The organism is Sinorhizobium psoraleae, assembly GCF_013283645.1.
Lineage (GTDB): Bacteria > Pseudomonadota > Alphaproteobacteria > Rhizobiales > Rhizobiaceae > Sinorhizobium > Sinorhizobium psoraleae.
In genome coordinates this window covers 456449-687134 of sequence record NZ_JABEKV010000002.1, presented here as the reverse complement: position 1 = coordinate 687134, position 230686 = coordinate 456449, and the positions used below count along the sequence as shown (strand labels likewise).

At 61.4% G+C, this 230686-nt stretch carries 191 protein-coding genes, 1 tRNA gene, 2 pseudogenes and 1 riboswitch (1 of these 195 only partly in view); of the genes and pseudogenes, 122 read left to right on the top strand and 72 right to left on the bottom strand.

From position 1 onward, the window contains the following. Both ILFOPFJJ_RS12020 and ILFOPFJJ_RS12015 read right to left on the bottom strand, forming a co-directional pair. Positions 1–388 carry the 5' portion of an ABC-three component system middle component 1 gene (locus tag ILFOPFJJ_RS12020; protein WP_173510776.1) on the bottom strand. Its footprint begins 260 nt before the window's first position, so the window shows 388 of its 648 coding nt (coding positions 1–388); the start codon lies at positions 386–388; the stop codon falls past the left edge of the window. Further along, positions 385–2751 (bottom strand): ABC-three component system protein, encoded by a 2367-nt coding sequence (locus tag ILFOPFJJ_RS12015; RefSeq protein ID WP_173510775.1) that lies wholly within the window; start codon positions 2749–2751, stop codon positions 385–387. Before ILFOPFJJ_RS12015 ends, ILFOPFJJ_RS12020 begins: the two co-directional genes overlap by 4 nt. Positions 2752–3301: 550 nt before the next feature. Here ILFOPFJJ_RS12015 and ILFOPFJJ_RS12010 point away from each other — a divergent pair. The 10 genes from ILFOPFJJ_RS12010 to ILFOPFJJ_RS11965 all read left to right on the top strand — a co-directional run bounded on the left by ILFOPFJJ_RS12010 (position 3302) and on the right by ILFOPFJJ_RS11965 (position 29134). Further along, on the top strand, positions 3302–8404 hold the full coding sequence (locus ILFOPFJJ_RS12010; protein ID WP_173510774.1) for a RecQ family ATP-dependent DNA helicase: 5103 nt from the start codon (positions 3302–3304) through the stop codon (positions 8402–8404). A 183-nt stretch (positions 8405–8587) separates the two neighbouring features. Continuing rightward, the gene (locus tag ILFOPFJJ_RS12005) at positions 8588–11734 is read left to right on the top strand and encodes an SNF2-related protein (RefSeq protein ID WP_173510773.1); all 3147 of its coding nucleotides are present in this window, start codon (positions 8588–8590) and stop codon (positions 11732–11734) included. A 1-nt stretch (position 11735) separates the two neighbouring features. Next, entirely contained in the window at positions 11736–13340 is a 1605-nt protein-coding gene (locus ILFOPFJJ_RS12000; protein WP_173510772.1) for an Hsp70 family protein, read from the top strand. 308 nt (positions 13341–13648) lie between these two features. Next, positions 13649–17182, top strand: coding sequence for an ATP-dependent DNA helicase (locus tag ILFOPFJJ_RS11995; protein WP_173510771.1), 3534 nt, complete (start codon positions 13649–13651; stop codon positions 17180–17182). Between the two features lie 256 nt (positions 17183–17438). Next, entirely contained in the window at positions 17439–20711 is a 3273-nt protein-coding gene (locus tag ILFOPFJJ_RS11990) for a helicase-related protein (RefSeq protein ID WP_173510770.1), read from the top strand. Further along, positions 20711–21469: a DUF4391 domain-containing protein gene (locus ILFOPFJJ_RS11985; RefSeq protein ID WP_173510769.1), complete on the top strand. Its 759-nt coding sequence runs from the start codon at positions 20711–20713 to the stop codon at positions 21467–21469. The genes ILFOPFJJ_RS11990 and ILFOPFJJ_RS11985 overlap by 1 nt, the downstream gene beginning before the upstream one ends. Positions 21470–21479: 10 nt before the next feature. After that, positions 21480–23345: a site-specific DNA-methyltransferase gene (locus ILFOPFJJ_RS11980; protein WP_173510768.1), complete on the top strand. Its 1866-nt coding sequence runs from the start codon at positions 21480–21482 to the stop codon at positions 23343–23345. Between the two features lie 9 nt (positions 23346–23354). After that, positions 23355–25010 (top strand): RNA-binding domain-containing protein, encoded by a 1656-nt coding sequence (locus tag ILFOPFJJ_RS11975; RefSeq protein ID WP_173510767.1) that lies wholly within the window; start codon positions 23355–23357, stop codon positions 25008–25010. 64 nt (positions 25011–25074) lie between these two features. Then, positions 25075–28176, top strand: a complete 3102-nt coding sequence (locus ILFOPFJJ_RS11970; RefSeq protein ID WP_173510766.1) for a type III restriction-modification system endonuclease — start codon at positions 25075–25077, stop codon at positions 28174–28176. Between the two features lie 34 nt (positions 28177–28210). After that, complete coding sequence (locus ILFOPFJJ_RS11965) at positions 28211–29134, top strand: restriction endonuclease (RefSeq protein ID WP_173510765.1); 924 nt, start codon at positions 28211–28213, stop codon at positions 29132–29134. A 40-nt stretch (positions 29135–29174) separates the two neighbouring features. Here ILFOPFJJ_RS11965 and ILFOPFJJ_RS11960 read toward each other — a convergent pair whose 3' ends face one another. Next, complete coding sequence (locus ILFOPFJJ_RS11960) at positions 29175–30110, bottom strand: HNH endonuclease (RefSeq protein WP_112737388.1); 936 nt, start codon at positions 30108–30110, stop codon at positions 29175–29177. Between the two features lie 462 nt (positions 30111–30572). Here ILFOPFJJ_RS11960 and ILFOPFJJ_RS11955 point away from each other — a divergent pair, with 462 nt between their 5' ends. The 8 genes from ILFOPFJJ_RS11955 (at position 30573) to ILFOPFJJ_RS11920 (ending at position 40680) form a co-directional block, all read left to right on the top strand. Continuing rightward, complete coding sequence (locus ILFOPFJJ_RS11955; RefSeq protein WP_173510764.1) at positions 30573–31694, top strand: hypothetical protein; 1122 nt, start codon at positions 30573–30575, stop codon at positions 31692–31694. Between the two features lie 334 nt (positions 31695–32028). Next, on the top strand, positions 32029–33096 hold the full coding sequence (locus ILFOPFJJ_RS11950; RefSeq protein ID WP_173510763.1) for a hypothetical protein: 1068 nt from the start codon (positions 32029–32031) through the stop codon (positions 33094–33096). 108 nt (positions 33097–33204) lie between these two features. Next, the gene (locus tag ILFOPFJJ_RS11945; RefSeq protein ID WP_173510762.1) at positions 33205–33747 is read left to right on the top strand and encodes a hypothetical protein; all 543 of its coding nucleotides are present in this window, start codon (positions 33205–33207) and stop codon (positions 33745–33747) included. After that, positions 33740–35713, top strand: a complete 1974-nt coding sequence (locus ILFOPFJJ_RS11940; RefSeq protein WP_173510761.1) for an ATP-binding protein — start codon at positions 33740–33742, stop codon at positions 35711–35713. Before ILFOPFJJ_RS11945 ends, ILFOPFJJ_RS11940 begins: the two co-directional genes overlap by 8 nt. Beyond that, the gene (locus ILFOPFJJ_RS11935) at positions 35710–36486 is read left to right on the top strand and encodes an ATP-dependent Zn protease (protein WP_173510760.1); all 777 of its coding nucleotides are present in this window, start codon (positions 35710–35712) and stop codon (positions 36484–36486) included. Before ILFOPFJJ_RS11940 ends, ILFOPFJJ_RS11935 begins: the two co-directional genes overlap by 4 nt. A 41-nt stretch (positions 36487–36527) precedes the next feature. Next, a complete protein-coding gene (locus ILFOPFJJ_RS11930; protein ID WP_173510759.1) occupies positions 36528–37466 on the top strand; it encodes a DUF429 domain-containing protein in 939 nt (312 codons plus the stop codon). Positions 37467–37785: 319 nt separating this feature from the next. Further along, positions 37786–38100: a hypothetical protein gene (locus ILFOPFJJ_RS11925; protein WP_173510758.1), complete on the top strand. Its 315-nt coding sequence runs from the start codon at positions 37786–37788 to the stop codon at positions 38098–38100. Between the two features lie 243 nt (positions 38101–38343). Continuing rightward, complete coding sequence (locus ILFOPFJJ_RS11920; protein ID WP_173510757.1) at positions 38344–40680, top strand: hypothetical protein; 2337 nt, start codon at positions 38344–38346, stop codon at positions 40678–40680. A gap of 43 nt (positions 40681–40723) precedes the next feature. Here the strand turns inward: ILFOPFJJ_RS11920 and ILFOPFJJ_RS11915 are convergent, their stop codons facing one another. Both ILFOPFJJ_RS11915 and ILFOPFJJ_RS11910 read right to left on the bottom strand, forming a co-directional pair. Further along, on the bottom strand, positions 40724–42814 hold the full coding sequence (locus ILFOPFJJ_RS11915; RefSeq protein WP_173510756.1) for a site-specific integrase: 2091 nt from the start codon (positions 42812–42814) through the stop codon (positions 40724–40726). A gap of 155 nt (positions 42815–42969) precedes the next feature. Then, a tRNA-Gln gene (locus ILFOPFJJ_RS11910) sits at positions 42970–43043 on the bottom strand. A gap of 322 nt (positions 43044–43365) precedes the next feature. Here ILFOPFJJ_RS11910 and ILFOPFJJ_RS11905 point away from each other — a divergent pair. From ILFOPFJJ_RS11905 to ILFOPFJJ_RS11895, 3 genes are read left to right on the top strand one after another with little or no spacing between them, the layout of a single operon-like run. Beyond that, on the top strand, positions 43366–45003 hold the full coding sequence (locus ILFOPFJJ_RS11905; protein WP_173511498.1) for a Ppx/GppA phosphatase family protein: 1638 nt from the start codon (positions 43366–43368) through the stop codon (positions 45001–45003). Then, complete coding sequence (locus ILFOPFJJ_RS11900) at positions 45000–45737, top strand: RlmE family RNA methyltransferase (protein WP_173510755.1); 738 nt, start codon at positions 45000–45002, stop codon at positions 45735–45737. Before ILFOPFJJ_RS11905 ends, ILFOPFJJ_RS11900 begins: the two co-directional genes overlap by 4 nt. Before the next feature lie 3 nt (positions 45738–45740). Beyond that, positions 45741–46124, top strand: a complete 384-nt coding sequence (locus ILFOPFJJ_RS11895; RefSeq protein WP_173510754.1) for a VOC family protein — start codon at positions 45741–45743, stop codon at positions 46122–46124. 70 nt (positions 46125–46194) lie between these two features. Here the strand turns inward: ILFOPFJJ_RS11895 and ILFOPFJJ_RS11890 are convergent, their stop codons facing one another. Further along, a complete protein-coding gene (locus tag ILFOPFJJ_RS11890; protein WP_173510753.1) occupies positions 46195–47604 on the bottom strand; it encodes a DHA2 family efflux MFS transporter permease subunit in 1410 nt (469 codons plus the stop codon). A gap of 276 nt (positions 47605–47880) precedes the next feature. On the opposite strand from ILFOPFJJ_RS11890, the gene ILFOPFJJ_RS11885 reads away from it, so the two are divergent. The 5 genes and pseudogenes from ILFOPFJJ_RS11885 (at position 47881) to ILFOPFJJ_RS11865 (ending at position 52422) form a co-directional block, all read left to right on the top strand. Next, positions 47881–48864: an MBL fold metallo-hydrolase gene (locus tag ILFOPFJJ_RS11885; protein ID WP_173510752.1), complete on the top strand. Its 984-nt coding sequence runs from the start codon at positions 47881–47883 to the stop codon at positions 48862–48864. 189 nt (positions 48865–49053) lie between these two features. After that, complete coding sequence (guaB, locus tag ILFOPFJJ_RS11880; RefSeq protein ID WP_173510751.1) at positions 49054–50556, top strand: IMP dehydrogenase; 1503 nt, start codon at positions 49054–49056, stop codon at positions 50554–50556. A 75-nt stretch (positions 50557–50631) separates the two neighbouring features. Then, positions 50632–51048, top strand: a complete 417-nt coding sequence (locus ILFOPFJJ_RS11875; protein ID WP_173510750.1) for an MAPEG family protein — start codon at positions 50632–50634, stop codon at positions 51046–51048. Positions 51049–51249: 201 nt separating this feature from the next. Continuing rightward, positions 51250–51387: pseudogene (locus ILFOPFJJ_RS11870) on the top strand (zinc-dependent alcohol dehydrogenase); the annotation flags it as partial. Between the two features lie 159 nt (positions 51388–51546). Continuing rightward, entirely contained in the window at positions 51547–52422 is an 876-nt protein-coding gene (locus ILFOPFJJ_RS11865) for a dienelactone hydrolase family protein (RefSeq protein ID WP_173510749.1), read from the top strand. A 298-nt stretch (positions 52423–52720) separates the two neighbouring features. Here the strand turns inward: ILFOPFJJ_RS11865 and ILFOPFJJ_RS11860 are convergent, their stop codons facing one another. Together ILFOPFJJ_RS11860 and ILFOPFJJ_RS11855 are read right to left on the bottom strand one after the other, a co-directional pair. Beyond that, positions 52721–53047, bottom strand: a complete 327-nt coding sequence (locus tag ILFOPFJJ_RS11860; protein ID WP_173510748.1) for a MafI2 family immunity protein — start codon at positions 53045–53047, stop codon at positions 52721–52723. 99 nt (positions 53048–53146) lie between these two features. Next, positions 53147–54097 (bottom strand): LysR substrate-binding domain-containing protein, encoded by a 951-nt coding sequence (locus ILFOPFJJ_RS11855; protein WP_173510747.1) that lies wholly within the window; start codon positions 54095–54097, stop codon positions 53147–53149. A gap of 204 nt (positions 54098–54301) precedes the next feature. On the opposite strand from ILFOPFJJ_RS11855, the gene ILFOPFJJ_RS11850 reads away from it, so the two are divergent. Continuing rightward, positions 54302–54598, top strand: coding sequence for a DUF1127 domain-containing protein (locus ILFOPFJJ_RS11850; RefSeq protein WP_173510746.1), 297 nt, complete (start codon positions 54302–54304; stop codon positions 54596–54598). Positions 54599–55020: 422 nt separating this feature from the next. On the opposite strand, the gene ILFOPFJJ_RS11845 is transcribed toward ILFOPFJJ_RS11850, so the two are convergent. From ILFOPFJJ_RS11845 to ILFOPFJJ_RS11820, 6 genes are all read right to left on the bottom strand, one after another. Then, entirely contained in the window at positions 55021–55839 is an 819-nt protein-coding gene (locus ILFOPFJJ_RS11845; RefSeq protein WP_173510745.1) for a DUF937 domain-containing protein, read from the bottom strand. A 175-nt stretch (positions 55840–56014) separates the two neighbouring features. After that, positions 56015–57388 carry a glutamate--cysteine ligase gene (locus ILFOPFJJ_RS11840; protein WP_173510744.1) on the bottom strand — a complete coding sequence of 458 codons (1374 nt, stop codon included), beginning with the start codon at positions 57386–57388 and terminating at the stop codon, positions 56015–56017. Positions 57389–57632: 244 nt separating this feature from the next. Then, complete coding sequence (locus tag ILFOPFJJ_RS11835) at positions 57633–58370, bottom strand: 16S rRNA (uracil(1498)-N(3))-methyltransferase (protein ID WP_173510743.1); 738 nt, start codon at positions 58368–58370, stop codon at positions 57633–57635. Between the two features lie 11 nt (positions 58371–58381). After that, positions 58382–59878, bottom strand: a complete 1497-nt coding sequence (locus ILFOPFJJ_RS11830) for an inorganic phosphate transporter (RefSeq protein WP_173510742.1) — start codon at positions 59876–59878, stop codon at positions 58382–58384. 135 nt (positions 59879–60013) lie between these two features. Beyond that, positions 60014–60520, bottom strand: a complete 507-nt coding sequence (locus tag ILFOPFJJ_RS11825; protein ID WP_173510741.1) for an NUDIX hydrolase — start codon at positions 60518–60520, stop codon at positions 60014–60016. Positions 60521–60770: 250 nt separating this feature from the next. Next, entirely contained in the window at positions 60771–61562 is a 792-nt protein-coding gene (locus ILFOPFJJ_RS11820) for a FadR/GntR family transcriptional regulator (protein WP_173510740.1), read from the bottom strand. Between the two features lie 178 nt (positions 61563–61740). On the opposite strand from ILFOPFJJ_RS11820, the gene ILFOPFJJ_RS11815 reads away from it, so the two are divergent. Next, positions 61741–63015: a DUF3422 family protein gene (locus ILFOPFJJ_RS11815; protein ID WP_173510739.1), complete on the top strand. Its 1275-nt coding sequence runs from the start codon at positions 61741–61743 to the stop codon at positions 63013–63015. 49 nt (positions 63016–63064) lie between these two features. Here ILFOPFJJ_RS11815 and ILFOPFJJ_RS11810 read toward each other — a convergent pair whose 3' ends face one another. After that, complete coding sequence (locus ILFOPFJJ_RS11810; protein WP_173510738.1) at positions 63065–63961, bottom strand: LysR family transcriptional regulator; 897 nt, start codon at positions 63959–63961, stop codon at positions 63065–63067. Between the two features lie 298 nt (positions 63962–64259). On the opposite strand from ILFOPFJJ_RS11810, the gene ILFOPFJJ_RS11805 reads away from it, so the two are divergent. The 4 genes from ILFOPFJJ_RS11805 to glcF all read left to right on the top strand — a co-directional run bounded on the left by ILFOPFJJ_RS11805 (position 64260) and on the right by glcF (position 68803). Further along, positions 64260–65699 (top strand): FAD-linked oxidase C-terminal domain-containing protein, encoded by a 1440-nt coding sequence (locus tag ILFOPFJJ_RS11805; RefSeq protein WP_173510737.1) that lies wholly within the window; start codon positions 64260–64262, stop codon positions 65697–65699. Next, complete coding sequence (glcE, locus tag ILFOPFJJ_RS11800) at positions 65696–66928, top strand: glycolate oxidase subunit GlcE (RefSeq protein ID WP_173510736.1); 1233 nt, start codon at positions 65696–65698, stop codon at positions 66926–66928. The genes ILFOPFJJ_RS11805 and glcE overlap by 4 nt, the downstream gene beginning before the upstream one ends. 69 nt (positions 66929–66997) lie before the next feature. Next, positions 66998–67378, top strand: coding sequence for a DUF4870 family protein (locus ILFOPFJJ_RS11795; RefSeq protein WP_173510735.1), 381 nt, complete (start codon positions 66998–67000; stop codon positions 67376–67378). Between the two features lie 129 nt (positions 67379–67507). Continuing rightward, positions 67508–68803, top strand: a complete 1296-nt coding sequence (glcF, locus tag ILFOPFJJ_RS11790) for a glycolate oxidase subunit GlcF (protein WP_173510734.1) — start codon at positions 67508–67510, stop codon at positions 68801–68803. A 65-nt stretch (positions 68804–68868) separates the two neighbouring features. Here glcF and ILFOPFJJ_RS11785 read toward each other — a convergent pair whose 3' ends face one another. Further along, positions 68869–69564, bottom strand: coding sequence for a L,D-transpeptidase (locus tag ILFOPFJJ_RS11785; RefSeq protein WP_173510733.1), 696 nt, complete (start codon positions 69562–69564; stop codon positions 68869–68871). Between the two features lie 188 nt (positions 69565–69752). Next, on the bottom strand, positions 69753–70502 hold the full coding sequence (locus ILFOPFJJ_RS11780) for a L,D-transpeptidase (RefSeq protein WP_173510732.1): 750 nt from the start codon (positions 70500–70502) through the stop codon (positions 69753–69755). Between the two features lie 251 nt (positions 70503–70753). Between ILFOPFJJ_RS11780 and ILFOPFJJ_RS11775 the strand changes: the two genes are divergently transcribed. Together ILFOPFJJ_RS11775 and ILFOPFJJ_RS11770 are read left to right on the top strand one after the other, a co-directional pair. Next, positions 70754–71410 carry a DNA-3-methyladenine glycosylase I gene (locus tag ILFOPFJJ_RS11775; RefSeq protein ID WP_173510731.1) on the top strand — a complete coding sequence of 219 codons (657 nt, stop codon included), beginning with the start codon at positions 70754–70756 and terminating at the stop codon, positions 71408–71410. Between the two features lie 148 nt (positions 71411–71558). Then, on the top strand, positions 71559–72065 hold the full coding sequence (locus ILFOPFJJ_RS11770) for a hypothetical protein (RefSeq protein WP_173510730.1): 507 nt from the start codon (positions 71559–71561) through the stop codon (positions 72063–72065). Between the two features lie 52 nt (positions 72066–72117). On the opposite strand, the gene copM is transcribed toward ILFOPFJJ_RS11770, so the two are convergent. Further along, positions 72118–72501, bottom strand: a complete 384-nt coding sequence (copM, locus tag ILFOPFJJ_RS11765; RefSeq protein WP_173510729.1) for a CopM family metallochaperone — start codon at positions 72499–72501, stop codon at positions 72118–72120. A gap of 587 nt (positions 72502–73088) precedes the next feature. Then, entirely contained in the window at positions 73089–73841 is a 753-nt protein-coding gene (locus ILFOPFJJ_RS36460) for a hypothetical protein (protein ID WP_246299590.1), read from the bottom strand. Positions 73842–73873: 32 nt separating this feature from the next. On the opposite strand from ILFOPFJJ_RS36460, the gene hisS reads away from it, so the two are divergent. From hisS to ILFOPFJJ_RS11730, 6 genes are all read left to right on the top strand, one after another. After that, a complete protein-coding gene (hisS, locus tag ILFOPFJJ_RS11755) occupies positions 73874–75454 on the top strand; it encodes a histidine--tRNA ligase (protein ID WP_173510728.1) in 1581 nt (526 codons plus the stop codon). Between the two features lie 5 nt (positions 75455–75459). Continuing rightward, positions 75460–76602, top strand: a complete 1143-nt coding sequence (locus tag ILFOPFJJ_RS11750) for an ATP phosphoribosyltransferase regulatory subunit (RefSeq protein WP_173510727.1) — start codon at positions 75460–75462, stop codon at positions 76600–76602. Further along, the gene (gene hisG, locus ILFOPFJJ_RS11745; RefSeq protein ID WP_173510726.1) at positions 76599–77294 is read left to right on the top strand and encodes an ATP phosphoribosyltransferase; all 696 of its coding nucleotides are present in this window, start codon (positions 76599–76601) and stop codon (positions 77292–77294) included. Before ILFOPFJJ_RS11750 ends, hisG begins: the two co-directional genes overlap by 4 nt. 129 nt (positions 77295–77423) lie before the next feature. Continuing rightward, positions 77424–78131: a glutathione binding-like protein gene (locus ILFOPFJJ_RS11740; protein ID WP_173510725.1), complete on the top strand. Its 708-nt coding sequence runs from the start codon at positions 77424–77426 to the stop codon at positions 78129–78131. Positions 78132–78228: 97 nt separating this feature from the next. Beyond that, a complete protein-coding gene (locus ILFOPFJJ_RS11735; protein ID WP_173510724.1) occupies positions 78229–79446 on the top strand; it encodes an NAD(P)/FAD-dependent oxidoreductase in 1218 nt (405 codons plus the stop codon). Positions 79447–79709: 263 nt separating this feature from the next. Continuing rightward, complete coding sequence (locus ILFOPFJJ_RS11730; RefSeq protein ID WP_173510723.1) at positions 79710–82508, top strand: bifunctional diguanylate cyclase/phosphodiesterase; 2799 nt, start codon at positions 79710–79712, stop codon at positions 82506–82508. 43 nt (positions 82509–82551) lie between these two features. Here the strand turns inward: ILFOPFJJ_RS11730 and ILFOPFJJ_RS11725 are convergent, their stop codons facing one another. From ILFOPFJJ_RS11725 to groES, 3 genes are all read right to left on the bottom strand, one after another. Beyond that, positions 82552–82980, bottom strand: coding sequence for a hypothetical protein (locus tag ILFOPFJJ_RS11725; RefSeq protein ID WP_173510722.1), 429 nt, complete (start codon positions 82978–82980; stop codon positions 82552–82554). Between the two features lie 522 nt (positions 82981–83502). Further along, positions 83503–85140, bottom strand: coding sequence for a chaperonin GroEL (gene groL, locus ILFOPFJJ_RS11720; RefSeq protein WP_173510721.1), 1638 nt, complete (start codon positions 85138–85140; stop codon positions 83503–83505). Positions 85141–85215: 75 nt separating this feature from the next. Beyond that, the gene (groES, locus tag ILFOPFJJ_RS11715) at positions 85216–85512 is read right to left on the bottom strand and encodes a co-chaperone GroES (RefSeq protein ID WP_012706990.1); all 297 of its coding nucleotides are present in this window, start codon (positions 85510–85512) and stop codon (positions 85216–85218) included. 269 nt (positions 85513–85781) lie between these two features. On the opposite strand from groES, the pseudogene ILFOPFJJ_RS11710 reads away from it, so the two are divergent. The 6 genes and pseudogenes from ILFOPFJJ_RS11710 (at position 85782) to ILFOPFJJ_RS11685 (ending at position 93069) form a co-directional block, all read left to right on the top strand. Further along, a pseudogene (locus tag ILFOPFJJ_RS11710) lies at positions 85782–86608 on the top strand (chromate resistance protein ChrB domain-containing protein). 187 nt (positions 86609–86795) lie between these two features. Beyond that, complete coding sequence (locus ILFOPFJJ_RS11705; protein WP_173510720.1) at positions 86796–87644, top strand: TIGR01459 family HAD-type hydrolase; 849 nt, start codon at positions 86796–86798, stop codon at positions 87642–87644. A gap of 13 nt (positions 87645–87657) precedes the next feature. Then, positions 87658–88641, top strand: a complete 984-nt coding sequence (locus ILFOPFJJ_RS11700) for a bifunctional riboflavin kinase/FAD synthetase (RefSeq protein ID WP_173510719.1) — start codon at positions 87658–87660, stop codon at positions 88639–88641. Between the two features lie 280 nt (positions 88642–88921). Beyond that, positions 88922–91831 (top strand): isoleucine--tRNA ligase, encoded by a 2910-nt coding sequence (gene ileS, locus ILFOPFJJ_RS11695; protein ID WP_173510718.1) that lies wholly within the window; start codon positions 88922–88924, stop codon positions 91829–91831. Positions 91832–91965: 134 nt separating this feature from the next. Next, complete coding sequence (locus ILFOPFJJ_RS11690) at positions 91966–92586, top strand: hypothetical protein (RefSeq protein ID WP_173510717.1); 621 nt, start codon at positions 91966–91968, stop codon at positions 92584–92586. A gap of 3 nt (positions 92587–92589) precedes the next feature. Next, positions 92590–93069 carry a GNAT family N-acetyltransferase gene (locus tag ILFOPFJJ_RS11685; protein ID WP_173510716.1) on the top strand — a complete coding sequence of 160 codons (480 nt, stop codon included), beginning with the start codon at positions 92590–92592 and terminating at the stop codon, positions 93067–93069. Positions 93070–93183: 114 nt separating this feature from the next. Here the strand turns inward: ILFOPFJJ_RS11685 and ILFOPFJJ_RS11680 are convergent, their stop codons facing one another. Next, on the bottom strand, positions 93184–93633 hold the full coding sequence (locus ILFOPFJJ_RS11680; RefSeq protein WP_173510715.1) for a nucleoside deaminase: 450 nt from the start codon (positions 93631–93633) through the stop codon (positions 93184–93186). Between the two features lie 72 nt (positions 93634–93705). Between ILFOPFJJ_RS11680 and ILFOPFJJ_RS11675 the strand changes: the two genes are divergently transcribed. The 3 genes from ILFOPFJJ_RS11675 to ILFOPFJJ_RS11665 are packed head-to-tail and all read left to right on the top strand — an operon-like array spanning position 93706 to position 97014. Further along, positions 93706–95505, top strand: coding sequence for a pseudouridine synthase (locus tag ILFOPFJJ_RS11675; protein WP_173510714.1), 1800 nt, complete (start codon positions 93706–93708; stop codon positions 95503–95505). Positions 95506–95511: 6 nt separating this feature from the next. After that, complete coding sequence (gene rsmD / locus ILFOPFJJ_RS11670) at positions 95512–96072, top strand: 16S rRNA (guanine(966)-N(2))-methyltransferase RsmD (protein ID WP_173510713.1); 561 nt, start codon at positions 95512–95514, stop codon at positions 96070–96072. A gap of 57 nt (positions 96073–96129) precedes the next feature. Next, entirely contained in the window at positions 96130–97014 is an 885-nt protein-coding gene (locus ILFOPFJJ_RS11665; RefSeq protein ID WP_173510712.1) for a patatin-like phospholipase family protein, read from the top strand. Positions 97015–97020: 6 nt separating this feature from the next. On the opposite strand, the gene ILFOPFJJ_RS11660 is transcribed toward ILFOPFJJ_RS11665, so the two are convergent. Then, a complete protein-coding gene (locus ILFOPFJJ_RS11660; protein ID WP_173510711.1) occupies positions 97021–98880 on the bottom strand; it encodes a monovalent cation:proton antiporter-2 (CPA2) family protein in 1860 nt (619 codons plus the stop codon). 149 nt (positions 98881–99029) lie between these two features. On the opposite strand from ILFOPFJJ_RS11660, the gene ILFOPFJJ_RS11655 reads away from it, so the two are divergent. From ILFOPFJJ_RS11655 to lpxK, 6 genes are all read left to right on the top strand, one after another. Beyond that, a complete protein-coding gene (locus tag ILFOPFJJ_RS11655) occupies positions 99030–100376 on the top strand; it encodes a TldD/PmbA family protein (protein WP_173510710.1) in 1347 nt (448 codons plus the stop codon). Positions 100377–100440: 64 nt separating this feature from the next. Further along, positions 100441–101259: a 3'(2'),5'-bisphosphate nucleotidase CysQ gene (locus ILFOPFJJ_RS11650; RefSeq protein WP_173510709.1), complete on the top strand. Its 819-nt coding sequence runs from the start codon at positions 100441–100443 to the stop codon at positions 101257–101259. A 56-nt stretch (positions 101260–101315) separates the two neighbouring features. Next, positions 101316–101552 carry a DUF4170 domain-containing protein gene (locus tag ILFOPFJJ_RS11645; protein ID WP_173511496.1) on the top strand — a complete coding sequence of 79 codons (237 nt, stop codon included), beginning with the start codon at positions 101316–101318 and terminating at the stop codon, positions 101550–101552. A gap of 91 nt (positions 101553–101643) precedes the next feature. After that, positions 101644–102957, top strand: coding sequence for a lipid IV(A) 3-deoxy-D-manno-octulosonic acid transferase (gene waaA / locus ILFOPFJJ_RS11640; RefSeq protein WP_173510708.1), 1314 nt, complete (start codon positions 101644–101646; stop codon positions 102955–102957). 23 nt (positions 102958–102980) lie between these two features. Beyond that, positions 102981–103685, top strand: a complete 705-nt coding sequence (locus ILFOPFJJ_RS11635) for an HAD family hydrolase (protein ID WP_173510707.1) — start codon at positions 102981–102983, stop codon at positions 103683–103685. Positions 103686–103936: 251 nt separating this feature from the next. Next, a complete protein-coding gene (lpxK, locus tag ILFOPFJJ_RS11630; RefSeq protein WP_173510706.1) occupies positions 103937–104983 on the top strand; it encodes a tetraacyldisaccharide 4'-kinase in 1047 nt (348 codons plus the stop codon). A gap of 27 nt (positions 104984–105010) precedes the next feature. Here the strand turns inward: lpxK and ILFOPFJJ_RS11625 are convergent, their stop codons facing one another. Then, on the bottom strand, positions 105011–105244 hold the full coding sequence (locus ILFOPFJJ_RS11625; protein WP_136507310.1) for a DUF2093 domain-containing protein: 234 nt from the start codon (positions 105242–105244) through the stop codon (positions 105011–105013). Between the two features lie 101 nt (positions 105245–105345). Further along, the gene (mutL, locus tag ILFOPFJJ_RS11620; protein ID WP_173510705.1) at positions 105346–107145 is read right to left on the bottom strand and encodes a DNA mismatch repair endonuclease MutL; all 1800 of its coding nucleotides are present in this window, start codon (positions 107143–107145) and stop codon (positions 105346–105348) included. 391 nt (positions 107146–107536) lie between these two features. Here mutL and ILFOPFJJ_RS11615 point away from each other — a divergent pair, with 391 nt between their 5' ends. Both ILFOPFJJ_RS11615 and ILFOPFJJ_RS11610 read left to right on the top strand, forming a co-directional pair. Further along, positions 107537–109261, top strand: coding sequence for a response regulator (locus tag ILFOPFJJ_RS11615; protein WP_173510704.1), 1725 nt, complete (start codon positions 107537–107539; stop codon positions 109259–109261). Positions 109262–109527: 266 nt separating this feature from the next. Then, entirely contained in the window at positions 109528–110871 is a 1344-nt protein-coding gene (locus tag ILFOPFJJ_RS11610) for a putative bifunctional diguanylate cyclase/phosphodiesterase (protein ID WP_173511495.1), read from the top strand. Here ILFOPFJJ_RS11610 and ILFOPFJJ_RS11605 read toward each other — a convergent pair. Next, entirely contained in the window at positions 110844–111812 is a 969-nt protein-coding gene (locus tag ILFOPFJJ_RS11605) for a LysR substrate-binding domain-containing protein (protein ID WP_173510703.1), read from the bottom strand. The genes ILFOPFJJ_RS11610 and ILFOPFJJ_RS11605 overlap by 28 nt on opposite strands. Positions 111813–111903: 91 nt before the next feature. On the opposite strand from ILFOPFJJ_RS11605, the gene ILFOPFJJ_RS11600 reads away from it, so the two are divergent. Together ILFOPFJJ_RS11600 and ILFOPFJJ_RS11595 are read left to right on the top strand one after the other, a co-directional pair. Then, positions 111904–113451, top strand: coding sequence for a trimethylamine methyltransferase family protein (locus ILFOPFJJ_RS11600; RefSeq protein ID WP_173510702.1), 1548 nt, complete (start codon positions 111904–111906; stop codon positions 113449–113451). A gap of 27 nt (positions 113452–113478) precedes the next feature. After that, positions 113479–115527, top strand: a complete 2049-nt coding sequence (locus ILFOPFJJ_RS11595; RefSeq protein WP_173510701.1) for an NADH:flavin oxidoreductase — start codon at positions 113479–113481, stop codon at positions 115525–115527. 140 nt (positions 115528–115667) lie between these two features. Here the strand turns inward: ILFOPFJJ_RS11595 and ILFOPFJJ_RS11590 are convergent, their stop codons facing one another. The 6 genes from ILFOPFJJ_RS11590 to ILFOPFJJ_RS11565 form a co-directional block, all read right to left on the bottom strand. Then, positions 115668–116309, bottom strand: coding sequence for a PRC-barrel domain-containing protein (locus ILFOPFJJ_RS11590; protein WP_173510700.1), 642 nt, complete (start codon positions 116307–116309; stop codon positions 115668–115670). A gap of 593 nt (positions 116310–116902) precedes the next feature. Beyond that, positions 116903–118627, bottom strand: a complete 1725-nt coding sequence (locus tag ILFOPFJJ_RS11585; protein ID WP_173510699.1) for an IlvD/Edd family dehydratase — start codon at positions 118625–118627, stop codon at positions 116903–116905. Positions 118628–118711: 84 nt separating this feature from the next. Beyond that, a complete protein-coding gene (locus ILFOPFJJ_RS11580) occupies positions 118712–119596 on the bottom strand; it encodes an SMP-30/gluconolactonase/LRE family protein (protein ID WP_173510698.1) in 885 nt (294 codons plus the stop codon). Then, positions 119596–120231, bottom strand: a complete 636-nt coding sequence (locus ILFOPFJJ_RS11575; protein ID WP_173510697.1) for a 2-dehydro-3-deoxy-6-phosphogalactonate aldolase — start codon at positions 120229–120231, stop codon at positions 119596–119598. Before ILFOPFJJ_RS11575 ends, ILFOPFJJ_RS11580 begins: the two co-directional genes overlap by 1 nt. A gap of 14 nt (positions 120232–120245) precedes the next feature. Next, positions 120246–121166 (bottom strand): 2-dehydro-3-deoxygalactonokinase, encoded by a 921-nt coding sequence (locus ILFOPFJJ_RS11570; RefSeq protein ID WP_173510696.1) that lies wholly within the window; start codon positions 121164–121166, stop codon positions 120246–120248. Beyond that, complete coding sequence (locus ILFOPFJJ_RS11565; RefSeq protein WP_173510695.1) at positions 121163–121933, bottom strand: SDR family NAD(P)-dependent oxidoreductase; 771 nt, start codon at positions 121931–121933, stop codon at positions 121163–121165. The genes ILFOPFJJ_RS11570 and ILFOPFJJ_RS11565 overlap by 4 nt, the downstream gene beginning before the upstream one ends. A gap of 132 nt (positions 121934–122065) precedes the next feature. On the opposite strand from ILFOPFJJ_RS11565, the gene ILFOPFJJ_RS11560 reads away from it, so the two are divergent. The 12 genes from ILFOPFJJ_RS11560 to ILFOPFJJ_RS11505 all read left to right on the top strand — a co-directional run bounded on the left by ILFOPFJJ_RS11560 (position 122066) and on the right by ILFOPFJJ_RS11505 (position 134030). Further along, positions 122066–122878, top strand: coding sequence for an IclR family transcriptional regulator (locus ILFOPFJJ_RS11560; protein ID WP_173510694.1), 813 nt, complete (start codon positions 122066–122068; stop codon positions 122876–122878). Between the two features lie 200 nt (positions 122879–123078). Beyond that, the gene (locus tag ILFOPFJJ_RS11555; RefSeq protein ID WP_173510693.1) at positions 123079–123819 is read left to right on the top strand and encodes a helix-turn-helix transcriptional regulator; all 741 of its coding nucleotides are present in this window, start codon (positions 123079–123081) and stop codon (positions 123817–123819) included. A gap of 140 nt (positions 123820–123959) precedes the next feature. Then, positions 123960–124733 (top strand): LuxR family transcriptional regulator, encoded by a 774-nt coding sequence (locus ILFOPFJJ_RS11550; RefSeq protein WP_376741409.1) that lies wholly within the window; start codon positions 123960–123962, stop codon positions 124731–124733. Between the two features lie 524 nt (positions 124734–125257). After that, the gene (locus ILFOPFJJ_RS11545) at positions 125258–126415 is read left to right on the top strand and encodes an Mrp/NBP35 family ATP-binding protein (RefSeq protein ID WP_173510691.1); all 1158 of its coding nucleotides are present in this window, start codon (positions 125258–125260) and stop codon (positions 126413–126415) included. A gap of 303 nt (positions 126416–126718) precedes the next feature. Further along, positions 126719–127696 carry a magnesium transporter CorA family protein gene (locus ILFOPFJJ_RS11540; protein WP_173510690.1) on the top strand — a complete coding sequence of 326 codons (978 nt, stop codon included), beginning with the start codon at positions 126719–126721 and terminating at the stop codon, positions 127694–127696. Positions 127697–127713: 17 nt separating this feature from the next. Then, a complete protein-coding gene (locus tag ILFOPFJJ_RS11535; RefSeq protein ID WP_173510689.1) occupies positions 127714–129615 on the top strand; it encodes a potassium transporter Kup in 1902 nt (633 codons plus the stop codon). 306 nt (positions 129616–129921) lie between these two features. After that, complete coding sequence (locus tag ILFOPFJJ_RS11530; protein WP_173511494.1) at positions 129922–131064, top strand: cell wall hydrolase; 1143 nt, start codon at positions 129922–129924, stop codon at positions 131062–131064. Positions 131065–131357: 293 nt separating this feature from the next. After that, positions 131358–131717 (top strand): AtpZ/AtpI family protein, encoded by a 360-nt coding sequence (locus ILFOPFJJ_RS11525; protein WP_173510688.1) that lies wholly within the window; start codon positions 131358–131360, stop codon positions 131715–131717. A 60-nt stretch (positions 131718–131777) separates the two neighbouring features. Then, positions 131778–132530: a F0F1 ATP synthase subunit A gene (locus ILFOPFJJ_RS11520; protein WP_173510687.1), complete on the top strand. Its 753-nt coding sequence runs from the start codon at positions 131778–131780 to the stop codon at positions 132528–132530. Positions 132531–132614: 84 nt separating this feature from the next. Beyond that, positions 132615–132842, top strand: coding sequence for a F0F1 ATP synthase subunit C (locus tag ILFOPFJJ_RS11515; protein WP_012707029.1), 228 nt, complete (start codon positions 132615–132617; stop codon positions 132840–132842). A 77-nt stretch (positions 132843–132919) separates the two neighbouring features. Continuing rightward, complete coding sequence (locus tag ILFOPFJJ_RS11510; protein ID WP_173510686.1) at positions 132920–133531, top strand: F0F1 ATP synthase subunit B; 612 nt, start codon at positions 132920–132922, stop codon at positions 133529–133531. Between the two features lie 13 nt (positions 133532–133544). Further along, entirely contained in the window at positions 133545–134030 is a 486-nt protein-coding gene (locus tag ILFOPFJJ_RS11505; RefSeq protein WP_173510685.1) for a F0F1 ATP synthase subunit B, read from the top strand. A 176-nt stretch (positions 134031–134206) separates the two neighbouring features. Here the strand turns inward: ILFOPFJJ_RS11505 and rnhB are convergent, their stop codons facing one another. Both rnhB and ILFOPFJJ_RS11495 read right to left on the bottom strand, forming a co-directional pair. Then, the gene (rnhB, locus tag ILFOPFJJ_RS11500; RefSeq protein ID WP_173510684.1) at positions 134207–134857 is read right to left on the bottom strand and encodes a ribonuclease HII; all 651 of its coding nucleotides are present in this window, start codon (positions 134855–134857) and stop codon (positions 134207–134209) included. Positions 134858–135051: 194 nt separating this feature from the next. Next, positions 135052–136209, bottom strand: coding sequence for a PA0069 family radical SAM protein (locus ILFOPFJJ_RS11495; RefSeq protein WP_173510683.1), 1158 nt, complete (start codon positions 136207–136209; stop codon positions 135052–135054). A 181-nt stretch (positions 136210–136390) separates the two neighbouring features. Between ILFOPFJJ_RS11495 and ILFOPFJJ_RS11490 the strand changes: the two genes are divergently transcribed. Then, entirely contained in the window at positions 136391–136921 is a 531-nt protein-coding gene (locus ILFOPFJJ_RS11490; RefSeq protein WP_173510682.1) for a glycosyltransferase family protein, read from the top strand. A gap of 324 nt (positions 136922–137245) precedes the next feature. Here the strand turns inward: ILFOPFJJ_RS11490 and moaB are convergent, their stop codons facing one another. The 3 genes from moaB to ILFOPFJJ_RS11475 are packed head-to-tail and all read right to left on the bottom strand — an operon-like array spanning position 137246 to position 140543. Next, positions 137246–137788, bottom strand: a complete 543-nt coding sequence (gene moaB, locus ILFOPFJJ_RS11485) for a molybdenum cofactor biosynthesis protein B (protein ID WP_173510681.1) — start codon at positions 137786–137788, stop codon at positions 137246–137248. A gap of 6 nt (positions 137789–137794) precedes the next feature. Further along, complete coding sequence (locus ILFOPFJJ_RS11480) at positions 137795–138706, bottom strand: 4-(cytidine 5'-diphospho)-2-C-methyl-D-erythritol kinase (RefSeq protein ID WP_173510680.1); 912 nt, start codon at positions 138704–138706, stop codon at positions 137795–137797. A gap of 4 nt (positions 138707–138710) precedes the next feature. After that, positions 138711–140543, bottom strand: a complete 1833-nt coding sequence (locus ILFOPFJJ_RS11475; RefSeq protein WP_173510679.1) for a tetratricopeptide repeat protein — start codon at positions 140541–140543, stop codon at positions 138711–138713. On the opposite strand from ILFOPFJJ_RS11475, the gene ILFOPFJJ_RS11470 reads away from it, so the two are divergent. Then, positions 140535–140699, top strand: a complete 165-nt coding sequence (locus tag ILFOPFJJ_RS11470) for a hypothetical protein (RefSeq protein WP_173510678.1) — start codon at positions 140535–140537, stop codon at positions 140697–140699. The two genes, ILFOPFJJ_RS11475 and ILFOPFJJ_RS11470, sit on opposite strands and share 9 nt — an antisense overlap. Here the strand turns inward: ILFOPFJJ_RS11470 and ILFOPFJJ_RS11465 are convergent. Then, entirely contained in the window at positions 140696–141712 is a 1017-nt protein-coding gene (locus tag ILFOPFJJ_RS11465; RefSeq protein ID WP_173510677.1) for a polyprenyl synthetase family protein, read from the bottom strand. The two genes, ILFOPFJJ_RS11470 and ILFOPFJJ_RS11465, sit on opposite strands and share 4 nt — an antisense overlap. A gap of 109 nt (positions 141713–141821) precedes the next feature. Here ILFOPFJJ_RS11465 and ILFOPFJJ_RS11460 point away from each other — a divergent pair, with 109 nt between their 5' ends. The 13 genes from ILFOPFJJ_RS11460 to ILFOPFJJ_RS11400 all read left to right on the top strand — a co-directional run bounded on the left by ILFOPFJJ_RS11460 (position 141822) and on the right by ILFOPFJJ_RS11400 (position 153054). Continuing rightward, entirely contained in the window at positions 141822–142043 is a 222-nt protein-coding gene (locus ILFOPFJJ_RS11460) for a putative signal transducing protein (RefSeq protein WP_173510676.1), read from the top strand. A gap of 52 nt (positions 142044–142095) precedes the next feature. Continuing rightward, positions 142096–142869 (top strand): tRNA1(Val) (adenine(37)-N6)-methyltransferase, encoded by a 774-nt coding sequence (locus ILFOPFJJ_RS11455; protein WP_173510675.1) that lies wholly within the window; start codon positions 142096–142098, stop codon positions 142867–142869. A gap of 85 nt (positions 142870–142954) precedes the next feature. Continuing rightward, positions 142955–143821, top strand: a complete 867-nt coding sequence (locus ILFOPFJJ_RS11450) for a S49 family peptidase (RefSeq protein ID WP_173510674.1) — start codon at positions 142955–142957, stop codon at positions 143819–143821. A 118-nt stretch (positions 143822–143939) separates the two neighbouring features. Beyond that, positions 143940–144131, top strand: coding sequence for a hypothetical protein (locus ILFOPFJJ_RS11445; RefSeq protein ID WP_173510673.1), 192 nt, complete (start codon positions 143940–143942; stop codon positions 144129–144131). Positions 144132–144243: 112 nt separating this feature from the next. Further along, positions 144244–145206, top strand: a complete 963-nt coding sequence (locus tag ILFOPFJJ_RS11440; RefSeq protein ID WP_173510672.1) for a glycine--tRNA ligase subunit alpha — start codon at positions 144244–144246, stop codon at positions 145204–145206. Between the two features lie 188 nt (positions 145207–145394). After that, positions 145395–145724: a hypothetical protein gene (locus ILFOPFJJ_RS11435; RefSeq protein WP_173510671.1), complete on the top strand. Its 330-nt coding sequence runs from the start codon at positions 145395–145397 to the stop codon at positions 145722–145724. Beyond that, positions 145721–146269, top strand: a complete 549-nt coding sequence (locus ILFOPFJJ_RS11430; protein WP_173510670.1) for a LemA family protein — start codon at positions 145721–145723, stop codon at positions 146267–146269. The genes ILFOPFJJ_RS11435 and ILFOPFJJ_RS11430 overlap by 4 nt, the downstream gene beginning before the upstream one ends. 22 nt (positions 146270–146291) lie before the next feature. After that, positions 146292–148229, top strand: coding sequence for a DUF2207 domain-containing protein (locus ILFOPFJJ_RS11425; RefSeq protein WP_173510669.1), 1938 nt, complete (start codon positions 146292–146294; stop codon positions 148227–148229). Positions 148230–148330: 101 nt separating this feature from the next. Further along, positions 148331–150496, top strand: coding sequence for a glycine--tRNA ligase subunit beta (gene glyS, locus ILFOPFJJ_RS11420; protein WP_173510668.1), 2166 nt, complete (start codon positions 148331–148333; stop codon positions 150494–150496). Between the two features lie 97 nt (positions 150497–150593). Beyond that, the gene (locus tag ILFOPFJJ_RS11415; protein WP_173510667.1) at positions 150594–151460 is read left to right on the top strand and encodes an AraC family transcriptional regulator; all 867 of its coding nucleotides are present in this window, start codon (positions 150594–150596) and stop codon (positions 151458–151460) included. 80 nt (positions 151461–151540) lie between these two features. Then, positions 151541–151921, top strand: a complete 381-nt coding sequence (locus ILFOPFJJ_RS11410) for a cupin domain-containing protein (protein WP_173510666.1) — start codon at positions 151541–151543, stop codon at positions 151919–151921. Then, entirely contained in the window at positions 151908–152537 is a 630-nt protein-coding gene (locus ILFOPFJJ_RS11405; protein WP_246299588.1) for a LysE family translocator, read from the top strand. The genes ILFOPFJJ_RS11410 and ILFOPFJJ_RS11405 overlap by 14 nt, the downstream gene beginning before the upstream one ends. 31 nt (positions 152538–152568) lie before the next feature. Continuing rightward, on the top strand, positions 152569–153054 hold the full coding sequence (locus ILFOPFJJ_RS11400; protein WP_173510665.1) for a 2-thiouracil desulfurase family protein: 486 nt from the start codon (positions 152569–152571) through the stop codon (positions 153052–153054). 172 nt (positions 153055–153226) lie between these two features. Here ILFOPFJJ_RS11400 and ILFOPFJJ_RS11395 read toward each other — a convergent pair whose 3' ends face one another. From ILFOPFJJ_RS11395 to ILFOPFJJ_RS11375, 5 genes are all read right to left on the bottom strand, one after another. Then, complete coding sequence (locus ILFOPFJJ_RS11395) at positions 153227–153751, bottom strand: plant virulence effector HPE1-like domain-containing protein (protein ID WP_173510664.1); 525 nt, start codon at positions 153749–153751, stop codon at positions 153227–153229. 259 nt (positions 153752–154010) lie between these two features. After that, a complete protein-coding gene (purD, locus tag ILFOPFJJ_RS11390; protein ID WP_173510663.1) occupies positions 154011–155282 on the bottom strand; it encodes a phosphoribosylamine--glycine ligase in 1272 nt (423 codons plus the stop codon). A 205-nt stretch (positions 155283–155487) separates the two neighbouring features. Beyond that, entirely contained in the window at positions 155488–157860 is a 2373-nt protein-coding gene (locus tag ILFOPFJJ_RS11385) for a putative bifunctional diguanylate cyclase/phosphodiesterase (RefSeq protein WP_173510662.1), read from the bottom strand. Further along, on the bottom strand, positions 157857–158897 hold the full coding sequence (locus ILFOPFJJ_RS11380) for a polyamine ABC transporter substrate-binding protein (RefSeq protein WP_173510661.1): 1041 nt from the start codon (positions 158895–158897) through the stop codon (positions 157857–157859). The genes ILFOPFJJ_RS11385 and ILFOPFJJ_RS11380 overlap by 4 nt, the downstream gene beginning before the upstream one ends. A 161-nt stretch (positions 158898–159058) precedes the next feature. After that, positions 159059–160255, bottom strand: coding sequence for an MFS transporter (locus ILFOPFJJ_RS11375; RefSeq protein WP_173510660.1), 1197 nt, complete (start codon positions 160253–160255; stop codon positions 159059–159061). 110 nt (positions 160256–160365) lie between these two features. Here ILFOPFJJ_RS11375 and ILFOPFJJ_RS11370 point away from each other — a divergent pair, with 110 nt between their 5' ends. The 3 genes from ILFOPFJJ_RS11370 (at position 160366) to ubiA (ending at position 163159) form a co-directional block, all read left to right on the top strand. Beyond that, positions 160366–161181: an AraC family transcriptional regulator gene (locus ILFOPFJJ_RS11370; RefSeq protein ID WP_173510659.1), complete on the top strand. Its 816-nt coding sequence runs from the start codon at positions 160366–160368 to the stop codon at positions 161179–161181. 159 nt (positions 161182–161340) lie between these two features. Continuing rightward, positions 161341–162144 carry a MipA/OmpV family protein gene (locus ILFOPFJJ_RS11365; RefSeq protein ID WP_173510658.1) on the top strand — a complete coding sequence of 268 codons (804 nt, stop codon included), beginning with the start codon at positions 161341–161343 and terminating at the stop codon, positions 162142–162144. A gap of 55 nt (positions 162145–162199) precedes the next feature. Continuing rightward, positions 162200–163159 (top strand): 4-hydroxybenzoate octaprenyltransferase, encoded by a 960-nt coding sequence (gene ubiA, locus ILFOPFJJ_RS11360; protein WP_173510657.1) that lies wholly within the window; start codon positions 162200–162202, stop codon positions 163157–163159. Between the two features lie 503 nt (positions 163160–163662). On the opposite strand, the gene ILFOPFJJ_RS11355 is transcribed toward ubiA, so the two are convergent. After that, on the bottom strand, positions 163663–164229 hold the full coding sequence (locus ILFOPFJJ_RS11355; RefSeq protein WP_173510656.1) for a DUF6101 family protein: 567 nt from the start codon (positions 164227–164229) through the stop codon (positions 163663–163665). Between the two features lie 316 nt (positions 164230–164545). Between ILFOPFJJ_RS11355 and ILFOPFJJ_RS11350 the strand changes: the two genes are divergently transcribed. Further along, positions 164546–166723: a DUF1217 domain-containing protein gene (locus tag ILFOPFJJ_RS11350; RefSeq protein ID WP_173510655.1), complete on the top strand. Its 2178-nt coding sequence runs from the start codon at positions 164546–164548 to the stop codon at positions 166721–166723. Between the two features lie 62 nt (positions 166724–166785). On the opposite strand, the gene ILFOPFJJ_RS11345 is transcribed toward ILFOPFJJ_RS11350, so the two are convergent. Further along, a complete protein-coding gene (locus ILFOPFJJ_RS11345; protein WP_173510654.1) occupies positions 166786–168225 on the bottom strand; it encodes an FAD-binding oxidoreductase in 1440 nt (479 codons plus the stop codon). A 28-nt stretch (positions 168226–168253) separates the two neighbouring features. Beyond that, complete coding sequence (locus ILFOPFJJ_RS11340; protein ID WP_173510653.1) at positions 168254–169228, bottom strand: L-threonylcarbamoyladenylate synthase; 975 nt, start codon at positions 169226–169228, stop codon at positions 168254–168256. Between ILFOPFJJ_RS11340 and ILFOPFJJ_RS11335 the strand changes: the two genes are divergently transcribed. Continuing rightward, complete coding sequence (locus ILFOPFJJ_RS11335) at positions 169227–169508, top strand: hypothetical protein (RefSeq protein ID WP_173510210.1); 282 nt, start codon at positions 169227–169229, stop codon at positions 169506–169508. The two genes, ILFOPFJJ_RS11340 and ILFOPFJJ_RS11335, sit on opposite strands and share 2 nt — an antisense overlap. Here the strand turns inward: ILFOPFJJ_RS11335 and ILFOPFJJ_RS11330 are convergent. Beyond that, positions 169492–170091, bottom strand: a complete 600-nt coding sequence (locus tag ILFOPFJJ_RS11330) for a DUF6656 family protein (RefSeq protein WP_173510652.1) — start codon at positions 170089–170091, stop codon at positions 169492–169494. The two genes, ILFOPFJJ_RS11335 and ILFOPFJJ_RS11330, sit on opposite strands and share 17 nt — an antisense overlap. 306 nt (positions 170092–170397) lie before the next feature. Next, a riboswitch (cobalamin riboswitch) is annotated at positions 170398–170597 on the top strand. A 107-nt stretch (positions 170598–170704) separates the two neighbouring features. On the opposite strand from ILFOPFJJ_RS11330, the gene ILFOPFJJ_RS11325 reads away from it, so the two are divergent. Further along, positions 170705–171949 carry an aromatic ring-hydroxylating oxygenase subunit alpha gene (locus ILFOPFJJ_RS11325; RefSeq protein WP_173510651.1) on the top strand — a complete coding sequence of 415 codons (1245 nt, stop codon included), beginning with the start codon at positions 170705–170707 and terminating at the stop codon, positions 171947–171949. Continuing rightward, complete coding sequence (locus tag ILFOPFJJ_RS11320) at positions 171946–173046, top strand: FAD-binding oxidoreductase (RefSeq protein ID WP_173510650.1); 1101 nt, start codon at positions 171946–171948, stop codon at positions 173044–173046. Before ILFOPFJJ_RS11325 ends, ILFOPFJJ_RS11320 begins: the two co-directional genes overlap by 4 nt. Positions 173047–173075: 29 nt before the next feature. Here the strand turns inward: ILFOPFJJ_RS11320 and ILFOPFJJ_RS11315 are convergent, their stop codons facing one another. Together ILFOPFJJ_RS11315 and ILFOPFJJ_RS11310 are read right to left on the bottom strand one after the other, a co-directional pair. Continuing rightward, positions 173076–174140, bottom strand: a complete 1065-nt coding sequence (locus ILFOPFJJ_RS11315; RefSeq protein WP_173510649.1) for a glycoside hydrolase family 25 protein — start codon at positions 174138–174140, stop codon at positions 173076–173078. 184 nt (positions 174141–174324) lie between these two features. After that, positions 174325–175314, bottom strand: a complete 990-nt coding sequence (locus ILFOPFJJ_RS11310; RefSeq protein ID WP_173510648.1) for a transporter — start codon at positions 175312–175314, stop codon at positions 174325–174327. Positions 175315–175548: 234 nt separating this feature from the next. Between ILFOPFJJ_RS11310 and ILFOPFJJ_RS11305 the strand changes: the two genes are divergently transcribed. From ILFOPFJJ_RS11305 to mcpU, 3 genes are all read left to right on the top strand, one after another. Beyond that, the gene (locus ILFOPFJJ_RS11305) at positions 175549–177330 is read left to right on the top strand and encodes an acyl-CoA dehydrogenase family protein (RefSeq protein ID WP_173510647.1); all 1782 of its coding nucleotides are present in this window, start codon (positions 175549–175551) and stop codon (positions 177328–177330) included. A 10-nt stretch (positions 177331–177340) separates the two neighbouring features. Then, positions 177341–178087 carry a crotonase/enoyl-CoA hydratase family protein gene (locus ILFOPFJJ_RS11300; protein WP_173510646.1) on the top strand — a complete coding sequence of 249 codons (747 nt, stop codon included), beginning with the start codon at positions 177341–177343 and terminating at the stop codon, positions 178085–178087. A 402-nt stretch (positions 178088–178489) separates the two neighbouring features. Continuing rightward, positions 178490–180589, top strand: coding sequence for a methyl-accepting chemotaxis protein McpU (gene mcpU / locus ILFOPFJJ_RS11295; RefSeq protein WP_173510645.1), 2100 nt, complete (start codon positions 178490–178492; stop codon positions 180587–180589). A gap of 48 nt (positions 180590–180637) precedes the next feature. On the opposite strand, the gene ILFOPFJJ_RS11290 is transcribed toward mcpU, so the two are convergent. The 7 genes from ILFOPFJJ_RS11290 to ILFOPFJJ_RS11260 all read right to left on the bottom strand — a co-directional run bounded on the left by ILFOPFJJ_RS11290 (position 180638) and on the right by ILFOPFJJ_RS11260 (position 188121). Continuing rightward, on the bottom strand, positions 180638–181894 hold the full coding sequence (locus ILFOPFJJ_RS11290) for a class I SAM-dependent RNA methyltransferase (RefSeq protein WP_173510644.1): 1257 nt from the start codon (positions 181892–181894) through the stop codon (positions 180638–180640). After that, the gene (locus ILFOPFJJ_RS11285) at positions 181891–182646 is read right to left on the bottom strand and encodes a TlyA family RNA methyltransferase (RefSeq protein ID WP_173510643.1); all 756 of its coding nucleotides are present in this window, start codon (positions 182644–182646) and stop codon (positions 181891–181893) included. The genes ILFOPFJJ_RS11290 and ILFOPFJJ_RS11285 overlap by 4 nt, the downstream gene beginning before the upstream one ends. Positions 182647–182705: 59 nt before the next feature. After that, positions 182706–184619, bottom strand: a complete 1914-nt coding sequence (gene dxs / locus ILFOPFJJ_RS11280; protein ID WP_210267440.1) for a 1-deoxy-D-xylulose-5-phosphate synthase — start codon at positions 184617–184619, stop codon at positions 182706–182708. Positions 184620–184776: 157 nt separating this feature from the next. After that, positions 184777–185700 (bottom strand): pirin family protein, encoded by a 924-nt coding sequence (locus ILFOPFJJ_RS11275; protein ID WP_173510641.1) that lies wholly within the window; start codon positions 185698–185700, stop codon positions 184777–184779. 205 nt (positions 185701–185905) lie between these two features. After that, positions 185906–186157 carry an exodeoxyribonuclease VII small subunit gene (locus ILFOPFJJ_RS11270; RefSeq protein WP_173510640.1) on the bottom strand — a complete coding sequence of 84 codons (252 nt, stop codon included), beginning with the start codon at positions 186155–186157 and terminating at the stop codon, positions 185906–185908. Between the two features lie 3 nt (positions 186158–186160). Continuing rightward, on the bottom strand, positions 186161–187090 hold the full coding sequence (locus ILFOPFJJ_RS11265) for a histone deacetylase family protein (protein WP_173510639.1): 930 nt from the start codon (positions 187088–187090) through the stop codon (positions 186161–186163). Positions 187091–187152: 62 nt separating this feature from the next. Further along, complete coding sequence (locus ILFOPFJJ_RS11260; RefSeq protein ID WP_173510638.1) at positions 187153–188121, bottom strand: zinc-dependent alcohol dehydrogenase family protein; 969 nt, start codon at positions 188119–188121, stop codon at positions 187153–187155. 14 nt (positions 188122–188135) lie between these two features. Between ILFOPFJJ_RS11260 and ILFOPFJJ_RS11255 the strand changes: the two genes are divergently transcribed. Then, positions 188136–188537 (top strand): acyl-CoA thioesterase, encoded by a 402-nt coding sequence (locus tag ILFOPFJJ_RS11255; protein ID WP_173510637.1) that lies wholly within the window; start codon positions 188136–188138, stop codon positions 188535–188537. Here ILFOPFJJ_RS11255 and ILFOPFJJ_RS11250 read toward each other — a convergent pair. Genes ILFOPFJJ_RS11250 through ILFOPFJJ_RS11230 form a run of 5 tightly spaced genes read right to left on the bottom strand, consistent with a single transcriptional unit; the run spans position 188525 to position 193081 of the window. Beyond that, positions 188525–189718, bottom strand: a complete 1194-nt coding sequence (locus ILFOPFJJ_RS11250; protein ID WP_173510636.1) for a thiolase family protein — start codon at positions 189716–189718, stop codon at positions 188525–188527. The genes ILFOPFJJ_RS11255 and ILFOPFJJ_RS11250 overlap by 13 nt on opposite strands. After that, entirely contained in the window at positions 189702–191201 is a 1500-nt protein-coding gene (locus ILFOPFJJ_RS11245) for a class I adenylate-forming enzyme family protein (protein ID WP_173510635.1), read from the bottom strand. Before ILFOPFJJ_RS11245 ends, ILFOPFJJ_RS11250 begins: the two co-directional genes overlap by 17 nt. Positions 191202–191205: 4 nt before the next feature. Next, on the bottom strand, positions 191206–191769 hold the full coding sequence (locus ILFOPFJJ_RS11240; protein WP_173510634.1) for a biotin transporter BioY: 564 nt from the start codon (positions 191767–191769) through the stop codon (positions 191206–191208). A 32-nt stretch (positions 191770–191801) separates the two neighbouring features. Beyond that, positions 191802–192407 (bottom strand): CbiQ family ECF transporter T component, encoded by a 606-nt coding sequence (locus ILFOPFJJ_RS11235; RefSeq protein ID WP_173510633.1) that lies wholly within the window; start codon positions 192405–192407, stop codon positions 191802–191804. Next, complete coding sequence (locus tag ILFOPFJJ_RS11230; protein ID WP_173510632.1) at positions 192401–193081, bottom strand: energy-coupling factor ABC transporter ATP-binding protein; 681 nt, start codon at positions 193079–193081, stop codon at positions 192401–192403. The genes ILFOPFJJ_RS11235 and ILFOPFJJ_RS11230 overlap by 7 nt, the downstream gene beginning before the upstream one ends. A gap of 120 nt (positions 193082–193201) precedes the next feature. Here ILFOPFJJ_RS11230 and ILFOPFJJ_RS11225 point away from each other — a divergent pair, with 120 nt between their 5' ends. The 3 genes from ILFOPFJJ_RS11225 to ILFOPFJJ_RS11215 all read left to right on the top strand — a co-directional run bounded on the left by ILFOPFJJ_RS11225 (position 193202) and on the right by ILFOPFJJ_RS11215 (position 196548). Next, positions 193202–194401, top strand: coding sequence for a winged helix-turn-helix domain-containing protein (locus ILFOPFJJ_RS11225; protein WP_173510631.1), 1200 nt, complete (start codon positions 193202–193204; stop codon positions 194399–194401). Between the two features lie 178 nt (positions 194402–194579). Next, positions 194580–195995 carry a metalloprotease TldD gene (gene tldD / locus ILFOPFJJ_RS11220; protein ID WP_173510630.1) on the top strand — a complete coding sequence of 472 codons (1416 nt, stop codon included), beginning with the start codon at positions 194580–194582 and terminating at the stop codon, positions 195993–195995. A 49-nt stretch (positions 195996–196044) separates the two neighbouring features. Then, the gene (locus ILFOPFJJ_RS11215; protein WP_173510629.1) at positions 196045–196548 is read left to right on the top strand and encodes a GNAT family N-acetyltransferase; all 504 of its coding nucleotides are present in this window, start codon (positions 196045–196047) and stop codon (positions 196546–196548) included. A gap of 144 nt (positions 196549–196692) precedes the next feature. Here ILFOPFJJ_RS11215 and ILFOPFJJ_RS11210 read toward each other — a convergent pair whose 3' ends face one another. Further along, entirely contained in the window at positions 196693–197943 is a 1251-nt protein-coding gene (locus ILFOPFJJ_RS11210) for a D-alanyl-D-alanine carboxypeptidase family protein (RefSeq protein WP_173510628.1), read from the bottom strand. Positions 197944–198150: 207 nt separating this feature from the next. Between ILFOPFJJ_RS11210 and ILFOPFJJ_RS11205 the strand changes: the two genes are divergently transcribed. Further along, a complete protein-coding gene (locus ILFOPFJJ_RS11205; RefSeq protein ID WP_173510627.1) occupies positions 198151–199206 on the top strand; it encodes a polysaccharide deacetylase family protein in 1056 nt (351 codons plus the stop codon). Between the two features lie 12 nt (positions 199207–199218). On the opposite strand, the gene pdxH is transcribed toward ILFOPFJJ_RS11205, so the two are convergent. Beyond that, positions 199219–199839, bottom strand: coding sequence for a pyridoxamine 5'-phosphate oxidase (gene pdxH, locus ILFOPFJJ_RS11200; RefSeq protein WP_173510626.1), 621 nt, complete (start codon positions 199837–199839; stop codon positions 199219–199221). Between the two features lie 141 nt (positions 199840–199980). Here pdxH and ILFOPFJJ_RS11195 point away from each other — a divergent pair, with 141 nt between their 5' ends. The 4 genes from ILFOPFJJ_RS11195 (at position 199981) to ILFOPFJJ_RS11180 (ending at position 203361) form a co-directional block, all read left to right on the top strand. Further along, positions 199981–200433, top strand: a complete 453-nt coding sequence (locus tag ILFOPFJJ_RS11195; RefSeq protein WP_173510625.1) for an RT0821/Lpp0805 family surface protein — start codon at positions 199981–199983, stop codon at positions 200431–200433. A gap of 212 nt (positions 200434–200645) precedes the next feature. Beyond that, entirely contained in the window at positions 200646–201704 is a 1059-nt protein-coding gene (locus ILFOPFJJ_RS11190; protein ID WP_173510624.1) for a DnaJ C-terminal domain-containing protein, read from the top strand. Between the two features lie 201 nt (positions 201705–201905). Continuing rightward, a complete protein-coding gene (fabI, locus tag ILFOPFJJ_RS11185) occupies positions 201906–202724 on the top strand; it encodes an enoyl-ACP reductase FabI (protein WP_173510623.1) in 819 nt (272 codons plus the stop codon). Positions 202725–202776: 52 nt separating this feature from the next. Continuing rightward, positions 202777–203361, top strand: coding sequence for a histidine phosphatase family protein (locus tag ILFOPFJJ_RS11180; protein WP_173510622.1), 585 nt, complete (start codon positions 202777–202779; stop codon positions 203359–203361). Positions 203362–203494: 133 nt separating this feature from the next. On the opposite strand, the gene ILFOPFJJ_RS11175 is transcribed toward ILFOPFJJ_RS11180, so the two are convergent. Further along, on the bottom strand, positions 203495–203755 hold the full coding sequence (locus ILFOPFJJ_RS11175) for a DUF1344 domain-containing protein (RefSeq protein ID WP_173510621.1): 261 nt from the start codon (positions 203753–203755) through the stop codon (positions 203495–203497). Between the two features lie 286 nt (positions 203756–204041). On the opposite strand from ILFOPFJJ_RS11175, the gene ILFOPFJJ_RS11170 reads away from it, so the two are divergent. From ILFOPFJJ_RS11170 to ribB, 3 genes are all read left to right on the top strand, one after another. Beyond that, the gene (locus tag ILFOPFJJ_RS11170; RefSeq protein WP_173510620.1) at positions 204042–206744 is read left to right on the top strand and encodes a bifunctional diguanylate cyclase/phosphodiesterase; all 2703 of its coding nucleotides are present in this window, start codon (positions 204042–204044) and stop codon (positions 206742–206744) included. Between the two features lie 224 nt (positions 206745–206968). Continuing rightward, a complete protein-coding gene (gene aroC, locus ILFOPFJJ_RS11165; protein WP_173510619.1) occupies positions 206969–208066 on the top strand; it encodes a chorismate synthase in 1098 nt (365 codons plus the stop codon). A gap of 18 nt (positions 208067–208084) precedes the next feature. Further along, positions 208085–209185, top strand: a complete 1101-nt coding sequence (gene ribB / locus ILFOPFJJ_RS11160; RefSeq protein ID WP_173510618.1) for a 3,4-dihydroxy-2-butanone-4-phosphate synthase — start codon at positions 208085–208087, stop codon at positions 209183–209185. A gap of 73 nt (positions 209186–209258) precedes the next feature. On the opposite strand, the gene ILFOPFJJ_RS11155 is transcribed toward ribB, so the two are convergent. Further along, entirely contained in the window at positions 209259–209789 is a 531-nt protein-coding gene (locus ILFOPFJJ_RS11155) for an invasion associated locus B family protein (RefSeq protein WP_173511492.1), read from the bottom strand. A gap of 355 nt (positions 209790–210144) precedes the next feature. On the opposite strand from ILFOPFJJ_RS11155, the gene coxB reads away from it, so the two are divergent. From coxB to rnhA, 11 genes are all read left to right on the top strand, one after another. Next, positions 210145–211029, top strand: coding sequence for a cytochrome c oxidase subunit II (gene coxB / locus ILFOPFJJ_RS11150; protein ID WP_173510617.1), 885 nt, complete (start codon positions 210145–210147; stop codon positions 211027–211029). Between the two features lie 20 nt (positions 211030–211049). Next, on the top strand, positions 211050–212738 hold the full coding sequence (ctaD, locus tag ILFOPFJJ_RS11145; RefSeq protein ID WP_173510616.1) for a cytochrome c oxidase subunit I: 1689 nt from the start codon (positions 211050–211052) through the stop codon (positions 212736–212738). A gap of 98 nt (positions 212739–212836) precedes the next feature. Next, entirely contained in the window at positions 212837–213793 is a 957-nt protein-coding gene (locus ILFOPFJJ_RS11140; protein WP_173510615.1) for a heme o synthase, read from the top strand. Continuing rightward, positions 213793–213933: a cytochrome c oxidase system small membrane protein gene (locus ILFOPFJJ_RS11135; protein ID WP_173510614.1), complete on the top strand. Its 141-nt coding sequence runs from the start codon at positions 213793–213795 to the stop codon at positions 213931–213933. The genes ILFOPFJJ_RS11140 and ILFOPFJJ_RS11135 overlap by 1 nt, the downstream gene beginning before the upstream one ends. 11 nt (positions 213934–213944) lie before the next feature. After that, positions 213945–214550: a cytochrome c oxidase assembly protein gene (locus tag ILFOPFJJ_RS11130; protein WP_173510613.1), complete on the top strand. Its 606-nt coding sequence runs from the start codon at positions 213945–213947 to the stop codon at positions 214548–214550. A 64-nt stretch (positions 214551–214614) separates the two neighbouring features. Then, on the top strand, positions 214615–215493 hold the full coding sequence (locus ILFOPFJJ_RS11125; RefSeq protein WP_173510612.1) for a cytochrome c oxidase subunit 3: 879 nt from the start codon (positions 214615–214617) through the stop codon (positions 215491–215493). Positions 215494–215570: 77 nt separating this feature from the next. Further along, the gene (locus tag ILFOPFJJ_RS11120; RefSeq protein WP_173510611.1) at positions 215571–215954 is read left to right on the top strand and encodes a DUF983 domain-containing protein; all 384 of its coding nucleotides are present in this window, start codon (positions 215571–215573) and stop codon (positions 215952–215954) included. Continuing rightward, positions 215947–216723 (top strand): SURF1 family protein, encoded by a 777-nt coding sequence (locus tag ILFOPFJJ_RS11115; RefSeq protein ID WP_173510610.1) that lies wholly within the window; start codon positions 215947–215949, stop codon positions 216721–216723. The genes ILFOPFJJ_RS11120 and ILFOPFJJ_RS11115 overlap by 8 nt, the downstream gene beginning before the upstream one ends. A 238-nt stretch (positions 216724–216961) precedes the next feature. Next, a complete protein-coding gene (gene ispH, locus ILFOPFJJ_RS11110; protein ID WP_173510609.1) occupies positions 216962–217972 on the top strand; it encodes a 4-hydroxy-3-methylbut-2-enyl diphosphate reductase in 1011 nt (336 codons plus the stop codon). 79 nt (positions 217973–218051) lie between these two features. After that, positions 218052–219032, top strand: a complete 981-nt coding sequence (locus tag ILFOPFJJ_RS11105) for a homoserine kinase (RefSeq protein WP_173510608.1) — start codon at positions 218052–218054, stop codon at positions 219030–219032. Next, on the top strand, positions 219029–219490 hold the full coding sequence (gene rnhA / locus ILFOPFJJ_RS11100; RefSeq protein WP_173510607.1) for a ribonuclease HI: 462 nt from the start codon (positions 219029–219031) through the stop codon (positions 219488–219490). Before ILFOPFJJ_RS11105 ends, rnhA begins: the two co-directional genes overlap by 4 nt. 161 nt (positions 219491–219651) lie before the next feature. Here the strand turns inward: rnhA and ILFOPFJJ_RS11095 are convergent, their stop codons facing one another. Further along, complete coding sequence (locus ILFOPFJJ_RS11095) at positions 219652–220137, bottom strand: redoxin family protein (RefSeq protein WP_173510606.1); 486 nt, start codon at positions 220135–220137, stop codon at positions 219652–219654. A gap of 73 nt (positions 220138–220210) precedes the next feature. Continuing rightward, on the bottom strand, positions 220211–221059 hold the full coding sequence (locus ILFOPFJJ_RS11090; protein WP_173510605.1) for a protein-disulfide reductase DsbD domain-containing protein: 849 nt from the start codon (positions 221057–221059) through the stop codon (positions 220211–220213). Positions 221060–221224: 165 nt separating this feature from the next. Here ILFOPFJJ_RS11090 and ILFOPFJJ_RS11085 point away from each other — a divergent pair, with 165 nt between their 5' ends. Both ILFOPFJJ_RS11085 and ILFOPFJJ_RS11080 read left to right on the top strand, forming a co-directional pair. Next, a complete protein-coding gene (locus tag ILFOPFJJ_RS11085; RefSeq protein ID WP_173510604.1) occupies positions 221225–221830 on the top strand; it encodes a YqgE/AlgH family protein in 606 nt (201 codons plus the stop codon). A 112-nt stretch (positions 221831–221942) separates the two neighbouring features. Next, positions 221943–223001, top strand: a complete 1059-nt coding sequence (locus tag ILFOPFJJ_RS11080) for a zinc-binding metallopeptidase family protein (RefSeq protein WP_173510603.1) — start codon at positions 221943–221945, stop codon at positions 222999–223001. Between the two features lie 141 nt (positions 223002–223142). On the opposite strand, the gene ILFOPFJJ_RS11075 is transcribed toward ILFOPFJJ_RS11080, so the two are convergent. The 4 genes from ILFOPFJJ_RS11075 to thrC form a co-directional block, all read right to left on the bottom strand. Further along, the gene (locus ILFOPFJJ_RS11075; protein WP_173510602.1) at positions 223143–226055 is read right to left on the bottom strand and encodes a sensor domain-containing phosphodiesterase; all 2913 of its coding nucleotides are present in this window, start codon (positions 226053–226055) and stop codon (positions 223143–223145) included. Continuing rightward, positions 226055–226666, bottom strand: a complete 612-nt coding sequence (locus ILFOPFJJ_RS11070; protein ID WP_173510601.1) for a GNAT family N-acetyltransferase — start codon at positions 226664–226666, stop codon at positions 226055–226057. The genes ILFOPFJJ_RS11075 and ILFOPFJJ_RS11070 overlap by 1 nt, the downstream gene beginning before the upstream one ends. A gap of 249 nt (positions 226667–226915) precedes the next feature. Beyond that, positions 226916–228217 (bottom strand): M16 family metallopeptidase, encoded by a 1302-nt coding sequence (locus tag ILFOPFJJ_RS11065; protein ID WP_173510600.1) that lies wholly within the window; start codon positions 228215–228217, stop codon positions 226916–226918. Positions 228218–228232: 15 nt separating this feature from the next. Beyond that, on the bottom strand, positions 228233–229633 hold the full coding sequence (thrC, locus tag ILFOPFJJ_RS11060) for a threonine synthase (protein ID WP_173510599.1): 1401 nt from the start codon (positions 229631–229633) through the stop codon (positions 228233–228235). A 491-nt stretch (positions 229634–230124) separates the two neighbouring features. Between thrC and ILFOPFJJ_RS11055 the strand changes: the two genes are divergently transcribed. After that, complete coding sequence (locus ILFOPFJJ_RS11055; RefSeq protein ID WP_173510598.1) at positions 230125–230670, top strand: hypothetical protein; 546 nt, start codon at positions 230125–230127, stop codon at positions 230668–230670. Positions 230671–230686: the final 16 nt, after the last annotated feature.

The following is a 230686-nucleotide window of genomic DNA, read 5'->3' as shown; positions in this document are numbered from 1 at the left end:
AAACCAGTTTCCGACAGACGGTCTCGTCACGTTCGATGAGGTCGACCAGCCGGGCCCAGTCCCCTGTCGGAGTAGGAGCGGTTGCGCATAGCAACAAATGTGCGTTTATGACCTCTCGCTCATACATATATGACCTGGCGACGACCATCTGGGCGTGCAGCTTTTTGAGTGCAGCCGTAACGCCCTCAACCGTATCGAGCGCTATAGGCGCGACGATCACCGGATACTGACCCAGGCGGAGACCAAACAGGCCAGGCATCGCCTTCGTCTCGGCTTCAGCCGGCCGGCTGCGAAACGTCGGTGAGGCGAAGTCTTTGACTTCGTCAGCTCTCCAACCCAGTTGCTCCGTCGCGGCGACCAACAAGAACTTCAAAACCTCAGGTGTCATGTCAGTACCCTATCGCGATCGTTGTTCTGCCGCTCACGCCACGCCTGAAATTCTTCCTTCACCGCGGTTTTCCACGCAGGAAGCCCAGTCTTGAGTGCCGTGCGCCACGGCCCATCATTCCGAACGATCGCCGGCTTGGTACGTCGCGCTACATCAAGCCCGGTTCCGGGATCTCCGCCGTTCAGGATTGTGTCGTCAGGTCCTGTTACGAATACCTCGGAGCTGCGAGAGAGGATAAGGGCGTCGACGTCCCAATGTTCGGGCAAACTCCATTCAGTGAGCAAGCCGCCATCGTCCAACTTGTCAGCGGATGAACCCAGTGCATGCCCGTTCTCGTCGAAGCTAAGATTTCCTCTGGGCACTGATGCCGGCTGGAGTGGCTCACCGAGGTGGGTTGCAAGGATCAGCACCAATGCGCCCGCCATGCGCTCGAGCACAGTTACGTCGCCGCTCCATGGCTTTGCGCTCTCAGGGCCGATGCTGCCCAACCAAGCAAGGAAATCACGGCGGAGGGCGGGTGACGCATCAAGTGTATGGCGCCATCCGGCCCAGGTGGCGAGAACCTCTGCAAAAACATCTGCTGCGACCTTTCCCAAAGTATCGCATGTACCAGCAGCCTGCGCTGCTACGAGCATGGCTTCCAATTGGCGGACGAGAGAGGCATCGACATGCTCTCTGATATCGATCGCGCTGACCAACCGGTAGGGATAGCGTGACGCCGCAGTCATAGCGGTGGCGGCGTTGGGCAGCCTGGATTTCCACGCCTCTTGCACGGTTGCTCCAAGGCTGAGGGTGATCTTGCCTCCACTGGCTTTGCTCAAGCGAATCAAATCATCAGCGTCGATTTTCTCCGGTGTCACCTCTAGTTGCACGACGACAGGTGTGGCCGCGGACTCGCACTGGGTCACCAGCTCCTCAAGCAAGACCTTGCCGCGCTGCACCAATGTCTGGGTCGCGACGTCCCAGGTGACTAAAATGGTGGAGGCCTCAAGGGTGGATCGCCCGGCGAGCTGCGATTTTCTGGCAGCGTCGGCAAGTCTATGCAGCCAGAGGTCGAAAAACACAGTATAAGTTTCGGCATCGAGGGTGGGCGGGACAAGCAGTTCGGGCTTCGCCTTGAACCGGTCCGTGGATACCCTCTGATACTCGTCGAACTGCTCTTTTGCTGGGAAATACCGCTCGTTCTTATCTGGGCCATGCCGCAGGATCACATGATGGAACCGCTCCACAAGGGCTGCCCCATTCAAGGTTATCCCTACAGGCTCAAGGCCATCTGCGTGCTCGATCACATCTTCGATCATACCGGAGCTGCGGCGGACGACGACACCTTTCTGCTGAGCTGCGTGCAGGACAGCGAAGACCATTGCTTGGTTGAGCTGAGCTGCCTTTCCCACTGAGAACAGCGGACCGCTGGAGTTGACGGTCAGAAGCCGATCGGCCCGGACTTGCGGTACCAGCCGATCTAGGATCCCCCGCTCACCAAAGGTCGTGAGCACGTCCTTCTCGAATATCGGCTCCAGATCAGCCTCCGGCGCGAGACCCTCGTACGCCTTCAGGACAGTAGTTCGCAGGATGTCTTGATTGAAATAGCCGAGGAAGGTCTCTGTAAACGGGACGTGCTCGAACCCATCGATAAGGAGGTTTAGGATGTCAGTTAGTGCGCCATCGCCATTCCCGCTTACAAGATAGGTCGCAGGCGCAATGGCCTCGACCGCGGCTGTCCCGACGCCCCGCTCCTTCCAATAGTCATAGGTGTCAGCCGCCCCGACGGTCCGTTCGTCTCCAAAGCCCATGGCGAGGAAGACCTTCTGGACGATCTTTGACACGCCACCGGCGAACGTCATTCGCCATTCCGCACCGGACTTTTCCAGCTTCTCGAGGCGAGCTCCCTTATTCCAAATGAGCTTCGGGAGCATGGCGTTGTGGCTATGGAATTCGGCTGCTAGCCGCTTCGCGATCGGCTTGCCGGTATCCAGATCCCAGTCGAGGAACGGCAATCCGGCGCTCTTGTCGAGCGACCCTGGCGCTGGCCATTCGTAGATATGGGGATGGAGCAGGCGAGGCGAGGCGCTCTGAAGTTGAAGCACTTCTAGCGCGGGGTCGTACAGGCCGACGTCGTAGTCCAGAAGGCCCAGTGCCAATGCGCAAGTCACGCCCGCGGCGCCACCACCGACAACGGCCACTGTATCGTTCGGCTTAAGCATGCCTCGCTCGTGCAGCGCTCTGACCAATCGGAATGCACGGACCTGCTGGGAATAGAATGTGATGCGCCGCTCGAACGTGCCTAGAAAATATAGACCGTCGCTTCCCGGCAGCGTGCTTGCCGTAATCCAATCATTTAGCGGGTCCGAGATACCGATCATGCCTACTTTGCTCGGCGCGGGCATCCTCGCGCACAGCGCGGCGCCGACCAATTGCTCCGAATTCGTTGTTTCCCCCAGCTCAGGATTTCCAAAGGAATCCGAAGCACCGGTCAATCCTTGCCGGCAAAATCCGGCCCGCGCAATAGTCGATCTACGAAAGAACACCCCAAAAGGTTGAGTAGGTCGTTTTGAAGTGACGATTGGGGAGACCGTCCGCTTCTGGCAATCGGCCGAAGCAGCATTTACGACCGAGGCGCGTAGCCGCCGTGCCGCGGTGGTTGCCAGTAAGGTAGCTTCGGCGCTCAGCGCGGAAGTTATTTCCGCTTACGCCGCCGGTTGCCGCCCCGCGAAGAACCCAGGCGCAAATCCCCTCTGTGAGGCATCAGGAGCAGTTAACACTCGCCACGGTAGAGGGTCGTATTGTAGAACTGAGTTGGATAGGTGGCAATTTCGTAAAGTTCTTGTGTGGTACAAGTAGAACGTTGGCCTTTCGCCAATCACACGACCGTGATCGCTAATCGTTTAGTCACGTGATTAGAACTTGTTGCAAATGGCTGAGCCTCTCCAACACTTCCTGCAGCGTTGCGTTTCGATCGACCTGGAAGTTGATCCTGCAACTGCTAGCATCTTCGCTTTTGCGGCAGTGAGCGATGATGCTCGTCTCTCGATCCTGGCAAAAAAACGCGATCTCGTGATGGCCCTCGACCGCCTGGAAGCAGAAGCAACCGAGGGCGTGCACCTGCTCGGCCACAACATACTTCGGCATGACTTGCCTCATCTGTTCGCGGTGCGGCCCGGGTTGGCGAATGTTCTTCGATCACCGATAGACACTCTATGGCTCAATCCCCTCGCATTTCCGCGCAATCCCTACCACCACCTGGTCAAACACTACCATGACGGGCGCCTGCAAGCGGGCCATGTCAACGATCCCGAACTGGATGCGCGACTGGTGTTTCAGGTAATGCGCAATCAACTGGCGGCTTTGAGGCAGCAGAACGCCGACCAGCCCGATGCCGTTGCGGCCTTTCATTTCCTTGCTACGAGGATGGAGAACCCAGGCGGGTTCGACGCGGTGTTTCGGGAGGTTCGCGGAGCTCCCGCGCCCGATCCTCTCGCGGCACAAGAAGCGATTTCCCGGCTTCTGGCGAGGCGCGCCTGCGGGATGCGGCTCGAGCAGACGCTGAACCGCCTTTCTAATCCTCAGCTCGGTTGGCCGATGGCCTATGCTTTGTCCTGGATCCTGGTTGCGGGCGGGGATTCCGTCATGCCGCCCTGGGTACGGGCGCAGTTCCGCGAGGCTGCACTGATCGTGCGGCACCTACGCGACGCTAATTGCAAAAGCCCGTATTGCGCCTGGTGTAGCGAGAAGAACGACCCGGTGCGCGCGCTGTCACGCTGGTTCGGGTTCGATGCCTTCCGCGCGGAGCCCGTGGATGATATGGGCCGCCCCCTACAGGAGCGGATCGTCGATGAGACGATGCGCGGGTCGAGCGCCCTCGGCATTCTGCCGACCGGCACCGGCAAATCGGTCTGTTATCAGATTCCCGCCCTGTCGAAGTTCGACAAGACCGGAGCGCTGACAGTGGTGATCTCGCCGCTGGTCGCGTTGATGGCTGATCAGGTGCAGGGTATGGCGCGGGCAGGGATATCCTCTGCCGTGACCGTCAATGGAATGCTTTCGATGCCCGAGCGGCAGGATGCGCTGGATCGTGTCCGCATGGGAGAGGCCGCAATGCTCCTGATCTCACCCGAGCAATTGCGCAGCAACTCGGTTCGATCGGTTCTGGCACAGCGTGAGATCGGGCTCTGGGTGCTGGACGAAGCGCATTGTGTGTCGAAATGGGGACACGATTTCCGGCCTGATTACCGCTATGTCAGCCGCTTCATCAAGGAATCTTCGGGCGATGAAGCGCCTGCCCAGGTGCTCTGCCTAACCGCCACCGCCAAGCCAGAAGTGGTGCGGGACATCCGAGAGCATTTCAAGTCACGGATTGGACGCGAACTTTTGCTGCTGGACGGTGGCGCAGTGCGCACCAATCTCAGCTTCGAGGTCCGGCCGACGCAGCGCGGCACCAAGCTGGCGGACATCCTCGATGTGATCGAGACCAAGCTACCACAGGAGGGCGCTTCGGGTGCCGTGGTTTATTGCGCCACCCGCAGCGAGACACAGCGAGTGGCCGAGTTCCTCAAGCAGCAGGGTCTGTCCGCGGAACGGTTCCACGCCGGGCTGACGTCCGAGGAGAAGCGTGACATTCAGGAACGATTTCGCATCGGAGATCTGCGAATTATTGCTGCGACCAACGCCTTCGGCATGGGGATCGACAAGCCCGATATCCGATTGGTGGTCCATGGCGACATTCCCGGATCACTGGAGAACTATCTGCAGGAAGCGGGGCGAGCGGGCCGTGACCGTGCCCATGCCGACTGCGTGCTGCTCTTTGGCGAAGAGGACGTCGAGCGCCAGTTCTCGCTTTCGGCTCGCTCGCGCTTAGCCCGGCACGAAATCGGCGCGATCCTCAAGGCCCTGCGGCGTCTTGACGAGCGGACGAAAAAGACCGGCACCGTGGTCGCTACGTCGGGCGAAGTCGTGCGAGCTGAACGCGATCAGGAATTCGAGCGCGACACTAACACCGACGACACCAGGGTGAAGACCGCGGTGTCATGGCTGGAGGAGGCCACGCTGCTGAGCCGCGAAGAGAACAAGGTTCAGGTCTTCCCCTCATCGCTCAGGATCCGCAACCTGGAGGAAGCCGAGGCGATTCTGGCCAGAGCCGCGATCACCGGCACCCGTCGCAAGCAGCTTCTGGATATCACGCGCCACTTGATGAACGCGCCGCCCGATCAGGGCATTTCCACCGACGAGCTGGCCGGGATCAGCGGATTGACAGGGGGTATGCTGAACAAGGCGCTGGCCGATCTCGAGGCGCTCGGGATCGCCCGCAACGACGTCGTGGTCACGATATTTGTCCATGTTGCGGTGGACGGTCATTCGCAGCAGCGCCTGACGCAGGCCGCGCGACTTGAAACGGCGCTGATTGCCCTGATGCGGGAGGCCGCCCCAGATGCGGAAGGCGCAGCAGACGTTCCCTTGCATCTGGCTGAAACCTGCCAGGCGCTCCGCAATCAGGGGCACAGCGCAGTGCGGCCCGACATCGTGGAGAAGCTCTTGCGTAGCATGGGCCGCGACGGGCGCGATCAGGATGGTGGTAAGGGAAATCTGCGGCTGCGCAAGGCTTCGCGCAACACGTTGATGGTCACGCTGCAACGGTCTTGGCAGGCGTTGGAACAGACAGCAATCCTGCGGCAGCAGGGGGCAGAACGATTGCTAGGGCACCTTCTGGGCAAGTTGCCGAAGGGTAGCCGCGGCAAGGACATCCAGGTCGAGACCACGATAGGTGACCTGCTCGCCACCCTGACAGGAGACGCGCTGCTGCGCGGCAGCGGCATTCAGGACATGACAAAACTGATGGAGCGCGCACTCCTGTGGCTGCACGAGCAGGAGGTTGTGACCCTCGGCAAGGGACTGACTATTTTCCGGCAGGCGATGACGGTTCATTTGAACCCTTCGGGCGGCCAGTTCACCGTAAAGGATTTCACACCCTTGGAGGATCACTACACGGAGCAGACCATTCAGACCCATGTGATGGCGGCCTATGCAGAAAAGGGCCTTGCCGCGATGGAGCAGGCGCTGCGGCTGTCCGAGGATTACTTTGTGCTGGAGCGCGACGCCTTTCTGCGCCGCTGGATGCCCGGCAAGGGTGGTGAGATCCGGCGTCAGACTACTGGCAGCTCTTGGAAGACGATCGTAGAGGCGCTGAAGAATCCAGTCCAGCAGGAGATTGTCGCTGACGACCGCGAACAAACAAGCGTCCTGGTTCTTGCAGGACCGGGCTCGGGCAAGACGCGCGTTCTGGTGCATCGCATCGCCTACATAATCCGTGTCCGCCGTGAGGACCCGCGCGGCATCCTCGTGCTGACCTACAACCGTCATGCCGCTGCCGAGATACGCATCCGGCTGCGGCATTTGATCGGCGATGATGCGGCTGCGGTGACCATATCCACTTGTCACGCACTTGCGATGCGACTGGTGGGCGCGAGCTTTGCCGGAACTGCAAGCGAGACGTCCCACGACTTCGACGGGATCGTTCTGGAGGCAGTGCGCCAGTTGAACGGGGAAGGACTGAGCAAACCGGAGGCAGAGGCACAACGTGATACGCTGATTCAAGGCTACCGCTGGATCCTGGTAGACGAGTATCAGGACATTGGCCCCGAGGAATATGCTTTGATCTCGGCCGTCGCAGGCCGCTCGCTGGACGATAAGGAGCTTCGGCTCAGCCTGTTTGCGGTAGGCGACGATGATCAGAATATCTACGCTTTCGCTGGGGCGTCCATCCGCTTCATCCGCCAGTTCGAGGCCGACTATAGCGCACGACCGATGTTTCTTGTCGAGAACTACCGCTCGACTGGGCATATCATTACCGCCGCCAACGCAGTCATAGCGCCAGCCGTGGCCCGCATGAAAGCCGGCCATGACATTGCCATAGATCGCAAACGCATCAAGGCTCCGCCCGGAGGAGATATGGCGGCGCTCGATCCGGTAGCCCATGGGAGGGTGCAGGTGTTGGACTGCCCGCCCGGCGATGTGGCGCAGGCGATGACCGCGGTTGATGAACTCGTCCGACTATCACGCCTCGATCCGGAGTGGAGCTGGTCGCGCGCGGCGGTCATAGCTCGCGACTGGCGGCGGTTGGCCCCGGTGCGCGCCTATGCCGAAAAGCTTGGCATTCCGGTGGAGATGGCAAATGAGAGCCTGCCAAGCATCTGGCGTTTGCGTGAGATGCAGCAGTTTATCGATGTCCTGCGCCGCGATTCGACACGTCTGCTGGGCGTGCGTGATCTGGTGGGCGTGCTGAATGCGATACAGTCCAATCGCTGGACGGATCTGATCGGCGAAGGCATCGCCGCGCTGGCCAAGGAGCTTGCGAACAAGACCATGCCCGTACCTGACCTCGTCGAGTGGTTCGCTGAGTGGGCCCATGATGCGCGCAGCGATCAGCGCGCACTGCTTCTTCTGACGGCGCATCGATCGAAAGGCTTGGAATTCGACAACGTCGTCATCCTGAACGGTGGCTGGGACAAGCCTTCTAAGGGCGAGGATCCCGATGCGCCGCGCCGCCTTTTCTATGTTGCCATGACCAGAGCGCGACGTAGCCTTTCCATCATTGCCGAAGGACAGCATCCGTTCGTCCCACACGGCGAAGAGCATCTGCTGCGCCGCGCCGCGTCCACCGTCTCTAATGCCGCCGATTTTCCGGCTGCGCTATACCAAGTGCCTAACCTCAAGACCGTAGACCTGTCGTGGGCCGGGCGTCTCAAGCCGGATCATCCCTCGCTTGTCGCAATCTCGGCGGCAAAGGCAGGAGATCCACTTCAGATCGTGCGCGATGGCCCCACTTGGATAATGCAGGATGCTCGGGGACAAGCTCTCGGACGCATGGCCAAAAGCTGGTCACCTCCCGAAGGACTCAACTTCCTCCGCGGCGAGGTCGGCGCCATCGTGCGCTGGCGCAAGGCCGACAATCAGGAAGAGTTCCGGGTGCACCTTCACCGAGATGTTTGGGAGGCGGTTGTGCCGGAGCTTGTGTTCGGCTGATAGTTTGTTCGTCGCGAACGGCGGATCGATCGGAACAGCTTCGCTTGACATCGCGGGCTAACATCTCGGCATGGCGGGGGGCTTATAAGGAGAAGTTGAAATATAGAAAGTAAAAATGTGGAAATGACCACATGGATATTGTAGTTACTTGAGTTGTTCGTGAAATACTGTGCGAGGGGCACTATGACGGGCGCAATACAGGAAGAAGAGCCGGCCGGCTGGAACCCGGAAATAAGCGGGACGCGCGTTCGGCTCCGCGAGAATCCGGGCAGACAGGGAACGACGACCGGAAGGGTCAAGAAGGCAGGCACTTTCCTGCTGGTCGAAATCGATTTCGGCCCCAACGAAAAGCAATACAAGCGCTACGAGCTGCTGGAGCCCATCGCAGAGGAGGTGCAGATTTTTGATCTGCTTGAGGGCGGTTCATTCGGCGGCCCCAGCGACCTCCGGCGGGTTTTGACCTTTGAGAAGATCAAAGGCGAATTGACCAACGTCTTCTATTCGATGGAAGCCAGCAACACAGACTTCTATCCGCACCAGTTCAAGCCGGTCATGCGATTTATCGAATCCCCGATCGGCCGGATGCTGATCGCCGACGAAGTCGGTCTCGGGAAAACGATCGAAGCAACGTATATCTGGAAAGAAATTCAGGCCCGTCATCAAGCCAGGCGGCTGCTGATCATCTGTCCCGCCATGCTGCGCGAGAAGTGGCGCGAGGATCTGCGCAATCGTTTCAACATAACCGGCGAAATCGTTTCCGCGAGCACCCTTTATGAGCGGGTCAAGGACATCGCCAGCTACAGGAGCGCGGAGTCGTTCGTCTACATCACCAGCCTGGAGGGACTGCGTCCTCCCGCGAATTACGCGGATGAGAACATCGGCGGCGTCAGGGCGGAATTTGCCCGCATTCTCTACCAGAACACGGCCAGCGACGAGTTCGCCCTCTTCGACCATGTCGTTATCGACGAGGCCCACTATCTCAGGAATCCTTCGACCGCCAACAATAGGCTTGCCCAGCTTCTAAGAGAGGCATCGCATCACCTTGTGCTGCTGACCGCAACGCCGATCCAGATCGGCAGCGACAATCTTTATCAGCTTCTGCGCCTGATCGATCCCGATCAGTTCTACGATTCATACCTGTTTGGGGAAATGCTTTCGGCGAATTCCTGCATCGTGCGCGCGCAAAGGGCGTTATGGCAGCAGCCCGCCGATATTCCGGCGGCGCTGAAGGCGATTTCGGAGGCGGAGAAGTCCGACTATTTCAAGAATGACGCCGTCCTTGCGCGCATCAAGGAACATCTTCGCGATGACGCCACCGATGCCGAACGGCGCGTGGAGATTCTCCGGCTTCTGGAATCGCGCTCGCTTCTTTCCCAATACATGACCCGAAGCAGGAAGCGCGAAGTTCTGGAGCGGCGCGTCGAGCGGGCGCCCCAGGTTCTTAGCGTCAGGTTCAGCGCGGACGAAAAGCAGCTCTACGACCATGTGACCAGTCGCCTGCGCGATGAAGCGACGGGCAAAACCGGCGTGTCGCTATTCTCGCTTATCGCGCGGCAGAGGCAGATGGCCAGTTCGATCGTCGGCGCGCTCGAAAGCTGGGGCGACAAGGGCCTCATCGAAGAGCTTTTGTGGGAAGACTTCGGGATTTCGCCGCAGCTCCGTTCGGAGCCGCAGGGCAACAAAGATGGCGACGATGCGGTTGATGTCGCACCGCCCGACATCGGCCTCAAGCACGAGCTGGGCGCGCTGGAAAAGGGCGATGAAAAATATCGGGCGCTCCAGCAGTTTCTTGCGAATGAGCTGAAACGGAATCCGCGCGAGAAGTTCGTCATCTTCGCCTTCTATCGCGGCACCCTGAAATACCTCGCCCGCCGTCTGAAGGCTGACGGGATCAATGCGGCGCTGATCATGGGGGACATGGGCAAAGAGAAAGACGATCTGATCCGCGCCTTCGCCCGACCCGACGGGCCGTCAGTCCTGCTCTCTTCCGAAGTCGGAAGCGAGGGTATCGACCTTCAATTCTGCCGCTTTATCGTGAACTACGATCTTCCCTGGAACCCCATGCGGGTGGAACAGCGGATCGGCCGTCTCGACCGATTGGGGCAGAAAGCGGAACGCATCTCGATCATCAACATGGTGGTCGAGAACACGATCGAAGACCGCATCCTGATAAGGCTGTACGATCGCATCAACGTGTTCCGCGAGAGCATCGGCGATCTCGAAGACATTCTCGGGGAAGTGACGGAGCAGTTGCTCGTCAACCTGCTCGATCCGACCCTGACGGACGAGGAGCGCGAGCGAAAATCCGTCGAGGAGGAACTTGCAATCTGCAACACGCAGAGGGAGCAGCAGCGCCTGGAGGAAGAGGCGGTCAACCTTGTCGGGTTTTCCGACTACATCCTCGACCATATCAGCGACAGCCGTGAAAAGGGCCGGTGGCTGAGCGCAAGCGAGCTCCAGTCTCTCGTGGAGGACTTCTTCGCGCGCAATTTTCCCGGCACCAAGTTCGACGCTGTCGCGGGCGCGGAATATGCCCTGCGCATTACTCTCTCGGAGGAAGCGCGGCGCTCGCTGGGTTACTTCATATCGGAGGCACGGCCATCGACGAGAACGCAGCTTCATCGAAGCGGCAGGCCGATCCTTTGCATTTTCGACCCGCGCCGCGCCGACGAGGTTTCCGCCGAAGCAGAGTTCATCGAGCCAAGCCATCCCCTCATACAATGGATACGCTTCAGCTACGAGGACGACCAAAGTCAGCTCCATCGCGTCACCGCGATAAAAGTCCCGGCGCAGGATGCCGGTGTCCCTCCAGGCGACTATGTATTCAGCGCCCACCGCTGGTCGTTTAACGGCCTGAAATCCGATCAGTCGCTTGCCTTCAGGGTGAAGCCGCTCGGAAGCGACCGCACGCTGGGGGCCTCGGAGGCCGAAGCGCTGATTACCGTTGCCTCGCGCGCGGGCGAGAAGCTGCCGAACGCGGTCAACGTGCTCCCGGACATCGAGATCATCTGCGAGGCTGCCGTAGGATGCGAAGAAGCGCTGGGGGACGCATTTTCGGAGCGCCTTTCCGATTTTGAGGCGGAGAATACGGTGCGCTGCGATCAGCAGCGAACCAGCGCCGAAAAGCTCGCGACCCGCCGCATCGAAGGCCTGAAGGCCCGCGTCGCCCGGTTTCGCGCGGAAGGGAATCTGCGCCCCGTTGCGATGACGGAAGGCCTCATAAGGAAAGAGGAGGAGCAGTTGAAGATCAAGCTCGATCGCGTTTCACGGCGCCAACAGGTCGATCCGACCATGATCCCGCTTGCGGCGGGCGTTGTGAGGGTTGTCTGACATGGCAAGCTGGCGTAACAGGCTTAGATCGCTTCACGAGCGTGTGTTTGGCAGGGCGGAAGTTCCGCCATCCTCTTCCGAATCAGACGACGAACGGCCCAGCATTACGGAGTCCCCCGATCTTGCGCAGGCCGCGCCTGTCGTTGCGGAGAAGGCGCCCGCAAGCCGGGCAAGAGCCCCTACGGGCAAAGCGCCGGCAACCGTCAAGACACAAGGCAAGCGGGCGGCGGTCGCATCGAATGACGCTCCGCCACGGAGCACGCCCAAGGCAAGACCGCTAGCCATCAATCTCGGCATCGATTTTGGCACGAGCTTCACGAAAGTCTGCTTTCGCGACCTCGGCAGTGAGGTATCGGGAACTGTCGCGGCCGGCAAGGGCGGCAAGGAAGCGCTTGTGCCCTCGATTGTTGCAATCGGTTCCGATGGGCGGCTGTTTCTTGGCGACAGCGTTTCCAGCAAGCAAGCCGCCGTTATCGTTCCTTACCTGAAGATGCGCCTTGCGGGCGGGCCAATCGGCGAGCGCCTGCCCGAGTTCGGGGGGATCGGCCTGAACAAGGCCGAATCCGTCAGGGCGCTTGCGGCTTGGTTTCTTGCGTCGGTGATCCAGCGCAGCCAGCAATGGCTTGCCGTCCATGAGGCCGACAGGCTGAAGAACCGCGTTGCGGACTGGTCCGCGAATGTGGGAGTGCCTGTCGAGCACTACGATTCACAAGCGCTTGCGACGTTTGAAGAGGTGCTTGGCGTTGCCTGGCTGTGGGTAAAGGACGATCTGGTGCCGAAAACGCTCCAGCAGGCGCTGCCTTCGTACCGGCTCACCCAGCCGCGCCTTGCGGCCGAAGTCACGGACTTCCATGCGGTGCCGGAAATTGCTGCGGCGGTGCAGTCGTTCGTCATGTCCCGTGAAGCCGTGCCGGGCATCTATGTATATTTCGACGTTGGCGGCGGCACGGTTGATGGCGTCGCGTTCAACTATCTGAACTTCCGGGGGGAGCGCCGCATCAATTTCTATTCCGGCAAGGTCGAGCCCCTTGGCGTCTCAGCGATTGGAGCTTCGCTCGCGCAAGGAGGGCCAGGTGAAATCGATGCGGTGAGGCTGGAGAAGCTCCTGAGAGCATGTTCGCAATCGACTCTCGCGGAACTCGTTTTGCGAATCCACAAACTCGTCGCGTACGTCGTCATGACCGCCCGGCGGAAAGACGGCCGGAACTGGCAGGAAGACGCCTTCCAGAGCGCCGACTATGAAAGGAAGTTCATCGGCCGGCTATCGACTTCCCGTATGCGCCCGCTGATCGTTTTCATCGGCGGGGGCGGCTCGAAGTCCGAATGGTACAAGGGGTCGATCGAGTCCACCTACACGGCCTTCAAACACCACAGCGCGGGAGTCCCGCCATACAAGCTGGTGGAGGTTCCCCGGCCCAAGGACTTCATCGTGCCGAAAGGCAGCGCCGATGAGTTTATTCGCTTTGCCATCTCCTACGGCCTGTCGTTTCCTTTTGGGGCGGGGCCGGACATAGGTCTGCCGAGCCAGTTCGGCGCAGCCGAAGAGCCCCGCCAGTGGACGCCTCCTGGCGTGGTCGATTATGCGGATAGCAAGGACTACTGTTGATCGAGAAGTAATACCCGCCCTGAGCTGGGAGGCAGGGTATTGACACGATGTTGTAGCAAAGTGGGGAGAATTTAATGATAGAGGGTGCGCGCAAGCTACCGACACAACACATCTCAATTCGTGTGCCGTGGCATGATTCTGGTTGGTCCGGTCGCGTTTGCGTGAATCCGTTGAAGAACACCCATTGCGTAGCGCTTCCGCGCATCGGTGACACTCGTGACGATGCTTGGGAGACTTCCGTTCGGGCAGAACTCTTCGATACGGAGGGTGTCCGTCTGCCCGCCTGCGCTGCAGAGCGTGGAGCGTTCATGGCTGATTTTGCATATGAGCGCCGGTTTCCCCACCCTTATGAGCACCATTCGCTTTACACCCATTTTCGCAAAACAAGATACGTACACGCGCCACGATCGGCGTCGGCTGTCCCCTTCGCCTGGATGATGAAGGGTGATGATGGCTTGCCGGAAATCGCCACCCGGCTGGCCCTTGGTTTCCGGCCGGAGTTGGAACCGGAGCTCGGCTTCGAGAGTATTTGGGTTCAAGAACGTCGCAATCAGCTCGTTATGTTGGACACGTTCTTTGGTGCGATCGAGCCGAAGGAGTCGCTGGTTTTCTTCTACGCCAAGAAGACGCCTCTTACCGAAGATCCGCGGCGCGTCATCGTCGGGATCGGTCGGGTGAGGAGCGTTGGCGACGCTACTGAATATAACTATGAGGGCGCGACAAGTAATGCCCTGCGCTCGATGGTGTGGGAGCGCAACATCGGCCACTCCATCGAGCCGGAAATCAGCGATGGCTTCCTGTTGCCCTATCGAGAGCTGTTGGAGCATGCTGAAAGCGATCCGGGTTTCGATATTCAACCGTTTGTGCTGCATGCGCCAAGCGAAAGTTTCGACGCATTCTCGATGGGCTCCGAACACGTCAGCCATGACCAAGCTGTAGCCGTGCTGTTGGCCGCAGCCATAGTCGTAGGGCGCTATGAGACATTGCTTCCTGGTGACTGGGGCGCAGCGCGCCGCTGGATCGATGCGGAGCTCAACCGGCTCTGGCGGTTGCGCGGCGCATATCCCGGTCTTGGATCTGCCCTTGGTGCTCTGGGACTCTCGAATGGCACTCTGCTCGCGCACGCTGTCGGCAATCTGCTGCACGCCGATGGCGGACAGGATGTTCGTGATCCCTGGCCTGTAGTGGAGTCCGTGCTTCACGATCCAAAGCGCCTGCCACCGGACCTCGCTGGCTCAGTCGGCCCTGTCGCTGCGAAGCTATGGGACAGCTTGCAGCCTGAACGTCGTGACCTTCTCAAGCTACTCGCCCGTTTCGAGCTAACCGCCGACCAGACGCAGAGGTGGTGGGTTCGAGAAGAGCGCGCCAAAGCCGGGATTGAGCTCGAAGACGCCACAATCCTTGCCAATCCCTACCTCTGCTTTGAGGCCGACCGCGGACGCATCGACAGTATCCCCCTGTCCGTCGTCGACAGAGGGTTGTTTCCCGACCCGCATGTGCTTGCAGCCATCCCCATTCCAGAACCGTCCGTCTGTCCGGAAGCAATTGATCCGCGCAGAGGTCGGGCGCTCATGATCCAAACACTCGAAGCAGCCGCTGTCGAGCATGGTCACACGATGCTCCCGCAGGATTGGCTGGTGGAAAGGGTTCGGAGTGCAGTGGTCTCGCCGCCTTGTGCAATCACCGGGGATTGGATTGCCGCCTTCGATGATAATCTCACCCTCCAGCTCGCGCGAGTGGAAACCGCAAACGGGGCACCCGCTTGGCAAATCAGCCGCTATGCAGCCACGCGCGCGTTGATCGGTACTCGACTCAAGCGACGCCTGGGGGGGACACGACACCCTGGGGACTATGATTGGGAAGACCTTATTGACAAGGCTCTGGGTGGGCCTGCCAAGGAAGGCGACCCTGCAGAAGAGATGGCGCGCAAGGAAAAGGCGGCGGCACTAGAGGAACTCTTCCGCTCCCGTGCCTCTGTTCTGATTGGCCCCGCGGGCACCGGCAAAACAACGCTTTTGCTTGCGCTGTTGTCGCTCGAACAGGTTCGCAAAGGTGGTGTGCTGCTGCTGGCTCCAACAGGCAAGGCGCGGGTTCAAATGCAGAAAAAGGCCGGGGACGTGAAGGCATTCACGTTGGCGCAGTTTCTGCTCGGCTTCAATCGCTACGACGGGCAGACCGGCGCGTACCTCGTAACGAACTCTCCGGATCGCGAGAATGGCTTTGCCACGGTCGTCATCGACGAAGCCTCGATGCTCACGGAAGACCAACTCGCAGCCACACTTGATGCCCTTGATCCGACAAGTGTCCAGCGGCTCATCCTTGTAGGCGATCCTCGCCAACTTCCCCCGATCGGAGCGGGGCGACCGTTCGTGGATGCGATCCGCCTTCTCAGAGAGCAGGACGCGATGCAGCCACGCGGCCTAGCCGAACTTACAGTAGTGCGCCGTCAGACCGGAAGCTCGGACGATCCTGAAACTCCCCGAGACGACGTGCTTCTCTCACGCTGGTTCAGTGGCGAAGCTCCTGACGCGGGGGCGGACGAGGTGTGGGATCGGTTGGCAACTGGTTCAGCGAGAGGCATCCGCGCCATAACTTGGGACGGTGACGCTGATCTGCAAACCAAGCTGCTACAGGAGCTTACTGCTTATATCCGTTCCGACATGGACGCCTCGGTAACCGACGAGACGGCCTTCGAGATCAGCCTTGGTGGTTCGGAGTATAACGGTCGTGGCTATTTCAACCCTTCGCGCGAAGGCGCAGATGGACGACGCCAAGGAGGCGGAGCCGGCGTTGAGGCATGGCAAATCCTCGTACCGATGCGCGCAGGAGAAACCGGGGTTGACGGTCTCAACCGCTGGATCAAGCGGCTGTTTCGTGTTTCGGTTCGAGAATGGGCTGAAGCAGAGCCGCACTGGTATCGCAAGATCGCCAAACCAATGGGAAGTCAGGCAATCCTCTACGGCGATAAGGTCATCAACCTCTCGAATGGCCGTCGCCGTGACGTCTATCCGGATATGGAGAGGGCATATCTCGCGAACGGTGAAATCGGTCTCGTCATCGGCCAGTACAAAGGCAAGAGCTGGAAGCCGAAGAGGCTGCCTTGGAAACTGGAGGTCGAGTTCTCGACCCAGCTCGGCTTCAAGTTCGGATTTAGCGGATCGGATTTTGGCGAGGATGGCGACGAACGCCTGGAACTTGCCTACGCGCTGACAATTCATAAATCTCAAGGGAGCGAATTCGGCACAACGTTCGTAATCATCCCAAATCCCTGTCGGCCGCTCTCGCGCGAGTTGCTCTATACAGCATTGACGCGGCAGCAGCGCGAGGTGGTCCTATTCCATCAGGGCGAACTGCGTGATTTGGTAAGGCTGTCAGGTGCCGATCGTTCTGAGACGGCGCGGCGGTTCACGAACCTGTTCCGTGAGCCGAAGCTTGTTGCCTATAGCGGTTCCTTCCTGGAAGAAGGTCTCATTCATCGCACAACGCGCGGCGAACTTGTGCGGTCAAAATCCGAGGTCATCATTGCCGACCTGCTCCATGGTTTGGGGCTTCCCTACGGCTACGAGCAACCTTTCACTGGCCCAGATGGTTCGGTGCGGTATCCGGACTTCACGGTCGACGACGCTGAGACGGGCCGGCGGATTTTGATCGAACACCTCGGGATGATGGATCATCCGGACTATGTTCGGCGTTGGAAGGCGAAGGAAAAGTGGTACCGGAACGCTGGCGTCGTGCCGATCGCGGAAGGTGAAGCTGAGGTTGGATTGTTAGCAACCACAGAGGTCGGGGGTTTCGATGCAGCGGCGATCAAGGCGCAGATTGTTGCGGCGTTCGGGCTCTGATAGGTTCGCAGGGTTGGAACGCTTAAGGCGACCATCGAGTCCCACAACGGCAAGAAAGGCGACACAGGCCTGATCCGCAAGGAGCCGAGTCTGTAAGTCTCCGCGTCATAGCGGAAATAATTTCCGTGCCCACGTCAGGTCGGATCGCAATCCTGTTGCACAGTGCTTGTCTGGCGGCTCTACTCAAGGCATATCGGTTTATATGATTTTTCTCGTTCGACGGGTGACCCGTTCACACGCAAGGCATGCTTAGCTAATGAAAATCATCGACAATACCTCTCAACTTCTTGGCGATGATCTGAGGGAAACCCTCGGCCGTGGCTCGCGCGTGAAGATCGCGGCGTCGTGCTTCTCGATCTATGCATATGAGGCCCTGAAGTCCGAGCTGGCGAAGGTTGAGAGTCTTCAGTTCATCTTTACCTCTCCGACGTTTGTACCCACGGAAGCGACCGACAAACTACGGAAAGAAAAACGCGAGTTCTTCATTCCTAAGGCTGGTCGGGAAAGCAGCCTTTATGGCACCGAATTCGAGATCAAGCTTCGCAACAAGCTCACACAGCGCGCCGTTGCTCGCGAATGTGCGGAATGGATCCGTAAGAAGGCGCGCTTCAAGTCCAACGCCACACAGGCAGCCATGCAGCCCTTTGCGCATGTAGAGGTCGGAGGCGCTGCCGTCGCCTATCAGCCGATCAGCGGCTTTACCGCCGTGGATCTTGGCTATCAGAAGGGCAACGCCGTTTCCAATTTCGTGACCCGGATGGATGAGCCGGCGCATGCCGGCCTTTATCTCCAGCTCTTCAACCAAATCTGGAACGACGCGGATAAACTGAGGGATGTGACGGACGCTGTCTGCGACCACATCGAGTCCGTCTACCAGGAAAATGCCCCTGAGCGGGTCTACTTCCTGATGCTGTACAACATCTTTCGGGAATTTTTGGAGGATATCGATGAGGACGTTCTGCCGAATGATTTGACCGGCTATCGAGACAGCATTGTCTGGAACAAGCTGTTCAACTACCAGCGAGACGCGGCAACGGGGATCATCAACAAGCTCGAAACCTACAACGGCTGCATCCTGGCCGACTCTGTCGGTTTGGGTAAAACCTTCACCGCGCTCGCTGTGGTCAAATACTACGAGCTTCGCAACAAGTCCGTGTTGGTTCTCTGCCCGAAGAAGCTGGCGGACAACTGGCGGAATTACAACACCAATCTCACCACGAACATCTTCGCCAACGACCGCTTCAACTATGACGTCCTCTGCCACACGGATCTGTCGCGCACGTCGGGCGAGTCCTTCGGCATACCGTTGAACAGGGTGAACTGGGGCAACTATGACCTCGTGGTGATCGACGAGTCCCATAACTTCCGGAACAACGACGTCTACAAGGATCGGGAGACGCGGTACCAGAAGCTTATGAACAAGGTCATCCGCGCCGGGGTCAAGACCAAGGTGCTGATGCTGTCCGCAACGCCGGTCAACAACCGCTTCAACGATCTGCGCAACCAGCTCGCGCTTGCCTACGAGGGCCAGTCAGATGCGCTCAGCAAGAGCTTGAAGTCACAGACCAGCGTGGAAGAGATCTTTCGCCGAGCCCAGAAGGCGTTCAACGAATGGTCCGCCCTGCCACCCAATGAACGAACCGCGGCGTCGATTCTGCGCACGCTGGACTTCGATTTCTTTGAGCTTCTCGACGCGGTCACCATCGCCAGGTCGCGCAAGCACATCGAGACCTTCTACGACACCAAGGACATCGGCAATTTTCCCCAGCGTCGGAAACCTCTCTCGTTCCATTGCCCGATCACACAGCGACCGGATGTGATGGGCCTGAACGAGATCTTCGGCCAACTCTCCCTCTTGAAGCTCGCGGTCTATGCGCCGATCAGCTACATCCTGTCGAGCCGTCTCGCGAAGTACGAGGCGATCTATGACACGCAGGTGGAGGGCGGCCGCGGCAAGCTGCGGCAGGCAGACCGTGAGCGAAGCCTGCAGGCCCTGATGACCACTAATCTGCTGAAGCGCCTGGAAAGCTCTGTGGAAGCCTTCCGCCTCACCCTGCGAGCGCTTGGCGGCAACATCACGCGGGCACTCGACGCCATCGCGGAATATGAGCGGACGGGGCGTAGCGGCAGTATCAGCGATCATCTCGAGGACATCAGTGATTTTGATCCAGAGGATGAAGACCTGGCAGGGCTCGATGAGTTCACCGTTGGCAAGAAGGTTCAGATCAGCCTCGCCGACATGGATCTTCCCTCCTGGAAACATGATCTCGCGGCCGATAGGTCATTGATCGATGCACTGATTGCTTCGATGGACAAGGTGACGGCTGCGGATGACGCCAAGCTGCAGCACCTCATCGCGCTTCTGAAGGAGAAGGTCGCGGAGCCCCTTAATCCGGGTAACCGGAAGGTCATCGTGTTCACCGCCTTCGCCGACACGGCCAACTACCTGTTCGCGAACCTGGCGCCCGTTGCGCAAGAGCTCGGGCTCCAAGTGGGGGAGGTGACCGGCTCCGGCTCACCGAAAACCACACTCACGAAATCCTATGATTTTCAGAGCGTCTTGACGCTCTTCTCGCCGCGCTCGAAAGAGAAGGCCGTCGTGCTGCCGCATGAGACGGCGGAGCTGGACATCCTGATTGGAACGGATTGCATATCCGAAGGCCAGAACCTGCAGGACTGCGACTTCCTGGTGAACTATGACATCCACTGGAACCCGGTCCGCATCATCCAGCGGTTCGGCCGTATTGACCGTATCGGGTCACCCAACGACCAGATCCAGCTCGTCAACTACTGGCCTGACATCACGCTCGACGAATACATCAATCTCAAAGAGCGCGTCGAAAACCGGATGGTGATCGCCGACGTGACCGCGACAGGCGACGACAACGTCTTGACCGCGAAGTCGAGCGACATCGCCTACCGCAAGGAGCAACTGAAGCGGTTGCAGGATGAGGTCATCGAGTTGGAGGACGTCAAGGCCGGCATCTCGATCACCGATCTTGGCCTCAACGACTTTAGGATGGATCTCCTGAACTACGTCAAGGACCATGGCGACCTCGAAAGCATGCCTTATGGTATGCATGCCGTCGTGCCGGCAGCACCAGAACTGGGACTGCGACCAGGCATGATCTTCGTGCTCAAGAACATTCATGACAGCGTCAACGTTAACCAGCAGAACCGTCTGCATCCCTTCTACCTGGTCTATATCGATGACGACGGCGAGATCGTCTCCGACCATACGGAGGTCAAGCGGCTGCTCGACCTGATTCGCACAAGCTGTAAGGGCCGTTCCGAGCCAATTCCGGATGTCTGCCGGCTGTTCAACGAGCGGACGGAAGACGGTCGCCGGATGGGGCCCTACTCCGACCTGCTGAGCCAGGCCATTCGATCGATGATCGAGGTAAAGGAAGAGAAGGATATCGACAGCCTGTTCAGTGGCGGGCGAACGACCGCGTTGACGCACACGATCCAGGGCCTGGATGATTTCGAGCTGATTGCCTTTCTGCGGGTCGAGGAGGCAGAGGGCTGATGCTATATGACTGGCCGCGGGCAACCGCCTTCGGGCGGGTGATCCCCAAGAACAAGATCTATGAGCACGCAGGCGCCAGCACTGCGCTCAAGGACCTGTTCGTGCGCGAGGTCGATCAGATCGTCTGGGCTCATAAGCTGGCACCGGAGACTATCAACCTGCCAGCGTCGAAGTCCGTGACCGAAATCCAGGTCTTCCGGATTGCCCAAAGGGAGGGCAGCCTCGATATGGACGCCCTGCGCGCCATTGATCGCGCCATTCCCTTCCCCTTGCTGTTCGAGCTGGTCCACAACGGCAGGGTGAAGCTCGCGGTGGCCTATAAGCGGCCGAGCGAGGCGGATAGCTCGAAATGGGTCCTTGGTGACTATTTCGAGGGGCCATGGCAGCCGGAGGATGCGCAGCGGATGCCGCTACCGGTGGCGCTGAACATGGGCGCACTCTACGAGTTGCTCCTCAGGCCACTGGTCGAGCAACAGGCGGCTAGGCTGTTGTCACATTCGGGGTCTGGTTTCGCAGAAGATCCGCAATCCCCCTTTGGCCAGGCCCCCTCGGCCGAACCAGTGCCGCTCGAAGCCAGGATTGCGCATGCCGAGGCGGTTAAGGTGAAGACACGCGAGATCGACCGGATCAAGACGCGCTTGGCCCGCGAGAAACAATTCAATAAACGTGTCGCCATCAATGCAGAGCTGCGTGCCGCCAAGCAGGAGCTGGAGCGGCTGGTGAGCGCAAGTGCGGCAACCGCGCCGGTTCAAGAATAAGAGGACGAGAATGGATAAGCTGAAGATGCACAGCCCGGATCTGACCCAAGAGAACATCGCCAGGATCCGCGACCTGTTTCCCGGCTGCGTGAGCGAGGCGCGAGACGAAGTGACCGGCAAACTGCGTATGGCCGTGGACTTCGATCAGCTTCGCCAGGAATTGAGCGACAGCATCGTGGAGGGGGCCCAGGAGCGGTATAGATTGGATTGGCCCGGCAAGCGGGAAGCGCTTGTCGCAGCTAATGCTCCGATAGCACAGACTCTGCGTCCCGAACCTGAGGAGAGCGTCGAGTTTGATTCGACCAGAAATATCTTCATTGAAGGAGACAATCTTGAGGCTATGAAATTAATTCAGGATTCGTTCTTGGGAGAAATTCGCCTCATCTATATTGATCCTCCGTATAATACCGGAAACGACTTTGTATATGAGGATGACTTCTCTGAGGGCGTGCAGGATTTTCTTGGTAGGTCAATGCAGTTGGATTCTGCCGGTAATCGGATGGTTGTCAATTTGGAGTCCAACGGCCGGTTTCATTCTGACTGGCTTTCTATGATCTACGCCCGCCTGCGCGTCGCCAAGAACCTTCTTTCGGAGGATGGCTTCATTTGTGTTTCTATCGATGACGGCGAATCCGCCAACTTGAAAAAAGTTATGGATGAAGTTTTTGGAGAAAAAAACTTTGTTGCTACCCTCGTTTGGCAGAAGCGGTATGTAGCCAACGTTACCGCTCGGCATGTTTCAGACATGCATGATTTTATCCACGTCTACTCAAAAAATGCGGCCGATGCGAAAATTCAAAAATGGGCGCTGACCGAAGAGCAACTTCAAGCTTATCGCAATCCGGACGGGGACCCCAGAGGTCTTTGGCGAGCACAGGATTTGTCTGCTAGCAAGCCATACCAAGCCGGCCTGTTCACCATTCGAAAAAACGGACAACAGTTTAATCCCCCGCCCAATCGCTATTGGCGCTGCAATGAGGCGCAATTCAACGCTTGGGAAAGTGATGGGCGAATCTGGTGGGGAATGGATGGAACGGCCCGCCCAATGTTGAAGTCATACTTGAACGAGAAAGATGCCACCACTACCCCGCATACCTGGTGGGACTATGAAAGCGCAGGGCACAATAAAGAGGCTACGCTTGAAATGAAGGCGTTATTCGATGGCGCTTCGCCTTTCGACACGCCGAAGCCGGTTCGACTCATGAGGCGACTACTAGAGACATTCGGGAGCGGCGGGATCGTGATGGATTTCTTCGCGGGCTCCTCAAGTTTTGCTCACGCCGTTCTTGAGTGTAATGCCGAGAAGAATGCGGGGTTCAAGTACATCCAGGTTCAATGGCCGGAACCCGTGAGGCGACAAAATGATCTCGCAGACAACTTTGCGAATATAGCTGAGATGTCTCGTGAACGTATTCGCCGCGCTGGCAAAAAAGTCCTCGAAGGCGCGTGTCATCCTGAATGGAACCGCGACGTCGGCTTCCGTGTGCTCAAGGTTGCTACCTCGAATATGAAGGACGTCTATTATCGTCCCGACGAGCTGAAGCAGGGTGACCTGCTGGACACGGTCGACAACTTCAAGGAAGGCCGTACAGCCGACGATCTGCTGTTCCAGGTGTTGGTTGATTGGGGCGTGGACCTGACGCTGCCGATCCGCCGCGAGACGGTGCAGAGCAAGACAGTGTTCTTCGTAGACGACAATGCTCTTGTTGCCTGCTTCGACAAGGGCATCACCGAGGATCTGGTGAAGGAACTGGCGAAGCGCCAACCGCTCCGAGCCGTCTTCCGAGACAACGGCTTCGTTTCCGACGCCGTGAAGATCAATGTCGAGCAGATTTTCCGCCAGCTTTCCCCGACCACTGACGTCAAGTCGATCTGAGGTCGCGCCATGGATCAAGCCACGCTTTCTGCCCTGTTGACCCAACTCATCTCCAACTGGGAGAGCGAGGCGGTCGAGTTCAAGCGCGGGAAAGATGGCTTTTCGAGCAGCGAACTCGGCAAATATGTTTCGGCCTTGGCGAATGAGGCTAATCTCCGAGGCCGTGAGCGCGCCTGGCTGGTGTTCGGCGTCGAGGACAAGACGCGGGACGTTGTTGGTACCTCCTACAAGGAAAATCATATCCATCTTCAGGCTGACAAGAAGTCGATCCTCGATGGTACGGGCAGTTTTACGGTTCGGGATATTCATGTGCTGAACCATCCAAACGGCAGGGTGGTTCTGTTTGAGATCCCGGCGGCGCCCCGCGGTATGCCGATCAACTGGAACGGCCACTATTACGGTCGGGCAGGTGAGAGCCTTGTTGCCCTCGGTCACGATAAACTGGACGAGATACGCGCACAGACACTTGCAACGGATTGGACGGCGCAGCTTGTCGAGGGTGCCGGCCTCGCCGACCTTGAACCGCAGGCGCTGAGGGTTGCGCGCGAACGTTTCGCTGCCAAACATGCCAACCGTTTCAACGCTGAGGACATCGCTGGCTGGAGCGATGAAAGCTTCCTGGATCGAGCCAAGCTGACACAGAATGGCGCGATCACTCGTGCCGCACTACTGTTGCTTGGCAAACCGGAATCGGCCTGGAGGCTCAGTCCGCATCCGGTCGAAATCACCTGGAAGCTTGAAGGAGAAGAGCGTGCCTATGAGCACTTTGGGCCGCCTTTCCTGCTGGCCACGTCACAGATCTTCAGCCGTATTCGCAACATCCAACTGCGCCTGCTGCCGCAAAATGAGCTGCTTCCGCATGAGGTGGCAAAGTACGATCAGCGGGTGGTCCTCGAAGCGCTCCATAACTGCATAGCCCATCAGGATTACGCTCGGTCGGCCAGAATTGTTGTTACGGAACGGCTGGATCGGCTTATCCTGGAGAATGAAGGGACTTTCTTTGAAGGGCAGCCGGATGACTATGTTTTGGGAGATCGGGTGCCTCGTCGGTATCGCAACCCCTTTCTGATCAATGCCATGACCGAACTGAATATGATCGATCACATGGGCTATGGCATTCAGGATATCTATCGCCGTCAGCGTGAGCGTTTCCTGCCTCTGCCTGATTATGATCTGACAGAGCCTGAGGTTGTTCGCCTGACCATCCACGGCCGGGTTGTCGATGAGGCTTATAGCCAATTGTTGATGCATCAGACCGGACTGCCGCTAGCCGACGTTTTAGCACTGGACCGGGTTCAGAAGCATTTGCCGATTACCGATGACGCCGTGCGGCATCTCAAGCAGGCGCGCTTGATCGAGGGACGCAAACCCAACTTCTTCATATCAGCCCGGGTCGCAGATGCGACCTCGCAAAAAGCCCAATACATCAAGTCGCGAGCGTTCGACGATTATCATTATGAAGAGATGGTTGTCGGATATTTACGAGAGTTCGGACACGCTTCACGTAAGGAGCTGGATGACCTTCTGAGGAAAAAGCTGAGCGATGTGCTGAACGAAACGCAGAAGACACACAAAATCGGCAATCTTTTGAGTGCCTTACGGAGGAAGGGGCGAATTCGCAATTTTGGTTCCACTGCGGCTCCCGAGTGGCGTCTTGTGGAATGAAGCGCGAACATCCTACGAAAGCTCTACGAGAGCTACGAAAGAAATTTAAGAAAGCTGACGTCTCATGAAGCTCAAATTCAAGGTTCAGCCATACCAGACTAATGCCGTTGAGGCGGTCGTCGATTGCTTCGAAGGCCAGGTCAAATCCGATGCCTTGAGCTACCGGATCGATCCCGGCCGCAAGGCGCAGACAAGTGCTTTCGAGGAGGGGTTCAAAAACGCCGACTTCTCGATCAGCGAGGCGCAGATTCTTGAAAACATCCGAATGGTGCAGCGGCGCCAGAACCTGCCGCTATCGCAGTCTCTGACCGAATTCACCACGTTCAATACCCGTGGCGAACGCGTGGCCGTTGCCGCTACCTATAAGAGGGATGCGGTTGCGGCGACCCGCGTGCATCTCGACGTCGAGATGGAGACCGGCACGGGCAAGACCTACTGCTATATCAAGACCATCTTCGAGATGAACAAGCGCTATGGCTGGTCGAAGTTCATCATCATGGTGCCCTCGATTGCCATCCGTGAGGGCGTGGCCAAATCGCTACAGATTACCGCCGAGCATTTCACCGAAGGCTATGGCAAGAAGGTGCGGTTCTTCATCTACAACTCGAAGCGCCTGCATGAACTGGAGAGTTTCTCGTCCGACGCCGGCATCAATGTGATGATCATCAACATCCAGGCGTTCAACGCGCGCGGAGCTGATAACCGCCGCATCTACGACGAGCTGGATGACTTTCAGTCGAGAAAGCCGATCGACGTCATCGCGTCGAACCGTCCGATCCTGATCCTCGACGAGCCTCAGAAGATGGAGGGCGCGGCGACCACCGAAGCCCTGCCGAAGTTCAAGCCGCTGATGATCCTGCGATACTCAGCCACGCACAAGACGCAGCACAACCGCATCCACCGCCTCGACGCGCTCGACGCCTATAACCAGAAGCTGGTGAAGAAGATCGCTGTACGCGGTATCCAGGCACGCGGCCTCGCAGGCACCAATGCCTACCTCTATCTCGAAGGCATCGAGATCTCGAAAAAAGCTCCCGTTGCCCGGATCGAGCTGGAGGTGAAGCTGACTTCGGGGGAGATCAAGCGCCAGCTTCGCCGTGTGGAGTTCAAGGACGACCTCTTTACGCTGTCGGGTGAGCTTGATCAGTATCGCGGCTTTACCGTCAGCCAGATCGATGCCGTGAGCGAGACCGTTGAATTCACGAACGGTGTCGTCCTCAAGGCGGGTGAACCTAACGGCGACGTCTCGGAACACGACATTCGCCGCATTCAGATCCGGGAGACGATCAAGGCGCATCTCGAAAAGGAGAAGCAGCTCCATTCCCGTGGCATCAAGGTGCTGTCCTTGTTCTTCATCGATGAGGTGGCGAAGTATCGCGACTATACGCAACCCGACGAGCGGGGCGAGTATGCCCGTGTTTTCGAGGAAGAGTATGCGCTTCTCAAGGGCGAATATCTGTCGGAGCTTGCAATCGACAACGAGGCCCATCGCAAATTCCTGGCCGGCATCGACCCCGCGAAGACCCACAATGGCTATTTCTCGATCGACAAGAAAACCAACCGCCTCAAGGACCCCGATGTCGTCAAGACGGGGGACAATAAGGGGCAATCAGAGGATCCGGACGCCTATGACCTCATTCTGAAGGACAAGGAGAGGCTGCTATCGTTTGCAGAGCCGACCCGGTTCATCTTCTCCCACTCCGCGCTGCGTGAGGGCTGGGACAATCCGAACGTCTTCGTGATGTGCATGTTGAAGCACAGCGAGAACCAAATCTCGCGGCGCCAGGAGGTCGGTCGTGGTCTGCGTTTGAGCGTGGACCAGAACGGCGATCGCATGGACAATCCGGTCACTGTTCACGACATCAACGTGCTGACGGTGGTCGCCAGCGAGAGCTACAGGAATTTTGTGGATGCGCTTCAGAAGGAAATGGTCGAAGCGCTGACTGCCCGACCGCGGCAGGCGAACGAGGAGTATTTCAAGGGTAAGCTCATTCAGGCGGATGGCGCGCCGATCGAGGTATCGTCCGACATGGCAGCGGGCATCGAGTTCTATCTCGTGCAAAACGGCTATGTTGACCGGCAGAAGAACATCACTGAAAAGTATCAGAGCGCCCGTGAGAACGGGACGCTGGCTGAGCTACCGGAAGATTTGAAGTCCTACACCGACCAGATCGTGGAACTGATTGACGGCGTCTTCAATGAACGGCAGTTGCCAAAGATGCAGGACGACCGCCGCTCGAAGCACAACCCGCTGAATGACAACTTCCACCGGAAGGAATTTCAGGAGCTCTGGAGCCGGATCAACCAGAAGGCAGTCTACAAGGTCGAGTTCGAGCCGGCGGAACTAATCCGCAAGAGCATCAGCGCGCTGGACAGCCATCTTCGGGTGACACCGCTGCAATATACGGTCACCGCAGGCATCCAACGAGACGGCCTGACCTATGACGCGGTCGGGGATGGCAAGAGCTTCCGCGAAAACGAGCAGGAGACGTACCAGGCCGAAACGGTTGTCTCGCTCGTCAAGTACGACTTGCTGGCAAAGCTCGCAGAAGCGACCCAACTCACCCGGCAGACCATCGCGGAGATCCTGTCTGGGATCCAGTCGAGTGTGTTCGGCCAGTTCAAGCAGAACCCGGAACACTTTATCAGCGAAGCGTCCCGCCTGATTATCGAGCAGAAGGCGACGATGGTCATCGAGCGCCTGACCTACGATGCTGTTGCCGAGCGCTATGAGTCCGACATCTTCACGGCCAGCCAGACCGTTCAGGACTTCTCCAGGGCGAGCGAGAAGTTGAAGAAGCACGTCTACGACTATGCGTTTCTCGATTCAGACACCGAGCGCAAGTTCGTCGAGCAGTTGGACACCAGCAACGAGATCGTCGTCTACGCGAAGCTTCCGAGAGGCTTTGCGATCCCGACTCCTGTAGGTGACTACAATCCGGACTGGGCCATCTCGTTCAAGGAAGGTTCGGTTCGGCACATATACTTCGTCGCCGAGACGAAGGGCACCTTGTCATCCCTGAAGCTGCGCGAGTTCGAGAGCACAAAGATTGAGTGCGCCCGGCGGTTCTTCGAAAAAATCGGAAACTCGATGACGACTGACAAGGTGAAGTATGACGTAGTCACGGACTACTCACGGCTCATGGACGTTGTGAGGAGCGCGTGACGCCCGACCCTAACCGCATCGCTGAGCCAGACCGATGATACCGGACTACCAGAGCCTCATGCTGCCTGTGCTGCGCCTCGCTGCCGTAGGCGAAACCCGCGTCGCTGACATCGCGGAGCGGGTTGCTGACGATCTGGATCTGACGCCGGAGGAGCGAGACGAATTGCTGCCGAGCGGCCGCCAGCGCGTGCTCCATAATCGCATCCATTGGGCGAAGTTTTATATGAGCAAGGCCGGGCTGATCGCCTCGCCAGCGCGGGGCCGCTTTGTTGCGACAGACAAGGGGAAGGCGCTGTTGGCGACGGCGCCGGAACGCATCGACGTGGCGGTCCTGATGCGAGAGCCGGAGTTCCGCGAGTTCTACAGGAACGAAGGCGGTGCCGCCGAGCAGGACGGCGTCATCGCGAAGCCACTTAATCTGGCCTCTCCCCGGACGACGCCGGAGGAGCAGATCGATGCAGCCCATGCGGCACTCATGGCCGCGCTGCGCGACGAACTCCTTCAACGCATCCTCGCGAACAGCCCGGCCTTCTTCGAGCAACTGATCGTCGATCTCCTGGTCGCCATGGGCTATGGCGGTAGCCACAAGGACGCCGCTGCCCAGCTCGGTCGCTCCGGCGACGGCGGTGTCGATGGCATCGTCAACGAGGATCGCCTCGGCCTTGACCGAATCTATGTCCAGGCCAAACGCTACGCGCCCGGCAATCCGGTCGGCCGCCCGGACGTGAATGGCTTCGTGGGAAGTCTCGTTGGCCTCGGCGCCACCAAAGGCGTTTTCGTTACCACCTCAACCTTCAGCCAGCCGGCGCGTGACTACGTGAAGCATCTGGCACAGCGGGTCATTCTCATGGATGGACAGGAACTGGCTGATTTGATGATCGAGCACGGTGTGGGCGTCCGCAGCTATCGCACCGTCGAGTTCAAGCGACTAGACGAGGACTTCTTCGGCGAGGAGTGAAGGGGAGAAGGTAGAAAGAGCGGAAATCATTTCCGCCACCTTACCCCTTGAACACCTGCTCGCGATGATACTGTAGGAACTGCGAATGCGGCCGTTCGTCCGGCCGTGATGGGACGAGCAGGCGCCGCTCCGGCTTGATAAGCCGCGTGATGGTATCGGGTACGCCGCCGCCTGCGATCAGCAGGCTGTAGTCATCATCAACCGAGATCAGGCCGCGATCGAACATCCAATGGACCGTCCCGGAGAGCGCGAGCCCGTTTCGCACACTGTCCGGCCCACCATGTGCCACCGGACGAATATGAGCCGCCTGGACTTCTGATCTTCCGCCACCGTTGATCAGCTTGAGTCCGGTGACGGCACAGGTGTCATGATAGGCCGTCTTGATGGCTGCGGAGAACGCTCGATCCCGGAAGGGGCGCTGTAACACCTGGGAGACGATCCGGCGATCGATGTTGTCGATCTCGTAAGGCATTTGCGGATTGTCGCCAAAGCCGATGTGTGCTTCCTCGGCCGGATCCGGCGTCGGCCGCGCGCGGTCACGTTTCCCGAGGACATGCGCGAAGCCAGCCGCGAGGATCAGGTCATACTCGGCGTCGGGGATGTTCCGGACAGCGCGGCCGAACGCGCCTTTGTTCGTCGAGCCGTCCTCCTTGCGCAGGCCGCTCTCATAGTAATGATCCGCCTCCTTGAACGGGACGGCATGATCGAAGGGCAGAAAGTCCTTGATCAGCGCGTAGAAGTGATCGGGCTTCGATGGATCCGGTATGATGTCGGCAATTCGCGCCGTCGCGAAATACGCCTGTCTGCCACCTGTCTTCATCAAGTCGCCGCTCGGACGCCTCGGTTCATAATAGACGATCCAGTCGCCGCGGGCCGCCTCGACCTGACGCAAGTAAGTCCGCGGAAAATGATACCGCTGTTCCGGGAGATCGTCGTAGGTCGGATCGACCTTGGTGGTGAGTATGGCCTTCACCATTGGGATGGACTTGCCCTCACTCTGCAAATCAGGCTGCGGGACCTTGTTACCAGGTCGCAGGCTGACTTGAAAAGAGCCGGATGCTCCCGCCGTTTCAGCCCTACTTTGGCGGAAGGAACGCACGTATTAATTGTGCTTGTTGCTTGCGTTCGCGGAAGTAAAAATTTTTTGAGGTGATGCCGATATGAAGTAATTTAAGGTATTTTAAAGTAATTATTGATGTCTAATTCAGTGAGATACTTGGAAACAATTTATTGCAAAACTTAGGATTGCTTTCCTATGGCAGACTGTTCTGAGATAATAGAGGGGTAAAGGCGGTTATGCTTTTACAATCATCCCTCTTACATGGAGATAACCATGACCAAGACTGCCAACGCATCCGCTCTCCCGTCCGCCGCCCGCACGTTCTACGAAGCCAACGCTGTCGCAGAAGACATCAAGAGCCAGCTCGAAGAGACGGCCATGTTCCTCATCAGCGTTTCGCGCCGTTCAACCGAAGAGACCTTCAAGCTCGGGGAGCATCTTGAACGCGCAGCCGAGCTGCTCCCGGATGGGACGTTGGAAAAATGGGCCGTGGAGCGCTGCGGTTATACCGCGCGCCACGTCCGGACCCAGCGCGCGGTATTTCGCAACCTGGATGCCTACCGGGATATTCTGGTGGAGCTGGCCGTGGGTCCCACAGTCCTTGGGAAGTTGAGTGCTGCGGAGCCCGAGCAGATCGAGCAGGCTATTGGCTTCGCCGCCCAGAACGGCAAGCTCAGGGTCCAGGACGTCGCAGCGATTATGGCCGGCTCGAAAAACGAGACAGAGGCACGGCCGCAGATCGATCCGTACGATATCGGAGGCCTTGACGGGCTCAAAGCGATCATTGCGATCAAGGTCCGGGATGGCATCAAATCCTTCGTCGGACACCTGGAGGAGATCCGCGCGCACGTCAGTGAGGCGTTGCCGAAGAAGAACATCGTCAAGAAGACCCTCGCCGAAAAGACACATCTGACGGCGCGCCTTGCCCATAAGGAACTGGAAAGTCTGGCGCAGTTCGTCAGGCCCTATCCAACCGCGGCATATGTAATCTCAAATAGTGCCCTTCCGAGCAAGACTGGTTGGGCCGCGGTCAGCGCGCTGCTCTACAAGATGGGCAGCGAAACGACTTGGCCGGACAAAGGCGAGCTTCGGACCTGGTTGGAAACGGAAGTCGTGCCGATTCTGGAATGGGCCACCTCCAAATCAAGCGCCCCGGCCTGGCCAGGTGCGGAAACAAGTGAAGCACCGAGCGCGAGTGTTCCGGTCGAGGTTGGTGCGGACGAGCCAGCTCCTGCGGATGTCAGCGGCAGCCCCGACTCGGTACTCACGCCTATCCCCTCGGTCGAAGAAAGGATGGAGTCTATCGCTGCGGCGTTTGGAGCCACTGCCACGATCGAGGCGCCCAAGTCCAAGCTCACACTGGGGGATGACGTTCCTTCCGTCGCTGAAGCACTGGCCAAGCCTGAAAAGCGCCCGACGCGAGCGGAACTCGTCGGCCGGATCAAGTCCGAGTCGGGCATCGTTACGAAATCCGTAACGCCACCAAACGCCGCCGCGTGATCGCTTGACCCAAGACCGGGCGGCCGGAATCCCGGCCTTCCCACCAAATTCGAAAGGGCCGCACGTCGGCCTTTTCTTTTTGCATTCGATGGCCAGTGGACACGCGCCGGCGAATGTGACGATCGCCGGAAGCGTTCATCGGTCCCGGACCTCGTGGGCCCGCCGTTAACTATGTACCGGCTTTGTTCTTTTTTGCTCTTCTGGGTCCTTGAGCCCGGCTCCCGGTCCTGCCAGGGTAAGGCCGTTCGGAAGACCGGACACAAAGCGGCCCAAGCCGATGCTGGTAACATCGACTAGGGCCTGACCCTCAGCCTTCGCGAAAAGGAATCGGGCTATGACCACGCATACTCTCTCTGTCCCCACTGGGGAAGCTCTCCGTTCGACCGCAGCAGCGGCATCTGTCTTCTCCCACCGTTCGTCCGGTCCCGGCGCCCGGACCGGCCTTGGCGAGCCGGCCGCGCTGCGCCGCTATCCGCACATCGTTCGCTTCGCTGAAGGCGAAGCCGAACTCGATCTGCTGATCGATCGCGCCATTGCCGCCATCGCCGACGGCGATCCGGTCGAGGACGAAATCCTCGGCCACTACGTTCACATCGCCTCGCTCGTCCGCGCGGTGTCGTTCCGGGAAGGCAAGTTGCTCGAGCAGGCGGTCGAGCGTCTGGCAAAGGCCAACCCGAACATCACCGTGCTGACCCAGTCCTTGAAGCTGCCGCTGGTCAAGGCCGCCCTCGAAGCCGTCTCCGGAAACGACTGGCAGAGTCTTGATGGGGTCAAACTCGACTGCGAGGCGCCGGCGAAGGGCAGTTACACGCCGGACCTCATCGTCGTGAACCGCGCGCGGCATACGGCCTACATCCTCGACCTCAAGCGGTCGCTCGCCTCCTACGGCGACACCAGCCGTATCGAGGAGCTGAAGCTGAAGATGATGGCGTCGGCGATGGTGTTGCCGGACTGGCTGTACAAGAATCACAAGCGGACGATGGTCGATACGGTTGAGGTTGCCATTGTCGACGGCGCCAGCCGCCCGAGCGATCATGCCACCGGCATCTGGGCCCTGTCTGAGATCGACGACCTGCTCGAGATCGATGGCGTCGCCGCCTGTATGGCGGAATTGCGTCTCCGCTTCGGTCGTCGCGTGCAGCAGCTTCTTGAGGCGGAGGCGCGCGAGGCCCTCGGTATCATGGCGACGGTGGTGTCGGATGCGCACACTTCCACCATCTCCGGTAAGCCGCGGATCGCGTTGAACGGTCCGGCGCTCAGCTACGAGGAAGAGCAGGCGATGGCCGCGCCGGACGAGGATGATGGCCATTGCGATCTTGGCTGCTTCGACGAGGATCCGGATGACGAACCGGAACCGGTCCGTATCCGGGTCGGCTTCGCCCGCCGTCCGCGCCGGCACTAGCGCTAGCCAGCGGCACTGATCGCGGCCGCGCCGAGACGTGCGCGGCCCGCTTCCCCTTCTTCCATTCCGACAACGCTGGAGGCCATGCGCTCCGGCGAGGAGACAGTCATGTCCATCGATACCCACAGCCCGTCTGTGGCCGGCTTCCGTTGTGAAGCGGTCACGCCCGATACCATCGCATTGCCCTGCCTTCACGGCAGGCTCGCGACTATTCCCTGCCTCGTATCCGCTGGCGTCGACCAGCATCCAGGTTCCGCTGACGATCCCGCCATCCTAATCGGCCTGGCGCTCGCCTTCGTCCGGCAAGGTCCTTTGCTGGATGGCCACGTGCCGAAGCCCGTAATGCTGCGGCTGAATGCGCTTGCCGATGGCGGCGACCCGGCATGCCGCCTGCTGCTCGACTGGCTGCGAAGCCGCAACCGGGATTTCGGCCGCTTCCCGAACGAGCATCTCTCGTCGCCTGCTTCGGTCGCTCCTCCGGGGAACACCCATCCGCTGCGTCGTTCGCCGCGCGAACGTGTGCTGGCGGCTTCCACGATGTCCGGTCACCGCGACCGTCAAAGGCGCCTCCGGACACGGTCGCGCGATCCGGTGCGGAACCCCGAAACGGCAATTATTGCCGCGGAGACCGAAGGGCGCGCCGATGGATAAGATCGCCCGCCTGTTCGTTCACCGTCTTCGGCATCTCGCCCGCCGCGAGGCGCGTCGGGCCGCTTTGCGCAGCGGCCTGCTGGAAGGCAAGATCATCGATGTCGATGGTCATCTGCTCTTCCACTACAGCCCGGCCTTCGACACGACGCGGCTGAGCGGCGATCCGATTCGGGATGGCGCCTGGTTCCGGCGGAACTTTGGCGATTGGCTGGTCACGCCTAAAGAGACCGGCAATCCGGCCTCTAGCTCTGGCGGCGAGATTGCCGTGACGACGGAGGTCAGCGGCGTGCCGCTCGCCTCCCGGCTGGTGGCCTTCCCCCGGGCGCGGCGTGGCGTGCTGGTGCAAGATGCGGCCCTGGGCAACGGCATCGATCGGCGTGCCTACGCCGTCGGTCTGGTCGATCGGGCGGCGGCGCCGCTAGTCAGTCACACCGTGACGGCCCTGGTGTTGGCGCGCGCGGTCAGAGGTAGCGGACGGTCACTTCGGGAGATCGTTCATACCCTGACCTGTGTGACGCCGGTCGTCACGCTCCACGCGCCACTCGAAGGCTTTGAGCGGGAAGTGACGCGGCTTCTGGAAAAGTCCCGGCTGGTGCCTGGCGGTCCCTTCGCGATCATCGAGTCCGATCACATGTTCAACGACGATCACTTCGACGTCGTTGAAGGGGAGACACGCAGGCGTCTCATGGCGTTCTCGGGCGCAGGGGTGCATCGCGTCACCGGCAAAGCCCTGCGTCGGCGGATGCTGAGTGCGCTGTCCCGCGGCTTCCCGATCCTTACCCTCGCGGAGAAGCGGTCGGACATTCCCTCCCTCCTGCGCATCTCCGCCGACTTGTCGTTGGAAACGGGAAAGCTCGAGCGCAGCTTCGTCTCTGACCTCGTCGAGGTGCTCTATCCGAATGCGGGAATCGAGACGCTGGGCCTGCCGTCGGATTCCGATGCGCGCTGGCTGTCGCTCGAGGATCTGGTCCTTGCGTTCCGGCCGGGACGGCATGTCCGGGACGTGCTGCACGTCCTTACAATCCTCATCGAACGCAATCGCGGTGACTTCGAGGAGGAGGACGGCGATGGTGGCGAGAAGGCAAGGGGATCCGGATCGAAGCCTTCCGCCACCTCCACCGACAAACCCACGGGGTCGGACGAGAAGCCAAAACCTTCTGACAGCGATAGCAGCACCCGCTGGAAAAAGGACAAGCCGTCGGGCGCCGAAGTGATCCAGCCGGAACCTTTGCTGGCGACTGACGAGGCCGGCCATAGGCCACCCGTGACCGTCGAAACGCTCTCCGGCTACGGCAAGGCGAAGGACTGGGCGCTCGATCTCAAAGCCGACCTCGACGACTATCGCGCGAGCATCCTTGTCTGGTCGGAGATGAGTACCAAGCTGCTTCTGTCCGGCCCGCCGGGGACCGGCAAGACGAGTTTTGCGCGGGCGCTGTGCAACAGCCTGCAGGTTCCGCTGGTCGTAACCTCCGTCTCGACCTGGCTTCAGGGCGGGCATCTCAACGACGTGATCGACAAGATGAACAAGACCTTCGTCGAGGCGCGTACCATGGCACCGGCGATCCTGTTCATCGATGAGATCGACGGCATCGGCAAGCGGCAGTCGGCCGAGCGCGAACATGCCGACTATTGGAATACCGTGGTCAACAAGCTGCTTGAACTGCTCGACGGCGCCGTGAAGAGCGAGGGGCTCATCGTCGTCGGCGCTACCAACCGCCCCGACGATATCGACGAGGCGATCAAACGCTCCGGACGGCTGGAAACCCATATCGAAATCCCGAAGCCCGGTGTCCCGACGCTCGCGCAAATCCTGGCGCATCATCTCGGCGACGATGTGATGTCGCTGATCCGGGAGCAGGAACCGGACGCCCGGTCGGAGACCGATGACGGGTTCTCGCTGAAGAGGATCGTTGCCGACCATCTGAAGAAAGAGGCGGAAGACGAACGAAAGGGAGCAGGCCGATGACCGAGCCGGAGAACGGCAACACGGCGGAAACGCCGGCAGCCTCGCAACAGAGCAATCCCGGCGACGCGATCCTTCGGCGTCTGGCGACGCGGGCCATGGGGCTGACGGGCGCCGATATTGAACGCATCGTCCGGGAGGCGCGATTGAAGGCGCGACGTGGCAAGCGGGCGATCTGCTTCGAGGATATCGAAGACGGCATCCGCGGCCATCGTCCGCCCGTGCCCTACAATCTGCGTTGGCGGTGGGCGTTCCATGAGGCAGGGCATGCGGTTGTCCATCATGCACTCGATCTCGGTCCCGTCCGTGGGCTCAATATCGATACCGGGCAGGGCGGCTACAATCTCGTCGGCTTCCATGTCTGGTCCACCGATACCCGAGACTGGTACGAAAATATGCTGACCATGCTCATGGCCGGGCGGGCAGCGGAAAAACTGATGCTCAAGCGCGTATCGAGCGGCTCCGGTGGCTCCGACGACAGTGATCTGGCGCGGGCGACAAGGATCGGCTTCGACTTGGAGCGGACGCTTGGCTTCGGGACTGAACATCCGCTGCTCTATCGACCCCATCGCGATCCGGGCGCGGTTCTCGACCGTGACCCCGACCTGGCCTCTCGCGTTCACGCCAGGCTGGAGGCGGCGCTCGACCGGGCGGCGGCAATCCTCAGGAGGCGCAGACCGACCTTCAATGCCTTGGCCAAGGCGCTGTTCGATGCCCAGGCGCTGGATGAAGAGGCTGTGCTGCAGATCCTGACAGACGATGATCTGCCGCCCTAAACCTGATAGTCATGCGCCGATGAGGAGAAGCGGAGTGCAGGATGAGTGTCGCGGTTGTCGCCCATTGCGATTGGAGCATGGACCACAAAAAGCGCTGGATGGCTGTGGCCACCAAGCGCGGCGAAGACTGGCATCTTCAATCTCCGGAACTCGTCGGTGACACGTCGAGCCTGTTCGAGCGGCTGCGGCGTCGCGCGGCCGATCCTGGCGCGCTTCTCATCGGCTTCGACTTCCCGATAGGCCTGCCGGCGGCCTATACGCGAGCAATCGGCCTCGGTTCTTTCCGGGAGGCGCTGACATCATTCGGGTCCGAGATCTGGTCGGACTGGTACAATGTCGCTGATCATCGCGACCATATCTCGCTGCAGCGCCCGTTCTATCCCGTCCGTCCCGGTGGCACGGCGCGCGCCCATCTGTTCGACGCCCTTCGGATCTCTGACGCTTTGTCGCTCCTGCGCATCTGCGAACGGGCGACCGCCGATCGGCAGGCGGCCTGCCTGTTGTTCTGGACGCTTGGCGGCAATCAGGTCGGCAAGGGTGCGATCTCGGGATGGCGGGAAATCATCGTGCCGAGACTGAATGAAATCGGACTGTGGCCGTTTGACGGAAGCCTAGTCGATCTCGCGGACAGCAACCGGGTCATCGTCACTGAGACCTATCCCAGTGACGTGTACCGTCAGATCGGCATGCCCCGAAGTGGATGGAGCAAGCGGCGCCACACAGACCGGATACGGATGGGACAGAGTATAGTGCCCTGGCTTGCAGCGCGGCCGAACCTCGATACCGGTCTGCTTCAGCCGATCATCGACGATGGCTTCGGCTCGGACAAGACAGGCGAGGATCGTTTCGATGCCGTCATCGGATTGCTGGGTATGCTCGATGTCGTTGACGGTCGGCGGGGTGAAGGCATTCCTGCAATCGATGCCGTCCACAAATGGGAGGGCTGGATCCTCGGGCACCATCGTGATGATGTGGCGTGATTTGAGATGAGGTGCGGCACGTTGTCTGCAACTCACATCAAGTCTCCGGCAACCTGAAACAAATTGCGCTCATTTGATTCCGAACACCGGATTTTTGATTCGGAATTCGAATACGACGATTCATCAACGCCGTTCGCAGCCGATTGCGTTGTCTCGGGTTGAGATAACGTGCCCGCAATTCGAAACAAATTGCGCTCATTTGATTCATTTTTCTGCGCCGCCGATTCAAAGGTCGATATTTCCGATTCCGCCGAACAAGGCTTGCGCCGGCAGGCCGTTCCCCTGACCATTGAAGAGGGTAAGCAGCGGGAGGAGCAGCATGACCCTGAAGATAGCCAGGCAACGACAGAAGGCGCTTCGCGACGCCAACAAGAGGGCGAAGCGGCCCGACAGAGATGACGTGGCCCGGGTGGCGCTGTTTTGGCTGATCCGGCGGGCGATCGAGAAGGGGCAGCAGTTGGAGCTTGAGAAGTTCCAGAACAAGATCGTCTCGATGCTGACCGATCAGGGGTTCGATGAGCGTGAATGCGACGCAGTGTTCGACGATTTGGTCGCAAAGTACCGGACGGGCGGCTCGCCGTTCCGCAGGAAAATCCACCTGATCCATCCCGACGGCCTCGACCAGGAGATTTGAGCGCGCCTGGGTCCGCACGGTCCTTTGGTATCGGATATGTTTGCTCGACGAAGCCGATCCAACGCCTAACGGCGTTTGATGGAATGACGACTTCTCCCCCCATTACTTCGTAAAACGCCGTTTGATTCTGAATCGGATTTCCGGAGAAGCAGTCTGCTGCTCCAATCCTCCGTTAATCTGCTTGGCTTAGCTCGACCGGCCCCCTCGCATAGAGGGTCCGAGTAACGAACAGCATGAAGTGAAATGACCAAGCTAACTGCAATCAAAGCCTTCCAACGTAAGATCGACGCCTATTGCGAACTGCGTCTCTCGACCACCTTCTCCAGCGACGAAGCCGAAGCCCTTAGGGCCTACATGCGACGACTTATCGAGCGAAGGTGCGGACCGCCCCGAACGGGAGGCCGCACAGAATGGGATGTCGTTGCCCGCACGACCGGAATCGATGCTCGATCGCTTGCATCGCACCACCGTTTGATCGACCCCGGGTTTGATGCCATCGTTCGTTGGAACAGGGACGGCGAGAAAACCGCTGGAGCGGTGCAAGAGGGGTCCCGAAAGGTCGGAGGCGCAACGAGGGCAAAGAATGCCAGCGCCGAGAAAGCGAAACCGACAATCAAGTCGGCACTTCCGAAATTTGCGCGTTCCCAGGTCGCCCCCGCGGTGCATAAGCCTGGCGTGATAGTCGAGTTTCCGCAACCTTTGTTTCGCGAGTGGGATGACCCCGCCGACTTCGCAGCCGCACTCCAGCTCCACATGCGTCGCCACGGTGAGACCTACTGGGTTCTCTATCGATCAGTCGTGCGACCTGATGAGCCCATGGACAAGAATACACTGTTGAGCTGGATCGAAGGCCGGCGTGTGCCACGTAGCACCGACAGCTTCGATGTCCTTGGCCGTATCGAGCGCCGCTATCGTCTCCCGGAGGGCTACTTCAAAGCGAAGCTGCCGCATCAGTCGCGGTCGGCGTCCGGTTTCAATCTCTCTGGTCTCGAGCCTGCGGAACGACGCAGGATCGCGTGGCATCTACCAGATGATTTCAACTCGCTTCCGTTCGCCAAGCGCGAGGAGATTTTGGATTGGGTCCGTCGCGTGATCATCAGCGGGTCGACGGACTATCGCAAATTTCAGGCTGCCGCGGCGAAGCAGCGCTATGCCATCCGCTTTCCCGGCGTATCCTACGGTGGACGCGCGCCGCGTGATGGAAAGATCGCGGTTCCGGCGAACTATGAAGAGACCTGGATCGAAGACCCTGACCTGTTGTCCGGCGTCATCGATGCGCCGCCGACGCTCGCGATGGAAATGGCGGACTTGGTCCGCTTCAAGACATCCGCGCTGACCTCGATCGGATTTCAGCGAAACGGTGTCTGGGGCGAGGAAACCGCCTCCCAGAAGATTGAGCATCTCGGCCTGATGTTTGGCGCACTTGCGGCGTCAAAGGCGGGAGAGATCAAGGGATATGGGGTGCCGCTGCGCCAACTGACCTTCGGACTGCTAATCTTTCCGGGGGTCTGGGACTGGTATCTGCAATGGCGCGAAAGCCGCCGGGGTTTCTACACGGCGTGGGAAGTCGACATGCTGCGGATCGCCTTGGCAATCACCAAGGAAAGCACCGGGTGGCTTCGGCAACATCCGGAACTCCTGGCGCGTGTGCAGCCTATTGCCGGTCTCGTCTCGCAGAACGAGATCGATTATGCCCGGGAGGATTGGCACGGCGCTTGCGAGGACTTTCACAAACATGCCTCTCACCGTGTGAAGGAAATCCAGCGCATCGCCCGGGTCCATCGCGATCCGTTCGAGCCGATCATGCCGGTCCTCGAAGCTGACAGTCCTGTCGGCGAATATCGGAGGATCACCGAGGAGATCATCAGGCTGATGCCTGATGAGGAGCGCTATCCGCGTCCGGCTGCCGAGGCGGTTCGCTCGTTCCTCATGCTGAGGCTAGGACTGCACCTTGGACTTCGCCAGAAAAACCTGCGGCAGTTGATGCTATGCCCGCGCGGACAAATGCCCCGTTCGGAGCGCGTGCTCGAAAAGCTCAAGCGTGGTGAAATCCGCTGGAGTGACCGAGACGGTGGCTGGGAGGTGTTGATCCCGGCGGTGGCTTTCAAGAACGCCCATTCGTCGTTCTTCGGAGACAAACCATTTAGGCTGGTGCTGCCCGATCTGCTCGACCTCTACCGCCACATTGATGATTACGTCGAGCGCCACCGTTCGGTACTTCTTAAAGGTGCTGCCGATCCCGGGACGTTTTTCGTGAAGACGGTCAAGACGACGAGTACCGACGCCGCCTACGACATCACCAGCTTCTATGAGGCGTGGCGGCTCACCATCCAGCGTTATGGCATCTACAACCCCTATACCGGGCGAGGGGCGATCAAAGGCCTGCTGCCCCATGGCCCCCATAACGTTCGTGATGTTCTGGCGACCCACATCCTGAAGCAGACTGGCTCTTACGAGCAGGCAAGCTACGCCATCCAGGATACGGCGGACATGGTCGCCAAGCACTACGGCCGCTTCCTTCCGCAGGACAAGGCGGCGCTGGCTGCCCGCATTCTCAACCAGGTCTGGGAAGCGGCCTAATTTGCGGAGTGCTGAGGCGGAAATCATTTCCGCCTCGGTCGCTTCACTTCTTGCCTTCTCGCGCCCATGGCGGCGGCTGCTTGTTCTCGATCCACGGAAGAAGCTGCAGCGGCTTCGGTTCGATGGTTGACGTAATGATCGGATAGTGCTTGAGCGCGCTGCGCATCAATGGAAGGCCGGCCGGATTGGTGTATCGCGTGTTCGTTTCACTCCCTTCGCTCAATCGCCCCGAGATGTCATCGATCACTTCAGACGAGACGCCGGCCTGCTTCAGGGTGTCTGCCATGCCGTGGCGAAGGGCATGAATGGATCGCTCCCACATTTTTTCGCCCAGCGCGCCGCGCATGACAGGGATGAATGTGTCGTAGAAACGATTGCCCGGATCATTCTCCGTCTTGTCCGAGAAGAGATCCGGAAACAGAGCCTCGTATCCAAGCTTCTTGATCGCTTGAAGATAGTCGATGAAACCCAAGCGAACCATTTCACCAGGCATGGGCAGCAGTCGTTCCGATTGTGCGGTCTTCAGCCGCCGAAGGCTGTTCGTGCGAAGGATGATGACATAACCTTCCTCGTCCTTGGCAATGTCGTTGACTGTCAGTCCGGCGAACTCTTTGCGTCTGGGTCCGAGATAGGTGAACAGGATCGGCAGATAGTAGAGCGAATCGTGAAAGACATGCTTGCCCGGCTCCCGACGTTGTCCACGCAGATGACCTCGTGAACCTCGATAGAGAGGGCTGGCGAAAATTGGGGCAATATCCTGCGGCGTTGGCTTGTACTGTTGGCGGCGGATTTCGCCAGCTTTGGGCTTTCTCGGGCGCAGACCTTCGAACGTCCAATCCTCGATTTCGAACCCGTGTCCCTTCAGATGTTTCAGGAAATGCTGCAGGTTGCCGAAGTGTTTGCGGATAGTCCCGGCGGCGAGACCCACCTCCGCCTTGGTTCCCGAAGCCTCCGCCGCCTTGCGCAGCTCATGGCCCTTCGCGCGCAGTTCCGGCGCCGACATGATCCTCATCCGGCTGCTTCGACCCCAGTTGATCGGGATCTCATTGAAGTGCTGACGCAACAGACCGATGTGGTACTGCTCGATCTGCCCGGAATCCTCGACGCCATGTTCTACGAGCACCGACTTGAACATCCGCACCAGCGCCATGGCGTCTCGCCCCGTTTCCGCGGTCCATTCTTCGCCCATGTTGGCGATGAGCTTTTCGCACTCTTGCTCGAAATCCGCGACAGCAACAATTCTCTGGTTGGGCTGTTGATTGCCGAGCGCCCCCTTCTCGGTTGTCGGTGCCGTGCGCGGCGAAAGTTCGAGGTAAGCGATTTCCGGTGCTTCCGGGATGTCGGTCGCAGTTGGTGCCGACTTGCTCTCTTTGGTCAGCCTCAACGAGGGAGCGGCAGCAGGTTCGACCTCGACGGGCTTCTCCTCGACCACGGACTTGTTCGCTCTGCCGCCACCTGTGAATTCGCTTAAGCTGCGGTCGACGAGGTCGTGGCGTTCATCGATATCCAGTAGGGCCGCAGCGCGGCCTTCGAACATTTTCGACATGGCGCGTTCGCGATTGAGCGCCGTGTCCTCAATCTCGAAGTGGTAGATCAGTCGTCTAATGCCGTCCTCAAATCCAGGGCTACGCGCCGTACTCAGCTCGCCGCGATAGTTCGCCCGGATGGCATCGACATGCGAGGCGGGGACGCCGTTCTTCAGGAGGTAGGTGAGACCAGGGCAATCGCCTTGGAGGATGAGCTCCGACCGGGTCCCGAACTTTGCCAGCAGTTGGCAGGCCCATCCAACCTCGAGATCGAGCTCCATCTCGACGACATCGCCACCGCGGCCGTTGCGCTTGGCCATCGTGCTGATGTCATCGAGCCTCTCGATTTCTTCATCCCGTACGTGCTCGAACAGGATCTGGAGCTGCTTCTTGGTGGTCATCACGTCCTTCGAATTCATCTTTAGTTCGGCCAGCCGCGTATTGAGCTTCCGGCCGATCATCTGAGCCTTTCTATGGTCGGAACAATGAAGGCTGAGTGAAAGGCGAGTGCCTGGCCGGCAGTGGACGAAGACGGCCGGTACGCGTGCCCGCCAATAGAAGATGTTTCCGCGGCGGATCAGATTCTCGACCTCGTGGCGTACGGCCATGACGAATGCCCTGTCTTCCCCAGGGCTCGTCCATCGCGTTGTTTCGCGTGGGCATCACCTCTGGGCATCAGTTCTGGGCATCAGGTCGCCAATGATGCCAAAACGGTATCCGGCACGACTGGAAAATCAAGGAATTAAGGGGTTTTAGCGAGAGTTGGCTGGGGAACCTGGATTCGAACCAGGACTAACGGAGTCAGAGTCCGCTGGTCTACCGTTAACCTATTCCCCAAGGTTCGCTGGCTGGGCGTGGCCGCCGCGTCGGTGTGGCGGGCTTATAAACAAAAGAACGCCCGATGCAAATACCTTTTGGCAAAAAAATGCGACTGGCCTGTGGCCAGCCATCCTTTTCCACGCGATGGCGGCGGGCAGGACGTGGAAAGGGGTGAATCACGCGCCCGCAAACGTCGGTGGCGGTTCAGTTTATCGGTCTTGCGGCAGCGTCAAAAAAGGTTTGGCGAAAAGGGACGGCGCTGGTACAGTCGCCGCAACGTAAAATCGAGAGAGCGCCTTGAGCGGCCGAAAGGTCTCGCCCGGCGCGATGGTTGAGACAAGTGAGAGACCCCGATCACGGCGCAAGGCCGGCTGAGAACGGGGCGTCGGCAGCAGACCGTGGCGAGGGGCACAAGCATGTGCCGCGCGGCGGAAAAGGCAAGCGGAGACGGCGCAGGCCGTCCGGCTCGCCGTCTGCAGTTGCCAGCCAATCCGGTCAGGCCGGAGAAGCAGGGCGTCCCGCAGGACTGGAAGTGGCGGAGCCGGCGCGCAAGCGCAAACGGCGCCGACGCTCGAAAGCAGCAAGACCGCAGGGCCAGACAGCGACCGCCGGTTCCGGTGGAAGCGTCGAGCTTGTCGATGCGGCGATTACCGACAAGAAGGGCCACAAGCGCAGCAAGAAGGCGCGGCATCGGCGCGGGCTTCAGGGGCGGCCGCTGGCGTCGAACGGCAAAGCGCATGTCACCGAGCGACCGGGCGATCAGCGCGGTGCCGAGACCGCCGCGGCTTCGCAGTCGGCACAGGCATCCCGACCGGAAAATCTCCGCGCCCCCTTTGTTACAGCGGGCGAACCACAGGCACCGCTTTACGCGGCTCTCGATCTCGGCACCAACAATTGCCGACTCCTGGTCGCGCAACCGACCCGGCCGGGCCAGTTCAGGGTCGTCGACGCGTTCTCCCGTATCGTTCGGCTCGGCGAGGGCCTCGGAGCGAGCGGGCGCCTTTCGGACGATGCAATGGAGCGATCCGTCGAGGCACTCAAGATTTGTGCCGCAAAACTCAATGCCCGTTCGATCCGCCGTCGTCGGCTGATCGCGACGGAAGCTGCGCGCTCGGCCGCCAATGGCGAAACCTTCTTGAAGCGCGTAGCTGAGGAAACCGGGCTCGAGCTGGAGATCATCGATCGCGAGACGGAAGCGCGGCTGGCGGTTTCCGGCTGCTCGTCGCTGGTCGATCGCGAGACGAGGTCCGTCGTCCTCTTCGATATTGGCGGCGGCTCATCGGAGATCGCCATCATCCGTATTGGTGACAACCGGTCGAGCCGGCTTGCCAATCACATCACCCATTGGACTTCGCTTCCCGTCGGCGTAGTGACCCTTTCCGAACGCCACGGCGGCGAGCATGTGACGCCGCAGAGCTTCGAGGAGATGGTACGCGAGGTCGAGGGTATGCTCGCCCGCTTCGACAGCCCTCCGGTAGAGGCTTTGGCAAACGGCGCATCGGGCAACGGCTTTCATCTGATCGGAACGTCGGGAACGGTCACGACGCTTGCAGGCGTGCATCTCGATCTGCCGCGGTACGATCGCCGCAAGGTGGATGGGCTGTGGCTCTCTGACGACGAGGTTTCGGCGATGCAGTCCAGGCTGCTCTCCTGGGATTTCGAGGCACGCGCCGCAAATCCCTGCATCGGGCCCGATCGCGCCGATTTGGTGCTCGCCGGCTGTGCGATCCTCGAGGCAATCCGCCGCCGCTGGCCTTCGACGCGCATGCGCGTGGCCGATCGCGGTTTGCGCGAAGGCCTGCTAACGGACATGATGGCTGACGACGGCGCCTGGCGCCGCGCGCGTCCGCGCCGGCACCGTAACTTCAATGGCGGAACGGCGAACCAGGAAGGAAGCAAAGCGCACGAAGGTAACAAGGCCCACCACGGGAACAAGGCCCATGAGGGGAATAGGGCCCATGAGGGGAACAAGGTATGACGAAATCGCCGATCGGCGGTAACCGCAGCGGCCGTAAGCTTGGCCAGAAGGTGAAGAAGGGGAAGCTCAAGGCTTCTTCGCGCCGCTGGATCGAGCGCCATATCAACGATCCTTACGTGCAGCGGGCTCAACTCGAAGGTTATCGCGCCCGGGCGGCCTTCAAGCTTCTCGAAATCGACGAAAAGCACAAGATTCTTGCCGGCGCGCGGCGCATCATCGATCTCGGCGCCGCGCCCGGCAGCTGGTCGCAGATCGCCGCCAAGGTGACCAATTCGACCGATGCCGATCCACGTGTGGCAGCGATCGACTTCCTCGAAATGGATCCGATCCCCGGCGTGCGCTTCCTGCAAATGGATTTTCTCGATCCGGAGGCTCCCGACAGGCTGAAGGAAGCGGTTGGCGGGACGCCCGACCTCGTCATCTCCGACATGGCGGCGCCGACGACCGGCCACCGCCAGACCGACCACCTGCGCACGATGCATCTTTGCGAGGTCGCGGCCCATTTTGCCGTCGATGTACTCGCGCCCGGCGGCCACTTCCTGGCCAAAACGTTCCAGGGCGGCACCGAACGCGATCTTTTGAACATGCTGAAGCAGAATTTCCGCCAGGTCATCCACGTCAAGCCGGCCTCGTCTCGCGCCGAATCGGTCGAGATGTTCCTGCTCGCCAAGGGCTTCAAGGGTCGGCGCGCGGAAGAACCCAGCGAACCGGCGGAAGACGCTGCAACGGAGTAGAACATGCTGCTTTATGTGACGCTCGGCACGAACGACCTCGATCGGGCGGGCGCGTTTTATGACAAGACGCTCGGAACACTTGGCCTGAAGCGCCGGAAGCAGGACGAAGTCGAAATCGGCTACGGCGCCGAAAGCGATATCCGCTGCCGCCTCTGGGTGGTGACGCCGTTCAATCGCAAGGCGGCGACGATCGGCAACGGTTCCATGGTCGCGCTCGAGGCGGAAAACCGCGCCGCCGTCGATGCTTTCTACGCGGCGGCACTCGCGAATGGCGGCACGGACGAGGGCGCGCCTGGCTTGAGGCCCTTCCACCCGAATTTCTATGCGGCCTACGTCCGCGATCCGGACGGCAACAAGCTGTCGGCGGTCTGCGAGCGGCCGGAATAGAGAGGGCGAGGCAAGTGTGAGCGGTTTTCCGCCCACGCCCGGATTCAGACGGAATAACGAATTAGCCGCCCTATTTGCCGGCCGTCGTCTCGACTTCACGCAGCTGCAGGCGGTGTCCGGAGATGGAGGCGCCGGCGTCCTTCGCCATCCGCAGGAAGGGAATTGCCGCCAGCAGATTGGCGGCGGCGATGATCATGAAGGCGATCTGGAAGTCTTCGAGACTCAGCGGGCGACCGCTCACCGCCGTTTCGATCTCCAGGATCGCGCCTGCGACGGCAACCCCCAGGGCAAGGCTGATCTGCTGCAGCACGGCACTCATCGACGTCGCCTTGCTGGCATCTTCGTCCTCGATTTCGGCGAAGGAGAGGGCGTTGACGCTCGTGAAGAAGAACGAACGGGCGAAGCCGGCAACCAGCAGAATGGAGAGCATGACCAGATAGGGCGTTGCCGGCGTGAAGAAGCCGTTGGCGAAAGTCATCAGGGCGGCGGTGATCGCGGCAATGATCAGCGTGGTGCGGAAGCCGGCAAGAGCGAGAACGCGGCGGGCGAGGAACTTGGTGGTGATGGCCCCGACTGCACCGATGAAGGTGATCAGGCCCGACTGGAACGGGCTGAGGCCGAAGCCGATCTGCAGCATCAGCGGCATCAGGAAGGGAACGGCGCCGACCGAGATGCGGAAGACGGTGCCGCCGATCGTGGCTGCGCGGAAGGCGCTGTTCCTGAAGAGCTTCAGATCGAGCACCGGCGCCGGATGCCGGCGGGCATGGACGATGTAGAGGAACGTGGCCGCGATGCCGGCCGAGACGGATGCGAAGCCGATCGCCGGCGGCAGCGCCGGCAGGCTGATGACCGACAGGCCGAAGACGATGCCCGAGGCGGCGATGCCGCCGAGCAGGAAGCCGAGAATGTCGACCGGCGGCGGGTTTCGCCGCTCCATCTCGGGCAGGTAGAGGCCGGAAAGCACGTAGCCGGCAATACCGACCGGCACGTTGATCAGGAAGATCCAGTGCCAGGAAAAGTAAGTCGTGATGAAGCCGCCGAGCGGCGGCCCGGCGAGCGGTCCGACGAGTGCCGGGATCGTCAGCAGGGCCATGGCGGAGACCAGCTCGCTTCGCGGGGCGCTGCGGACCAGAACGAGGCGCGCGACCGGCGTCATCATTGCGCCGCCCATGCCCTGCAGAAAGCGCGAGAGGACGAAAGCGATCAGACTGTTCGAGATGGCGCAGAGCACCGAGCCGACGATGAAGACGAGAATCGCCGCCCGGAAAATGCGCTTGGCACCGAATCGGTCCGCCATCCAGCCGCTCAACGGTATGAAGATCGCGAGCGCCACCATGTAGGACGTCAGCGCCAGCTTCAGTGTGATCGGCCCGACACCGATGTCGCGCGCGATTGCCGGCAGTGACGTCGAAATCACCGTTGAATCCATCTGCTCCATGAAGAGAGCCACGGCGAGGATCAACGGGACGACACGATTCATGCGGAATGCCCTAGGCTGAGTGGCGCGGGGATGGCGCGGCGATGATCGCCTACAGCATAATTCCCGGAAGCGGAATCGATTTCAGGAAATTACGGTCGGTCAAAGCGCGACCTTTTTGGACGTCTAAAAACACGAAAGCCGTCGAAGCGCAAACCAAACCAGCGATTGCAGATCAAAAGCCCGTGATGCCGCCTGTGCTTTTTCTTTGGAGCCCTAATTCCTGCCTGCCACGCCACGTGGTGGCAATGGGCCCACTTGCAGGATGGAGGGAAGAAGATGACGTTTTCGCTGACGCGCCGAACGCTGTTCGGAACGGGAGCAGTGGGCGCCCTGGCGGCCCCGACCTTGTTGACGCATTTCGCCAAGGCTCAAGACAGGATGGAAACCTCGGCAACGACGGACGGCACCGCCTTCAAGACGCTCAAGCTCGGCGCCGCCAAGGTCACGGTGATCAGCGATGGCACGCGCATGTCGGGAAAGCCGCACGAGACCTATGGTCTCAATCAGCCGGCTGACGCGGTTTCCGCCCTGCTGACGGAAAATTTCCTGCCCGCCGACGGCTTCGTCAACGGTTTTTCACCGGCGCTCGTCGATACCGGAACCGATGTCGTGCTCTTCGATACCGGCCTTGGCGAGGCCGGCCGGGAAATGGGGACCGGCAAGCTCGTCGATGGACTGAAAGCCGCCGGCTACATGCCCGAACAGGTCTCGGTGGTGGTGATCACCCATATGCATGGCGACCACATCGGTGGTCTCATGACCGCCGGCAAGCCGACTTTTCCAAATGCGCGCTACGTTGCCGGGCAGGTCGAGTACGATTTCTGGAAGGACGAGGCGCGTGCCGGCACGCCGGCCGAAAACGGCCACAAGGCCGTGCTCGAAAAGGTCGTGCCGCTTGCGGAGAAGACCACCTTCATTGCCGATGGTGCCGAAATGGTGCCGGGCATCACGGCCCTCGCCGCTTTCGGCCACTCTCCGGGACACATGGTGTTCCGGCTCGATTCCGACAACAAGGCGCTGATGCTGACCGCGGACACGGCCAATCATTATGTCCTGTCGCTGCAACGGCCCGATTGGGAGGTTCGCTTCGACATGGACAAGGCGGCTGCGGCCGCTGCTCGGCGCAAGGTCTTCGACATGATCGCCACGGACCGTCTGCCCTTCATTGGCTATCACATGCCGTTCCCGGCGGTAGGCTTCGTCGAGCGGAGCGACCTCGGCTATCGCTTCGTGCCGGCGACCTATCAGTTCGATATTTGAGCGGTAGAGAAATGTTGCCCTGCAACAACAATTACCGCGGCCCGGGAGATTTCCGGGCCTTGACTATTTTCATTCTGACATATCCGTGTTACGAGCCCTCGCCAACTTCCAAGACAAGCTTTGAAGTCACCCGGTGGACAAATCGCTGACCGTCCCCGGGGATTTTCGTTTATTGAAGAGGAACTGGCCATGGCGCGTATCATCGAAACGGCAACCGGTCTGGAGGCCCTGACCTTCGACGACGTTCTGCTTCAGCCGGGACATTCCGAGGTCATGCCGGGCCAGACGAACATCTCGACCCGTATCGCGCAGGATATCGATCTCAACCTTCCGATTTTGTCTTCCGCGATGGATACGGTCACCGAAGGCCGCCTGGCGATCGCCATGGCTCAGGCCGGCGGCATCGGCGTCATTCACCGCAATCTGACCCCCGCCGAACAGGCGGAGGAGGTTCGGCAGGTGAAGAAGTTCGAGAGCGGCATGGTCGTCAACCCGGTCACCATCGGTCCGGATGCGACGCTTGCAGACGCGCTGAGCCTGATGAAGGTCCATGGCATTTCCGGTATTCCGGTCGTTGAAAACGGCGGCAGCGGTGGACAGAAGCAGGGCCGCCTCGTCGGCATTCTTACCAATCGCGACGTCCGCTTCGCCTCCGATCCGGCTCAGAAGATCTACGAACTGATGACCCGGGAAAACCTGATCACGGTCAAGGAAAACGTCGACCAGCAGGAAGCCAAGCGTCTCCTCCACAAGCATCGGATCGAGAAGCTTCTGGTAGTGGATCCGGACGGCCGTTGCGTCGGTCTGATCACGGTCAAGGATATCGAAAAGTCGCAGCTGAACCCCAATGCGTCGAAGGACGCGCAGGGCCGGCTTCGCGCCGCCGCCGCCGTCAGCGTCGGTGACGACGGCTTCGAGCGTGCCGAGCGGCTGATCGACGCCGGCGTCGACCTGATCGTCGTAGACACCGCGCACGGCCATTCGCAGCGCGTGCTCGATGCTGTCGGCCGGATCAAGAAGCTGACGAATTCCGTACGCATCATGGCGGGCAACGTCGCGACGGCCGATGGCACCAAGGCGCTGATCGATGCCGGTGCCGACGCCGTCAAGGTCGGTATCGGTCCCGGCTCCATCTGCACCACGCGCATTGTCGCAGGCGTGGGCGTGCCGCAGCTTGCGGCCATCATGGCGGCGGTCGAGGCTGCGCAGGCGTCCGCTATCCCGGTGATCGCCGACGGCGGCATCAAGTTCTCCGGCGACCTCGCCAAGGCGATTGCGGCGGGCGCCTCCGCGGTCATGATCGGTTCGCTGCTTGCCGGCACCGACGAAAGCCCGGGCGAGGTTTTCCTCTATCAGGGTCGTTCCTTCAAGGCCTATCGCGGCATGGGGTCCGTCGGCGCCATGGCGCGTGGTTCGGCCGACCGCTACTTCCAGGCCGAGGTTCGCGACACGCTGAAGCTCGTGCCGGAAGGCATCGAGGGTCAAGTCCCCTACAAGGGGCCGGTCGCGGGCGTCCTGCATCAACTCGCCGGCGGTCTCAAGGCCTCCATGGGCTACGTCGGCGGCGCGACGATCAAGGATTATCAGGAGCGCGCGACCTTCGTGCGGATCTCCGGCGCCGGCCTTCGCGAGAGCCACGCGCACGACGTGACGATCACCCGTGAGAGCCCGAACTATCCGGGCGCCGTCTGATATCTTCCACGGGACGCCGTCGGGCGTCCCACTCCACCCGGAAACTCCTATCCGATATTTTGACGCGGAGCAGCGATGACAGGCTTCGAGATCTTCTGGCCGATGGTCGCCCATGCTTCGCTGGTTTTCGCGCTCTATGCGCTGCTCTCGGCGCGTCGCGTTTCGCTTGTTCGAACGGGCAAGGTTGAGGCGTCGCAGTTCCGCGAAAACCGCCACGAGCCGGCCGAGAGCCTTGTCGTCCGCAACAGCATCGCCAACCAATTCGAGTTGCCGGTGCTCTTCCATGTCTGCTGTGTGCTGCTCTACATCACCGAAGCCGACAACCTTGTCTCGCTCGGTCTCGCCTGGCTCTTCGTCGCTCTGCGCTACGTCCATGCCGCCGTTCATGTGACCAGCAACCGTCTCCGTTATCGCCGCCCGCTTTTCATCACCGGCTTCGTGACACTCCTCGCGATGTGGGGTTGGCTCTGCGTCTGGATGGCGACCAGCTGATCGCTATTTGCCGGCGCGACTGTTTCAGATCTGCGACGAATTTCCCGCCGAATGGCCGCTCCTTGATGCGCGTCAAGGAACCGCGTTTTTTTCTGCCGCTAAGCTTTCGTCCGTCAGCGCGCCCCGCAGAGGAGGATGTGCGCGATGCCGGCCGCGCCGGCGCCAACATCAAGCATCGGAGACCATGAAAGCCGCTGTGGTGAAGCTCTGGAATTTGCGGGCGAGGGCAAGATCGCGGCCCATTTTTCCTGGGACAAACTTGAGAACATCAACGCCATCTTCGAGTGCATGGAGGAGGGCAGGATCGACGGCCGCATCGTCCTCGATCTCAACGGCTAGGCGAAACGGGACGGGGCGGTTCTTCGCCCCGCTTCGCCCGATCCGGTGCTGCCGGTAACGCAGTTTTGTACGCCATGCGCGCGCCGGTTGACTTATCTTGTCGCCGGGCGGCTTTCCTTCCGGTACCGCCTACGGAGAGGATAGCCGAAGGAGGGCGTAATGAACGAACCTGTCATTACCCAAGCGATGATCGATGCCTTTGACGAATATACGCACCTGACACTGGACCGCCGCCGTTTCATGGAGACACTGACGGCGTTGGCCGGTTCCGCTGCGGCCGCTGCAGCGATTGCTCCGATGCTGGCGGCAAACAGTGCCAAGGCTGAGATGATCGCCGAGACCGATCAGCGCATCAAGGGCGAGGACATCACCTATCCGGGCGGTGATGGTGAGATGAAAGGTTACCTCGTCCGTCCGGCCGAAGCCTCCGGCAAGCTGCCGGCGGTGATTGTCATCCACGAAAACCGCGGTCTCAATCCGCATATCCGCGACGTTGCCCGCCGCATGGCGCTGGAAGGTTTTGTCGTGCTTGCGCCCGACTTCCTTTCTCCCGACGGCGGAACGCCAAGCGACGAGGACAAGGCACGCGAGATGATCGGCGCGCTTGACGCCGCCGCAACCAACGAGAACGCGGTTGCAACCGTCACCTTCCTGCAGGGGCACGAAGCGAGCACGGGGAATGTCGGCGCTATAGGTTTTTGCTGGGGCGGCGGTCTCGTCAACCGCCTGGCCGTCAACTCGCCCGATCTCAAGGCCGGGGTCGCCTATTACGGGGCTCAGCCGAAGGCCGAGGATGTATCGAAGATCAAGGCCGCAATGCTGCTGCACTATGCCGGGCTCGACGAACGCATCAATGCCGGCATCGAAGACTATCGCAAGGCGCTGACGGCGAACGGCAAGGACGCCACGATCCACCTCTATGACGGCGTCAACCACGCCTTCAACAATGACACGTCGGCCGCCCGCTACGACAAGGCTGCGGCCGATCTCGCCTGGGGCCGGACGGTCGAATTCCTCAAGGCAAAACTGGCCTAAAGGCGACAGCAGCTTCAGGAAACGCGTGTAACGGTTTTCCGTTCGCACTGCATCGCTTCAAAAAAGTCCAAGCATTTCACCGTTTCGGCGAAACAGTGAAATGCAAAGTGGGATCGCGGCAAGTTTGAGCGGTTCGTGGTCCTGCTCTTATTACCAGTCATACTGCTTTTGATTGGATCGCAGCGATGGGCGGCGCCCCCCGGGCAATACCATCGAGCGCGCTCTCTCTCTCTCTCTCAAGCTGGGTCACACCCGGTTATGAGGTAAGTATGCGCACCAGCCGGGCCGAAGCTTCCTGTCAAGATAGCTCGTCTGGCATGTCATATTCGCGTCGACAGTAGATAAACCCAGACAACGGATCGAGATCACACAACGGAGCCGTCTTAAATTGGCAATCGATTTCAATGTGTTCCACCAGCTTAGAGCCTATGGACGCAGAAATGTTGGTGGCTACAACCTCTAGGCTCTCTTCATCAAAGGCATGAGGCTCCCTATCCAGATAATATCTGACGGTTAGCGTTCGGTCGCCCCCTAGACCAATGGCAATCGCTCTAATTGAAGGGTAGATTTCGCCCAATAGGCCGTGCCAAACATGCGGAACTAACCAGTCCGGGAGTTCGCTCACCTGTGCTCTCCGAATGTTGTGGCGTTCGTTGGCGATTGAGAAATAGCGAGGGCCTCGCCCTTTGCCGAGACGTGGCTCTCGCTTTACGGGGTGTGTCTTCTACCACCCAGGCAGCATATGGCTCTGCCTGAGGCGCGGATAACGCGGATAGCTCTTCAGGTCGCCGTCAAGGTCGTCATTGACCGTGATTGGCGTGATGTTGTCGAGGCAGGCGGTGATGTGGTTGGTGATCGCGTTGGAGAGCGACGGCGACAGGCCGGGGCGCTTCATGATGCCGATCTGAACCGGCGCCAGCGCCGGGAAGCCATCGGCCTGCGTCAGCACCTTCATGCCGGGCCGCAGCGCCGATTCCGGCAACACCGAAACCGCCATCCCGGCGAGCACGGCCGCGGCGACGACGGTCGACGACCAGCTCGTGAACAGGATCTGATATTCCTTGCCCGTGGCGTCGAGCGCCGCGCAGGCGGCCTGCCGCCACTGACAGTCGCGCCGGCCCACGGCAAGCGGGATCGGCGCGTTTTCCGGCAGCGGATGGTTGATTGAGCTCACCCAGCAAAGCGGTTCCGTCCGTACAACATCGGAAGCCCTTGCCCTTGGGTTATGGGTGACGAGCGCGATGTCGAGATCGCCCTTTGCCATTTTTTCGGCGAGGTCGACCGAGGGTTCGCAGACGATGTAGAGTTCGACATTCGGATGTGTCTTGGCGAAACGGACGATGATCTCCGGCATGTAGCGATCGGCATAGTCGTCCGGCGTACCGATCCTGAGCGTGCCCTCAAGACGGTTGTCGTCGAAGGAGGCAATCGCTTCGTTGTTGAGGCGGATCATCCGGCGGGCGAAATTCAGGAGCCGGTCGCCTTCGACGGTCAGCCGGTTGCCGCGTCCGTCCTTCATGAAAAGCGCCTTGCCAATCCGCTCTTCCAGACGGCGCATCTGCATCGACACAGCCGATTGCGTCTTGAACACACGATCGGCAGCCTTGGTAAAGCTACCGGTATCTGCAATGGCAACGAAGGTTTGCAACTGGTCGATATCGAGCGGTGCTGACATGGCCGTATACCCATAAGATTGTTTGATGAATATCATTAAAAACATTCGTTGGACTGATCAATAAGGATTTGCGACTAATAGCGTGCAAATCACATCAAGTCCTGTCCGCGAAATTCATCGCTGACCCTAAAACTTCCGGCCTGCCCCTGCGTATGACCTCCCCGCAGGGGGTGGGCTTCTTCGTGCCTGAAAAGGAGTACCGCCATGAGCACGACCCAACACGCCTTCAATCTCGACCTCGTTGCAGGAAAGCAGCCGCTCGCATCCCGCACCGCAGGCGTGACCGGCGTGCTGACGACTGTCTGGCGCCTGTTCCGAAACCGTTGCCAGATCGCACGTCTGCAAGATCTCGATGACCGGCAGTTGCTCGACATGGGATTGAAACGCGAAGACCTGCAGGAGGCTTTGACCTCCTCCTTCTTTGACAACCCGGGAAGCTATCTGACGCGCGCGTCCCGAAACCGGGCGAACCTCTTCTACCGGGGGGTGCGCCACGATTGACCATCCTGCTGCACGTTTCCTCAAATCGGTGCCGATTTAAACATGCAGCAACTCAAAGTATTACAGGGCCGCAACGCGTCTGAAGAGACGCCCGGCGCTGTAGGCGCATCCCGCCGCCTTGGATGCGCCAATACGGCATGATCCGCCAGAGGTTGCCGCCTTCGCGGATCATGCCGTGAGATTCCGGTTTGCGGTGCGTCGACCGCACCGAACGTTCCCCGCAGGGTATGAGCCAATAGACCCTGCCGCTTGCCCGGTACATGACCAAGACATGTACCGGGCTTTTTTTGCACGATTCTGCGAGGATTGCTGCCAAGGCTGCAGTCATCGGAGGAAGCAAAGCTTGGACCCTGCTTCTCGCCCGTCAACGATCTGACTGTTTGAAACTGCGCAATTCCGCAGGGAAAACCGTTCTTCCGGAATCAGGCCTTGTCGCCCGAACTTTTCTTGTAGCTCTCGAACAGAGCGTCGATGTTCTTCTGGTATTCCTTCTGCATTTCGAGCCCGCTGTCGAACATCGTGTTCATCATTTCGGAGAATTGCGCGAAGGCGGGGTTTTCCGCGGGGGCTTTTTCAGGTGCGCCCGCGCCGCCCTGCATCATGTCCTGAAATGCCTTCACGAAAGGATTGCCGGCGAAGATATCGGGCGTCTTCTGTTTATCTTCCGTCTTTGCCGTGCCGAAGAAACCCTGCATCGCCTGAATGAAGGGATTGTCGAAGGCGGTTTGGGCAGGTCCTGGCTTCTTGGCCAGCCCGGTTGCCTCCATCCATTGCTGCATCATCACCATCATTGGATTGTTGGCAAAGGCATTGCCGGACGTGCCGGTCGTTTGTCTGAAGAGGCCGCCCATCAATGTGCTCGCCATTACCGGCAGCATCTGCTTGTAGATCTCCTGGCCGATGCCGGTCATCTGCGCCGCTTGCGCGGCGATCGCGCGTGACATCTCCTTGGAGCCGAAAAGTTGGCCGAGGATGCCGTTGCCATCCGCCATGCCCTGTGGCGTGAATGCCTGGCTCATGTCCTCGAAATACTTTGCGTAATTGCCGGTCGAAAGCGCACCCAGCAACGCACCGAAATCATAAGGATTGGCCGTGTTGCGCTTGAAGGCGGTGGAGAAAGCGGGCAGAAGTGCCGCCGTAGCCTTCACCATTTGTTCCTGGGCGAGGCCGAACTGCTTCGCCATCATTTCGATGGCCTTGCCGTTCTGCGCCTGCGCGAACATGTCAAAAAGCGGTGCCATCCCATATCCTTCCCGGCCGAACGACGCATGTCGCTGCACTATAACGGGAATTGGTGGACTTCAAACCGCTTTTTAAACGGCGTGGGCAGCACCGGGCCGGAGCGAAGGCAGCGTCTAGGCCTTTGAACCTGCGCGATTCCGGACGGAAACCGTTACACACTTTTTCTGGAATTGCTCAATACTGGTATTCGGCGAAGACCGGTTCGACAGAGCCGTTCCAACGGCCGTTGTAAAGGGCCAGCAGGTCCTCGGCGAGCGTCGCCTTTTTCGCCAGCACTTCGTCGAGCGGCGCCAGGAATTGGCTTTCGTCTATTCCGTCGCCGTTGAGCCGATTGCGCCGCTTCAGGCCAGCACGCGAAATCGTCAAAACTTCACGCGCGATATCGAAGAGGGAGGTTGTGCCGAGCTTTGCCGAAAGCGCTTGGGCGGGTACGGCGTCCCGCAACGCCTGCACATCGTCGTAACTCCAGCCGCGCGTCAGCGTCTCGGCGTCCGCGAGCGCCTCGTCGTCATAGAGCAGGCCGACCCAGAAGGCCGGCAGCGCGCAGATCCGGCGCCAGGGGCCGCCGTCGGCGCCGCGCATCTCGAGGAAGCGCTTCAACCGGACATCGGGGAAGAGCGTCGAAAGGTGATTGGCCCAGTCGCCCATATTGGGCTGCCACTCGGCAACCTCGCCCTTGAGCGCACCCGCCATGAACTGGCGGAACGTTACATGGGTACAGTCATGATAATGTCCGTCGCGAACGACGAAATACATTGGCACGTCGAGCGCCCATTCGACATAGTCGGCAAAGCCGAATTCCGGCTTGAAGGCAGCCGGCAGCAGGCCGGCGCGCTGATTGTCCGTATCGCGCCAGATGTCGCCCCGCCAGGAAAGGAGGCCGTTCGGCTTGCCGCCGGTGAAAGGCGAGCTTGCGAAGAGAGCGGTTGCAAGAGGTTGCAGCTTCATCGAAACCTGCATCTTGCGCCGCATGTCCTCCTCGGACGAGAAGTCGAGGTTCACCTGGATCGTGCAGGTGCGATACATCATGTCGAGGCCCTTGGTGCCGACCTTCGGCATGTAGCGCGTCATGATATCGTATCGCGACTTCGGCATGCGCGGCGTTTCGGCAAATGTCCACTTCGGGCTGCCGCCAATGCCGAGGAAGCGTATCCCGAGCGGTTCGGCAATTTCCCGAAGAACGGCCAGGTGTTGGTTGGATTCCTTGCAGGTCTGATGCAGGTTTTCGAGCGGCGCGCCGGAGAGTTCGAACTGTCCGCCCGGCTCCAGCGAGATCGCGCCGTTGCCCGAATGCTCGGCAAGCCCGATGATGTTGCCCTCGTCGACGATCGGTTCCCAACCGCTCCTTTCGGCCATGCCGTTCAAAAGCGCCTGAATGCTGGCTTCGCCGAAATAAGGTACAGGGCTGTTGTCCGCCTTGAAGAAGGCGAATTTCTCGTGTTCCGTCCCGATCCGAAACTTCTCTTTCGGCTTCGATCCCGACGCCAGATAGGCGGTCAGTTCAGCGACAGAGGTAACCGGCGTCTGGTCGGTGGTGTCTCGGGCCATAAGCGTCTTCTTTGTTTGAGCGGCTCTGCCGGGCAGCAGGGGCGATGGTGGGTGCTTGAACCGTAATCAGGTGCGGCGCAAGTGAATTTCTTTCAAGATCTCCTCAAAAAAACTTCCCACCGCCCGCATTTCTTAAACCAGAGCCGATTCAAGGGCAAATCATGCAGCAATTCAAAGCGCTACAGCAATCTTTGCGCGTCTGATGAGACATGCGGGCCTGTAGGGTGGCCAAGAGAGCGGCGGATCATCGCCAGTCGCCGACCGCCGCCTGGATGACCGCCATGGCCGCAACCGCTGCCGTATCCGCGCGCAGGATCCGCGGCCCGAGCGGTATCGCTGTTACAAAGTCGAGGCTATACAGCAGTGTCCGCTCGGCTTCGGAAAAGCCACCTTCAGGGCCGATCAGCAGGGCCAGCTGACGCTCGCTGATTACCTGCAGGATCGGCAGCGGATTCTGGCTCTCGTTGCCCTCGTCGCAAAAGATGATGCGGCGATCTCGCGGCCAGGTCGCAAGGAGGTCTTCGAGTTTTCTCGGGTGGTCGATCTGAGGAATGCCAAGGACGCCGCATTGTTCGGCTGCTTCGATCACATTCGCGCGAACCCGGTCGAGGCTGCCGATCTTGCCTTGAACGTGCTGTGTCATCACCGGCTGCAGACGACCGGCACCCATCTCGACTGCCTTCTGGACGAGGTAATCGAGCCGGCCGACCTTGAGCGGCGCGAACAGGTAGACGAGGTCGCAAGGGGCGGGCTGCGGACGCGTCTGTTCGACCGCAGTGAGAAGGAGGCGTTTCCTGGACGGCAGCGACAATTCGGCCCGCCACTCGCCGTCGCGGCCGTTGAAGACCAGCACGGACGCCCCCTCGTCGAAGCGCAGCACGTTGACGAGGTAGTTGTACTGTTCCTTGGTGGCCTCATGTGCCGAGCCGGCGTGAAGCGGGCTTTCGACGAACAGGCGCTGCATACGGAAATTGGCACGCAATTCGGTCACCTTCAGAGGAAAAGGCCGGACAGGATGAGGTAGACGACTGCGGAGAGCAGGGCGGACGCCGGAACGGTAATGACCCAGGCCGCAATGATCGTCAGGAAATGGGAACGGCGCACCAGCCGACGACGACGCACCTCGGCGAAATTGGTCTCCGCCGAGCCCATGAAATCCGCCTGCCCGGTCTTTTGGCGAACATATTCCAGCCGCCGTCTGGAGTGGCGCGTGTACCATTCGCGGAAGAAGCCGACGCCGAAGACTGCGCCGACTGCCGTGTGCGTGGAACTGATCGGCAGCCCGAGAGCGGATGCGAGCAACACGGTAACGGCGGTGGCAAGCGCGACGCAAAAGGCGCGCATGGGATTGAGGCGCGTGATCTCCTCGCCAACGACGCGGATCAGAAGCGGCCCGTAGAGCAAGAGGCCGAGCGAAATGCCGAGCGCACCGATGAGCAGGACCCAGAAAGGCGCCCTTGCGCCTTCTGTCGATACGGCGCCACCGGCGGCAGAAACGATCGCCGACAGCGGACCAATGGCGTTGGAGACGTCATTCGCGCCGTGCGCAAAGGAAAGCAGTGCCGCGGAGAATATCAACGGCATGCGAAACAGCTTGCGCAGCGACTGGTTGCGGTTGTCGAGTCCTACCGACTGGCGATGGATCCAGGGCTTGCTCGATACGTAACAGACGATGCCTGTGAGCAGGCCGATCAGGAGACCGCTCGAGAGCGAAATGACATGAACGAGCGCGAAAACCGCCACATAGGCGGTGAAGGCCCCCGCCGTCACACCCAGGACGACCGGCATCCAGCGCCGCGCGGCCCCGATCTTGTCCTCGCGATAGATGATGAATTCCTTGAGGAAGGCGAGGAAAATCGCCGCGACGACGCCGCCAAGCAGCGGCGATATCGACCAGCTCGCCGTGATGCCGGCGAGCGCCCACCAGTTGACGCTGGAAAGACCGGCGGCGGTCATGCCGGCGCCGACGATGCCGCCGATGATCGAGTGAGTGGTTGATACCGGCGCGCGCGAATAGGTGGCGATGTTGATCCAGGCTGCGGACGAGATAAGCGCGGCCATCATCACCCAGACGAGCGCCGGAGGATCGATGAGCCCGCTATCGACGATCCCGGCCGCGATCGTAAGCGTGACCTTCCGTCCCGCGATCAGGGCGCCCGCGACTTCGAAGACGGCAGCAATGCCCAAGGCCGTTGCCATCGTCATCGCTTTCGCGCCGACGGCGGCGCCGACGTTGTTCGTCACGTCGTTGGCGCCGATGTTCATCGCCATGTAACCGGCAATCGCCGCCGCCGCGACGACGATGGCGGCACCGGACGAGCCGGTCACATAGGTCGCCGCGAATGCCATGCTGAGAAGAAGGAAGAGCAGCGCGAGGCCGGGGGCAGCCAACCTGCGCATCACGTGATGCGATGCTTCCTCGGCAAGGCTGAGCTTGTCGAGGTCCTTGTCCAGGGTCAGCTTTTCCAGGCGCGGACGCGGCTTGGCCACAGTCGATCTCCATTCACTTAGTCGCCAGTAGCGCTACAGGTCAGCGTGTTCAAGCGGAATTGACGGGAGAATGCGGCTATGGCCAACGGGCGCTTTTTTCACGCGGGCCGGGCACCGCCCACCCAAATCCGGCCGTCAGCCGTTGGCGCTCTTGGGCACGGGCGCGGGAAGCGCTGACATCCGTTCGCCGAAGTTCAGGATGAGGCTTTTCAGCGAGGGTTCGGCGACGCGGTTTGCCGCCTCCTGGTAAGTGACCCATTCAAGTCGCCGTGTACCCTTCTCAGGGAAATTCTTGCAGAAGTCATCGACTTCAAGCGCGTGCACCTGAACCTTGCAGGAGATCTTCAGGCCATGATTCATGCGTTTCTGGTAGACATAGGCGCCGATTGCGGTCTTGTGCACCTTGCCTTTCACGCCCGCCTCTTCATAGGCTTCGCGCTCCGCGACCTCGTGTGCCCGTTTGCCCTGCATTGGCCAGCCTTTTGGAATGACCCAGCGGCCGGTGTCGCGACTGGTGATGAGGAGGATTTCCAGCGCACGCGTCTTCTTGCGAAAACGGTAGCAGAGCGCGGCATATTGCATGCGCGCCGGGCGGCGCAACATCAGATGCACATCAGCAGCTAGCCGGTTCAAGAAGTTCAAGGGCGCTATTACTCCTGCGAATCAATAGACATCAATGACTGGACCAGTATGACGCGCCTATCTTGCCTGTAAATGACGTCGGTCCAGCGGTTAACTGGCGAGACGGCGTCGCGGTTCCGACAGCATCGCTACTTCAGCACTAAATATATGTACGCGCTTTCATTTCGCCAAAAAAACAGTCCCGCTGGGCCTGCGGGCTGCATTCCGCTGAATTTCGTGGGAAACGCAACGCGGATAAGCTTGAGGGATACTAGGATCCCGCGCGATCCCGCTGCTGAAGCCGCAGCCGCGCGATGCGTGCCCACTCGCCGGTGCGCTCCGCTTCGTAGGCCGCTGCGGCGACGAAGTCGATGTGGCTTTGCGCCGCCGTCTTGGCGGCCTGCGGGTCACTGGCCATGATAGCGGCGTAGATCGCCTCATGCTGGGCGAGAAGCCGATCGCGTGCGCCCGGAGCGCCGAAAACCGATGTTCGGTGAAAGAATATCCCCTGGGTCAGAAGCCTGTAGCAGGCGCGCAGCGTATGCAGCAGAATGATGTTGTGGGCGCTCTCGCCGATCGCGTTGTGCAGCTCGACGTCAGCCTCCAGTTCCTCGTCGAAGTCGCCGTTGCGATGGGCCGCCCGCATCCGCTCGATGATGCGGGTGAGAATGTCGCGGTCGAAATCCGTTGCCCGGCTCGCCGCCAGCTCCGCCGTCAGGCCCTCGAGCTCCCGCCGGTACTCCAGGTAGTCCTGCGTCGCCTTGTGGTGGCGCCCGATGAGCTCGATCAGCGGTTTCGAGAAGATCTGGCCGACCACGTCGGCGACGAACGTGCCGCCGCCATGCCGGCTTTCCACAAGTCCGCGCGCGTCCAGCTCCTTGAGGGCTTCGCGCAGGATCGGTCTCGACACGTCGAAACGCTTCGACAGTTCCCGCTCGCCCGGCAAGCGGTCGCCGTCGCGCAACACGCCTTCGAGGATCAGAAGCTCGATCTGCTGCACGACCTCGTCCGCGGTCCGGCTGTGGCTGATGCGGGAGTAGAGGTCGATTTGCTCTTCGGTCACGGCGAAACTCTCCTTGGCGAGGCAATCTAGGCAGGCTCGCCCAACTGGTCAAATTGATTGTCCACTTGTCGGCGACACAGACTGATAAAAGTCAAACTGCGTCAATGCGTCCTGTTCATTTTGCGCACTTGGTTGATAAGAGAGTGATGATGAACGCGTGAGGGGGATGAAGCGCTTCATGGCAAAGGGCAGTTTCGCATTTCCGTCCGCGCCGCTGCGTGCGCAGGTTCTCGGTGAAGTTCACTCGCGGCCCTACGCGCTGGTGACGACGCCCCGCGTCATTTTTCAGCTTGCCTTCATGACAGAAGGCGGCTCGGTCGTTGACCACGCCGCATTGTCCGAGCTGTCGCGTTCGCGCGGTATCGCGCCGCCCGGCCGCGACGCCAACCACCACGCCATGCCTTGGGGGCAGGGCACGCTGCGCTGGGAACGGCATACGGAATTCTCGACCTATTTCTGGGACGCACCGGCGCCGGAACAGTTCGGCGGCGAAGTGCCCATTCACCCGTTCGGCGACGGGTTTTCGCCGCCGGGAACGCTGATTTCCGGCATACGTCTCGAAATCCGGGCGGACACGCCCGAGGCGCGCGAGGCGATCAAGGCCTTCGATCCGACCAGCCTCTGTTACAGCGAAACCAAGAACCGGCAGGCCGTGCTCGTGACGGACTTTCGCCAGAACGGCGATGGGCTCACGCAGATTCTCGTCATTGATTGCGGCCTGACCGAAGCGGGCACGGGTGCGCTGGTGCAGCGCCTGCTCGATATCGAGACCTATCGCACGCTCGCCATGCTTGGCCTGCCGCTGGCGCAATCGCTGTCGCCGGAAATCCGCCGGACGGAGGACGGCCTGACGGCGATTACGCAGCGAATGAAGGAGAACGTCCGCGAAGAGGCCGACGAGATGCTCGCCGAAATCACCCGGCTTGCCGCCGACGTCGAGGCCGGTGCCGCCCTCAGCCTCTATCGCTTCGGCGCCAGCCGCGCCTATTACGGTATCGTACAGGAGCGCATCCGCACGCTGTCCGAGACGGCCGTGCCCGGTTACGAGACGATCGGCACGTTTCTCGAACGCAGATTGGCACCGGCCATGCGAACCTGTCAGTCGGTCGAGGAACGCCAGGCGAACCTGTCGCGCAAGCTCTCGCGCGCCACGGCGCTGCTTCGCAGTTGGGTGGACGTCGAACTCGAAAAGCAGAACAGCGCCCTGTTAAACTCGATGGACCGTCGGGCCAAGCTGCAGTTGCGCCTGCAGCAGACCGTCGAAGGCCTGTCGGTCGCCGCCATTTCCTACTACGTCGTTGGCCTGTTCGGTTATCTTGCCAAGGCCGTAAGCTACGAGCTGCCGGTCGATCCAGGCCTGCTGACCGGTTTGGCGGTTCCCTTTGCCGTCATCGGCGTCTGGCTCGTGGTCCGGCGTATTCGCCGTCACCACGAGGAAAGCGCGCAGAAATAGAGCAATTCCAGGAATGGCGTCCGGAAATGCGCTCGATCCGCCACGCGCCCTATTGCTCCCAGTAGGGCACCGGTCCGTAGAGTGCCGCCAGGTAGTCGATAAACAGGCGGACCTTGGCGGGCAGGAATTGCCGGCTTGGGTAGACGGCAGAGAGCGTCAGGTTATGGGACCCTTCCCATTGCGGCAGCACCTGGACCAGCTGCCCGGCGCGCAGTTCCTTGCCGATGTCCCAGGTGGAACGCAGCGCGATGCCGGCGCCGGCGATCACCGCCTCGCGGATGATCTCCGACGAATTGGTGACGAGCGGCCCCTCCGGGCGATAGCTCAGGCTGCCGCCGGGGCCTTCGAGCTTCCAATTGTCGTTGTTGTGCGCCGGCAGGCAGACATGGTTTGCGAGATCGCCGATTTCATGCGGAAGACCGTGGCGGACGATATAGCTGGGTGCCGCACAGAGGAGGCGACGGACCGGCGCGAGCTTCCGCGCGACGAGGCTTGAATCGGTGAGTTCGCCGATCCGGACGGCGAGATCGAAGCCTTCCGCGACGATGTCCGCAAAATCGTCGCTGAGAACGATGTGGAGTTTCAGGTCCGGATGATCCTTCATAAAGCCGGTCAGATGCGGCGCGATGTGCATGCGGCCAAAGGATGTCGGGGCAGTAATCCTGAGCGTACCCTGCGCCTGCGACGAGCGGCCGGAAGCGTAGGCTTCCGCATCCTCGATGCCGGCCAGAATGCCGAGGACGCGGTCATAAAAGCCCTGTCCCGCCTCCGTCAGCGAAATTTGCCGTGTCGTGCGCTGCAGGAGCCGCGTGCCGAGCCTGTCCTCCAGTCGTTTGACGCGCTTGGAGATCACCGCCGGAGAAAGGCTGAGCGCGCGCCCCGCGGCGGACATGCTGCCGGCGGAGACGACCCGCGTGAAGATCTCGAGATCGCCGAGATTTGTCATCAATCTTGACCATTATTGCCGAAAACGAAAAGCTCATTAGCATTTGCTGGCTGTCGATCCTACTGCATGTCTTCTTAAATCGGAGCCGATGTTAGGAAACATGCGGCGGTTCAAAGTGCTGCCGCGAGTTTTGCGCGTCTGATACGACGCGTGGCGATCTCGTACATCCCGCTTTCACAAAACGGATAAGATGCTCTAGATTCAAACTGCCAACGCGCTTGCGCGTTCATTGAATGCGTGGCGATCTAGTGGTAAACAAAAAATACCACTCTGTGGCAGTTTTGTTTGGGAGTATCTCATGCCGGAGACGATCGGGTTTCTGAAACCGAAACAAGCCGTTCTGGATCGCCGGCAGGAAATCGTCGCCGACCTCAAGGATCTCTTGCCCAAAGGCTGTCTGATCAGCGAGGAGCGCGAGCTGAAGCCCTTCGAGACTGATGCTTTCCTCGCCTATCGGCGGTTGCCGCTTGCCGTGGCTCTGCCGGAAACGACGGAACAGGTAGCCGCCGTACTCAAATATTGCAGCCGCTACGGCATCCCCGTCGTGCCGCGCGGCGCCGGCACATCGCTCTCGGGCGGCGCCATCCCGCAGGAGGATGCCGTCGTTATCGGCCTTTCGAAGATGTCGCGCATTCTCGATATCGATCTCTTCAACAGAACGGCAACGGTTCAGGCGGGCGTCACCAACCTCAATATCTCCGAGGCGGTCTCCGGCGATGGCTTCTTCTATGCGCCCGACCCCAGTTCGCAGCTCGCCTGCACCATCGGCGGCAATATCGGCATGAATTCCGGCGGCGCTCATTGCTTGAAATATGGCGTCACCACCAACAATCTCCTGGGTGTGAAGATGGTGCTTTTCGACGGTACCGTGATCGAAGTCGGCGGCAAGGCGCTGGACGCGGCCGGATATGACCTGCTTGGCCTCGTCTGCGGTTCGGAAGGCCAGCTCGGCATCGTCACGGAAGCAACGGTGCGTTTGATCGCCAAGCCGGAAGGCGCGCGGCCGGTGCTCTTCGGTTTTGCTTCGTCCGAGGCGGCCGGTGCCTGCGTTGCCGATGTCATCGGAGCGGGCATCATTCCTGTCGCGATCGAATTCATGGACAAGCCGGCGATCGAGATCTGCGAAGCCTTCGCGCATGCCGGTTATCCGCTCGATGTAGAGGCTCTGCTGATCGTGGAAGTCGAGGGATCCGAGGCGGAGATGGACGCGATGCTTCAAAGCATCATCGAGGTCGCTCGCCGTCATGGCGTCACCACGATCCGGGAGTGCCAATCGGCGCTCGAGGCGGCGCTGATCTGGAAAGGCCGGAAATCGGCTTTCGGCGCAACAGGCCGCGTCGCGGATTATATCTGCATGGATGGTACGGTGCCGCTCAGCCAGCTCTCGCATGTGTTGCGCAAGACCGGCGAGATCGTCGCCGGCTATGGCCTGCGTGTCGCGAACGTCTTCCACGCCGGGGACGGCAACATGCATCCGCTGATCCTCTATAACATCAACGATCCGGAAGATGCCGCCCGCGCCGAGGCGGCCGGCAACGACATCCTCAAGCTCTGTGTCGATGCCGGAGGCTGCCTGACGGGCGAGCATGGGGTCGGCATCGAGAAGCGTGACCTGATGCTGCATCAATACAGTCGGACCGATCTCGACCAGCAGATGGCCGCGCGCGCGGCCTTCGATCCCGAGTGGATTCTCAATCCGTCAAAGGTCTTTCCGCTCGAAGGGCGGCCGGCAGCATGATCGTTCACTTCGAACCAGCCAGCGAGGAGGGGATCGCCTCGATCGTGCGCTCCGCAGCGGCAGAGCGCGTTACGCTGGCGGTCGTCGGCGGTGGCACGCGCTCGGGCCTCGGCAATCCGGTGCGGACGGACCGAACGCTCTCGACCCGCCGCCTCTCCGGCATCGTCAGCTACAATCCGGCGGAAATGACCATGAGCGCTCTCTCCGGAACGCCGCTTGCCGAGGTCGAAGCCGCGCTTCGCGCAAACGGCCAGATGCTTTCCTTCGAACCGGTGGATCATCGGCCGATCTTCGCCACATCGGGCGAGCCGACGATCGGTGGCGTGTTCGCGGCGAATGTTTCCGGTCCCCGACGCTATGTCTCCGGTGCCGCCCGCGACAGCCTGCTCGGGGTGCGATTCGTCAATGGAGCCGGCGACGTGATCAAGGCCGGCGGCCGGGTCATGAAGAACGTCACCGGGCTCGACCTCGTCAAGCTCATGGCAGGTTCCTACGGCACGCTCGGGATCTTGACGGAAGTCACTTTCAAGGTTCTGCCGCTGCCGCCAACGGCCGCGACGGTGGTCGTCTCGGGTCTCAATGATGCAGAAGCTGCGGCGGCCATGGCCGAGACGATGGCGCTGCCGGTGGAGGCTTCCGGCGCGGCACATCTGCCGGAGAGCGTGCGCGGACGCTTCCTGGACGGCGCGCTTCCCGAAGGCGCGGCCACTGTTCTGAGGCTGGAGGGCTTGGCGGAATCTGTTGACATACGTGCTGGGAAACTCACTGCGGCGCTTTCCCGATTCGGGCCGGTCGCTCGACTCGACGCGGCGGCAACGGGTGCATTGTGGGCGGAAATCCGCGACGTGAAGCCCTATGCCGATGGCACCAGGCGACCATTGTGGCGGGTCTCGGTCGCGCCGTCCGCCGGCCATCAGCTCGTTGCCGCGCTGCGCCTGCAAACCGGCGTCGATGCGTTTTATGACTGGCAGGGCGGGCTCGTCTGGCTGCGGATGGAAGCGGATGCTGAGGCGGAGCTCGTGCGCCGCTATGTCGCCGCGCTCGGCGGCGGCCATGCGAGCCTGGTGAGGGCCGGCGACGATGCGCGCGCAAGCGTTCCGGCCTTCGAACCGCAGGCGCCCGCCGTCGCTCAATTGACGGAGCGCATCCGCGCCAGGTTCGATCCGTCGCGGATTTTCAACCCGGGGCGGATGGCAATAGGCGCCCAGGCAGGAGTAGGGAGTGAGTGAAAAGGCTTCGTCTGCCGCCGATCTCGCTGACAGGCGCGATGCGTTCGAAACGTCCCATGGGAGAACTCGATGAGCGATACCGGTCCCCGGACACCGCTTTCCCGCCAGACCGATCGCTGGTTGGAACCGGGCAAGGTCAACATTCAGATCATCTATGTGCTTTATCTCGTCAGCTTTGCCATCGGCATCACCGCGCTCGTCGGGATCGTGCTGGCTTATCTCAACCGCGAAAAGGCGGAGCCATGGGCAAGGACCCACTATACCTGGGCGATCCGCACCTTCTGGATCGCCTTGCTTTTCTGCATAATTTCGGCGCTGCTTACCGTTATGGTCATTGGCGTTCTAGGCTTTGTGGCCACAGCGGTGTGGATCGTCGTCAGATGCGTTGTCGGCTTGCAGAAAGCGGCACGGGAGGAACCGATCACCAATCCCGAGAGCTGGCTGGTCTAGCCTCGGAATTGCAGGGTGGAATGCGGCGGGACGCGCAAGTCTTCGCCCGGATCCCGCCCTAAGTTATAGGAATGGTGCGACGAATCCGGGTCGCCTTGATCCGGGACCGTCGCTAATTGGAGTATTCGGTTGCAGACCAATTTCTCACCCGCGCAACTCGCCGATCCGCGTGTCGCCGAATCCGAAAAGATCCTGCGCAAGTGTGTCCACTGCGGTTTCTGCACGGCCACCTGTCCGACCTATGTCGTCCTCGGCGATGAACTCGACAGTCCCCGCGGGCGGATCTACCTGATCAAGGACATGCTCGAAAACGGCCGGGCGGCGGACCGCGAGACCGTTACGCATATCGACCGCTGCCTTTCCTGCCTGTCGTGCCTTACCACCTGTCCGTCGGGCGTCGACTACATGCACCTGGTCGATCATGCCCGCATCCACATCGAAAAGACCTACAAACGGCCGTTCAAGGATCGCTTCGCGCGCGCCGTTCTCGCCGCGGTGCTGCCCTACCCAAGGCGGTTTCGGTTCGCGCTACGGGCGGCTGGCGTTACCCGCCCATTGGCGGGGCTGGTGAAGCGAATTCCCTGGATGAAGACCTTTGGCGTCATGCTCGACCTGGCTCCGAAAGCGGTGCCGCCGGCCTCCGCAGGGACCAGGCCCGCTACTTACGCAGCGAAGGGCGAGCGCCGTGGCCGGGTGGCGATCCTGACCGGCTGTGCGCAGCCGGTCTTGAAGCCTGAGATCAACGAAGCGGCGATCCGGCTGCTCACGGGACAGGGCATCGAGGTTGTCGTCTCCGCCGGCGAGGGCTGCTGCGGAGCGCTGGTCCACCACATGGGGCGGGAGGAACAGGCGCTCGAGGCCGCTCGCCGTAACGTCGATATCTGGTTGAAGGCGGAAGACGAAGACGGTCTTGATGCCGTCATCATTACCGCCTCGGGCTGCGGCACCACGATCAAGGATTATGGTCACATGCTGCGGCTGGATCCGGGATATGCGGAAAAGGCAGCGAAAGTATCCGCATTGGCAAAGGACATCACCGAATACCTGGCGGGTCTTGAATTGCCGCAGCGGGAGAAGCGCGGGATGACGGTTGCCTATCATTCTGCCTGCTCGATGCAGCATGGCCAGAAGATCACCGCGGCGCCGAAAGAGCTGTTGAAGCGGGCCGGCTTCACGGTTCGCGAGCCGGCCGAGGGCCACCTCTGTTGCGGGTCCGCGGGCACCTACAACATCCTGCAATCCGAGATATCGGAGAAACTCAAGGCGCGCAAAGTGCGCAACATCGAAGCGACGAAACCGGATGTGATTGCGACCGGCAATATCGGTTGCATCACGCAGATCGCGACCGGAACGGCGCTTCCGATCTTGCACACGGTCGAACTCCTGGACTGGGCTTATGGCGGGCCGAAACCTGCCGGTCTCTGACGTCAAAAATACGAATGCCGGCACTGATCGGTGCCGGCATTCGTCACGTTGCTGCCTTGATAAACTCAGCCGCCGAAGATCTGGCGGAAAATGTCCACGCCGCGATCGTCGTAATTGACATCGCCGTGCTTGTTGCCCGGGCCGATGACGATCACTTTCGTACCGATACCGGCACGGTCGTAAAGGTGCTCGACGTCCTCGTTCATCATCCGGATGCATCCCGACGACATGTTCTGGCCAATGGTCCAGGGCTGGTTCGTGCCGTGAATGCGGAAGATCGTGTCGCGGCCGCCCTTGTAGAGATAAAGCGCGCGGGCGCCGAGCGGATTGTCGATGCCGCCTTGCTGAGTGATCGGCAGGATGCGGCCCTTCGCGGCTTCTCGCACGCGCATTTCCGCCGGAGGCGTCCAGCTTGGCCACTCGGCTTTGCGGCCGACCTTGACGACACCGGACCAGCCGAAGCCTTCGCGACCGACGCCGATGCCGTAACGCGTCGCGCGGTTCGGGCCGTCGATGTAATAGAGATACTTGTTGTTCGTATCGACGATAATGGTGCCGGGAGCTTCATTCGTCCGGAAACGGACCTTGGTGCGCCAGTATCTTTGCGGCGGCCGCTTCTGATAGGCGGCCAGCAGAATGTCGGAACGCTTGGCGGTGGCCTCCGGTGCATTCGCCGGAGTGAACGCCGATGCATTCGTCGCACCAAACAGTGCCGTGGCCGCGACAGCGAGCGCAACCACCTTCTTGGCATGAAATTTCATTAACGATTCCCTCTCAACCCTAATCGCGTGCAGGTTCGGCAAATTACCTGCAAGCTCAAGCCTGCGCCATATCCGATAGAGCATAGGCACCGGCGTAACTTGTATCTCTGGGAACAGCTGTTGCGTTTGGAGCACTGTTGCCGGGGCGAACGCAATCTGTACGCGGGTTGTTCAGGTGAAGAGCGATTTTATATCACGATAACCTTCGTGCCCACGTTCACGCGCTCATAGAGATCGACGACATCTTCGTTACGCATGCGGATGCAGCCGGACGAGACGCCATAGCCGATAGTCCACGGCGCGTTGGTGCCGTGGATGCGGTAAAGCGTGGAGCCGAGATACATGGCCCGGGCGCCGAGCGGGTTTCCAGGGCCGCCCTCCATGCGGGCCGGCAGATAATGCCCCTTCGCGGCTTCCCGCGCGATCATTTCCTGTGGCGGCGTCCAGGTCGGCCACTCCGCCTTTCGGGTGATCTTGTGCGCGCCGGCCCATTCGAAGCCCGGTTTGCCGACACCGACGCCATAGCGACGGGCTTCGCCTTTGCCTGTGACGAGATAGAGGAAGCGGTTGTTGGTGTCGATCACGATCGTGCCAGGCTTCTCCGGACCATCATAGGCCACGGTTTGCGGCAGGAACTGCGGATCGAACTTCGTCTTCGTCGGCTTTTGCGCACGCACGGCCGCAACGGGCTGCGCCAATGCGGGCGCAGCCCGGCGCTTTGCCTGACGTCCGTCGAACTGCTTTCGGGTGGCTGTCGGCATCTGCGGACGGTAGGCGACCGGACGCGCCTGCTGCCCGCCAAGCTGCATCAACCAGGGGGCGGTGAGATCCGGGCTGACGATAACGGGCGGACGATTGTGATACCGGTCGCGCGCGCCGGCCTCGCCGGCAACGACACAGAGGAGGGATATGGCAAGAAAAAGGGATTTTTTCATCATGGGCGGACTCGCTACATTTGCGCCGAAAATTTTCAAAGAACGGCTCCATGGCCGGGAAAGCGGCGCTTTCGCCGGCCAGGCGCGCCTGGCAATGGCCTGATCGTGGCACCGCGTTGCCACCGAAAGGTAAACGGCCATTCATTAAAAGGCCGGCGCGCGGATAAAGCTCTGGGTAGGGTTATCGGCCACTTTATGAAAGTGGTTTGCGAGTGGTAAACAGAACAAAAGAGCAACCGAGAGAGAATGAAACAATGGCCGCGAAAGGCTTGATTACCGGAGATGATGGACTTGATCGCTGCGCCTGGCACGGCAATCTCGAGGACTACCGGCGCTACCATGACGAGGAATGGGGCCGGCCGGTTACGGACGATCACCGGCTGTTCGAGAAGATCTGCCTGGAAGGCTTTCAGTCGGGCCTGTCGTGGCTGACGATCTTGCGGAAGCGCGAAGCGTTTCGCGCCGCCTTCGCCGGCTTCGATTTCGACCGTGTCGCCGAATTCGGCGAGGCCGATATCGAACGTTGCCTCGCGGACACCGGCATCGTGCGCCATCGCGGCAAGATTGTCTCGACCATCAACAATGCGCGGCGGGCCAAGGAACTGCGCACGGAGTTCGGCTCACTCGCCTCCTATTTCTGGTCCCATGAGCCGGATCAGAGCGAGCGTCCGAAGGTCATGAGCTACGAGGCCTTGATCGCCAATCCGACGACCGTAACGTCCACGCGCATCTCGAAAGACCTGAAGAAACGCGGCTGGACATTCGTTGGGCCGACGACGATCTACGCGTTGATGCAGGCCATGGGCCTCGTCAACGACCATATCGAAGGCTGTTTTTGCCGGGTACAGGTGGAGGAGATGCGCCGGAAGCTTGTCGGGTCGCTGCAAGGCTCCGCCCGAACCGCGCTGTAGAGCCGACCATGCAACGTATCAATTGCAGGCGATTTTGATTCGACTTTGATTTGCGCAGCCAAGACGGGGATTGAGAGCGTTGGTTATACTTGATGCCGGTTCGTGGTGGTCGGGCTGGCCATGTGCGGTTCGGCCTTGGTGGATTTACTTGGCGGCACTCGCCGTCGCCGCGCTGTTTGCGGGGGCGGTATTCATGCGTATGCGCGTTGAGGTATGGCTGAGACCTGACGGTGCCCTGCCGCGATTTGCTCCCGGAGAGCGTCGCGCAACGCTGTGCGTCATGGGTTTCTTAGTTGCAGCGGTTGCGCTTATCGCGATTGTGCCGGCACTCTCCCGCCATCAGGATCTGCTGTTCGTTGAAGACGGAAAGCTCGTCGAGACTGGCTGCCACATGTTCAACATGTACAGATACGAATTCGAATTGGCGGATGTAAAGACCAAGTACGTCTATGCGACTGGGAAAGGCGAGAAACATCTGCTCCACATCATGCCGCGCAGTACGGGGCGCACGACACGCATCACTCTGAAAGCAAACCCCTGGCTAGATAATCTTGTCGCCGTTGCGCCCACTGAGATGGGTAAGTATGCGCAAAAGCTGGCCGAGAAAGGTGACGAGATGCCGGCGGAATTGATGCGTCTGCTGCGTTCGCCGTAAGTCCAAACCAGCGGAAAGCCTGCCGCATCATTCGGTGCGGCAGGCGTCATCGTCACCCGCCGTTCTTGGCGAGCCATTCCTTCATCATCTTGATCTCGCTTTCCTGGGCCTTGATGATGTTTTCCGCCAGCTTGCGGATCTCTTCATCCTTGCCGTGTTCCAGCTCGATCTTGGCCATGTCGATCGCTCCCTGGTGGTGAGCGATCATGCCGCGCACGAAGTCGAGGTCGGTTTTGCCGGTGAAGGCGATATCCATGTCTTTGTGCATCTTGGCGTTTGCTGCGGCAAAGGCCTTGCTGGACGGCGAAACATCGCCGGCCGGGTTTGCCGCCTCCGTCGAGCCGTGCATGGTTCCGTGGCCGCTTTCCTGCGCAAGGGAAGGGGTGGTGGCGAGTGCTGCCAGCATGAGGGCGGCGGCGATCGTTTTTGGGGACATGATATTTTCCTTTCGAAATCCTATCCGACATTCGCGGGCGCATGTCCGTGATATGCGGGATTGTTCCGCTTCCGGGCGGTTTCGCCGAAAAACGGAGAGATGCTTCATTTTTCAAACTTTCGGAACATTCCTCGCGGAGCGACCGCGTGGTTCCTCAGATCGAAAGGAAGGGCTTGGGCGGCGGAACCTGCGGCCTCACACTCTCGCCGAGAGGTTTCGCGTAATGCCGCAAGGAAAGGCGGGTGGAGGGGGTTTCGGGCCGCCTCAACTTGGACTGAGCGGGGCTGATTGCCAGGCACGCCGAGCACAGCGCCGGATGCAGAGGCTTCGTGGGAAGATCGCAGCGCTCTGTCGTCTCGCAGCGCGCGTCATGATTTGCTGAAGCGTGATGATCGGCGGCAACGGCTGCCGAGTGATGATGGCCCACTCCCGTCGCGGCAACATCCCGCGCCTGTGCCACGGCCGACGGGGCGCCGATGAGTGGCGCAGACAGAAACAGCAGACGAGGGCGAGGCGACGCAGCATGCATGTAAGATAAGATAAATTTCGGCCAGTGAAAGAGGGGACAGGCCGCCGCAATCACCTGCTCAACAGTTCCCGGTGTCGGGGAAAGCAAATATGCCTTCCAGCATGCCGTCTCCGACTTCACTGGCAAGCGTCGAGTTTCCGACGCAACAAAGCGGCGAGGCTTGTCCGGATCGACTACGCACGCGCGTGGAAAAACAGAAGGAAGACGGTGTCCCGGTCGCCTGCTCCAGAATGTTCAGAATTATTGACCTGTCGTCTCCGTCGTGGGCGCGCAGCAGGTCGATGATACCGCACGGGTTCTGCCGTGCGCCGAGAAGCGCGAGCGTCCGCGGCCCCAGAAGAAAGGTGCCGTTGGCGAGATTGCAGTGCCACGGCTCGACGAGATAATTCCCTTGCGCCAGATCGCGCGTCCAGCCCTCATGGGCCTCCAGATGGGCGGGCTTGATTGCGCCGCGACCGGGTTTCATAAATTTCAGCATGCCGCCAAAATCTCCGCTGAAGCCCTTGCGTCGTTCGCGCGCTCCTCGCGTCGCGCCGACCTTTGTTCCGGCTTTCAAGCAGAATATCGCCCGGGGGCTGCCAGCGGCAAAGCGTTGCATGATTTCTGCCGCCGTATCGCATTGGGCTGCCGGACAACCCAGTCGACCAGCACTTAACCTATAGGAGAATATCTCCATAAGTACAATCACAGCTTTGTTACATCCGAGATTGACGATCTGAAGCGTGCGTCGAGGAGTTTCTCGCGCCGAGCACGGGCGCCCTTTATTCCGGCTGCCCTTGCCGCCCTTGACGTGATCCGGTAGGGAAGGCACCGATCAAATTTGACAGTCCGGAAATACTTTCAATGAACGAGAAACCGAAGAAACCGCAGAAGCTCAAAGCTCGACTGCCGCGCGGCTTTGTCGATCGCTCGGCCGCGGATATCCGCGCGGTCGACGAGATGATCGCCAAGATCCAGGAAGTCTACGAGCGCTATGGTTTCGATCCGGTGGAAACGCCGCTATTCGAATATACCGACGCTCTGGGAAAGTTCCTTCCCGACAGCGACCGGCCGAACGAGGGCGTCTTCTCGCTGACGGACGACGACGATCAGTGGATGAGTCTGCGCTACGACCTGACGGCACCGCTCGCGCGGCACGTGGCCGAGAATTTCAACGAGATCCAGCTTCCCTACCGGACCTATCGGGCCGGCTACGTCTTCCGCAACGAGAAGCCGGGTCCGGGCCGTTTCCGCCAGTTCATGCAGTTCGACGCCGACACCGTCGGCGCGGCGGGCGTCCAGGCCGATGCCGAGATGTGCATGATGATGGCCGACACCATGGAAGCGCTCGGCATTCAGCGCGGCGACTATGTGATCCGCGTCAACAATCGCAAGGTTCTCGATGGTGTGCTCGAGGCGATCGGCCTTGGTGGTGACGAGCACGCGAATGCGCGCTTGACCGTCTTGCGCGCCATCGACAAGCTCGACAAGTTCGGCCCCGAGGGCGTGCGACTGCTGCTTGGCGAAGGTCGCAAGGATGAAAGCGGCGACTTCACCAAGGGCGCGGGCCTGAACGACGAGCAGATCGCTCGTCTGATGGGTTTTGTGACGACGGCCACACAAGTGTCGCGTGAGGTTGACGAGCGGAAATCGCTGCCCGCCAATGTGTCCGTCGTTGATATGGCAGATTGGTATATTCTCGACGAGATGCAGCAGTCATTTTACGAGAATAAACTCGCAAGTGACGGCCTCAACGAGCTTATGACGATTTGGAGCCTCGCGAGATCTGCTGGCTACGGGATCGACCGCATCAAGATTGACCCCTCGGTCGTGCGCGGTCTTGAATATTACACCGGCCCCGTCTTCGAGGCCGAGTTGCAATTTGCGATCACGAACGAGAAGGGCGAAAAGGTCGTTTTCGGCTCCGTCGGCGGTGGCGGCCGCTACGATGGCCTCGTCTCGCGTTTCATGGGGCAGCCGGTGCCTGCAACCGGCTTCTCGATCGGCGTGTCGCGGCTGATGACGGCGCTGAAGAACCTTGGCAAGCTTGGGACCGAGGATGTGATCGCGCCGGTGGTCGTCTGCGTCATGGACCGTGACATCGAAAGCATGGGCCGCTACCAGCGTTTTGTCCAAGAGCTGCGCCATTCCGGTATCCGTGCCGAGATGTACCAGGGCAACAAGAAGAATTTCGGCGACCAGCTCAAATATGCCGATCGCCGCGGTTCGCCGCTGGCGATCATCCAGGGCGGCGATGAGCGCGCCTCGGGCGTCGTGCAGATCAAGGACCTGATCGAGGGCAAGCGCCTCTCGGGCGAAATCCAGGACAATGTCGCCTGGCGCGAGGCGCGCGTGGCGCAGGTCTCCGTGCCGGAAACTGATCTGGTCGAGAAGGTGCGCGAGATGCTGGCGGCACAGGCCGAGGACCGAACAAGGGCGAACTGACCGCAATGCCTCTGATCAATCTCCCCGCCTTTGCTGGCGACCTGCTTGCCGATTTTGAGCGGATGGAGACGCTGCGTGTCGACACACCGGTGATCCAGCCGGCCGAGCCCTTTCTCGACATGGCCGGGGAAGACCTGCGGCGGCGTATTTTCATGACGCAGAGCGAGACGGGCGAGAGCCTTTGCCTTCGTCCGGAATTCACGATTCCGGTCTGCATTCGACATATCGAGACCGCGACCGGCACGCCGCAGCGCTATGCCTATCTCGGCGAAGTGTTCCGCCAGCGACGCGAGGGATCGGGCGAGTTCTATCAGGCCGGCATCGAGGACCTCGGTGAGCCGGACACGGCGCGGGCGGACGCGAGAGCCGTCGGCGACGCGATGCAGGTTCTTGCCAATAGATTGCCGGGACGGCGGCTGAAGGTGACGCTGGGCGACCAATCCGTCTTCGAAGCGGTGATCGCCGCCTGCGGGCTGCCGGCCGGTTGGCAGAAGCGGCTGATCCATGCCTTTGGCGATCCGAAACAGCTGCAGAAGCTTCTGGCGGAGCTCGCCGATCCGAAATCCGCGGGCGTCTTCGGCCATGAGGTCGAGCGGCTTGCGATCATGGGCATGCTCGAGGACGAAGACCGGCTCGTCGCCTATATTGCTCAGACCATGGAGGCCACCGGCTATTCGACCAATACTAGCCGGTCGCCCCGCGACATCGCTCGCCGCCTCAAGGAGAAATTGGAGCTGGCGAACACGCGACTGGACAAGACCACGCTCGCCGTCATGCGCGAATTCCTGACGCTGGACTTGCCGCTGGCCGACGCGCCGGCTGCGCTTTTCGGCTTCGCCGCGAAGTCCGGGTTGAAAATCGAAGCCGCGCTGTCGCTCTTCGACGCGCGCGTTGCGGCCCTTTCGCGTGCGGGCGCCGATATCGGTCTCATCCGCTATCGGGCCGCGTTCGGCCGCCCGCTCGACTATTATACCGGCCTCGTCTTCGAGATCGAGATCGAAGGGACGGCGGCAGTTCTGGCCGGTGGCGGACGCTTCGATCGCCTGCTGACGCTTCTCGGCGCCCGCGAACATATTCCGGCGGTCGGCTTCTCCCTCTGGCTTGACCGGATCGAGCATGCGGTTGCTACCGCGGGGGGCGTGAAATGACGATCACGATTGCACTGCCTTCGAAGGGCCGGATGAAGGACGATGCTTCGGCGATCTTCGCGCGCGCCGGAATGAAGATCGTCGCCGTCGGCAACGACCGCTCCTATCGCGGCCGCGTGGAGGGCTGGGACGACGTCGAGATCGCCTTCCTCTCGGCGTCGGAAATTTCCCGCGAAATCGGCAGCGGCGCAGTCGATTTCGGCGTCACCGGCGAAGATCTCGTTCGCGAGGGCCTGGCCGATGCCGATGCGCGCGTGGAGTTCTGCGCCCGGCTCGGCTTCGGCCATGCCGACGTCGTCGTGGCCGTGCCGGAAATCTGGTATGACGTCGATACCATGGCGGATCTCGGCGATGTTGCTGCCGACTTCCGGGCGCGTCACGGGCGCAGGCTTGCGATCGCCACCAAATACTGGCGACTGACCCAGCAATTTTTCTCCGGAAGCCATGGTATTCAGCTCTATCGCATCGTCGAGAGCCTGGGGGCCACGGAAGGCGCGCCGGCATCCGGCTCGGCCGACATTATCGTAGACATCACCTCGACCGGCTCGACGCTTAAGGCGAACCACCTCAAGATCCTTTCGGATGGCGTAATTCTACGGTCGGAAGCCTGCTTCGTCAGGGCTCGGAAGGCTGTCCATGCGGAAGATCCTGTCGTCGACCGGATCATTGCATCCATCCGCGCTGCGCTCTGACACGGTTCTTTCGGGAGAAATGACGGAGCGATGCAATCGCTCGCGGAAATTTTGCCTAACAAATGGAATTGCGACGACCTATGTAGGGGCGGCACGTCTCACCTTCAGCATCCCACCTTGAGGCATCTTATGGCTGATCTTTCCTCTTTCCCGATCACGACCCGCTGGCCGGCAACCAACCCGGACATTATCCAGCTCTATTCGCTGCCGACCCCGAACGGCGTGAAGATCTCTATCGCCCTGGAAGAACTGGGCCTGCCCTACGAGCCGCATCGAATTGCGTTCGATGCCAACGAACAGAAGTCGCCCGAATTCCTGTCGCTCAACCCGAACGGCCGAATCCCGGCGATCATCGACCCGAACGGACCTGGCGGAAAGCCGATCGGTCTCTTCGAATCCGGTGCGATCCTGGTTTATCTGGCAGAAAAGACGGGAAAACTCATCCCCGAGGATGCCGCCGGTCGCTACGAGACGCTTTGCTGGGTGATGTTCCAGATGGGTGGGGTTGGCCCGATGCTCGGTCAGTTCGGGCATTTCTTCAAATTCGCGGCCGAAAAGGTCGCCAACAACTCCTATCCGGTGGAACGCTACCGCGATGAATCGAAGCGCTTGCTTGGCGTTCTCGAGACGCGCCTGAAAGGCCGGCAATGGCTGATGGGCGACGAATACACCATCGCCGATATTGCCACCTATCCGTGGGTAGAGGGGGCCCGCAGATTCTACGGCGGTGCGGAAGTGCTCGATTATGAGAGCTTCCCGAATGTCATGGCCTGGGTCGATCGCGGTCTCGCCCGACCGGCTGCGCAAAAGGGCATGGAAATCCCGCGGAAGCCCTGATCCTGCACGCGGTCTTGCCGTTCCGTCCGAGTTGACGAAGCTCGGGCGGAGAGGGTACGGCTGGCGGAACGCGAGCATCAAGAGACGGGTGGAGCAGGTGTCGGGAAGACTTGTTGTTGTCGGCGGCGGCCAGGCCGCTTTTGCCTTGGTTGCCAAACTTCGCGCTTTGAAGGACGAGCGGCCGGTGACGATCGTCGCCTCGGAGGAAAGCCTTCCTTACCAGCGGCCGCCGCTTTCCAAGAAATATCTGCTCCGCGAAATGACTCTCGATCGGCTGCTCTATCGGCCGGAGGCCTGGTATTCGGAGCACGACATCGACATTCGCCTGTCGACGACGGTCACACGCATCGACCGTGGGTCAAAACACGTAGCGCTGAGCGACGGATCGGTGCTCGGCTATGAGACGCTCGCCTTCGCAACGGGGGCGACGCCGCGCCGATTGCCCGCTCCGATCGGTGGCGATCTTGCCGGCGTCTACGTCGTACGCGATTTCAAGGATGCCGACCTGCTGGCCGAGGAAATGCAGCCCGGGCGCCGCGCGCTGGTGATCGGCGGAGGCTACATTGGTCTCGAGGCTGCGGCAGTCGCCCGGACCTGCGGCATGGACGTGACCGTCATCGAAATGGCGGACCGCATCCTCCAGCGCGTCGCCTCCGCTGCCACCTCCGCGATCGTTCGCGGGATTCACCGCTCCCGCGGCGTCGATATCCGTGAAGGCATGGGGCTCCACCGCCTGATCGGCGACAACGGGCGCGTAACTGCCGCCGAGCTTGCTGACGGCTCGACGATTGCAGTCGACGTGGTGATCGTCGGCATCGGCATTATCGCGAACGACGCGCTGGCGCATGAGGCGGGCCTGGAGACCGCCAATGGTATCATCGTCGACAGCCACGGCCGAACCTCCGATCCGGCGATCTTTGCCATGGGCGACTGCGCTGTCCTGCCGTGGCAGGGCATGCGGATCCGCCTGGAATCGGTCCAGAACGCCGTTGACCAGGCGGAGGCCATTGCTGCCATCCTCGCCGGCAGCTCCGAGCCCTACGATCCGAAGCCCTGGTTCTGGTCGGACCAGTATGACGTGAAGCTCCAGATCGCCGGCTTCGGGCTCGGTCACGATGAAACGCTTGTTCGACCGGGTCAACGTGAAGGCAGCGTATCGGTCTGGTACTTCCGACAAGGCAAATTCATCGCCGTCGATGCCATCAACGATGCCAAGGCCTATGTGACGGGAAAGAAGCTGCTCGAAGCGGGGATAACGCCGGATCGAGCGAAACTTGCCGACCCTGACACCGACCTCAAGTCGCTGCTCGCCTAATGCATGTCGCCCAAAAGTGGGCAGCGGTTTTGGGACAACGACATGCATAAAAGCAATGATCTAAAGCGCGTCGCATGCGACGCGCTTTAGGCGGCGACATCGCTCGGATTTCGGGATCCGTTAACGAAGAAAGCACTGTTCCGTTTCAGAGCAGTGGCCTTCGACGGATCTTCACGCTTCCTTAAACGGCCAAACGCCAACAGATACGACGAGGCGGCGCGGGCGATCTGCGTCCGCGTACTGCTTTGTTTGGGCGATCCGTGATGTTCAAGATCCTGACATGCCTCGCGGTGGAACACGATCCGCGACTGGTTGTACTGGCGGCGTTGATTTGCTTCCTGTCGAGTTTCGGCGCGGTCACCTTGCTTCAGCATGCGCGCGCTGCGACCGGCAGACCACGCGCAGTCTGGGTCGCCGCCGCCGGTATCGCCAGCGGCTTCGGGATATGGGCGACCCATTTCATCGCCATGCTTGCCTACGATCCGGGTGTCGTGGTCGGATATCAGGTCGACCTCACGACGCTGTCGCTGGCGGTGGCAATTGTCCTGACCACATCGGCGCTGGGCATCGCGACCTATGTGGCGGGGCGCGGCGGCTGGCTGTTCGGCGGTCTGGTGCTTGGCGCCGGCGTCGCCTCGATGCACTTTCTCGGCATGACGGCACTTGAAGTGAACGGCTCCATCCGCTGGGACGCGACGCTCGTCATCGTTTCGATCCTTGCCGGATCGCTGTTCGACGTGGCAGCGCTCTTCGCAGTTGCCCACGGTAATCAGCGGCTGAGGGTCAAGCTCCTTGCCACGGCGGCAATGACCCTTGGCATCGTGGCACTGCATTTCACCGCGATGGGCGCGGTGACGATCGAGGCTGGCCCGGCGGCCGAGGCGAGCCGAGGCATGATACAGCCGCACCTGCTGGCTTTCGTCATTGCCGGAACGGTTTTCTTCCTGCTGTCGATCGTTCTGATTGCCGCCGGTTTTGCCCGTCAGGCGGAGATCCTGGCGGCGGCCTCGGAGAAGGAGTTTTCCCGCTTCGTCCGCAGCGTCAAGGACTATGCGATCTGCATGCTCGACACCGAAGGCCATGTGGCCAGCTGGAACGCGGGCGCCGAGGCGAACAAGGGGTACACTGCCGACGAGATCATCGGCAGGAACTTCGCCTGCTTCTACGCAGCGGAAGAAAGAGAGGCGAAGCTGCCGCAACAGGCACTGCACCTCGCCCTTCTCAACGGGAAATATGAGGCGGAAGGCTGGCGCTTCCGCAAGGATGGTACGCGCTTCTGGGCGCATGTGGTTATCGAACCGATCATCGACGAAGGCGGGCGGCACGCCGGTTTCATCAAGATTGCCAAGGACATCACCAAGGAAAAGGCGAACGCCGACCGCATCGCCGAGGTCAGCAAGAATCTCGACATTGCGCTCGAGAACATGACGCAGGGCATATGCCTGTTCGACAGTGCCGACCGCCTGCTGGTTTCGAACGGGCGTTGCCTCGAAATCTTCAGCCTCCCCGAGTCGCTCGCCGGACGGGGGCTGACATTCCGGGAAATTCTCGATCGGGCATTCGCCCGGGCCTATCCCGATCCTGCGGTGGCGAAGGCCAAGGCGGAGGAAGCCTATCAGAAACATCGCGTCGACATCGCCGGCAAGGGCGGAGCCGATCTCGTCGAGAAACTGCCGAACGGGCGCTCGATCCTGACGAAGCACCGCATGCTGCCGGACGGCGGGTGGGTCTCCACTTACGAAGACATCACCGAGCGACTGGACTCTGAGGAACAGATTTCGTTCCTCGCCCGACACGACAGCCTGACGGGGCTACCTAACCGGTTGCAGTTCAACAGCTACCTCGAGGAGGAACTCGACGCCGCTGCCTGGTTCTCGCGCAAGGTGGCCGTCATCGGCATTGACCTGAACAAGTTTAAGGAAGTCAACGATCTGCATGGCCACGCGGCGGGCGACTTCGTGCTGGTCACGCTCGCGCAACGGATGAAGGCGCTTCTTCAGGATGGCGAGTTCGTTGCGCGTTTTGGGGGCGACGAGTTCGCGGCAGTAAAGCGTTTCGAAGAGCTTGCCGAACTCAATGATTTCCTGCGGCGCATCGAAAACTGCCTGCATGAGGAAATGCGCTTCGGCGATTTCGAGCTGAAATCCGGCGGCAGCATGGGCGTCGCGATCTATCCGCAGGACGCGGAGACCGCCGACACACTGATCAACAATGCCGATCTCGCTATGTATCGCGCCAAGGCGGCGTTGAACCAGACGGTCTGCTTCTACGAGGTTTCCATGGACGAGGCCGCCCGCAAGCGCCGGGCGCTCGCAAACGACCTCTGGGACGCCGTCGAAAAGAAGCAACTGGCGCTTCACTATCAGGTGCAGAAATCGGTGATGACGGGCGACGTCACCGGCTATGAGGTGCTGTTGCGCTGGCACCATCCCGAGCGCGGCATGGTGCCGCCAAACGAATTCATCCCGTTGGCCGAGGAGTGCGGCGCGATCCTGCCGATCGGCGAATGGGTCTTGCGCGAAGCCTGCCGCGAAGCCGTCGGCTGGGACAGCCAACACAAGATTGCCGTCAATCTTTCACCGGTGCAGCTGGCCAATGGCGACATCGTCAGCCTCGTCCAGCAGGTGCTCGCGGAAACCGGGCTCAGCCCGAAGCGGCTCGAACTGGAGATCACAGAGTCCACCATCATCGACGATAAGGAACGCGCGCTGCTGACGCTGCGCCAGATCAAGGAGCTTGGGGTCACCATCGCCATCGATGACTTTGGCACCGGCTATTCGTCGCTCGAGACGTTGCGGTCGTTCCCCTTCGACAAGATCAAGCTCGACAAGAGTTTCATGTGGGAAGTCGAGGGCAGTCCTCAGGCGAAAGCGATTGTCCGGGCCATTCTCGCCCTTGGACAAAGCCTTTCCGTGCCGGTCCTCGCCGAGGGCGTCGAAACGCAGAGCCAGCTCGAGATCCTTCAAGCGGAGGGTTGCGACGAGGCGCAGGGCTACCTGCTCGGGCGACCCGCCCCCATCAGCGCCGTCGTCGGCACTCGCGTGCAAGCCGCTGTCGCTTGATGCGACAGATCATTTCACTGTTTCGATGAAGCAATGAAATGATCTATTGCCTCAGCACGGCCTGCGCGCCTTCCACCATAAAACGCGGGAAGAAGAAGACCCCTGCCATCGAGCCTGAATAGCGCTCTTCGAGACCGGACGACTCACCGATGCAGAAGACCGGCTGCTTTTGCCCTGTTTCCAGGACGATCGTCGTGGAAAAGCAGAAGGTCGAGCAGGACGTTGCCGCCTGCTCGAAAAGTTCGAGCACGTGATTGCGATCGGCCGGATCGTAACAGCGGACGAAATTGAGCAATCCGCATTCGTTGTCGCGCAGACCGTGAATGGCCGCAGCCCTGTCACCGAGGATGAAGAGACCTGTGGTGAGATCGCCCGACCAGCCTTCGGAAACACAGAATTGCGCAAGCATTTCCTGATGCGGGAGCCCGTGAACGCCTGAGGAGAGGGAATTTGTTCTTGCGATCTTAAACACGGCTTGCCCCAGAATGTGCCTCAGCGAACCATCCGTGTCCAAGCCGGACAGACGCATTTCCGAAAGACCGCCATACCTGCCCGAGGGCGAACGCGCTCCTGGGCTATGCTGATTCCTTGGTCGATAGTTCCGGCGCAGAAATGACAGCCCGCCAAGCGAAGTCATTTCGCAAGAAGGTCGGCTATGTTGCGATCAGATATCCAATAGGCTTGGTGATGCTCCCTGCGAAAACGGGTGCACTCGCCGGCATCAAGAAAGCACATGCGCGCTCAGTTGTGCCTGCCCCCCGGTCTCGCGTCTAGCGTTCACTTGGGCGCCCTTATAGTTCGTATTTTGCCTACTTCAACGATTTTTTGCGCTGATTTGGGCGGGGGTTCTTTTTACCGTGCGCCCTGTTCGAGATCAGCGGCGTGGTTTGACAAAACACAAAAAGGGCGGCTCGAAAGCCGCCCTTTCAGTCCGGTAACGGAATGGATCACGCGATGCTCTTTGAAACATCGCTGTGACAAGGCTGATGCCTTATCACATCATGTCCATTCCACCCATTCCGCCCATGCCGCCAGGCATTGCCGGAGCGTCCTTCTTCGGCAGCTCGGCGATCATGGCTTCGGTGGTGACGAGGAGGCCTGCAACCGAGGCTGCGTCCTGCAGGGCGGTGCGAACGACCTTGACCGGGTCGATGATGCCCATGGCGATCATGTCGCCATATTCACCGGTCTGTGCGTTGTAGCCGAAGTCGTCGGTGTTTTTCTCGAGGATCTTGCCGACAACGATGGAGGCTTCATCACCAGCGTTTTCCACGATCTGGCGGGCCGGAGCCTGCAGAGCGCGGCGAACGATGTTGATACCGGCTTCCTGGTCGTCGTTTTCGCCCTTGACGGTGATCTTGACCGAGGAGCGCAGCAGAGCAACGCCGCCGCCCGGTACGATACCTTCCTGAACGGCAGCGCGCGTCGCATTGAGTGCGTCGTCGATGCGGTCCTTCTTTTCTTTCACTTCAACTTCGGTCGCACCGCCGACGCGGATGACGGCGACGCCGCCAGCGAGCTTGGCCAGGCGCTCCTGCAGCTTCTCGCGGTCGTAGTCCGAAGTGGTTTCTTCGATCTGGGCCTTGATCTGTGCAACCCGGCCTTCGATATCCGACTTCTGGCCGGCACCGTCGACGATCGTCGTGTTTTCCTTGGAGATCGAAACCTTCTTCGCACGGCCGAGCATGTCGAGCGTGACGTTTTCAAGCTTGATGCCGAGGTCTTCGGAGATCACCGTGCCGCCCGTCAGGATGGCGATGTCCTCGAGCATGGCCTTGCGGCGGTCGCCGAAGCCCGGAGCCTTGACGGCAGCGATCTTCAGGCCGCCACGCAGCTTGTTGACGACGAGCGTTGCGAGCGCTTCGCCTTCGACGTCTTCAGCGATGATGAGGAGCGGTTTGCCGTTCTGGACGACAGCTTCGAGAACCGGGAGCATCGCCTGGAGGTTGGAGAGCTTCTTCTCGTGCAGGAGAATGAAAGCGTCTTCGAGGTCGGCGACCATCTTTTCCGGGTTCGTGACGAAGTAGGGCGAAAGGTAGCCGCGGTCGAACTGCATGCCTTCGACGACTTCAAGTTCGGTTTCGGCGGTCTTGGCTTCTTCGACCGTGATGACGCCTTCGTTGCCGACCTTCTGCATTGCTTCTGCAATGTCGAGGCCGATCTGTTTTTCACCGTTTGCGGAGATCGTGCCGACCTGGGCAACTTCTTCCGAGGTGTTGATCTTCTTGGCCTTGGCTTGCAGGTCCTTGACGACTTCGGTGACGGCGAGGTCGATGCCGCGCTTCAGGTCCATCGGGTTCATGCCGGCAGCAACGGCCTTGGCGCCTTCGCGAACGATTGCCTGGGCGAGAACGGTTGCGGTCGTCGTGCCGTCGCCGGCGATGTCATTGGTCTTCGAAGCGACTTCGCGGACCATCTGGGCGCCCATGTTCTCGAACTTGTCTTCGAGTTCGATTTCCTTGGCGACCGAAACGCCGTCCTTGGTGATGCGCGGAGCGCCGAAGGACTTGTCGATGACGACGTTACGACCCTTCGGGCCGAGCGTTACCTTCACTGCATCGGCGAGAATGTCGACGCCGCGCAGCATCTTCTCGCGCGCGGAACGGCCGAACTTGACTTCTTTAGCTGCCATTTTTGAAAGCTCCTGGTTTCGAAGTTCCGGGACGTGCCCGGTTTCAAATTACGGAAGTTGAAGGGTGCCGGCCGATCAGCCGATGATGCCCATGATGTCGGCTTCCTTCATGATCAGAAGGTCTTCGCCGTTGATCTTGACTTCGGTGCCGGACCACTTGCCGAACAGGACGCGGTCGCCAGCCTTGACATCGAGCGGAACAACCTTGCCGCTTTCGTCACGGGCACCCGAACCGACAGCCACGATTTCGCCTTCTTGCGGCTTTTCCTTTGCGGTGTCCGGAATGATGATGCCGCCCTTGGTCTTTTCTTCAGACTCGACGCGGCGGACGACGACGCGGTCGTGCAGCGGACGGAAATTGGTGCTTGCCATTGTCTAATCCCTCGATCAAATGACACTGCGGATCACTGATGGATCCACTGGATGGGTGTTAGCACTCATATCTCACGAGTGCTAGCGCCAGCCGAGATAGGACCGTGCGCCAAATGAGTCAAGGATCGAACGCGAGATTTTTTGCTGCCCATGATCGTTGACACGCCGCGGGCTTTTTTGGTTTAACCATCACATGGGGTAAGCGAATGCCCCACGAGGCGTCATGCCGGAATTTCGCGTCCAATAGCAACATCTAAAGGACGTAAACGATGGCATCGTTCAGCTCCATTTCTTCCGACAAATTGGCCAGGCTTCTCGGAACCGCGAAAGCACCGGTCCTCATCGACGTGCGCGATGACGACGACCTCGCCGCCGATCCCTATCTCGTACCCGGCTCCTTCCATCGCGCCCAGGCGGGCGCCCAGCAATGGACGGAGCTCTACCGTGGGCAAAACGTCGTCGTGCTCTGCCGGCACGGCGGCAAGCTCAGCGAGGGTGTTGCAGCCTGGCTCCGGCACGCGGGCGCAACAGCGGAGATTTTGGAAGGCGGTATCGAGGCATGGCGCGAGGCAGGGCTGCCGCTCGTGCCGGTCGCGCGCCTGCCGAACGCCGATCCGTCAGGCGGCTCCGTGTGGGTCACCCGGTCCCGGCCGAAGATCGATCGCATTGCCTGCCCATGGTTAATCCGCCGTTTCGTTGATCCGCGTGCGACCTTCCTCTACGTCACGGCGTCCGAAGTCTCGGCCGTCGGCGAGCGTTTTGGCGCGACACCTTTCGATATCGAAGGCGTCTTCTGGAGCCATCGCGACGAGGACTGCACATTCGATACGATGGTCAAGGAATTCGGTCTTTCCTTCCCAGCTCTCGAACATGTCGCGCGGATCGTGCGTGGAGCGGACACTGACAGGCACGATCTCGAACCGAAGCAGCCGGCCTTCTGGCCGTCTCGCTGGGGCTTTCCCGGATGTACTCCGACGACCTGGAGCAGCTTGAAGCGGGAATGACGCTTTACGATGCGCTTTACCGTTGGGCACGTGATGCCACCCAGGAGAAGCATGATTGGGTCTCGCACGGTGGCAAGGGGAAGCGGACGTGAACGAGAAAATACCGGCGGGCCTCACGCCCGCCCCTTCTTTGCCGAGGCGGCGAAGGTCTTTCTGAGTTGCCGGCAACATTGTGCAGGCGAATTCTTGGGAAGCGCCGCGTTTTTCTGAACGCGAGACTTGTATTCTTTGCCCTTCCTTGCGATGTGAGCCGAGAAGCCGAGTTTGCGGGAAGCCGATATGGCCGTAAGGATCAACAGTTTTCGGGAAATCACCAGCCGATACGATGTGGTGCTCTGCGATGTCTGGGGCGTTCTTCACAATGGCGTCCAGGCCTTCGCTTCGGCTTGCGAAGCACTTGCGGAGGCGCGGGCACGAGGCCTGACCGTCGTCCTGATTACCAATTCGCCGCGGCCGCATCCGGGCGTCAAGGTGCAGATCCGCGGCCTTGGGGTTCCCGACGAGGCCTATGACCGTATCGTTACCTCCGGAGACGTCACCCGCGCGTTGATCTCGGCCGCGGCGAAACGGATCTTCTTCATCGGGGCCGACCGCGATCTTCCGCTGCTCGAAGGTCTCGGCACAGAGATCGTTGCTGCGGAGGATGCCGAGACCATTGTCTGCGCCGGTTTTTATGACGATGAAACCGAAACGCCGGAACATTATCGTGCGACATTGACGGGGCTCGCCACACGGAAGGTCCCGTTCATCTGCGCCAATCCCGACCTCGTCGTCGAGCGCGGGCATCGGCTGATCCCCTGCGCCGGTGCCATTGCCAAGCTCTATGAGGAGCTTGGAGGCGAGGCCCGCATTGCCGGCAAGCCCTATATCGCGATCTACCGCGCCGCCTTGGCCGAAGCCAAGGCCACGCGCGGCGCATTCGACCTGTCCCGCGTCATCACGATCGGCGATGGAATGCCGACCGACGTGAAGGGCGCGCAGGACGCGGGTTTCGACCTGCTTTATATCAGCGCAGGCATTCATGCGCAGGAATACATGCATGAGAGCCGCACCGACGAGGCGAAACTCGCCGCCTTCCTGAAAAGGGAAGGGGCTGCGCCGAAGTGGTGGATGCCGCGGCTCGGCTGACGGGAAGACGGACATGACGGTTTTTCATCGCAACGAAACCCGTGATTCGCTTCCGGAGCGCCTGCGCGGCGGCGTCATCGCGATCGGCAATTTCGATGGCGTTCATCGCGGCCATCAGTCGGTGTTGAACCGGGCGCTGAATGAGGCGGCGAAACGCGGCGTTCCCGCGCTCGTCCTGACTTTCGAGCCGCATCCACGCACGGTCTTCAGGCCGGACACGCCGGTCTTTCGCCTGACGCCGGCGCCGCTCAAGGCTCGCATCCTCGAAGGCATGGGCTTTGGCGCCGTCATCGAATATCCCTTCGACCGGACGTTTTCCGAGCTTTCTGCGTCCGATTTCATCCATCGGATCCTGCGGGAATGGCTGCATGCGTCCCATGTCGTCACCGGCTTCGACTTCCATTTCGGCAAGGGGCGCGAAGGCGGCCCGGCCTTCCTGATGGCCGCTGGTGAGCGGGAGGGTTTTGGCGTCACGCTCGTCGATGCCTTCCGCGACGAAAACGCTTCCGTCATCTCGTCGAGCTTCATTCGTTCCTTGCTCGCGGAAGGGGACGTCTCGCATGCGGCGGGACTCCTCGGTTACCGTTATCTCGTCGAAGCGGAAGTGATCGGCGGCAAGCGGCTCGGGCGCACGCTCGGCTATCCGACCGCCAATATGAGACTGCAGCCGGAAGCGGAGCTTAGGAATGGAATCTACGCCGTGCGGTTCCGCCGGGCGGACGGCACTCTCTATGACGGCGTCGCAAGCTTCGGCCGCCGCCCGACCGTCGACAGCGACGGGGAACCTCTGCTGGAGACCTTCGTTTTCGATTTCTCCGATGACATCTATGGCGAAGTCTGCAGCGTTTCCTTCTTCGGCTATCTCCGCGACGAACTCAAGTTCGATGGACTGGAGCCGCTGATGGAACAGATCAAGCGCGATGCCGAGGAGGCGCGAGGCCTTCTTGCCGGCGTTTCCCCTCTGAGCGAGATCGACCAAAGGCTCAATTTCTCCTGACTGCTCCGGGAGAGGCTGCCTTTCCGCTGTCAAAGAATTCGGCCGCGCGACGTTGGCGGACCTTTTCAAAAGGCCGAAAACGCCTTAAAGAACCCGCCACTATGATCCGGCACCATCAAGCGATCATCGATCTGCGAATTATTGGCCCGGCTTTCCGCGCGCACTAGGCAGCGCCGGAAGGTCCGGGATTTTGGCGTTTTCAACGCCCCCATCATCTTCGAAAGACCGAACCCTTCCGCATGCGTGACGGATCCGCGCGGAAAAGACGATTGCGAAAACCATGACCGAGACCGCTGAAAAGATCGACTATTCTTCCACCCTCTATCTGCCGCAGACGGAGTTTCCGATGCGCGCCGGTCTGCCGCAGAAGGAGCCGGAAACGGTTGCCCGTTGGCAGAAGATGGGCCTCTACAAGAAACTCCGGGCATCGGCTGCCGGGCGCGAGAAGTTCGTGCTGCATGACGGCCCGCCCTACGCCAACGGCAACATCCATATCGGCCATGCGTTGAACAAGATCCTCAAGGACGTGATCAACCGCTCGTTCCAGATGCGTGGCTTCGACGCCAATTACGTCCCGGGTTGGGATTGCCACGGCCTTCCGATCGAATGGAAGATCGAGGAAAAGTACCGCGAGAAGGGCAAGAACAAGGACGAGGTCCCGGTCAACGAGTTCCGCAAGGAGTGCCGTGACTTCGCCAGCGGCTGGATCGAGGTCCAGGCCGAGGAGTTCAAGCGCCTTGGCATCGAAGGTGATTTCGAGCGGCCGTATACGACGATGAACTTCCATGCGGAAGCCCGCATCGCCGGCGAATTGATGAAGATCGCCAAAGCCGGCCAGCTCTATCGCGGTTCGAAGCCGGTCATGTGGTCGGTCGTCGAGCGCACGGCGCTTGCTGAGGCCGAGGTCGAATATGCCGATGTCGAAAGCGACATGATCTGGGTGAAGTTCCCGGTCATCGAAGGCCCGGACGCACTCGCGGGCGCCTTCGTCGTGATCTGGACCACGACGCCCTGGACGATCCCCGGCAACCGGGCGATCGCCTATTCGTCCCGTTATGCCTATGGTCTCTATGAAGTCGCGACGGCCGAAAATGACTACGGCCCGCAGCCGGGCGAAAGGCTGATCTTCGCCAAGCGTCTTGCTGACGAATCGGCCGCCAAGGCGAAGGTGACGTTCAATTTCGTCCGCGATATCGAGGCGGACGAGCTCGGGGCAGTCACTTGCGCCCACCCGCTGCACGGTCTCGGCGGCGGCTATGCCTTCCATGTGCCGCTGCTCGACGGCGATCACGTGACCGACGATGCGGGCACCGGCTTCGTCCACACGGCACCGGGCCACGGCCGCGAAGACTTTGATGCCTGGATGGACAGCGCCCGGGCCCTCGAGGCGCGCGGCATCTCCTCTGCGATCCCGTTCACGGTCGACGATGCCGGCTATTTCACCACCGATGCACCGGGCTTCGGGCCGGACGCGGAAGGCGGCGCAGGTCGCGTTATCGACGACAAGGGCAAGAAGGGCGACGCCAATGATCGCGTGATCAAGGCGTTGATTGCCCGCCACGCGCTCTTTGCTCGTGGTCGCTTGAAGCACTCCTATCCGCATTCCTGGCGGTCGAAGAAGCCGGTCATCTTCCGCAACACGCCGCAGTGGTTTGTCTACATGGACAAGGACTTCGGTGATGGCACGACCTTGCGCTCGCGCGCCTTGAAGGCGATCGACGGCACCCGCTTCGTGCCCGGCGCCGGCCAGAACCGCTTGCGTGCGATGATCGAGCAGCGGCCCGACTGGGTGCTTTCGCGCCAGCGCGCCTGGGGTGTGCCGATCGCGATCTTTGCCGACGACCAGGGCGAAATCCTCATCGACGACGCCGTCAACGCGCGCATCCTCGAAGCCTTCGAGAAAGAGGGCGCCGATGCCTGGTTTGCCGAAGGCGCCAAGGAGCGTTTCCTCGGCAACGATCATGACCATGCCAAGTGGCATCAGGTCATGGACATTCTCGACGTCTGGTTCGATTCCGGTTCGACCCACACCTTCACGCTGGAGGATCGGCCCGACCTGAAATGGCCGGCCGACGTCTATCTCGAGGGTTCCGACCAGCACCGCGGCTGGTTCCACTCGTCGTTGCTCGAAAGCTGCGCGACGCGGGGCCGCGCGCCCTACAACGCCGTCGTCACCCATGGCTTCACCATGGATGAGAAGGGCGAGAAGATGTCGAAGTCGAAGGGCAACACCGTCACGCCGCAGGAGGTGATGAAGGATGCCGGTGCCGACATCCTGCGCCTCTGGGTGATGACGACGGACTACTGGGAAGACCAGCGTCTCGGCAAGACCATCATCCAGACCAACATCGACGCATACCGCAAGCTCAGGAACACTGTCCGCTGGATGCTCGGCACGCTCGCGCATGACAAGGGCGAGGTGATCGCGCTGTCCGACATGCCGGAACTCGAACAGCTGATGCTGCACCGCTTGGCCGAACTCGACCGGTTGGTGCGCGAAGGCTACGACGCCTTCGACTTCAAGCGGATCGCCCGTGCGCTCATCGATTTCTCGAATGTCGAGCTGTCGGCTTTCTATTTCGATATCCGCAAGGACGCGCTCTACTGCGACGCACCGTCCTCCATCCGTCGCCGCGCCGCGCTGCATGTCATCCGCACCCTGTTCGATTGCCTGGTGACCTGGCTTGCGCCGATGCTGCCCTTCACCGCCGAGGAAGCCTGGCTTTCGCGCAATCCGGAAGCCCTCTCGGTGCATCTGGAGCAGTTCCCGGCCGTGCCGACGGAGTGGCGCAACGATGCGCTCGCCGAGAAGTGGCGCAAGATCCGCGAGGTCCGCAAGGTCGTGACCGGTGCACTGGAAATCGAACGCAAGGACAAGCGCATCGGCTCGTCGCTGGAAGCGGCGCCTGTCGTCCATGTGGCGGACGCCGATTTGCGCCAAGCGCTCGAGGGTCAGGACTTTGCCGAGATCTGCATCACGTCGGCGATCGAGATCGTCGGCTCCGAAGGACCGGCCGATGCTTTCGCCTTGCCCGAGGTTGCCAGGGTCCGTGTCGTGCCGAGACTGGCCGAGGGCCAGAAGTGCGCCCGCTCCTGGCGAATCACTAGGGATGTCGGGTCCGACCCGCTCTATCCGGACGTTTCCGCCCGCGATGCAGCAGCCCTGAGGGAACTCGGTTTCAAGCCTTAACGTATCGTTTTACCGGATGAATTGCGCTTGCCGCGTTCATCCGGTACAACCCTGCCCGAAATTTGGCGGATTTTTCGGCCAAGGGGCGTTGAGTGGCCGCGGCATGTGATGTGCGGCTGGCTGGAAGGAAATTCATGGAAATGACGCGAGAGTTGCGAGTTGTTGCCAGCATTGCCGCCATCGTGGCGGGCGGCCTGGTGCTGTCGGGCTGCATCGGCGGGCCAACCTACGGCACGGACAAGACGGCCGGCGAACAGCTGCTCGACGACCTCGGCAGCGCCGTGAGCCTCGCCCCGCCGAAGCGCGATCCGGTCAAATATCAACCCCGCCCGGCGCTCGTGCTGCCGCCGCAAGGACAGCAGACTGCCTTGATCGAGCCGCAGAAGTCGCTGGCAAGCCGCGAAGCCAACCCGGAGTGGGTCGAGTCGCCAGAGGAAGTCCGCCAGCGCCTGCGCGAAGAGGCCGAGGCCAACAAGAACGATCCCAACTATGTCTCGCCGCTGGCGAAGGCGAGCGCCAATGGCCGCCGTCTTTCGGCCAAGGAGCAGCAGGAGGCCTATCGGGAGGCCCGCAAGCTCGAGATGGGGGCGTATTCGGACAAGCGCCGTTTTTTGAGCGATCCGCCGATCGAATACCGCCGTCTTCCGGAGGGCGCCGAAGCGGATCTCGGCGAGCCGGAAAAGGTGAAGGAGCGCCGCCGCAAGAAGGAGGCGCAGATCGCCAACAGCGGCAGCAAATGGTGGTGGCCGTTCTAAGCCATGGCAGCCAGCATTCGCAACGCTGTCCCGGAAGATGCGGAAACGATTCTGCGCTTCATCACGGAACTCGCGATCTACGAAAAGGCGGAGCATGAGGTCGAGGCGACCGTCGAACGCTTGCAAGCTTCGCTTTTCGGTCCGGACGCCATCACCCGTGCGATCATCTGCGAAGTCGACGGAATACCTGCCGGTTTCGCCATTTGGTTCTACAACTACTCCACATGGCAGGCGCGCAAGGGTCTCTATCTCGAAGACCTTTATGTCACGCCTGAATACCGCGGGTCTGGTGCTGGAAAGCTGCTTCTGAAGCATCTGGCGCGTACCGCCGTGGCCGAAGGCTGCGGTCGCTTCGAATGGAGCGTTCTCGATTGGAACGAGCCGGCCATCCGGGTCTATGAGGCGATCGGCGCGGAGCCCATGTCGGAATGGAAGCGTTACCGGCTCGCGGGGGCGGCGCTGAAGGCATTTGCCGAGAATTGACCGCTGCGGCGATTAGAGCAATTCCAGGGAAAGTGTTTAACGGTTTTCCGTCCGGAATTGTGCAGTTTCAAAGGGTTAGTTCATTGCATTGCTTCAACGGAACAATGAAATGATCTAACGCTTGCCGGCAAAGAAATCGCGAAGGATATCGGCGGCTTCCCGCTCGGCGAGGCCGGAATAGACATCCGGGACGTGATGGCAGGTGGGCGACGCATAGAATCTCACGCCGCTGTCGACCGCGCCACCCTTCGGGTCCTCCGCACCGTAGTAAAGGCGGCGTATTCGGGCGAAGGAGATCGCCGCCGCGCACATGGTGCAGGGTTCCAGCGTGACGTAGAGATCTGCTCCCGTCAGCCGTTCGGTGCCGACGCTGGCGGCAGCGTGACGGATCGCTTCGATTTCGGCATGAGCGGTGATGTCGTTGAGTTCGCGGGTTCGGTTTCCGGCGGCGGCGACGATCCGGCCGTCGAGCACGACGACGGCGCCGATCGGCACTTCGCCGCGTGCCGCCGCTTTCCTGGCCTCTTCGAGGGCCGAATCCATGAAGCGCGTCGTATCCGTCATCGCTCGATAATAATTTCTCTTAACCCACGGCGCTTGACCTGATAGGACAGCCGCAAAAGGCAGGCAACACAAATGACATCCAAAGACAAGTTCACGCGGCCCGGCGGCAAGACCAACGGCCGGGAAAAGAAACCTCGTTCCGGTGACAAGAAGGCCGGCGCCAGCGGGTCCGCCAAGGCTCGGCCGGCTGCAAGCGCGCCGCCCGGTGCGGATGAGCCGCAGCGCATCTCGAAAATCCTCTCGCGCGCCGGCGTTGCCTCCCGCCGCGACGTCGAGCGGATGATCATGGAAGGGCGCGTCAAGCTCAACGGTGTCGTGCTCGACACGCCTGTCGTAAACGCCACGCTTGCCGACAGCATAGAGGTCGACGGTCATCCGATCCGCGGCATCGAACGCACGAGGCTCTGGCTTTATCACAAGCCGGCCGGACTGGTGACGACCAATGCCGATCCGGAAGGCCGGCCGACGGTTTTCGAGAGACTGCCGGAAGGATTGCCGCGCGTGCTTTCGATCGGCCGCCTCGATATCAATACCGAGGGCCTGCTGCTGCTGACGAACGACGGTGGCCTCGCTCGCGTGCTCGAACTGCCCTCGACCGGCTGGCTGCGTCGATACCGCGTCCGCGCCCATGGCGAGATCGACCAGGAAGCGCTCGACCGGTTGAAGGAGGGCATCGCCGTCGATGGCGTCCTCTACGGGGCGATCGAGGCTACGCTCGACAGGGTCCAGGGATCGAACGTCTGGATCACCATGGGCCTGCGCGAAGGCAAGAACCGAGAGATCAAGAACGTGCTCGGCGCGCTTGGCCTTGATGTGAATCGACTGATCCGCATTTCCTATGGTCCCTTCCAGTTGGGCGACCTGCCGGAAGGCCATGTTCAGGAAATTCGCGGCCGCACGCTCAGGGATCAGCTCGGTCCGCGCCTCATCGAGGATGCGAAGGCGAATTTCGACGCGCCTCTCTACAATGACCAGCCCGCCGCCGAGAAGGATGATCACGATGAGGTTGGCGGGGATGCCGACAAGACGGAACGCGCCGGACGGCGAGAAAAGCCGGAGGACAAGCGCGAGCGTGCGCTTGCCCGCCTTGATACGCGGCGCGATGAAGGCCGCTCCCGCGACCGAGGCGAGCGTTCCGCCGGCAGGTCCGCAGACCGTCCCGCCCGGGCACCGGCGAAACGCAGCCGCACCGCCAATGTCTGGATGGCGCCGGGTGCGCGACCGGTAGCCGAAAAGAAGCCGAAATCGGCGGAAGAGGAAGCTTCCGCGAAGCCGACTCGTCGCGAACGTCCGGAAGGCGCGCCGAAGACAAAACGCTATGGCCGAACCAAGGACGGCTTGGCGACGAAGACATCGGGAAAGTTCGACCCCGACCGCAAAGGCGGGGCAGCCAAGGGCGCTGCCCGCCCGGAGCGTGCTCCGCGGCCGTCCGTCAGGCGCGGGGGTGAAGATGGGGACTGGATCAGCGCCAGCGAACCGGTCGGCCGCAAGGACGATTCGCGCGAAGGCGGCTTCGAGCGGCGCCGATCCTTCGATGCTGGGGAACGGAAATCACGGGACCACGGCGATCGCCCGCCCCGTCGGGAAAGCAGCGAGCGTTCGGCGCGCGCTGGAGGCGACAGTCGTGCAGCGTCCGGAAAGCCACGGACAAACCGCAGCGAGGGAGATCGGCCCCAAGGCCGTGAAGGTGGAGACCGCTCCTTTGGCGATCGGTCTCGTGGGAAGCCGGCAGGCGGCAAGCCGGCCGGCGGAAAGCCCTTCGGTCAGCGCTCCAGCGGTCCCCGCGGCGGCAAGCCCGGTGGCGGTAAGCCGGGCGGCGGCAAACCAGGCGGCCGCCCCGGCGGCGGCAAGCCCCGCGGCAAGGGAAAGTGACCGAGCGTGCGCATCGTCGGCGGAGAGTTTCGTGGCCGCGCACTGGCCACGCCCAAGTCCCACGATATTCGTCCGACAACTGACCGGACGCGCGAAAGCCTGTTCAATATTCTGAGCCACGCCTATCCGGAGGCGCTTGACGGCACCCGGATGCTCGATCTTTTTGCCGGTACCGGCGCTGTCGGGCTCGAAGCCCTATCGCGTGGCTGCCGACAGGCGCTCTTCGTCGAGCAGGGCGTCGAGGGCAGAGGCCTGCTACGGGTCAATATCGAGACGCTCGGCCTTCAGGGACGTGCAAAGATTTTTCGTCGCGATGCGACCGACCTCGGGCCGGTCGGGACGATGGAGCCGTTTCATCTGGTTTTCGCAGATCCGCCCTATGCCAAGGGACTCGGTGAGCGCGCGCTTGCGGCGGCCGCGGCGGGCAGGTGGCTCGTCCCAGGGGCCTTGGCTATTCTGGAGGAACGCGCTGACGTGCAGCCTCAGCCGTCCGAGCAATTCGAACCGCTCGATGTGCGCGCCTTTGGCGATACGCGGATGCACTTCTACCGCTTCCGCGGCGATTGACTCGCTCGCCTATGGGCGGGGGGTCGAGTGGTCGGCGGATGAACGGAGACCAGGTTGATGAAACAGGAAGCCCTGTCTGAGACGATGCCACCCGCGACCGGGCGCCGACCGACGATCGCACTGGCTCTGGGCGGCGGCGGCGCACGCGGCCTGGCGCACATTCACATCATCGAGGCCCTCGACGAGATGGGCATCCGGCCCGTGGCGATTGCCGGTTCGTCGATCGGCGCGCTCATGGGCGCGGGAATGGCGGCCGGCATGAGCGGCGAGGAAATCCGGCAGCACGTCCTCTCGACCGTCGGTCACCGCGGTGAAGTGCTCAACCGCCTCTGGCGCTTGAGGCCGGTCAGCCTGTCCGAGGCGATGTCGAGTGGTTTCCGTTTCGGCCAGTTCAACATCGAACGAGTCTTGAAAGCCTTCCTGCCCGAAGCGCTCCCTAACCGTTTTTCCGATCTGCTCATCCCGCTGAAAATCATGGCGACGGACTATTACGGCCAGACGGAACACGTCTGTGAAAGCGGCGATCTGCACCAGGCACTTGCGGCCTCCTGCGCCCTGCCGGCCGTTTTCATGCCCGTGAAAATCGATGGCCGCGTCATGATCGACGGCGGCATCTACAATCCCATCCCTTTCGATCATCTGCGTGGCTTGGCTGACATCGTACTCGCCATCGATGTCGTCGGCGGACCTGATGGTGACGGCAGGACGATCCCGAGCCGCATCGACAGTCTGTTCGGAGCGAGCCAGCTCATGATGCAATCCATCATCGCGATGAAAATGAAGGCGGGCGCACCCGACATTCTGCTGCGCCCCGATGTCGGCCGGTTCCGCGTCCTCGATTTCTTCCGTGCTCATGAGATACTGGCGGCCACGACCAGCACCAGGGAACAGGTCAAGCGTGCACTCTCCGAACGGATCGAGAGCTGGAGGAATATCGGCTGAGGCTGCTCAGTCCGTCCCCGCCAGCGTCTCGTCCCGCCGTTGCCGATCCTCCGCGGGAAGGGTCGGCAGGATCCGCTCCTCCGTGTCGGCCGAGTGGTTCACTTCGCGCTTCGGCTTGACCAGCGGCTCCGGCCGGACCGGCCTCGAGTGCAGCATGTCGCGGCCCGCGGTAATGCCCTCGGCCTCCTGCAGAACGAGCCGCGCTTCGTCGCGGCGGCGGATATCGTCCATGATGGAGATTGCTTCATCGTTGCCCACACCTAACGCTTCCAGCGTCTTGCGACCGAAGAGCAGGCCGGATTCGAAGGTCTCGCGCAACTCATAGTCGACACCCCTGGCGCGCAGTTCCAACGTGTGCAGCCGGTCGTAGGAGCGGGCGAAGATGCGCGCGTTCGGGTATTCCGCCTGGACGAGGCCGATGATCCTGTCGGTCGTTTCCTTCTTTTGCGTGCAGATCGCGACGAGCTTCGCGCGCTCGATACCGGCGGCCCGCAGCACATCCAACCGCGTGCCGTCGCCGAAATAGATGCGAAAGCCGAAGGTCGCCGCTTGGCGCACGCGCGCGGCGGAGTGATCGATGATCGTCACGTCGCGCCCTCCGGCGAGCAGGATCTGCGCCGCGATCTGGGCGAAACGCGAGAAGCCGATCATCAGCACGTCGGCGCCGGCGCCCTCGAAATCCTCATCCATCTCGTCGGCCATTTCGTCCTGTTCGTGCATCAGCCGCTTCGAGAGCATTGCCGCGACAGGCGTCAGCGCCATCGAAAGCGTCACGATGGCGACGAGCAGGGACGAGATTCCATGCGAAAACACCCCTGCCGCGGCCGCCGCGGTGAAGAGCACGAAGCCGAATTCGCCGCCTTGTGGCAGAAGAAGGCCGATGCGGAGCGCGTCATTGTGGCGCGAGCCGGTGATGCGGCAAAGCCAGTAGAGCACGGCGCTCTTCACCAGCATCAGCAACGGCACCGCCACTATGATCAGGAGATAGTTCTCGACTATGACGTTGAGTTGCAGTGAGAGGCCGACGGCCATGAAGAACAAGGCCTGAAGGATGCCGCGAAAGGGTTCGACGTCGGCCTCGAGTTCATGGCGATAGGACGACTCCGCCAAAAGCACGCCGGCAAGAAAGGCGCCCATCGCCATGGAAAGACCGGCGAGTTGCATCAATGTTGCCGCACCCATGACGACGAGGAGCGCTGCCGCGATCATGACATCGCGCGCACCGGTGCGGGCGATCACCTGAAAGAGCGGGTTGAGAAGGTATCGACCCGCGGCGAAGAGGATTGCCACGGCGCTAACCGCTATCGCGAAATCCTGAAGCGGCGTCGTCGCATCTTCCGGTGCCTGCGCCGCCATCAACGGGATCACGGCGAGCAAGGGAACGATCGCCATGTCCTGCAGCAACAGGATGGAGAAGGCGCGTTGGCCGTAGCGGGTGTTGGTGTCGTTGCCTTCGTCGAGAATCTGCATCGCAAAGGCCGTGGAGGAAAGCGCGAGGCCGAAGCCCGCGATAACGCTCCCCCTCCATTCGAGAAGACCGGCAAAGGAGATCAGCAAAGACAGGACGAGACCGGTCAGGACAACCTGTGCCGTGCCAAGCCCGAAAATGTCGCGCCGCATCTGCCACAGACGCGACGGCTTCAATTCCAGGCCGATGATGAAGAGCAGGAACACGACTCCGAGTTCCGAAACGTGCAGAATCTCCTCTCCCTCGGTAATCCGCTGCGCGACCGGACCGATCAGTATGCCAGCGGCGAGATAGCCGAGAATCGTGCCGAGCCCCAGGCGTTTGAAGAGCGGCGCCGCGAGCACGGCGCCGCCGAGCAGCATCAGCGCCTGGGTATAAAGAAACGGTGTCGTTTGCATGCTCGATGTTCTCGTTGTGACGGCTTCAGGGATCCCACACGCGGGGCCTTTTGCCGGATATCATTTGGATGCTGGGACGGGAATCAAGACGATGCCCTTGATGCATGGTCCAGTGCACAATAAATGGGACAGGAATGAAAGGCCAAATCATGTCTGAGATGATCGATTCCGCTGCGTTGGAAAAGCAAGCCGCCGAGCTCGTCGAACTCGCACGCCGGGCCGGTGCAGACGCCGCGGACGCGGTCGTCGTGCGCGGCCGCTCCCGTTCCGTTTCGGTCCGGCTTGGCAAGGTCGAAGCGACGGAAGCCTCGGAAAGCGATGACTTTTCGCTGCGGGTGTTCGTCGGGCGCCGTGTCGCAAGCGTCTCCGCCAATCCCGGTTTCGATCTAAAGCTGCTTGCGGAGCGGGCGGTAGCGATGGCCAAGGCTTCGCCCGAAGACCCATACGCGTCCCTGGCGGACTCCGACCGACTCGCGAAATCCTATCCGGACCTCGATCTCTTCGATGCCAGCGCGGTGTCGACCGAAGCGTTGACCGAGGCCGCGCTTGCCGCCGAGGGGGCAGCGCTTGCCGTGACCGGCGTCACCAATTCAAGCGGTGCCGGTGCTTCTGCCGGCATGGGCGGGCTTGTTTTGGTCACGTCGCATGGTTTCTCGGGCTCCTATATGGCGACCCGCTTTGGCCGCTCCGTCAGCGCGATCGCGGGCGAGGGCACGAAGATGGAGCGTGACTACGATTTCGACAGTCGCCTCTACTACGATGATTTGCGCACGGCCGACGACATTGGCCGCGTCGCCGGCGAACGGGCGGTCGCGCGCCTCAACCCGCGCCAGGTGCCGACTGCAAAGAACGTCACGGTCGTCTTCGATCCGCGCATTGCGCGCGGTTTCGTCGGTCATCTCGCGGGCGCGATCAACGGCGCGTCGGTGGCGCGCAAGACAAGCTTTCTGCGCGACATGATGGGCAAGCAGATCATGAAGGCGGGGATCGTGGTCACCGATGACCCGCTGATCGTTCGCGGCGCCTCCTCGCGGCCCTTCGATGGCGAGGGGGTCAGCGGTTCGAAGCTATCGATGGTAGAGGACGGTGTGCTGCGGCATTGGTTCCTGTCGACCTCGGCGGCCAAGGAACTCGGTCTTGAAACCAATGGACGCGGCGTTCGCGGCGGCCCCACGGTCAATCCCGCCTCGACCAATCTCGCCCTCGAACCCGGAGCGATTTCGCCCGACGATCTGATAAAGAGCGTCGGAACGGGTTTCTACGTCACCGAACTCATCGGCCAGGGCGTGAATATGGTGACGGGAGAATATAGCCGCGGCGCTTCCGGTTTCTGGATCGAGAACGGCGAAATTACATTTCCGGTGTCCGAGGTAACGATCGCTTCCAATCTCAAGCAGATGTTCATGGCCCTGACGCCTGCCGACGACATCGACAGGAAATTCGGCATTGCCGCGCCGACACTTGCCATTGAAGGCATGACGCTCGCCGGAACCTGATCGCGAGTGCCGTGTTCCTCTAACTATTGAGGCGCGCGGGCCGGTCTCGCGCGTATGGAGTTGAATGTCAGAAACAGCCCGACCGCTCGCGTCCGTCTGGAGCGAGGACCTTGAGCTGATCCTCGCCGCGGCGATCGCCGCAGGCGACACGGCGCTCGGATATTTTCGCAAGACCTTTGACGTCCGCTGGAAGAACGAGGGCCGTTCGCCGGTGAGCGAGGCTGATCTCGCCGCCAATGATATCCTCAAGGGAAGGCTGCTTGGTGCACGCCCCGATTATGGTTGGCTTTCCGAGGAGACGGATGACGACGAGAGCCGCCTCTCCCGTGAAAGCGTCTTCGTGGTCGATCCCATAGACGGAACGCGCGCCTTCATCTCCGGCCGCGATCTCTGGTGTGTGAGCGTCGCTCTCGTTCATCGGGGGCAGCCCGTTGCGGCCGTGCTCTATGCGCCGGCGCTTGGTGAGGTTTTTCAGGCGACCCGCGACGGCGAGGCGCTAAAGAACGGCGCCGCGATCGCTGTGCGCGCGCTCGAGCCTCAAGGGACGCTAAAGGTCGCGATGGCCGAGGATCTGGTCGGCAAGTTGGCTCCGGCGTATCGCAAAAAAGTCGTGCGCGTGCCGCATGTGCCGTCGCTTGCCTACCGGCTGGCGATGATCGCGGATGGACGGATCGACGGGACCATCGTCAAGAAGAACTCGCATGACTGGGATCTGGCCGCTGCCGACCTCATTCTTGCGCGGGCAGGCGGCGTACTCTGTGGGCTCGACGGCGTGCCCCTGTCGTATAATCGCCCCATTGTCACGCACGGCTTTCTTGGAGCAGCCTCGAGGCCGGCGCTCCCGGCTTTGCTGGCCGCCTCGCGCTTGCTGGAGCCCCATTGACCTTTGGGGGCGAATGCCGCAAATCAACGCCACGCTTCAGAAAAAATGGACTCCCGATGGCTCAAGATTCCATGAAAAAACAACGTTTGCACCTCGTCTTCGGCGGTGAGCTGACGACGCTCACGAACGTCCAGTTCCGCGATCTGGACAAGCTGGACATCGTCGGCATCTTTCCCGATTACGAAAGCGCTCTTGCCGCCTGGAAGGCCAAGGCGCAGATGACGGTCGACAACGCCCATATGCGCTATTTCATTGTCCATATGCATCGTCTGCTCGATCCGGAAAATGATTGATGTCGGTATCGTTGGGACGCATGCGGCGTGCCTGCGCCCGGGCTGTTTGTAACACCCGCGTGAAGTTGCGCATAGGCGAGGGCGCGTTTTCATGAGCGGTCTTCGTGCACGGCTTGCGCTCTCCAGCTATCGCTGGATCGGGACGGCAATCTATCCTCTGGTCTGGTCCTATCTCGCCATACGCGCAGCGAAGGGCAAGGAGGACCCGGCGCGCCGCCGCGAGCGCTACGGCTATGCGAGTGCGCCGCGCCCACAGGGGCCGCTTGTCTGGTTTCATGCGGCGAGCGTCGGGGAAACGGCAGCCGTCACTCCGCTGATCAAGGAAATCCGCCGTCGCGGCATTGCGGTGGTACTGACCACCGGCACGACGACGTCGGCCCGAGTGGCCGCGGAACGACTGGGCTCCACCGTCGTCCATCAATATGTGCCGCTCGATTTCAAACCGGCGGTGAGCCGCTTTCTCGACTATTGGGAACCGGATCTGGCGATCATCGCTGAATCGGAAATCTGGCCGATGACCATCATCGAACTCGGCAAGCGGCACATTCCGCAGGTTCTGGTGAATGGTCGTCTTTCGGACCGGACCTTCGCGCGCTGGAAAAAGCGGCCGTCGCTTGCCGATGCACTCTTCGAGAACCTGGCGCTCGTCATCGCGCAGTCCGACGTGGATGCTGACCGGTTTCGCACGCTCGGCGCCCTCCCGGTCATGGTCTCCGGCAACCTAAAGGTCGATACCGACGCACCGCCGCATGATCCGAAGGCGCTCAAGGAATATCGCCAGCAGATCGGCACCCGCAAGAGCTGGGCGGCGATCTCCACCTTCGAGGGCGAGGAGAATGCCGCGGCGACCGTTCATGGTGCATTGAAGGACAGGACGGGTCTCTTGACGATTATCGTGCCGCGTCATCCTGAGCGATGCGACGCGATCGAGGCGGCGCTGGTCGCCAAGGGCCTGAAGGTCGCGCGGCGGACGCGCAACGACCCGCTGACACCGGATGTCGACATTTTCCTTGGCGACACGATCGGCGAAATGGGTCTTTATCTGCGGTTGACCGAGGTCGCCTTCGTCGGACGTTCGCTCTTCGCCGAAGGCGGACAGAACCCGCTGGAGCCGGCCATGCTCGGCTGTGCGGTGCTTTCCGGCGGCAACGTCCAGAATTTTCGCGAGACCTACCAGATGCTTGCCAAGAACGGCAGCGCCAAGATCGTGCGCGATGTCGAAATGCTGGCCAAAGGCGTCAACTATCTGCTCGGCAACGACGACATGCGTCGCTCGATGATCGACGCCGGTCTCGAAAGCGTGCAACAGATGCGTGGCGCGCTGACGGCGACGGTCAAGGGACTCGAGCCCTATATCAACCCGCTGGTCGTGAAGGCGCGGCTGGAGCCGCGTATCGAAGGCTGAAGCGCCAATTTGCGGATCGGATCATGGTCGCCTCGAAAACAATCGCCGGCATTTTGTTCGACAAGGACGGCACGCTCCTCGACTACGTGAAAAGCTGGGTGCCGGTGAACTACGAACTGGCGCGCATCGCGGCCAGGGGCGACGAGCAACTGGCGAGAGTGCTGCTTCAGGCTGGCGGAATGGACCCGGACAGCGGGTATGTTGCACCGGACAGCCTGCTTGCCGCCGGCAACACGGTGGAAATCGCGACGGGAATGGTTTGTGCCGGTGCGCCCTTCACCGTCGAGCAATTGACGACGCTTTTCGACGGCCTCTTTGCGCAGTCCGCGGACTATGCCGTTCCGGTAACCGATCTCGGAGCCTTCTTTGCCGGCCTGCACGCGAAGGGCTATCGTCTGGGCGTCGCCTCGAGCGACAATGAACGATCCATCCGGGAAACCGCCAGACGCTTCGGTTTCGACGGCTACCTGCACTACGTCGCCGGCTATGACAGCGGTAATGGCGTCAAGCCGGAGCCGGGCATGGTGCTCGGCTTCTGCGCGGCGACGGGGCTCGAGCCGTATCAGGTGGCGGTCGTCGGCGACAACAATCACGACATGTATATGGGTCGCAATGCCGGTGTCGGCCTGACGGTCGCCGTCCTGACCGGAACAGGCTCGCGCCAGTCCCTTGCCGCGGCCTCGGATCATTGCCTCGCCGACATAACCGAGTTGGAGGCGGTGCTTTAGCTCCTGGCACCGTCCGGCTTGCCTTTTTTCCCGTTCTGACGTTTTTTGTCCGTCGCGTCGTTCAGCCCAGCGCGGCTGCGGCGGAGCTACTGCATGTTTCCTTAGATCGGAACCGATTGGAGGATAGGAACATGCAGCAATTCAGGTGCTGCAGCGAGCCCGGCGCGTCTTACGGGCGCGCGGCGCTGCAGGGGGTGCGCTTTCCTGGCCGGTTTGGGGGCAGGGCAGGTCGTGGAGGCAGGTTAGACAGAATGGTTTCCGAAGCGCCACCGTTCTGGTGGACCAAGGCTGATTGGCGCGCCTATGCGCTCTGGCCGTTTTCCTGGGTGTACGGCCGCGTCGCCGGCATGCGCATGGATCGCGCCCGCCGCGCCTCGGCGCCGGTGCCGCTCATCTGTGTCGGCAACTTCACCGTCGGCGGGGCTGGAAAGACGCCGACCGCCATCGCGCTTGCGCGAGCGGCCAAGGCGAAGGGGTTGAAGCCGGGCTTCTTAAGCCGCGGCTATGGCGGCTCGCTGGACGTCACGACGATCGTCGACCCGCATCACCACCGTGCCCGCGACGTCGGCGACGAGCCGCTGCTGCTTGCCCGTGAAGCCTTGACCGTCGTCTGCCGCCGCCGTGTCGAGGGCGCGCGCAAGCTCGCGGCCGAAGGCGCCGACATCATCATCATGGACGACGGCTTTCAGAGCGCGCGGCTTGCATTCGACTTCGCCTTGCTCGTGGTCGATTCCGGGCGAGGCATCGGCAATGGACACCTCGTGCCCTCGGGACCGGTTCGCGCACCCATCGGCGACCAGTTGCGGCACGCAACGGCGCTTCTGAAGATCGGTAACGGATCTGCGGCCGACCCGCTGGTCCGCCGCGCGGCCCGGGCAGGCAAGCCCGTCTATGCGGCGGAAACCATCCGGATCGACGACGGGCAGCTTGCAGGCGTCAAGGTTCTTGCCTGGGCCGGTATCGCCGATCCGGAGAAGTTCTTCCGGACCGTGCGCGAGACGGGTGCGATCATCGAGGAGACGCGGAGCTTTCCCGATCATCATCACTTCTCCGACGATGAAATTGCCGACCTGCTCGATCGCGCCGCGAGCCAAGGCTATACACTGGTCACCACGTCGAAGGACATGGTCCGTCTCGAACCCGGACATGGTCGGGCGGGGGAGCTGGCGAGCAGGAGCAAGGTGATCGAAATCGACGTGCGCTTCGACGACCCGTCAATCCCCGGCAAAGTCATCGACCGGACGCTTGCCGCCGCGCGATCGCGCAAGCTGCGGGAGGCGAAAGCAGTTACTCTCTAACTAGGGGCTATAGCGAAACCGACTTCTTCAGCGTCGCTGGTTGGGGAGCGCGCCGGCACGTTTTTCCGCTTCTAGGGAGGCTGCGGCGTCCACATAGGGCTCCTGCCGGGCGACGCTCCAGTAACGCAACTCGTCCACGGGAATCGCCTTGCCCGTCATGGCACAGACGACGTGCGATCCGGCAAGCACGATCTGGAAGTCGCCATCGAGATAGCGGATCTTCGCCTCGCGCGAGGAACTTCCTTCAAAGCGGTTCATCATTGCCTGCGTCTGCCTTCTCACTCGACCGTTTCCCTGATCTATCCCAGTGCCCGGAAAAACACCAGCGCCCGGCGTGCTACTCGCGGACCGTCGATCGCTCGTCAGCTGCGACCGAAGAGGCGCTCGATATCCGAGAGCTTCAGCTCGATATAGGTCGGCCGGCCGTGATTGCACTGGCCAGAGCCCGGTGTCGCTTCCATCTGGCGAAGCAGCGCATTCATCTCCTCCGGCCGCATGCGGCGGCCGGAGCGGACCGAACCGTGACACGCCATCGTCGCCGCGAGATATTCGAGCCGCCCCGCAAGGCCCGTTGCCGTATCCCATTCCGCAAGCTCGTCGGCGAGCTGCCGCACCAGGCCCGCCGCATCCACTTCGCCCAGCATGGCAGGCGTTTCGCGCACGGCGATCGCCCCCGGCCCGAAGCGCTCTATCGCGAGACCGAGACGGGCGAATTCATCGGCATGCGTCATCAGTCGATCGCAATCGTCCTCGGGAAGATCGACGATCTCGGGGATGAGCAGCGTCTGTGCGGGCACGGGGCGGGAATGGAGCGCGGTCCGCATGGTCTCGAAGACGAGGCGCTCATGCGCGGCGTGCTGGTCGACGATGACGAGGCCATCGTCCGTCTGCGCGACGATGTAGTTTTCATGGAGCTGCGCGCGCGCGGCACCGAGCGGAAAAGACAAAGGAGATGCATCGGAAATCCGTGCTTCTTCGGTCGGAGCGGCGGAGCGTGCCGATGGTTGTGAGAATTCCGCGAAGGCTTGCTGCGGAGCTTCGGCGAAGCCATTGTCCGTCCGGTCGAAATGCACGGGGCGGTAGGGCGAGGCCGCTGGCGTCCAGGGTGCCGATGGCCTCTGCATCTCCGGCCGGAAAGCGCGCACCATTCCGCTCGCGCCGGTCGTGGCTGCGCGATCTCCGTCGCGCCCCAGGGCCTCGCGGATCGCGCCGATGAGCAGCCCGCGGATCAGGCCCGGATCGCGAAACCGGACGTCCGACTTCGCCGGATGTACATTGACATCGACGAGCGCCGGATCGAGGACGATCGAAAGGACGGCAACCGGGTAACGGCCTTGTGGAATGGTTTCGGCGTAGGCGGCGCGGATGGCGGACAGGATGAGCTTGTCCTGCACCGGCCGGCCGTTGACGAAGACGTACTGCTGAAGCGAGTTGCCGCGATTGAAGGTCGGCACGCCGGCATACCCCGTAAGCCGGGTGTCCTCTCGTTCGGCGTCGATCTCTATTGCATTGTCGCGGAAATCCTTGCCGAGCACCTGCGCCATCCGGGCCAAGCGGTCTTCGGCAGTGGCGGGGTACTCCAGGGTCGTTCGGTCGGAGCCCGAGAGTACGAAGCGCACCTTCGGGAAGGCGATTGCCATGCGGCGGACGACCTCGGAAATCGCGGCGGCCTCCGCCTTTTCCGATTTCATGAATTTGAGCCGGGCAGGGGTTGCGAAGAAAAGGTCGCGCACCTCGACGACGGTGCCCGCATTGGCAGGTGACGGGCGAACGGTTTCGGTCCTGCCGCCGGCGATAGTTATCGCCGCGCCCTCATTCGCACCGGCCGTTCGCGTCGTGATCGACAGGCGCGCGACCGATCCGATCGAGGGCAGGGCCTCGCCGCGAAAGCCGAGAGTCCGGATATCGGTTAGGCTGTCGCTGATCTTGGAAGTGCAATGGCGCTGAACCGCCAGAGCGAGATCGCCCGGCGACATGCCGCTGCCGTTGTCGGTCACCCTGAGCAGTGTCTTGCCACCGCCCGCAGTCGCGATCTCGATTCTGGTCGCGCCTGCGTCGAGCGCATTCTCGATCAGCTCCTTTGCGGCGCTGGCGGGTCGCTCGATGACCTCACCGGCGGCGATCTGGTTGATGAGTGTTTCTGAAAGCTGTTTGATGATCATGACCCATTTTCCCGGATTCGGCGTGCGAGGGAAAGGGGCTTGTGCGGCGGTGCCGCCGCAGACGGAGCGATTACGAGGCGATCGGCGTGGAAAATGCGGCCATGATTTAATTCCGCTTTAACGTTCTGCTGCGATTTTCCACAACAACCTGAATGAGAACGGGTTTTATCTTTGGAGCTCCGCGGCGTTGCTGGACGCCGTCACGCATTCCGCCCGAAGAGACGCCTTCCGAGGCCAGCCAGCATGTCCCGGAATGAAACCGCCGCCACAGCGCCGTGTGTCTTTTCAGACGCCCAAAGGCCGCTGTAAAACTTTGGATTGCTGCATCGTTTTGTCCCTAAATCGTTTCCGATTTAAGGAATCATGCAGAGGGCGAAATGAGGACAGCGCGATGAACGATGTGGCGTCGGGCGGCGCAGACATCAACAGGGTCATTCTCGAGTCGAGTTGCGACGCGCTTGGCCTTGCTTTGCTTGTCTGCGGTCGAGACGACACGATCCTGTTCGCCAGCCCCTCGATGCTGCAGTTCTTTCCGGTTCCAGCCCGCCTTTTGGCGCCCGGCACTCGGCTTCGCGACTTTCTCGGTGCCGTCTATGATACCGGTGTGCGCCCGGGGACATTGCCTGAGAACAGCCGCCGCCGGACCAACAGGGAAGATTGGATCGCCGAGCATATGGCGTTGCATTGGCGTGAGCGCTACGAGAATGTCGAGCGGGCGGGCCGTACCCGCTGGGTCTCTCTGCGCAAGCGCCGGTTGTCGAGCGGTATCGGCATATTGTCGGTCACTGATGTTTCCGAACAGAAGAAGCGCGACGAACAGGTTCAGACCGACCTCGAACGCGTGGAACTGACGGAAGAGATTCTCGACGCGCAGCCGAATCCGATCTGCGTCAAAGACCGAAACCTCAACTACATCGCCGTCAACAAGGCGTTCTGCACAATTCATGATCTGACGCAGGAGACGATCCTCGGACGCTCCGCCTGGGATCTCGTCGACGCCGAACTGGCGGAGCGGTTCGAACAGTCGGATCGACTGGTGCTCGAAACCGGCAAGCCATATTCGGAAGCCGAACATATCGTGCGCGCCGATGGCAGCGATCTCTGGGTCGTGACGCGCAAATATCGCATCGGCATGCCCGGCCGCCATTTCGTCGTGACCTGCATGAACGACGTCACCGATATCGCGGCCTGGTATCACGGCACGGGTGAGAACAAGGGCGGCAGCGGCCTGCAGATTCTGGACTACAGCATCTTTACACCGGCACAGAATTTCTACGATCCCTTCCGTGCATTGAATGTTCAGCAACTGGTCGAGGCGGGATCAATGATCGAGACCCTGCCCGCGCGTGGACTGCGCGTGCTGCTGGCGACCGGCGACCGAAGCGTGGAGGAACGGCTCGTTGCGCGTCTGCGCGGTTCCGGTCTCGATGCTTGTGCTGTGCGCAACATCGGCGAACTCGAGACTTTCGCATCGGCTGCCGAACATTCCGGGGTAAAGCTCGATATCCTGGTGCTCGATGGCGCCTTCTCGGAGCTCAGGCGTGTCCTTGCGGGCTGGCATGCAAGCCCTGTCCTCAAGATCTCCGGCGACATCGATGCCGGCCACCTGCTCGCGGAGATCTTTCGCGCTTGCGCCGAGCGTTCACAGGCGCGGGCGTCGCTTTCGCAGGCGGACTGGGAAATCTCCTTCGAAAGCGATGTTGCGCCCGGAACGCACGCGCCGGACATTGAAGTGCTGGTCGCCGAGGACAATCAGATCAACCAGTTCGTCTTCGCCCAGATACTGGAGGGGCTTGGGGTTTCCCATCGGATCGCCGCGAATGGCAGGGAGGCGGTAGAGCTCTGGCACGAACTTCAGCCGGCATTGGTCCTCATGGATGTATCGATGCCGGTCATGAACGGCTTCGATGCCGCAGCGGCCATCCGCGATGCCGAAAAGGGGACCGATCGGCGGACACCGATCATTGCGGTGACCGCGCAGGCGCTCGATATCGACCTTCGGCAATGTGAAGCGGTCGGAATGGACGACCACATCATGAAACCGGTCAGCCCGGACATGATCGAAGCGATCCTCAGAAAATACATGCCCATGGGGAACATGCGTGCCGTCGGCTGAGGCTCCAATCTTGTCAATTCGCCAGAATTAGGGATGCCGACGGAAGATTTGATAGCGAGGCGATATGGGATTGTTAACCCCCGATTGTCATCGTCTGCATCGAACTGCCAGAAAGTGTAGAGCCTCGCAGCAATGAATGCGCTTCGTCCAGCCGCCCAGCCACTGCTTTCGCCGATGCGGGAGATCCATCTCCGTCGGCGAGGATCGCTGCGCCGCGGCCGTTCCCTAGCGCCTGCGCCAGCCCGCCGCGAGAGCTTGCGGCCATGATGTGGAGGCAGGCCGCAGATCATGAGATTGTAGAGGTGCCGCCTCCCGTGCCGCTCATCGATCAACTGACCGGCTTGGGTAACGGCCGGCATTTGCGGCAAAAGGTCTGCGAGCTTGCCGCGGAACGCGCGAGCGACCCGGCGCCGTTTACGATAGGCCTTGCCAATCTCGATGGGTTCAAGCCGATCAATGACCTGTTCGGGCCGGAAGCCGGCGATCAGATCCTCTGCCAGGTCGCACACCGCCTGAAAGCCTGCGTTCCGGAAGGTGCGACCGTGACGCGCACCTCGGACGACGAGTTCGCATTCGTCCTGCCGCTGATCTTCGAGCGCAAGGGCGCCGAAAAGCTTGGCCGCGTGCTGAAGGAAGTGTTGTCGGCGCCCTTCGATCTCGGCGATCGCAACGTCCGCCTGTCGGCGTCCTTCGGCTTCGCGGTCTATCCTTTCGCCGGCAATAGCTTTGAAGACCTGCTGAAGAGCGCCGACACAGCGCTCTATCGGTCGAAACGGCGCGGTCGTGGCCAGATCACCGTCTATTCGCAGGAGATCGCCCAGGAGATGAAGCGCGCCACGCAGCTCGAACAGGCGCTGCGCAACGCGATCATAGCCGATCAGGTCGACGTGCATTTCCAGCCCATCGTCGATCTTCGCAGCGACACGGTCGTCGGCTTCGAAGCGCTGGCAAGATGGTGTGACGCGGATCTCGGCTACGTTTCGCCATCCGTGTTCGTGCCGCTTGCCGAAGAGCGCGGCTTTATCGAGTCGCTGGCCGAAACGCTTTTGCGCAAGGCGGCACAGGCCGCGTTGTCGTGGCCGAAGGAACTTTTCCTTTCCTTCAATCTCTCCTCTGCGCAGCTGATGGATACGGCGACCAGCGCGCGTCTGCTGTCGATCATTAACCAGGTCGGGCTCGACCCACGCCGGCTGGAGCTTGAGATCACCGAGACAGCGGTGATGGCGGATGCCGACGTGGCGCAGAAGATCGTTTCCGAATTGCGGGCGGCGGGCGTGCGCGTATCGCTCGATGATTTCGGGACGGGACAATCGAGCCTCGGCCGGCTGCGGGACTTTTCCTTCGACAAGGTGAAGATCGATCGCGCCTTCGTCTCCCGGATCTCCGCCGATCGCGCGTCGGAACATATCATCAAGGCCATCGTCTCGATGTGCGAAGGGCTGGAGCTTGAGGTCGTCGCCGAAGGCATCGAGGATTTTTCCGAAGCGCTGAAGTTGAAGGCGCTCGGCTGCGGCATGGGGCAGGGCTATTTCTACGGCAAGCCGGCGGACGCCGTTGCGACGATGCGTTATCTTTCCGATCGCTATCGCGAAGTAGCGGCATCGCGTTGATGGTCGCCTTCATTGGCACCGGCCGCGGAACGGTCACGCAACCCCTCGTCTAATAGCCAGTCCCTGATGCGCCGTGCTTGCGTGTTGAGTTCGCGCGACCGCGGCCAGACGACATAGAATGCGTGTCCGGTCTTCAACACGTGCCCGCCCACCGGAACAAGTGCGCCGGAGCGGACCTGCCGCTCGATCAGGTGTTCCCAGCCGAGCGCGATTCCTTCCCCGGCAAGCACTGCCTGGATGACCAGCACGTAGTCGTTTATCGTAAGCCGTCGCCCCTGCGCAGGATAGGCAAGACCCGCACTCGCGAACCACTCCGTCCAGTCGCAGGCTCGCCGCACGGGCTCTTCGAGATGGATGAGATTGTGTCGTGAGAGGTCGGCCGGCGTTTCTGGCGGGCCATGCGCCTCGATATAGGCGGGCGTCGCGACGGCATTGACCACCTCCTCGGCCAGCAGAGCAGCATGATATCGTGGCCAGTGGCTGGGATCACCGCCTCGAATGCCCAAGGGAATGGGTTCTTCGTCGAGATCGAGGTCGCGCACGCTGGTCTGGATGCGAAGATCGATCTCCGGCAGGTCTTCGCGCAGCCGGTTCAGCCGTGGGAGCATCCACATCGAGGCGAAAGCGGTGGACGCTGCGAGCGTAACATTCGTCTCGCGGCCCTTCGAGCGAATATCTTCGGCTGATTTCTGAATTCGCGACAGGCCGACAGAGACGTCCGCATGAAATTTCTCGCCTGCCTCCGTCAATTCGACCGCGCGGTGCACGCGGTGAAACAGCGGTACGCCGAGTTGGTCCTCGAGACCTCGGATGGCGTAAGATACCGCCGCTTGAGTCATTCCGAGCTCATTTGCGGCGCGGGTGAAATTCTGATGGCGGCCGGCCGCCTCGAAAACGATGAGGCTGGCGGCGGAAGGAAGGAGGCGGCGCAGATTTTCCATAAATACAGCTTATAGAATGCGTCAAATTTTTCCAGCGTTACAATTACCTTGATCGTCACTAGCATCATGAAAAATGATGGGAGGTTGGCAAATGGAAGCATCGTCGGCAGCAACGGGAGAGGCGCCTCGGCGAACCCGGGGTGCCAGATCGCAGCGACGGGAAGCCGGCAGGAATCTCGGCGTTCCCTTTATCGTCCGCAACATACCGACCTACGATATTCTCGGCGAGGAAAGCCTGCAGCGGATCGAGCGGATCGCGGATCGCATTCTCGCCGAAGTCGGAATCGAGTTTCGGGATGATGCCGCCGCGCTTGATCACTGGAAGCGGGCTGGCGCCAGGATCGATGGCGCCCGGGTCACCTTCGAACCCGGCATGTTGAATGAAATCGTCCGCTCGGCACCGGCGCAATTCACCCAGCATGCCCGCAATCCCGCCCGCAATGTCGAGATTGGCGGCCGCAACGTCGTCTTCGCTCCAGCCTATGGCTCTCCCTTCGTGACCGACATTGATCGGGGCAGGCGCTACGGCACGATCGAGGATTTCCGCAATCTGATCAAACTCGGCCAGTCGAGCCCTTGGCTGCACCATTCCGGCGGCACGATCTGCGAGCCGGTCGACGTGCCGGTCAACAAGCGCCATTTTGATATGGTTTACAGCCACATCAAATATTCCGACCGCGCCTTCATGGGCTCGATTACGGCCGAGGAGCGTGCTGAGGATTCGATCGAAATGGCGCGCATCCTCTTCGGCGCCGATTTCGTGGACAAGAACTGCGTCATTCTCGGCAACGTCAACGTCAATTCGCCGCTCGTCTGGGACGGAACGATGACCAGGTCGTTGCGCGCCTATGCGCGCGCCAACCAGGCGGCGGTCATCGTGCCCTTCATCCTGGGCGGGGCGATGGGGCCTGTGACCAATGCCGGCGCCATCGCCCAGTCCTATGCCGAAACGCTTGCCGGTTGCGCGCTGACGCAGCTCGAACGAAAGGGAGCGCCGGTGATCTTCGGCAACTTCCTTTCTTCGATGTCGCTTCGCTCCGGCTCGCCTACTTTCGGGACGCCGGAGCCGGCGATCGGCAGCATGGTCGTCGGGCAGCTCGCCCGCCGGTTGGGCCTGCCGCTGCGCTGCGCCGGCAATTTTTCCAATTCGAAGCTGCCGGACGCCCAGGCGATGCAAGAGGGCGTCATGTCGATGCTGTCGGCAGTCCATTGCGGCGCCAATTTTATCCTGCATTCGGCGGGTTTCGTCGATGGTCTGCTCGCGATGTCCTACGAGAAGTTCGTGATGGACACCGATTTCTGCGGAGCGCTCCACTCGTATCTCGCCGGCGTGGTCGTCGACGACAATGCGCTTGCGATGGATGCTTTTCTGGAGGTTGGGCCGGGCAGCCATTTTCTCGGCTGCGATCATACGATGCGCAACTATCAGACCGCTTTCTGGGACAGCGCGCTTTCGGACAACGAACCGTTCGAGAAGTGGGTCGAGCAGGGCGAGACGGACATGGCGACGCGCGCCAACCGAAGCTGGAAGAAGACGCTGGCCGAATACGAAGCGCCGCCTCTGGATGTAGCAATCGACGAGGCCCTGATGGACTATGTCACCAGACGCAAGAACAGCATGCCCGACGCCTGGTACTGACCGGCACGACAGCCCAAGGACCGTTGAATGACCCTCTCGAAAGACCCCCTGCTCCAGCCTTACCGTCTAAAGCATTTGACTCTCAAGAACAGGATCATGTCGACGGCCCATGAGCCGGCCTATTCGGAAGACGGCATGCCGAAGGACCGCTATCGGCTCTATCATCTGGAAAAGGCCAAGGGGGGCATCGCGCTGACGATGACGGCCGGCTCGGCGATTGTTTCCGAGGACTCTCCGCCGGCCTTCGGCAATCTCTACGCCTACGCGGATGAAATCGTGCCATGGCTGAAGAAGATCGCCGACGACTGTCATGAGCACGGCACCGCCGTCATGATCCAATTGACCCATCTTGGCCGTCGCACGAGCTGGAACAAGGGCGACTGGCTGCCGGTGCTGAGTGCCTCTCCGGTCCGCGAGCCGGCGCATCGGTCCTTTCCGAAGGAAATCGAGGAGTGGGACATCGAGCGGATCGTCAGCGATTATGCAGCGGCCGCCAGCCGCATGCAGGCCGCCGGCCTCGACGGCATCGAGATCGAGGCCTACGGCCATCTGATCGACAGCTTCTGGTCGCCGGCCACCAATCATCGCGACGACGAATATGGCGGCTCGCTCGACAATCGTCTGCGCTTTATGAATCTGGTGCTCGACGCCGTGCGCAAGGCGGTCGGTCCTGACTTCATCGTCGGCACGCGTATGGTTGCGGACGAAGACTGGGACGAGGGCCTGTCGAAGGAAGAAGGCGTCGATATCGCGAGGCGGCTCGCCGATTCCGGCAAGCTCGACTTCCTGAATATCATCCGCGGCCATATCGATCACGACGCGCCGCTCACCAAGGTTATCCCTATCCAGGGCATGGCCGCTTCACCGCATCTCGACTTCGCCGGAGAAGTTCGGGCGGCGACCAAATTCCCGGTCTTTCATGCCGCCCGCATCGCCGACGTCGCGACGGCGCGCCACGCGATCGCCGAAGGCAAGCTCGACATGGTCGGCATGACTCGCGCCCATATCGCCGACCCGCATATCGTCCGGAAGATCGAGGAGGGACGCGAGGCCGAGATCCGGCCCTGCGTGGGCGCAACCTATTGTCTCGACCGCATCTATGAGGGCGGAGGCGCCCTCTGTATCCACAATGCGGCCACCGGGCGCGAGGCGATCGTGCCGCACGTCATTTCGAAGAGCGACGGACCCCGCCGGCGTGCGGTTGTCGTCGGAGCGGGACCCGCCGGCCTCGAAGCCGCGCGCGTGCTCGCCGAGCGCGGCCACTCGGTCGAGCTGCTGGAGGCGACCGGCGAAGCTGGCGGCCAGATCCTGCTTGCGGCGCGAAACCCCCGCCGCAGGGAAATGATCGGCATCGTCGACTGGCGGCTTTCCGAGCTCGAACGGCTGGGTGTCCCGATCCACTACAATGTCTTTGCCGGCGTGGAGGACGTGCTGGAGCGTGAGCCGGATCTTGTTGTCGTCGCGACCGGCGGCATCGCCCAGAATCCCACGCTCGGGACAGGCGACGACCTCGTCGTTTCAAGCTGGGATATCATTGCCGGCACGGTGAAAGCCGAGGGGCCGGTGCTGCTCTATGACGACAACGGCGCGCACAGCGGCATGACCGCTGCAGAGCTGATAGCCAGAGCCGGCATCGAGCTCGAAATCGTCTCGCCCGAGCGCATGTTCGCGCCCGAGGTCGGCGGCATGAACCATGTTCCCTACGCGAAGGCCTTTGCCGAGAAGAATGTGCGGGTAACGATCAACACCCGGCTGACATCGGTGAGACGCGACGGCAACGCGCTTGTTGCGACGCTGGGTTCCGATTTTTCCGAGACCGCTTCCGTCGAGCGGCGAGTCGCGCAAGTGGTCGTCGAGCATGGAACGGTGCCGATGGCCGAACTCTACCTGGAGCTCAAGCCGCTGTCCCGCAATCTGGGCGCGGTCGACTACAAGGCTCTTATCCGTCGCGAAAACCCGATTGCCGTTCGCAATCCCGAAGGGACGTTCGACTTGTTCCGGATCGGCGATGCGGTGGCGAGCCGCAACATCCATGCGGGCATCTACGATGCGCTGAGATACGGCGTTCTGTTCTAGAGCAAGTCCGGAAAGTCTAACGGGTTCCGTCCGGAATTGCGTGGTTTCAAAAAGTTAGATCATGAAATGATCTGACTCGCAAAAAAAGCGGCGCATCACGCGCCGCTTCTGTTGGGAGCGAAAGTCCGCTCGGTGCCAACTTACTGCTGAGGTGCCGGCTGCGTCGGCGTTGCCGGCGTCGTACCCGTCGACGATGTCGTCGACGTGTCAACCGGCTGCGAGGACTGGCGCTCGGCCATCAGCTGCGCCTTCGTCTTGAACTCAGGCGCCGCCTTCAGCGTGTCGGCCGTTTCGGTCGTCGTCAGTTTCAACGCTGCCGTGTCGGCCTGCTCGGCGATCTCGATCCGGTCGAATGGGACCGCGACGTTCTTCTCGCCGATACCAAGGAAGCCGCCGACGCCGATCACTGCCGCTTCGACACCGCCGTCCTTCTTGATGATCAGATCGTTGATTTCGCCGATGCTTTCATCGGCGGCATTGTAAACCGATTGGCCCACATAGGTGCTGGTGGCGATCTGGTCGTCCTTCTGCTCGGTCAGATAGTCCGCTTCAGCGGTCGTATCAGCAGGCGCTTCAGTACCAGCCGCAGGAGGCTTCTGGGCCTGATCGGCGGCCGGAGGCTCTGTCGCAGGTGGAGTTGTCCCGCCCGGCTGCATCTGCGTGGGTGCCGGTTCCGACGGAGGCGGGGGAGTTGTGGTCTGCTGCGCGAAACTTGTCGGGGCAAAGGTAACGCCCACGAGAAGCGCGCCAGCCGCAACGGAAGATACAAGTTTCTTTGTCATATCAGACTGCCTTTCGTTGACGTTGTCGATCACCCCCGCGGCGTTGGGAATCGGCCTCCCCACCGCGCTGGTGATACTCAAGCAACGTCCGGCAGCGAAATCTGTTCCGTAAAAAATGGAAGTGTCTGCCCGGGCCAATGGCGCCGATTCTACCTTTGGATGCTTTGTCTTGGCAGGATCAAGCGGTTGGTCGCCGTGTCACGCAAAGTCGGCTAACGAAGTCGTTTCTTTGTTTAGGTGTAGCTAAATCTAGGCCGGAAGCCAGGTCTTCTCGGATCGGCCCAGGCGAATACTTTGAGCGAGCGACGAAATTCGCCATGAAGGTCCCCGATCTTAGTTGATCCGGGACCTTCGTGTTCCATCATCAGTCGGTTTACATGGAGCGCCGATGACGTCCTTGAGCAAGTCCAGGAGCAGTGTGTTCCGTCCGAAATTGCATTGTTTCAAAGGGTTGGATCACTTCCATGTTTCAATGGAACAACGAAGTGATCCTGGAGCGCCGTGCGTTCAAATGAACGCACAAAGGACGCCCTAGCACTTTGATTCTAGAGCATCTTATCGCTTTCGGTGATTCCACCCGAAAGCGGAATGCTCTAGTGGCTTTCGCGTTGCACGTCGCTGCCGCTCTTGCCGACGAGGAAATCGAGGTCGGCACCCTTGTCGGCCTGCAGTACGGTCTCATAATAGAGCTTGTAGTAGCCGCGTTGCCATTTCTGCTCCGGCGGCTGCCAAGCGGTCATGCGCGTCTGGAACTCCTCCTCGCTGATCAGAAGGTTCAACTCGCCCCTCAGGGCATCGAGGCGGATACGATCGCCGGTCTTGACGATCGCAAGCGGACCGCCAGCGTTGGCTTCCGGGCTGACATGCAGGACCACGGTGCCGAAGGCGGTGCCGGACATGCGCGCATCCGAAATGCGCACCATGTCGCGAACGCCCTTTTCGACAAGCCGGCGCGGGATCGGCATGTTGCCGACTTCCGCCATGCCGGGATAGCCCTTCGGGCCGCAGCCTTTGAGAACGAGGATCGTATCCTCGGTTACCGGCAGATCCGGGTCGTCGATCTTGGCCTTGAGATCTTCTATCGTCTCGAAGACATAGGCAGGGCCTTCGTGCGAGAGCAGATGCTCGCTCGCAGCCGAAGGCTTTATGACCGCGCCGTTGGGAGCGAGATTGCCTTTCAGCACGCGGATGCCGGCCGCGGCGCGCAGCGGATTGTCGAGTGGCCGGATCACGTCGTCGTTATAGACTTCCGCGCCCTCCCAATATTTGCTGATCGGAACACCGAAAACGGTCGGCGCGTCCGGATGAAGCAGATGCCGAATGCGGTTCATCACTGCGGGGAGACCGCCGGCATAGGCGAGATCCTCGATGAGATACTTGCCCGACGGCATGCAATTGACGATGCAGGGAACCTGACCCCCCACCCGATCGAAGTCTTCCAGACAGATGTCGACCCCGGCGCGGCCGGCAATCGCGAGCATGTGGACGACGGCATTGGTCGATCCGCCGACGGCGGCGTTGGCGATGATGCCGTTCTCGAAATTCTTCTTCGTAAGGATCTTGGACAGCCTGAGGTCCTCGTGCACCATCTCGACGATCCGCTTGCCGGTCATGTGCGCGAGCGCCATGCGGCGGGCGTCGACAGCAGGAAGGGCCGCGTTGGTCGGGAGCGAAAGGCCCATGGCTTCCACCACGGAGGCCATCGTGGTTGCGGTGCCCATCGTCATACAGACGCCGGGCGAGCGCGACATGCCGCTTTCTGCGGCCATGAATTCCTGCAAGCTCATTTCACCGGCCCGCACGGCTTCCGAGAATTTCCAGACATCCGTGCCCGAACCGATGTCCTTGCCTTTCCATTTGCCGTTCAGCATCGGTCCGGAGGAAACGACGATCGTCGGCAGGTCGACGGAGGCAGCGCCCATCAATTGGCCCGGCGTCGTCTTGTCGCAGCCGCCGAGCAGCACGACGCCGTCGATCCCGTGGGCGCGGATCGCCTCTTCGACGTCCATCGCCAGGAGGTTGCGAAAGAGCATGGCGGTCGGGCGCATCTGTGTTTCGCCGAGCGAGGAAACCGGGAACTCGACGGGAAAGCCGCCGGCCTCCCAGACGCCGCGTTTGACGCCTTCGGCCAGAACGCGCAGGTGGCTGTTGCAGGGCGTGAGCTCGGACCAGGTGTTGCAGATGCCGATGATCGGTCGCCCGTCGAAAACATGGTCAGGGAAGCCCTGGTTTTTCATCCAGGACCGATGAATGAAGCCGTCCTTGTGAGTTCCGCCGTACCAGTGGCGGCTTCTCAGTTCCTTTTTCTTTTCGCTCATCCGAATCCCTCCCGTACCATGACGATTCATCGCATGGTGCAATTGTATGACTTTTTGGCGATCCGATGCCAGCCTTTGTTGTGATCAGAGCAGAAATGCGGGCTCGAACCGACCTTTGACCTCGATGCCAAGGTCGAAAGTCTTGCCGGCATCTGGATCGGCCGCCCGCGCGGTCCCGTCCATCCCCTGCCAGGCTGACGTCACCAGCAACTGGTCGGCCTTCGCTCCAAAGAAGGCGGGGCAACTGGGCTGCGTCGCGGGCACGGCGTAGCGGGCGATCTTTTGGCCGTCCGGCTTATAGACGTCGACGGAACTTGCGCCCCAGCGCGCGTTCCAGATCAGCCCGTCGGCATCGCAAACCGCGCCGTCGAGACCGCCGGGTGACGAACTCTCGTCGGCAAGAACGACGGCGTCGCCGGTCGGAAGTGCGGTAGCGGGATCAATATCGACGCGCATCAGGTGGTTGACATCCGTATCGGCGAAATACGCCGTGGCTCCATCGGGCGAGAAGCAAATTGCGTTCGGAATGCTGATGTTGCCGTAGAGCTTCGTCACACGGTTGCCGGCGACGTGATAGATCGAACCCGAATGTTTTTCCGCGCCGCGCCCCATCGTACCGATCCAGAGAGCGCCGGAAGGGTGGACGCGACCATCGTTGGAGCGGTTGACAGGCTTGTCCTCGAGCAGGGCGAAAGGGGAGAGCTTGCCGCTTTTCGTATCGCGAAGGAAGAGACCCTGATCCGACGCGATCAGCTGGCGTGCGGGATCGATGACGGCAAGCACGCTTCCGAGAAAGGGCAGGGGGTGAACCGTCTTTCGGCCGCTTTCGATATGCAGCTCGTGCAGTTTCTGGCCGGTGATGTTGAACCACCAGGCGGTACCGCTGCCGGGGTCGAAGGTCGGGCCTTCGCCGAGCGCGGAGTCCAGATTGCAAAGAATGCGGCCAGAGAAGGGAACGGGATCGACCATCATTGCCCCCCATAAACGATATCGTATGCTTCGAGCGTCGCCTTCGCTCGCTCCCCGACCTCCGCGGCGGTCATGCCGGGCTTGTAGAGACTGGAACCGAGGCCGAAGCTGCGAATGCCGATCTTGGCATAGTCGGCGAAGTTGCTCTCCGCCACGCCGCCGACGGCTGCGATCTCGATATCGCTTGGAAGAACGGCGCGGATCGCCGCAATGCCCGAGGGGCCGAGTACACTTGCCGGAAAGAACTTGAGACCGGTCGCGCCCGCGCCGGCGGCGGCAAGAGCCTCGGTCGGCGTGAAGACGCCCGGCATCGTCACCATGCCTTTCGTCACGGCAAACTTGATCACCGACGGTTCGACATTGGGGCTCACCATCAGCCGCCCGCCGACGTCGGCCAGTTGTTCCACCTGCGCCGTCGTCAACACGGTTCCCGCGCCGATCAGGCAGTTGGCAGGCGCCATCTTCACGGCGATTTCGATGGAACGAAATGGATCGGGCGAGTTCAGCGGGATTTCGATTGCCGTGAAGCCCGTTTCCATCAGGGCGCCGACGACGCCTTCCGTTTCTGCGGGCTTCAGCCCGCGCAGGATGGCGATCAGCGGATATTTCATCGGCGGCAAGGGGATGCGGTTCATCTTCTTTCTTTCTGTCAAAGAGGCCAAATCGCGCAGGCGGCGGTGGAAAGGCCCGCCCGTACCGCATCGTCGGCGTCAACATGCTGAATTTTAAGACCCTGGCTTTCCAGGGCCGCACGGTAGAGTGCGCCAAGCGGGCCTGAGGCGACGAGGCAAATTCCGTCGATCGATCCGGCTGTGGCAAGGGCGCCGGCGATCTCGATACCGATCAGCGTGCCGGAGAGCCGTGCCTTGGCGTCGGTCGAGCTGGTCCCGTTGAGAAGCTGTCCCGCGCGGACGGAGAAAAGCAGATTTGTGGCAAGCGCCGGATTCCTCGTCGCTTCTGACACGGCCTCGACGAACTCCGGCTCTCTGCCGGTGAAGGGACCTCCGTCCGACACGGCATGACTGAGGATTGAATGGCGCGAAACGACATCGAACAATTCGCCGGTCATGAAGGTGGAAAAACCGTCGACCGTCTCGCCGCTGAGGCGGACCCATTTGCTGTGGGTGCCCGGCATGCAGACGAGGTGCCGCCCGTCGCCAAGCGTGCTGGCGGCGCCGAGAAGCTGCGTTTCTTCACCACGCATCACGTCGGGGTGCCGCAGGCCGCGTTGGGCGAGGCCCGGAAGTATCCGGATATCGCGATCGACGTCCGGAACGGAGATAGCACTCCCTGCAATTGCAGTGAGTGCGGCGGGTGTATCGAGATAGCCTGCCTCCCTCCAGCCCTGACGGGCACCGGCCATGCCGCAAATGATGATCGGGAGGTGGCCGGGAGCGTCTGTCGCGGCGAGATGCGCGTCTAGAACCGTATGAAAGCCGACCTTTGCCGCCGTCGTCATGCCTTCCGCGCTGCGACGTTCTGCAAGAACGGCTCCATCTTCCCCGATGATCCACAGCCGGAAGCTCGTGGTTCCCCAGTCGACCGCGGCATAATAGGCTGCCGTCATCAAAATACGCCTCCATCGATGATCATTGTCTGGGCCGTCATTGCCGCTGAGCAGTCGGAAGCCAGGTAGAGGCAGGGCCCCACGAGGTCATCCGCGATCAACATGCGTTTCAGACACTGCCTCTCTTGCATCCGCGTGATCGCGTCGTCGTCCAGCCACAGCCGCTTCTGCCGTTCGGTGACGATCATGCCCGGAAGGATTGCGTTGACGCGAATATTGTCCGGCCCGAGTTTCCCGGCGAGCGACTTGGTGAGCCCGATGATGCCGGCCTTCGCCGTTGCATAGGCAGGAACGTCCGGCATGTTGAGCATGAAGGCGATCGACGAGAAATTGATGATCGACCCGCCACCGTTGCGGCGCATGTGGGGCGCTACCGCCTGGCTCATGAAAAAGAAGTGCCTGAGATTGACGGACAGGCTTTCGTCCCAGCTTTCTTCCGTCACCAATTCGAATTGCTGCCGGTCGTCACGAGCGGCATTGTTGACGAGCACTCGGATCGAGCCGAGTGTGCTGGCAGCGGTCTCGACCGCCGATTTCAAGGTCGAGATCTGCCTGAGATCGGCAGGAATGAATTGCGGCCTTCTTCCAGTTTGGGCGGCCAGCTTCTCGCAGAGTGCAAGGCTCTCTTCCTCTGCGATGTCGATGAAGGCCACTCGCGCGCCTTGCCGCAAGAAGCCTTCCACCAGGGCGGCGCCGATGCCGGAACCGCCGCCGGTCACGAGCACACCGTTGTTTTGCAGGTCGGGAAACTGACCGCTCGGCAGTGGCATGGCATCTCCCTGGTGTTGAGTCTGGGATTGATGGAAGTTCCATTATATGGAACTATGTTTTATTATCTGGAATTATCGCGCCATAACTTTTATCCTGTCAAGGCACGATGCCCCTGATCGAAGCTGGGTGACATGAACGAAATCAAGACCACCGACGCAGAAATTGAAATCGCCGGCACCGGCACGCTCGGCAAGGCCATGGCGGTCCTTGAGGCCGTGGTGACGGCCGGCAGTCCCCAGAGGTTCACGGATATCGTTCAGTCCATCGGCCAGCCGCGCGGGACGGTGCACCGGCTGCTCAGCCACCTCGTCGAGGAAGGCCTGCTCGTGCAGGGCCGCGACCTGTCTTACGAGCCGGGCCTCCGCTTGCTGAAGCTCGCCTATCGTTCGTGGTCAGGTAACCGGTTTCGTGACATCGCCGAACCCCATCTTTTGCGTCTGCACGAGCTGACCGGCGAGACGGTTCACCTCGGCGTTCTACGGGAGACGGAGATCATTTATGTCGACAAGGTCGAGAGTCGACAGACAGTGCGCATGAGCTCGCAGATCGGCAAGGCGTCGCCGGCCTATTGCACAGGCATAGGCAAGGCAGCGCTGTCGTCGCTGCCTCAGCCGGAATTGGAGCGCATAGCCGCAAGGATGAGGTTCCACCCGTTCACCGCCCACACGCATCGCTCGGCAGCGGCCCTGCTTGCCGAAATCGATGAAATTCGCCGTGAGGGACACGCTTTCGACCGGGAGGAACATGAGGCGGAAATCTGCTGCGTCGCCGCGCCGATCGCCATTCCGGAACACGATCTGGTTGCGGGCGTGTCCGTCACCGGGCCTGCCTATCGCGTCAACATGGCGCAACTGGCGGCTTGGGCCGAGGTCGTGCGCGGGGCGGCGGGAAAGATCGAGGAGGAGGTCCGAATGCGCCTTGGCCCCGGGCGCAATGGACGTTAACTCCGCTTTACGGTAAATTAGGAACTTCGACTGGACGAGGTGTTCCAAGAACGTTAGCTTGCGATATATCAGGCCCGCCGCTACGGCCGGTTGCAAGGGCCGGAGCGGAATTTGCTTTCTGGCGAAAGCATTATTGACGCAATTTCATGATGGCGAGAGCGGCCTCGCTCGATCGGGCGCGGGATGTGGGAGACGAGCGGGTGGTAGATTTCAGCGCAGGCATATCGTCATTGATTCTCCCTGGCGGGCGGTCTATCGCGGAAGCGCTAGGCAGCGAAGACGATATCAGGCGGGTTCTCGGTCAGATATCAGATGCCTACGGCTTTCGCGGATTCCTGGTTCTGTCCATCCCGGAAGCCGGATGCCACAGTCTTTCCACTCAGGCACTGATGACGACCTGGCCGTCGGAGTTCCTGAGACGCTACGACAGTGCCGGCCTGATCGACGGTAGCCCTGTCGTCCAGCGGTTGCGGCGCAGCACAATTCCCTTCACCTACGATGCCCACCAGCTTGCGCGCAGGCGGCTTGACGGCAAGGGTGATGCCGCGGTTAGCGTCTTCGAAACGGCCGGGCTGCCGAGAGGCCTCTATCTGCCGGTTCACGACGCTTCGGGACGCCGCGCGGCCATAGCCTTTGGCGGGAGCAGGGAGCTTGTGTCCAATGATGAGATGCAGGCGCTCAATCTTTGGGCGGGTCTTCTCTACAGCCGGCTGAGCGAAGTGCGGGGGCGTGACAGGCGAGGACCCGGTAGCCTTTCGCGTCGTGAGATCGAGTGCCTGCGCTGGGCGGCTGCCGGCAAGACGACCATGGAGATGGCGAGGATCATGGCGCTATCCGAATACACGGTGAACCATTATCTCAATCGCGCAACGCGCAAATTGGATTCGGTCAATCGTGTTCAGACCGTTGCAAAAGCCATGCGCGCCGGTCTGATCAACTGAATTTCGCTTTTTCGGAGAGGCAGACCGAATATGCAGCCCGCCAACCGGGGGAAATACACAGCCTTTTGCGCATGAATAGCGCCGAACGTCGATCACCTGTTGGCATTGGTCGACCGCTCGGGCTATTTGATAATTGATGAATGCCATGGAACGCGCGAATGCAAGATACGATGACGGCCGGGATGACTGATACCGATCTGCCCCGGGGCGGTGATTTCGCGTCTGAAATCGCAAAGCTTGAGACCCAGTTCGATATCATCCGCTACATGCGGCGGGTCACGCAGATCTTTGGTTTCAAGGCATTCCTCATCTGCTCGATTCCGGCGATCGAAGTGGAGAGACTGGCGGCGACCACCGTTATCTCCAACATGCCGGCCGAGCTCCTCAGCAAGTACGACAGCCTGTCAATGCTGCGTTTCAGCACCGGGGTGCGCCGACTGAGGGAGACGACGACGCCGTTCCAGATCATGCTCGACGACTGGGAGAAGGAGGGTGGCAAGCCGGCCACGGCCGCGGATTACATCGCCATGCTGCGCGAAAACGGCATCTTCCAGGCAAATTATTTCCCGGTTCACGACGCCGAAGGCGGACGGGGCGCGGTGATCCTCATGGGGCCGGAAGCCGATTTGCCGATGACGGCCGCCATGGAATTGCAGATGATCGCGATCCACGTCTACAATCGGTTGGCGGAGATCGGTTCCGTATGGAAGAGCACCAACACCGCGCTGTCCGAGCGGGAAATCCAGTGCCTAAGCTGGACGGCGGCTGGCAAAACCAGCGCCGAAATCGCCGGGATCCTCGGCCTCTCCGAGCACACGGTCAATCACTATCTCAATCACGTCACCAAGAAGCTCGACGCCGTAAACCGCACGCAGGCGGTCGTGAAGGCGATGAAGAAGGGCTACATCAGCTGATGGCCGGCGCCAGCGAAAAACATTGAGGCTGCATTCCGACCCTGCTCCGCCCATGTCTTTCATGCGTGCAAGGATTGCTGTCGGCACCGCACCTTTTGTACGCAAATAGTACGTTTGCCCAGAAATAGTGCAACCATCTTCATCGGCAACGTTAATGCGCGGCGGCTTCATCCTCTTGAAATCAATGACTTTTCCAGAATGGTCTGAGTCTGGCACGCCTTGTGCATATGCATTGTCGTGTCCAGAGGGGACTACAATAAGACAGCGCCCAAGAAGGTTGCGAGGGCAGGGCCGCCGCCGATCGTTCGTGATCCCGGATGTACGGACACGACGATCGGCTGGCGGCTCTGTTTTTTCCTATCTGTCGCATTGGCGAACCGCTCCGCCTCAATTATCACTGCATAATTCCTTAAATCGGTTCTGATTTGAGGATAAAATTATCCGGTGGTTCAAAGCGTTACCGCCTGCGATCGTCCGAAAGGCGCCAGGCGCGGTGGCACGAACAGACAGATGAAGAGGGCGATATGCCGGACGTAACCAGGGAAACGGTTCTTGAAAAGCTGCGCAGCGTGCGCGGTCCGGATATGGAAGGCAATATCGTTGACCTCGGTCTCGTCTCCGATGTCTTCATTTCCGACGGCAAGGCTTATTTTTCGATCACGGTGCCGGCCGACCGGGCGAAGGAGCTTGAGCCGATGCGTGCGGCAGCGGAGAGGGTCGTGCGCGAAATACCCGGCGTCAAGGCGGCGATGGTCGCGCTGACGGCTGACCGTAGGGCGGCACCGCAGGCGGCGCCGGTGGAAAGACCGCGGCAGGTTCCGCCCACGACACACGGGCATGCTCAGCGTCCGGCCGGCGGCGTTCCGGCAAAGGCAGGTATCCCGGGCGTTGGCGCCATCATCGCGGTTGCCTCCGGCAAGGGTGGTGTCGGCAAATCGACGACATCGGTGAACCTTGCACTCGCACTGCAGGCGAACGGCCTCAAGGTCGGTCTGCTTGACGCCGATATCTACGGACCCTCCATGCCGCGCCTCTTGAAAATCAGCGGACGACCGCAGCAGATCGAAGGGCGGCTTATTCGCCCCATGGAGAACTACGGGCTCAGGGTCATGTCGATGGGGTTTCTCGTCGATGAGGAGGTCGCCATGATCTGGCGCGGTCCGATGATCCAGTCGGCCCTGCTGCAGATGCTGCGCGAGGTGGCCTGGGGTGATCTTGACGTTCTCGTCGTGGACATGCCGCCGGGCACGGGCGACGCGCAACTGACGATGGCCCAGCAGGTGCCGCTGGCCGGCGCCGTCATCGTCTCGACACCGCAGGACCTCGCGCTCGTCGATGCACGCAAAGGTCTTGCGATGTTCCGGAAGGTGGAAGTCCCTGTTCTCGGCATTGTCGAGAACATGAGCTATTTCGTGGCACCCGATACCGGCAGACGCTACGATATCTTCGGTCACGGCGGCGCGCGCAAGGAAGCCGAGCGCATCGGGGTGCCGTTCCTCGGCGAGGTGCCTTTGACCATGGGCATTCGCGAAACCTCCGATGCGGGGACTCCGTTGGTGGTTTCGGAACCCCGCGGCGAGGTCGCGCGTATCTACCGGGATATCGCAGCGAAGGTTTGGGAGCAGGTCTCCGCGGCTCGCCAGAACAAGAGCAGGGCGATGCCCGATATCGTCTTCGAATAGATTTGCTTCACTCGCCCGCGCAGGCTAGGTTGCGCCGAAAATGAAATCCTGTGGGGACAGGCATGCACAAAGGTGCATTGATTTTGCGTGGCCGTTGCGCCATATGCCTTGCCGCACTCGTGCACGATGATCGGCGCTGTGCCTCTCACCGGAGACTATGGCCTCCGGAGACAAACGATTGAGGATTTGTCGTGCCGGGCGGAAGCTTCATCTGATGAATCTGCATCGTGGAATTCGTGTGGCGGTTGATCGCTCCAGAGCTTCGTGGGTTACCGTTGCTCGCCGCATAAAAAGGGCAGCGGCATGATCATGGGCTATTGTGCCAATGGCGAGGCCGTCGCCTTGTCAGCGGCAGAGCCGCCAGCGTCGTTGCGGCCTGATGTCGTCTGGATCGATCTTCTCGACCCGAGTAAGGCCGAAGACCTGATGATGGAGAAACTGCTGGGGATTTCCATCCCGACGCGGGAAGACCTGAAGGATATCGAGCCGTCAAGCCGTCTTTATACCGAGAACGACGCCGTGTTCATGACGGCATCGCTGGTCTACCGCAGCGATACGGATATTCCCGGGTTGACCGATGTCGGCTTCATTCTTTCGCGCGGACGGCTGGTGACGATCCGTTATGCGGAACCCAGGGCTTTCGCGCTGTTCAAGGCGGGCATGCATCGGATTCCCGGCGGCTGCCGCAACGGCGCTGTGCTTCTGACCCGGTTGCTCGAGACGATTGCCGATCGGACAGCGGAAATTCTGGAGCAGGCCGTGGACAAGATTGATGGCCTGTCGATCGAGGTCTTTGGTGACAAGGCTGCAGCCAGGCGCCGCCCGCCGCAATTGCTCGAGGCTCGCCTGCGCGATGTCGCGGGTCACCACAGACTGGTTGCGAAAACCCGCGACAGCCTCGCTTCGCTTTCGAGGCTCCTGACCTTCGTCTACACTGTTCCGGACGTGCAGGAGGACAAGGACAGCCGCGAACTCTGCCGCTCGATCTCCCGGGACATACAGTCGCTCTCCGAGCACGCGGCGTTTATCTCGGGAAACATCACCTTCCTGCTGGATGCGTCTCTTGGCCTTATCAATGTCGAGCAGAATGCGATCATCAAGATCTTCTCCATAGCGTCCGTGGTCCTCTTGCCGCCGACACTCGTCGCTTCCATCTACGGCATGAATTTCCGCGTGATGCCTGAGCTTGAATGGCAGCTCGGCTATCCGTGGGCACTTGCGGCTATGGTGATTTCGGCCGTGATCCCCTTCCTCTTCTTCCGCTGGAAAGGCTGGCTTTAAGAGCCTGTTGGACACTCATGTCTCAATTGTCTGCCCCTGCCATACCCGCGTCCGAAAATTTGCGCCGTCTGCTGGTCCTGGGACTCGGATCGATCGGCGTCGTCTATGGCGATATCGGCACAAGCCCGCTCTACGCTTTCCGTGAAGCGCTGCGGCCCGTTTCGGATAACGGCGTCACGGACGCCGAGATCATCGGCTTGATCTCGTTGATGATCTGGGCGCTGACGATCATCGTCACCATCAAATACGTGTTGTTTCTCTTGCGGGCCGACAACCAGGGGGAGGGCGGCACGCTTTCCCTGCTTGCTCTTTTGATGAAGACCGCCAACGGCCACACGCCGATCCTCTTCTTCATGGGGATCGCCGGGGCAGCTCTGTTCATCGGCGACGCGATGATAACGCCGGCCCTGTCGGTTCTTTCGGCCGTGGAGGGACTGAAGCTGGTGACGCCGGCCCTTTCGGATTATGTCGTTCCGATTGCCGTCGTCATTCTCTTGCTGCTCTTCGCGGTGCAGTCGAAAGGTACGGCTGCGGTTTCCAATTTCTTCGGACCGATCACCCTTGTCTGGTTTCTGGTGATGGGCGCGGTCGGTCTGATGCACATCGCCGACGATCTGTCGATCTTCGCGGCGTTCAATCCACTTTACGCCGCCACGTTCATGATTAACGAAGGCTTCGTTGGTATCGTCGTGCTCGGTGCGGTCTTTCTGACCGTCACCGGCGCGGAGGCGCTCTATGCAGACCTCGGCCATTTCGGTCGGCGACCGATCCAATGGGCGTGGTTCACCGTCGTCTTTCCAGCACTCACCTTGAACTATCTCGGTCAGGGCGCGTTCGTGCTCAAGAACCCGGACGCGATGTCCGATCCGTTCTTCCTCATGTTTCCGAAATGGGCGCTGCTTCCCGCCGTCATTCTTGCGACCGCGGCGACGATCATCGCCAGCCAGGCGGTGATTACCGGCGCCTTTTCCCTGACGCGCCAGGCAATCCATCTCGGTTTCCTGCCGCGCATGGCGATCTTCCACACATCCGAGACCCATACCGGCCAGATCTATTTGCCGAACGTCAACACGCTGCTGATGTTCGGCGTCATGGCTCTGGTCTTCGTGTTCGGTTCCTCCGAGGCGCTGGCGACCGCCTATGGCATCTCCGTCACCGGTGCCATGGTCGTCACGACAATCCTCGCCTTCGAGTTCCTGCGTGTCCGTTGGAACTGGTCGGTCTGGTGGGCGATCGGCGCGCTGCTGCCGCTGTTCGCGCTGGAATGCGTCTTTCTCGGCGCCAACATGCTGAAGATCCACGATGGCGGCTATGTGCCGATATTGATCGCCGTGACCTTCATCGTGATCATGTGGACCTGGAAGCGCGGCACGGAACTGCTGCATGCCAAGACGCGGCATATCGACATTCCGCTGGCGAGCTTCATCAAGTCGATCGAACGCAAGAGCGAGCATGCGCCGGTGGCCGTACCCGGCACGGCGATCTTCCTGACAAGCGATCCCGAGTCGACACCTGCCGCCCTGCTCCACAATATCAAGCACAATCACGTCCTGCACATGCAGAACTTCGTCCTGACGATCCGCACGGCCAATACACCGAAAGTGCCGAAGGAAGAGCGGGTCAGCGTGAAACCGCTGTCCGAACGCTTCACGCTGCTCGAGATGAAATTCGGCTTCATGGAGACCCAGAACGTCTCGCAGGCGCTGGGACTTTTCCGCAAGTCGGGGCTCAAGTTCGACATTATGTCGACGTCGTTCTATCTCGGTCGCCGCAAACTTGTGCCCGACGCCCAGTCCGGCATGCCGCACTGGCAGGATCGTCTGTTCATCGCTCTCGCCAGTGCGGCGATCGATCCATCGGACTATTTCCGTCTGCCGACCAACAGGGTGGTCGAACTCGGCTCGCACGTGATCATCTGAACGGTCTGCGAAGAAGTACCGCCTCCCACGCAAGCATCGCCGGCTCTACCACATGTTTTTGTCCCCAAATCGGAGCCGGCACGGCACTGTAGTGGGGCCGCATTAACCAAACATCAAGGTTAATGCTTCATTTTCTAGGCTCGAACGAAGCGGTTCCGGTGCGCCGTCCGACCGCTTCCAAATCTTAGCTTCCTGCACGGAATCTTGCCGCTGGCCCTCTGCCGGCTTGCGGGAACGCGTGCCCGAGTAAGAGTTGCGTGGAGCCGGTTGGTGCGTAAGAGCCAGAAGTTGCGTAGCAAGTCTCGTATGTCGTTGCCGGCCTGGGCTGCGCCCGCGATCATCGGCATTGCCATTTTCATGAGCTTCCCTTCCACGGTCGCCTATTCCGACCTCGCGACCTTTCTGTCAGGCATCAACCATGGCGGCGAGCGCTGGCGGATGTATCTGACGCAATCGCCCGCCGGTTCGCTCCACGAGGTCGAGATGGTGTTCGCCGATCCGAGCACCACCGGTGCCTTAGATGGCGGCGCCGGCGTCACCTTGCCCGACGGCAGCCACGTGGCCCTGACTGCGGAAACCAAGCACAAGGGTGGCACGCCTGACGAAGACCGCGTAACGCGCAAGCTGAAGAAGGGTCGGATCGTCGCCGTCAGCCCGGTGACGCCGCCGAAGGACTTTACCGCCGGTTCGATCCTCCAGCGTACGAGTTCGCTGACTGAGCCGGGCTTCGACGGCGCCGAGAAGATGGTTTTCGCCAAACCGCGCATCAAGGGCAAGGAGATCGAGATCGCCACGGCTTTCTACAGAAAGAAACCGCCGAAGGCTGAACCCGGCGTCTCGCCGATGCTCGCCAAGCTCATCACCAACGACAAGGCCGATGTTCTTGCGACCGCCTATGTCCGGCCCGAGCCGGACTATGCGCGTGAGTCGCCCTTCGATTCCATCCTCCGGGAAGACAGGAATGCGGGGCGCTTCATTCCGGAGATCGCGCCCGACGACCATGCTTGGGCGGCAACGGCTTTGCCAGCGACGGTCTTCACCAAGGAGGAGCAGACCTGCCTTGCCGAGGGTATCTATTTCGAGGCCCGCAGCGAGTCTGCAAAGGGTCAGGCAGCCGTGGCCCAGGTCATTCTCAACCGCGTCCGCAACCCCACTTACCCGAAGACGATCTGCGGCGTCGTCTACCAGAACAAGGCCTGGCGCAACCGCTGTCAATTCTCGTTCGCCTGCGACATGATCCGCGACCTGATCTACTCGCGCTCGCACTGGAAGACCGCCAAGGAAGTCGCGATGGCCGTGACTGCCGGCAAGATCTGGCTGCCGGAAGTGGGGTCGGCAACGCATTATCACGCGACCTACGTGAAGCCGGCCTGGGCAAAAACCATGAAACGCGTCGGCAAGATCGGATTGCACATCTTCTATCGCACCTATGGCGGCGGCTGGAGCTGATCGACGAGTTCGATTCCGATGAATGAAAGGGTGCCGGACAGCAGGCGAACCTCGTTCAGCCGGCGCCGATTCCCGTTGTCGCTTTGCCGCAGCTTGCCGAAATTACAGCTAACTTAATGATATTAAACGTAAATATTGTCCACGCCCAACGTGCTCTGATGCCTTGACTATGAGGGTGCCTAAAACTATGTTGCGCGCGACTTCAAATGGGGGCCGAAGCGTGGCTTGAACACCGGCCGTTTGTATGACCGAAATCGCGTTTAAGACCGCGTGGGGCTGCAAAGGGGAGCCATGTGACGGAGAAACCGGAAGAAAGTCTGGAAGCGCGGCTGAAGCGCCTTGGCGACGACATCGCGTCCAAGCGGACGGACAAGTCGGACGATGCCGAGACGCGCGCCGCAGAAAGCCGGCAAGGCTACGCAGCGGCGATGAAGCTCTCGAGCGAGTTCATCGCCGGGATCCTTGTCGGGGCGTTTCTGGGCTATCTTTTGGATCACTTTGCGGGTACAGGGCCGTGGGGCATGATCGTCTTGCTGCTCCTCGGGTTTTGTGCCGGCGTCTTGAACGTGCTGCGGTCCGCCGGAATGGTGGCGACGCCGGAATCGGGCAAACGCGGCCCTGGAAATGAAAAGAAGGACGGGGATGGCGCCTGAGGCGCCGCCTGAAAGAACACGATTTCCGCTTGCGGGCGGGCAAAATGAAAGAGAAGCGCGGTGTCAAACGATCCGACCCACCAGTTCCTGGTCAACAAGATTGTCCCGATCGAAATTGGCGGAATTGACTTTTCCTTCACCAACGCGTCGCTGTTCATGGTCGCGACCGTCGGTGTGGCCGCCGGCTTTCTTTATCTGACCACGTCGCAGCGCGGGCTGATCCCGACCCGCCTGCAGTCGGTTTCGGAAATGTCCTATGAATTCATCGCCTCGATGCTTCGCGAAGGGGCGGGCAACCACGGCATGAAATTCTTCCCGATGGTTTTCTCGCTGTTCATGTTCATCCTGACGGCGAACCTGCTCGGCATGTTTCCGTACTTCTTCACGGTAACCAGCCAGATCATCGTCACCTTCGCCCTGGCGGTGTTCGTCATCGGGACCGTCATTCTCTATGGTTTCTACAAACACGGCCTTGGCTTCCTGAAGCTTTTCGTGCCGCACGGCGTGCCGGGGGTATTGTTGCCGCTGGTCGTTGCGATCGAAATCATTTCCTTCCTTTCCCGTCCCATCAGCCTTTCGGTCCGACTGTTCGCCAACATGCTCGCCGGCCACATCACGCTGAAGGTTTTCGCGGGCTTCGTCACCTCGTTGAGCGCCCTCGGCGCGCTCGGCATTGGCGGTGCGATCCTGCCTCTCATCATGACCGTCGCCATTACCGGTCTTGAGTTCCTCGTCTGCTTCCTCCAGGCCTACGTCTTTGCGGTGCTGACCTGCATGTACCTCAACGACGCTGTCCATCCGGGAAGCCACTAAGGAATCACAGTCGCTGGCTTCCGCCCGGGTCCTCCGGTGGAAGCACAAATCCTAGCCGCAACACCATTTCGAAGGAGTTCAATCATGGAAGCGGAAGCAGCAAAGTTCATCGGCGCAGGTCTTGCATGCCTTGGTATGGCCGGCACGGCTCTCGGCCTCGGCAACATCTTCGGCAGCTACCTGTCCGGCGCGCTGCGCAACCCGTCGGCTGCTGACGGCCAGTTCGGCCGCCTCGTATTCGGCTTCGCCGTTACGGAAGCTCTGGGCATCTTCTCGCTGCTCGTAGCCCTGCTCCTCCTCTTCGCCGTCTAATACGGACCGAAGTTTTGGCCGCGGCCTCGTTCAGGGGTCGCGGCCGCGCATATTCTTGAGTGCACCTGGAGGTGAGCATGTTTGTGACCGCGGCGTATGCCCAGTCAACCACCACTGAAGGCGAAGCACACGATCCCGCTGCGGCCGGCGAGGTGCACACCGAAACGGGTGTGGCCCACGAAGGCGAACACGGCACGGGCGTGTTCCCGCCCTTCGATTCGACCCATTTCGCATCGCAGTTGCTCTGGCTCGCGATCACGTTCGGCCTCTTCTATCTGCTGATGTCGAAGGTCATCATTCCGCGCATTGGCGGCATTCTCGAAACCCGTCACGACCGGATCGCGCAGGATCTGGATGAAGCGTCGCGCCTGAAGGGCGAAGCCGACGCTGCCATCGCTTCCTACGAGCAGGAACTGGCAAGCGCCAGGGCCAAGGGCCATTCGATCGCCGATACCGCGCGCGAGGCTGCCAAGGCAAAGGCGACGGCTGACCGGACCGCCGTCGAGGCCGATCTGACGAAGAAGATCTCCGCTGCGGAAGCGCGCATTGCCGAGATCAAGTCCAAGGCGCTCGCCGATGTCGGCGCTATTGCCGAGGACACGGCAACCGCCGTCGTTAAGCAACTGATCGGTGGAACCGTTACCAAGGCCGAGATCGCTGCAGCGGTCAAGGCATCTGCAGGCAACTGAGGAGCAATGAACGATGGCTCTTGATGCGACTTTCTACGCCCTCGTCGGCCTGATTCTCTTCTTTGTCCTCATCGCCTATCTCAAGGTTCCGGGCATGATCGGCAAGGCACTCGACGCACGTGCCGACAAGATCGGGAACGAGCTGGCGGAAGCCAAGCGCCTGCGCGAAGAAGCCCAGAGCTTGGTCGCTGAGTACCAGCGTAAGCGCAAGGACGCCGAAGCGGAGGCCGCCAGCATCGTTGCCGCCGCGCAACGGGAAGCGGAGATGCTGACGGCGGAAGCCAGGCAGAAGACTGAAGACTACGTCGCGCGGCGCACGGCACTTTCCGAGCAGAAGATCAAACAGGCCGAAAACGATGCGATCAACGCCGTCCGCTCGGCTGCCGTCGATCTCGCGATCAGCGCTGCCGAGAAGGTCTTGACCGCCAAGACCGACGCCGGTGCGCAGGAAGCGCTCTTCAAGCAGGCACTCGGTGAGGTCAAGTCGCGGCTCAATTAAGACGACGACTGGTTCTCGGAAATCGAAAAAGGCCCCGCGGGGCCTTTTTTGTTGTCTATGCGGCGGTCGCCGGGCGGCAATGGGATGGACACGGGCCGGATACTTCGCACGGTCATCGGGCATGTGCGCACGCTGTCAAGGCGGAGGGCGGCCGTTCGCGGGGCCGAAGGCTCGGGTTAAATCTGGCGAAAGGGACGGAAGCTCATCCGATGCAGCGAGCAAGGACCGTGACTGTCGATGGCGTCGCGATGCCTTACCGTGGCATAGCCCGCATGAACGGCAAAGCCATAGGCCGGAAAGGTGATGTCGGCACGCGCCATCATCCGGTCGCGGGTGACCTTCGCGACGATCGACGCGGCGGCGATCGACATCGATCGGCAATCGCCTTTAACGATCGCCTTGGCGTGGCAGGAAAGCCCCGGAGGAACATCACGGCCATCGACGAGCACAAAACGCGCGGACGTGGAAAGACCATCGATGGCTCGTCGCATCGCATTGAGGCTCGCCTTGAGAATATCGGTCGTGTCGATGCGCGTCGCCGAAGATGAGGCGATCGAGACCGTTGCCGTCGCGAGAATTTGCTCGAAAAGCGCCTCCCGCTGTTCCGCACTCAACAGCTTGCTGTCGTTGAGGCCGGCCGGAATGGAGTCCGGGTCGAGGATGACGGCAGCTGCGACGACCGGACCGGCAAGCGGACCACGGCCGGCCTCGTCGGCGCCGGCGACGGGCCAAAGGCCATCTCTGCGGGCGGCAAGCTCGAAGCCGAAATCCGGAACCGGGAGTTCGACGGGAAAGAGTGGGGAATCGGGCGATTTGCGACGTGACATGCGGGGGACCCTCGCATATTCGCCCGATTCCCTTCAAGCCCCCCGGTACGAGTGCGGCGGTGACCGGGAGGAAAACCAGCGCCATCCTGAGGCGGGGGAGGGCGCCGGAACCGAAATTTTGCATGAAGAATGCTATCGAGTTCCTGTCGTGGAGAGAGCTCGGCTCGTATTGTCGAGAAATCTCAGGGGCGATCCTAAAGCAGTGACAGCTGCACTCCCATTCCGAGCGGCGGCACGAAGATGTCATTCCGCAATTGTCGGCGCGTCAGGTTGAACCCTAGCCGCTTGGCGGCAAGTTCGAAACGCCGGCCGATCTGCCAGGCGTAAGGACCGGCACCCTTCATGCGCTTGCCGAACTCGGCGTCGTAGTCCTTGCCGCCACGCATGGAGCGGATCAACGACATGACGTGGCGATAGCGATTCGGATAGTTCCGCAGGAGCCAATCGCGAAAGAGCGGGCTCACTTCCAGCGGCAGCCGCAACAGCACATAGCTCGCTTCCGATGCGCCCGCCGCCTTCGCCGAATCGAGCACGCGTTCGATCTCGTGGTCGTTCAGCGCCGGAATGATCGGCGCAACCAGCACACCGGCCGGAATGCCTGCTTCCGAGATGGCGCGGATCGCCTCCAGCCGCTTAGTCGGCGTAGATGCCCGCGGCTCCATCGTACGCGCGAGTTTCCGATCAAGCGTGGTCACCGAAATTCCGACGCGCGCGAGACCCTTCTCCGCCATTGGGGCAAGCAGATCGATGTCGCGGGTCACCATTGCCGATTTGGTGACGATCATCACCGGGTGGTTTGCCGCCTTCAACACCTCGAGAATCTGGCGCATGATGCGCCATTCCTTCTCGATCGGCTGATAGGGATCGGTGTTTGTGCCGATCGCGATCGGTCGAACCTTGTAGTCTGGCCTTGCCAGTTCGCGTTCCAGCAAACGCGGCGCATCCGGCTTCGAGAAAAGTTTGGACTCGAAGTCGAGGCCTGCCGAGAGTCCCATATAGGCATGGGTCGGCCGTGCAAAACAGTAGATGCAACCATGCTCGCAACCGCGATAGGGATTGATCGAACGGTCGAAGGAGATATCCGGGGAATCGTTGCGCGTGATGACCGCCCGCGGCTTCTCGACCTGGACTTCCGTCTTGAAGGGCGGCAATTCCTCGATGCTCTCCCAGCCGTCGTCGAAAACCTCGCGCGTTATCGGTTCAAAGCGTCCGGACATATTTAATCCGGCGCCGCGGCCACGCCGCCGATCGACCTCGATCCTCAGGCCCGTCCCCCTGATCATTGCTTCGGCCATATCCGCGGTGTTGGCAGGTGCAAAGGCACCCTGCCTCAGTTGAGACAGCTCGGTCATCGATATCTCCTCGGAAACAGACGGTGCTCCGTTTCGTCCTGATTATTTTCCTATCGCAGAAAATAGAACAAATCAAGAACAAAACTCGAGAATGTCGAGCGAACCGGGAGTGGCACAGGGAGCGCCGAAGGGGCAACGCCCGATGGGTAGCATTTGGCAGTGCAATGCGGTAGGAACGGCTATGCTGACGATCATCATGGAAACGCAGGACAACGAGGCCGAACTCGTGCAGACGCTGTCTGTGCTTGTTACTGGCGCCGTGGAGGGCCTCGTCAGCGACGTCATCATTCTCGATCACGGTTCGAAAGACGGTTCGCTGCGTGTAGCGGATGCTGCCGGATGCCGCTTCTGTGTCAATTGGGACTTGGGCGACATCGTCCGTTCGGCCCGAGGGGAGTGGCTGATGTTCCTGGAGCCTGGCGCACGGCCAACGGGGAGATGGGTGGACGAACTTCTCGAATATGTGTCGCTCAACAAAAACCCGGCGCGGTTTTCTCCTTCGCGAATCCATCGTCGCTCGCTGTTAAGCCGCCTGTCGCGCAGAGCCAGGCCGCTCGAGACAGGGTTTCTGATGCAAAAGCGTGATGCGATCGCCGTTGCCCGCGCGAACATGCGGCTGAGCGATATGGTGAATGTTCGTGCAGTGCGCAAACTGGCGACCGAGCTTGTTCCCGCATGGGTGGCGGCCGCCAGCAGACCGGCTGCGGAGTAGCGGCAGACCATCTATCGGCCGCGAGAATGGGGTGCCTGTCTTGTCAGCGGCACCCCCCGGAAGCGGCTCTCAAATGACCTTGCTAGCTAAATGAATGGCCATGCAATCCAACGGACGGCACGTCGTATGCCTCCTGCTCTTCCCGCCAGCGTCGTCGGGAAGATTTGTCTTCGCTGCGCTTGAGATGGATGATCAGTGTGCCCTTTGACCATCTCGCGCCAACTGACGGTGAGGAATTTACCGAGTCCGTTTGAGGCCCGCTGTTTCGAAGGGAACAACCTCAGGGCTGGACGACGAAATCTCAAGGCGGGTCCGGCGAGCGCGTCAGCCGCGCTGCAGGTGCTCGTCCAAGCGCGGCATGATTTCAACGAAATTGCAGGGCATGTGCCGATAGTCGAGTTGCTGCTTCAGGATGCCATCCCAGGCATCCTTGCAAGCGCCCGGCGATCCGGGCAGAACGAAGACGAACGTCGCGTTGGCGACGCCGCCAGTAGCCCGCGACTGGATCGTCGACGTGCCGATCTTCTCGTAGGAGATCCGGTGGAACACTTCGGAAAAGCCGTCCATGCGCTTTTCGAAGAGCGGCTCCAGCGCCTCCGGCGTCACGTCGCGGCCGGTAAAGCCGGTGCCTCCGGTGGTAATGACCACGTCGATTGCCTCATCCAGCGTCCAGGTCTTAACTTGGTCGTAGATCTTCTGCCGGTCGTCCGGGACGATCGCTCGCGCTTCAACCCGATGGCCGGCCTCGCGTATGCGTGCCTCGAGCGTATCTCCCGACTTGTCGTTCGCGCGTGTGCGCGTGTCGGATACCGTGAGCACTGCAATGCCGACGGGAATGAACGGGCGGCTTTCATCGATGACAGGCATTGGGTGTTATCCTCCTTCCCCCGTGGTTCGAGCGGCGCAAACGTACCACTCTGGCTGGCTGGCGGAAATGCGGTAAGCGGCCTGCTGCGCTCTTTCGTCGCTCTCGAACAGCCCGAAGCAGGTGGCGCCAGAGCCGGACATGCGCACAAGCGTGGCGCCCGCCGTGCTCAGGGCACCCGACACGTCGTCGATCACCGGAGCGAGCCTGCGCGCGGGCACCTCCAGATCGTTGCGCATATCGGCCATGGCCGAAAACCAGTCCGCAGCCGTGGCTATTCCTTGCGGTAGGATGAGCGGTGGATTCGTCTTGTTGGCCAGTGTCCGAAAGATCACCGGCGTCGAAACGGCGATCAGCGGATTGACGAGGACGATCGCGAAGGACGGCATATCGGGAATGGGGCTAATCTCTTCGCCGATTCCCTTGGCAAGAAGCGGCCCGCCATCGAGGCACATCGGCACATCCGCGCCCAGTTCGAGGGCAATGGCATCGAGCGTTAGCGGCTCGATCGACGCTCCCCACAGCAACAGCAGCCCCGAAAGAGTGGCTGCCGCATCTGCCGAGCCGCCGCCGATACCGGAGGCGACGGGCAGGTTTTTTTCGAGATGGAGATGAACCGGGCCGGCGGCGATGCTGCGCGACGCGAGCTCCCGCCGCAACAGGTCGCGTGCCCGCAGCACCAGATTGCCGTCCTTGCTTTCCGCAGAAAGCGGCAGATCGCCGGAGAAGCGCCCCGACACGGTGAAACGATCGGCGTCCGCCGCCGCAAGGCCGATCCGGTCGCCGCAATCCGCGAACGTAACCAGGCTTTCCAGACGATGGTGGCCGTCGGCACGCTGGCCAATTACATGCAGCGCCAGATTGATTTTGGCAGGCGCCGCGCATGTCAGCGCGAAACCCGGAATGCCGTCCAGCCGCATATCCTCAGGATTTCTTGTCCGGTGTCGCGGTCCCGGGACCTGTCTTCTTCGGCAATGTTTCCTTCGCGTCGGCCGCGGCCGGAACCCGCGCCTTGAGCGGCGGCAAGCCGTTTTCGATCTTCGCCTTGATCTTCGGAATTTCCGCTTCCTCGGGTTTCAGCTCAAGTGCCTGGTTCCACTGGAACACCGCTTCGAGCTTGCGCCCGACCCGCCAGTAAGCATCGCCGAGGTGGTCGTTGATCGTGGCGTCGCCAGCCATCAGTTCGGCGGCGCGCTCGAGTTCGGTCACGGCATCATCGAACCGGTTCATGCGGAAATACGCCCAACCGAGCGAATCGACGATGTAGCCGTCATCGGGCTTGAGCTCGACCGCCTTGCGGATCATGTCGAGGCCCTCTTCGAGGTTTATGTTCATGTCGACCCAGGAGTAGCCGAGATAGTTCAGGACCTGCGGCTGATCCGGATTGAGTTCCAGTGCCTTGCGGAAATTCGGTTCCGCCTTCTCCCAGATCTTCTGCCGCTCGTAGGCGATGCCGCGCTGGAAGAATACGGTCCAGTCGCCGCGCTTCGGCACGGGACCGATGGCCGCGACGGCTCGGTCGTAAAGTTCGCCCATCTCCTTGTAGTCCTTGGCGTCCGACAGAACGCTGCCATAGGCGAGATAGCTGCGGATATTCTTGGGATCGACATCGATCAGCGCTCTCAGGTGCTTCTTTGCCTCTTCGACCTTGCCGATGCTGGCAAGGCTAAGTCCGAGTTGAAGCTCGGAGAGGCGGCGCATCGGCGAGCCTTCCGGCACGCTCTTGTAAAGCGCGATCGCCTCCTCGTCCTTCTTCAGGTTTTCGGCAATCCCGCCGAGCATGACGAGAATGTCGGCACTTTCCGGATCGAGTTGGCGTGCGGTCTGCAAATAGAGCGAAACGACGTCTTCCGCGCCTTCGCGGTTGAGCGCGCCTCCGATCGAAAAGAGCACCGCAGCGGCGCCTTGCACGGCGTTGCGAACCTGCTGCTCCTGGGGCTTGCCTTCCTCGATACTCTTTCTCAGCGCCTCGAGCGGCGTGTAGTTGTTGACCATGCCTTCGCCGACGGCGATCGTATCCAGGGCCTTTTGCTTGTTGCCCTCACGAGCTTCGAAACGGGCGAGCGCCTCTACCGCACGCATGAACGTGTCCGGGGCGGCGCTGCCGCCTTCGCGGTCGAGAATGGCGTCGTTGAGGCGTGCGCGGGCCGTTGTCTTGTCGCCGGCGGCAAGCGCGATCGCACCGGCGTGATAGTTCTTGAAAACACGGAACCATTCAGGGCCGTCAAGCGCCTTGATCTGCGCCAGCGCCTCCTTCGGCCGGCCTTGGCCGAACTTCGCCCATGAGGACAGAAGCGTATTCATCAGCCGGTCGAGATCGTTCGGGCCGTCATAGGCCAGTAGCTTCTGGGCGCTGCGGTATTCGCGCTTGCGGATCGCTTCGATCGCGCGGACGACCGTCGTGATGCGTTCGACAGCCGGGTCGGACTTCAGGTCCTCTGCGATTTTGACGCCGTCGTCAAGCTTGCCTGCCATGAGCAGCGTGATCATCAGCCGCTGCTTGACGTCGCTGTTGTTCGGTTCGAACTGCAGAGCGATCTTGTAAAGTTCGGTTGCTGAGGCGAAGTCGCGATCCACATCGGCCGTGCGGGCGGCAAGAAAGGCGCCGGAAAACGTGTCGACGGATTTGATGTCGAAAGGTTTCGCGTCTTCGACCGCCGCCTTTTCCTCGGCGAAGGCCGGATAGCTGCCGGTCACCGATGCAAGGGCCAGCAGTGCCGCGCCGCCAAGAAGGCGAAGGAGTGTATTTTGCCGCATATCAAACCTTTCATTGCCGACGGTGCGTTTGCCACACCATCGCTGGTTGTTCCGGAAATCGATCGGAAATTGCCGGAAGCAAGTTTTGAGGAACAGAATGGCTTTTTTGGCGCAATGCGGCAAGAAATTCCTAAAGTGAATTGCCTGCCGGTCTAGCTTACCCGATCGATGCAGAAATCGATCACTTCGACCAGTGCTGACTTCCAGGGGGACGCCGGCAACGGTGCAAGGGCGTCACGCGCGATCGTGCCATAATGCTGCGCACGCGCAATCGTGTCGGTAAGCCCGCCATAACGCCGGATGAGCCCGAGCGCTTTTTCCAGATTTGGGCCGTCGTTGTTGCCGCCTTCGATGGCTTCCCGCCAGAAGGCGCGATCCTCCGGCGTGCCGCGCCGATAGGAAAGAATGACCGGCAGCGTGATCTTGCCTTCGCGGAAATCATCGCCGATGTTCTTGCCGAGATCGATCGAGGAGCCGCCGTAGTCGAGGACGTCGTCGACCAATTGAAAGGCGAGACCAAGGTTCATGCCGTAGGACTTCAGCGCGTTGCGGTCCGCCTTGCTGGTTGCTGCAACGATCGGTCCGACTTCCGCGGCCGCGGCGAAGAGTGCCGCCGTCTTGGCGCGGATGACCTGCAGGTAGTCGTCTTCGGTCGTCTCCATGTTCTTGGCGACCGAAAGCTGCAGGACTTCGCCTTCGGCAATGACCGAGGCTGCCGTCGAAAGCACGTCGAGCGCCTCGAGCGAGCCGACATCGACCATCATGCGGAACGCTTGGCCGAGCAGGAAGTCGCCGACGAGCACGCTTGCCTGGTTGCCCCAGATCGTGCGTGCCGTCGATTTTCCACGCCGGAGATCGCTTTCGTCGACGACATCGTCGTGCAACAGCGTTGCCGTGTGCATGAATTCGACGCTGGTCGCGAGCTTGATGTGGGCGTCGCCCTCGTAACCGAACATCGAGGCGGCGGCGAGCGTCAGCATCGGGCGCAGGCGTTTGCCACCGGACGAAATCAGATGGTTGGCGACCTCCGGTATCATCTGGACATCGGAGCCGGCCTTGGACAGGATGAGCTGGTTGACCCGTTCCATGTCGGACATGGTCAGGTCGACGAGCGGCTTCACAGACGCCTGTTTGTTTTTCTTGTCTTCCAGCGGTATCACTACGCCCAACGCCCGGACTCCTGTTTCGTTGTCGATTTCGACAATAGAAAGAGGGCTTTCAGGCGGCAAGAGGCGAATTGCCCCGCTTGCTTGAAATAAGACAGGAAAACCGAGCCGGATGAAAGAACTGATCCGCACGAACGACGCCGTACTTCTCTCCTTCGCCGAAAGCCTGATGAAGGATGCCGGCATTGGCTGCTTTATTGCCGATCAGGGCATGAGCATCCTGGAGGGTTCGCTGGGCCTTTTGCCGCGCCGTTTCCTGGTTGCGGATGATGATGCCGACAGGGCGCGGCGGATCCTGATCGATGCGGGCCTGGAGAGGGAATTGCGGCAGTGATCTCGGCCTTTCTGCGAACCGCTCGCGACCTTCCCTTTGGAGGGGCGGGGCAATGACGACGATGCCGGAAACGGTGGATGCGTTCCACCGGGGCAGGTTCCACCTGATTCAGCCGCTCGGCCAGGGCCATCGAGCCGGCATGGATGCGATGCTGCTCTCCTCCCTCGTGTCCTGCCGCGACCGTTGCCGCGTGGCAGACCTCGGCGCCGGTGCGGGCGCCGCCGGCATGGCGGTCGCCTCGCGGCTCGACGAGGCTGAAGTGCTGCTGGTGGAGCGTTCGGCCATTATGGCCGGTTTTGCCCGCCGCAGCCTCGCATTGCCAGAGAATGCACACTTCGCCTCACGAGTCGCGGTGCTTGAGGCCGACGTGTCGCTGAGCGGCAAGGCACGCGCCGCCGCCGGCCTGCCGGATGACGCCTTCGATCACGTGATCATGAACCCGCCGTTCAACGACGCCGCGGACCGGAAGACGCCGGACAGGCTCAAGGCAGAGGCTCACGCGATGACCGACGATCTTTTCGAGGCGTGGATCAAGACCGCCGGGGCGATCATGAAGCCGGGCGGACAGCTGTCTCTCATTGCCCGGCCGGAATCGATCGCCGAGATCATCGCGGCATGCGGTCGACGCTTCGGCGGTATAGAGATCACGCCGCTTCTTCCACGTGCGAGCGACAATGCCGTGCGCATCCTCGTGACGGCGATCAAGCAGAGCCGCAAGCGACTGGCCCTGCGCGCGCCGCTCGTGATGCATGACGAGGGAACACACCGCTTTTCTCAGGAAGTGGATGACCTCAACAATGGGCGCGCTGCCTATCGCCGCCGGTAATAAGACGCAAGGCGCGAAAACGGGCATTGCGTTTGTGACGGCAGTGCATACATGCAGATCAGGTTTGTGACTGGCAGGAGTTGAAATGGCCGGATTCTTTAAAAGGCTGATGCCGAGACGGTTTCGCAGGGACGGGGTGACGATTCCGGCGATCCGGCTTCACGGCGCGATCATGGCCGGCGGCGGCCAGTTTCGCCCGGTCCTCAATCTCGCGACCGTCGCCCCGCTTTTGGAGAAGGCCTTCTCGCTCAAGGACGCGCCGGCCGTTGCCATCTCCATCAATTCGCCTGGTGGCTCGCCGGTTCAGTCGCGCCTGATTTACCAGCGCATCCGCGACCTCGCCGAAGAAAAGAAAAAACGCGTTCTGATCTTCGTCGAGGACGTGGCCGCGTCCGGCGGCTACATGATCGCGCTTGCCGGCGACGAGATCATCGCCGATCCGACTTCGATCGTCGGCTCGATCGGTGTCGTCTCCGGCGGCTTCGGTTTCCCGGAACTCCTGAAGAAGATCGGCGTCGAACGGCGTGTCTACACGGCCGGCGAAAACAAGGTGGTGCTTGATCCGTTCCAGCCGGAAAAGGAGCGTGACGTCGAGTTCCTCAAGAGCTTGCAGATCGAGATCCACGACACGTTCATCCAGATGGTGAAGACCCGCCGGGGAACCCTTCTCGCAGACCATCCCGATATTTTTTCCGGTCTTTTCTGGACAGGCCGGCGGGGGCAGGAACTCGGCCTCGTCGACGCTCTCGGCGACATGCGCGGAGAGGTGAAGAGACGTTATGGGGCAAAAGCACGGCTCGAATTGATCCAGCCGGCACGCAGTCTCTTCGGCCGCCGCCAACCGGGTGCGGCCGTCGCCGGCGCAATCGCGGCGCCCTTGGCCGCGTCGGCCGCCGCGGGCCTCGCCGACGCACTCGAAGAAAGGGCGCTGTGGGCGCGATACGGGCTTTAGATCCGGCTCCTCCACCCTCGCATCTGGTCAGGCGTACAGGGTCGCTGTTACACTTTGAAAGGCTGCATTGCTTCGCCGGCACCGCGTTCGATCGGATGAAGCGTGCAGAGGAGGAACGATGCCGCAGATTATCCTGCTCCTGATTATCGGTATTATCGCCTGGATCGGGTATCGGAAATTCATTTCTGACGCCGAGAAGCTGGCGCGGCAGCGCGAGCGGCTGCGCCGCGAGCAACAGACAGGTGCCAATGGAACCCTTGTCAAGGACCCGAAGACCGGAGAATACCGCCTGAAGCGCGACGACGAGTGAAGGTTCACGCCTTGTCCCGACTGGACCAGGACACGGGATCGGGCAAGACGCTTGACCCTTGCCGTGCGGCATGGCACCTGTCCGGCAAATTTCGAAGAATTCGGACGATCCCATGACCACCGCCTCCCTTCCGGACCACATGAACCCGAAGCGCTCCTTTCAGGCCCTGATCCTGACGCTGCACAACTATTGGGCCGACAAGGGTTGCGCCGTGCTGCAGCCTTACGACATGGAGGTTGGCGCCGGTACATTCCATCCGGCGACGACGCTGCGCGCGCTCGGGCCGAAGCCGTGGCGTGCGGCTTACGTCCAGCCGTCACGTCGCCCGACCGATGGACGCTACGGCGAGAACCCGAACCGGCTTCAGCACTACTACCAGTACCAGGTGCTTCTGAAGCCGAATCCGTCCAACCTGCAGGAACTCTATCTCGGCTCGCTCGAGGCGATCGGCCTCGACCCTCTGCTGCACGACATCCGCTTCGTCGAGGATGATTGGGAGAGCCCGACGCTCGGCGCCTGGGGTCTCGGCTGGGAATGCTGGTGCGACGGCATGGAAGTGTCGCAGTTCACCTATTTCCAGCAGGTCTGCGGCATCGAATGCTCGCCCGTTGCCGGCGAGCTGACCTATGGTCTTGAGCGCCTGGCCATGTATGTCCAGGGTGTCGATAATGTTTACGACCTGAATTTCAACGGCCGCGAGGGTGCCGAAAAGATCAGCTATGGCGACGTTTTCCTGCAGGCCGAGCAGGAATATTCGCGGCACAATTTCGAATATGCCAACACGACGATGCTTCACCAGCATTTCATCGACGCCGAAAAGGAGTGTCTGGCTCTGCTTGCCGCCGGCGCGCCCGGCGACAGCAGCAATAACCGCCTGCATAAATGTGTTTTCCCGGCCTATGACCAGTGCATCAAGGCGAGCCACGTCTTCAACCTGCTGGATGCGCGCGGCGTGATCTCCGTCACGGAGCGCCAGAGCTATATCTTGCGCGTTCGCACGCTGGCAAAGGCCTGCGGCGAGGCGTTCCTGCTGACTGACGCCGGCGGCGCCAACTGGAGCAGGGAAGCAGCATAGTCGGTGGGCTGCCGGATTTCGTCCATCTCGTTCGTGCGGGCGGCCAGCTCCGGGCATTCGGGCGAGCGATCAGATCGCTCGCAAGGGCGCGAATCCGACCACAGAAAACCCGTTACTGGAAATGCACCGGAGGATCCTTGTCCGGCGTAGGTCTGTAGCGCCCGACGCACGCCGCTCGGCCTGTCGCTATGGCTTCCGCCCTCGTACGCAACGAAGAGGGCTGTGAAGGCGATCGCGTTGATGAGAGTAGAGAGCGTATTCATGGCCGTGGGCTTTGCGTCTTGAGTTCTTCGATAAGACGACTTTCGCCGATCGCTGGTTTCGCCGCCGTTCCCGGCGGAACAGCTTCATTTCTGCCGGCCGTGAATATCTCGATTGGCGGGTTTTGCACTCCGCGTCGAGCCGACGGGCCGCTTCCCAACTTCGCGCTCACCCATTGCTTTGATTGCAAAAATGCCTTTCAAGCTGAAAAGCCGGCGGCTAATCTCTGGCGGATTCTCAAGGAGGGGCTTTCATGATTGGGCTGGCAATCGGCGTCGCGGTGATCCTGTATCTGGTTTTTGTCTATAACGGCCTCGTGAAGGCGCGGCAGGTCGCCGAAGAGGCCTGGTCCGGCATCGATGTGCAATTGAAGCGGCGCGCCGATCTGATCCCCAACCTGATCGAGACTGTGAAGGGGTATGCGGCGCACGAAAAGTCGACGCTCGAGGAGATCGTCGCATTGCGCAATCGAGCCCAAGCGTTGCCGCAGGGCGATGTCACCGCCCGTGCGGCGGTGGAAGGGGCGCTTTCGCAGGCGCTCGGCAAGCTCTTTGCTCTCGCCGAAGCCTATCCGGATCTCAAGGCCAACGAAAATTTCGCGGAACTCCAGCGCTCGCTGGAGACGATCGAGGGCGAGATCCAGATGTCGCGGCGCTATTACAACGGCGCAGCCCGTGACCTCAACGTCAAGGTCGAGAGTTTCCCGTCCAATCTGATCGCGAACGCCTTCCGGTTTGCCAAGGCCAGCTATTTCGAGATCACCAACGAAGCGGATCGGGCAGTGCCATCGGTCAAATTCTGACGGTGCGGAAAAGGAAATTGCGATGAAGCGGTTTTCCGCAGCGCTTGCGCTTGTTCTTCTCGTGTTTGCTTGGCCGCCGGCTGCATCCGCGGAAGAGATTATCTCGTCCTACCATTCGGTCATCGAGGTCGCGAAGGACGGCACGCTCACCGTGACCGAGACGATCACGGCCAATGTCGAGGGCAACCAGATAAAGCGCGGCATCTATCGCGATTTCCCGCTGACCTTCGTCGACGCGAACGGACGTCGCAGCAAGGTGGATTTCGACCTCGTCTCGGTCGAGCGCGACGGCGAGGAAGAAGCCTACCGTACCGAGGCCATCACCGGCGGCATCCGCATTTACACGGGCAAGGCCGACGTGTTTCTGCCACGTGGTGAACACACGTTTCAGATTACCTACGAGACCAGTCGGCAAATACGATTCTTCGACGATCACGACGAACTCTACTGGAATGTGACGGGAACCGAATGGGCCTTCCCGATAGAGGAGGCAACGGCCACCGTGACGTTGCCGCAAGGCGTCAAGTCGCAAGCGCTCGACGTATTCACTGGCGGTCACGGCGCGACAGGAAAGGATGCTCGGGCGGTGGAGGAGGGCGACGAAATCTTCTTCGCCACCACGCGCCGGCTGCGCCCGCAGGAGGGCCTGACGATTGCGGTCAAGCTGCCGAAGGGCAGCATCGACCGGCCAAGCGCATCTCGGGAAAACATCTGGTGGCTGCGTGATCACCTGGCCCTGGTCATTGCCGGTGCAGGCCTTGTCCTCGTTACGCTCTATTATGGGCGCGCCTGGGTGCGTGTCGGTCGGGATCCTGCGCGCGGTGTGATGGTGCCGCGCTGGGATGCGCCGGACGGCATTTCGCCGGCGCTGGTAAATTACGTCGACAACAAGGGTTTCTCCGGAGAGGGGTGGACGGCGCTGTCGGCCGCCGCGCTCAGCCTGGCGGTCAAGGGACACGTCGTTCTCGAGGACCTGAAGAAGGCGATCGTCATCACCGCGACGGGCAAGGCGGGAGCGGAAAAGCTGCCCACCGGCGAGGCCACGTTGATGAAGGCGATCGGGACGGCCGGTGGCAAGCTCACGATTGATCGGGCGAACGGGACGAAAGTCGAGGCGGCGGGATCCGCGTTCCGCAGTTCGATCGAGCGGGAGCATCGCGGCAAGTACTATCGCGCCAACACAGCCTATATTGTCGGCGGCGTTCTGCTCTCCGTGCTTGCCTTGGCGGCGCTCTTCATCTTCGGAGATCTGAGCGAGGAAAGCATTCCGCTGGTCATCGTGCCGGTTTTCATCGCCTTTTTCGTCTCGATTTTCGCCGTCTCGTTCGGCAAGTCGTTCCGGCGCGGATCGAGCCTCGCACGCCGCATCATGTCGATCGTGGTCCTGGCCTTCTTCGCATTCGTGTTCCTCACGATATTTTCCGGAGTCCTAGCTGCCATCGTCTTCTCGGCGACTGGCGTGGACGACCTGCCGTTGCTCTTCGCGGTTGGCGGCATCGTGCTCGTCAATGTGCTCTTCTTCTTCCTTATGGGCGCGCCGACCCCGCTTGGCGCACGGATGATGGACGGGATCGACGGGCTCCGGCAGTACATGACACTCGCCGAGAAGGATCGGATGAACCTCCAGGGCGCGCCGGAAATGTCGCCCCGCCATTTCGAGACACTGTTGCCCTACGCAGTGGCGCTCGGCGTCGAAAAGCCATGGACGGAGACGTTCGACCGCTGGCTGCTTGCCGCATCCGCGGGTGCTGCTGCCGCTGCCTACCAACCGAACTGGTATCACGGCGACTCCTTTGGCCCGGGTTCGTTCGGCGACAGGATCGGCGGTTTCGCCGGTTCGATGGCGGATACCATGACGTCGTCCTTGCCGCCTCCGCCCAAGAGCTCGTCCTCGGGCTTTTCCTCCGGCGGAGGCTTTTCCGGAGGCGGCGGTGGTGGCGGCGGCGGTGGCGGCTGGTAGTGCCGATTAGCGGCCGATTTCTTGCCGGGCTTGGTGACTTTTTCATCGGAGCTTGCTAAGTCCGCCGCAACCGTCCGGAACAGAACAAAGTCTAGAGTCCCATGCCCGATCTTCTTATCGAACTGCGCTCCGAAGAAATTCCCGCTCGCATGCAGCGCAAGGCGGCGGGCGACCTGAAGAAGCTTGTGACGGACGCGCTGGTCGAGGCAGGTCTGACCTATGAAGGCGCGCGCGAATACTGGACGCCGCGCCGGCTGACGCTCGACATCCGCGGCCTGAATGCGCGCTCCGCCGATATCCGGGAGGAGCGCAAGGGCCCGCGCACCGACGCGAACGAAAAGGCGATCGAAGGCTTCCTGCGTGGCGCGGGTCTTTCCTCCATCAGCGAGGCCCATGTCCATAGCGACCCGAAGAAGGGGGAATTTTACGTCGCTCATATCCTCAAGCCGGGCCGGCCGGCCGAGGAGATCATCGCCGAGGCAATGCCGCCGATCATCCGCAATTTTCCATGGCCGAAATCGATGCGCTCCGGTGCCGCCTCCGCGAGACCTGGAAGCCTGCGCTGGGTTCGCCCGCTCCAGTCGATCGTGTGCACCTTCGGTTCCGAAACGGAGGAAACCACGGTAATTCCCTTCGAGGTCGACGGCATCGTCGCCTCCAACGTGACCTACGGTCACCGCTTCCATGCACCGGAGGCGATCACCGTTCGCCGATTTGCCGATTACGCCGAGAAGCTCGATAAGGCGAAAGTCGTGCTCGATGCCGAGTGCCGCAAGGAGATCATCGCCGCCGACGCCCACAACGTTGCCTTTGCCAGCGGTCTTGAGCTCGTCGAGGACGATGGCCTGCTCGAGGAAGTGTCGGGTCTCGTCGAATGGCCGCAGGTGCTGATGGGAAGCTTCGAGGAGAGCTACCTCGAAATCCCGTCGGAGATCATCCGCCTGACGATCAAAACCAACCAGAAGTGCTTCGTCACGCGCGAGCCGGGCGCCGAAACGCTGTCGAACAAGTTCATCCTCGTGTCGAATATCGAGGCCAAGGACGGTGGCAAGGAAATCGTCCACGGCAACGGCAAGGTTGTGCGCGCGCGCCTTTCGGATGCGGCGCATTTCTGGAAGCGGGACCAGGGCAACTTGCCGGATCTCGACACGCTCACGCTGTCCGCGGTGAAATTCGGGCTCGACCTCAAGAAGCCGCTCGACCAGCGCATGGCAAAGCTCGATGCGTTGAATGTCACCTTCCACGCCAAGCTCGGAACGCAGGGCGAACGCGTCGCCCGCATCCGTGCGCTGGCCGCAGAACTTGCCAATGTCACTGGTGCTGATGTGGCTCAGGTCGACCGCGCCACCGTGCTCGCCAAGGCGGATCTGCGTACCGAGGCCGTGGGGGAATTCCCTGAGCTCCAGGGCATCATGGGTCATAAATATGCGGTGCTGCAGGGCGAAGCGGCCGCCGTCGCCAATGCGATCGAGGATCATTACAAGCCGCAAGGTCCCTCCGATCGCGTGCCGACCGACCCCATTGCGGTGACGGTCGCGCTTGCCGACAAGCTCGACACCCTCGTCGGCTTCTGGGCGATCGACGAAAAGCCGACGGGCTCGAAAGATCCCTATGCGTTGCGCCGCGCCGCACTCGGCGTGATCCGCCTCATTCTGGAAGGTAAAACGCGGCTGTCGCTTCGGCCGGCTTTCGATGTTGCGCTCGCGGGGCTCAAGGCACAGAGGCCGGAGGTCGCCGGCGATGTTTCTGCCGACCTTCTCGCCTTCTTCCACGACCGATTGAAAGTCTACCTGCGCGATCTCGGAGCCCGCTATGATCTGATCGACGCGGTGTTGACATCGGACGCCGACGATCTGCTGCTGATCGCGCGGCGCGTCGAAGCCCTGACGGCATTCATCACGGCCGAAGAGGGGAAGAACCTGCTGGCTGGCACCAAGCGTGCAACGCAGATTCTGGCGGCGGAGGAGAAAAAGGGCACGGAGGTCGCCGCTTCCGTCGACGAACGGCTGTTCAAACTCGACGCCGAAAGGACCCTTCACGCATCGATCAAGATCGCAACCGGCGATGCCCGTGACGCGATCGTGAAAGAGGACTTCCGCTCGGCCATGGCGGCGTTGTCGAGACTGCGAGAGCCGGTCGATCAATTCTTCGATGATGTCCTGGTGAATGACGATGACGCGGCGATCCGCGCTAACCGCCTGGCGTTGCTGGGGCTCATCCGATCCGCCACCGGGGCGGTCGCCGATTTCTCGAAGATCGCGGGATAACAAGAATCGCCATTCTCGTGGTCGCCGCTACCCGCCTCACGCGCGCGGCGGCCACATTGCATCGACAATCGACTGCAATTGCCCTATCTCGTAGGGCATGACGAGCGGCCAACCGAGCGCAGGCGCAGGCATCATCGAACCGCCGACCCTTGGGCGGCGAGGCGACTGGATTGCGGTTGCCGAAGACGCGGTGCCGTTCGAGCGCATCGAGGCGTTCTTCGCCGGGCACGCCTACGAGCCGCACCGGCACGATACCTACGCTATCGGCCAGACGCTTTCAGGCGTCCAGAGCTTCCGCTATCGCGGCGCCGACCGCTTCAGCCTTCCCGGCCGAACGATGGTGCTTCATCCCGACGAACTGCACGATGGCCATGCGGGCAGCGACGACGGTTTCCGCTATCGCATGATCTACATCGAGCCGGCGGCTATCCAGAGTGTTCTGGGCGGCCGTCCGCTGCCCTTCATCAAGGGCGGCATTTCCCCCGATCCGCGGCTCTTTGCGGCGGTTCACGCGCTGCTTCCGGCGACGGACGCCCGCATCGAAGCGCTGGAGTTCGACGACGGCCTTTTCGAACTTGCTCATGCGCTCGAAGCGGCAGCCGGCGTTACTTCGCCGCCGGGCCGGGCGCTGGACTACCGCTCAGCCGAACGCGCGCGGCTCTACCTCCACGATTTGCCGGAGGGCACGGTCACGCTCGATATGCTCGAGGCGATCAGTGGCCGGGATCGTTGGGGGCTGAACCGCGATTTCCGGCGTCTGTTCGGCACCAGCCCCTATCGCTATCTCGTTCAACGGCGCCTGGAGGCGGTGAAGACCGACCTGCGACGGGGAATATCGCCCGCAGAGGCCGCGCTGGATGCCGGTTTCGCGGACCAGGCGCATATGAGCCGCCATTTCAAGAAGGCCTTCGGTCTTTCGCCGGGACGCTGGCTGCGGATGGCGGGTACGCCGGTCTCCCGCTAAACATTCCGCTCCGCACGATCGTTCAATACCGCTTGCCACACGGGCCTTAACCTCAGCCGAAACGGCAGGAGGAAGAGGCAATGGATGCGTCGAAGCGAACCTATGCGCCGATCAATTTTCAGGAGAAGCTGGCGCGATTTTCCGATCAGTGGCAGCCGCGCGTGATCGCCGAAATCAACGACTACCAGGTCAAGATCGTTCGCATCGAAGGCGATTTCGTCTGGCACGATCATCCGGAAACGGACGAGGCGTTCATTGTGCTGGACGGCACGCTTCGGATCGATTTCCGCGACGGTTCTGTGACCGTCGGCCCGGGCGAGATGTACGTCGTGCCGAAGGGAGTCGAGCACAAACCCTTTGCGGCAGGCGAAGTGAAGATGTTGCTCATCGAGCCGCGCGGCGTTCTGAACACCGGCCACGAGGGCGGCGAGCGCACGGCTCGTAACGATGTCTGGATCTGACATCGGCGGCGCGACCATGGCCAGCGATCTCGCTCTCCTGGTCCTTGCGGCGTTGCCGCTGATGGGCAGTCCCGGTCCGGCGACGCTCAGTCTCGCAGGTATGGGGGCGGCCCACGGCATACGCCGAAGCGCGCATTACGCCGCAGGCGTCAACATCGGTACAATTGCTGTTGTCCTCGCGATCGCTGCGGGCGTAACCGCCCTGATCCTCGAGCTGCCGGGCATGAAGACGGCGCTGACGGTTCTCGCCGGCGCATATATGATCTATCTCGCGTGGCATATCGCCACTGCGCCGCCGGTTGCCGCTCATGAAGAGGGCTCAGGCACTCCTTCGTTCCTTAGCGGATTTGTGCTCGCGATCGCCAATCCCAAAGCCTATGCGGCGATCGGCGCTGTTTACGCCGGCAGCACGAACGACCTGGATCAGGGCGTCGACGGCGCAATCGCGAAGGTTCTCGCGCTCACTCTCATTGCGGTTGCCGTTAACACGATCTGGCTCTCCTTCGGAGCGGCTATCGCAACGGTCCTGCGCGACCCATGGAAGGCTCGCATCGCCAACCTGATCTTCGCCGCCCTTCTGCTCGCCTCCGTGGCATTGCCATTGCTCGCCACTTGAAAGGACGTGCGGCGACCGTCTATGAAGCGGTATGACTGCCAAGATCCTCGTCAGCGCCTGTCTCATGGGCCATGCGGTGCGCTACGACGGCGCATCGAAGCCGCTTTCTCATCCGGCGATCGATCGCTGGCGTGAGGAGGGCAGGCTTGTCACAATCTGTCCCGAGATGTCGGCCGGCATGCCGGTTCCGCGCCCGCCGGCGGAGATCGAGCACGGACAGGTAGGTGCCGATGTGCTTTCGGGGAAAGCCCGGGTGGTTGAAAGGACTGGCCGGGATGTGACGGACGAATTTGTCCAGGCAGCCGAGAATGCCTTGGCGCTGGCACTAGACACCGGCTGTCGGTTTGCGCTGTTGATCGACGGCAGTCCGTCTTGCGGCTCAGGCTTCATCTATGATGGCCGCTTCAGCGGCGCGCGGCACCCGGGCATGGGTGTTACCGCCGCGCTGCTGCGCCAGAACGGCATCGAGGTTTATTCCGACAGCGAGATAGAGCTTCTGGCCGCCAAAGCTGGGTGAGGCATGGACAGGATAGGCGAGGGCAGCATGAGGAATGCGTCTGGCGTATATCCCCAAAAGATTGCGCCCCTGCTTCTCTCAGGGGCGCAATCTCTCGCCATTGCAGCGAATGCCCGTCAGCCGTGAAGTCAGGGGTCAGCTGGACGGGGCAGGGAACTGTATTTATATGGTTTTAGTCTAGCCGAAGTTCGAATGCGGCTGGATCAAATTCCTGTGAGTTGCCCTTGGCCATCGATGCTGCAACGGGTTCTGCATGCGAGATCGCATGAACGGCGGCGGTTTTTGCCGTCTCGTCGATCTGCGGGGAGATGGTGCCACCCGTCGCGGGCTGGCGCAGGTCGACGTCCATCGAGGCGCTCGCAATCGCCGACCCGCCGGCCTTCATCGCCGCGGCTCTTACGACCTCCTCGGGTGCCTTGCTGACGAAGACGACCGGTGATCCGCCGAGCCAGGCTTCGGTGCGCACCAGCTTCACCTCGCCACCGATTTCTTTGAGTTCGATCTTGTCGGTGCCCGGAGCGATCTCGGGGACGACGTAGGAGGACTTCTTCTTCGGCTGCAGCGGCGGACAGTCCGCGCAGGAAACCGCGGCGACACTGGAGTTCATCGCCTTGCCCGAGACGACATCCTCGATTGAGGATGCAGCGGCCGTGCCAGCGAGAAGCGCGAAAGCACCGGAGATGAGCAGGGAACGCATTGGATTCTCCTCGAAACTGTCGAGGACGACAATATGGCTTTTCCCTTACCTTCCCGTCAGGAGGATCGATAAAAATTGACCGATGCAGGCTTTTCGCTTACAGCGCCGCGCGTCCTATCAGACGCGCAAAGGGCGCTGTGGCTACGATTTTAGGAACGTGCAGTAGAGCGGGGCGAGCTGTGCGCGGTTTTCCGCTCCGCATCCCGCTCTAACTCATTAGAATCGATCACGTTTATGTTTCTGGTCGATACACCGTGGTCTAGGCGGTTTCCCGGGCGACGGCGCGCCAGCCGATGTCGCGACGATAGAATCCGTTTTCCCATGACACACCACGCAGGACCGTATAGGCCGCGTCCTTGGCGCTGCTGACGCTTTCGCCCATGGCTGTGACGTTCAGCACGCGGCCGCCGGTTGCAACCAACCGACCGTCCTTTATCGCCGTGCCGGCATGAAACACCTTGGTGGTTGCGGATTCGTCAGGCAGGGCAGTAATCGGCGTGTTCTTCTCGTAGGCGCCGGGATATCCCCGGGAGGCCATGACGACCGTCAGCGCCGCCTCGTCGCGCCATTCAATGCTCATGTCGCCGAGCGTTCCTGTCGCCGCGGCGTAGAGCAGCGGCAACGGATCGCTCTTCAAGCGCATCATCAGCACCTGGCATTCGGGGTCGCCGAAGCGGACGTTGTATTCGATGAGTTCCGGGCCGTTTTTGGTGATCATCAGCCCCGCGAAGAACACGCCGGTAAACGGGTAACCGCTTTCGGCCATGCCGCGCATCGTCGGCTTGATGATCTCCTTCATCGTGCGCTCGACCATTTCGGCAGTCATTACCGGTGCTGGAGAATAGGCGCCCATGCCGCCGGTGTTGGGCCCCGTGTCACCGTCGCCGACGCGCTTGTGATCCTGGGCCGAAGCAAGCGGCAGGACGGTCTTGCCGTCGCAGAGGCAGAAGAAGCTTGCTTCCTCGCCGTCGAGATAGGCCTCGACGACGACTTCGGCACCAGCGGACCCGAAGGCGCCGGCAAAGCACTCTTCGACAGCGGCGAGGGCGTCGTCAAGCGTCATCGCGACGGTCACGCCCTTGCCGGCGGCAAGTCCGTCCGCCTTGATGACGATCGGGGCGCCTTGTTCCCGCACGTAGGCCTTCGCCGGCTCCGCTTCAGTGAAGCGTTTGTAGGCGCCGGTCGGAATTCCGTATTTCGCGCAGAGATCCTTGGTGAAGCCCTTGGAGCCTTCGAGCTGGGCAGCGGCAGCAGACGGGCCGAAGACCGGAATGCCCGCGGCGCGGAGCGTGTCTGCGAGCCCCGCAACGAGCGGCGCCTCCGGGCCGATCACGACGAAATCGATCGCCGTTCTTTGGCAGAAATCAACCACGGCCTGTTGATTGTCGACGTCGAGTGCGACGATCGCCGCTTCTTCGGCGATGCCCGGGTTGCCCGGCGCGGCATAGAGGGCGGTCAGTTTCGGCGATTGTGCGATTTTCCATGCAAGCGCGTGTTCGCGTCCGCCCGATCCGATCAGAAGAACTTTCATTGCCACCCTCGCCATCAGCTGCTGCATGATTTCCTAGATCGAGATCGATTTAAGGAGTCATGCAGAAACTCAAAGTTCTACAGCGACCTTTTGCGCGTTGGATTAGACGCGCGGCGCTGTAATTGCTGCGCTGCGGTTAGGACGGCAAGCGGGGTAAGGTCAAGGAAAAAGCGGCAGCCGCGGCGGATTAAGGGGAATGGCGTATCTAGCGGACGACCGTCCGCCGGTCTTCGGCAGCGCCTTCAGCCGCTTCGGCATCGGGTCGCGCTGTTCGGGTCAGCGCCCAGATTCCGAGATCGTCGAGCGAAAGCGGTTTGCTGATCAGATAGCCCTGGAACCGGTCGCATCCGGCTGCGGTCAGCATCGCAAGCTTTTCCGGCCTATCCACGCCTTCGCCGACTACCGCCATGTCCTTCGCATGGCACAGGGCGACGACGGCCTTGAGGACCGGCAGGGATTGCGATGCGGTCAGGTTTGAAACGAGTGCTCGGTCGAGTTTGATCGTATCCGCGGCATAGTCGATGATCTGCTGAACCGACGTGTAGCCGGCGCCAAAATCATCGATCGAAAGCCGAAACCCCTTCTGGCGCAGGTCCTCTATGTTCCGCCGCAACTGGTCGCTGACCTGGACCGCGAACGTCTCCGTCAGCTCGATGTCGATCGACTGCGGCTGAAGTCCATGACGTTCGACGCAATCCGAGAAATAGTCGCTGATCGACCGCGAGTGCAGTTCGGCGGAGGAAATATTGATCGCCAGCACGGTCTCCGGGCCGAAAAGCGCTTTCAGCTGGCGGCAATCGGACATTGCCTTGTTGATGACCCACCAGTCGAGCTTGGAAAACAGACCCGAGCTTTCCGCAATCGGGACGAATTCGTCCGGGGTGACGTTGCCGAGAACGGGGGAGTGCCAGCGTAGCAAGGCCTCGCAGCCGGTGACGCGGCCCCTCGTGTCGACGATCGGCATGTAGACCAGGTGAAACTGCTTGTCCGGGTCCAGGGACCGCAATTCCTCCTGAATCTGGCGCAATCGGGTGCGTTTGTCTTTGAGCGCGCGGGAGAACCGGCTGGAGCGGTTCTTGCCCGCGCTCTTGGCCTGATACATGGCGGCGTCGGCGTTGGAGATCAGTTCGGCGACATTGCTCGCGTCGTCCGGACAGATCGCTGCGCCGATGCTTGCCGTCACCGGATAGCGCTTGCCGGTAACCTCGAAACCATCGTCGAACAGCGCGAGAATCGCGCCAGCGATTTCCCTGACGGTGCCGTCGCCCGGTCTTGAGCGCACCAGGACGGCAAATTCGTCGCCCGACAGGCGGGCGAGGATTGCCGGCCTTTGTCCCCGTCTTTGGGTGATGGCACCGACATGGTCTGCAAGTCGGGCGGCAAGCGCTTTCAGGAGCTCATCGCCGACTTCGTGACCATGCTTGTCGTTGACGAATTTGAAGTTGTCGATGTCGATGAACAGCAAGCTGCATTTTTCGCCAGATGCGATGGCTTCCTGAACAACTCCGGCAGCAAGCGTATTGAAGTGACCTCGATTGCTGATGCCGGTTAGTGTATCCGTCCAGGAGCTTCGCTGGACGAGTTCCAGCGAATGGACCGACTGGCGATGCAATTCCCGGATGTTGCGGGTCAGGCGCCCGATTTCGCCTGCTTCGTCCCGATCCGCTATCTCGTCGCGCGCGCCGACCATGACCGCCATGACATTGGCGTCGAGCGTTGCGATCGGTTCGGTAATGAAGCGCCGGATAAGGACGACGATCAGCCAGATGGAGAAAAGGCCCATGGCCACGGCGCCAAGCGCAAGCAGCACCTTTTGGCGCAGCATCTGCCTCTCGAAATGTGAGTCCGAAATCGTAAGCGTCGCGTGGAGTGCCGGCCCGATAGGGGCGCTAGCCGAAAGATCGTCGGTAACGGCGAGCGGCCAGGGCTGGAGAACGATGTCGGCGCCATACTCTTTCTTCAGCGCGGTCTGCATTTCGAGGAACCGATCGGGCTGCACGGCAACTTGCATCAGAAGCGCGTTCGCCTTGTTGCTGGGCAAAGGACGGCTGAGGGTGATCGGGTCGATGAACTGGGAGTAGACGATTCTGGGGCGGCCGCCGCCATCGTGAAGGTAGGTCCAATCCGTAAGCTTGGTGCCCTTGATGAGTTTCCTTGCCAGTTCGATCTGTGCCTCATCGACTTCCGCAAAAGGATCCCAACTGTTCTCGAAGTAATATTCCGTTTCCAGCTTGGAGGTCAGAATGATCAATGAGACGAAGCCCATCGGATCGTCCGAGAGCGACTTTACACTCTCCTGCAGGCGCACGCCGAGTGCGCTGGCGCGATAGGTCCGGTCCGTTTCAGATACGAACTGACGCAGCGCATTGCCGTTCAGCAAAGCGTTGAGAAAGCTCCTGCTCCGTCGGATCTCACTTTGAAACACCGCGGCTGTATGTTCGAGCCTTTGCGACAGCTTGGCGTGTTCGAGCGCCCGGATCGATCGGCTCTGGGCGATGTGGACCGAAAAGGCCGCGAGCAAGTAGCCCGCAAGCACCACAGGGAAGATGAGGAAAAGTGCGCGCTTGCCGAGTGTCACTGGAAATTCGCCAACGTGCTGATGATGCGCCGGCGTGCTTGCACCGACTGGATGGACAGTTCTCGCTGATATTGGCTCTTCGCCAATATTTCCGGAGGAGGATAGACCGCCGGGTCGGAGCGCATCGCTTCGGGCAGGAGTTTGAGTGCCGCGCTGCTTGCCGTCGGCATTGCCAATGTCATGGCGTTTGCGGCAGCGCTTTCCGCGGAACCGATGAAATCGAGGAATTCCAATGCCCGCCGCTTGTTCGGCGAACCCGACGTCGCTGCCATGCAGTCGAGCCAGGAGAGCGTTCCTTCCTCGGGGACCGAATAGTGCCAGAGACCCGGTACGCCTGCCTTGTCGTTGAGCACATGCTGGTCACCGCTGTAGCCGAGCGCCATGTGAATGTTTTCGCCGATCGCCGGGTTCTGGATGGACGTGATCACATAGTCGTAGGTCAGCACCGACGGAGCCTGTTCCTTCATGAGGTCGAAAGCGGCCTTCAGCGTTTCGTTGTCGTTGGCATTGATGGAGGCGCCAAGCAGCATCAACGGCGCGACGAAGGCCTCGTTGTGGTCGTCGAACATGGCGACATGCTTCTTCAGCGCCGGCGCAGGGCGCATCAGATCCTGCCAGGAGGTCGGGCGCTCCGTCACGATATCGGAGCGGTAGAGAATGCCCATTGTGCCCCAAAGATAGGGCAGGCCGTGTCCGGCGCAGCGCTTGCGCCATTCGGGCGCATAATCCTTGAGCGAGGGCACATTGGCCTCGGTGAGCGGTTCGAGCACACCCTTCCTGCCGAACAGCGCCGCACCGTTTTCGCCGACGACGACCACATCTATGTTGCTGCCGGGATCCGCAAGGATCTCGTCGCGAGCATCGCCGCTGTCATAGTTGACCTGACGGATCGTGACTCCTGTCTTTTCCGTCCAGCGGTCGATGATCTCCTGGTCGATGTAGGATTCCCAGATGAGCAGATTGAGCGTTTCGGCGCGAGCAGCGGACGCGTGTACCAGCGTCGCCAGGAAGACGGAAATAACCGCGCGCCCTCTCATTTTCTGCCTCTGCCCAAGCCCCCATTAGGTGACCGTAACCTGCAATAATTTATGAATGATTACAGAGGGCCACCCCGGCAGAAGCAGATTTCGACACGGCCGGTAACGAGACGGGACGGCGCTCCCCGGGTGGCCCGCCGGCGCCCCAGGGATGGCACATCCTATCTCGCCGGGATCTTCGGCAGCAGCACCGTCAGGATGCCCAGCAACGGCAGGTAGGAGCAGATGTTGTAGACGAACGCGATGCCCTCCCGGTCGGCGAAGATGCCGAGCACCGCAGCGCCCATGCCGCCGAAGCCGAAGGCAAAACCGAAGAAGACGCCGGCTATCAATCCCACGCGACCGGGAACGAGCTCCTGCGCGAAGACGACGATGGCCGAGAAGGCGGACGAAAAGATGAGACCGATGAGGACGCTCAGGACGCACGTCCAGAACAGGTTTGCATAGGGCAGCATGAGCGCGAACGGAATGACGCCGAGGATCGAGAACCAGATGACGAAGCGCGCGCCATATCGGTCACCGATCGGTCCGCCGAGAAAGGTTCCGGCGGCCGCCGAGCCGAGAAACAGGAACAGCATCAACTGGGCCTGTTGCACGCTCGTGCCGAACTTCTCGATGACGAAGAAAGTGAAATAGCTGGATATGCTGGCGAGATAGACGTTCTTCGTGGCGGTAAGCAAAACAAGGATCGCGATTGCCCAGAGGACGCGAGCTTTCGGCAAGGGAAGCGCACGGTTCGGTGCGGGCCGGTTCATGGTCATGCGGCGGTGCCGTACGTACCACGTGCTGACCCAGGAAAGGACGAAGAACCCGGTGATCGCAACGATCGAGAACCAGGCGAGACTGCCCTGGCCGAACGGAATGACGATGAAGGCCGCAAGCAGCGGCCCCAGCGCGCTCCCGGCATTACCCCCGACCTGGAACAGCGATTGCGCCAGCCCGTGGCGGCCGCCAGATGCAAGCCGGGCGACGCGGGAAGATTCAGGATGAAAGATCGCGGAACCGACACCGATCAGGCTTGCCGCCACGAGAAGCATCCAGAAGTCGCCGGCGCTTGCGAGGAGGATCAGCCCGGAGCAGGTCGAAAGCATGGCCACGGGCAATGAATAGGGCAGGCCCCACCGGTCGGTAACGATCCCGACCGCCGGCTGCAGCATCGATGCGGTCAATTGAAATGTGAAGGTCAAGAGGCCGATCTGGACGAAGTCGAGCGCGTAGTTCGCCTTCAGCAGCGGATACAGTGCGGTCAGCAGCGACTGCATGATATCGTTCAGCATGTGGCAGAAGCTGACTGCGAGAATGACGGAGAAGGCGGTCTTTTCGGGACTGATGCTGCCCGTCGACGTAACCGAAGCCATGAGATATTTCCTTACGAACGGCTCATTCCTGAAGTCTTTGGGTCATCTCTAGACGGCTTGTCGCTGGCCTGCTTTTGTGATTTGGTCCAATTCTTTCGCGAGTGGGCCAAATGCCGGAATCGAGAAGAAATCACCTGCCGCAATTACCGGATGCAGACCATTTCAGAAGCTTGGAGTGGATCGAGAAAGCGAACGCCCCCGTTCTGGCGATCGGCAAGGACTACGGTTCCGGACTGAAGGTTCCTCCGCACAGCCACAGCCGCACGCAGTTGTGGTGGGCGCGTCACGGCGTCGTCCTCGTGCATACGCCGGGCGGGCGCTGGATGATTCCTCCTGGGCACGCCTTACTCATTCCCGCCGGCACGGAACACTCGGCCGAGATGGTGAGCGATGTCCGGATGCATTCAATCTACATTTCCGCGGACGCCAGCCCCGCGGACCGGCCGCTGGTGCTGGAGATCACCGCGCTGGTCGCCAGTCTCATTGATGCGCTCGTCGGTGCTGAAAGCGAAGAGTCATCGGAGCGAAGGGAGCAATTGATCATGGATCTGTTGCTGGCGGAGATCCCGCGTCTTGCAGAGCGGCCGTTGGGCTTGCCTTTCCCGCAGAACCAGCGGCTTGCCTCGCTGTGCCGGCAGTTCCTGAAGGCACCGTCAGCGACCGCCACCATAGATCAGTGGGCCGATCGGATGGGCATCAGCCGCCGCTCCTTCACGCGCCTTTTTCGACAAGAGACCGGCATTACCTTCGTCACCTGGCGACAGCAGGCTTGCATCTTCGGTTCGCTGCCGCGCATCGCTGACGGCGAGCCGATCATCGCCGTGGCGCTGGATGCAGGCTACGAGAATGTCGCGGCGTTCACGACCATGTTTCGCCGAATGCTTGGGGCGCCGCCAAGCCTCTATCTGCGAGGCCAATCGGGTTGACAAGATGCCATGGGAAACGAAAGCTGAATTGACCTGGTTAACGGAATCGTAGGAACACACGGCCGATAAAGCGGCGGTGTGTTACATCCGACCTTTCCCCCGCGCTCGTGCCCCGGTACGATCCACCCGCCTGGCGAATGATTCACCCGGAGTTGTTCATTGCGTATCCGCATCGCTTTTCTTTCTGGAGCTTTTTTCTTGCTGGCCGGCACGGCTTCGGCCGGAGACGGCCGCTATATGTGGTCGGGTGACTGGTATCTGAAGGTCGGTGCCACTGGCTTCATCGGTCCGAAATATGAAGGTGCTTCGGACCGGATGTTTCAGGCGGCTCCCTTGGTCTCGCTCGGCAAGGCCGGCAGCAGCGTGCGCTTCTCCTCGCGCAACGACAACATGTCCTACGGGCTCCTCGATCAGGGCGGGATCCGGGCGGGCGTCGTGGGCAAACTGATCTTCGAACGGGACGAGGATAGATCTAGCGATCTTAAGGGCCTCGATCCCGTCAAGTTCGGCGGCGAAATCGGTGGCTTCGCCGAGGTCTATCCGACCGACTGGATGCGTCTGCGCGCCGAGGTTCGCCAAGGTATCCGCAGCCATCATGGTGTCGTCGCAGACGTGGCGGCGGATGCCTTCGTCGATGTCAGCAGCACGGTACGGGTTTCCGGCGGTCCTCGGCTGACGGCTGCGACGAGCGACTATTTCGACGCCTATTACGGTGTGAACAATAAGGAATCGGCCGCATCCGGCCTAAGCACCTACGATCCCGGCGGCGGCATCCACTCCGCGGGCCTCGGCGCCGCGATCACCTGGCAGGCGACCGAGAAGCTGGAGACCAGTGCTTATGCCGAATTCCGGCGATTGATGGGGCCAGCCGCCGATTCGAGCCTGGTGCGCGAACGCGGCAGCCGCAATCAGCTTCTGGTCGGGCTTTCCGCGACCTATCGCTTCGACTTCACTGTTCCTTGATCGTCGCGGGCGGCTGCCGCTTGACCGCCCGGCTTCGGGAAGCCAAACAGGAGCCATGAACACGTTCCCTGCAGATTCCGGCCGCGTCCACGACGCACCGTCCAATAACTGGGTCTATCGCGCTTTGCCGCGCTCACTCTGGCCCTATGCACAGCTTGCTCGCTGGGACAGGCCGATCGGCTGGCAGCTTTTGTTGTGGCCCTGCCTCTGGTCGGCTGCACTGGCATCAGCGACGGCGGCAAGCCTTGGCAGCTTCTCGGCAGGCCGCTTCCTGTTCCACGTGTTCCTTTTCACGGTCGGTGCGATCGCCATGCGCGGCGCCGGCTGCACCTATAACGACATCGTCGATCACGATATCGATATGGAAGTGGCGCGCACGCGCTCGCGTCCCCTCCCTTCCGGACGCGTCACGCGCTTCCAGGCGAAGGCGTTCATGGTGCTGCAGGCTCTGGTAGGTCTTCTCGTCCTGCTGCAGTTCAATGGCTTCACGGTTTTCCTTGGTATCGCCTCGCTTGCACTGGTGGCGATCTATCCCTTTGCCAAGCGCTTCACGGACTGGCCGCAATTTTTTCTCGGCCTTGCTTTTTCCTGGGGCGCGATAATGGGTTGGTCGGCGGAGTTCGGCGAACTGTCGCTTGCCTCCGTTGTGCTCTACGGCGCCGCGATCGCCTGGACCATCGGCTACGACACCATCTACGCCTACCAGGACAGGGAGGATGACGAATTGATCGGCGTCCGCTCGACCGCCCGCCGGTTCGGTGACAATCCTCGGCCGTGGCTGATCGGGCTCTACGGATTAGCCGTCCTGCTGATGTTGCTGGCCTTCGTCGCGGCCGGAGCGGGCTTCTTCGCCTACGCCGGTCTTCTGGTGGCAGCCGTCATGCTTGGCTACCAGATCCTGCTGCTGAATATCCACGATCCGCTGCAGTGTCTTGCATTATTCAAGTTCAACAGCGTCGTCGGCCTCATTGTTTTCGCCGGGCTGGTCCTGACGCTGCTTGTACGCCTGATATGAAAAAATCCTCCGGCAGGGTCCAGAGGATGTGTGGGCTTCGGTTCGACCGAGCATCTCGGTCAGGGTCGTCCGTTCGGTCGTGGCGCCTCTTTACGCCCAGCTCGGTTCGCTCTCCGCCGTGCGCGACTTGACGACAGCGCGTGCGCGGAAAACAGCCCGAATGGCGATGAGGACGGCGAGCAGGTGCTTGCGCATGCGGTTCTCCTTCATTCGTGCCTCTCGCTATGGAGCGCATATGGCATGAAGAAGGCGAAACCACTGTTTCTACGGTAACATTTCCCGCAACGTGCGGATAAAGCTCCACCACAAATCGGCCTTCGGACGACATCCGTAACGGACCGCGTACAGCGCCGCGCGTCCTATCAGACGCGCAAAGGACGCTGTAGCACTTTGAATTTCTGCATGTTTGATCCTTAAATCGGCTACGATTTAAGGAAACATGCAGTAAACGACGAAGACCAGCCGCAGGGTCGGCCGGTCTTCGCACTGGAGATCGATCGAGGTCAGGACCGGGCGATAATCTCGCGCCCGTTGATTTTCATGTGAACGCCGAGTTCTCCGGTCGAGCGGCGCACGAGAAAGCGCGGCCGGCGTTCGGCGAAAAAGGAGTGGCGGCGGCGTGGCTTCACCGGAGCGGTGCGGACATCGCCGAGGTGTTCCTCCAGCGGACGGGCGACACCGTCGGCTTCGACCATCAGCATCGGGATGTGATAGGCCTCCGCCCAGGCCCGCCAGTCGGCGGCAATGTCGGAAAGGTCGTGCGCGACGAGCAACGGGATGCAAAGATCCGGATCGTCGTGATGGAGTTCTAGCGTCACTGTAACCTCCCCGTCGCCATGGTCGATGGCCCGCGCTGCAACACCCCGGAACGCGCGTGCGGGCAAGGCGATCGAAAGCGGCAGGCCGCTCGATGGTAGCACCTTGCGCAAAACAGCGCCACGCTCGTCGAGGCTGATGGTGACATTGCCGTCATGGCCGCGCAAGGCGTAGGTCGCCTGCTGCGGAAAACGCTTCGGATCGAGCCTCAGCTTGTTTTCAACCCAAGCCGGTTGAGAAAGTGTGTTGCGCATTTCAAATCGCCCTTGTTTTCCTTGAGAGCCGGTTCCCGGTCTTCTCGTCGGGACTTTTTCGTCCTCTATGGGCGGGAGAATAGGCAGCCGCTCTTCCGGGCAGCTTAAAAATTGCGGTTAAAAAAACTTTGCGTGGCCCGATGGTTAGCAAAAGCCGACCCGTCAAGGTTTCTTCTTCGTCAACGAAATTGCCGCGATTCTTCCAACCGCGAACGAGCGCCGGAAAAGCCACACACAAGTCTCCCGTGAGATGATGCGGCGTCAGAATTCTGTTTTGGTGGGGCGCGTCCCGCCGGCAATCGACAAGGCGACGGGCATGGTTTCGACCTATATCGACTACAATCTCATCACCCGCGACATGAGGGCCAGTCTCAACCGCGTGTCGATCCAGCCGCTGGTTGCGCGCGAGGCCGAGTATTACAAAGCGAATATCGGCAGGGTGACTTCGGTCGACGAATTTCTCGACGATTACCGCCTTTATTCCTACGCGATGAAGGCCCACGGTCTCGAGGACATGACTTATGCGGTCGCTTTCATGCGCAAGGTCCTCGAGAGCGATCTGAAGGACGACAATAGCTTTGCTAACCGCTTGACGGACGAGCGATATCGCAATTTCGCCGAAGCATTCAGTTTCGGTTCCTCGACCGCTGTTGCGCAGACCGACGCCCAGACAGATGCGCTGATCGGCCTCTACAGCGAGACGATCGCCAACGAGTCGAATGTGCTCAATGCAGAGACGAGCTATTACAACGCGGTGATCGATACCGTGACAGATGTCGACCAGTTCCTGGGCAACGAGCGCCTGAGGACCTATGCGATGAAGGCCTTCGGCTTCGATCCCAAATACACGTCCTATTCTCATTTGAGACAGATTCTGACTAGCGACGTCAACGACCCGAACAGCTACGTTAACAAGCTCGGCAGCAGCACGGCGCTGGATTTCGCGAAAGCGTTCAATTTCCAGAGCGACGGGAGCCTGCCGACGAGCACGCTGGCGCAGAGTGCGGCGCAAAAGAGCGCCATCAACGAGAACTACATCCTGAACGCCAGCGACCGCGTGACCTCCGCGGAGGCTCTGCTCAACAAAAGCTATTACGAGGCGACGATCGGCAGCATCACGACGGTTGCAGATTTGAAATCCAATACCCGCTTGCTGAACTACGTGGTGACCGCTTTTGGATTGCCGCCGAGCACTTTGACGACGACGGTCGAGAACATCCTCACCAGCGATCTCGACGACCCCAACAGCTACGCCAACACGATGGGCGGCGAGCACAATGCCGCCTACAAGGCGATGGCCGCCGCCTTCAATTTCCAGACGGACGGCACCCTCGCCAGCAGCGATCCCGCGCAAACGGCGGCGCAGATGGCGACGACATCTGACGGTTACATGGTCCATTACAACGACAAGGACGATGCTGCCGACGAGGCACTGATTTCACGCTTCAAGATGCTGGTCAACACGCTGACGAGCGTCGATAACCTGCTCAACGATTCCAGCATGATGACGCTAGCGCTGCGCGCCTTCGGCCTTGAGGAGGAGGGCGACAGCTTGCGTAAATTGAGAAAAGTCCTGACCAGCGACCTCAGTGACCCCGACAGCTACGCCAACTCTCTCAGGGACGAGCGCTACGTGAAGCTCGCCAAGGCATTCAATTTTGAGCCCGACGGCACGCTCGGCGCGCCGAAGCTGGCGCAGTCGGAGGCCGAAATCCTCAACACGTCCAAGGCATACGTTATCGAAAAGAGCCGTTTCGGAACCGACGAGGACAAGGCCAAGGCGACGGAAGAGGCGAAGTACTACAGTGCCGAGATCGAGAAGATCGAAACGCTTGACGATTTTCTCGGCAACCGTCGCCTGGTTGATTTCGTCCTTGTCGCCGCCGGCATCGATCCTGAGACCGTCGAGACGAGCTATCTCCGGGAAATGTTTGCCTCCGATCTCGACGATCCGGAGAGCTTTATCAACACGGAGAGCGACACGCGCTACCGCGAGATCGTCGCCTCGTTCAATTTCGATATCGACGGAAAGCTTGCTCGCGGGGCCGCAGGCGAAATCCAGACCCGGCGCGGCATCATTGCCACGATGGATCTCTATCTCAACCAGACGCTGGAAGAGAATGCCGGCGCGGACAATGCCGGTGTCCGCCTGGCGCTCTATTTCAAGCGCATGGCCTCCGACGTCAACACGGCTTACGACCTTCTTGCCGACGGCGCCTTGATGCAGGTCGTCAGGACCGCCTTCAGCATCCCGCAGGAGATGGCAAGCAGCGACATCGATGTTCAGGCCGAGTATATCAAGCGCGTGCTGGATATCGCCGACCTTCATGATCCGGAGAAGCTCGAGAAACTTCTGCAGCGTTTCACCGCTCTCTATGACGTCGAAAACAACACCGATGTCTCGCCCGCCGCCATCGTCCTGTCGGGCAGCGGCGGTTTCGGCATCAGCGCCGACACGCTGATGCAACTGACGCAATTGCGGATGGGCGGTTAGAGCAATTCGAAGAAAGGTGTAGCGGGTTCCCGCTCGCGTCCCGCTCCAGCTTTTGGCATCGGTCACGTTGAGCTGGAGCGCAGCACCTTGTCGGGATTCATGATGCCTGCTGGGTCGAAGGCATGCTTGATCCGTTGCATCAGCTCGATTTCGATCGCCGGGCGGATTTCCGCGAGCTCGTCGCGTTTCAGTTGGCCGATGCCGTGCTCGGCCGAAATCGATCCGCGATATCTCAGCACGATGCCGTGGACGATGGCGTTTATCTCGCGCCAACGGTTCAGGAACGCCTGCTTGTCGGCGCCGACCGGCTGGGAAATGTTGTAGTGGATGTTGCCGTCGCCCATGTGGCCGAAGGAGCATATGCGCGCCCCGGGTATGGCTTTCATGACGGCGGCATCGGCCTCCGCAATGAAGCCGGGGATGCTCGATACCGGCACCGAAACATCGTGCTTGATGGAGCCGCCTTCCGGTTTCTGCGCCGGCGACATGCTCTCGCGCATATGCCACAGCGCCTTGCGCTGTGCCTCGCTTGTCGCGATGACGGCGTTTTCGACGAGACCATCGTTGACGCCCGCTTCGAGCACGCCCTGCACCAAACGCTCCGCGCTTTCGGCGGAGTCCGACGTCGAGATATCGATCAAGGCATACCAGGGATGGACCGTCGGCATCGGGTCGCGCACGCCCGGGATGTGCCTCGTGGTGAACTCAATGCCTATCCTCGGCATCAGCTCGAAACCCGTCAGCGCCGGGCCACAGAGGCTCGATGCCCGGTCAAAAAGACGAAGTGCATCCTCGACGCTGCCGAGACCAGCGAAAGCGACGTGATGGCCAAGCGGCTTTGGGAGCAGCTTCAGCACGGCGCCGGTAATGACGCCAAGCGTTCCTTCGGCGCCGATGAAGAGGTCGCGAAGATCGTAGCCGGTATTGTCCTTCTTCAGCCGTCGCAACCCGTCCCAGATCTCGCCGGTCGGGAGCACGACTTCCAGCCCCAGGCAAAGCTGGCGCATGTTGCCGTAGGCAAGCACGGCCGTACCGCCGGCATTGGTCGAGAGATTGCCGCCGATGCGGGCCGAACCTTCGGAACCGAGCGACAGCGGGAAAAGGCGCCCGTGGTCGTCAGCCGCTTTCTGGATGTCCGCCAGGATGCAGCCCGCATCGGCGACGATGATATTGCCGACCGGATCGATGTCGCGGATGCGGTTCAGCCGCTCGAGCGAGAGGACCATGTCGGCCTTGCCTTCGCGCGGGATCTGGCCGGCCACATGTCCGGTATTGCCTCCCTGCGGCACGATGGCTGTGCGGGTCTGGCTGGCGAGGCGCATGATGCGCGAGACTTCCTCGACGGAACCAGGCCTGAGGACGAGTGGGGTTGTGCCGTGATAGAGCCCGCGCGATTCGACAAGGTAAGGTGCTGTTTCCGCCGGGCTGCTCAGCGCATTGGCGCTACCGACGATTTCGATGAAAGAGGCGATCAATTCCGGAGAAAGAAGTGGGGTCGTCATGATCGTACTCTCATTTTCAGCAAGTTGTTCAAGCTCTGGGGGCTGCTGCCCGCTGCAGGCGATCGATGATCGCTTCCCCGAGACCTTCTTCCGGTACAGGACCGAAGGCTATCGTCCGAGCGCCGCTGGCATCCGCTTGCTTCATGTAGTCGAAAAGGTTGGCGGCCGCCTCGCGAAGATTGCCGCCGGGGCTGAGGTCCAGCACGATCGTCGCGCCGCTCTCGCCCGGAAGCGGTCTGCCTCCGAAGCGGATCAGCGCTTCTCCGGCACGAACGTCCTCGGCATTCAGCCTCACGGCTGCGCCCGGCGCATAATGCGAAGCAAGCATGCCCGGCGCCTCGATCGTCGAGCCGGCGCTTTCGGGCCGCAGGACCTCGCGCCCCGTCAGTTTCTCTATCTCCGCGGCGTCCAGCCCACCGGGCCTCAGCAGCCGCAGTGCCCCGTCTTCAACCTTGATGATCGTCGACTCGAGGCCGATTTCAGCCGGGCCTGCATCGAGGATGAGTTTCAGCCTGGAGCCTAGGTCGGCTTGCACGTGGGCTGCGCTGGTTGGGCTTATCTTCCCCGACGTGTTGGCGCTCGGCGCCGCGAGCGGTCGTCCGAAGCGGGCGATCACCTGGCGCGAGAAGCCGTCGGGCATGCGGATGCCGAGCGTGTCGAGACCGGCCGAGGCGAGCGCGTGGACGGCGCTCTCGCGCCGTTGCGGCAGGATCAGGGTCAGCGGGCCAGGCCAGAAGGCCTCGGCAAGACGACGTGAGATCGGGTCGAACGTCACGTGAGCTTCGGCCATCGCCATATCGGAGATATGGCAGATCAGCGGGTTGAAACGCGGCCGGCCTTTCATCTCGTAGATCCGGCTGATCGAATCGGGGTTGCTGGCATCCGCCGCAAGGCCATAGACCGTCTCCGTCGGGATCGCGACAGGCTCGCCCTCGGAAAGAACGGCGCAGGCTCTCTCGATCGCCCGGTCCGGTTCTGTGCGTGTATCGATGATTTCGGCCATGGCAGTTCCGTTTGCCCTTTCCGTCGCTTCCTTAAAGGAGGTGTGGGGAAAACAGAACGATTTTCTTCGTCAATGCATGTCGCCCAAAAGTGCGCAGCGGTTTTGGGATAACGACATGCATGGAGACAAGGAGCGCATGTCGCCTAAAAGTGCGCAGCGGTTTTGGGACAACGACATGCATGCAAACAAGGAGCGCATGTCGCCCAAAAGTGCGCAGCGGTTTTGGGATAACGACATGCATGGAAACAAGGACCGGCTGCGCGTCAGAGACTGCGAATGATCTGGCGCAGCGCATCGTCCCGCGCGCCCAGCATCAAGACGTTCTTGAGCGCGATCTTCGGGTCCTGTGTCCGGAAGATCAGGCCGTTACCGCGGACATCGCGGTTGATGACCATCCGGCCTTCCTCGTCTCCAGGCTCGATGGCCACGGCGAAATACATCCGCGAATAGCCTGTCTGTATCCGATCGAAGAAATGCGTCTCGTCACCGAGATCGGAAAAGAAGTTCGCAAAATAGAAAGCCCAGGTGAGATCGCGCGACTGGGGAAGGTGCGTATTTGCGGCGGTCACGTGGCAGTAGCCGAGATGCGGACTGTTCGGGAGCGTGCGGTGGAAGATCATCTTCGGAAACTGGATCGATGCATGGAAAGCGTTGATCCGCTTGTGGGTGGTCTCCCCGGCCGCCGCCAGTTTCCGCCCCGTGCGCTCGGCGACTTCCTCATGCGTCAGGTAACGCCGCTGCTCGGTTACCCAGTGCCGTCGGCGTTCGATCCGTCCGGTTCGGAGGAACTCCGCATGTGGTGTGGTCCTGGGCGCTGGCAGCGAGGCTCTCGGGGCGGCGTCATAATATCTGAGTTTTGCCATCGGCGTCGGCGCCATCCTGTCCGCGAATTGATCCGTTGCGGAATGCTAGTCGTTCAGGGTTAACAGATGATTCTTCAACCATTTCGTCGATGACGCTCGCATGGGACGAATGTCGCAAAATGGCCAGTCAACTTCGTGCCGGAGATGGCACTGCCAAAAAAATCGCCAGTTGCTTAAATTTTCTACTATCACATTGTTTCTAATGAACAATCTTTATGGCTGCTTCGCGATTGAACACGAGAATGTCGTGTCGCCTTTCCGGAATCGGATGTCGTCAATCGGCAGATGCCGAACTGCTGTGCGCGCTTAGATAGGAACACTCAAGGTGCCGCTCCAGGGAGGCGGAGAATTGGGAAGCCGGTCAGATCCCGGCGCTGCCCCCGCAACGGTGGTGGAGCGAAAGCCACGGCAAAAGGCCACTGGACGGTGTGTCCGGGAAGGCGCCGGGCTGGTCCCTCGCGGGGCCGCTCCAGAGCCCGGAAACCAGCCTTGGGACGAAATATCGACCGTAACTGGTTGCGGCGGGCAGCCGGATCGGAGCCGTTGATGCGCCGGTATCTTTATCGGTGCTGGTTCCTTCCTGCCTCTCCGAACTGATGAACGAGGATAGGACATGGACGTTCAGAACGATATGCTGCGCCGGCTGAAAACCCGCCGTGAAGGCTATAGCCTCGACCGGGCCTTCTACACCGACCCGGATTATTACCGGCAAGACCTCGAGCACATCTGGTACAAGGACTGGCTCTTCATCGGTCACGACTGCGAAATTCCGAGAGCCGGCAACTACTTCACCGTTCAGGTCGGCGACTATCCGATCGTCATCGTCCGCGACCGGCAGGGAACGATCCGGGCGCTCCACAATTCCTGCCGCCACCGCGGCTCGCGTGTCTGCACGCAGCACAAAGGCTCATCGGCCAAGCTCGTCTGTCCCTATCACCAGTGGACGTACGAACTCGACGGCAAGCTGCTCTTCGCCCGGCAAATGCCCGAAGGCTTCGACCCGGCTGAGCACAGCCTGAAGCCGGTCCATTGCGAAACCGTGGGCGGCTACATCTTCATCAGCCTCGCCGACAATCCGATGGATTTCCAGCCGTTCCGCGACATGGCCGCAGGCTATCTCGCACCGCATCGTCTCGGCGAAACCAAGGTCGCCTATGAGAGCACCATCGTCGAGAAGGGCAATTGGAAGCTTGTCTGGGAGAACAACCGCGAGTGCTACCATTGCGCCGCCAACCATCCGGAGCTTTGCCGCACCTACCCCGAAGCCCCGACGGTGACAGGCGTCCAGGGCGCGATGAACGACCCGGAGATCGGCGCCCATTGGGAAAAGTGCGAGGCGGCGGGCCTTCCGAGCACCTTCAGGATTGCGCCGACCGGCCAGTTCCGGATGACGCGGATGCCGCTGATCAACGGGGCCGAGAGCTACACCATGTCCGGTCAGGCCGCAGTCCGCAAACAGCTCTCGGCGGGCGTCAACGCGCGCGGGATCGGTACGCTGCTGCTCTTCCACTACCCAACGACCTGGAACCATGTGCTCGGCGATCACGCGATCACCTTCCGCGTGTTACCGCTTGGACCGGAATTGACGCAGGTCACCACCAAATGGCTGGTCAGCAAGGACGCGGTCGAGGGCGTCGATTACACGATCGAGGACTTGACCCATGTCTGGACGGAGACGAACGACCAGGACCGCCAGATCGTCGAAGAAAATGCCTTCGGCATCCGCTCGCCGGCCTATGAACCGGGCCCCTATTCGGCCGAGCACGAGGGCGGCGTGATGCAGTTCGTCGAATGGTACTGCAATTTCATGCAGAACCGTCTGCAGGGCGACGCCGCTCCTCTCTCGCGGGTGGCATGACCATGGAAATGCCTCTGTCCTTCCGCCACTTCGATGAACTGCACCCGTGGATCGATCGCCAGCACCTGCTTGAGTGCATTTCGGCCGTCGTCGAGACCGCGGATGTGATGACCTTCACCTTCCGCTCGGACAAGCCTTCCTGGTTTCGCTATCTGCCGGGGCAGTTCGTCACGCTCGAACTGCCCGTCGGCGAAGAGCCGGTGATGCGCACCTACACGCTGTCGTCTTCGCCGTCGCGACCGCTCTCGGTTGCCGTCACCGTCAAGGCGCAGCCGGGCAGTGTCGGCACCCGCTGGATGTTCGAGAACCTGAAGCCGGGCATGAGGCTGAAGGCGCTCGGGCCGCTCGGCGATTTCAGCTTCGTTCGCCATCCGGGTGAGAAATATCTGTTTATCTCGGCCGGTTCCGGGGTGACGCCGATGATGTCGATGACGCGGTGGATGGTCGACTGCGCGCCCGACACGGACGTCACCTTCATTTCCTGCGCCCGCCGGCCGGAGGATCTCCTGTTCCGCTCCGAACTGGAGGTTCTCGCCCGCCAGATGCCACGGCTCAATCTCGGCTTTCTCGTGGAAGGCCACGAGGCGCGTGACGGATGGCACGGACTGCGCGGCCGCATCGACGCGACGAAATTGCCTCTGCTCGCGCCGGACTTCCTGGAGAGGACGGTGTTTTGCTGCGGGCCTGAACCTTTCATGCGCGGCGTCAGGGAGATGCTGAAAGGCGCCGGTTTCGAGATGGCGCGTTATCACGAAGAGAGCTTCCAGCCGGCCGCCGCGCCGGCGGCCGAGGAACTTGCTGTGCGCGCTGGACCTGCTGCGGGCGCTCCGGCCGAGGCGGTGCGGGTAAGCTTTACCATGAGCGGCAAGGACGTGGCGGCCGTGCCGGGCCAGACGATCCTGCAGACCGCGCGCGCCAATGGCGTCAGGATAGGTGCGGCCTGCGAGGGCGGCATCTGCGGTACATGCCGGGTGATGAAGGTCGCCGGCGACGTCGAGATGAATCACAATGGCGGCATTCTCGATGACGAGATCGAGGAAGGCTACATCCTTGCCTGTTGCTCGCGGCCGCTCGGCGACGTGCAGATCGAGGCGTAGAAGCCGCGGCTTCTTCCCGGAAGGGGGCTTTAGCGCCGCTCCGCCTGGTGGGGCAGGTGTGCTTCGGCTGCTTTGACGGCAATCGAGCCGGTAACCGTCATGTCGACCCCGCTGCCCGACTTGCTCGCGGCCGTTGCCCGGCTCACGAGCAATGCCGGCCGCTCGAACGAGACGGCGGCCCTGGCGCTGGCTGCTGGCGCCGTGCCGCGCGTCGCCGCGGCGACAACGGTCAAAACCGGCGCCTTCTCCGGCAGCAGGGCACCTTGCGCCCAGACGGCCTTCAGCGCGGAGGCCGGCATGGCGGCGACGTTCACGTCGATATCGTTGAGCGTGCCGGGCACTCGGTACGGGCAGCGCCGCTTGCCGCAATTGTGCGACGACGAGAATTGCCAAAGCGCGTAGCTGTCCCAGTTCCCCATCGGAAACACCTTGCGGATGTCGGGCTTGTAGCGGGCGTACCAGAGCGGAAGGCGCGACAGCAGCCGGTGCCTGAAGCGGTTGGCGGCGATGTGCTTCGCGGTGATGTGGTTGGTGTAGAGGATCGGGTAGCGGCCGGTGCGGACCTTGATATGCCCGGCGAAAATGGCGGCATCTTCCAGTGACATGTATTTTTCCGGATCGATCCCCTCGATATCGAGGACCATCACCTCGTCGTCGCGGGGATCGGCATAGTCGAGGAAGTGGTTGGCCTGATCGACAGGATTGCCGGGCCGAGCCAGATGGTAGGCGCCCCAGAGCAGGCCATGCGAGCGGGCGATCATTCGGCGGGTCTGGTAAAGCTCGCGGCTGACGGCGTATTTGCGCCACATCGTCTTGCAGTGGGCTACCGTGTCGCCGCCATGGTCTCCGGTGCAGGAGAAGCTTTCGGGCAGGCCGTCGGAGGCCTTTGCGATGAACCCGGCGATACGCTTGTCCTTCAGCATCACTTCCCAGTCGATGCTGTTCATCTCATAGGCATCGACAATGATGGCGTTCTGCCGCTGCTTCCAAGGTTCCAGGTCACTCGCGCGTGCATTCGCCGCCGCGAAGGTCAGACCCAAGAGGGCCACCAGGCGCAAGATCGTCCCCGAGATCGAGAGTCCCCGCTTTTCCATTCACTGAGATTGCCGACATTAGCGTTAAAAGGTCGTAAATCTCAGCCCCGAATTGATCCTGCGCGAGACGAGCGCTCCTGTACATAGACTTCAGGCAGAAGCGTGGCGGCGAAGTTCGGCTCTGGATTGTAGCGTTACCGGCGCGGTTCGATGGAGCCGGTCGCGTCCGGCCCTTCGCCGCGACCTACAAAATGCCTATGCGGCGCAGAATGAGCCAGGCAAGGCCCATGGAACAGGCGATGATCAACGCCGCGTAGAGCGTGCCGCTTCCATCTGCGAAGGGCAGGGCTCCCGTGTTCATTCCGAAGAAACCGGTCACCAATGTCGGCGGCAAAAGGAACGCGGTCATCAGCGACAGAATGTAGAGATGTCGGTTGGTCTCCGAGGAAATCTTGCTGTCGATTTCCTCGTGGAGAAGCCTTGCGCGTTCCTGGAGTGCGAAGACATCCCGGTCAACCGCCTCCAATCGGTAGGAAAGCCGCTCCGCCGCGTCGATGAAACCCGGCGGCACCTCGTCCTCCTCCGACGCTCCGGCCCGGCGCAGCAGGGCGAGAATGGTTCTCAGATGCCGGTGCAGCCGCACCACGGTTCTGCGCAGCGGCGCGAGCCCTGGTTGCTGCCTGTGCCCGATCTCTCCGTAGACATTATCCTCGATGACGTTCAGTTCTTCGGTGAGTTCCAGCACGAGCGTGATCAACGTGCGCTGGAACTCGACGACGAGCATTTCGAAGAGGTCGATCGGCCGGCTGCATCTGGCGCTTTTCTCGACTGCCGCCTTCACGCGATCGATGCTGCGCAGTGGATGCAGCCGCGTCGTAATGATGATCTTGTCGTTGACGGCAAAATGCAGCCAGCCGATCGTTTTCGTGACCGCGTCGAAAGTGCGCTCGAAATCCACCAGCGTTCCATGGACGGCATCCTCGGAAACGGTGATTGCGGCCTGGGTATCGTGGCTGGTCAGCGTGGCAATCGCCGCCTGCGGAAGGTTGCTGATGCGTTCGATCAGGGCGGGCGTGCGCGCATCGCTGAGTGCGAGATGCAGCCAGACCCAGCCGTCACCGTCAGAAAGGGTGTCGATCGACGAGTCGGTGGCAATACGTTGGCATCGGCTTTCTCCCGGTATGAAGCGGTAGGCCCAGACGAGGCCCGGTATCTCGGGAGAAAACAGGTTCATCGCAGCGCCTTGGCTGGAGCGGGATCATGGAAAAGTGTGAGCGATTTTCCGCCTGCGTCCCGCTCCAACGTCTCGGCTTCTAATCGCCCTCGATGACAGTTTTGTTACAATCCTCCGCAGTTCGAACCGAGTGCAATTGACGTTGACGTTTACGTAAAAATCAATAGTCTTCCGTTCGACGAAGGACGCGCAGCGCTGTTCGACGATCGTTTCGGCTGCACGGGGAGGATGAGCATGTACAAAGCGCCGGTCGACGAGATCGCATTCACATTGAAGCACGTGGCCGGCATGGCCGAGGCTCTGGGCGCCGGTGTTTTTGGTGAGCTTGGTGAGGATTTGGTCGATGCGATCCTTGCGGAAGCAGGGCGCTTTGCGACGGAAGAGGTGGCCCCGCTCGGCGATGTCGGTGACCGGCAAGGCGCACGACTCGTCGATGGTGCAGTTAAGACGCCGGAAGGATGGCGCGATCTCTATCACGGTTGGATCGGCGGCGGCTGGAACGGTTTGACGGCTCCGGAGGCCTTCGGTGGGCAAAATCTGCCGCACATGCTGCACGTCGCCGCGATGGAGATGTGGAATGCCGGTTCGATGGCTTTCGCGCTTGGCCCGACGCTGACCATGGGCGCCATCGAAGCCCTGGAGAGACACGGCTCCGACGCGCTGAAAGCAACGTACCTCGCCAAGATGGTTTCCGGTGAGTGGACAGCCACGATGAACCTGACGGAGCCGCACGCCGGTTCCGACCTGGGGGTGCTCAAGACCCGGGCCGAACGCCGCGATGACCGCAGCTATCGCATCTTCGGCCAGAAGATTTTCATCACCTGGGGCGAGCACGACTTTACCGATAACATCGTTCATCTCGTGCTGGCGCGCCTGCCGGACGCACCTGCGGGCACGAAGGGCATTTCGCTGTTTCTCGTGCCGAAGTTCCTCGTCAACGCCGACGGCTCGCTCGGCGCCCGCAACGATCTTTTCTGCCATTCGCTCGAGCACAAGCTCGGCATCCACGGCTCGCCCACCTGCACGATGATCTACGGTGACGGCAAGTTCGGCGATGAAAAAGGTGCGATCGGTTATCTGGTCGGCGAGGAAAACCGTGGTCTCGCCTGCATGTTCACGATGATGAACAATGCCCGGCTTGCCGTCGGCATGCAGGGTGTCGCGATCGCTGATGCGGCCACGCAGAAGGCGATCGCCTATGCGAAGGAGCGCACGCAGGGCAGGGCGCCGGGATGGAGCGGCGAGGGCATGAGCCCGATCATCGAGCATCCGGACGTCGCCCGGATGCTTTTGACGATGAAGGCACTGACTCAAGGGTCCCGGGCGATCGCCTATGCCTGCGCCCACGCGGTTGACATGGCGCATGCCAGCGAGGGCGAGAAAGCCCGTCATTGGCAGGAGCGTTCCAGCCTGCTGACGCCGATCGCAAAGTCCTTTGCAACCGATGCCGGAGTCGATGTCGCCTCCCTGGGCATCCAGGTGCATGGCGGCATGGGCTTCATCGAGGAGACGGGAGCCGCACGCTACCTGCGCGACGCGCGCATAGCGCCGATCTATGAAGGCACCAACGGCATCCAGGCGATCGATCTCGTTACTCGCAAACTGCCTTTGGCCGACGGCGCCCATGTGCGCGGCTTCATTGCCGAACTGAGTGAGATCGCCGCCGGAGTCAGGTCCACGAACAGGAAGGGCTTCGGCGAAACGGCGGCGCGGCTCGACGCTGCGATCGCCGATCTCTCGGACGCGACCGAATGGCTGCTGGCTGCGCTGGGCGGCGGAAGGCTCACCGAAGCGCTCTCGGGCGCAACCGCCTATCAGCGTCTCTTCGGGCTGGTGCTGACAGGCGCCTATCTCGCCAAGGGCGGCATGGCGGACGCCGGCGACGGAAAAGAGGACGCCCGCATCGCGCTTTGCCGTTTCGCGGCGGAAAACCTGCTCGCCGAAACAGCCGCGCTCAAGGATCGCGTCGTCAATGGGGCGGAGAGTCTTGCGGCCGCGCGGGCCGTTCTCGTTTGAGGGGGAACTTATGACCGATCACGTGCTTGTAGAACGCCCGGAGGCCTATCCCGGCGTCCAGGTCATCCGCTTCAACCGGCCGGAAAAGAAGAACGCCATCACGCGCGAGATGTACGCCAAGATGACGAATGCACTGGCGGTGGCGGGAGCCGATCCGGCCGTCCGGGTTACCGCCTTCCTCGGCACCGAAGGATGCTTCTCCGCCGGCAACGACATGGCCGACTTTCTCGCCTTTGCCATGGGCGGGACTATGGGAACCGAGGTACTCGATTTCCTGCGGACGCTTGCAGGCGCGAAAAAGCCGGTTGTCTCCGGCGTCGACGGTCTGGCGATCGGCATCGGCACGACCATCCATCTCCATTGCGACCTGACGGTTGCTTCCGCGCGCTCGGTTTTCAAGACGCCCTTCGTCGATCTCGCGCTCGTGCCTGAAGCGGCATCAAGCCTGATTGCGCCGCGAATTATGGGGCACCAGCGCGCCTTCGCGCTTCTCGCTGCCGGCGAACCGCTGGAAGCCGCCGACGCCTTGCAGGCCGGGTTGATCTGGAAGGTCGTCGATGCGGTCGATGCGGAGACGCTTTCACTCGCGGCGCGCCTCGCGAGGAAGCCACCGGAGGCGCTGCGCATCGCCCGTGACCTTGTTCGCGGAGACCGCAGCGATGTGCTCGCACGGATCGACGAGGAGGCTGCGCATTTCGCGGCGCAGTTGAAGAGCGCCGAAGCGCGTGCGGCCTTCGAAGCCTTCATGCGTCGCTAATTCCGCGAGCCGACAGCGCGTTCCGGAAGATCGCGTTGCGGGCGGATATCCCGAACTTGCATATGTCAATTTTAATCGGTTCTTAAATAGCGGCCGTTAGCGTGCGGCCGCAGTAGGCCTTCCCTGGATCATCCTGCTTTCAAAGTGGAAACACGGAAAAAGCGGGCAGAATGTTCCGGAACCAGAGCGCCGAGCGTCCTTTGCGCGTTCATCAGAACAGGCAGGCGCTTGTCGTGCGGGCGGCCCCGGCCGCATGAGGCATGGCCGGTCTTGCCTTCACGGCATGTTCATCATTTCCCGCAGTTTCGTTTGTCGCGTGCCGCGACCGATCCGCCATGCGCGGGGAAATCTCACGAGCTCATGTCCGGCGAAGGATGCCGGCTACTCCAGGGGAGCCCTCTCTTGTCCAAACGATCGAATCTCATGACGCGCATTCTCGTTGCCGCGTCCTGCGTTGTCGTCGGCGCCTTTGCAGGCTTTTCCGTCTACATCGACAGCCTTCAGCGTGCCACGACGACGAAGGCAGTCGAGGAGGACATTGCCTCGTCCGGCAATCAGGCGGCCCAGAGCGTCGCCAATTGGCTGAACGGCCGCGTGACGCTGACCGCCATGGTCGCCGACGCTGTCGGCCGCGTTGGTGACGACGCCGGTGTTCAGCCGGTTCTGAAGAACGATGTTCTCACCGCCGAGTTCATCTCCACCTATGTCGGCAACGAAAGCGGCAAGTTCATCACCTGGCCTGAAACGCCGATGCCGGAAGGCTACGATCCGCGGCAGCGTCCGTGGTATCAGCAGGCGGTAAAGGCCGATGCCCGCGTACTCACCGAACCTTACATCGACGCCTCCAGCGGCGATCTGATCATCAGCGCGGCGGTGCCGATTAAGCATGAGGGCAAGCTCTATGGCGTCGCCGGTAGCGACTTCTCGCTGAAGACCCTGGTTTCCATGGTCAATGCGATCGACGTCGGTGGCGAAGGCTTCGCGTTTCTCGCCAACAAGGACGGCCAGATCCTTGTCCATCCGAATGCCAAGCTGGTAACGAAGACGCTTGCCGATGCTTTTCCCGTCGACGCGCCGAAGATCGGCAGCGGCATCATGAACACCGAGCTCGACGGCAAGCCGATGCTGGTCAGCTTCGTCCCGGTCAAGGGGCTTCCCTCGGTCGAGTGGTATGTCGGCTTCGTCGTGGACGCGGACGTCGCCTACTCGGCAATCAGCCAGTTCCGCGTCGCCGCTACTGTCGCGACGATCCTTGCCGTCGGTGTCATGATCGCTTTCCTTGCGACGCTGCTCAGCCGATTGGTCATCCGGCCGATCACGGAAATGACCGGCACCATGGAAAAGCTTGCCGCCGGCAATATCGACGTCGAAATCCCCTGCGAGGGGCGTCGTGACCAGATCGGCTCGATGGCAGCGGCCGTTGCCGTCTTCCGCACAAATGCCGTCGAGCGGGCGCGGCTCGAGGATGAAGCGGACACTACGCGGTCGCTCACCGAGCGCGAGCGTCTGGACCGCGAGGCCCAGAAGGCGCGCGATGCGGCGGAAGTACAGCACGCGGTCGACGCGCTTGCGACCGGCCTCGACCGGCTCGCCAACGGCGATCTCGCCTTCCGCATCGACAGCCCCTTTGCCGATCGCCTTGATCGCCTGAGGGCCGATTTCAACAACTCGGTCGCCAAGCTGCACGACACGCTCCGAGCGGTTGGCGTCAACGCCCGAGCCATTGATGCCGGCGCCAGCGAGATCCGCTCGGCCGCCGACGATCTTGCCCGTCGCACGGAGCAGCAGGCAGCGTCTGTCGAAGAGACGGCTGCGGCGCTCGAGGAGATCACTACGACCGTCAAGGATTCCGCTCACCGGGCGGAAGAGGTCGGCGCGCTCGTCGCCCGCACCCGCGCCGGTGCCGAGAAGTCCGGAGAAGTCGTGCAGAATGCCGTTCAGGCCATGCACGCGATTGAGAAGTCGTCCGGCGAAATCTCCAACATCATCGGCGTCATCGACGACATTGCCTTCCAGACTAACCTCCTGGCGCTCAATGCCGGCGTCGAGGCGGCCCGTGCGGGCGAGGCCGGCAAGGGCTTTGCCGTGGTCGCTCAGGAAGTGCGCGAACTTGCCCAGCGTTCGGCCAACGCTGCGAAGGAAATCAAGGCGCTGATCACGACATCAGGCGACCAGGTACGCTCGGGCGTGACGCTGGTCGGCGACACCGGCCGGGCGCTGGAAGCGATCGTCGGTGAGGTGCAGGAGATCAACAAGCATGTAAGCGCGATCGTGACCGCGACGCGCGAGCAGTCGACGGGTCTTCAGGAAATCAACACTGCCGTCAACACCATGGACCAGGGCACGCAACAGAACGCGGCGATGGTCGAGGAACAGACGGCGGCAAGCCACGGCCTCGCCCAGGAGGCGGCCGCGCTCAACGCGTTGCTCGCCCAGTTCAATCTTGGCGAGACGCAGGCGGCTCATCCGAGCGCCGCAAGCTATCGGCGCCGCGCAGCCTGATCAGGCTAGACATGAACCAAAAGAGGCCCGGCATCCGCCGGGCCTTCGTTATTTCTGGGGTTTTTCGAGGGTCGCGACCGCTTCCACATGCGCCGACCAGAGAAACTGGTCAATCGGCGTCACCGACGTGATCCGATAGCCCGCGGCGGTGAGGATTGCCAGATCGCGGGCAAGGGTCACAGGGTTGCACGAAACGGCCGCAATCTTTTTCACGCTAGAGCGGGCGAGTTCATGGCATTGAGCCTCGGCGCCGGCGCGCGGCGGATCGAAGACGACTGCGTCATAAGCCTTCAATTCCTGTGCCATCATCGGTCGGCGGAAAAGGTCGCGCTTCTCGATCGTCACCGGCTTCAGGCCTTGCGTGCTGCGCGCGGCAAAATCGAGCGCTTTCAGCGCCTTGTCGTCGCCCTCAACGGCATGCACGCGCGCCCTCTGCGCGATCCTCAGAGCGAAGGTGCCGATGCCGGAGAAAAGATCGGCGACGTGTTTGGCCTTACCGACATGCTCGAGCACCAGCCTTGCCATCGCTTCTTCGGCAGGCCGCGTCGCTTGGGTAAAACTTCCCGGCGGCGGTGACACGGCAACGCTGCCAAACTCTATTACCGGCTTTATGGGTTCGACGATGATCTCGCCATTGAGACTGACGCGCGCAATGCCCCGCTCGGCCAACACAGCCTCGACTGTCAGGCGACGCTCTCTGTCGCCGAGCTTGATGCCCTCAAAGGCGAGATCGAGGCCGGAATTGGTTTCAAGCACCGTGATTCGGAACGGCTCGGCGCTTAACGCCATCGCGGCCGCGATCTTGCGAATGGTCGCGAGCCGGGAGACGATGCCCGGGCTCGTGATGGGACATTCGGTGACCGCCACGATGTGATGGCTTTCTGCCTGGTTGAAGCCGAGCAGCAATTCTTTCTCGGTTCGCCGCGCAGTGAAGACGACGCGCCGGCGCTCGCCTGGACGGGCGATGACCAGCGGCGCCACCTCCGGCGTCAACCCCTTCGACTTCAGGGCATCGATGACGAGATTGCGTTTGAAGGCATGATAAAGATCGTCGGATGCGTGCTGGAGCGTACAGCCGCCGCAGGTGCCGTTGACCCCGTCAGGGCCGAAGTGACGACACTTCGGCTCGGCCCGGTCGGGGGAGGCCTCCCTCACCGAGATCAGCGTACCGTGTGCCTTATTGACGGCAAGCGCAACGTTTTCGCCAGGCAGCGTGAACGGCGCATAGATCGGCCCGGCTTCGGTCTGCGCGATGCCGTCGCCCTGTGCGCCGAGACGGGTGATCGTGACCGTTTGCGTGCTCATGGCTTCACCCCGGCAAGAAGGAATTCGGCGTTGCCGTCGCCACCGGCGATGGGTGAGGGGATGAGGCCGAGGCTCTGCCAGCCCATGTCCTCCACAAGCCAGCGTTCCAACTCCTCAGCCACGGCCGGGGCGCTCTCTGGATCCTTGAGCAGCCCGGCCTTGCTGATCGCCTCGCGCCCGGCCTCGAATTGCGGCTTGACGAGCAGAACGCAGTGCGCGCCGGGTTCGGCCATGCGGAGCGCGGGCGGGAGCGCCAGTTTCAACGAGATGAAGGAGACGTCGGAAACGACGAAGGTGATCGCATGATCCCCGACGTCGTCCATGGTCATCGCCCGGGCGTTCAGCCCTTCGATATTGGTGACGCGCGGATCTGCCGCGATGCGCGGATGCATCTGTCCATGGCCGACGTCGACGGCGATGACATGGCTGGCACCGCGCTTTAGCAAAACCTCGGTGAAGCCGCCGGTCGAGGCGCCGATATCGATGCAGGTCTGCCCGGACGGGTCGAGGCCGAAGTGGTCGAGGGCGGCGACGAGCTTCAGCGCCGCTCTGGAAACATAGGCCTGCGCCGGATCATCTATGGTAATGGCGACGCCTTCGACGAAGGTGGCGGCGGGCTTGGTGACGGTGCGGCCATCGACCTTAACGGTACCGCGCTGGATGGCATCGCGCGCACGAGCGCGGCTGGCAACGAGGCCGCTGTTCAGCAGCAACTGGTCAAGGCGGAGGGATATCTTGGCTTCTTCGGACATGCTGTCTCATCGCGCCTTGGCGTCGTCTCTTCGGTTTGGGGGTAAAGACCGAGAAAGTCTCAGCCTGCCGCTCCGAGGCCGACCGCTTGTTTCTGGCCAAGTGTCTTGAAGACGGTCGAGACGATGCCGGCCCGATCGAGTCCGGCCGCGGCATACATGGCTTCGGGTTTCGCCTGTTCCATCCAGATGTCCGGCATCACCAGTGGCCGCACCTTGAGCCCGCCATCAAGCAGGCCGTCCATCGCAAGGAACTGCAGCACGTGACTTCCAAACCCGCCGACGGCGCCCTCCTCGATCGTGATCAGCACTTCATGATGCCGTGCAAGCTGGCGGATGAGATCGTGGTCGAGGGGCTTTGCGAAACGGGCATCGGCAACTGTCGTCGAGAGACCGGCAGCGTCCAAATCCTCGGCCGCCATCAGACAGTCGGCAAGCCGGGTGCCGAACGAAAGCAGCGCGACCTTCGATCCTTGCTTGACGATACGGCCCTTGCCGATTTGCAGGATCTCGCCGCGTTCAGGGAGTTCGACGCCGACGCCTTCGCCGCGGGGGTAGCGGAAGGATATCGGGCCCTCGTCATAGGCGGCAGCGGTGCGTACCATATGTTTCAGTTCCGCCTCATCGGCGGCTGCCATCACCACGAAGCCCGGCAGAGTGGCGAGGTAGGTCGTATCGAAGGAGCCGGCGTGCGTCGGTCCGTCGGCGCCGACAAAGCCGGCGCGATCGATGGGGAAGCGGACGGGCAGTCCCTGGACTGCCACGTCATGGACGACCTGGTCGTAGGCGCGCTGCAGGAACGTGGAATAGAGCGCCGCGAAGGGCTTGTAGCCCTCCGCCGCAAGTCCCGCCGCGAAGGTCACGGCGTGCTGCTCTGCGATGCCGACATCGAAGCAGCGCGAGGGGTGGACGGACGCGAACCTGTCGAGACCGGTGCCGGTCGGCATGGCGGCGGTAATGGCGACGATCTTGTCATCAAGGCTCGCTTCTTGGACGAGTGCCTCCGCGAACACCGAGGTATAGGCCGGCGCATTGGGCTTCGCCTTCGCCTGCGCGCCGGTGATGACGTCGAACTTGTTGACGCCGTGATATTTGTCGGCCGCAGCTTCCGCCGGCGGATAACCCTTGCCCTTCTGCGTCACCACATGGATCAGCACTGGTCCCTTGGCATTATCCCTGACATTGCGCAGCACGGGCAGCAGATGGTCGAAGGAATGACCGTCGATCGGGCCGATATGGTAGAAACCCATCTCCTCGAAGAGCGTGCCTCCGGTGACATAGCCGCGAGCATGCTCGACGGCACGGGTGAGCGCCCTGTCGACCGACTTGCCGAGATAGGCCGTCAGCTTCTTGCCGACCTCGCGGATGCCCATATAGGTGCGCCCCGAGGCAAGCCGCGCGAGATAGGCGCTCATGGCGCCGGTCGGAGGCGCGATCGACATGTCGTTGTCGTTGAGGATGACGATGAGGCGTGCATCCAGCGCGCCGGCATTGTTCAGCGCTTCGTAAGCCATGCCGGCGGAGAGAGCGCCGTCGCCGATCACGGCGATCACGTTACGGGTCTTGCCGTCGAGATCGGCGGCGACCGCCATGCCAAGCCCCGCGGAGATCGACGTCGAGGAATGCGCCGCGCCGAAGGGGTCGTACTCGCTTTCGGCGCGCCGCGTGAAGCCGGAAAGGCCGCCTTCCTGGCGCAGCGTGCGGATACGGTCGCGCCGTCCCGTCAGAATCTTGTGCGGATAGCACTGATGACCGACGTCGAAGATCAGCCGATCATGCGGCGTGTCGAAAATCTTGTGAATCGCGATCGTCAGTTCGACGACACCGAGGCCGGCGCCGAGATGGCCCCCGGTACGCGACACCGCATCGATCATTTCCGCGCGCAATTCCCTTGCCAGTTGCGGCAGATCCTTCTCGTCGATCTTCTTGAGATCGTCGGGGAACTTAACCTGATCAAGCAAGGGCGTCGCCGGCATAGGATTGGTTGGCAGTTGTGTCACGCTGCATGCCTCATGCGCGCCGGAGGGGCGCGCGAACTGTTGATGGTGTTCGTCGGAACGGCTCTTTAGACGCAATCGCCGTTGAATGCAAAATTAGGCTTTCCTGCGACTTCAACCAAGAGCTTAACGAAAATTAGCTTTCGGGCAAAGGTATGAACTCTTCCTCGTCCCCTGGCACTATGTCGAACCGCCCGGTGCGCCATTCTTCCTTCGCCTTGTCGATCCGTTCCTTGGACGAGGAAACGAAATTCCACCAGATGTGGCGCGGCGAGCCGAGAGCGGCGCCACCGAACAGCATGACATGACAGCCAGCGGGACCGGCGGTTATCGTGATTTCATCCCCGGGGCGGAAGACGAGCAACTGGTTGTCGGCAAAGTGATCGCCGGCGATGATCGCTTCGCCGGAGAGGATGTAGAGCGCACGCTCTTCCCAATTGGCCGCAAAGGGCGCGCTCTTGCCCGGTTCGATCGCGAGATCCACATAGATCGTGTCGGTGAAAATGGAGACGGGTGACGCCGCGCCCTCGAAACGGCCGAGGACCACGCGTGCGCGTACGCCGCCATCGGCAAGGTGCGGCAGCAGGCGTTCTTCGGTGTGCGTGAAGATCGGGTCGATCTCTTCCTTGTCGTCGGGGAGTGCCAGCCAGGTTTGCAGCCCGGACAGCGATCGTTCATGGCCGCGCTGGTTCTCCGGGGAGCGTTCGGAGTGCACGATGCCGCGGCCGGCAGTCATCAGGTTCACGTCTCCGGGGCGGATCACCATTTCCGTACCGAGGCTGTCGCGATGCTTGATCTCGCCGTCGAAGAGGTAGGTCACGGTCGAAAGGCCGATATGCGGATGCGGGCGAACGTCGATCGCCTGACCGGCCCGAAGCAGCGCCGGCCCCATCCGGTCGAAGAAGATGAACGGACCGACGAGGCGGCGTTTTGCGGTCGGCAACGCCCGACGAACCTGAAGACCGCCGATGTCGCTGGTGCGTGGAATGATGAGATGCTCGATGGCGTCGCAGGCCGGCTTGTCGCCGGCGAGCGGATCTGGACCAGGAAAGAAGGACATGGCGATCACTCCGGTTGGTGGCGTACAGGTCGAGACTATCCTCAATGCTGCCGGTCCGGTAGCGACAATCGGGAGACGCAGCGTTTCGCGATCCTGGGCGTTTCTCACAGGTCGAAACGCCACGGGAGCAACTTAGCCCGCTTGCGGGGAGGAGGTGGCCGGCTGGCCGGATGTGGGCAGCAAACCGGAAACGTCCCGTTGTTCACTATCCGGCGTCGAGCGGTTCCACACCCTGCGGCTTGCCGGCGCGGTCGAGGCGGATTTTCTCGATGCGGTCCTCGGCGGCCTTCAAGAGCATCTCGCAATGCTTCTTCAGCGCCTCGCCGCGTTCATAGATCTCGATCGACTTGTCGAGCGCGACGTCGCCGCGTTCAAGCGCCGAGACGATACGCTCCAGCTCTTCGACGGCCTGCTCGAAGGAGAGGGTGGAAACGTCCTGTTGCGCGGTGGTGGTCATCAATTACCCTCTCATCAATCTCAGAATATGCATACCCGCCGATTCGGCGAGCCCCTGCAGGTCATAGCCGCCCTCGAGCAGGCTGACGACACGGTTGCCGGCGCTTCTGCCGGCGATTTCCATGAGGCGACCCGTTGCCCAGTCGAAATCCTCCGCCATAAGGTTGATCTGAGCCAGCGGATCGCGGTGATGGGCATCGAAGCCGGCGGAAATCAGCACGAAGTCGGGACGGAAATCATCAAGTGCATTCAGTATCCGCGTCCGGAACGCGTCGCGGAAATGCTCGCTGCCGCTGTTGGGCGAGAGTGGGGCGTTGACGATGTTGTGCTTTATGCCCGTCTCGTCCTTCGCGCCGGTGCCGGGATAGAGAGGCATCTGATGGGTCGAGCAGAAGAGAACCGACGGGTCGTCCCAGAAAATGTCCTGCGTACCATTGCCGTGGTGGACGTCCCAATCGACGATCGCAATGCGCTCGGCCCCATGTGCCTTCTGCGCATGACGGGCGGCGATCGCGACTGTGTTGAAGAAGCAGAAACCCATCGCCTTGTTCTTCTCGGCGTGGTGTCCCGGCGGGCGTGCGGCGACGAAGGCGTTGTCCGCATCACCGGCGAAAACGGCGTCCACCGCCGCGGCGGCACCGCCAATAGCGGTCAGCGCCGCGACAAGGCTCTGCGGGCTCGCGTATGTGTCAGCCTCGAGCTGGTTTATGTCCTCCTCGGGAATCTCCCGGACGATCGACCTCAGGTGCTGTTCCGGATGGGCGAGCAGGACGAGGTCCTCGCTGCCCTTGGACGCCTCGACCCGTTTGAGTTCGGCAAAATTCGGATGATCGAGCGCAAGGTTCAGCGCCCTCAGCCGGTCCGGCCGCTCGGGATGCCCCTCGGGAACCTTGTGCTCCAGAAAGACCGGGTTTTCGTAGAGAAACGTGGTCATGCCGGAAAACTAGTGCGCGAACTGCCCGAGGTCCATGGTGCGGATCGTGAAAGTGCCGATTTTCAACAACGCGGATCCAGCAGGATCTTGCCGGCGCGGAGCGGGTTGGCTTGGTGCGCCAGTGCTTCGGCGAGACGGCTCAGGGGATAGGTGGCGGCGATCGGGCTCGCAAATAACCCGTCGCGCAAGCCCGCAAAGCTTCGCGCAAAGGCAGCTTCGAGCGCATCGCGGCCGGCCGAATGCACCCAGGTTCTAAGCCACAGGAAGGCGAAACGGACGTCGGGGCGGCCACTGATCGCCGCTTGCGGCACTGGCACGCCGCTTAGAGCACCGTACTGCAGGAAGATCCCACCGGATTGGACGGAACGCGTGATCAGTTCGCCCGCCAAGGTCCCGCCGACGGCATCGAGCACGGCGTCAAAAGCGAGCCGCGGCGGAAGGCTGTTGCCGTCTGCGACAACGATCCGGTGCGCATCGCCGAGGCGGCTCACGCTCTTTTCGCTTCGGACGATGGCGGTCGTCGTCATGTCTTCGAGAGCGAGCAGACGCAGCAGCATTCCGCCAATCGCGGAGCCCGCCGCGGTGACGCCGACGCTGCGGCCCTTGAGAGAGCCGAAATGTTCACGCAACTGTTCGACGAGCCTTACTGCCGTCAGCGGGTTGACGTAGCTCGTGGCAGCCTGTGCGTCGTCGATGTCGTCCGGCACGGAAAAGCACCATTCGGCCGGGCGGACGAGAAACTGCTGCCACAGGCCGCTTGCGCCGATGGGGATGACCCGATTTCCAGGTTGCGGGCCTTGTACGCCCGCTCCGACGCGGCTGATTACTCCGACGCCCTCGAAACCGGGAACGAAGGGCAGGACCGTGCGTGCGCTGTAGGCGCCGGTCACGGGGATCAGGTCCGAGGGGTTGATGGCCGAAAGCGAGACGGCGATCTCGACTTCCCCGGTTCCCGGCATGGCACGATCGACATCTACGAGCGCGATGACTTGTCCGGGATCGCCAAACTGTCTAACCAAGGAAGAACGCATCGTGAGGGCCTCGCATGGACGGCACGCAACGGGAAAATGTTACGGAAATCCGCATTCCGTTTCGCGATATAGACATGCACGGCCATATGCACAATGCGGCTTATTACGCGCATGCCGAAGCCGCCTTGTCCGGCCTCTGGCGCCATCGGCCGACCGTCAGGAACGAGCCCGCCTATCTCGTGCGCCGATCGGCCTGCCTCTTTCATCGTGGCCTGCGCTATGACGAACCCGCCCGTTTCATCGTCAACGTCTCGAAGATCGGCGGGAGTTCGGTGAGTTTTGCGGTACGTGTGGAGGCTGGCGGCCAGCTCGTCGCCGAGGTCGAGATCGTCTGGGTGGCGGTCGATCCCGCCCGCCATGCGCCGGTGCCGCTGCCTGCCGCCACACGCGAATGGCTGACCGGCTATCTCCTCTGATCCAGCCGAAGGCTGCGGAAGTGAGCAACGACGCCCATGCCGCCGCCGACGCCCATCATTGCCAGGCCCTCGGTTTCGGATGGGGCCGCAAGCATCTGCGAAAGCAGCCGGACGATGAGGATCGCCCCGGACGCGCCGTAGGGATGTCCGAGCGCGATCGCGCCGCCGTCGCGATTGATGCGGGCCGGTGCGATATCGAGCTGGTCGAGACTTCCCAGAACCTGTGAGGCGAAAGCCTCGTTGAATTCGATGAAGTCGATGTCATCGAGGTCGAGCGCCGGGTTGCGCGCACGAAGTTTCGCCATGGCCGGGACGGGACCGAGCCCGAGCAGGCCAGGATGCACGCCCGCCGCCGCCGCGTCGACGAATTCCAGGGCAAAGGGAACCCCAAGCCGGCGTGCCTCGGCGAGGTTCGTCAGCAGTACCATGGCAGCTCCGTCATTGATCGGGCATGCATTGCCGGCGGTCACGGTGCCGTCCTTGACGAAAACCGGCTTCAGCCGGGCAAGCGTCTCGGCCGCCGCGGTTGCCCGGGGGCATTCATCGCTCGAGACGAGACCCGACGGCGTCGACACCGGCACGATCTCGCGCTGGAACCTGCCGGCCGTCGCGGCCGCAACGGCGCGCCGGTGGCTTTCCAGTGCGAACTGGTCTTGCCTTTCGCGGGAGATGCCGCAGGCGGTGGCGACGTTCTCGGCGGCAACACCCATATCCGGGTCGCCGATGGAATCGGGCGCCATCCGTGCGCGCTTCACCGGCTGCAGTTCGTCGTCGCGTACAAGCGGCGGGCGAAGGCGGATGTGGGCGCGGCTGGCGCTTTCGCTGCCGCCGGCAAGATAGTACCGTCCTGCGCCGGCCTGAATTTGCCGCGCCGCGAGTGTAACGGCTTCCAGCCCCGAGCCGCATTGCCGGTCGACCGTCACGCCAGGAATGGCGACGGGCAGACCGGCTTCGAGCGCGGCAAGTCGCGCGAGGTTGCCGGCGCTGTTGGCGGCATTGCCGATGAGCACGTCGTCTATTTCATCGCCGTCGATGCCCGTGTCCGCGATGATCCGGGCAATCAGCGGCGCTGCAAGCATGGCCGGTTCAATCTTGGCCAGACTGCCGTTCACGCGGCCGATCGGCGTGCGCAGGGCGGCGATGATGACGGGTATGCGTGCCGGATCAGACGAGGCGTTCAAGGGCACCGTTCCCCTCCGCGATCCATTGCCGGAGCTCCTTGGTGGCAATCTTGCCGGAGGCCGTCATCGGCATGTCACGGCAGAGCCAGATCTTGCGCGGATGCTTGTAGCGCGGCAGAGCGGCATCAAGATGGCGCTGCAGCGACCCATGGTCGAATGCATCTCCGCGCGGCTGGATGACCGCCGCGACCTCGGCGCCAAGGTCGGGGTGATCGAGACCCAGGACGGAGACGGCGCGGACTTCGCTGGCGGCCGTGATCGCGGCCTCGACCTCGGACGGATAAATGTTGTTACCACCGGAAAGCACCATGCCGCCGGCGCGGCCGATGAGATGCAGCGTGCCGTCGGGATCAAGGAAACCGAGATCGCCGACCGTTGCGAGATTGCCGTTCCGGGAAAAGCCCGCGCCGTCGCCGCCGACAATATAGCCATCGGAGATGAGCGCGCTCTCGACGGAGATCGTACCGATCTCTCCCGCGGGAAGATCGTTTCCTGCCTCATCGAGGATCGCGAGACGAACGCCGGGGAACGCCTTGCCGACCGCAGTCGGGACGAGACTGTCTGACGCATCGGCGACGCTGATGAAGCCCAGTTCGGAAGCGCCGTAATATTCGATCACCCGTGCCGCGGGAAAGGCAAGGCTCGCCGCCTTCCGGTCCGCAGGCGTGAGCTTGGCTCCGGCAACGGTGATCGCCTCGACGGAGGGCAGGGTGGTGCCCTCGGCCTGTTCGCAGAGCCGTCGCAACATTGTCGGCACCAGCACGAGCCGCTTGACCTTCCCGGCCGCGATGGTCGCCATTGCCTGCCGTGGGTCGAAATGCCAGGCCCCGACGAATTCCGCGCCTGCCTTCAGGGTTTCCGCAAGCGCGTAAAGCGTCAGTCCATGCGCGGGCGGACCGGGCGCATAGGTCGTCGTCTCCGCTCCGATGCCAAAAAAGTATTGTCCTGTTTCGAGACTGAGACGCCAGGAGCGGCGATCGCGGATAATCGCCTTCGGCTCTCCCGTCGTGCCGGACGTGAAAACGATGAGGAAGGGTTCGCCTTCTTTGCCAACAGGAATGGGGCGGAAGCCCTCGGCCGCGGTCTCGAAGAGTGCGGTTTCGCCAGTCGTCGGCCGTTCGAGCCGCAGCGCATCGCCCACCGTATGAATGACGATGTCGGGCCGCAATTGCTCTATCATCCGCCGGCGCGTCGCCGTTGGCAGATGCGGATCGATGAGCGCGGCGCAATTGCCGCCTGCGGTCGCGGCGATGAAGGCAGCCGGAAAGAGCGGGTGGTTGCCGCTTTGGATTGCGATCAGTCGCGCCCGGTCTGACAGAATACTGCCACCCGCCTTGGCGGCCATCCATTGTTCGATCACCCCGAGAATGCTGGTTGCGTCGGCGGCAAGTTGTCCGAAAGTGAAAATCCGGCCTTCGATGCGGAAGGCCGGGCCGTGCGGGCGGCTCACCGCGTGACACATGATTGCTTCGGCGAGCGGCATCGCTTCAGGCGCGGGCCGGCAGCAGCGGATAGCCGGCGTAGACTGCGCGTGCGGCGAGCGTGGCGATCGCGGCTTTCAGCAAATCGCCCGGGATGAAGACGAGCGAGCCAGTCGCCGCGGTAAGGAGCGGCGTTCCGGAGACGGCAGACAGCCACGGCACGCCGATCGCGTAGAGGACGACAATGCCGCCGACGACCGAAGCCAGGAAGAACCCGACGAACTGGCGGATTTCCCGCTGGCCTTCATGAACGAAGCGTTCGGCGACGAGGCCGGTGACAAACGCCGCGACCGCCCAGCCGAGGATGAAGCCGCCAGAGGGGCCGGCCAGAACCGCCAGGCCGCCGCGCCCGCCGGAAAGCACCGGCAGGCCAATGGCGACGAGGAGGACGAACAGCAGGAAAGCGAGCGCACCGCGTTTTGCGCCGATGATGCAGCCGGCAAGCATCACGCCCATCGATTGCGCCGTGATTGGAACAGGGATGAAGCCGAGCGTGATCGGCGGAATGAGGCCGAGTACGACAACGATCGCGGCAAAGAGCGCGATGAGGACGAGATCTCTGGTGTTCATACGGTCTTACCCTTTTATTAGAAAGCGCGAATTCATTGCCGGCGAAATCCGCGAGCGTCAATGGCTGCGGCAATCGTATCCGCATCTTTGAGCGTCAGGATGATGAGCGGTCCGATAATCGTCAGTGGCCGTATCGGCAGCCCGCGCGCGCGATGCGCCTCGCGGATTGCCTCGTATCGGGCGAAGATATCCGGAACGAAACGCAGTACGAGGCCGAGCGCAAGGCTGACGTCGGCAGCACGCAGTAGGCCGAGGCGCTCGAACGGCTTCAGGAGGAAAGTGATCTCGTCCATAAAGGCGCCGATTGTCGTCGTCGCGGTAACCGTGGCGGCGAAAAGCACGAGCGCCATCAGCCGCAGCAGCAGCGCGGCGACCTCGGGGACGGGAAGAAGAAAAAGGTTGATAGCGGCCAGGACGAGTATGGTGAAGAAGACGAAACCGACGCGCGCGAGCGCCTGGCGGAACGTCAGGCCGAGCGAGAAGTAGAGCCACCCGCAGAGCAGGAAGGCGGGCGCAAGCAGATAGAGCGATTGCGTCGCGAAGAGCGCGAGGCTGAGAACCAGAAGAGCGAGAAGCTTCGCCCGCACCGGCAGGCGGTGAAACCAGCTTCTGCCCTCCACATAGAGGCTCGTCAGCATCCCGCCACCTCGTGATAGCGCTTGATCGTTTCGGCGGGCGGACCGTCGGCAAACAGCCGTCCCTCGTGGAAGAGCAACAATCTCTCGACGCCTTCAACGAGCTCGAGGTCATGGGTGATGACGATCGTGTCCTCGTCGAGTGCATCGATCGTGTTGGCGACCATACGGCGGTTGCGGAGGTCGAGTTGGTTGGTCGGTTCGTCGAGGATCAGTATCTTCGGACCGGTGACGACGACGCTGGCCATGGCGACGAGCTGCGTTTCCCCGCCCGAAAGCTCATGTACACGGCGTCTCGCAAGGTGCGTCACTCCGAAGCGCGTCAGCGCCGCCTCGGTCCGCGCGGCGATCTCCTGTGCAGGCAGGCCGCGATTCTTCAGCCCGAATGCAATATCGTCCGAGACGATCGGCATGATCAACTGGTGCTGCGGGTTTTGGAAGATGAAGCCTGCCTCGGCGAGGACGGCCCTGTCGTCCTTGACCGTATCGAGCCCGTTCACCGTCACGCGGCCTTTGCTCGGCTTAACGAGCCCGTTGATCAGCCGCGCAAAGGTGGTCTTGCCGGAGCCGTTGAGGCCGATAATGCCGATACGTCGTTCGTCAAGGGCGAGTGCCAGAGGATGAAGCGCGACCCGTTCGCCGAAGCTGACCGAGCAATCGGTAAAGCGAATGTCCAAGCCTTGTCCCTCGCAGTTTGCGTGGTGGCTCTATAGGGCAAGTCGATCGGGAAGGGCAATGCAGCCGGCCATTCGCACAACTGTATTTGAATAATGGGAATAAAAGCCTACTCTCCTGCCATGACGATTCGCCTTTCCAATCGCGATGCGCGGCGCATCTTCCTCGCGAAACAGGGCCTCACCGCCGCGCCGCATCGCGCCCTCGGCAAGGACGGCCTGCTGAAACTCATCAGTGACCTCGGCTTCGTCCAGGTCGACAGCATTGCAACGGTCGAGCGGGCCCATCACCAGATTCTCTTTTCGCGCAACCAGACCTACCGCCGCGAACATCTGACCGAGTTGCTGGAGAAGGATCGGGAGCTTTTCGAACACTGGACGCATGATGCCTCGATCATTCCGAGCACCTTCTTCGTCTACTGGAAACATCGCTTCAAGTGGGAGAGCGAAACGCTACGCGAGCGCTGGCGCAAATGGCGGGGCGAAGGGTTCGACGACGGCTGCGACGAGACCTACGAACGGATCGTCAACAACGGTGCGGTGATGGCCCGCGATCTCAAGGCGGACGGCCACGAATCCGGCGGCTGGTGGAACTGGCACCCGTCGAAGACGGCGCTCGAGGTGCTCTGGCGCCAAGGCAAGCTGGCGATTGCCCGGCGGGAGAACTTCCAGAAAGTTTACGACCTCACGGAACGCGTCATTCCCCCGCATCACTATGAGGGGGAGGTGAGCCACGAGGAATTCGTCGACTGGGCTTGCCGCAGCGCTCTCGACCGGCTGGGCTTCGCGACCCATGGAGAAATCGCCGCCTTCTGGGACCTGGTGTCGCCGGATGAGGCGAAAGCATGGGTTGCCGCACATCGGGACGAGCTTTGCGACGTTCTGGTCGAATCCGCCAACGGTGGTAAGCCGCGCCCGTCCTATGGCTTTTCCGGCTTCCCCGACGGCTTCGGCGACATGGCCGAGCCGCCGGCGCGCATCCGCGTCCTTAGCCCGTTCGATCCCTTGCTGCGTGATCGCAATCGAACGGAGCGACTTTTCGGCTTCTTTTATCGGATCGAGGTTTTTGTGCCGGAGGCGAAGCGTGAATACGGCTACTACGTCTTTCCGTTGATTGAAGGCGATCGGCTGATCGGCCGCATCGATATGAAAGCAGACCGAAAGCTTGGACGACTGGATGTCCGCCGCCTCTGGCTGGAGCCGGGCGTCAAGGCCTCGTCCGGCCGCATGGAAAAGCTTGCTGCCGAGCTCGACCGCATCGCCCGCTTTACCGGCGTCGAAGAGGTCAAGCTTCTCGACGGCTGGAATGCTTCCGTTTCCTGAAAATTTCCTTGGCTTGCGGCCCCGTGCTTCCTAAATGGAAGGCATACAGCGCCGCGCGTCTTCTCAGACGCGCAAAGGACGCTGTAGCACTTTGAATTGCTGCATGTTTTTATCCTTAAATCGGCTACGATTTAAGGAAACATGCAGTGGGACCTTGAACCAGCGGGAGCGGACGACCATGAACACCGATCTGATAAGCCTCTTCGATGCGGACGAGGCGACGGTCCGTAAGGTTCTGTCCGAGACGCTTGCTGGCGCCGACGACGGCGAGCTCTTTCTCGAGCATGCGCAAGCCGAGGTCCTTTCCTTCGACAATGGCCGCCTCAAGGGTGGCAGCTTCAACACCGACCAGGGCTTCGGCCTGCGCGCTGTGGCGGGCGAATCGGTCGGCTACGCGCACGCCGGAGAACTGTCGCTTGCCGCCCTGCGCAGGGCCGCCGACGCCGTCGGTCAGGTGACGCGCGGCTATGCCGGTTCCTATGCCGCAGCCCCCCAGCGGACCAACAAGAAGCTCTACGGCGACGAGAACCCGATCGGCGAACCGACCTTCGAGGCCAAGGTTGCCTTGCTGCAGGAGGTCGACGCCTATCTGCGCGCCAGGGATCCCAAGGTGCGGCAGGTGACCGCCTCGATCTCCGCCAGCTGGCAGGTGGTCGATATCCTGCGTTCCGACGGCCACCGAGTCCACGACGTGAGACCGATGACCCGCATCAACATCTCGGTCGTCGTCGGTGATGGCGACCGGCAGGAAACCGGATCGTTCGGCATCGGTGGACGGCGCGGGTTCGGCAACTTCGTCACGGAAGAGAACTGGAAGCGCGGCGCCGACGAAGCGCTGCGGCAGGCGCTCGTCAACCTCGAAGCCATCGATGCTCCGGCGGGCACGATGGACGTCGTGCTCGCCTCCGGCTGGCCCGGCGTGATGCTGCATGAAGCGGTCGGTCACGGGCTCGAGGGCGATTTCAATCGCAAGAAGACGTCCGCCTTCGCAGGCCTCCTCGGCGAGCAGGTGGCGGCCAAAGGGGTCACCGTTGTCGATGACGGCACAATCGAGGCGCGGCGGGGCTCGATCTCGGTCGACGATGAGGGCACTCCGTCAGGCTACAACGTCCTGATCGAGGACGGCAAATTGGTCGGGTACATGCAGGACCGGCAGAATGCACGGCTGATGGGCATGAAGCCCACCGGAAATGGCCGCCGGCAGGGCTACGCGCATATCCCGATGCCCCGCATGACCAACACGTACATGCTTTCCGGAGATCGCACGCCCGACGAGATCATCGCTTCGGTCAAGAGGGGCATCTACGCCGTCTCCTTTGGCGGCGGCCAGGTGGACATCACCTCCGGCAAGTTCGTGTTCGGCTGCACCGAAGCCTATCTGATCGAGAACGGCAAGGTCGGTGCGCCCGTCAAGGGGGCGATGCTGATCGGCAATGGACCGGACGCGATGAAGCGGGTGACGATGGTCGGCAACGACAGCAAGCTCGATACCGGCATCGGCAACTGCGGCAAGGCCGGCCAGTGGGTGCCGGTCGGTGTTGGCCAACCGCATCTCAGAATGGATCAGATCACCGTCGGCGGTACGCAGGCATAAGGCCCACGGCCGACTGAGCGGAGCCGAGGTCCGTGGAGGAAAGGGTGCCATGACGGGAGAGGTGGAAATCCGGCGCTTTGCAGCGGCGGACGAGGAGGGCGTCATCGACGTCATTTTGCCGATCCAGCGCGAGGAATTCGGCATTGCCATCACCATCGACGATCAACCGGATCTTCGCTCGATCGCCGACTTCTATCAAAGCGGGAACGGAGATTTCTGGGTTGCCACCATCGACGACCGGGTCGTTGGTACCCTTGGTCTCAAGGATATCGGCGGATCTCAAGCAGCGCTCCGTAAGATGTTCGTCGCTCCCGATTTTCGTGGCCGCGATCACGGCGTGGCAGCGCGGCTGCTCGAGAGACTGTTTGCCCATGCCGAGCACCGGAGAATCGCGGCCGTCTTTCTCGGCACGACCGACAAGTTCCTTGCCGCGCATCGTTTCTACGAGAAGAACGGGTTTGCCGAGATCAGCAAGGATGACCTGCCAATTGGCTTTCCGGTCATGGGTGTCGACACCAAATTCTATGTTCGACGGCTTGCGCCCGCCGCGTAGCTTGCGCGCGGGAAAATCTCCTTGCTGCATGTTTCCTTGAATCGTAATCGATTGGCCAAAGGAAAAACATGCCGCAAATTCAAAGCGCTACAGCGTTCTTTGTGCGGCTGATAAGACGCGCGCTGTAGAAGCTCGCGGGACAAACTAACCCCGGTCGGGAAGCAGCGTGCAATCGTAGGATCGCTTCTTGAGAATCGTGCAGGCCGAAGTGGCCGCCTCGCGGCTGGCGAAGCCGATAAAGCGCGCGCGATAGCGCCTGGCGTTGCCGTCGCCCGACACTTCCGTATGAGGCGAGGCGCCGAGCAGCGCCGCGCCGCCGGCCGACTGTGCTTCGACCAGGATCTTCCTGGCGCCTTCCGCGGTTGTGGCCGTGGAAATCTGAATCTGCCAATATCCGCTGGCGCTTGGTGTTGCTGCACCGCCATCGACGGCAGTGGGACGATCGGACGGCATCGCCGTTTCGGTGGATGCCGCAACGATCGGCGCGGGGGCGGTTTCGTGCGTTCGCAGCGTATCGGCGTAGGACAGCCGGACACCGGGCAACCCCGCTATGTCGAAGATGCCGCGCGAAGTGGTAGCGGAGACCAAACGGCCGCCAGTGGATCCCGTCCTGCCCAAATGCTGATCGAGCAGGGAAGCCATCTTGTCGTCACGGCCTCTAGCCGACCGCCCGCCGAGCACCACGCCGACGATGCGGCGATTGCCATCTCTTACGGCACTTACGATGTTGTAGCCCGACGCATTGGTGTAGCCGGTCTTGATCCCGTCCATGCCCGAGTAGCGATACATCAGATTGTTGTGGCCGCGGATTGTGCGGCCGCGAAAGGTGAACCCCTGGGCGGCGAACATTCGATACTCCCCCGGGAAATCTCTCATCAGTGCGATGGCGAGCCGCGCCATGTCGCGCGCTGTCGTGACCTGCTCGCGTGCCGGCAGACCGGAGGCGTTGACGAAATACGTGCGGGTCATGCCCAGGCGACGCGCTTTTGCGTTCATCATCTGCGCAAAGCCGGCCTCCGACCCGCCGAGGGCTTCGGCGACCGCCGCGGCCGCATCGTTGGCCGAGCGGACGATCATGCCGTTGACGGCCTCCTGAACGGTGATCGTGTCGCCGGCCCTGACGCCGAGCTTCGTCGGCGGTTTGCGCGCGGCCGTTGGCGACATCACCAACCTCGTGTTCCAGCCGATCTGACCCCGATGCAACGCCTCGAAGGTTAAATAGAGCGTCATCATCTTCGTCAGCGACGCGGGATGGTTGAGCGTGTCGGCATTCTCGGCAGCAAGAATCCTGCCTGTCCGCGCGTCAAGAACGAGGGACGCGCTACCCGCCACCGCTTGCGCGGTGCTGAGCACAAAAGCGGCGACCGCCGCCAGGGCAAATCGGAAGCTCTTCATCGGATCCCCCCTCACCAAAAGCACGATCGTTAGCAATGTTGTTCCGCTTTGTGACAGGGTAGCGGCTTTGTTGCAACATCGAGGCCGATAATCGCTGTCCAAAACCGGAAATTGTCGGCCGTAAATCCGGGCGCAGGCTAACCGGATTCAGCAAGGTTTAACCGGCCGCCATTAGTTTCCCGTCGCAGGGCAGGGTGACGAAACCGGATGAAGCAGGGCATCGCGCGGGTGGTGAGAAACCGAGTGAGGCGCGTCGCGATCGGCGGCGGGCTCGAGATCGCGCAACTCATCGCGCGCTCGGGGTTGATGAACGGGGCGCGCGGATACGGCGCGATCTTCACCCTGCATCACGTTCGCCCCAAGCTTCAGCGAGCCTTCGATCCCAACGCCCACCTGGAAATTACGCCGACGTTTCTAGAGGAAGCGATCCTTGCACTGAAGCGCGACGGTTATCGCTTCGTCGCGTTGGAAGATCTGCCGGGATGCCTGGCTCTTCACGATGCGCGACCTGTCGCCTGCTTCACGCTTGATGACGGCTATCGCAACAATCTCGACTACGCGCTGCCGGTTTTCGAGCAGCACGGCGTGCCGTTCACCGTCTTCGTCACAGGCGGCTATGTCGATCGCACCCACACGCTCTGGTGGGAAACGCTTGCCGACATGCTTTCGGCCGTAAGTGACTTCCGCTTTGACTTCGGCTCCGGCATGGAGATCATGAGGGCCGCAAGCACTGCCGAAAAGCAGGCCGTCTTCGACCGAGTCGCCACCTACGTTCGGGGCCGCGACGAGGCAGATTCCATTGGCAGACTGAATGCGCTGGCGCGGGTTCAGGGCATTGATCCGCTTGCGATTACCGCGCGCCTGACGCTCGATGCGACGGGGCTGCGTTCATTGCTTGAAAGCCCCCTCGCAAGCCTCGGCGCACATACGATCAGTCATCGTGCACTCGCGCGCCTGAGCGACGCCGAGGCGCAGCGCGAGATGTCGGAATCTGCCGCACGCGTCGAGGCCATCGCCGGCCGCTGGCCGGGAACCTTTGCCTATCCCTATGGGGACGGACCCGCGGTTTCGGAGCGCGACCACCGCCTGGCCGAGCGGCTCGGCTTCACAGTGGCGGTGACGACGCGACCCGCCACCCTTTCGGCCGACGCCGTTTCAAACCCTTACGCCCTGCCAAGAATCTCGCTCAACGGCCATTTTCAGAATGCCCGCCACGTTTCGACGCTTGCTTCCGGCGTCCCGTTCCGGTTGATGGCGCGATAGCCTGCAGGCTGATCAGGGATACATCCGAACCTTTGCCCAGCCACCCTCCGGCTTCTGGCGACGGAACTCCACGCGGTCATGCAGCCGGAACGGCCGGTCGTGCCAGAATTCGATCGAAGTGGGAAGAATGCGGAAACCGGACCAGTATTCCGGGCGGGGAATCTCGCCGATGGCGTGGCGCGCCGTGTATTCGGCGACCGCCTTTTCCAAAGCGAAGCGGCTTTCAAGCGGACGCGATTGCTTGGAAGCCCAGGCACCGATGCGGCTGCCGCGCGGGCGGCTCTTGAAATATTCGTCCGCTTCGTCGTCGGAGACGATTTCGACCGGACCGCGGATTCGCACCTGCCGGCGTAGCGATTTCCAGTGGAAGCACATGGCGGCTTTTCGCGACGCGAGAATTTCACGGCCTTTCTGACTTTCGAAATTCGTGTAGAACACAAAGCCGCGTTCATCGAATCCCTTGAGCAGCACCATGCGCACATTGGGCAGCCCATCCGGATCAACGGTCGCAAGCGCCACGGCGTTCGGGTCGTTGATCTCGTTCTCTTCGGCGTCCTTCAACCATGTGCCGAAAAGGGAAAAGGGCTCATTCGCTTCGGTGAAGTCACCGGTTATTAACTCATTCGCGGTCATAATGCCTTCCAATGCCGTGATATCTGGCGGGGGAACGCTTCGGGATGAGCCCGATCGGTGTTTCCGCATCGAAAAATGTCAGAGCCTGCCTGTGGACTTCCTCGGAAAACGTGCAGCTCTAGCGAGTCTGACAGGATTGCCGTGCAAGACATAGCAAAGTGGATCGATGGCAAGAAGGGTTTTTCCTTCGCATTGCTGCGCAGCGGAGTGTTCTGCCTGGCAATTCTCGCTCTGCCGGGGTGCATGGGCGCGGGTCTCGATCTTTTTGGCGGCCCAAGCGTCGACCGGGTGTCGACGGGAACCGTACCGGTCGCGAAGACCTCGGACGGCCTCTCCGACGCACTCGCAGTGCGCAACGCCGTTTCCTCCGCCGATATCAGCCAAGGTGGCGACAACCCGATCCCGTGGGCAAACGCGAGGTCCGGCAGTGCAGGCGTCATCAGTGCCATCCAGGAAGACCGTGCAAGCGGCATGCTCTGCCGGCGCTTCACGACGACACGCCACTCCTATGAAGGCATAGCCAAGTTCGACGGCAGCGCCTGCCAGCTCGGCAACGGCGAATGGTACCTGACGAGTTTCGGCCCGCGGGGCTGAAAATCCTCGATTAACCACGTTGCTTCAAAGCCGCGGAAAAACAACTGCGACCAGTCCGCTCGCGCCAATCCTGCATCCGCCGACTAACCGATATTTAGCAACTTCTCCAGATCATCGTCGGGAGAAGAAAGCCGCAAGCCCGGCCTTCGCCGGGGACGAGCTACAGGCGAACACCGGGAGAGGCTGCCGGTCGGAGAAGATGGTGACAAACCATGCGTGATCCCTATGCAATTCTCGGCGTGCGCCGCAATGCCGGGCAGGATGAGATCAAGGCCGCTTGGCGATCCGTAGCCAAGGCCGTCCATCCCGACCACAACCAGGACGATCCCCTGGCGACGCAGCGCTTTGCCGAGGCGGGCAAGGCTTACGAGCTCCTGCGCGATCCGGTGCTGAGAAGCCGTTACGATCGCGTTCGCCGTGAGGCCGAGCTGCGCCGTATGGAAGCGATGAAGCAGAAGATGCGTGGACCGGAGCCTGCCGAGGAGCCGATCGACGCCGAAACGGCGGAAGAAGCGATTTCGCGTATCTTCGGCGTTGAACCGCAGGCTGCCTCTGCTTCCTCGAAGCCGAAGCCGGCGTCCGCGCGCCCGGCCGACAAGGGCGAACCGCCGGCGGATATGAGGCCGGAGGCGGCCGCTGAACCGAAACGGGAGGAATCGTCGAGGTTTGACCCGTTGGTCGTCCGGCGCTCCGCTGCACCGGCGGCGGATCTGGTCGCCGCGATCGTGCGGCGAATTCGTGGCCGCGTCGCAAAGACCGCCGAGAAGGTTCCGGACCTGGCGATCGACGTCGATGTCAGCATCGAGCAGATCATCAATCGCGCCCGGGTGTCGGTCGAGCTTCCGGATGGCGAGACCGCGAAGCTTTCCATTCCGTCGGGTGCGATCGACGGCCAGAGCATCCGGCTGAAGGAACAGGGCTACCGCGTGACGGGCATGGCGCGCGGCGATGTCGTGGCGACATTGCGGGTCAATCAGGAAGGGGCGTTTCGCACGCAAGGTCTCAACCTCGTGACCACCTTGCCACTCGACCTTCAAGATGCCGTATTGGGCTGTGAAACTGCCATCGAAACGCCTAACGGGCCCGTGGCGGTCACCGTTCCCGCCTGGTCGGGGTCGGACAAGTTGATCCGGATTGCCGGCGCGGGGTTGCGCGGTGCGGATGGAGAGGCCGGAGATCTGCTTGTCGAACTACGGCTGATGCTTCGCGAAAAGCCGGACGACAAGATAACGGATTTGATGCGGTCGTTGCGCCACGGCCTTTATCTGTGACGGTTTTCTGACAAGCTGAACCAATATTACGGGGACTAACAGTTCCTGATCTGCACTGCGCTTGAACCGCTGTGACGGCTATGCCATAGGCAATGCTCGACAATTTGCCGCACCGCACAGGCGCTGGTGCGGCGTCATTGAGATTCATGAACTCTCGCACCGGCGGCGGCCGGTGCAGGCAGACAGTATTGGGGACATTCCATGGCTCAGGCATCGGGTCTGATGAATGGCAAGCGCGGCGTCATCATGGGCGTCGCAAACAACCGCTCGATTGCGTGGGGCATCGCGAAGGCTTGCTCGGAAGCGGGTGCTGAAATCGCACTGACCTGGCAAGGCGACGCGCTCAAGAAGCGTGTCGAACCTCTAGCGCAGGAACTTGGTGCCTTCATGGCTGGCCACTGCGATGTGACCGACCTTGCAACGATCGATGCCGTTTTCTCGACGCTCGAAGAGAAGTGGGGCAAGATCGACTTCGTCGTGCATGCCATCGCCTTCTCCGACAAGGATGAATTGACGGGGCGTTACCTTGATACGAGCCGCGACAACTTCGCGCGTACGATGGATATTTCCGTCTACTCCTTCACGGCCGTCGCCGCACGCGCCGAGCGCATCATGAACGATGGCGGCTCGATGCTGACGCTCACCTATTACGGCGCCGAAAAGGTCATGCCGCATTACAACGTCATGGGCGTTGCCAAGGCAGCGCTCGAGGCGAGCGTGCGTTATCTTGCAGTGGATGTCGGCAATCGGGGGATACGCGTCAACGCGATCTCGGCCGGCCCGATCAAGACGCTTGCCGCATCCGGCATCGGCGACTTCCGCTACATCCTCAAGTGGAACGAGTACAATGCGCCACTGAAACGTACGGTCTCGATAGAGGAAGTCGGCAATTCGGCCCTCTATCTGCTCTCCGATCTGTCGAGCGGCGTCACCGGCGAAGTGCACCACGTCGATTCCGGCTATCATACGGTCGGCATGAAGGCTGTCGATGCGCCGGACATTTCCGTTCTCAAGGACTGATTTCCTTTGTTGATGTGACGGCGGTGGTGACAGCTCGCCCGGAGTGAACGCTGTGCTCATCTACATGGTTCGGCATGGGCAAACGGATTGGAATGCCGAAAGCCGCCTTCAGGGACAAAAGGACATTCCCCTCAACGATACCGGTCGCCGGCAGGCGACCGAGAACGGCTTGGCTCTGAGGGAGATCCTCGGGCCTGAAGCCAACGGTTTCGATTTCGTTGCCAGCCCGCTCGGCCGCACACGCGAGACCATGGAACGCCTCAGATACGCCATGGGGCTCGATCCGGCTTCCTATCGCATCGACGACAGGCTGAGGGAAGTCTCCTTCGGTGACTGGGAAGGCTACACCCTGCCCGAATTGAAGCGCCAGGTACCCCAGCGGATCGCCGAAAGGCGCGTTGCCAAATGGGATTTTATCCCGCCCGGCCAATATGCCGAAAGCTACGAGATTCTGTCATGGCGCGTGGGCGCCTGGTTGAACGACGTGACGCAACCGACCGTCTGCGTCAGCCATGGCGGCGTCATTCGCGCGTTGTTCAAGCTTCTTGGGGAAATGAGTGCCGACGAAGCGGCAACTTCCGCCATTCCGCAGGACCGTCTGCTGAGGATAGCCGACGGCGCGATCGGCTGGGTCTAAAGCAATTCCGGAAAATGTGTGCAACGGTTTTTCCGTCCGGAATTGCCTAATCCAAAAACTTGGATCTACTCCACGCCTCAAGGCGACGCCAGGCGTGCCTCCGAAAGGCCCGCGCTTGTGCGGACAGGATTGCTCACTGGACGATTTCCAGATCGTTGATGACGCGTTTGCCGTCAATCTCGGTGTAGAAGACGAGCACTTTTACGCCTGCCTCGAGACCTTCGAAGTTGAACTCCTCGGGCGCCTGGTAGCTCTTGCCATCGTCTAGCGAGAGGCTAAGGCGATCGGTGTCGACACTCGTGATCACCGCCTCCACGTCGGCGCTTTCGGCATGCACGGAAAGCGGCGAAAGCAAGCCTGCAGTGGCCATGAGCGCGGCAATGACAAATCGCATTCTTCCTGCCCTCCTCAATGATTCCGCGAATATATTTGTCATCACCATTTGATCCCCGATTGTGGCAAAAGTTGCCTTGTACCGTAGCTTTAGCGCGCATGTCGGCTGGTTGTGAACTGCGCGGCCGGCGAGCGAAGAGTGGACGCCGGAGCGGACAATTTCAAGCCGGCGGAGCCGATTGGCCGCCGGGCCGACTGCCGTCTCGGCCACGTTTTCCAAGGAAATTTTTGCGAAAGCCAATCTTAAGATTCCAAGGCTACCGTGCACCGGGGATTGGGGAAAACAATTGAAGATTATCGTCGCTCTGCGCCGCCGCATCCGTGCGATTGCCAACTTTGCGAAGCCATCGCTCGTTCCGGCGGTGATCGCGGGCGCGGTCGTCTTCATCGGCGGCAATATCTATGAGCGGCAGAATCGCGAGAACTTTCGCGAAGACCTGAAGATCGACGTCGAAAACGAATTGAATCTGATTGCTGGCCGTTTCCGCGCGGAATTCAACGCCAATATCGCCGCGCTCAATGGGCTGGCCAACGGGCTCGCCGTCCAGCCGGAGACGACGTCGAGCGATTTCAGCAAACTGGCGGCGAAGCTGCTCTTGCAAAACCCGCAGTTGGTTCGCGTTTCCGCGGCGCCGGCGGGCGTCGTCACGATGACCTTTTCGCAGGATCGCCAACAATCGTTCGTCGGCACGGATCTTGGCCGATTTCGAGCGATGCGCGAGGCACTCGACCGTGCGTCCTCGACGGCAAAACCCGTGGTCGTCGGACCAGTCAGCCTGCCAAACGGCCGAACCGGCTTCGATGTCTTCGTGCCCGTCTTCTCGAATGTCGGCGGACGAGCCTCGTTCTGGGGCTTCGTCGAGGCTGTCCTCGACGAAGAGGCGCTTTATCGGTCGGCGCGCCTGCGTGAGGAAGGCGTGGAAATGCCGGAGGGCGACCATAGGCGCGTTCCTATTGATCTGGCCATTCGCGATATCTCGGTCAGCGACAATGTGATGGAACCGTTCCTCGACGAAACCGGGGTTTTCCTGAGGTCTCCGGTCGTCCGCGAGCTGCATCTGCCCGGCGGCGTATGGGAGTTGGCCGCGGCTCCCGCAACCGGCTGGGCCCAGGAACCGGAGAACAGCGGCGAAATCAGGCTTGCGACCATTGCCGCGGTCATGGTCGTCGTTGTGCCCATTCTTGTCACCGGCGGCCTCGTGAACGAGCGTCAGCGCAACATAGCCAAGCTGAAGGCGCGCGAAAGCGAAGTGATGGCCCTGTCGCATCGTCTCAACCTGGCCCTGGATGCGTCGAAGATCGGGATCTGGGAAATCGACATTGCCACGCAGGAACGAACCTGGGACGACCGGATGTTCCACCTGCATGGACTAACCGGTGGCGATCCCACTCATGAGAAATGGCGTGCGACCGTGCATCCTGACGACATCGCTGCTGTCTCCGCCGCCTTGTTCCGCAGCCTGGACGAAGGGCTTGAATATCGCTCGCAATACCGGGTCATGATGACGGATGGCTCCATCCGCCACCTGCGCCATGTGGGCTCGGGCCATGAGGGGGCCGACGGCCGGGCGAAGATCACCGGTATAAGCTGGGACGTCACCGACGATGTGCTGATGACCGAGCAGCTTAGGGCGGCCAAGGCAGTGGCCGATATGAAGAATGCCGAACTCGCCCACGCGAAGGACCGCATCGAGCACAATGCCCTGCATGATCCGCTGACGGGGCTCGGCAATCGACGAATGCTCGACGAGACGCTGGAGCAACTCTTCGCGGCAAGCGTCGAAAAGTCCGAACGCGTCGCCATCCTCCATATCGATCTCGACCGGTTCAAGCAGATCAACGACACGCTTGGCCATGCGGCGGGCGACGCCATGCTTGTTCATGCCTCCGAGATCCTGCGCTTGAACATCTCGGCAGGTGACATCGTGGCGCGCATCGGCGGAGACGAATTCGTCGTGGTAATTTCCGAAGCACCGGACGATGCCGCGCTGGCCGCACTATGCGACCGCATCATTGCCCAGATGCGCCAACCGGTCGATTACGACGGGTTCCCCTGTCGCTTCGGCGTCAGCATCGGCGTTGCCGTGGCGCGTCGCTCCGCGGCCGATGCGCGCAAGCTGCTCGTCAACGCCGACATCGCGCTCTATCGAGCCAAGGAAAGCGGGCGCAACCGCTACCAGTTCTTTACGCAGGCACTGCAGGCCGAAGTGGTGACCAACAAGCGGATCGCCGACGAAATACTGGAAGGGATCGAACGCGACCAGTTCGTGCCATGGTACCAGCCGCAGTTCGACGCCTCGACGCTCGCGCTCTCCGGCGTCGAGGCGCTGATCCGTTGGCAGCATCCGCGCGAGGGGATTCTGACGCCGGACCGGTTTCTGAGGATCGCCGAAGAGCTGAACGTGACCGCCACGCTCGATCGCGTGGTCCTGCAAAAGGCCCTTGCCGACCGGATGCTCTGGGCCGCGGCCGGTCTCCGGGTGCCGAAGATTTCTGTCAACGTCTCGGCCAAGCGCCTGCAGGAAAGGGATCTGCTCGCCTCGCTCGAGGGGCTAAGCATCACGCCCGGCCAGATTTCGTTCGAACTGGTGGAGTCCATCTTTCTCGACGAAAGCGACGACATCGTCACGGCCAATATCGAAGGGATCAAGAAACTCGGTATCGATATCGAGATCGACGATTTCGGCACCGGCCACACCTCGATCGTCAGTCTGCTGAAAATCAAGCCGAAGCGGCTGAAGATCGATCGCCAGTTGGTCGCCCCTGTACTTGGCGCCCGAACGGAGCAGGCGCTCGTGCGCTCGATCATCGACATCGGCCGCTCTCTTGGCATCGAGACCGTCGCCGAAGGCGTGGAAACCATGGCGCATGCGGAAATGCTCGGCATTCTCGGTTGTGATCTTCTGCAGGGCTACGCCTTTTCGAAGCCGTTGAGCAGCGAAAGCTTCCTCGCCTTTGCGACAGAGCGCGGGTTTCGCCTCGCCTCGTGATCGATTCAAGGGCAAAAGCACATCTGCGCTGCGGAGGTCTTTTCGCTTCGGCGGCTTTTCACTACGGCGCCGTGTGCCTTCTTCGGACGCACAAAAGGTCGCTGTAGCACTTTGATTTGCTGCGTGTTCTTATCCTTAAATCGGTTCCGATTTAACGTAACATGCAGTAAGAGAGGGCGCGCGCGTGTTTTCCCGCGTGTGGTTGTCAGCATTCGGTTCTCGTCATGTCGCACAATAGCTTCGGTCACCTCTTCCGCGTCACCACTTGGGGCGAAAGCCATGGGCCGGCGCTCGGCTGCGTTGTCGACGGATGCCCGCCCGGCATTCGCTTCACGCTGGCCGAAATCCAGGCCTGGCTCGACAAGCGCAAGCCCGGGCAATCCCGCTTCGTGACCCAGCGCCGCGAGGACGACCTGGTCAAGATTCTGTCCGGGGTGATGTTCGACGAGGACGGCGAGACGATGATCTCGACCGGCACGCCGATCTCGATGATGATCGAGAACACCGACCAGCGTTCCAAGGACTATTCCGATATCGCCAAGCGTTACCGTCCGGGCCACGCCGATTATACATATGATGTCAAATACGGTATTCGCGACTATCGCGGCGGCGGCCGCTCTTCGGCGCGCGAAACGGCGGCGCGCGTTGCGGCCGGCGGCATCGCCCGCAAAGTGGTGCCCGATCTGGTCGTGCGCGGGGCGCTCGTCCAGATCGGCAAGCACAGGGTTAATCGGGCCAACTGGGACTGGGCCGAGGTAAACAAGAACCCGTTCTTCGCCCCGGACTCGGCGATCGTTCCCGTCTGGGAAGAATATCTCGACGGCATCCGCAAGGCCGGTTCGTCGATCGGCGCGGTCGTCGAAGTGGTTGCCGAGGGCGTACCTGCGGGTATCGGCGCACCGATCTACGGCAAGCTCGATCAGGACATCGCCTCCAACCTGATGTCGATCAACGCGGTCAAGGGTGTGGAGATCGGTAACGGTTTCGGCGCGGCGGAGATCAGCGGCGAGGAGAACGCCGACGAGATGCGCATCGGACCCGGCGGCGAGCCGGTTTTCCTGTCCAACAAGGCCGGCGGCATCCTGGGAGGCATCGCGACGGGTCAGCCGATTGTTGCACGTTTCGCGATCAAGCCGACGTCATCGATCCTGACCGAACGTCGCTCGATCGATAGCGACGGCAATGAAGTGGATGTCCGCACCAAGGGCCGCCACGATCCTTGCGTCGGCATCCGCGCCGTACCGATCGGCGAGGCAATGCTTGCCTGCACGATTGCCGACCATTATCTGCGCGATCGGGGCCAGACTGGACGGCTGAAGTAGTTTGCGGGGAGTATCTTGATGTCCTATGACCAGAAGCGCGTCGTTGACGCCATTCGCGCCTTCGAGGCCGGCGAGATCGTCGTCGTCACCGATGATGGTGGCCGTGAGAACGAGGGCGACCTGATCGTCGCAGCGGTGCATTGCACGCCCGAGAAGATGGCCTTCATCGTCCGCCATACCTCAGGCATTGTCTGTGCGCCGATGCCGCGCGAAGAGGCAAAGCGCCTCAATCTGAATGCGATGGTGGCCGAGAACGACTCCGCCCATACGACGGCTTTCACCGTTTCGGTGGATTTCAGGCATGGAACCACCACCGGCATATCGGCCGACGACCGGACGCTGACCGTGCGGAACCTGGCCAATCCGAATATCGGAGCAGCAGATTTCGTCCGCCCGGGCCATATCTTTCCGCTGGTGGCCCGCGAGGGCGGCGTGCTGATGCGTTCGGGTCACACGGAGGCGGCCGTGGACCTCTGCAGGCTCGCGAGCCTCCCCCCGGTCGGCGTCATCTGTGAACTCGTCAATGACGACGGCTCCGTGATGCGCGGCCCGCAGGTCGAAAGCTTCGCCGAGAACCATGGCCTCAAGCAGGTGTCGGTCGCGGATCTGATCGCCTACCGCCAGCGCAAGGAGACGCTGATCGAGCAGGGCAATTGCTTCGAGATCGATACGCCTTACGGCAAGGCGAAGGGCCACACCTATTCGCTGCCCTGGGATCCGATGCAGCACCTTGCCGTCGTCTTCGGCGACATTCGCGACGGCGTCGACATCCCCGTTCGACTGCATCTCGAGAATGTGGGTGCGGATGTTTTCGGCAGGGACCGTCAGGTCGATGCGATCATGAAGCGCATCGCCGGGGAGGGCAGGGGCGTCATCGTCTATCTGCGTGAAGGTTCCGTCGGCGTCGGCGTTTCGCAAACGGCGCGGAAGGGCAAGCACGATCGCGAGGATCACTCGGAAGCCCAGGCGCGCGAAAGCGAATGGTTGGAAATCGGTCTCGGCGCACAGATCCTGAAGGATCTCGGCATTACCTCGATCCGCCTCATCTCCTCGCGCGAGCGCCATTATGTCGGCCTCGAAGGTTTCGGCATCAAGATTGCCGCAACCGATATTCTGTAACGAACAGTCGTTATACCACCGCAAAAAAGCCGCGCTGCAAAGCGCGGCTTTTTAATCTTCGATGCTGCCCCGATCAGGGCAGGGCGTCGTAACCCTCGCCAAAACCCTTGAGGTCGACCGGGATCCCGATGCCTTCTTCCGGCGACTGGAAAACGATGAAGGTTGCAGTCGCGCCGGCGCGGAAGGTCTTCAGGAGTTCGTCCTCGAGCACGACTTCAGCGTAGCAGCCGTCGGAGAAGCAGCGCACGAAATAGGCGCGACCGATATCCTTGCCATCGACATTGAGACCGAGACCGTTCGGTAGAAGCACGCCGAGCGGCGCGAGAACGCGGAGGATCTTCGCCTTGCGGTCGGCGGTTTTCAGAACCACGACCGAAAGGCCGACTTCCGGCCTGTCCTCGGCGATAACGTTCTGCATAAGCGCGCATTGCTCAGCAGAGGCTCCAGCCGGCTGATCGCAGACGATCGACCAGGCGCCGTGGTTTGACTTCACCGTTCCAGGCGTTCCGCCGGATTGCTGGGCCAGGCTTACGGCAGGGAATATAAAGGTGGCAATTCCGAGCGCGGCAAGAACCGGCAGCCGGGAGAAGAGGGACAGGCCCATGTAAACCTCAAAACGTCGAATCATCAGGGCTATTCTTGATGCGCGCGAAGATAAATGAAAAGCCCTGCTGGCTACATTCCAGCGCCGTATGGCGGAAATGGGGCCTCCGCCCTGGGGAGGCTCCGGATCGCTCGGCGGCGGCCTGGCGGTTCCACGAGCCGGGACAGGCCTAACCCAATTTGACGGCGGGCGCGAGGGGCGCCCATGTGAAAAGCTGCCTTTGTGCAAAAATGCCGCACGGGGTTGGTTGGACAGATGTTGCGGCGCTGGTCAAACTGTGGTTTGAAGCGCTGCAGTATCGCAGGGATTCTGCGTTTCGGTTTGATCCTGATCAAGCGCATTGGGGAGACACATTGTGAAAAACAAGGCTTATGCAGTTCTGGCAGCGCTTGCCTGTCTGCTTTTTGCTTCGAGCGCCTTTGCTGACAAGCCTGTCGAATGGCAGACGAGTCTTCAGACGGCCGCGACCGGCATCATGGAAGAAATCACGTGGTTTGAACGTTACACACTGTGGTTCATCATCCCGATCACGCTATTCGTTCTCCTCCTGCTGATTGTCGTTGTGGTCAAATTCCGCGAAGGCGCCAATCCGGTTCCTTCCAGAACCAGCCACAACACCGCGATCGAAGTTCTCTGGACCGTCGGTCCGGTTATCGTTCTGCTTTTCCTCGCTATTCCGTCCTTCCAGCTTCTGACCGCGCAGCTGACGCCGCCGCAGAACCCGGATCTGACGGTCAAGGCGACCGGCAACCAGTGGTATTGGTCGTACGAATATGAGGTCGGTGAAAATCCGCTTTCCTTCGACAGCCTGCTGATGAAGGAAGAGGATCGCGCGAGCCTCGGCAAGGAAGACAAGACCCAGTACCCGCGCCTTCTCGCCGTCGACAACGAAGTGGTCGTGCCCGTCGGCAAGACAGTCCGCATGCTCGTGACGGCTGCCGACGTCATCCATGCCTTTGCCATGCCGGCTTTCGGTGTGAAGATCGACGCCGTCCCTGGTCGGCTCAACGAAACCTGGTTCAAGGCTGACCGCGAAGGCCTCTATTATGGTCAGTGTTCCGAGCTCTGCGGCAAGGATCACGCCTACATGCCGATCGCCATTCGCGTTGTCGCGCAGGATAAATACGACGCCTGGCTCGCCGCCGCTGCAACCAATATCGGCGAAGCGAACAAGGCGCTCATGGCGTCCATCGACGGCACGGCCAAGACCGTTGACGTCGCCGCAAACGCCGCACAGTAATCGGAAGGGGAGCTTGACCCATGGCTGGAACAGCCGTTCATCACGATCACCGGCATGATCATTCCGATCATGCCCATGCCGACCATGCGCACAAGCCTCTGAGCTTCTTCCAGCGCTGGTTCCTGTCGACCAACCATAAGGACATCGGTACGCTCTACCTGCTGTTCGCGATCGTCGCCGGCATTATCGGCGGCACGTTGTCGATCTTCATGCGCGCCGAGCTGCAGGAGCCGGGCATCCAGATTTTCCATGGCCTGGCCCAGATGGTCTACGGCTTTGAGGGCGATGCTGCCATCGATGGCGGCAAGCACATGTTCAACGTGTTCACGACCGCGCATGCGCTGATCATGATCTTCTTCATGGTCATGCCGGCGCTGATCGGCGGCTTCGCCAACTGGATGGTGCCGATCATGATCGGCGCGCCGGACATGGCCTTCCCGCGCATGAACAACATCTCGTTCTGGCTGATCGTGCCGGCGTTCCTGCTTGTCCTGCTTTCGATGTTCGTGGAGGGGCCGGCCGGTGCCTACGGTGCCGGCGGTGGCTGGACAATCTATCCGCCGTTCTCGACCTCCGGCATGCCTGGACCCGCGATGGACCTCGCGATCCTCGGCCTTCATATCGCCGGCGCGTCGTCGATCCTCGGTGCGATCAACTTCATCACCACCATCCTTAACATGCGCGCTCCGGGCATGACGCTGCACAAGATGCCGCTCTTCGCCTGGTCGGTCCTGATCACCGCCTTCCTGCTCCTGCTCTCGCTGCCGGTTCTGGCAGGCGGCATCACCATGCTGCTCACCGACCGCAACTTCGGCACGGCATTCTTCGCGCCGGAAGGCGGCGGTGACCCGATCCTGTTCCAGCACCTGTTCTGGTTCTTCGGTCATCCGGAAGTGTACATCCTGATTCTGCCGGGCTTCGGCATCGTCAGCCACATCGTCTCGACCTTCTCGCGCAAGCCGATCTTCGGCTATCTCGGCATGGCCTACGCCATGGTCGCGATCGGCGCTGTCGGCTTCATCGTGTGGGCGCACCATATGTATACGGTCGGCATGTCGCTCGACACGCAGCGTTACTTCGTCTTCGCGACGATGGTCATCGCGGTCCCCACGGGCGTGAAGATCTTCTCCTGGATTGCGACGATGTGGGGCGGTTCGATCCGCTTCACGACGCCGATGGTCTGGGCGATCGGCTTCATCTTCCTCTTTACCGTCGGCGGCGTCACCGGAGTCCAGCTCGCCAATGCCGGTCTCGACCGTGCGCTGCATGACACCTACTACGTGGTCGCTCACTTCCACTACGTTCTGTCGCTCGGCGCCGTATTCGCGATCTTCGCCGCCTGGTACTACTGGTTCCCGAAGATGACCGGCTACATGTACTCGGAGTTCGTCGGCAAGCTGCATTTCTGGGTCATGTTCATCGGCGTGAACCTGGTCTTCTTCCCGCAGCACTTCCTCGGCCTCGCAGGCATGCCGCGCCGCTACATCGACTATCCTGACGCTTACGCCGGCTGGAACATGGTGTCGTCCTACGGCTCCTACATCGCCGCTGTCGGCGTGCTCATCTTCCTCTTCGGCGTCTTCGAAGCCTTCGCGCGCAAGCGCGTTGCCGGCGACAATCCGTGGGGCGAGGGCGCGAACACGCTCGAATGGCAGCTCTCGTCGCCGCCGCCGTTCCACCAGTGGGAACAACTCCCGCGGATCAAGTGACGGGGAACGAACAGAAGCCGCCGGTTCCGGCGGCTTCACACCGCCGGCCCGCCGGCAGAATGCGGCTGTCACCGCCGCAGCAGTTTCAAGGACGAGACATGACGCTCATGGACAATCACGAAGCAGTCGGCATGGAAGGCGCACCGCGCCTGTCCGAGGCCTCTGCGCGCGATTATTTCGAGCTTCTGAAACCGCGCGTCATGTCTCTCGTCGTCTTTACAGCCTTTGCCGGGCTCGTCCTTGCGCCAGGACAAATTAATCCGTTCATCGGCTTCATCGCCATCCTGTGCATCGCCGTCGGCGCCGGGGCCTCCGGTGCGCTGAACATGTGGTACGACGCCGATATCGATGCCGTGATGAGCCGCACGGCCAAGCGTCCCATTCCCGCCGGCAAGATCCTGCCTGAGGAGGCGCTCGCCTTCGGCCTGACGCTATCAGCATTTTCCGTGATCATCCTCGGGCTCGCCGTCAATTGGCTCGCAGCCGGGTTGCTCGCCTTTACGATTTTCTTCTATGCCGTCATCTACACCATGTGGTTGAAGCGCTCGACGCCGCAGAACATCGTTATCGGCGGTGCTGCCGGAGCCTTCCCGCCGATGATCGGCTGGGCCTGCGTGACGGGCGGCGTATCGATCGAAAGCATCGTGCTTTTCCTCATCACCTTTCTCTGGACGCCGGCCCATTTCTGGGCGCTGGCCTTGTTCAAGATGCGTGACTATGGTGCCGTCGGCGTGCCGATGATGCCCAATGTCTGCGGTGAGGCGACGACGAAGAAGCAGATCGTCATCTACGCCGTCTTGACCGCTCTTATCGGCATCTGTCCCACCTTCCTCGGCTTTGCGAGCCTTGGCTACGGGGCGTTCGCCACTGCCATGGGCCTGGGCTTCGTCTGGTATTCAATCGCTGTCCTGCGCATGCCCGAAGGAGATGAGAGAATGGTCCCGGCCAAGAAACTCTTCGCCTTTTCGATTGCCTATCTCTTTGCGATCTTCTCGGCCCTGGTGGTCGATCACATGATCGCCCAGATCTGGCTCAACGCCGGAGGTATCGCCTGATGGAAACCGTCAAACTCAGCGAAGCACAGCGCAAGTCGCGGCGCGGCCGCAACATCGCTCTTGGTCTGGTGCTCGCCGGTCTCGTCGCACTTTTCTATGTCGTTACGCTGATCAAGTTCGGCAACGGCATGGTTCATTAAGAAGGCCACGCATGACCAACGCCCCGCAACCGACCCGGAAAGAGCGCGCAAACGGCGTGATCGTCGGCACATGCATCGCCTTCGTGGCGGGCATGGTGGGCATGGCCTATGCCGCGGTGCCGCTCTATGACATGTTCTGCCGGGTGACGGGCTATAACGGCACGACGCAGCGCGTCGAGCAGGCCTCGGACATCATCCTCGACGAGAAGGTCAAGGTTACCTTCGACGCCAACACGGCGTCGGGTCTGCCTTGGGAATTCAAGCCCGTCCAGCGCGACATCGACGTCAGGATCGGCGAGACCGTGCAGGTCACCTATCGGGCGAAAAATCTATCGTCCAAGCCGACGACCGGCCAGGCGACCTTCAACGTGACGCCGATGGCGGCCGGCGCCTATTTCAACAAGGTGCAATGCTTCTGCTTCACGGAAACGACCCTGCAACCCGGCGAAGAGATGGAGATGCCAGTCGTCTTCTTCGTGGACCCGGAGATCGTCAAGGCGGTCGAGACCAAGGGCATCAAGACACTTACGCTGTCCTACACCTTCTACCCCCGCGAGCCGTCCAAGCCGGTCGCCGGAATGAAGGCTAAGACGGGCGAAGCTGAGAACAAACTTTGACAGAGCGCCTGTTTCGGCTATGCCGGGCGGGCGACAAGAGAAAGACCTATCGGGGATTACTGACATGGCCGATGCGCATCAGAAGAATCACGACTACCACATCATCGACCCGAGCCCGTGGCCGCTGCTCGCCTCCATCGGCGCCTTCGTCATGGCTGTCGGCGGCGTAGGCTTCATGCGCTACGCCTCCGGTGGTTCGTTCAAGCTGTTCGGTGCGGAACTTGCCAATCCCTGGGTCTTCTTCATCGGCCTGGCGCTCGTGCTCTACACCATGTTCGGCTGGTGGTCGGACACGATCAAGGAAGCAAATGAAGGACATCATACCCGCGTCGTGTCGTTGCACCTGCGCTACGGCATGATCATGTTCATCGCTTCGGAGGTGATGTTCTTCGTGGCCTGGTTCTGGGCCTTCTTCGATGCGAGCCTCTTTGCAGGCGAAGCGATCCAGGCGGCGCGCACGACCTACACCGGCGGCGTCTGGCCGCCGAAGGGTATCGAGGTCCTCGATCCGTGGCACCTGCCGCTCTACAACACCGTCATCCTGCTTTTGTCCGGCACGACCGTGACCTGGGCACACCATGCGCTGCTTCACAATGACCGCAAGGGTCTGGTCTACGGCCTGACGCTGACGGTTCTGCTCGGCGTCCTGTTCTCCTTCGTCCAGGGCTATGAATATGCGCATGCGCCGTTTGCCTTCCGGGACTCCATCTACGGCGCAACCTTCTTCATGGCCACGGGCTTCCACGGTTTCCACGTGCTCGTCGGAACGATCTTCCTGCTGGTCTGCCTGTTGCGGGCAATGCGTGGCGACTTCACCGCGAAGCAGCATTTCGGCTTCGAAGCCGCCGCCTGGTACTGGCACTTCGTTGACGTGGTCTGGCTGTTCCTCTTCTTCTCCATCTACATCTGGGGCAGCTGGGGTGCGCCGGTCGCCCACGGCTAAGGGCCGGCGAAGGTGCATTGAGTTCGGGGGGCGGCCTGCGGAAAATGCGGCCGCCCCTTGCATTTGGAGGTTGAACAATGACTGACGACAAGGCGCTCTATCCGCCGGTCGATCCGATCATGACCGGCATCAAGGGGCACTGCCCGCGCTGCGGCCAAGGTCAGCTCTTCGACGGTTTCCTCAAACTGCGCCCGGCTTGCAGCAATTGCGAACTCGACTATCGCTTCGCCGATTCCGGCGACGGGCCTGTCGTCTTCGTGATTCTGATCGTCGGCTTCATCGTCGTCGGAGCGGCGCTGTGGATGGAGGTCAACATCAACCCGCCGCTTTGGCTGCACTTCCTGCTCTGGATACCGCTCGCGACGGTGCTTAGCCTTGCGTTGACCCGGATACTGAAGGGCGTGCTGATCAATCTGCAATACCGCAACAGCGCACGTCCGGGTGAAATTGACCGTGGTTGAAGAACGCAAGCGGGTGCCTCGCGGCCGCCTCGGCGGGATTGCCCGCCTTCTCCTGGTGGTCGCTGCTCTCGGCGTACTTGTGTCGCTCGGCACATGGCAGATGCAGCGGCTTCAATGGAAGGAAGGGTTGCTGACCGCGATCGCCGAGCGGCGCACTGCGCCCCCGGTCTCGCTCAAGGAAATCGAGACGATGGCCGCCGCCGGCGACGATATCGACTATCGCACGGTGCGCGTGTCGGGGGTCTACGACCACGGCAAGGAGCGTCACTTCTTTGCGACCCACGAAGGCCGCACCGGCTATTATGTCTTCACTCCGCTGATACTCGATGACGGCCGTGCCCTGTTCGTCAATCGCGGCTTCGTGCCGTTCGAGAAGAAGGACGCATCGACACGTCCCGAGGGGCAGGTTGCCGGAACGGTAACGGTGAATGGACTCGCCCGCCCGAGACTTCTCGAGAAGCCTTCCTCGCTCGTTCCCGACAACGATATCGCCAAGAACATCTTCTACTGGAAAGATCTCGATGCCATGGCGGACGCGGCGGGCATTGCGACCGAGCGGATCGTTCCCTTCTTCGTGGACGCGGATGCCTCCGGAAATCCCGGCGGTCTGCCGACCGGCGGCGTCACGCAATTCGATCTGCCGAACAACCACCTGCAATATGCCCTTACCTGGTACGGCCTCGCGGCCGCGCTCGTGGCCGTGAGCGGCGTCTACCTCTATCGGCGCAGACGGCAGCCCACCCGGGAAAACTCTGCCCCGCACGTCTGAGCCGAGGCATCACCGGCGCATGCAAGCCTTCGCGTGACCCCATCCGGAGGAACGGCACGGCACTCTCACGGTCCCCGCCTCCCGCCGGGTGCGGCTTTGCTTGGATATAAGTGTTCTTCCTTGTGTGTGCGGTCGTTGCCGCTATATATGGCCCATGGTCGGTCGAGCCCCGCATGTCTTGAGGCGGGGCTTGCCCGGCGATATTCGCGCTCCTGTTTGTCCTACCGATTCGTGACTCATGGCCTCATCCGCGGCAGCAAAATCTCCGATTACCATTCGCCTCTGCGGTCCGCGCGGCTTCTGCGCCGGCGTTGATAGGGCGATCCAGATCGTCGTGCTGGCGTTGAAGGAGTTCGGCGCGCCAGTCTACGTTCGCCACGAGATCGTGCACAACCGCTATGTTGTCGAAGGGCTCGAAGCCAAGGGTGCGATCTTCGTCGAGGAACTTGACGAGATCCCGCCCGAGCATCGCAAGCAGCCGGTCGTCTTTTCGGCCCATGGCGTTCCGAAGTCCGTGCCGGCGGATGCGGACGAGCGCAATCTCTTTTATCTCGATGCCACCTGCCCGCTTGTCTCGAAGGTGCACAAGCAGGCGATGCGTCACCATCGGCTGGGACGCCATGTCGTGCTCATCGGCCATGCCGGGCACCCGGAGGTCATCGGCACCATGGGGCAACTGCCCGAAGGCGCCGTCTCCCTTGTCGAGACCGTCGAAGACGCTGATGTCTACGTGCCGCCGGACCCCGATAATCTCGGATTCGTGACCCAGACGACACTGTCGGTGGACGATACCGCCGGCGTGATCAAGCGGCTCCACGAGCGCTTCCCCAATCTGACGGCGCCGGCTGCCGATTCGATCTGCTACGCGACCACGAACCGTCAGGAGGCGGTCAAGCAGGCGGCGCCGGGCTGCGACCTGTTCCTGATCGTCGGCGCCCCGAATTCATCCAATTCCAAGCGCCTCGTCGAAGTGGCGCTCAGGGCCGGGGCAAAAAAATCTGCGCTGGTCCAGCGCGCGTCGGAAATCGACTGGGAAGCGATCGGGGATATCTCTACAGTCGGCCTGTCCGCCGGCGCGTCTGCGCCGGAAGTCATCGTCAACGAAATCATCGAGGCGTTCCGCGAGCGTTATGACGCGAGGGTGGAGCTTGCCGATACGGTCGAGGAAAACGAGAACTTCCTCGTCAACCGCGAGCTGCGCCACGTCGAACTGACCGCCGCCGACATGGCTTTCGTCAACGGCGAATAAACCGGATCATGAAGGTGTGCGGTCTCGCGCCGCAGCCCGCTGCATCCTACCCGACTTGCGTTTCTGAAAGTGGCGAGCCTTGGCAGTTTATACCGACATCACGGAAGACGATCTGATCCGTTTTCTGGCGGCCTATGACGTGGGAGCCCTGACCTCTTACAAGGGCATTGCGGAAGGCGTCGAAAATTCGAACTTCCTTCTCCACACGACCGAGGGCTCCTATATCCTCACGCTATATGAAAAGCGCGTGAACGCGGACGACCTGCCGTTCTTCCTGGGTCTGATGCATCATCTTGCCGAAAGGGGGCTGTCCTGCCCGCTGCCGCTGCCGCGCGCGGATGGCAAGCTTCTGGGAGAATTGTCCGGCCGTCCGGCTGCGGTGATTTCCTTCCTCGAAGGCATGTGGCTGAGAAAGCCAGAGGCGCGCCATTGCCGCGAGGTCGGCCGCGCGCTCGCCGCCATGCATGTGGCCGGCCAGGATTTTCCCTTGAAGCGCACCAACGCGCTTTCGGTCGGTGGCTGGCGTCCGCTCTGGCAGAATTCGGAGGCCCGTGCCGATGAGGTGCAGGCCGGCTTGAAGGACGAGATCGCCGCGGAGTTGAGCTATCTGGAGGCACATTGGCCGAAGGACCTGCCGGAGGGCGTCATTCATGCGGATCTCTTCCCGGACAACGTCTTCTTCCTTGGCGATCGTCTGTCGGGTCTCATCGACTTCTATTTCGCCTGCAACGATTTCCTCGCCTATGACGTCGCCGTCTGCTTGAATTCCTGGTGCTTCGAGAAGAACGGCTCCTACAACATAACCAAGGGCATGGCGCTGCTGGCGGGCTACCAGAGCGTACGAAGGCTGACGGAGGAAGAAGTGGCCGCCCTGCCGCTGCTTGCGCGCGGGTCGGCCTTACGCTTCTTCCTGACGCGTCTCTATGATTGGCTGATGACACCAGCCGGTGCGCTCGTGGTGAAGAAGGACCCGCTCGAATATCTGACCAAGATCCGCTTCCATCGCACCATCCTGTCGAGCGCCGAATACGGCCTCACGCGCGAAGGGGCATCGGCATGAAGCACGTCGATATCTTTACCGACGGTGCCTGTTCTGGAAATCCCGGCCCAGGCGGCTGGGGCGCCGTGCTTCGCTACGGCGACGTCGAGAAGGAAATGTCCGGCGGAGAGGCCGAGACGACGAACAACCGCATGGAGCTGCTCGCCGCGATATCGGCATTGAACGCGCTGAAGCAACCCTGCGAGGTCGACCTTCACACGGACAGCAAATACGTCATGGATGGCATTTCCAAATGGATTCATGGCTGGAAGCGCAACGGCTGGAAGACCGGAGACAGGAAACCGGTGAAGAATGGCGAACTTTGGCAGGCTCTGGATGAGGCGAGGGGCCGCCACAAGGTGACCTGGCACTGGGTCAAGGGTCATGCGGGACACCCGGAGAACGAACGGGCGGACGAACTCGCGCGCAAGGGCATGGAACCGTTCAAGAAGTCGCGCCGCCCGGATGCGGTGCAGTAGAAACGGGCCGTACTGGCCCGGGCAGGAAATTGCCCCTCACCCTAGCCCTTTCCCCACACGCGGGGAGAGGGGACTGGGAGGGTGCCGCTTGACCCTTCGCCCCGCTTGCGGGGAGAAGGTGCCGGCAGGCGGATGAGGGGATCTTTTGGCCGCGCTTCAGATCAAAGCTGTTCCAGCATCGTGGCGGCGCCCGAAACCGTCGCCTGGCCCGGGGTTTCCTCGACGTTCAGCGCCTTTACCACGCCGTCTTCGACGAGCATCGAATAGCGCTTGGAGCGGATGCCGAGCGTCCCGGCCGACAGGTCGATATCCATGCCGAGCGCCTTCGTGAAGGCGGCGTTCCAGTCCGAAAGGAAATGGATTTTGCCCATGCCACCGGACGAGGTTGCCCAGGCGCCCATGACATGCAGGTCGTTGACCGCGACCACGGCAATATCGTCGACGCCGCGGGCAAGGATTGCATCGCGGTTTTCGAGATAGCCGGGAAGGTGATTGAGCGAGCAGGTCGGCGTGAAGGCACCCGGCACGGCAAAAAGAACGACGCGCTTGCCTTTGAACAACTCGTCCGTCGTCACCTCGACCGGGCCGTCGGCAGTCTTTTCCTTGAAGGTTGCGGTGGGCAGTTTGTCTCCGACGGAAATAGTCACGTTTCTCTCCCTGATATAAGCGAGGTTCGGTGCGATGGGAGCGACCGAACGCGTGAGGGACTATAGGTCGCCATCAATCAAAGGCAAGGGTCGTTTCCATGCTCCGGCTGCCGGCGCGCACGGTGAGGGCGATCGGCTTTCCCTTGATGCTCTTGTCCTTGCCGGAGAGCTTTACCGGAATATCCGCCGTGCGGTGAGCGCCCGTTTCGGCGCCGAAAACCGGCTCGCCGAAGCTCACGCCGGAGGGGCCGGCAAGAAAGAAATCCGGCCGGTCCGCGCTTGCCTCCGGAGGCAATTGAAGGCGGAGCCGGATCGCTCCAGCCTCTGCGTCAAAGCTCGCCGCCGTGACCTTGAAATCGGCTGATGGGGCTTGCGGCAAAGCGGCGACGGCGTCGGCGATGCGTGCTCCATCGAGCGGATTGTCGAACTCGCCTTTCTTCAGCACGAGGTCCAGTTCGCCCTGGACCGGGATGCAGATGTCCTCGCAGATGCCTAGGAACACGGAGGCTCGGATGGCGAGGTCGCCATCGTCGCGCGTCCTCTTCAGCACCAGCGGGAAGGCGACCGGCGTGTCATAGCCGACATAGCGCGCCGGTCCTTCACCGAACATCTGCGGCGCGGGGAAACGGATAGCCTCGAGAACGACGCCGGAAGAGGGATCTATCGCAATCTGCGGTGGTATGCCGCTTGCGCCCGGATCCCGCCAATAAGTCTTCCAGCCGGGCTTGAGCCTGACCTCGAGGATAGCCGGAATTGTGCCGTCCGCTTTGGGCTGAGCGGCGACGAGACGGATCATGCCGCCGGCCGATGTTACCCAGTCGCTGGCGGCCGCATAGGTTTTGGCTGGAAGAAAAAATAAGAGCAGCAGGCTTGCCGTGGCGATGCGTTGGGCCATCTTCTCTAGTGTAGGGCGCTTGGTCATAGGCTTAGCATTATAGTTCTTCGACCCATGTCGCCAGTCGCCCGGGCGTATGCCGACGATCATAATCGCTTGATCGGTACGCTTGAGCGTCGTACGTGCAAATTTTCGCAGCCGCCACGTAGAGGCGCTTTTCATTTCGCGGCGAATTGGTAGGCTATCTCCATTATGGCGACAACGGTGCTGCATAAGACACGCGAACGTGGGTTCCTTGACGGTCAATTCCTGATCGCCATGCCCAGTATGTTCGATTCCAATTTTGCCCGCACCGTCATCTTTGTCTGCGCCCATTCAGAGGATGGGGCTATGGGCTTCGTCCTCAACCGCCCCCAGCAGCTGACCTTCCCGGATGTCCTATTGCACCTGCAGATTCTCGATGAGGAGGAGGCGATCCGTCTGCCCCCAACGACACGGGACTTTCAGATACAGGCAGGCGGTCCCGTCGAGACCGGACGAGGCTTCGTGTTGCATTCCGACGATTATCTCAGCGACTCCAGCATTCCCGTCAGCGACGACATCTGCCTGACGGCGACGCTCGATATCGTCAGGGCCATTTCGCGCGGCGAAGGACCGCTCAAGGCGACTATGCTGCTCGGTTATGCGGGATGGGGTCCCGGTCAACTCGAAAGCGAAATCGCTCAGAACGGCTGGCTGACTTGCCCTGCGCGCGAGGAGCTCATCTTCGACCGCGCCTTGGACGAGAAGTATGACCGGGCGCTTGAGCTGATGGGCGTCAGCTCCGCCATGCTTTCCACGGACGCCGGCCACGCCTGACGGTGAACTGGTCGCACTGCCGGCCTCGGGGAACCGCTACAGCCTTGTTTCGTTATCGAGTGCAGCTTTCGCTTATGGCGCAAGCGTCGTTAACCGTGCAGCCGGTGTCTCAATGAAGCTCTTCCAATGTAGCAATTGTGGCCAGCCGGTCTTTTTCGACAACCGTGTCTGTGTCGCCTGCGGCGGCCAACTCGGCTTTCTCCCCGAAAAGAGCGCAATGTACACTGTGGCGCCGGCCGACGGCGGACTCTGGCAAAGTGCTGCGCTGCCGGATAGAAGCCTGCGTTTCTGTGCCAATGCGGCAACCGATGTTTGCAACTGGATGCTGACCGACGCGGAGGCGGGCCCCTATTGCGCAGCATGTCGTCACAACCGGATCGTGCCCGTGACCGACAGGCCCGAAGGGCTGCGGCGATGGCGGCGCATAGGGCAGGCGCAGCGGCACCTCTTCTATTCGCTGATCCGGTTGAACTTGCCGCATCCGGATCGCAGTGAGGATCCGGAAGCCGGTCTCGTTTTCGACTTTCTCGCAGACGAGCTTGATGGCGCCGGAAACATCGTCCCGGCGATGACCGGATACGAGGGCGGTGTGATCAGTTTGCGCGCCGCTGAGGCCGATGACGAGACACGTGAAAGTATCCGGGTGTCCATGCACGAGCCCTACCGGACCTTGCTTGGGCACTTCCGCCACGAGATCGGACACTTCTACTGGGCTCAGCTTGTTCGTGGCGACCAGGCGCTGGTGGCAAAGGCGCGAGCACTGTTCGGCGACGAGCGCCAGGACTATGCGGAGGCGCTGCGGCGAAACTATGAGCACGGTCCGCCCCCGGACTGGCAGGACCGCTTCATTTCCACCTATGCAAGCTGCCATCCAGCCGAAGATTTTGCGGAATGCTGGGCGCATTATTTCCACATCGTGGATACGCTGGAAACGGCACGGGCCTTCGGTCTCTCGACCGATCCGCACCATCGAGGGATGGCAGCCGAAGTGGACTTCGACCCCTATGCGGCGCAGGACGCGCAGGCACTCGTCGATGCTTGGATACCGCTCAGCGTTGCGCTGAACAGCATTCAACGCAGCATGGGCCAGCCGGACAGCTATCCTTTCGTGCTGTCGCCGCCGGTGATCGAAAAGCTCGGTTTCATCGGGAAGTTGATACACACAAGGTGACGCGCCTAGAGCGCCGTGCGTTCAAATGAAGGCACAAAGGACGCTCTAGCACTTTGATTCTAGAGCATCTTATCCGCTTTCCGTGATTCCATGTGAAAGCGGGATGCTCTAGCCATGTCGGTGTCGACACCTTCGCCGGGCTCAGGCCCGCTTCATCAGCGGGAATCGCTCCTTCAGCAGGCGCAGGATCGATTCCGATCCGACCGGCGGCCCGAAGAGGAAGCTCTGGCCATAGTCGCAACCCATCTGTGCGAGCTGGATCGCATCTTCTTCCGATTCGATGCCTTCGGCGACTACCCGCATATCGAGTTCGCGGGCCATCGTAATCACGGAACGCAGCAGGATGCCGCGTTTGTCGCTCGGGTCGCGAACCAGTGCCTTGTCGATCTTGATGGTGTCGAAAGGAAAGCGCGTCAAGTAGGACAGCGACGAGTGGCCAGTACCGAAATCGTCGAGCGCCAGCCGCAGACCCGCCTCCTTGAGTTTTTCGAGGACGAGCCGCGCCTGTTCGGGGTTTTCCATCACCAGCGATTCCGTCAGCTCCATCTTGACCTTCGCCGGATCGCAGCGGTTCTTGTTGAGAACCGCCCGGATGTCGTCATAGAGTTCGTTGTTCAGAAGCTGTGCGCTCGAAAGATTGATCGCCACGAAGATCGGCAAGTCGCCCGTCTGTATCTGCCAGTCGGTGAGATCGCTGGTCGCCTTGTCGAAGGCGAACATGCCAAGCTGATTGATCAGGTCGGAATTCTCGGCGATCGGAATGAATTCCGTCGGCGAGACGTTGCCGCGCTTCGGATGGTCCCAGCGCATCAGCGCCTCGAAGCCGGCGATCTCGGCGTCGTTGAGGCGGACGATCGGCTGGTAGACCAGCGAAAGTTCCTTGCGTTCGATCGCTCGCTTGAGATCCGCTTCGAGCTGCAGCCGGTCCGATCCCGATGTCCGGAAAGCGGGCCGGAACGGCTCGACGCGGTTGCCGCCCGCCTTCTTGGCGCGAAACATCGCAAGCTCCGCGTCATCGAGCAAGCCGGCGGCGCTCTGCTCCTGGTCGAGCCAGGAAACGAGGCCGATCGAGGCCGTGAGATTGATCTCGCGATTGCCGTAGTTGAGCGGGACCATGATCGCCTTGCTGACTGCATCGGCGAAATCGGCGATTTTCGCCGGGTCGCGCTCTGACAGAAGGATCAGGCCGAACTGATCACCGCCGAGGCGCGCCAGAGTGTCCTGCGGGCGCAGCAGGCGGCGCAGGCGGCGCGTCAACGCGATGAGAATATTGTCGCCGGCTGCGATGCCGAGCATGTCGTTGACCTGCTTGTAGCGATCGATGTCGATCGCAAGAACCGTCGGCCGCACGGAACTGGAGCCATCGGCCATCAGCAGGATCGCCTGCAAGCGATCGAGGAACACCTGCCTGTTCGGAAGGCCGGTCAAATTGTCGTGGAGCGCGTTGTGCAGCAGCCGCTCGACCGAATTGCGCTGCTCGGTGATGTCGACGATGGTGCCGACGCAGCGGATGATCTCGCCGTTCGCGCCGAGCACCGGGCGGGCGCGGATCGACAGCCAATGATAGTGGCCGTCCTCGGCGCGTACGCGAAACTCATGGTTCAACCGGCCGCGCCTATGTTCGAGGAGCACGTCGAGCGTTGCGCGGAAGCGGTCGCGATCGTCCGGGTGGAGGCGTGGCACCCAGTTTCGGACGGGGCCGTTCATCGTTCCAAGCGAAAGACCGAGCTGGTGCGAGATGTCGGGGATGGTCACGACGCGATCGCGCGCCACGTCCCAGTCCCAGACCGTATCGCCCGATCCGGTAAGCGCGAGGGACTGCCGCTCCAGGTCGGAGAAAAGGCCCTGCTGGTAGGCGCCGCCAGCAAAGGCATGCTGCATCACGGTGAAGCCGATCAGGAGTACGATAAGCACGAGCCCGCCGCCGAGCGCCGGCTGAACGATATCGTTGGCGAGTTGGCCGGTAACCGCGAGCCATGCACCGAAAAGCCAGACAAGGATCAGAAGCCACGCCGGAACGAGAAGGATCGCGCGGTCGTAGCGGTTGAAGCCGAGATAGGCGATCAGCACGATGCCGACGGTTGCCGTCAGTGCGAAGGAGAGGCGGGCGATGCCCGACGCGATCGCCGGATCATAGACCGCGACACCGAAGAGCAGCGCCAGGCCGAGAATCCAGGCGAGCGTCGCATAGCCGAGATGCTGATGCCAGCGATTGAGGTTGAGATAGGTGAAAAGGAAAACGACCAGTCCCGCCGCGAGGAAGACTTCGGTGCCCGCTCGCCATACCCGCTCGTCGCCCGCGGTGACGCTGATCAGTTTCGACAGGAAACCGAAATCGACGCAGATATACGCAAGCACCGCCCAGGCGAGCGCGGCCGTCGCCGGCAGCATCGAGGTTCCCTTGACCACGAAGAGGATGGTGAGGAACACTGCCAGGAGGCCGGCGATCCCGAGCACGATGCCACGGTAGAGCGTGAACGCGTTGACCGTGTCCTTGTAGGCGTCGGGCTGCCAAAGATAGATTTGCGGCAGATCCGGCGTGGCAAGCTCGGCGACGAAGGTAATGACCGCGCCGGGATTGAGGGTGATGCGGAAGACGTCGGCTTCGTCGCTCGGCTGTCGGTCAAGGGCAAAGCCTTCGCTCGGCGTGATCGACAGGATGCGCTGTGAACCGAGATCCGGCCAGAACAGCTTGGAATTGACCAGCCGGAAATGCGGCGCGACGATCACGCGCTCGAGTTGCTCCTCCGAGACATTCGCCAGTGCGAAGACCGCCCAGTCGCCCTGGTGGTTATCGGTGCTCGATCGCACCTCGATGCGCCGCACGATGCCGTCGGTGCCGGGAGCCGTCGACACCTGGAACGCCTCGCCCCTTCCGCTGTAGATCTCGGTGGTGGCCGTCAGGTCGAGCGCCGTGTCTTCGCGCGAGATCTTCACCGGTTCGAGCGCGTGCGCGACGCCGCCAGCAAAGCCGATGGCGAACACGACGAATGCGACCAGAAACGCCGCCAGCTTTGCGGCTGGTCGCGCGAACGGCTTAGAGGTCAGGGGCATCAAAGGGGCATATTCCTGTTCGGTACGGCGTCTGCGGACAGGAGGGAAAACATCAGATGATCCCGCCACTGCCCGTTTATCTTCAAGTACTGTCTCAAATAGCCTTCACGCTCAAAGCCGGCCTTTTCAAGGAGCCGGATGCTCCGCGCGTTCTCTGGAATACAGGCTGCTTCAATACGGTGCAACTCAAGGGTCGAAAAGATGTAGGGGATCGTCAGCTTCAGCGCCTCGTACATATGACCCTGGCCGGCATATTTCTGTCCCATCCAGTAGCCGATCATGCAGTTCTGGGCCGCGCCTCGTCGGATGTGTCCGATGGTAAGGCCGCCAAGGAGTATTTCGTCCGGCTTATGGAAAAGAAACAAGGGCACGGCCTGGCCGGAGGCATATTCCTGTTCGTTGCGAATGACGCGGCTGCGAAACGCGCTCTCGGTCATTTCGTCGGCACGCCAGGTGGGTTCCCACGGCTCCAGGAAAGCGCGGCTCTCGCTGCGCAATTGATACCATTGGCGATAATCGGCATAACGGGGGAGGCGAAGCAGATAGTTCCGGTTGGCGATCTCGATCGACTCGGGCTGCCGCGACAGAAACCGAAAAACCGATCGTGCCATATATACCTCCGGGCCAGGATCGCGGGCGGGGGCGGCGGCGAAAGCCGTCTGGATTTTCCTCGCCGTCCCAGCCACTATGCTTGACGGAAGGAATTATCTCCCGTCTACGGCGCCGCCGTTCCAACCTTCCAGTGGAGCCGCCACACTGTGAACGTTGCACAACTTCGCGCCCGAATCGAATCCGATTTTCAGAAATTGTTCAAGAAAAACACTCCGGTTCCGCTGTGTTGAGCTCCGCGGCAGACCCGGTCAGATCGCCATGGCGTGCGCCTCAGCGGCCTTCATGTTCAGAGACGACAGAATGTCGCTCATGGGAGCAAGCTGTTCAAGCGGGCCGATCGCCGACAGCGTCGGGACCGTATCGAAGAACAGGCGGCCGGCGAGGTCGGTCAGGCGCTCTATGGTGATGCCGGACAGCCGTTCCATCAGTTCCTCGTTGGGAATGGGGCGGCCATAGAGCATCATCTGGCGGGCGATCTGTCCGGCCCGCGCAGCAGGGCTTTCCTGTCCCATGAGCAATTGCGCGCGGATCTGCGCGCGGGCGCGCTCGATTTCCTGCTGCTCGATGCTCATCGATGATTTGCGCAGTTCGTCGACGATCACCGGCATCAGTTCCGGCAGGTTTTCCCCGCCCGTGGCAGCATGGACGCCGAAGATACCGGTGTCGGAGAAACCCCAGTGGAAGGCATAGACGGAATAACAGAGGCCCCGGTGCTCGCGCACTTCCTGGAAGAGGCGCGAAGACATGCCTCCGCCGAGAATATTGGCAAGGATCTGCGAACAGTAGAAGTCGCGCGCGTGGTAGGCTTTCCCCTCGAAGCCGAGCAGGATCTGCGCATCCATAAGATCGCGGCTCTCGCGGCTGTCGCCGCCAGTGTAGAGCGCCGTGTCGAGAACGGGAGAGGAATGCGGCTCGCGTGGCAGCGCAGAAAAGCGTCTTTCCACCTCGCGCACGAAGGAATCGTGCTCGACAGCGCCGGCCGCCACGATGAAGATTCGGTCGGTCGTATAGTTGCGGCCGAGGTAATGGCGAATCTGGTCCGCCGAGAAGGACATGACGGTTTCCGGCGTGCCGAGGATCGGGCGGCCAACCGTCTGGTCGCGGTAGGCGGTCTCGGCGAAACGGTCGAAGACGACGTCGTCCGGGGTGTCGTCCGCCGCGCCGATTTCCTGCAGGATGACGTGTTTCTCGCGCCTGAGTTCCTCGTCTTCGAAGGTCGATTCCGTCAGGATATCGGCGAGGATGTCGACAGCCAGCGGTACATGGTCCTTGAGCACGCGGGCGTAGTACGAGGTCGTTTCGGTGGAGGTGGCGGCGTTGAGTTCGCCGCCGACATTCTCGATCTCCTCGGCGATCTGGCGGGCGCTGCGCCGCCGGGTCCCCTTGAAAGCCATGTGCTCCAGCAGGTGCGCTATGCCGTGTTCATCCACGGTTTCGTTGCGCGAACCGGACTTGATCCAGACGCCGAGCGCCACGCTTTCGAGATGCGGCATCCGCTCGGTCACCACCGTCAGCCCGGATGGTAGCCGGGTGCACTTAACTTTCATCATACGTTTCTTCTCGTTCTAATCCCGAACGCGGGTACGCTCGCCGATGAAGGTTTCGACGTTCTTAAGCTCCGGATCCAGGATATCGAAACGCTCCGCCCTATTCATGAGATCAGCAAGCCACGTCGGGAGCGCGGGGTCAATACCACTTGCCGATTTTACTGCGTCGGGGAATTTTGCCGGATGGGCTGTCGCGAGTGTGACCATCGGCGCAGAAGATTTCTCGTTTTTGCCCGCCACGAATACGCCGATTGCTGTATGCGGATCAAGGAGATAGCCGCTTTCCTCGAAGGTCCTGAGGATCGTCTTCGCCACTTCTTTTTCCGAGGCGCGGCCCGCGCGGAATTCCTTGCGGATTTTTTTCACGGCACTGTCGCCGATCGCGAAGGAACCGGATTGCTTGAGGGCTGCCATCGCCGCACGCACCTTGGCCGGGTCGCGATCGTAAGCCTCGAACAACAATCTTTCGAAGTTGGAAGAGATCTGGATGTCCATCGAGGGCGACGTCGTCGCCTTGACCTCGCGCATTTCGTAGCGGCCGGTTTTCAGCGTGCGCGCGAGAATGTCATTCTCGTTGGTCGCGATGATCAGCTTGTCGATCGGCAAGCCCATGCGCTTGGCCACGTAGCCTGCGAAGATATCGCCGAAATTGCCGGTTGGAACCGTAAAGGAAATCTTCCGGTCGGGACCGCCGAGCGAGACCGCGGCGGTGAAATAGTAGACGATCTGGGCCATGATGCGGGCCCAGTTGATCGAGTTGACGCCCGAGAGCTTGACGCTGTCGCGGAAGCTCTCATCGTTGAACATCGCTTTGACCAGGTTCTGGCAATCGTCGAAATTTCCCTTGACCGCGATCGCATGCACGTTCGAGGCCGTGGATGTCGTCATCTGCCTTTGCTGCACCGGCGACACCTTGCCCTTCGGGAAGAGAATGAAGATGTCGGTGCGCTCCCTGCCGGCGAAGGCGTCGATCGCCGCGCCACCGGTGTCGCCCGAAGTCGCGCCGACGATGGTCGCGCGTTCGCCGCGTTCTGCGAGCACGTGGTCCATCAGGCGGGCAAGCAGCTGCATAGCCACATCCTTGAAGGCCAGCGTCGAACCGTGGAAAAGCTCCAGCACGAAGGCATTCGGTCCGGTCTGGACGAGCGGCACGACCGCCGGATGCCTAAAGGTGGCATAGGCCTCATCGATCATCTCGCGAAACTTGGCGGTCGGGATTTCGCCGTGGGTAAAGGGTTCGAGCACGGCAAAGGCGATTTCCTGATAGGACTTGCCGCGCAGCGCCCGTATTTCCTTTTTCGAGAGCGTCGGCCATTCCTTCGGGAGATAGAGCCCGCCGTCGCGCGCGAGCCCTGCGAGAAGGGCGTCGCAAAAACCGAGAGGCGCCGCTTCTCCCCGTGTCGAAATATACTTCACCATCTTCTTTCCTTCGTCATCGTTCCGCGAGAGTGCGACCGTATGAAAGGTCCGCCCAACCCGGCCGCCTTTTTGCGTCAATCCCCGGCAAAACACCTTGTCAATCTTGTCACCATGGCAATTTCCGGCTGGTCGTGCTCCCCGGAATTTTCTGCGCGGGACGGCTGACTGGATCGATTTTTCAAAACGCCGCTGCTATAGACGATGCCCGTGGGCCGTGAAAGGCCTTCGGCCGATCCTTTTCGGTCTACAGCGCCACGCGTCTTAATCAGACGCGTAAAGGACGCTGTAGCACTTTGAATTGCTGCATGTTTCCATCCTTAAGTCGGCTACGATTCAAGGAACCATGCAGAAGGGCGTGGTGGGGCAAGGATGCGATTATCCGCTCCCGTCCCGCTCTAACCTATTGGAATCGATCACGATGATTTTGGATTGATTCAGTCCAAAATCATCGTGATCTGGTGTTTAACCGGGTTCAGCAGAGGTTGTGCAACGTGTTTGGCAAAATATCTCGCCGTCTTCTCGCCGTGTCTCTTCTTGCAGTGCTCGCCGGCTGCAACCAGACGCAAACGGGCGGCGCCATCGAATCTGGCGGCAGTGCGGCCGCCGCGACGCCGGCGGTAATACAGGCCGCTTGTCCTCAGGTCACCCTTCGGGACGGGACCTCCAGCTACCGCACCTATGCGAAGGGCGCGAAAGACGATCCGACCAAGATCGTCTATCAAGCGTCACTTGCTGACACGACACGCCAATGCGTGCAGAGTGCAGATGCGCTCAAGGTGACGGTGGTGGTACAGGGGCGTGTCGCGGCGGGTCCCGCCGGCGGACCCGGCAAGCTGACCATGCCGATCCGCGTTGCCGCGACGGACGGCGAAAAGACGCTTTATTCCGAACTCACCCAACATCCGGTCGAGATCCCGCAGGGAAGTGCCTCGACCCAATTCGTTTTCACCAAGGCCGACGTGACGCTTCCCGCCGGTGCCGGCGCCGAAGCCAAGATTTTCGTCGGCTTCGACGAGGGGCCGATCCGGACGCAGTGAGGCCGGCGGACGGGAT

Excerpts from the sequence above, each read along its gene's own strand:
- ILFOPFJJ_RS11395 (WP_173510664.1), bottom strand. The coding sequence starts at position 153,751 with ATGCGTTCCCTGCTCATCTCCGGTGCTTTCGCGCTTCTCGCTGGCACG.
- ILFOPFJJ_RS11610 (WP_173511495.1), top strand. The coding sequence starts at position 109,528 with ATGTGGAGGCAGGCCGCAGATCATGAGATTGTAGAGGTGCCGCCTCCC.
- ILFOPFJJ_RS11845 (WP_173510745.1), bottom strand. The coding sequence starts at position 55,839 with ATGGCACCGCTTTTTGACATGTTCGCGCAGGCGCAGAACGGCAAGGCC.
- ILFOPFJJ_RS11120 (WP_173510611.1), top strand. The coding sequence starts at position 215,571 with ATGACTGACGACAAGGCGCTCTATCCGCCGGTCGATCCGATCATGACC.
- ILFOPFJJ_RS11070 (WP_173510601.1), bottom strand. The coding sequence starts at position 226,666 with ATGGCACGATCGGTTTTTCGGTTTCTGTCGCGGCAGCCCGAGTCGATC.
- ILFOPFJJ_RS11635 (WP_173510707.1), top strand. The coding sequence starts at position 102,981 with ATGGTCGCCTCGAAAACAATCGCCGGCATTTTGTTCGACAAGGACGGC.
- ILFOPFJJ_RS11410 (WP_173510666.1), top strand. The coding sequence starts at position 151,541 with ATGGATGCGTCGAAGCGAACCTATGCGCCGATCAATTTTCAGGAGAAG.
- ILFOPFJJ_RS11335 (WP_173510210.1), top strand. The coding sequence starts at position 169,227 with ATGGCAGTTCCGTTTGCCCTTTCCGTCGCTTCCTTAAAGGAGGTGTGG.
- ILFOPFJJ_RS11235 (WP_173510633.1), bottom strand. The coding sequence starts at position 192,407 with ATGCTGACGAGCCTCTATGTGGAGGGCAGAAGCTGGTTTCACCGCCTG.
- ILFOPFJJ_RS11265 (WP_173510639.1), bottom strand. The coding sequence starts at position 187,090 with ATGACCACGTTTCTCTACGAAAACCCGGTCTTTCTGGAGCACAAGGTT.
- ILFOPFJJ_RS11985 (WP_173510769.1), top strand. The coding sequence starts at position 20,711 with ATGCTATATGACTGGCCGCGGGCAACCGCCTTCGGGCGGGTGATCCCC.
- ILFOPFJJ_RS11885 (WP_173510752.1), top strand. The coding sequence starts at position 47,881 with ATGACGTTTTCGCTGACGCGCCGAACGCTGTTCGGAACGGGAGCAGTG.
- pdxH (WP_173510626.1), bottom strand. The coding sequence starts at position 199,839 with ATGACCGCGAATGAGTTAATAACCGGTGACTTCACCGAAGCGAATGAG.
- ILFOPFJJ_RS12000 (WP_173510772.1), top strand. The coding sequence starts at position 11,736 with ATGGCAAGCTGGCGTAACAGGCTTAGATCGCTTCACGAGCGTGTGTTT.
- ILFOPFJJ_RS11780 (WP_173510732.1), bottom strand. The coding sequence starts at position 70,502 with ATGATGAAAAAATCCCTTTTTCTTGCCATATCCCTCCTCTGTGTCGTT.
- ILFOPFJJ_RS11685 (WP_173510716.1), top strand. The coding sequence starts at position 92,590 with ATGGCAGCCAGCATTCGCAACGCTGTCCCGGAAGATGCGGAAACGATT.
- ILFOPFJJ_RS11920 (WP_173510757.1), top strand. The coding sequence starts at position 38,344 with ATGACCAAGCTAACTGCAATCAAAGCCTTCCAACGTAAGATCGACGCC.
- ILFOPFJJ_RS11125 (WP_173510612.1), top strand. The coding sequence starts at position 214,615 with ATGGCCGATGCGCATCAGAAGAATCACGACTACCACATCATCGACCCG.
- ILFOPFJJ_RS11690 (WP_173510717.1), top strand. The coding sequence starts at position 91,966 with ATGGAAATGACGCGAGAGTTGCGAGTTGTTGCCAGCATTGCCGCCATC.
- ILFOPFJJ_RS11815 (WP_173510739.1), top strand. The coding sequence starts at position 61,741 with ATGGCAAAGGGCAGTTTCGCATTTCCGTCCGCGCCGCTGCGTGCGCAG.
- waaA (WP_173510708.1), top strand. The coding sequence starts at position 101,644 with ATGAGCGGTCTTCGTGCACGGCTTGCGCTCTCCAGCTATCGCTGGATC.
- ILFOPFJJ_RS11705 (WP_173510720.1), top strand. The coding sequence starts at position 86,796 with ATGGCCGTAAGGATCAACAGTTTTCGGGAAATCACCAGCCGATACGAT.
- ILFOPFJJ_RS11405 (WP_246299588.1), top strand. The coding sequence starts at position 151,908 with ATGTCTGGATCTGACATCGGCGGCGCGACCATGGCCAGCGATCTCGCT.
- ILFOPFJJ_RS11460 (WP_173510676.1), top strand. The coding sequence starts at position 141,822 with ATGAAAGAACTGATCCGCACGAACGACGCCGTACTTCTCTCCTTCGCC.
- ILFOPFJJ_RS11995 (WP_173510771.1), top strand. The coding sequence starts at position 13,649 with ATGGCTGATTTTGCATATGAGCGCCGGTTTCCCCACCCTTATGAGCAC.
- ILFOPFJJ_RS11965 (WP_173510765.1), top strand. The coding sequence starts at position 28,211 with ATGATACCGGACTACCAGAGCCTCATGCTGCCTGTGCTGCGCCTCGCT.
- lpxK (WP_173510706.1), top strand. The coding sequence starts at position 103,937 with ATGGTTTCCGAAGCGCCACCGTTCTGGTGGACCAAGGCTGATTGGCGC.
- ILFOPFJJ_RS11915 (WP_173510756.1), bottom strand. The coding sequence starts at position 42,814 with ATGGCCGTACGCCACGAGGTCGAGAATCTGATCCGCCGCGGAAACATC.
- ILFOPFJJ_RS11940 (WP_173510761.1), top strand. The coding sequence starts at position 33,740 with ATGGATAAGATCGCCCGCCTGTTCGTTCACCGTCTTCGGCATCTCGCC.
- ILFOPFJJ_RS11415 (WP_173510667.1), top strand. The coding sequence starts at position 150,594 with ATGACGAGCGGCCAACCGAGCGCAGGCGCAGGCATCATCGAACCGCCG.
- ubiA (WP_173510657.1), top strand. The coding sequence starts at position 162,200 with ATGAACACGTTCCCTGCAGATTCCGGCCGCGTCCACGACGCACCGTCC.
- ILFOPFJJ_RS11955 (WP_173510764.1), top strand. The coding sequence starts at position 30,573 with ATGTTCCTCATCAGCGTTTCGCGCCGTTCAACCGAAGAGACCTTCAAG.
- ILFOPFJJ_RS11945 (WP_173510762.1), top strand. The coding sequence starts at position 33,205 with ATGTCCATCGATACCCACAGCCCGTCTGTGGCCGGCTTCCGTTGTGAA.
- ILFOPFJJ_RS11970 (WP_173510766.1), top strand. The coding sequence starts at position 25,075 with ATGAAGCTCAAATTCAAGGTTCAGCCATACCAGACTAATGCCGTTGAG.
- ILFOPFJJ_RS11445 (WP_173510673.1), top strand. The coding sequence starts at position 143,940 with ATGCCGCAGATTATCCTGCTCCTGATTATCGGTATTATCGCCTGGATC.
- ileS (WP_173510718.1), top strand. The coding sequence starts at position 88,922 with ATGACCGAGACCGCTGAAAAGATCGACTATTCTTCCACCCTCTATCTG.
- ILFOPFJJ_RS11865 (WP_173510749.1), top strand. The coding sequence starts at position 51,547 with ATGAACGAACCTGTCATTACCCAAGCGATGATCGATGCCTTTGACGAA.
- ILFOPFJJ_RS11245 (WP_173510635.1), bottom strand. The coding sequence starts at position 191,201 with ATGCCGCTCGCCGAAGCAATCATGTGTCACGCGGTGAGCCGCCCGCAC.
- ILFOPFJJ_RS11980 (WP_173510768.1), top strand. The coding sequence starts at position 21,480 with ATGGATAAGCTGAAGATGCACAGCCCGGATCTGACCCAAGAGAACATC.
- ILFOPFJJ_RS11595 (WP_173510701.1), top strand. The coding sequence starts at position 113,479 with ATGACCCTCTCGAAAGACCCCCTGCTCCAGCCTTACCGTCTAAAGCAT.
- glyS (WP_173510668.1), top strand. The coding sequence starts at position 148,331 with ATGCCCGATCTTCTTATCGAACTGCGCTCCGAAGAAATTCCCGCTCGC.
- ILFOPFJJ_RS11730 (WP_173510723.1), top strand. The coding sequence starts at position 79,710 with ATGTTCAAGATCCTGACATGCCTCGCGGTGGAACACGATCCGCGACTG.
- ILFOPFJJ_RS11795 (WP_173510735.1), top strand. The coding sequence starts at position 66,998 with ATGAGCGATACCGGTCCCCGGACACCGCTTTCCCGCCAGACCGATCGC.
- ILFOPFJJ_RS11090 (WP_173510605.1), bottom strand. The coding sequence starts at position 221,059 with ATGACCAAGCGCCCTACACTAGAGAAGATGGCCCAACGCATCGCCACG.
- ILFOPFJJ_RS11960 (WP_112737388.1), bottom strand. The coding sequence starts at position 30,110 with ATGGTGAAGGCCATACTCACCACCAAGGTCGATCCGACCTACGACGAT.
- ILFOPFJJ_RS12005 (WP_173510773.1), top strand. The coding sequence starts at position 8,588 with ATGACGGGCGCAATACAGGAAGAAGAGCCGGCCGGCTGGAACCCGGAA.
- ILFOPFJJ_RS11775 (WP_173510731.1), top strand. The coding sequence starts at position 70,754 with ATGGCCGCGAAAGGCTTGATTACCGGAGATGATGGACTTGATCGCTGC.
- ILFOPFJJ_RS11655 (WP_173510710.1), top strand. The coding sequence starts at position 99,030 with ATGTCTGAGATGATCGATTCCGCTGCGTTGGAAAAGCAAGCCGCCGAG.
- ILFOPFJJ_RS11895 (WP_173510754.1), top strand. The coding sequence starts at position 45,741 with ATGCTGCTTTATGTGACGCTCGGCACGAACGACCTCGATCGGGCGGGC.
- ILFOPFJJ_RS11550 (WP_376741409.1), top strand. The coding sequence starts at position 123,960 with ATGCCATGGAACGCGCGAATGCAAGATACGATGACGGCCGGGATGACT.
- ILFOPFJJ_RS11285 (WP_173510643.1), bottom strand. The coding sequence starts at position 182,646 with ATGTCCGAAGAAGCCAAGATATCCCTCCGCCTTGACCAGTTGCTGCTG.
- ILFOPFJJ_RS11475 (WP_173510679.1), bottom strand. The coding sequence starts at position 140,543 with ATGCGGCAAAATACACTCCTTCGCCTTCTTGGCGGCGCGGCACTGCTG.
- moaB (WP_173510681.1), bottom strand. The coding sequence starts at position 137,788 with ATGCCTGTCATCGATGAAAGCCGCCCGTTCATTCCCGTCGGCATTGCA.
- ILFOPFJJ_RS11585 (WP_173510699.1), bottom strand. The coding sequence starts at position 118,627 with ATGAGCGAAAAGAAAAAGGAACTGAGAAGCCGCCACTGGTACGGCGGA.
- ILFOPFJJ_RS11900 (WP_173510755.1), top strand. The coding sequence starts at position 45,000 with ATGACGAAATCGCCGATCGGCGGTAACCGCAGCGGCCGTAAGCTTGGC.
- ILFOPFJJ_RS11650 (WP_173510709.1), top strand. The coding sequence starts at position 100,441 with ATGTCAGAAACAGCCCGACCGCTCGCGTCCGTCTGGAGCGAGGACCTT.
- ILFOPFJJ_RS11505 (WP_173510685.1), top strand. The coding sequence starts at position 133,545 with ATGGCTCTTGATGCGACTTTCTACGCCCTCGTCGGCCTGATTCTCTTC.
- ILFOPFJJ_RS11130 (WP_173510613.1), top strand. The coding sequence starts at position 213,945 with ATGACCAACGCCCCGCAACCGACCCGGAAAGAGCGCGCAAACGGCGTG.
- ILFOPFJJ_RS11435 (WP_173510671.1), top strand. The coding sequence starts at position 145,395 with ATGGCTTCCGCCCTCGTACGCAACGAAGAGGGCTGTGAAGGCGATCGC.
- ILFOPFJJ_RS11190 (WP_173510624.1), top strand. The coding sequence starts at position 200,646 with ATGCGTGATCCCTATGCAATTCTCGGCGTGCGCCGCAATGCCGGGCAG.
- ILFOPFJJ_RS11560 (WP_173510694.1), top strand. The coding sequence starts at position 122,066 with ATGAACGAAATCAAGACCACCGACGCAGAAATTGAAATCGCCGGCACC.
- ILFOPFJJ_RS11540 (WP_173510690.1), top strand. The coding sequence starts at position 126,719 with ATGATCATGGGCTATTGTGCCAATGGCGAGGCCGTCGCCTTGTCAGCG.
- fabI (WP_173510623.1), top strand. The coding sequence starts at position 201,906 with ATGGCTCAGGCATCGGGTCTGATGAATGGCAAGCGCGGCGTCATCATG.
- ILFOPFJJ_RS11205 (WP_173510627.1), top strand. The coding sequence starts at position 198,151 with ATGAAGCAGGGCATCGCGCGGGTGGTGAGAAACCGAGTGAGGCGCGTC.
- rnhB (WP_173510684.1), bottom strand. The coding sequence starts at position 134,857 with ATGTCACGTCGCAAATCGCCCGATTCCCCACTCTTTCCCGTCGAACTC.
- ILFOPFJJ_RS11675 (WP_173510714.1), top strand. The coding sequence starts at position 93,706 with ATGACATCCAAAGACAAGTTCACGCGGCCCGGCGGCAAGACCAACGGC.
- ILFOPFJJ_RS11850 (WP_173510746.1), top strand. The coding sequence starts at position 54,302 with ATGAGCACGACCCAACACGCCTTCAATCTCGACCTCGTTGCAGGAAAG.
- ILFOPFJJ_RS11490 (WP_173510682.1), top strand. The coding sequence starts at position 136,391 with ATGCTGACGATCATCATGGAAACGCAGGACAACGAGGCCGAACTCGTG.
- groES (WP_012706990.1), bottom strand. The coding sequence starts at position 85,512 with ATGGCAAGCACCAATTTCCGTCCGCTGCACGACCGCGTCGTCGTCCGC.
- tldD (WP_173510630.1), top strand. The coding sequence starts at position 194,580 with ATGAACACCGATCTGATAAGCCTCTTCGATGCGGACGAGGCGACGGTC.
- groL (WP_173510721.1), bottom strand. The coding sequence starts at position 85,140 with ATGGCAGCTAAAGAAGTCAAGTTCGGCCGTTCCGCGCGCGAGAAGATG.
- ILFOPFJJ_RS11255 (WP_173510637.1), top strand. The coding sequence starts at position 188,136 with ATGGACGGCACGCAACGGGAAAATGTTACGGAAATCCGCATTCCGTTT.
- ILFOPFJJ_RS11530 (WP_173511494.1), top strand. The coding sequence starts at position 129,922 with ATGTCGTTGCCGGCCTGGGCTGCGCCCGCGATCATCGGCATTGCCATT.
- ILFOPFJJ_RS11355 (WP_173510656.1), bottom strand. The coding sequence starts at position 164,229 with ATGCGCAACACACTTTCTCAACCGGCTTGGGTTGAAAACAAGCTGAGG.
- ILFOPFJJ_RS11680 (WP_173510715.1), bottom strand. The coding sequence starts at position 93,633 with ATGACGGATACGACGCGCTTCATGGATTCGGCCCTCGAAGAGGCCAGG.
- ILFOPFJJ_RS11440 (WP_173510672.1), top strand. The coding sequence starts at position 144,244 with ATGACCACCGCCTCCCTTCCGGACCACATGAACCCGAAGCGCTCCTTT.
- ILFOPFJJ_RS11545 (WP_173510691.1), top strand. The coding sequence starts at position 125,258 with ATGCCGGACGTAACCAGGGAAACGGTTCTTGAAAAGCTGCGCAGCGTG.
- ILFOPFJJ_RS11140 (WP_173510615.1), top strand. The coding sequence starts at position 212,837 with ATGACGCTCATGGACAATCACGAAGCAGTCGGCATGGAAGGCGCACCG.
- ILFOPFJJ_RS11425 (WP_173510669.1), top strand. The coding sequence starts at position 146,292 with ATGAAGCGGTTTTCCGCAGCGCTTGCGCTTGTTCTTCTCGTGTTTGCT.
- ILFOPFJJ_RS11210 (WP_173510628.1), bottom strand. The coding sequence starts at position 197,943 with ATGAAGAGCTTCCGATTTGCCCTGGCGGCGGTCGCCGCTTTTGTGCTC.
- ILFOPFJJ_RS11935 (WP_173510760.1), top strand. The coding sequence starts at position 35,710 with ATGACCGAGCCGGAGAACGGCAACACGGCGGAAACGCCGGCAGCCTCG.
- ILFOPFJJ_RS11260 (WP_173510638.1), bottom strand. The coding sequence starts at position 188,121 with ATGCGTTCTTCCTTGGTTAGACAGTTTGGCGATCCCGGACAAGTCATC.
- hisG (WP_173510726.1), top strand. The coding sequence starts at position 76,599 with ATGACGATCACGATTGCACTGCCTTCGAAGGGCCGGATGAAGGACGAT.
- ispH (WP_173510609.1), top strand. The coding sequence starts at position 216,962 with ATGGCCTCATCCGCGGCAGCAAAATCTCCGATTACCATTCGCCTCTGC.
- thrC (WP_173510599.1), bottom strand. The coding sequence starts at position 229,633 with ATGGTGAAGTATATTTCGACACGGGGAGAAGCGGCGCCTCTCGGTTTT.
- copM (WP_173510729.1), bottom strand. The coding sequence starts at position 72,501 with ATGTCCCCAAAAACGATCGCCGCCGCCCTCATGCTGGCAGCACTCGCC.
- ILFOPFJJ_RS11450 (WP_173510674.1), top strand. The coding sequence starts at position 142,955 with ATGGCCGGATTCTTTAAAAGGCTGATGCCGAGACGGTTTCGCAGGGAC.
- ctaD (WP_173510616.1), top strand. The coding sequence starts at position 211,050 with ATGGCTGGAACAGCCGTTCATCACGATCACCGGCATGATCATTCCGAT.
- ILFOPFJJ_RS11625 (WP_136507310.1), bottom strand. The coding sequence starts at position 105,244 with ATGATGAACCGCTTTGAAGGAAGTTCCTCGCGCGAGGCGAAGATCCGC.
- dxs (WP_210267440.1), bottom strand. The coding sequence starts at position 184,619 with ATGCCGGCGACGCCCTTGCTTGATCAGGTTAAGTTCCCCGACGATCTC.
- ILFOPFJJ_RS11510 (WP_173510686.1), top strand. The coding sequence starts at position 132,920 with ATGTTTGTGACCGCGGCGTATGCCCAGTCAACCACCACTGAAGGCGAA.
- ILFOPFJJ_RS11340 (WP_173510653.1), bottom strand. The coding sequence starts at position 169,228 with ATGGCCGAAATCATCGATACACGCACAGAACCGGACCGGGCGATCGAG.
- ILFOPFJJ_RS11400 (WP_173510665.1), top strand. The coding sequence starts at position 152,569 with ATGACTGCCAAGATCCTCGTCAGCGCCTGTCTCATGGGCCATGCGGTG.
- ILFOPFJJ_RS11700 (WP_173510719.1), top strand. The coding sequence starts at position 87,658 with ATGACGGTTTTTCATCGCAACGAAACCCGTGATTCGCTTCCGGAGCGC.
- glcE (WP_173510736.1), top strand. The coding sequence starts at position 65,696 with ATGATCGTTCACTTCGAACCAGCCAGCGAGGAGGGGATCGCCTCGATC.
- ILFOPFJJ_RS11890 (WP_173510753.1), bottom strand. The coding sequence starts at position 47,604 with ATGAATCGTGTCGTCCCGTTGATCCTCGCCGTGGCTCTCTTCATGGAG.
- ILFOPFJJ_RS11065 (WP_173510600.1), bottom strand. The coding sequence starts at position 228,217 with ATGATGAAAGTTAAGTGCACCCGGCTACCATCCGGGCTGACGGTGGTG.
- ILFOPFJJ_RS11990 (WP_173510770.1), top strand. The coding sequence starts at position 17,439 with ATGAAAATCATCGACAATACCTCTCAACTTCTTGGCGATGATCTGAGG.
- ILFOPFJJ_RS11455 (WP_173510675.1), top strand. The coding sequence starts at position 142,096 with ATGACGACGATGCCGGAAACGGTGGATGCGTTCCACCGGGGCAGGTTC.
- ILFOPFJJ_RS11215 (WP_173510629.1), top strand. The coding sequence starts at position 196,045 with ATGACGGGAGAGGTGGAAATCCGGCGCTTTGCAGCGGCGGACGAGGAG.
- ILFOPFJJ_RS11785 (WP_173510733.1), bottom strand. The coding sequence starts at position 69,564 with ATGAAATTTCATGCCAAGAAGGTGGTTGCGCTCGCTGTCGCGGCCACG.
- ILFOPFJJ_RS11330 (WP_173510652.1), bottom strand. The coding sequence starts at position 170,091 with ATGGCAAAACTCAGATATTATGACGCCGCCCCGAGAGCCTCGCTGCCA.
- ILFOPFJJ_RS11605 (WP_173510703.1), bottom strand. The coding sequence starts at position 111,812 with ATGGAAAATCTGCGCCGCCTCCTTCCTTCCGCCGCCAGCCTCATCGTT.
- ILFOPFJJ_RS11300 (WP_173510646.1), top strand. The coding sequence starts at position 177,341 with ATGACCGATCACGTGCTTGTAGAACGCCCGGAGGCCTATCCCGGCGTC.
- ILFOPFJJ_RS11275 (WP_173510641.1), bottom strand. The coding sequence starts at position 185,700 with ATGTCCTTCTTTCCTGGTCCAGATCCGCTCGCCGGCGACAAGCCGGCC.
- ILFOPFJJ_RS11225 (WP_173510631.1), top strand. The coding sequence starts at position 193,202 with ATGACGATTCGCCTTTCCAATCGCGATGCGCGGCGCATCTTCCTCGCG.
- ILFOPFJJ_RS11660 (WP_173510711.1), bottom strand. The coding sequence starts at position 98,880 with ATGCAAACGACACCGTTTCTTTATACCCAGGCGCTGATGCTGCTCGGC.
- ILFOPFJJ_RS11580 (WP_173510698.1), bottom strand. The coding sequence starts at position 119,596 with ATGGTCGATCCCGTTCCCTTCTCTGGCCGCATTCTTTGCAATCTGGAC.
- ILFOPFJJ_RS11875 (WP_173510750.1), top strand. The coding sequence starts at position 50,632 with ATGACAGGCTTCGAGATCTTCTGGCCGATGGTCGCCCATGCTTCGCTG.
- ILFOPFJJ_RS11565 (WP_173510695.1), bottom strand. The coding sequence starts at position 121,933 with ATGCCACTGCCGAGCGGTCAGTTTCCCGACCTGCAAAACAACGGTGTG.
- ILFOPFJJ_RS12015 (WP_173510775.1), bottom strand. The coding sequence starts at position 2,751 with ATGATCGGTATCTCGGACCCGCTAAATGATTGGATTACGGCAAGCACG.
- purD (WP_173510663.1), bottom strand. The coding sequence starts at position 155,282 with ATGAAAGTTCTTCTGATCGGATCGGGCGGACGCGAACACGCGCTTGCA.
- ILFOPFJJ_RS11310 (WP_173510648.1), bottom strand. The coding sequence starts at position 175,314 with ATGAACCTGTTTTCTCCCGAGATACCGGGCCTCGTCTGGGCCTACCGC.
- ILFOPFJJ_RS11750 (WP_173510727.1), top strand. The coding sequence starts at position 75,460 with ATGCCTCTGATCAATCTCCCCGCCTTTGCTGGCGACCTGCTTGCCGAT.
- ILFOPFJJ_RS11380 (WP_173510661.1), bottom strand. The coding sequence starts at position 158,897 with ATGAGAGGGCGCGCGGTTATTTCCGTCTTCCTGGCGACGCTGGTACAC.
- ILFOPFJJ_RS11370 (WP_173510659.1), top strand. The coding sequence starts at position 160,366 with ATGCCGGAATCGAGAAGAAATCACCTGCCGCAATTACCGGATGCAGAC.
- guaB (WP_173510751.1), top strand. The coding sequence starts at position 49,054 with ATGGCGCGTATCATCGAAACGGCAACCGGTCTGGAGGCCCTGACCTTC.
- ILFOPFJJ_RS11575 (WP_173510697.1), bottom strand. The coding sequence starts at position 120,231 with ATGAACCGCATCCCCTTGCCGCCGATGAAATATCCGCTGATCGCCATC.
- ILFOPFJJ_RS11855 (WP_173510747.1), bottom strand. The coding sequence starts at position 54,097 with ATGTCAGCACCGCTCGATATCGACCAGTTGCAAACCTTCGTTGCCATT.
- ILFOPFJJ_RS11975 (WP_173510767.1), top strand. The coding sequence starts at position 23,355 with ATGGATCAAGCCACGCTTTCTGCCCTGTTGACCCAACTCATCTCCAAC.
- ILFOPFJJ_RS11615 (WP_173510704.1), top strand. The coding sequence starts at position 107,537 with ATGAACGATGTGGCGTCGGGCGGCGCAGACATCAACAGGGTCATTCTC.
- ILFOPFJJ_RS11175 (WP_173510621.1), bottom strand. The coding sequence starts at position 203,755 with ATGCGATTTGTCATTGCCGCGCTCATGGCCACTGCAGGCTTGCTTTCG.
- ILFOPFJJ_RS11320 (WP_173510650.1), top strand. The coding sequence starts at position 171,946 with ATGACCATGGAAATGCCTCTGTCCTTCCGCCACTTCGATGAACTGCAC.
- ILFOPFJJ_RS11740 (WP_173510725.1), top strand. The coding sequence starts at position 77,424 with ATGGCTGATCTTTCCTCTTTCCCGATCACGACCCGCTGGCCGGCAACC.
- ILFOPFJJ_RS11805 (WP_173510737.1), top strand. The coding sequence starts at position 64,260 with ATGCCGGAGACGATCGGGTTTCTGAAACCGAAACAAGCCGTTCTGGAT.
- ILFOPFJJ_RS11135 (WP_173510614.1), top strand. The coding sequence starts at position 213,793 with ATGGAAACCGTCAAACTCAGCGAAGCACAGCGCAAGTCGCGGCGCGGC.
- ILFOPFJJ_RS11930 (WP_173510759.1), top strand. The coding sequence starts at position 36,528 with ATGAGTGTCGCGGTTGTCGCCCATTGCGATTGGAGCATGGACCACAAA.
- ILFOPFJJ_RS11080 (WP_173510603.1), top strand. The coding sequence starts at position 221,943 with ATGAAGCTCTTCCAATGTAGCAATTGTGGCCAGCCGGTCTTTTTCGAC.
- ILFOPFJJ_RS11810 (WP_173510738.1), bottom strand. The coding sequence starts at position 63,961 with ATGACAAATCTCGGCGATCTCGAGATCTTCACGCGGGTCGTCTCCGCC.
- ILFOPFJJ_RS11535 (WP_173510689.1), top strand. The coding sequence starts at position 127,714 with ATGTCTCAATTGTCTGCCCCTGCCATACCCGCGTCCGAAAATTTGCGC.
- ILFOPFJJ_RS11950 (WP_173510763.1), top strand. The coding sequence starts at position 32,029 with ATGACCACGCATACTCTCTCTGTCCCCACTGGGGAAGCTCTCCGTTCG.
- aroC (WP_173510619.1), top strand. The coding sequence starts at position 206,969 with ATGTCGCACAATAGCTTCGGTCACCTCTTCCGCGTCACCACTTGGGGC.
- hisS (WP_173510728.1), top strand. The coding sequence starts at position 73,874 with ATGAACGAGAAACCGAAGAAACCGCAGAAGCTCAAAGCTCGACTGCCG.
- ILFOPFJJ_RS11840 (WP_173510744.1), bottom strand. The coding sequence starts at position 57,388 with ATGGCCCGAGACACCACCGACCAGACGCCGGTTACCTCTGTCGCTGAA.
- ILFOPFJJ_RS11315 (WP_173510649.1), bottom strand. The coding sequence starts at position 174,140 with ATGGAAAAGCGGGGACTCTCGATCTCGGGGACGATCTTGCGCCTGGTG.
- mutL (WP_173510705.1), bottom strand. The coding sequence starts at position 107,145 with ATGATCATCAAACAGCTTTCAGAAACACTCATCAACCAGATCGCCGCC.
- ILFOPFJJ_RS11325 (WP_173510651.1), top strand. The coding sequence starts at position 170,705 with ATGGACGTTCAGAACGATATGCTGCGCCGGCTGAAAACCCGCCGTGAA.
- ILFOPFJJ_RS11270 (WP_173510640.1), bottom strand. The coding sequence starts at position 186,157 with ATGACCACCACCGCGCAACAGGACGTTTCCACCCTCTCCTTCGAGCAG.
- ILFOPFJJ_RS11290 (WP_173510644.1), bottom strand. The coding sequence starts at position 181,894 with ATGAGCACGCAAACGGTCACGATCACCCGTCTCGGCGCACAGGGCGAC.
- ILFOPFJJ_RS11600 (WP_173510702.1), top strand. The coding sequence starts at position 111,904 with ATGGAAGCATCGTCGGCAGCAACGGGAGAGGCGCCTCGGCGAACCCGG.
- ILFOPFJJ_RS11665 (WP_173510712.1), top strand. The coding sequence starts at position 96,130 with ATGAAACAGGAAGCCCTGTCTGAGACGATGCCACCCGCGACCGGGCGC.
- ILFOPFJJ_RS12010 (WP_173510774.1), top strand. The coding sequence starts at position 3,302 with ATGGCTGAGCCTCTCCAACACTTCCTGCAGCGTTGCGTTTCGATCGAC.
- ILFOPFJJ_RS11155 (WP_173511492.1), bottom strand. The coding sequence starts at position 209,789 with ATGGGCCTGTCCCTCTTCTCCCGGCTGCCGGTTCTTGCCGCGCTCGGA.
- ILFOPFJJ_RS11305 (WP_173510647.1), top strand. The coding sequence starts at position 175,549 with ATGTACAAAGCGCCGGTCGACGAGATCGCATTCACATTGAAGCACGTG.
- ILFOPFJJ_RS11375 (WP_173510660.1), bottom strand. The coding sequence starts at position 160,255 with ATGGCTTCGGTTACGTCGACGGGCAGCATCAGTCCCGAAAAGACCGCC.
- ILFOPFJJ_RS11925 (WP_173510758.1), top strand. The coding sequence starts at position 37,786 with ATGACCCTGAAGATAGCCAGGCAACGACAGAAGGCGCTTCGCGACGCC.
- ILFOPFJJ_RS11075 (WP_173510602.1), bottom strand. The coding sequence starts at position 226,055 with ATGCCCCTGACCTCTAAGCCGTTCGCGCGACCAGCCGCAAAGCTGGCG.
- ILFOPFJJ_RS11645 (WP_173511496.1), top strand. The coding sequence starts at position 101,316 with ATGGCTCAAGATTCCATGAAAAAACAACGTTTGCACCTCGTCTTCGGC.
- ribB (WP_173510618.1), top strand. The coding sequence starts at position 208,085 with ATGTCCTATGACCAGAAGCGCGTCGTTGACGCCATTCGCGCCTTCGAG.
- ILFOPFJJ_RS11345 (WP_173510654.1), bottom strand. The coding sequence starts at position 168,225 with ATGACGACCCCACTTCTTTCTCCGGAATTGATCGCCTCTTTCATCGAA.
- ILFOPFJJ_RS11430 (WP_173510670.1), top strand. The coding sequence starts at position 145,721 with ATGATTGGGCTGGCAATCGGCGTCGCGGTGATCCTGTATCTGGTTTTT.
- ILFOPFJJ_RS11495 (WP_173510683.1), bottom strand. The coding sequence starts at position 136,209 with ATGACCGAGCTGTCTCAACTGAGGCAGGGTGCCTTTGCACCTGCCAAC.
- ILFOPFJJ_RS11350 (WP_173510655.1), top strand. The coding sequence starts at position 164,546 with ATGGTTTCGACCTATATCGACTACAATCTCATCACCCGCGACATGAGG.
- rnhA (WP_173510607.1), top strand. The coding sequence starts at position 219,029 with ATGAAGCACGTCGATATCTTTACCGACGGTGCCTGTTCTGGAAATCCC.
- ILFOPFJJ_RS11085 (WP_173510604.1), top strand. The coding sequence starts at position 221,225 with ATGGCGACAACGGTGCTGCATAAGACACGCGAACGTGGGTTCCTTGAC.
- ILFOPFJJ_RS11590 (WP_173510700.1), bottom strand. The coding sequence starts at position 116,309 with ATGACAAAGAAACTTGTATCTTCCGTTGCGGCTGGCGCGCTTCTCGTG.
- ILFOPFJJ_RS11515 (WP_012707029.1), top strand. The coding sequence starts at position 132,615 with ATGGAAGCGGAAGCAGCAAAGTTCATCGGCGCAGGTCTTGCATGCCTT.
- ILFOPFJJ_RS11240 (WP_173510634.1), bottom strand. The coding sequence starts at position 191,769 with ATGAACACCAGAGATCTCGTCCTCATCGCGCTCTTTGCCGCGATCGTT.
- ILFOPFJJ_RS11480 (WP_173510680.1), bottom strand. The coding sequence starts at position 138,706 with ATGCGGCTGGACGGCATTCCGGGTTTCGCGCTGACATGCGCGGCGCCT.